A 183,438-nucleotide genomic window follows, 5' to 3' on the forward strand; every position below is an offset into this window, starting at 1 on the left:
GCCGACCATGAGGCCGACGACAGAGCATTCAACGGAAAGCGGTCGACACTATGAGTACTGCCCATCACCCTGTCACTGCGACCGGCTGGACCGGTTGGGTCCGTTTCGCCGGAGTCATTCTGATCATCAACGGCGTTTTCAGCGGCCTTCAAGGCCTCGTCGCGCTCACCGGACCCGACACCTACTATTTGTCGACCCCCGGCACGCTGTTCCTCTTCGACGCGAAGGGGTGGGGCTGGTGGAATGTGGCAATCGGTGCGGGTCTGATCCTCACCGCCGTCGCGCTCTTCTCGGGTGCAGCGTGGGCTCGGATCGTTGCGGTCATCCTTGCGGGCGTCAGCGCGGTCGTTCAGTTGATGCTTATTCCGCAGCAGCCGTGGTGGTCCGTCATCGTCATCGCCGTCGACGTGCTGATCATCTACGCGATCATCGCCCACGGCGAGGAACTCAAGGCTGAACAGGCACCTCCGCCAAGCAACCCGTAGGGCACCGAAACGGTCAGTCCGCCGCGATCAGCTCCACTTCGTAGCCGTCCGTATTCACGAGGTAGGCGGCGAAGTGGCCGGGACCGCCGGCGTGCGGATATTTCTCCGGAAATAACTCGGCCCAGCCGTGGCTGTGGCTCTCACCCGTCATGGCGTCCACATGTTCCCGCGTCCCGGCGCTGAACGCCAGATGGTTCAGGCCCGGCGCGGTGCGCTGGTGCATGGTTCCGCTCAGGTCCGGGGACTGCTCGACGACGATATACGTTGGCCCGCGGCGCCAGCTGCACCCGTGCGCCCAGTCCTGGTAGGCCTCGTAGCCCAGCCGGCCCAGCAGCCAGCCCCACTGGTCCCTGGCCCGTTGCAGGTCAGGCACCCAGAGTTCAACATGATGCAGGGCACCGAAGTCCGCCGGTGCCATCGGAACAGCTGCATCCGGAACAGCCGCCATCAGAACAGGATCCGTTGGAACAGGACGTGGTCCTGCCAGGAACCGGCAATCTGAAGGTACCGGGGGGCCAACCCGATCTCCTCAAAGCCGGCCCGCTTCAGGATCCGCTGCGACGGGGAGTTGTGCGGGAGCGTGGCGGCCTGCAGCCGGTGCAGGCCGAGCTCGTTCCGCGCGGTTTGGACGGCGAACTCCAGCGCGGCCGAGCCAAGACCCCGCCCGGTCATGTCCTTGTCCACCCAGTAGCCGAGGTGGGCACTGAGGAACGGCCCCCGGACAATCCCGCTGAGGTTAATCACCCCGATGATGCGGGAACCATCCACGAGAACCCATGGCACGTCCGATCCCGCGATGAACAACCCGAGCTTGGATTCAATGCTGGCGGCCTGTCCGTTGACAGTGAAGAAGTCCTCGGACCGCACCGGCTCCCAGGGCGCCAGGTGCTCCCGGTTCCGCAGGTAGGCGTCGGCCAGCGGGCCGGCGTCGGGCCTGCGCAGCACGCGCACGCGTACAGTCTCCGTCAGGGGGATGCTGTGCTCGGTCATCCGCAGACTCTAACGGTCATCCCGAACGGCTTCAATCAGCGTGCCCGGCAGTTCGAGAATGGTCATCCTGCTTCATCTGCCCGGCTTGAGTTTTCGCCAGCCGCCGGCCCGGTTGTCCGCGATGATCTGCCGGAACATCGCAGTGAGGGCCTGCCCGGGGATGGCTTCCCCCTGGCTGAAAGCGACGGTGCGCGCGCTCTTGTTCTCGTGCCCGCCGGTGATGATGCCCTCCGGGTCCGGAACGATCCCGCCGTCGTACAGGAAGACGTTGACGTGGTCCTTGGCCGCGAGCAGGGCACAAATGTTGCCGTCCAGGACGAAGTAGGGCTGCGTGGTGCGCTTGATGGTCTCTTCGACCGCCGGGTCGGCGGCATGGACAAGTTCACGCACCTGAGCGCAGATATCCTGCTGCCAGTCCGGCAGTGCCGCGATGAACGCGTCAACCCGGGGGTCCCGCTGCGGGTCCTCAGGCGCTGGCATCATCGTCGTCCTCGTTCGGGTCGACGCCGCGAACGGTCACACTCTGCACGCCGGGCACATCCAGGAGGTAGGGGACGAGTTCCCGCAGCGGAAGATGACCATGGAAGCGGATGTCCATGAGGACGAGCGGCTTTTGTTCATCGCCCGCCTTATTGGTGCTCAGGATTGACGAGCTGAATCCCATATTGGTGGCGATCTCCAACACTTGCCGCAGCACGCCCTGGTTGTCGGCATAGCCCAGGTGCAGGACCCGGTGGGCGTCCGGGGTCGGGATCTTCCGGATTAAGGGAGAGACGACGTACAACGTGATGAGGTGGAAAACGGTCAGTGCAGCAGCTAGGGACAGCATTCCGGCCCCGCACGCCATGCCGACGGCGGCAGAAACCCAAATGCTGGCGGCCGTCGTCAGGCCGCGGACAACGTTCCGTCCCTTGAAAATCACCCCGGCGCCGAGAAAGCCGATGCCGCTGACGATTTGGGCCGCAATACGGGACGGGTCCATGGTGGCCCCAGGCGCCAGGGCGTAGACGAAGCCGTAGGCCGAGATAAGGGTGAAGGTGCAAGAGCCCAAGCCGACCAGGACGTGGGTGCGGTAGCCGGCGACCTTTTGCCGGACCTGCCGCTCGGTGCCAATCAGGGAGCAGAGGACAAATGTCGCCAGCAGCAGCCCGACTTCCACCAGCGTGGTTGGGGTATATAGCCCATATGCGTCCTGCATCCCGCCCTCCGGCCCGGCCCGAGAGTGGCGCCCGGATCCGGACGCCTGCAGCTCCGGCCAACTCTGAGGTGCGCCAATGACTCTCGATGTTGATCGTACCGCCACCCCCTTATGGGGAGTAGTGGCCGGGGAGTAGTGATTGGTCTGGTCCGCTTAGAAGCCCGGGCCGACTTTGGTCCTGTCGAGGACCCCGGTGACCAGGCTGTTCCGGCGCGCCCCGGCGACGTAGCCTAGCGAGAATGGAAGACCCTTACGATCTTGAACGGTTCGTGACTGCGCAGGACTCCGGCGGGACGTATCGACAGGCCTTGGCGGAGCTGAAGTCGGGCATGAAGCGGAGCCACTGGATGTGGTTCGTGTTCCCCCAGCTCGCAGGCCTGGGCCACAGCGAAACCGCCCGCAGATATGCCATCTCCTCCCTCGACGAGGCCCGGGCCTACATCCGGCACGACGTCCTTGGCCCCCGTCTGCGAGAGGTTGCCGCCGCCGTGGCTTCCGTTGATGGCCGGTCCGCGGTGCAGATTTTTGGCAGCATCGACGCGCGGAAGCTGCACTCGTCCATGACGCTGTTCCGGCTTGCAGCCCCCGGCGAGTCCGTGTTCCGCGACGTCTCGGACCGCTACTTCGACGGCGTGCCGGATCCCGCCACCGAACAGCTTCTGGAAGGGCAGACAGGCGATCCCGACCCGGCGGACGGTTAGCTGTCCGCGGTGGCCACCGACCGGGCTTCGCAACCGGGAACCACCTCACCACAGGCAAACGACTTCACGAAAGCTCCTTCTTCTTCAACCGCGGACTGGACTACCCCATGTTGGCTCCGCGCCGAAAACTGAGATTTTGCTCGCAGAACAATGGAGTGTTGCCGGCCTGTGCTACCGGCCGGGCACCCCTGCTTCAGCGGCGACGGCCGCCGCCTCGATGCGGGCCCGGTGAACGGCCCACTCCTCGGGCGTGCGCACTGAAAGGTTGGGATCCCCCGGGCGCTGCCCGGCCCTGCCGTCGATGAGCTCGCGCAGGATGTCGGCGTGTCCGAGGTGGTGGGCGGTCTCCACGCACATGTGCACGAGGATCTGCTGCAGTGTCACGTGCTTGCGCTCATCCGGCCACCAGGGCACGACGCCGGGCGCGTCCAGCGGGAGTTCATCGATGGTGGCGTCGCTGTGGGCGGCCGAGAGCCGGTGCAGCTCCGTGATCTGCTCCCGTGTCTCGCCGTGGGCTGCCCACATGTCGGCGTCCGGCTCCGCGTCGTCGGCGAACCATGGCAGTTCCAGGTCGCTGGGACGGCCGAAGACCTCGCCAAAGTAGCCCAGTTCGACGCTGGCCACGTGCTTGACCAGTCCCAGCAGGCTGGTTCCGGTCGGAGTGAGGGGCCGGCGCGCGTCGTACTCGCTGAGGCCTTCGAGCTTCCCGAGGAGGTCTGCGCGCCGGGTGCGCAGATATGTGTGCAAGATCGCTTTGTCGTCCATGACCGGCACTATATACCGAACGCGCGGGGCCGTCCCGAGGGAAGCGAGGTTTCATAAAACGTATGGAATAATTGCACCAACGGGCCTCGGGGGGAGGCCCCGAGCGACAGGACACCCAGGGTGAGTCTCGGTTACAGTGCAAACCGCGTTCGGCCCGCCGCAGCAGTTCTTCTGGCCGCGGTTCTCGTTGCCCTGCTGACAGCCTGCGAATCCGGCACGGATGCGGCGGGCGGAACCCCGGCGGCCGCTGCCGCCGGAACGTCTCCGACGGCCGCTGCTCCTGCATCGCCCGCGGCGCCCGTGGGCCTGCAGGGAACGACCGAAATGAACGGGTACTTCCAGCCGATGCGCTACACGGCTGTCGACGGCGACACCTGGGAAGGAATCGCCGCCCACTTCCGGATGACTCCCGAGATCCTCAGGAGCTTCAACGAACCGGTATCCGTTGCCGAGGGAGAGGTCATCGACCTCAGAGGCGTGGAGGTGCCGCAGCTTGGGGCCAGCGGAAGCGTGACCGGCCAGGACGGGCAAGGGCGGCTCCTGTATAAGGCGAATGCAGGAGACACGCCCGCTGGCATCGCGAGCCGCTACGGCGTCCCGCTCTATGCGCTGCGGATAGCCAATCTGAACCTGCTGAACGGCGGCGAATGGATTCCGCCCGCCGGCACAACGGTAACCATCCCAAATCCGCCGCTTGACTGAGCCGCGGACTTTCGCGGGCGGGCCCGAACTTGGGTGGGCCCCGAAAGCCGAAGGCAAAGAAAAAGCCTCCGAAACCAAATGGTTCCGGAGGCTTTTCCAAGGGTGGCAGATGAGGGATTCGAACCCCCGTAGGCGTTGCCAGCTGATTTACAGTCAGCCCCCTTTGGCCGCTCGGGTAATCTGCCGAACTTCAAAAGAAGATCACTCGCGGTTTCCAGTCCCGGAACGCCTGTTTCCAGTCCGTTCCGCTTCCAGCACCCGCGGGCAAGACAACTTTACAGAACTTCCGCCGAAGAATCGAATCGGCGCACCCATCGGCCAAAAAAGGGCCAAAAATGGGCCGAAATGCCCGGAAATTCAGGCCTCTCCGAGAATGCGTCCGGCCAGCCGTGCCTCGAATCGTGCCGCCTGCTCTTCGGTGACCTGGTTCAACTCGACGGCGCGGGCCAGGTCCGTGTGGACACCGTCCAGACGGGCTGACGCATCGGGGGCCGGACTCAGAATGATGGAAGCCGCCAGTGCGGCGGCGGCAACGGAGGTCGCCGTCACGGCCAGCGTGCTGGCAGCGGCGGCGGTAGTGCGGGTGACGTAACGGACGGCCTTATGGTGCATGTTCTTGCCTTTCAGCAGCAGTTCCAACCCTTGCAACTCTTCCGAGCCTGGCTTCGTTCCCGCCGTGATTGAGCTATGAGCGGACTGTGAAAGTAGTCCCGCCCGGCCGCCCTCCAGAACGTGGGCATCCGTACTAGGCTGGAATGCAGACATCCCGGCCTCACATCAGGCACCCGGCTAACCATCAGGAGGAAAGTCATGGCAGGCGAATCCACGTTCGACGTCGTCAGCAAGGTAGACAAGCAGGAAGTCGCCAACGCGCTGAACCAGGCACAAAAGGAAATTGCCCAGCGCTACGACTTCAAGGGCGTCGGCGCTGAGGTTGATTTCAGTGGCGAGAAGATCCTGATGAAGGCAAACTCAGAGGAGCGGGTGCTGGCGGTGCTCGACGTGCTGCAATCCAAGCTCATCCGCCGCGGCATCTCGCTCAAGTCCCTCGACACCGGCGAGCCCTACGCCTCCGGCAAGGAATTCCGGCTCGAGGCCTCCATCAAGGAGGGCATCGCCCAGGACCTCGCCAAGAAGATCAACAAGCTGATCCGGGACGAGGCCCCTAAGTCCGTCAAGTCGCAGATCCAGGGCGACGAGCTCCGGGTGACGTCGAAGTCCCGCGATGACCTCCAGGAGACCATGAACCTGCTCAAGGGCTTCGACGAGGCCGACCTGCAGTTCGTCAACTTCCGCAGCTAGCGGCCCGTCCGCGGCGCAAGTTTCCTCACGACGCGCAAAAGGGCCCGCGACACCGGTATTCCGGTGTCGCGGGCCCTTTTGCATGTCACGAAACTATTCGCGCGTCGCCAGACACTTCGCGCGTCGCCGGCGAATTTGCACGTCGCCAGACCCGCAGCTAACCAACTAGCTGAGCGGGCGGCCGGCCATCCGCTCCAGCCGGCCGATCCGCTCGGCCATCGGCGGGTGGGTGGAGAACATCTTGGCCACGCCGCCGCCGCGGAACGGGTTGGCGATCATCATGTGGGAGGCGTTGACCAGCCGCTGGTCCTGCGGCAGCGGCGCCAACTGCACACCCTGCTCGATCTTGCGCAGGGCGGAGGCGAGCGCCAGCGGATCTCCGGTCAGCGCCGATCCGTCCTCATCGGCGTCGTACTCCCGCGTCCGCGAGATGGCCATCTGGATCAGGGACGCGGCGAACGGGGCCAGCAGCGCCATCGCGATCGCAGCGAACGGGTTCGCGTTGCGGCGGTCACCGCCACCGAACAGCAGCATCATCTGCGCCACCGAGGTGATGACGCCGGCGACGGCGGCGGCCACCGACGCCGTCAGGATGTCCCGGTTGTAGACGTGCATCAGTTCATGGCCCAGGACGCCGCGCAGCTCACGGGCGTCCAGCAGCCTCAGGATGCCCTCCGTGCAGCACACCGCCGCGGTCTGCGGATTCCGGCCGGTGGCGAAGGCATTCGGCGCCATGGTGGGCGAGACGTAGATCCGCGGCATCGGCTGGTTGGCCCGGCCGGACAATTCCCGGACGATCTGGTACAGCTGGGGCGCCTCGGCCTCCGTGACGGGATAGGCCTGCATGGCACGGATGGCCAACTTGTCACTGTTCCAGTACCCGTAGGCCGTGGTGGCGACGCCGATCAGGGCCATGATCCAGATCGGCGCGGCACTGCGCGTGCCGGCGGCGATGAACGCGCCGAGGCCAAGCAGCACCGCCCACAGAACCCCGAAGAGTGCCGCGGTTTTAAGTCCGTTGTGATGCTGGTGCACTGCTCCTCCTGATGCCCTGCACTGCAGGCTGATGCCCGGTACTTCAATGAACTACCAAGAAAAACGAACCGCTACGGCACCGGGTTCCGTGCGTCGTACCGCAGGAATCCGGACTGCAGGTGGGCCAGCGTCCAGGCGACCGCAATGCACATCACGCCGCCGAGCAGCAGGACCCATCCCTCGTTCAAAAGTTTAGTCGCGCCGCCCGCCAGCATGTCCCCGATCCGGGGTCCGCCGGCCACCACCACCACAAACACGCCCTGCAGCCGCCCGCGCAGGTGGTCCGGGGTGGAGGCCTGCAAGATGGTGGTGCGGAAGACGGCGCTGACGGAATCCGCGATCCCGGCGAGTGCGCAGCACAGGGCGGCGGGCAGCAGCCACACCGTCACGCCGTCGTCTCCGGAATGATCTGCGAGGACCACCACCAGGCCGAAGGCCGCCACCGAGGCGCCCCAGCCCATCACGGACCATACGACGGCGGCCCCCTGCCGGCGGACGCCGCCCAACGGGCCGGAGAACAGACCGGCCAGGAACGCCCCCACTGCCATCGAGGCCAACAGGATCCCCACCGTGGCCTCGCCGCCGCCGATCATCACGGCACCGATGGCGGGCAGCAGCGCCCGGGGCTGGGCAAAGATCATGGCGACGAGGTCGATCACGAATGTCATGCGGAGGTTGGGCCGGGTGCCAAGGAAACGGAATCCCTCCACCACGGAACGCAGCCCGGCCGGCCTGGCATGCTTTCCGGGCGGCATGGGGGGCAGCTTCAAAAGCGCCCAGAACGCAAACGCGAAGGTGACGACGTCGATCGTGTACGTCCAGCCGAACCCGACCCACGCCACGAGCACCCCGGCCAGCAGCGGGCCGGCCGTCATCGTCAGGCCGAAGCTCATCATGTTCAGGGCATTGGCGGCCGGCAGCAGCTCCTTGCGCACCAGCACCGGGATGATGGCGCTGCGGGCCGGCTGGTTGATGGCCTGGGCACCGCTTTGCACTGCCACGATCGCGTACAACAGCCACACGTTGCCCACCTGCAGCCACGCCTGGAGGGCCAGCGCGACAGTGCTCACCCACAGGACGGATGAAGCCAGCAGGGCCACGGTGCGGCGGTCGTGGGCGTCGGCGATCGAGCCGCCCAGGAGGCCGCCGAACACCAGCGGCACGAGGGCGAAGATGCTCAGCAGCCCCACGTAGAGGCTGTCCTGGGTCAGCCGGTAAACCTCGAGGCTGACGGCCACCAGCGTCAGCTGGCTGCCCAGTGCGGAAACGGCCGAGCCCAGCCACAGACGGCGGAACGCGGGGCTTTCGCGCACGGGGGTGATGTCCGCCAGAAGATTCTCCACCGGGCAACTCTAGCGGCGGGCAGCGAGCGCACTGTGACGCGGCCGGAAAAGTTAGTCCCGCCTTATTGTGAGGCAGTCATAATAAGTGCTTGAATGGGCGTATGACGGATTCCTCGGGCACCCACGACGCATGGGCAGCCGCCCTGCGTGCCCACGGCCGCCGGGTGACCAAGCAGCGCCTGGCCGTGCTGGCCGCCGTCGAACACCACCCGCATTCGCCGGCGGACGCGATCCTTGCCGCAGCCCGGCAGGAATTGCCGGACCTGACCGCGCAGTCCGTCTATGTGGTCCTGGGCGATCTCACCGATCTGCACATGCTGCGCCGTTTCGAGCCCCCGCACTCCCCCGCGCTGTATGAGACGCGGGTGGGAGATAACCACCACCACGCCGTGTGCATCAGTTGCGGCCGCGTGGAGGACGTCGAATGCGCCGTGGGCCACGCGCCCTGCCTGACCCCGCACTGGGGCGCGGACGCCAAGCCGATGACCATCCAGATCGCGGACGTGCTGTACCAGGGCATCTGCCAGGACTGCCAGCGCACCCAACAGCTTCCCTCCGACCGAAACTAAGAAACCCAACCAAAGGAGAACGATGACCGAGATCATCTCTGCGCCCGCCGTGTCCACAACACAGTCCGGCGCTCCCGTCACTTCCGACGCCCACTCCAAGTCCGTCGGCGCCGACGGCGCGATCATCCTGACCGATCACTACCTGATCGAGAAGCTCGCGCAGTTCAACCGCGAGCGGGTCCCGGAGCGTGTTGTGCACGCCAAGGGCGGCGGCGCCTTCGGTAGCTTCAAGACCACCGAGGACGTCTCGAAGTACACCAAGGCCGCCCTGTTCCAGCCCGGGACGGAGACGGACATGCTCATCCGCTTCTCCTCCGTTGCCGGCGAGGCAGGTTCCCCCGACACCTGGCGCGACCCCCGCGGTTTCGCCGTGAAGTTCTACACCACCGAGGGCAACTACGACCTCGTCGGGAACAACACTCCGGTGTTCTTCATCCGCGACGGCATCAAGTTCCCGGACTTCATCCACTCCCAGAAGCGCCTCCCGGGCACCCACCTGCGCGACGCCGACATGCAGTGGGACTTCTGGACCCTCTCCCCCGAGTCCGCCCACCAGGTCACCTGGCTCATGGGCGACCGCGGCCTGCCGGCTTCCTGGCGTGAAATGCAGGGCTACGGCTCGCACACCTACCAGTGGATCAACGCCGAGGGCGAGCGGTTCTGGGTGAAGTACCACTTCAAGTCCAACCAGGGCGTCAAGTCCATGTCCGGCGACGAGGCCGAGGCCCTGGCCGGCGCCGACGGCGACTTCTACATCCGCGACCTCCAGGAAAACATTGCCGCCGGCAACTTCCCGTCCTGGGACCTGCACGTCCAGGTCATGCCGTACGAGGACGCCAAGACGTACCGCTTCAACCCCTTTGACCTGACCAAGGTGTGGCCGCACGCGGACTACCCGCTGATCAAGGTCGGCACCATGGAGCTTAACAAGAACCCGGAGAACTACTTCGCGCAGATCGAGCAGGCAACCTTCGCGCCGTCGAACTTCGTGCCCGGCATCGCCGCTTCCCCGGACAAGATGCTGCAGGCCCGCATCTTCTCCTACGCGGATGCGCACCGCTACCGCGTCGGCACCAACCACGCCCAGCTCCCGGTGAACGCGCCCCAGAACCAGGTCAACAACTACAGCCAGGACGGCGCCGGACGGTACCACTTCAACGCTCCGTCCGTTCCGGTGTACGCACCGAACTCCGTGGGCGGCCCGGCTGCGGTTGAGCCTGGCGTTGCGGGCGGCGGCTGGGAGAACGACGGCGAGCTCACGCTCTCCGCGCACTCCCTGCACGCCGAGGACAGCGACTTCGGCCAGGCCGGCACGCTGTACCGCGAGGTGTACAACGACGGCGAGAAGGCCCGCCTGCTGGAGACCGTGACCGGCGCCGTCAGCGGCGTCAAGAACGCCAGCATCAAGGAACGCGCCATCGCGTACTGGACCAATGTCGACGCCGATTTTGGCGCCAAGCTGCGCGCCAACCTCGGCGCCGGCCAGGTTGAGTCCGACGCCGAGGCCGCCAACAAGGTCTGATAGCTGCGTCGACGGCCACTTGAAGGCCGGCCGCTTTGAGGGCCGGCTCAACGGGAGGCCGTTTGGGCCAACAGAACGCCCCGCCACGGACCTCCGTGGCGGGGCGTTCTGCGTTATCCACATGCGTGCGCGGGCCCCTCGCCACCGTGCACCGCGGCTCCGTAGGATTTGGGCATGACCGCATTCGCAGGCATTCCGGACGACGCCTTCCGGTTCTACGCCGATCTTGAACAGAACAACAACCGGGACTGGTGGCTGGAGCACAAGCCTGTCTACGACGCCGCGGTGAAAGGTCCGCTGACCCAGCTGCTGGCCGAGCTGGAGCCGCGCTTCGGCCCGGCCAAGCTCTTTCGCCCCAACCGGGACGTCCGGTTCTCGCCGGACAAATCGCCCTACAAGACCGCGCAGGGGGCCTTCGCGGCGCTGGACGAAGGAGTGGGCTTCTACATCCAGCTCAGCGCCGACGGCCTCCTGATCGGCGGCGGCTGCCACACCCACACCCCGGCCCAACTGGCACGCTTCCGCGGCGCCGTGGATGATCCCGCCAGCGGCGAGGCCCTGCGGGAGATCGTGCGCAAGGTCGAGGCAGCGGGGTTCGCGGTGGAGGGCGAACGCCTGAAGACCGTGCCGCGGGGCTTCGAGAAGGACCATCCGCGGGCGGAGCTGCTCAAGCACAAATCCCTCACGGCCGGGGTCAACGTGGGCCAGCCCGGCTGGCTTGCCGGACCCGGGGCGGTGGAGGAAGTGGCGCGGCGCTGGGAGGATTTGCGCCCGCTCGTGGAGTGGGAGGGCCGCTACGCCGCTCCCTGAGACTCAGCTCAGATGTGCTGGCCGTCGGTGGCCAGGCGCCGGTCGAGGTTGTTGAAGAAGACCAGCATCATCAGCTCAAAGGCCTTTGTGGCTTCCTCGGGCTGGTTGTTGACGACGAAATCGAACTGGAGCCCATAAAACGCGGCGGTGAACAGGCGGGCGTCGGTTTCCGCGAACTCCGGCTCGATGCCCTGGATGATGAGCCAGTCCCGGGCCTTCGCGTGCAGCATCCGGAAGTGCTCCTGGGCGGTGCCGCGCGGTACCGCCGCCACAACGTCCTGCGCTGTCGCCTCGAATTCAAGCCGGGCCAGGTGCCGGTTGCGCTGCGCCATGGTCCACTGCCAGGACTCCAGGAGGAAGGCCCGCCACGCGTCCCTGTCGATGTCCCTGACGTCGGTGGCGCGGATGCTGTCCAGCCGGGATTCGATGCCGCGGATGATCTCGTTGATCAGCTGTTCACGGTGGCCGAAGTGGTACACCAGGACGTAGCTGCTGACGCCCAGCCCGTCGGCGAGGCTGCGGAACGTCAGCTCCGCCAGCGTCTTGTCCATGAGGTAGTCGAGAATCGCCGACAACAACTCTGATTTGCGTTCCGGTCTTGCTGGGCGGGCCATGTGTCCATCTTAGGGATCGCCGGCCAAACGCCGAAGTCGCCGGAACCGTGCGAAGACGCCGGAAGTTTCCAGCGAATTCGCACGGCTCCGGCGACTTCGATGCGTCGGGAGCCGGTACTCCCCGGTCAGGAGCGGGTGAGCGCGTCCTCGTCGTCCGCCGCGGACGGTCCGGCCGCGTTGGCTGTGCTCTCCTTGCCCGGGCCGTTCACGGAGGCGCGGGCCTCCGCGAACTTCTCGTTCAGCCGGGAATGGCGCTGGCCGTAAGCGAAGTAGATCGCGATACCGATCACCAGCCAGATCGCGAAGAAGATCCAGGTTTCCACGGCGAGGTTCGTCATGAGGTACAGGCACAGGACGGCAGAGACGACCGGGAGCACCTTGCCGAACGGGACGCGGAAGGCCGGCTTCAGGTCGGGACGCTTCTTGCGGAGCACCAGGATGCCCAGGCTGACCATCACGAAGGCGGACAGGGTCCCGATATTGATCATTTCCTCCAGCAAGTCCACGTTGGTCAAGCCGGCAACGAGTGCCACTCCGGCGCCGCAGATGATCTGGAGGCGGGCCGGCGTCGCACGGATGGTGCTGGTCTTGGACAGGGAGCGCGGCAGCAGGCCGTCGCGGCTCATGGCGAGGACCACGCGGGACAGGCCCATCAGCAGCACCATGATCACGGTGGTGAGGCCCACCAGGGAGCCAAAGGCGATGACCTTGGCGGCGTCGGTATTGCCGACGGCCTCGAAGGCCGTGGTGAGCGTCGGGTTCTTGGCCTCAGCCAGCTTCGTGTAGGAGACCATGCCGGTCAGTGCCAGCGACACCAGGATGTACAGCACCGTGACGATCGCCAGGCCGCCGAAGATGCCGCGGGGCAGCGTCTTCTGCGGGTTCTTGACCTCTTCGGCGGAGGTGGCGACGACGTCGAAGCCGATGAAGGCGAAGAAGACCAGGGCGGCGCCGGCGAAGATGCCCAGGGTTCCGTACTGGGCGGGGGCCGCACCGGTCAGGAAGCCGAAGAAGGACTGCTTGAGGACATCGGCGGTTCCGGTGCCTCCGGTGGGTTCGGACGCCGGGACGAACGGGGCGTAGTTCTCGAACTTCACATAGGTGAAGCCGACCACGATCACGAACAGGACCACCGCGATCTTGATGAGCGTGAAGATGTTGCCGACGCGGGCAGAGAGCTTGGTCCCGAGGACCAGCAGCACGGTGAAGACGGCAACAATCAGGAAGGCGCCCCAGTAGAGGTCAACGCCGCCCAGCGAGATCGACGGCGGGATGTCCACGCCCATGAGCGCGAAGACCTTGCTGAGGTAGATGCCCCAGTATTTGGCGATCACGGCGCCGGCCGTGAACAGTTCAAGGATCAGGTTCCAGCCGATGATCCACGCAAGGATCTCCCCCATGGTCGCGTACGTGAAGACATAGGCGGAGCCTGCCACCGGGATGGCCGTGGCAAATTCGGCGTAGCACATGATGGCGAGCGCGCAGGTGACGGCAGCGATAGCGAAGGAGATGGTCACGGCGGGCCCGGCGAAATTCGCGGCGGCCTTGGCGCCGACCGAGAAGATCCCGGCGCCGACGGCAACCGCGACCCCCATGATCATGAGGTCCCACGTGCTGAGCGATCGCTTCAGCCTGCGTCCGGGTTCATCGGCGTCGGACATGGACTGCTCGATGGATTTTGTCCGGAAAAGGTTCATAGAAAAGTCCGCAATCTTGGTAACTGGGTTTGGAAACAGACCTATCCATCGTAGTGTCCATCCACTGGGCGGCCAGATTTGTCCCACATAGTGAGACGCGAATGCGGGCCGTACCGGTGCTGCCGGCACGGCCCGCACGTCTGTCGGCTCGCTTTAGGCTGCCCTGTTCCGGCTCAGACCGGCCAGTTTTCCATCAGCGTAGAGCGGATCAGGAACCGCTTGCCTTCCGGCGCCTCCACTGAGAAACCGCTCCCCCGGCCAGGGACGACGTCAACCGTCAGGTGCGTGTGGCTCCAGTAGTTGAACTGCTCCCGCGACATCCAAAATTCCAGTGGCTGGGGCCGCAATCCGTCGGAGATGTCGAACAGGCCCAACAGGACGTCGGAGTCGCCGGTCAGGAACTCCCCCGCCGGATAGCACATGGGCGCGGACCCGTCACAGCAGCCGCCGGACTGGTGGAACATTAAGGGCCCGTGCTGTCCCCACAGCTTGCGGAGCAGCCCAGCGGCCGCAGGGGTGAGCGCCACACGCGAGAAGTCTTCGCCCTGACGCGTGACGGCGGCGTCGAGCCTGGTCTGCGGCTGCGGCATCAGAACGTCAGCACCACTCTGCCGTCGATCTTGGCGTGCTTCATCTCGTCAAGAACGGCGTTGACCTCGGAGAGTTCCCGGGAGGAAACCGTGGGGTGGATCTTGCCCTGGGCATAGAACTCCAGGGCTTCCTCAAGGTCCTGCCGGGTGCCAACAATCGAGCCACGCACGGTCAGCCCCTTGAGCACAATCTCGAAAATCGGCGCCGGGAAGTCCCCCGGCGGCAGCCCGTTGAACACGATCGTTCCGCCGCGCCGTGCCATCCCAATGGCCTGGCCGAACGCCGAGGGGTGCACTGCCGTGACCAGGACTCCATGGCATCCTCCGGTTTCGCGCTGGATAACTTCGGCGGGATCCTCGTGCAGGGCATTGACGGTCAGCTCTGCACCGTGCTTCTTGGCCAGGGCGAGCTTGTCGTCGGCGATGTCCACCGCCGCGACCCGCAGCCCCATGGCCACGGCGTACTGGACGGCGATGTGCCCGAGCCCGCCGATCCCGGAGATGGTGACCCACTGGCCCGGCTTGGCCTCGGTCATCTTCAAGCCTTTGTATACGGTGACTCCCGCACAGAGAATCGGCGCCACCTCCGCAGGGTCAGAACCGGCTGAGATGCGGGCAGCAAAGCGGCTGTCCACCAGCATGTACTCGCCGAAGGAACCGTCCACACTGTAGCCGGCGTTCTTTTGGGTCTCACAGAGGGTTTCCCAGCCGGTCCGGCAGAACTGGCAGTCGCCGCACGCGGACCACAGCCAGGCGTTGCCCACGAGGTCTCCGACGGCGAGGTCCGTGACGCCTTCGCCGAGGGCCACCACTTCGCCCACGCCTTCGTGTCCGGGCACGAACGGCGGCGACGGCTTGACCGGCCAGTCACCTTCCGCAGCATGGAGGTCGGTGTGGCAGACACCCGTGGTGATGACCTTGACCAGCGCCTCGCCCCGGCCCGGGGCGGGAATGGGGAGGTCCTGGATCTGGAGGTCCTTGCCGAATTCAGTTACCACAGCAGCTTGCATTGTCGTCCTCATTGGCGAAATCCTTGCGTAGTTTTAGGCATAGTTTCTTAGGGCATATTGAGGGTTTGGTGTACTCCGTGGGGTGGCGGGAGGTGCTGCATGCCCGAGGGGTGGCCAGTGCGGGCAAATGGAACGGGCGGGGCGGATCACTGCCGATCCGCCCCGCCCGGGTCAATGCGGCTTAGAAGAAGCCGAGCTTGTTTTCGTTGTAGCTGACCAGAAGGTTCTTGGTCTGCTGGTAGTGGTCCAGCATCATCGAGTGGTTCTCGCGGCCGATGCCGGAGGACTTGTACCCGCCAAACGCCGCACCGGCCGGGTAGGCGTGGTAGTTGTTGACCCACACGCGCCCGGCCTGGATCTCGCGGCCGGCACGGTAGGCAACGTTGCCATTGCGGGACCAGACACCGGCACCGAGGCCGTAGAGGGTGTCGTTGGCGATCCCCATGGCGTCGTTGTAATCACTGAAGCGCGTCACGGACACCACGGGGCCGAAGATCTCCTCCTGGAAGATCCGCATCTTGTTGTGGCCCTCGAAAATGGTGGGCTGCACGTAGTAGCCGCCGGCCAGATCGCCGGACAGTTCGGCCCGGGCGCCGCCGGTGAGCAGCTTGGCGCCTTCCTGCTTGCCGATGTCGATGTAGGAGAGGATCTTCTCCAGCTGGTCGTTGGAGGCCTGGGCGCCGAGCTGCGTCTCGGTGTCCAGCGGGTTGCCCTGGATGATTTTCTGCACCCGGGCGATGGCGTCGGCCATGAACGAGTCGTAGATGCCGTCCTGGACCAGGGCGCGGGACGGGCAGGTGCAGACCTCGCCCTGGTTGAAGGCGAAGAGCGTGAAGCCCTCCTGGGCCTTGTCGTAGAAGGCATCGTTGGTGTCGGCGACGTCGTTGAAGAAGATATTCGGGCTCTTGCCGCCGAGTTCCAGGGTGACCGGGATCAGGTTCTGGCTGGCGTACTGGCTGATCAGGCGGCCCGTGGTGGTCTCGCCGGTAAAGGCGATCTTGCGGATCCGCGGGCTGGAGGCCAGCGGCTTGCCCGCCTCGACGCCGAAGCCGTTGACCACGTTGAGCACGCCGGCCGGCAGGATGTCGCCGATGAGTTCCATCAGCACCAGGATCGAGGACGGTGTCTGCTCGGCGGGCTTCAGCACCACGGCGTTGCCGGCGGCGAGGGCCGGGGCGAGCTTCCAGACGGCCATGAGGATCGGGAAGTTCCAGGGAATGATCTGGCCGACGACGCCGAGCGGCTCGTGGTAGTGGTAGGCGGTGGTGTCGTCGTCGAGCTGGGAAAGCCGGCCCTCCTGGGCGCGGACGGCAGAGGCAAAGTAGCGGAAGTGGTCCGCGGCCAGCGGAATGTCGGCGTTGAGGGTCTCGCGGATCGGCTTGCCGTTGTCCCAGGATTCGGCGACGGCGAGCATCTCGGTGTTCTCATCGATCCGGTCGGCGATCTTGTTCAGGATCGCGGCGCGCTCGGCCACCGAGGTCTTGCCCCAGGACGGTGCAACCTTGTGGGCGGCGTCCAGCGCCAGTTCGATGTCCTCGGCGGTGCCGCGGGCCACCTCGCAGAACGCCTTGCCGGTCACCGGGGTGATGTTCTCGAAGTACTGGCCCTTGACCGGGGCAACCCATTCGCCGCCGATCCAGTTTTCGTAGCGGTCCTTGAAGGTGACCTTCGAGCCCTCGGTACCGGGCTGGGCGTAAACTGTCATTGCTAGCTCCTTTGCTGTGCAAGATGGGGGGTAGCAAGGCGCTTCCGGCCCCCGTTGCACCCAGCGTAGGCGCGCAAAGGTTGCAGTCAGGTTGCAAGCAAGTGACCCCGGTCACTCACCCGCCGTCCTTGCCGGCCGCGACGGGTTAGGCGCTCAGTTCCCGGTCCAGCCGTTCCAGATCGGCGACGACGGCGGCGCGCTTGGGCGAGCGCGGCGCCAGCAGCTTCAGCGCGGCGATGCGGACGTCGACGTCGTCCTTGGCCTCGGGCAGCGCGGCGTACTTCAGGAGCGATTCGGCGCTGCCGTCCGTCAGCAGGGCCTCGCGCATCAGCGCGGAGACCCTGGCCCGCAGCTCCACGATGCCGGGCGCCTCGGAGCGGGGCAGCACGGCGCCGCGGTAGATCTCCAGCGCTATCCGGTGGGCGCCGCGCTGCAGGCAGTCCAGCACCTGTCCGGCGTCGGGGACGAGGTCCAGCGGCAGGCGGTACGGGCGTGATTCTGGGACAGCACCGGGATGGAGCTGCTGAAGCACCTTGCGCAGCCGCACCATCTCCGCGCGCAGGGTCATGGTGAAGGCCTCCCCGGGGTACAGGAGGGCGCAGAGTTCCTCGGCATTCAGCCCTGCGGGGTGGCTGCTGAGCAGGGCCAGGATCTCGCTGTGCCGGGCGGACAGGGCCACGGTCCGGCCGTCAATGCTGAGCAGGGCCTGGTCGCGGCCGAGCAGCTGGAGGCTGTTGCGGTAGAGGCTGTTGGCCGCCGGCGCCCCGGCCGTCTTCGGCGCCGAGTTCCGCCGCCGGGACGGCGAGGACTGCCCGGCTGCGGCCAGCTGCAGCCGTTCCACCCGCAGATGCGCCTGGGCCGCGGCGACCGTCGCCTCAACGAGCGATAACGTATGCGGGGCCACGGCCGACTCTGTGCCGGTGATGTCCACGACCCCCAGCAGGGCGCCGGAATCAGGATCGTGGAACGGCACAGCCGTGCAGCTCCACGGATGAACCGAGCGCTTGTAGTGTTCGGCACCGGAGATCTGGATTCCCCGGCCGAGGGCCAGCGCGGTTCCGGGGGCGCTGGTGCCGACCGTCGCTTCGGACCAGTCGGCACCGGGGACGAACATCATGCCCTCGGCCCGGCGCTGCAGGGCGGCGTCGCCTTCAACCCAGAGCAGCCGGCCCACCTCGTCTCCCACGGCTACCAGCATTCCGCTGTCATGGCTCGGCAGGACCAGGAGCTTATGGATCACGGGCATGATGGCGGCCAGCGGGTGCTGGCGGCGGTATTCCTCGAGTTCCTCGCGGTCCAGGGCCAGCGGCGCCTCAGGGTTGTCCGGGTTGGCGAGCAGCTGTGCGGAACGCCGCCACGACTCCTGGATCAGGCTGCTGAGTCCAGGCAGTTGCAGGTTCCCGGGAAAAACGAGTCCCTGCGAGTCCAGTTCCTCATGCCCGGCGCTGGCATGCTGCTGGCGCAGCTCCGCACTGACCCCGCCAGCTGGCGGTAACGGAGCTGCCGGATGGACCAGATTCCTCATTGAACTCCCACCGGACGGGCTCGACGGCGTACCGAAGGCCGCCACGTCCGGTCCAGTCTAGTTCCGAGCGGGGCGTTTGGAAACGCGCCGGAGTCCTCGGCGGGACGACGAATGACCCGCGTCGACACGGATCAGGTTCCCGCGGAAGCCTGCACCAAGTCCGCGACTATGTGCAGGCGTTCACGAAGTTGGCTCGACGAGCAGCTTTCTGATCTCGGTGAGCTTGGCTTCGGACTCTTCCAGGCGCAGGCGGAGTGCCTCGACCGTCGAGGTACCCGCGCCGGCCGCTCCGACGGACGGTGCGGGTTTCTTGGGAGCGAGGAAGAAGTTGGCCAGGTAGCCGGTGAACGTGCCGAAGATACCGACGCCGAGGACAATGATGCCTGACCCGATGACACGGCCCGGATCGGTGACCGGATACTGGTCACCGTATCCAACTGTCGAGATCGTGACGATCGTGTACCAGATGGCGTCCGAGGCGGTCGTGATGTTGGCCCCCGGGGCGTACTGCTCGACGCGGAGTATCGTGAGGCTGCCGAATTCCAGCACGAAAATGCCCATGAGCAGCAGTACGTACAGGGAACTGCCGGCCCGATCTTTGATCAGCGCGCGGCCGACGGTGCGGATGCCGAGCTCACGGAGCAGGCGGTACACCCGTACCAGCCGGAAGATGCGCAGGATCTTGAATTGGGCGACAGGCACGCTGGCAAGCAGGTCGGCCCAGCCGAAGTGCTTGAAGAAATAGGCGCCGGCCGATGGTGCGGTGACGATCCGGTAGAGGAAATCGGCGAGGAAGACCACGCTGAAAATGCCGTTCATCACGGTGAGCACAGTGTCGAGCGACGCGTCCTGCACTACATACAAGAGCCCGAGATTCACGATCGACAGGATCGAAAGGATACCGATGAAGATCTCGTATCCGGTGCTCTTCAGTTCACTGCGTTCCTTGGTCATGAGAGGATTCTGGCACGTAGGCAGCCGCGCAGCCGACACTTTTTCGCCCGGGCTGACGGGACGCCCCCCTGTTGCCTCAGGGACCTGCTGCCCTCAAAGACCTGCCCTAGCCGCGGGAAATCTCGATCATGTCCTCGCGGGGCACAACCTTGATGCGCTCCCGTTCGATCCGGTTGGCGGACTGCGCCGCGGACCATTCGGCGCCGAGGGCGAGCTCGTGGGCATCAAGCTTGATCCACCCTTCCCACGTGGTGTACTCGATGCCGCGCTCCTGAAGCAGGTCGATGATGGCCTGCGGGTCCGGGTTCTGCGCCGGGGGCAGCGTCAGCCGGTCCTCCAGCAGGAAGCCGATGGTCTCCAGCGCGTCGCCCTTGGTGTGGCCGATCAGCCCGACGGGCCCGCGCTTGATCCAGCCCGTGGCGTAGATTCCGGGCACGGCGTTTCCCTCGGCGTCGAGCACGCGGCCGCCCTCGTTCGGGACGACCCCGCGGCGGGCATCGTATTCCAGCTCATCAAGCGGCGAACCGTGGTAGCCGATCGCACGGTAGACGGCCTGGACGGGGTAGTCGAGGAACTCCCCGGTGCCCTTGACGTTCCCGGTGCCGTCCAGCTGCATGCGTTCGAACTTGATGCCGGCGACCCGGCCGGGGTTCGCGGCGTCGTCATGGATCTCGACGGGGCTGTGCAGGAAGTGCAGGTGCAGCCGGCGCGAGGACGGTTCCTCGGCCTCGGCATGTTCCTCGACGAGCCAGTTCGTCAGGGTGTTGACCATGGTCCGGATCTGGTTGTTGCTGCGGATGGCCTCGTCCGAGGCCTCGTCGAACTCGAAGTCCTCCGGGTACAGGACGATGTCCACGTCCTTGGCGTGGCTGAGTTCGCGCAGCTCCAGCGGCGTGAACTTCACCTGGGCCGGGCCGCGGCGGCCAAAAACATGGACGTCGGTGACCGGCGAATCCTTCAGTGCCCGGTAGACGTTGTCCGGGATTTCGGTGACGAGGAGTTCATCGGCGTGCTTGACCAGCATGCGGGCCACATCGAGGGCCACGTTGCCGTTGCCGATCACCGCAATCTCCTTGGCCTCCAGCGGCCAGTCCCGGGGCACATCCGGGTGGCCGTCGTACCAGGAGACGAAGTCCGCCCCGCCGAAGGACCCCTCCAGGCCGATCCCTGGAATGTCCAGGTCCGCGTCCTTGATGGCTCCGGTGGAGAAGATGACGGCGTCGTAGAAGGCCCGGAAGTCATGCAGCGTCAGGTCCCGGCCGTAGGTGACGTTACCGAGGAACCGGATGTCGCCGCGGTCCAGGACCTTGTGCAGGGCGTTGACGATCCCCTTGATCCGCGGATGGTCAGGAGCCACCCCGTACCGGATGAGGCCGTACGGTGCCGGATATGCCTCAAAGAGATCGATGCTGACCTGGAAGTCGCCGTCTTTGACCTCATTGGACTTCGTCAGGATGTCCGCGGCGTAGACGCCGGCCGGACCGGCGCCAACAATCGCGACACGGAGGGGACGAGTGGATGTGGATTCGGCCGAGTTGGACACCGGGAGCCCTTCTGAGTCTTAGGACAGCGCCAGTAGATACAGCGCACAGGCCCCTATTCTAAATGTCGCCGGCTCGCTCCTGCTCCGATTGGCAGGAATAGGCGCCGCTCAGGTGGTGTTATTGATCTTGTGCCTAAGCCTGAAGGATCCTTCTCCCCCGCCCCACTGACAGCGTCGAGCGCCTCAGCCGCTGCAGCCGGGCCGGCGACGGCCCGGCCGGCTGGACCGGCACCGGTAGACAAGGACACGACGGCGGGAATCCTGTTCGGGATCGGCGCCTACGGGCTCTGGGGGCTGCTGCCGCTGTACTTCTACGTCCTGCATCCGGCCGGCGCCGTCGAGATCGTGGCCAACCGGGTGGTCTGGTCGCTGCTTTTCTGCGTCCTGCTGATTACCATCACCCGCTCGTGGCGGGTGCTCGGATCCGCGTTCCGCAACCGCACGGTGATCGGGCCGCTTTCGATCGCGGCCGGACTGATCGCGGTGAACTGGCTGACGTATACCTACGGTGTAACCACCGGCCAGGCCGTCGAAGCCTCCCTGGGCTACTTCATCAACCCGCTCGTCTCTGTATTGCTGGGGGTCTTTGTCCTGAAGGAAAAGCTGCGGCCGCTGCAGTGGGCCGCCGTCGGCATCGGTTTCATTGCTGTCGGGGTTCTGACGGTCTCCTACGGCAAGCTCCCCTGGATCGCGCTGACGCTGGCGCTGAGCTTCGGTCTGTACGGATTCGTCAAGAAACGTGTTGGCCCGCGGGCGGACGCGATCACGAGCCTCACCGTGGAGACGATCGTGCTGGCACCACTGGCCGCGGCCACAATGATCTTCCTAGCGGTCAGCGGGGCGGCAAGTCTGGCCACCAACGGTGCGGGGCATTTTTGGCTGCTCGTGGCGTCCGGCGTCATCACCGCCGTGCCGCTGCTGTTCTTCGGCGCCTCCGCCCGCCGGCTGCCGATGACCACGATCGGCCTGCTGCAGTACTTCGCACCGGTCCTGCAGTTCATCGTGGCGCTCGTCGTGTTCAAGGAAGCCATGACACCGGACCGCTGGATCGGTTTCGGCGTCGTCTGGCTGGCGCTGCTGGTGCTGACCGTGGACATGCTGCACACTGCCCGGAAGAACTCCGTGACCCGGAAACTGGCCCGCGCCGCCGCCTAGCGCTCCTGCCCTGCGCTACTGACCTGAGGGGCTGCTGCCTGCGCACCAAGGCCGCTGTGCATTAGTGTCAGTATGAATGCACACGTTGGGGCGAAATTGAGGATTGCTGGTGCCAGAAGAGGATCGTGAAACTCCGGGCGGGCGCGACATCTCGTCTCTGGACTTCGACAGCAGCGGCATCTTGCGCCTCGAGTGGGCCCGGGGCGTCGTGATTGATGCCCCCAACGCTCAGCTGGCCATGGATYGCGTCAATGAATTGTGCGGCGGCCGGCCCACGCCGCTGCTGATCGACATGGCCACCACGGAGTCCGTCACCCGGGCCGCCCGGGCCGTGTTCGCCAAGCGCTGCGACGCCTCGGCAATCGCGCTCCTCGGTTCGTCCGCCGTGGACCGGGTTCTCGCCAACTTCTTCCTGGGCGTCAATTCGGCGCCGGTTCCGACACGCTTTTTCACCAACAGCGATGAGGCGGTCCGCTGGCTGACCGCACGGGGCCATGACGGGGAGTGAGGATGACCGCCGCCTCGAGGAACTCGTGGACGGCATCGTCGTACTGTCCTCGGGCGATCTGTCGAACCGCCTCCCGGTCTCACCGGCAAGGGACGGCATTGACGCCGTCACGACCGGCATCAACCTGCTGGCCGAAGAGCTCCAAAGCATGTACGAGGACCTGGAAGTCCGGGTCGCCGAGCGGACCGCGCTCCTGGAGGCGGCCAAAGCCGAACTCCGGCGCGTCATCAACACCGATGAGCTGACCGGCCTGGCCAGCCGCTCGCTGCTGCAGGAAAAAGTGGCCGAAGCCGTTGCCGGCGCCGGCGCGGGACACCAGCCGGCCCTCATTCTGCTGGACCTCGATTCCTTCCGGCTCATCAACGACAGCCTCGGCCATGCCGCGGGGGACGCCGTCCTGCGCGAGGCGGCCCTGCGGCTTCGCGCGGCGGCCGGTGCCGGCCACCTGATCGCACGTCTGAGCGGTGATGAGTTCGCCGTACTCGTCGCGGACCAGGACACGGAGGACGTGCTGCAGATCGCGGCCCGGCTCGGCGAATCGCTGAAGGACAGAATCGTCGCCGGCGGTGTCGCTGTCGCCCTCACGGCCGGAACCGGTGTCCGGCTGGGGGAACCTGGCCTGCGCAGCGAGGAACTCATCCGCGATGCCGACATCGCCATGCATGAGGCCAAGAAACGCGGCCGGGACACCCTCCTGGTGTTTTCCGCGGCCATGCACGAGGCCGCCAAGCAGCGGGTCCACCAGGTGGCAGAGCTGAGGACGGCACTGGCGATGGACCAGCTCGAGCTGGAATACCAGCCCATCATGGACCTCCGCACTGGAGCCATTGCCGGCACCGAGGCCCTGATCCGCTGGCGCCACCCCGCCTTGGGCCTGCTGGCGCCGGATACCTTCCTTGACGCCGCCGACGAGGCCGGGCTCACGGTGGAAATCGGCCACTGGGTGCTCCGGAACGCCATCGCGCAGACCGGCCGCTGGAAGTCCGATCCGGGCCTCCCGGCGGACTTCAGCACGCACATCAATCTCTCCCCTGCGGACCTGCACCACGTTGATCTGGCGCCCTACGTCGAAAGCCTGCTGGCCCGCCACGACGTGGACCCCTGCCATGTCTCAATCGAGATCACCGAAACTGCGATCATGCGCGGCGGCCCGGAAGTCGCAGCCACCATGAAGTCGCTCAATGATCTCGGCGTCCGGATCGAGATCGACGACTTCGGCACGGGCTATTCTTCCATCAGCTACCTGCGCACCCTCCCGGCCGCGCAGGCAAAGATCGACAAGTCCCTGCTCGACGGACTGACCACAGACCGGCAGCAGGAGGCATTCGTCGCGGCCATCCTGCAACTGATCCATTCGGCCGGACTGGGCGCCGTAGCCGAGGGCATCGAGGACAGGGAGCAAGCGAACAAGCTGCGGCAGCTGAACTGCGAATTCGGTCAAGGGTACTTCTTCAGCCGTCCGCTGCCGGTGCCGGACATGACGGATCTGCTCGCGCACAGAGACGGCGCTGTCGCGTGAGCGGACCCGTTCCCGCGGGCAAGCGCAAAACAGGAACACGCAAAACAGGAAAAAGCACGGCGGGCATGCATAGGGCGGCGGACACGTTCCGGCTGGCTACCAGGGTCGCGGCGCTGTCACTGCACCGTCCCAGCCGCCCGGACCGGCGCTGGGATGCCTTCTGGCGCGGAGTGTCTCGGGGCTCCCTCACCGAACCGATCATCTGGGATGCCGCCCCCGGCGCCGGGAACGAAGAGATCCGGCACCACCTGCAGGCCATGGCGGGCGCGATGGACACCGGCCTTCCCGTGATCGATCTCGGCTGCGGGAACGGCGCCATCACACGCCGGCTGACCGAAATCTTCCCCTCGGTCCTGGGCGTCGACGTCTCACCCGAGGCCGTGGCAGCCGCGCAGTGCGCCCAGCCGCACGTACCGGGCCTCAGTTTCCGGAGCCTGGATGCCACCGAGCCGGCTGCGGCAGCCGGGCTGGCGCGGGAACTCGGCGACGCCAACGTCTTTGTCCGCGGCGTTTTCCACGTCCTCGGCCGGCGGCGGCAGGCACGCCTGGCGGGCTCCATCGAAGCCCTCCTTGGCACTCGGGGACGGATTTACCTGGTCGAGACAAACGTCCCGGGCGGCGCACTCAGCTACCTGCGCGGCCTGGGCGCCACGGGCGAGAAGATCCCGGGACCGCTCCGCCAGGCCATTTCTGCCCTGCCGAAACCGGGCCACTTCGGCGCCGGGCAACGCTCGCGCGTGTTCCCCGCGGACCGCTGGACCCTCATCGCGCAGGGTTCCACCGTCCTGAAGACAGTGCCGATGGAGGCCGGCGGACCGCCCGGCAGCATTCCCGCATACTGGGCGGTCCTGGCCCCGCGGCCCCAGGCCTCCGAGAATCAGACCGCCGGGAAGGTATCCACCTGCTGGTAGTCGCGCGGAACCACGACCATCGGCACGGGGAGCGCCCGCAGCACCTTGAAGGCCGTGCTGCCGATGAACAGCTTGTACTTCTCCGCCAGGCGGGATGACCCTACGATCATGACCTCCCCGTCGTCCCATTCCAGGTCGTCGATTGCTTCCTCGATCGTGCGGCCGTGGGCGACCTCCACACTCACATGGTGGCCCTCCGGCAGACGGTGCGCGGCGGCGGCCAGGACGGTGTTGGCGTGGATGTGGGCAGCGTTGACGTTTTCCCCGCCGTCCCCCTCGACGTCCAGTTCCACGAGGGAGACCAGCCGAAGCGGCACCCCGCGGCGCTCGGCGGATTCGATCGCGACGTCGATCGCCGCCTCCGCTCCGACGCGCTGGCCCACGGCGAGGGTCAAACGCGTGATGGCTTCGGTCCGGCGGTAGCCGTGCGGCGCCAGTGCCACCGGAACCGGGGCGGCGTGCAGCAGGGCGTTGGCCACGTTGCCCACGGTATGCCGCTTAAACAGGCCATGGCTGGCGGCACCAACCACAATCAGCCCCGCCCTGTACTCGAGTGCGGCATCGATCAGGCCAGCTGCGAACGATTCCGCCTGGCGGACATGGAAATGCGCCTCCAGCCCCTCAGGGACCAGTTCCATTCCCTGGCGTTCCGCGGAGAGGACCTGCTGCTCCGCGGCGCTGACCCGGTCTCCTTCCGGATTCGTCGCCACATGGGGCGTGTGCCGGTCCACCACATAGACCAGGTCGAGTTGCGCCCCCTGCGCCCGGGCCATGGCCGATGCCAGGGCAACGGCGTCCGCGCCGCGTTCGGTGGGTGTATAGCCGACTACGTATCGCATGTATGAACCCCTTATGGGTCTGTGGCAGACGCCAGCTGCGCCCCGGGGGTTCCGGGCGACGTCGGCCGGTCTGCGCTCCTGCAGTGGATAGGAACGACTCTAGTCCAGCGGACCCTCCAAAAGGGGGTGACTTATGGCCCTGAGCAGCACAATCTTCAGGCCCTACGCTTGGATGGTCGAGGGGAGCGCATCATGAACGCCATTCGCAACCGCAGGACCGGGACGCAGACCGCGGTACTGGGAACTTTGACGCTCCTGCTGGTCCTGACCGCCTGCACGCCACCGGCGCCGCAGCCCTCCCCCAGCAGCCAGCCGCCGTCGCAGTCCCCGTCCGCCACCGCGACGGCGAGCCCGTCGCCGTCAGCAACCGGCGACGCCGACGAGACGTTACCGCCGCAATCCGGCGACAAAGTGATCTCCTCCACGGTTACCCACGACTGGTCGGTGCCGGGACCGACCACCCCGTTCCACACGGACCACGAGAACCCGGTGCCCATCGCACCTCCGCCGGCGGCACCGCTGCCAACGCTGTACGCGATCGGCGCAGGCCAGCACCCCTCCGACGTCCCGCCGTATGACCAGCTGAGCTTCCGGTTCTCCGGCGGCTTCCCCAGCTACGACGTCGAAGTGGTCCCCGACCTCGTCGATGACGGCAGCGGGCTGCCCATCCCGATGCCCGGCACGGGAACCATCCTCGAAGTGACGTTCCGCGGCGCCCAGTCGCACACCGCGGACGGCACGGCCAGCACCGTGACCAGCGCGCCCGCACCGGCAATCGGGTACCAGGCGCTCACCAGCTACGCGCCGGCCGGGGACTTCGAGGGCGTGCTGAGCTACGGGATCGGCGTCGGCCGTCCGATGAGCACGATCCCGGAGACCAAGGTGCGCGTCACTGAGGTGGAGAAGATCGAGCAGGGCCAGCACCTTTATGTGGTGGCAATCCAGCTGGACGCGACCGCCTGGAAGTAGGGCCGGCAGAAGCAGAAAGCCAAAATGCCAAAAGCCGAGAAATGGGACGGCAACCACGTAGCCGGCGGGACGGACGGAAACAACAGGAACATCAGGCACAACAGAAAACGGAGGAGCCGCGGACGATGTGTCCGCGGCTCTTCCGTTGTATGCCCCGCTGTTCGGGCAAGGCCGGTTTCCCGGAAGGGATTGCCGTCCCGGCAGCCTATTGTGCCGTGTGCTAGTTGGTGGGCTAGGCGTTGGCCTTGATGGCCGCGGCCAGGACCTCGAGGCCGTCCAGCAGCAGTTCGTCGCTGATCACCAGCGGCGGCAGCAGCCGGATGACGTTGCCGTAGGTGCCGCAGGTGAGGATGATGACACCCTCCTTGAGGCAGGCTGCGGCGACGGCCTTGGTCAGCTCCGGGTTCGGCTCCTTGGAACCGGCCTGGACGAGTTCAACGGCCAGCATGGCGCCGCGGCCGCGGACGTCACCGATCACGGGCTGCTGCGTTGCCAGTTCGCGCAGCTTGCCGAGGGCGATCTCCTCGATGTGCTTGGCGCGGCCGTTGAGGTCGTACTGCTCCATCGAACCGATCGAGGCCAGCGCGGCTGCGCACGCCACCGGGTTGCCGCCGTAGGTGCCGCCGAGGCCGCCCGGGTGGACGGCGTCGAGGAGGTCGGCGCGGCCGGTGATGGCGGAGAGCGGCATGCCACCGGCGATGCCCTTGGCCATGGTGATGATGTCCGGGACAACACCTTCGTGGTTCACGGCGAACCATTCGCCGGTGCGGCAGAAGCCGGACTGGACCTCATCGGCGATGAAGACGATGCCCTTGTCCTTGGCCCAGTCCGCCAGCGCGGGCAGGAACCCGTCGGCGGGGACAATGAAGCCGCCCTCGCCCTGGATGGGTTCGATGATGATCGCGGCAACCTGCTCGCCGCCAATCTGCTTCTCGATCATGGTGATGGCGCGCTTGGCGGCCTCGGCACCGGTGATCGCCGGGTTTTCCTCGCGGAACGGGTAGCTCATCGGCATGCGGTAGACCTCGGGCGCGAACGGGCCGAAGTTGGTCTTGTACGGCATGGCCTTGGCCGTCAGCGCCATGGTCAGGTTGGTGCGGCCGTGGTAGGCGTGGTCGAACGCGACGACGGCGTCCCGGCCGGTGGCCAGGCGGGCCACCTTGACGGCGTTTTCGACAGCCTCCGCGCCGGAGTTGAACAGCACTGTGCGCTTTTCGTGGTCGCCCGGGGTCAGGCGGTTCAGCTGCTCGGCCACGGCAACATAGCCCTCGTACGGGGTGACCATGAAGCAGGTGTGGGTGAAGTGCTCCACGGCTTCCTTCACGGCGCCGACGACGGCGGGGTCCGAGGCGCCGACGCTTGTCACCGCGATGCCGGAGCCGAGGTCGATGAAGGAGTTGCCGTCGACGTCGTGGATGATGCCGCCGTCGGCGTCGGCCACGAAGACCGGGACGCTGGACGCGACGCCGGCGGCGACGACCGCCTTGCGGCGCTCGGTCAGGGCAACGGACTTGGGGCCCGGGAAGTCGGCCTGGACGCGGCGCTTCTGCTCGAGCCGGTAGGTGATGTCATGTGCGGTGGTGGTCATGGGAAAGCCTTTCTAAGCGTGCGGTTGAGGCGCGCCAGTTATGCGTCAGGTTCAGTTAGGCAGCCGCGTCATGCGTCGGCGTTATGCATCTGCGTTAGGCGTCGAGCGCACTCATCACGTGCTTGATACGGGTGTAGTCCTCGACGCCGTACATGGACAGGTCCTTGCCGTAGCCGGACTGCTTGAAGCCTCCGTGCGGCATTTCGGCGGTCAGGAGAATGTGCGTGTTGATCCAGACGGCGCCGAAGTCGAGGTCCCGGCTCAGGCGCATCGCGGTGCCGTGGTTGGTCGTCCAGACGCTGGAGGCCAGGGCGTAGTCGACGTCGTTGGCCAGCTCCACTGCCTCGTCCTCGGTGCTGAACTTCTGCACCGTGATGACCGGGCCGAACGTTTCCTTCTGGACAATGTCATCGCTCTGCTTGGCGCCGGTGACAATCGTGGGTTCGAAGAAGAAGCCCTTCTCGCCCGCGCGGTGGCCGCCGGTCTCGATCTTGCAGTTCGCCGGCAGGTGCTCGACAACGGACGTGACAGCGTTGAAGTGGTTGACGTTGTTCAGCGGGCCGAAGTAGTTGTCCTCGTCGTTCTGCGAACCCGTGTGCAGGGTCTTGGTGTGCTCCACCATGGCGGCGACGACGTCGTCGTGCACCGAATCCTGGACCAGGACCCGGGTGATCGCGGTGCAGTCCTGGCCGGCGTTGAAGAAGGCGAACTCGGCGATCGCCGCGGCGCTCTTCTTGATGTCGGCGTCGGCGAACACAATGGCCGGGGCCTTGCCGCCGAGTTCCAGGTGGGCGCGCTTGAGTCCCCTGGCGGCGCCCGAGGCGACGGCGATGCCGGCGCGGACGGACCCGGTGATGGAGACCAGGCCCGGGACCTTGTGCTCCACCATCATGGCGCCGGTCTCGCCGGTACCCAGGACAACGTTCAGGACGCCGGCCGGGAAGATTTCACCGGCGAGCCGGGCCAGCACCAGGGTGGATTCCGGGGTGGTGTCCGAGGGCTTGAGGACCACGGTGTTGCCGGCGGCCAGGGCGGGCCCGATCTTCCAGATGGCCATGAGGAACGGGTAGTTCCACGGGGCCACCTGGGCCACGACGCCGATCGGTTCCCGCCGCACGTAGGAGGTGTGGCCTTCGAAGTACTCGCCGGCGGACTTGCCTTCCATGATGCGGGCCGCGCCGGCGAAGAAGCGCAGCTGGTCGGCGCCCGCGGCCACTTCCTCGGAGGCGATCAGGGAGCGGACCTGGCCGGTGTTGCGGTGCTGGGCCTCCACGAGCTCGTCGCTGTTGGCCTCGACGGCATCCGCGAGCTTGAGCAACATGAGCTGCCGCTGCCCGGGCGTGGCGTGCTTCCAGCTCTTGAAGGCGTTGTTGGCTGCCGTCATGGCGGCGTCGACGTCGGCCTGCACCGAGATCGGCGCCTGCGCCACCACGTCGCCGTTGGTGGGGTTCACGATGGGCAGCAACCCTGTGCCGGCGGGGGTGACGAACTCGCCGTTGATGAAGTTCTGCAAGGTTTGAACCACGGTGTACAACCTCTTTCTTACTGCCAATGACGGATGTGTGACTGGTCACGAGCCTATGCCAGCGGGGCAAGCCAGGGAATAGGCACCTGCACACCATGCTCGGCACACTTTAGTGCGCTTGACCAGCACCCGGCTATCCTGAATCCATGGCCATTTCACTCGCCGCCCTGCTGGGAGTTCCGTCCCTGAATCTCACCAAGGCCGGCCTCGCCGAAACCACCTGGCAGCAGGACATTCACTGGGTGGCCGTCACCGAACAGGAGGACCCGCAGCGCTTCCTCAACGGCGGCGAACTGATCCTGACGACGGGGATGCGGCTCAAGAGCGCCGCGGAGCAGCGCCGGTTCGTGCGTCAGGTCCAGCGGGCAGGAGCGGTGGGCATCGGGTTCGGGGTGGGCCTGACGCACGACGCCGTGCCGCCTGCCCTGATCGCCGAGGCCAACCGGTGGGGGCTGCCGGTGGTGGAGGTGCCCTACGAAACGCCTTTCATCGCGATCGGAAAGCTCGTGGCCGACGCCCAGTCCGCGGACCACCTGGTCAAGCTCGAGCGGCTCATCGCAGGGCACCAGATCCTGGCCCGCGCCCTGCTGACCGGCGGCGGCCTCGCCGAACTCCTGAAACACCTGGGCTCGATGCTGCGCACCGAGATCGTCCTGACCCAGTTCACCGCCCAGCTGTACAACAGCGTGCCCGGCCATCCCGCGCCCAAGGCCGAGGGCTGGGCGTCCTACCCCATCCCCACAGGCCGCCGCGACGCCTGCACCCTGTGGGTGAAGCAGCCGTTCGAGGACTCGGGCATCGTGGGCTACGCCCAAAACCTGATCAGCGTTGAGCTCAACAACATGGTCAAGCAGCGGCAGGCCCAGCGGGCGCTGGCCGGCCAGGTCCTGGACGACGTCATCCACGGGACGCTGGAGGCCAGCGAAGCCACCCGGCGCCTGGCCGGGGTCGGCATCAACAGCACCCGCAAGAACGTGGTCCTGCTCGCCGAATCGGCCGCCCACCAGAAACAGCTGGGGAGTTCTTCCCTGCCCCAGCCGCTCGAGGCGGCGGTCAGCGCCGTCGTCGGGAAGGACCTCGTGGTGGTGATGCCCGACGACGGCAGCGGCGCCAGCGCCCTCGCCCGCAGCCTCAGCGACCACCTGGCCGAGGCCGGGATCCACGCCACGATCGGCATTGGCGGGGCCTACACCAAGCCCAACGGCCTGCGCTGGAGCTATTTCGAGGCACGCGACGCGGCCAGCCACGGCCTGCCGGTCAACGAGCCTGAGCGGCTGAGCCTGACCTCGCTGCTGCTGGCCAGCGAGGACGTTCCGCTGGCGGACATGGCCAACGAATCGCTGAACCCGCTGCGGGCCTTCGACGCGGCGCACGGTGCCGAGCTCCTGGCCACGCTGGAAAGCTACCTCGGCAACAACGGCTCGGTGGCGGCCGTCGCCGAGGAACTCACCCTGCACCGCAATACGGTCCGCTACCGGCTGGCGCAGATCACCGAACTCACCGGCTACGACCCCGCGCAGACAGCAGACCGGGTGCAGCTCTGGCTCGCGCTCTCGGTGCAGCGGCTCAGCGCACGGCACCCGCGCTGACCACCGTCCGCGCCACACCCCGGGCAAGGCGGGGTCACATCGCGCTGGGGCTGTCACTTTCCGAGATATTAGCCACTAAAGGCTGTACCTCAAACATCAAACGTCTAACCTTTAGGTATGGCTAGCAGCACGGCGGTTTCCGCACTTTCCCAGACAGCTCCACCCGGCGCGGTCCGCCCGCGCGGCGTGATCGTTGCCGGCGTCGTGGCGCTCGTGCTCATTGGGCTCAATCTGCGCGCCGGGATCACCGGCGCCGCCGCGCTCTTCCACGACCTGCAGGCCGTCCTGGGCTACGGCCCGCTGATCGCGGCCCTGATCCCCTCGATCCCCACGCTGTGTTTCGCGGTGGCCGGAGCTGCCACGTCCTGGCTTACCCGGCAGCTGGGACTGGAAAAAGCCATCCTGCTCTCCCTCGTGATGCTGGCGGCCGGGCTGCTGCTGCGCGGAGTTCCGTCCACCGGGATGCTGCTGGCCGGCACCGTGGCGGGGATGTCGGGGCTGGCCATCTGCAACGTGGCCATGCCCTCCTTCATCAGGGTGCACTTCGCGGACCGCACGTCCCTTATGACCGCCGTCTACACCTTGACCATGACCACAGGCGCCACCGTCACCGCCGTGCTGATCGTTCCCGTGGCCCAGGCCCTTGGCTCACCCTCGGCGGGTGTCGGCTCCATCGGCCTCCTGGCCCTGGGCGCCTGCCTCGGCTTCCTCCCGATCGCGGTGCACGCCCACCGCAACGCGTCCGCCGGCAAGGCCGCCCGGGTTTCCCCCTGGCCCCTGCTGCGTACCCGCACCGGCGCGCTGATCACCCTCGGCTTTACGGTGCAGGCACTGCTGGCCTATGCCGTGCTCAGCTGGTTCCCCTACATGCTGGCCACGATGGGCCTCACCGCCTCCGACAGCGGGCTCATGTTCGGACTCATGCAGCTCGTCTCCGTCCCCGCCGGCATGGTGCTGGTCGCCATCGGCTCACGCCCCCGGATGCTTCGGACAGCGTTCTACCTGGCCACTGTGACCATGGCTCTCGGCGTCCTGGCCATGCTGGTCCTGCCGGCTGCATTGGCTCCACTGACCGCGGTGCTACTGGGCTTCGGCCTCGGCATCTTCCCGCTGGTCATGGTGATGATCAGCCGCAGCGGCCGCACCGCGGCCGAGACCACCGCGCTGTCCACCGTGGCCCAGTCCGCCGGGTATCTGCTGGCGACCCTCGGGCCGTTCGGCATGGGCCTGCTGCACAGCGCCACCAACTCCTGGACGCTGCCCTTGGCCCTCCTGCTGGCAGTGGCCCTCGGCCAGATCGCGGTGGGCCATCTCCTGTCGGCGGGGCCGAAGGAACTGCGGGCCAAAGAACAGCGGGCCGCTTCTCACACTCCAGAAGGAACTGCGCACTCCCCGGAAGGGACACGGCGATGACACTCACTGCCTCGCACCGGACGCCGCTGGCGGAGGAAATCACTGCCAAGCTGCGGGCCCTGATCCACTCGGGCGAGTGGCCGCTGCAGCAGCGCATTCCGGCCGAACCTGAGTTGATGGCCGCGTTCGGGGTCTCCCGCGGAACCCTGCGCGAGGCCATCAAGGCGCTCGCCCACAGCGGAATGCTCGAGGTCCGCCGCGGGGACGGCACGTACGTCCGCGCCACGAGCGAGATCGCAGGCGCCACACAGCGGATGTACGAAGACCACTCCCAGGAGCACATCCTCGAGGTCCGGGTCGGGCTGGACACCCAGGCGGCCCGGCTTGCCGCCCGTCACGCGACGGCCGAGGACGTCACCGCCCTGCGCGGCCTGCTCACCGCCCGCCGTGTCGCCTGGCTGGCCGCGGACTATCCCTCGTGGGCCCGCGCCGACTGGGACTTCCATGTGCGCGTGGCGCAGGCGTCCGCCAACCCGCTGCTGCATGAGCTGTATGTCAGCTTCGGCAGTGTTTTCCACAATGATCTGCTCCGCCAGCAGCGGCGGGGAGGCTTCAACGGCCTGCCGCTCGAGGGTCACGACGAACTCGTGGCCGCGATTGCCGCCCGCGACGAGGCTGCCGCCGTCGAGAGCGTCACCCGGAACCTGAACTCCTGCGCCGAATGGCTCCAGGAGTAGCCTCCTAAGGGTTTTCCCAAGGTGACCGGAAGATGCTCTGTCTCAGTGGCGGCCGCCACTCGCGCACCGGCCTCGGGGCCAGGCTCGCGGCCACGCGGATCCCCGTCATCATCGGCGCCAACGCCGAGTCCAGACGGCCGGCCCCTGCGCCCAGCAGCAGGGGCCGGCTCGACTGTGGCGCGCGGTTCCGCGGGCACCCCAATAGGGTCTTAGTGCCGTAGACCGCGTCCCGACCTCGGTCAACACTAAGAGTGGTAGCACGCTGCGCGAGGGTGCCCGCGACAAGGGTGTCTGCACTTCCGCCCCATCCCCCGGGACTAAGTGCGGTCGCATCGAATCTTGTAGTGCCGCTGCTGTGATTTACCTCAGCAAGTACGCCGCGAGGAGGTCGATGGTGGGCAAGAAGAAGAAAAAGACCAAGAGCGCCGACGGACAGGACGAGCAGGCCGGCAAGAAAATGCGCCGCAAGAAGTACGAAGCGGAGATGGCTGTCCTGCAAGGCGAGCTGGTCGCCATGCAGGAGTGGGTAAAGTCCACCGGAGCCAAGGTCTGCATCGTCTTCGAGGGCCGCGACACGGCCGGCAAGGGCGGCACGATCAAGCGCATCGTCGAACGCGTGAGCCCCCGGGTCTTCCGGGTGGTGGCGCTCCCCACACCGACGGAGCGGGAGAAATCCCAGATGTACCTCCAGCGCTACATGTCGCACTTCCCGGCGGCCGGCGAGGTGGTCATCTTCGACCGCAGCTGGTACAACCGTGCCGGCGTCGAGCCCGTGATGGGCTTCTGCACCCCCGAGCAGACCGAGCGGTTCCTGAACATGACTCCGATGGTGGAGAAGGCGATGGTCGACTCCGGAATCATCCTGATCAAGTACTGGCTCGAGGTCAGCGAAGACGAGCAGACCCGGCGGCTTGAGAGCCGTATGGACGATCCGCGCAAGACGTGGAAGTTGTCGCCCATGGATCTGAAGTCCTACAGCCGGTGGTACGACTACTCCCGGGCCAGGGACGCCATGTTCGAGGCGACCGACACCGCATGGGCACCTTGGTACGTCGCGAACAACGACGTCAAGAAGCGCGGCCGGCTCAACATCATCAGCCACCTGCTCAGCCAGGTTCCCTACGAGCCGTACGCCGGGCTCGACGTCGAACTCCCCAAGCGTCAGAAGGCCGGCGACTACCGTGAACCCACGCTGGCTGTCCGGCAAATCCCGACACCATTCTGAGTAGCGTCCCGGCGATGAGGAGAAAGTCATGACCGACAATCCCGGAGCAGCAGCAGAGTTGACTGCGACCGACGCGGACGCGACGTGGTACGCGCTCTCACCCGGCGAGGCCGCGGGCCGGCTGGGCGTTGATCCGTCCCTCGGGCTGAGCACGGCCGAGGCGGAGCAGCGGCTGCAGGAGCACGGCCTAAACGCCCTGGCGGCCGCGAAACCGGAGCCTGTGTGGAAGCGGTTTTTCAAGCACTACAAGGACTACATGCAGATTGTGCTCGTGGTCGCGGCCTTGGTCAGCCTGGTGATCGAGGAGTACGGGACCGCCGTCGGCCTCGCCTTGCTGACGCTGTTCAACGCTTGGTTGGGCTATCACCAGGAAGGAAAGGCCGAGGCGGCCGCCGCTTCCTTGGGGCAAATGATGAAGTCGATGGCCAAGGTGCGCCGCGACGGCGACATCGTGGAGCTGCCCGCCGACCAGATCGTGCCCGGGGACATCGTGGTGGTCGACGCCGGCGACCGGGTCCCGGCCGACGGGCGGGTGATCCTGGCCGCGACCCTGCAGATCGAGGAGGGCGCCCTGACCGGGGAAAGCGTGGCGGTCGAGAAGGACACCCCGGCCATCAGGCGGCACGACGTCGGCATCGGAGACCGCTTGAACATGGCGTTCATGAACACCAACGTGACCCGGGGCCACGGCGAGATCCTTGTCACCACCACGGGCATGGGCTCTGAGGTCGGCCACATCGCCCACATGCTGGCCGGCCAAAAGACGGAGAAAACCCCGCTCACCAAACAAGTGGACCGGCTCACCATTTTCATTATCGTCGCGGCACTTTTCGCCTTCGTCGCGATCGTGGTGATGGGCCTGGCCCAGGGCGAATCCTTCGCGGTGCTCTTCGGGATCGGTGTGGCGTTGGCGGTCGGCTCGATCCCTGATGCGCTGCCAGCCGTCGTCACCACGATCCTGTCCGTCGGCTCAGTCAACATGGCCAAGAAGAATGCCATCATGAAGGTCCTGCCCGCGGTCGAGACACTCGGATCCACGTCGGCGATCAACTCGGACAAGACGGGCACCCTGACCCTGAACCAGATGACTGTGCGCGAGATCACCACCGTCCAGCATCATTACACCGTGAGCGGTGAGGGCTACAGCTTCGACGGCCAGGTCAAACGGACCACCGGCGACGCCGAGCGGGACCTGGACTATGTCATGTTCTCTTGCGCCTTGTGCAACGACTCCGACATCCAGGACGGCGAGGTCGTGGGAGACCCCACGGAGGCTGCACTGTTCGTGCTCGCGCAGAAGGGCGGCGTGGACGTCCGGGAGTTCCGCCGAAATAACCCGCGCGTGGCGTCGGTACCCTTCGACTCCGACTACAAGTTTATGGCCACGTTCCACCTGATGCCCGGTGCCCACGGCCGTTTCGTGATCCGTGCCTACGTGAAGGGGGCTCCCGACGTCCTCCTCGACAGGTCATCCTTCGGCCGGATGCCGGGCGGCCGCGCCGAACCCCTCACGGAAGAGATGCGCGCGAAAGTGCTCGCCGAGAACGACCGCATCGCGGGCCAGGGCAGGCGGGTGCTCGCCCTGGCCCAGCGCGAGTTCGACCCCGCGACGTTCGATCCGACGGGCGACCTTATGGCGCTCATGCAAGACCTGGAGATTTCGGCACTGATTGGCGAGGTCGACCCGCCGCGGGCCGAGGCAGTGGCCGCCATTGCCACAGCCAAGCACGCCGGCATCCGGGTCCGGATGATCACCGGCGACCATGCCGTCACCGCGGCGGCGATCGCCGACGAACTGGGCATCAGGGGCCGCGCGGTGACCGGTGCCGAGTTCGCTGCGATGAGCGACGCGGAAGCCGACAGCGAGGTGGACGGGATCGGCGTGATCGCCCGGGTGGCGCCCGAGCACAAGGTCAGGCTGGTCGAGGTGCTCAAGCGCAAGGGCAACATTGTCGCGATGACCGGCGACGGCGTGAACGACGCACCAGCCATTGCCGCGGCCGACATCGGGATCGCGATGGGCATCACGGGCACGGACGTCGCCAAGGGAGCGGCGAAGATGATCCTGGCCGACGACAACTTCGCCACGATCGTGAGCGCGGTCGAGCAGGGCAGGCTCGTGTATGACAACCTGCAGAAGTTCATCCGCATCCAGGTCGCCAACCTGTTCATGTTCATCCTGGCCTTCATCGGCTCGTCGGCGTTCGCGATCGCCGGAACTGCGCTGCTTAGCCCGGCGCAGGTGCTGTGGATCCACATGGCGATCGTCGCCCCCATTGGGGCCGTGATGGGCCTGGACCTCGCGACGCCGGGCATCATGGATCGCAAGCCCCGGCCGTTCAACCAGCCGATCATCGTCCGGTCGATGATGGTGCGCCTGTTCGTCGTCGGGCTGTTCATGGCGGCCGCGACGCTGATCATCGTGCAGATTGGCAAGACCAGCTACGGCTCACTCGAGGTGGGCCAGAGCATGGCCCTGGTTGGCCTGGGGCTGATGAACATCACCGTCGCCCTCAACCTGCGTTTCCCCGAGGAAAGCGCCTTCGGGCCGTCCACCGTCTCCAACCCGAAGCTGCTCTGGGCATTCGCTTGGGCAGTGATCGGCTCGATGCTGATCACTCAGATCCGCGTGCTGCAGGACCTGTTCGGCACCGTCCCCCTGACCGGTGCGCAGTGGCTGATTTGTCTGGTGCCGGCCGTAGTGCTGCTGCTCCTTGGCGAACTGTTCAAGCTGATCCTGCGGGCCAGGCGCCCGAAGGAACTGGCCAGGCACCAGGCTGCGGCCGTTCCTGCCTGACGGCATCTGCAACCGCTGAGGGCATGGCCAAAGAAGATTCCGGGATCCAAGCCGCCGTCGGCGGCGCCGCCGACGCCGCCGAGGCGGCGTCGAACAGCACCTGGCTCGACGCCGTCGCACGTTCGGGATTCGCCGTGATGGCACTGCTGCATATCGTGATCGGCGCCATCGCCATCGCCCTGGTCCTGGGCGCGCCCGGCCAAGCCGAGCCCACCGGCGCCATCGAACAACTCGCCGCCAACCCCTGGGGTCCGGCCGTGATGTGGGCGGCCTGCATCGCCTGCGGGGGCCTCTCGCTCTGGCAGCTGAGCGAAGCGACCCTCCGGGGCCGCCACCTGCCCCGCAGGGAACAGTTGGGCAAACTCATCTCCTCCGGCTTCCTCGCCATAGCGTACGGGAGCGTCGGGCTGAGCTTCGCGGGCTTCGCACTGGGCCAGCGCGGCGATTCGGGCGACTCGACGCGGGACTTCAGCACGGCCCTGGTCCAGTCCCCGTTCGGCGTTCCGGCCTTGGTCGGCCTCGGGCTGACCATCATCGGGATCGGCGTGTACTTCATCGTCAAGGGCTGCGGGAAGAAGTTCAAGGAGGAATTGCAGCACTTCGAGGGGACCACCGCGGCAAACTGATCAGCGTGCTCGGAGTCACCGGCCACGTCGCGAAGGGACTGGCCCTGATCCTGACCGGGCTGCTCTTCGTCATCGCCGCGGCCACCGACAACCCCAGTTCCTCCACCGGGCTGGACGGCAGCCTCAAGGCACTCCGGGACCACCCCTTCGGCCCGTATCTGCTTCTGGCGATCGGGGCAGGGTTCATCGCCTACGGCGTGTTCGCCCTGGTCCGGGCGCGCTTTGGCCGGATGTAGCGGCGCCGCCGGAAGCAGCAGAGCGGGCGGCGCGGGCAGCACGCCGGACCGGCGTACTAGCCTGCGGCCTTTTGCAGCGGAACCACATCGCCTTCCTGGTACAGCAAGGCGCGGATCTCGGACTCGGCGGAATCGGGCCGCTTCGGGTCGATCGTCTCCCCCGCCGCGAAGTGGTCCAGCAGCCTTGGATCCACATAGCTTTTCCGGGCGATCGACGGCGTGTTGCCCAGGACCGAGGCCGCGTCCTGCATGGCGCGGCTCACCGCACTCTTCCGGGCCGAGACTTTCGCCTGCGGGCCGCTCTGCGCCAGGCTGACGGCTGCCGCCGCCGTCCCCCGCAGGGTGCGGAAGTCCTTGGCGGTGAAGTCCTCCCCCGTGCGCTCCTTGACGTACTCGTTGATGTCCGCGCTGGACACCGGATGCCACCTGCGGCCGTCCCTGTACGCCAGCAGCCGGGCCTTGCCGCCGCGCCGCTTGAGCTGGCGGACGACGGCGGCGAGGTCGGCGTCGTCGATCCGCGACTCCCAGGTCTTGCCGCTCTTGGCTGGGAAACTGAGCCGGAGCTCGTCCTTGCGCACCTTGACGTGGGCGCAGAGCAGGGTGGCGAGGCCGTGGCTGCCGTTTTCGTTGGTGTAGCGCTCGGAGCCGACCCGCAGCGATCCGCTGTCGAGCATCCGAAAGGCGGCCGCCAGTACCCGTTCCCGGGTCAGCCCCTCGGAGCGCAGGTCCATGGTCACCAGGCGGCGTGCGGCCGGCAGTGTCTCGGCCAGCTGGAGCGAACGGTCGAACTTCAGCCGGTCCTTCCGCTCCCGCCAGCTCGGATGGTAGATGTACTGCCGCCGGCCCACCGCGTCGACCCCCGTGGCCTGGATGTGCCCGTTGTCGTACGGGGCAATCCAGACGTCCGTCCAGGCCGGCGGGATCCCGATGCCCTCCAGCCGCTCCCGCACGGGACCGGGCGGCAGGGTGGACCCGTCCAGGTCCTTGTAGCTGAACCCGGTCCCCGCGGGGACCCGGCGGTATCCGCGGCCGGATGCGTTGCTGTGACGGAGCCTCATTGGCCGGCCCCGCATTGGCCGGCCCTGCGCGAATCGTGCTCATCCATGACGGTAAGCTTACTGACTACCGCCCGGGTTGCCACGCAAAGCAAACAACGCGGGGCCGCCTCGCGCCCATGATCCCGCCGGCGGGGATGGGCGGGAAGTGACCCCGCGTTGTTCTGCGTTGTTCTGCGTTGAGGCTAGACCTCGACGGCGGCGCCGCGGGAGATCTCCACCATGTCCTCGCGGGGCACCACCTTGATGCGCTCGCGCTGGACGGCGACGCCGTGCGACTCGCCGGCTGCGGTGGCCTTCTCGCCCAGGGCGCGCTCGTGCTCGTCCAGGGCCAGCCAGCCTTCCCAGCTGGTGTACTCGACGCCGCGGCCCGCCAGCAGTTCCACGATCGCCTCGGGGGCGGGCGTTGCGGCCAGGGGCAGGTTTTCGCGGTCCTCGAGCAGGTAGGTCACGGTTTCGAGGGCGTCACCCTTGGTGTGGCCGATCAGTCCCACCGGCCCGCGCTTGATCCAGCCGGTCGCGTAGATCCCCGGGACGTGGGTGCCGGCGGCATCCAGGACGCGGCCGCCGTCGTTCGGGACAACGCCCTTGCTGTGGTCGAACTCGACCTCCGGGAGGGCGGAACCGAAGTAGCCGATGGCGCGGTACACGGCCTGGACCGGGTAGTCGACAAACTCGCCGGTGCCGCGGGCATTGCCGGTGCCGTCCAGTTCGGTGCGCTCGAACTTGATCCCGGCGACGCGGCCGGGAGCCTCGGCGCCGTCGTACACCTCCACCGGGCTGTGCAGGAAGTGCAGGTGCAGCCGGCGGGACGCCGTGAGCTCGGAGAGGTCCTCGGGCTGTTCGGCGATCCAGTTGGTGAGCGTGCCCACCATGGTCTTGGTCTGGTTGTTGCTCTGGATCTGCCGGTCCGACTCGGCGTCGAACTCGAAGTCCTCGGCGTAGAGGATGATGTCGACGTCCTTGGAGTGGGAGAGTTCGCGCAGCTCCAGGGGCGTGAACTTGACCTGGGCCGGCCCGCGCCGGCCGAACACGTGCACATCCGTGACGGGCGAGGACTTCAGCCCGGCGTAGACGTTGTCCGGGATTTCGGAGACCAGGAGGTCGTCGGCGTGCTTGGAGAGCATGCGGGCCACGTCCAGGGCCACGTTGCCGTTGCCGATCACGGCGATTTCCTTGGCCTCCAGCGGCCATTCGCGGGACACGTCGGGGTGGCCGTCGTACCAGGACACGAAGTCGGCGCCGCCGTAGGAGCCCTCGAGCTCGATGCCGGGGATGTTGAGGTCCGCGTCCTTGATGGCCCCGGTGGCGAAGATGACGGCGTCGTAGTGGGTGCGGAGGTCATCGATGGAGAGGTCCGTGCCGTAGTCCACGTTGCCGAAGAAACGGATGTCGCCGCGGTCCAGTACCTTGTGCAGGGCGTTGACGATGCCTTTGATGCGGGGGTGGTCTGGGGCCACGCCGTAGCGGATCAAGCCGTAGGGTGCCGGGTAGCGGTCGAAGAGGTCGATGCTGACGGTGAGCTCGCCGCTCTTGACGGCCTCGCTCTTGGTCAGGATGTCCGCGGCATAGACGCCGGCGGGACCGGAGCCGACGACGGCAACGCGCAGCGGTCGGGCGGCGGTTCCTACAGGGGTGTTCGTTGACACGGCTGTGTTCCTTTTTCTTCTGCATCCGTTGCTCCACAACTGCCCTTTTGAGGCTTGATAACGGCAGTTGTGGAGCAATCGACGGGTGTTAGGGGGTCAGTACGCGGGTCTTGGTGGTGCGGGGAGCATTCGGGGAGGTGGTGCTGTAGTCCGCGGTCTTGAAGTGCGACGGCGCGAACGGGCTGACGCGGACCACGTCGCCGATCACAATCACGGCGGGGTTCGCCACGCCGGCGGCCTCCGCCTGGTCCGCGATGGTCCCGAGAGTTCCGATGGTCACCCGCTGGTTCGGCAGGTATCCATTCTCTACGATGCCAACAGGCGTCCCCTGAGGCAAACCGGCGCGGGCCAGGGAGGCTGCGGAATCGCGCAGCTGGCCCACGCCCATGAGCAGGATCACAGTGTGGTCGGCCCGGGCCGGGACTTCGGAGAGTTCCTCGTGGCCAGTGACCACGCTGAAGCCTTTGGCGAGCCCGCGGTGTGTGACCGGGATGCCAGCTGCGGCCGGGACGGAAATGGCCGAGGTGACGCCGGGAACCACTTCCACCTCGACGCCGTGCTGCCGGCAGAATTCGGCTTCTTCTCCGCCGCGGCCCAGGACGTATGGGTCGCCGCCCTTGAGCCGGACCACACGGTGGCCCTGCACGGCTTCGTCGACCAGGATCCGGTTGATCTCAGACTGAGGCACCGGATGGTGGCCGGGGGTCTTGCCGACCTCGATCACGCGGACATCGGGGGCCAGTTCGGCCAGGAGTTCACGCGGGCCGAGCCGGTCCGCCACCACGACGTCGGCCTGGCCCAGGAGCCGGCGGCCGCGGACGGTGATGAGTCCGGTGTCGCCGGGCCCGCCGCCCACGAGCGCCACTGATCCGGCGGTTGCACCTGTGCCGGACACACGGTGCCGGCGCAGCGGCAGGTCCCCGGTGTCCAGGGCGGTGGCGACGGCGTCGCGCAGGGCCATGGCGCGGCGCGGGTCTCCGCCGGCGTTGACGGCGATCTTGACGTCGTCCACCACGGCGACGGCGGGCGTCCAGGCGGCGGAAGCTTCGTGGTCGGAGGCATTGACGCACCAGATGCGCTGCGCCTCGGCGTCGGCCGAGACCTGCGCGTCCACGGCGGCGTCGCCGGTGGCGGTCTGGACGAACCAGACGCCGTTGACGTCGGCGGGGCGGTACGGGCGGGGCTCCCAGTTCAGGAGGCCGGCGGTGGCAAGTTCAGCCAGGGCCGGGCAGGCGACCGGTGCCACGACGGTGACGCGGGCTCCGGCGTCGAGCAGCCCCTTGGTGCGCCGGGCGGCCACCGGTCCGGCGCCGACCACCAGCACGGGGCGGCCGAGGAGGCGCAGCGCCGTGGGGTAAATGTCCTGAATTGCCATGCATCGACGATAGGGCGGCGTCACAGAGCGGAACAACGGTACGGAAACACCAGTTCACGCAAGGTAATGCCACGTCACATTGTGGCAATCGCCGCTCCTGATCTGCGGCGGCCGGCGGCGCCCCTATTTCACGGCGATGAGTTCGATCAGCTTGATGTCCGGATCCTTGGCGAGCATGGCGGGACCGTGTTCGCCGAGGGCGGCGGGGATGGCACCGCCCAAGTGGGCTTGCCGGTCCTCCTCGGTATCGAAGGTGTCGAAAATGCCGAAGGTGTTCTCATTGACCCGGAAGGCGTACCAGGTACGCGTTCCGGGCTCATTGAGCACGATCTCGCGGCCCCCGTTCAGGAAGTCCCAGACATCCTGTTCCTTCCCCGCCTTGGCTTCGACCAGGGCCAGCACGCCAAATTTTGCTGCCACAGCGACCTCCTTGGAAACAGTCGTAAAAACAGTCTTGGAATGAGCCGCAACCCGGCCTATAGGCGTGAGTTTAGGCCCGCGCCTGAGCCCGGGCAAGGAGCCAACGCAAAAGCAACGCGGGGGTCACTTACCACCGATAAACCCGAGGAATGTCGGCGGTAAGTGACCCCCGCGTTGCTGCGGAGGGGTGGTGGTGCGGAGGCGGGTGGAGGGGTGGTTAGCGGGTGCTGCCGGCGAGCAGTCCCCTGCGCCGGAGCAGCCGCTTTTCGATCGGGGCGAACACAAGCAGTTCGATCAGGATGCCCACCGCGAGGATCAGCAGGATGGCGGACATGACGATGGTCATGTCGGACAGGACGCGGCCCTGGTCCAGCATGGAGCCCAGGCCAAAGCCGATGGTGCCGCCCACGGCGATGATTTCCGCTGCCATCAGCGAGCGCCAGGAGAACGCCCAGCCCTGCTTGAGGCCGCCGAGGTACCCGGGCAGGGCCGCCGGCAGGATGATCTGCAGGGCCAGCTGGAGCCGGGACGCACCCAGGACCTTTCCGACGCTGCGGTACTGCGGCGGAATCTGGTCCACACCGGAGATCAGGCCGTTGATGATCGAGGGAATCGCACCCATGAAGACGACGAAATACACCGTGGCGTCGGTGAGGCCGAACCAGAGGATGGCTGCCGGCACCCAGGCAACCGACGGCAGGACCTGCAGCCCGGAGATCAGCGGCCCGAACGCGCGGCGCAGCGGTGCCACCTGGGCGAGCAGGAGCCCCACGGGAGTCGCGATGACCACGCTGATCAAGAAGCCCACGACGCCGCGCTGCAGCGAGGTCCAGACGGCCTCCTGCAGCTTGCCCTCGCCCCACAGGGTGCCGATCTGGCCGATGACATCCAGCGGGCCGGGCACGATGTCGCGCCGCTTGAAGCCCAGAGACACGTACAACTGCCAGAGGATGACCAGCACTGCGAGCGCAGCCACCGGCAGCAGGATCCGGCTCCAGTCGATGCGGGCCTTGCGGATGGAGTCGGACTGCAGGGAATCGAGGCCCGCCTCAAGCTCGCGCAGGTCTTCCTTGCCGCTGGAGGAACGGGTCAGGGCGGCGTGGACCTTGCGGGTCTCGGTCGGGGCTTCCGCTACGGGAAGTTGGTTACTTGGCATGGCGGCGGATCTCCTCGCGTAGCCGGGCGGTGATTTCGCCGGTGAGCTGGCCGGCCAGTCCGGCGTCGGTGCGGTGTTCTTCACTGACGTGCCATTCCCGCACCACGCGGCCGGGCCGGGAGGAAAGCAGCAGCACGCGCTGGCCAAGCCGGACGGCCTCGCGGACGTTGTGCGTGACGAAGACGATGGTCCGGCCGGTTTCCTTCCAGATGCGTTCGAGCTCGTCATGGAGGAGGTCCCGCGTAATCGCGTCCAGGGCCGCGAACGGCTCGTCCATGAGGAGCAGCTGCCGGTCCTGGGCCAGCGACCGGGCCAGGGACACGCGCTGGCGCATGCCGCCCGAGAGTTCGTGGGGCCGCTTGTCCCCCGCCCCGCCCAGGTGCACCAGGTCCAGCAGCTCCCCCGCCCGGACCCTGCGGTCGGCTTTCCCGACGCCGCGCAGCTTCAGGGCCAGCTCGATGTTCTCCCGCGCGGTCAGCCAGGGAAACAGTGCCGCGTCCTGGAACATGAAGGCGGCGCCGTCGCTGGGCACTTCGAGGGCTCCCGACGTCGGGGCCTCCAGTCCCGCCATGATGTTGAGCAGGGTGGACTTGCCGCAGCCGGAGGCACCGAGCAGGGCGACGAACTCGCCCTGCTCGATGGTGGCGTTGACGTCGTCCAGTACCGGGGCGCCGTCGCCGAAGCGCTTGCCCAGGTTTTCCAGTACGACTGGCATGGTCTGGTCCTTACTGTTGTGGCGGATGGCTGGAGGCCAAGGAGCTAGTCCTTGCCGAGCCCTTCGGCGGAGATCTTCGTGCCGGCCGCGCTCTCCCCCAAGACACTGTTGAGCGCTGTGAGATCGAAGATGCCGTTGATGTCGGCCTGCTTGGTGGTGCCGGCGTCGACGCCGTCCTGCAGCAGTTTCTTGTACGTCCCTGCGAGCGGGTCGGTGGTGAAGACAATGTTCTTCAGTGACCGGTCGATGACGTCGGCCGGCAGCCCCTTGCCGGCGGCTGCCTTGAGTCCGTCGTTGAGGACCGTGGCTTTCTCGGCGGCGGGCGCCGTGTTGAGCCAGTCCACGGATTCAACATGGCCCTTCAGGAGCGCCTGCACGGTGGCCGGGTGCTCGGCCGCGAACTTCTTGTTGACGATCAGGACGGTGGTGACGAACTCGCCCTTCTCCCACAGGTCCTTCTCATCGACCAGGACCTTCGCGCCGGCCTGGAGCACCAGGCGGGAGGCCCAGGGCTCCGGCAGCCACGCGCCGTCGAGCTTGCCGTCCTGGAACAGTTTGAGGGTCTGGGCGTTCTCGGTCGGGTTGATCGCGACGTCGCCGCTGCCGTCCGTGGAGGTCTTGAACCCCTGCTTGCCGAGCCAGGCCCGGAGCGCCACGTCCTGGGTGCCGCCGAGCTGCGGGGACGCGAGCGTCTTGCCCTTGAGTTCGGCGGCCGAGTTGATACCGGGCTTGACCACCAGCTGCGCTCCGCCGGCCGTGGCCCCGGCGATGATGCTGATCGATTCGCCGTTGCTCTTGACATAGGAGTTGATGGCCGGGTTGGGGCCGATGTAGGTGGCGTCAATGGCGCCGGCGTTGAGGGCCTCGATCGCGGCGGGGCCGGCGTTGAAGACCTGGGTGCTGAGCTTGGTCTGGCCGAGGTCCTTGGCGATGAACCCCTTGTTGACACCCACCAGGGCCGGGGCGTGGGTGATGTTGCCGAAGTAGCCGAGCCTGAGTTCGGCGGCCGGGCCGGCGTCCGCCACGGCCGCGGCCGGGGCGGTTTCCGGGCTGCGGGACAGCGAGGATGCCACGGCTGCGCCGGCGCCGATCAGGAGCACGAGCCCCGCGACGAGGGCGATCTCCAGGGTGCGCTTGCGTTTGGGTTTGCCGGTCTCGCCAGCGACAATCCGGGTGGTGCCGGGCTGCGTGCCGGGCTCGGGGTTTTCGGGGGTGCGTGACATGGGTGAAGTCCTGTTCTGGGGTGTGCGGAAAGGCCAGGCTGGGTGGTCAGCGCCGGCGACATCGCCCCTGGAAGTCCCTGCGGGGGAGGCCGGGAAACCGTTCCGTTGTCTTCATTCATTCACCATAGGGAGTGTCATATTGGCGGTTCAACGGCCCGGAAACCGGGGGTCACGCGGGTTCACGCAGCGTCACATTCGGCCCCAAAAGATCGGGGGCCGCCATCCGGGCTCTGGGACTCGTCAATCGCCTTTAACGTTGACGAGCTGCCGCAGCTTGTGCCGTATCTTGACGAGGTCGGCGGAGTCGCGCATCACCTGGTCGATGGGTTTATACGCCGCCGGGATCTCGTCTACGAATGCCTCGCTGGGGCGGAATTCGATGCCCCGCATGGCGGCCTTTAGCTCGGCCAGAGAAAACGTTCTCTTCGCGGCGGTCCTCGAGTATTCCCTCCCGGCGCCGTGCGGCGATGAGTTCAGGGACACGGGGTTCCCCAGCCCGACAACGACGTAGGACGCCGTGCCCATGGAGCCGGGGATGAGCCCTGCGTCCCCCGCTTCGGCCCTGATCGCCCCCTTGCGCGAGACCCAGACGGATTTGCCGTAATGCTTCTCCTGCGCGGTGAAGTTGTGGTGGCAGTTGATCCGTTCGGTCTCCCGGACACGGCCGCCTGTCCATGATTCAAACTGCCGGACCACGCGGTCCATCATCTCCTCACGATTCAGCAGTGCGAAGTGCTGGGCCCAGCGGAGTTCTCTGATGTAGCGCTCGAATTCGGGAGTTCCCTCCTCGAGGTAGGCCAGGGCAGGATGCGGCAGGACGGCGTTCCTCATCCGGGCCCCGCTCCGGGCCCGGGCAATGTGCCGTTGCGCGATCTTGTTGCCCACGCCGCGGGAGCCTGAGTGCAGGAACAGCCACACGGCGTCCGTCTCATCCGCGCACACCTCGATGAAATGGTTGCCCGATCCCAGCGATCCCAGCTGCAGTTTCCAGTTCGCGGCGTACTGGGCGGGTTCGAAGCCCGCTGTCGTTGCCATTCGCCGCAACTCAGCCAGCCGCGGTTCGGCGGTGACGGTGATCCTGCGGTTGCATTTGCCGGCGGACAGCGGAATGGCCTGCTCAATACCCTCCCGCAGGCGTTTCCGGTCCTTGGGCAGGTCTTTGAGGGCGTACTGCGTGCGGACGGCAATCATGCCGCAGCCGATGTCGACGCCCACGGCGGCCGGGATAACCGCACCAAGGGTGGGTATGACGGATCCCACTGTGGCGCCCAGGCCCAGGTGGGCGTCCGGCATCAGCGCCAGATGCGGGTAGATGATGGGCAGCTCAGCTGTGGCCAGCGCCTGCTCGCGGGTCTTGTCATCCAGGATCGACGCCCAGCTGATGAGCCGGCTGTTGATGACTTCCACGGCACCCCTCCATGACGATGATCATGGTCCGCCGGCCGGGTGGCAAGGGCCAAAGCGGCGAATTCGCGGGAAACCCGCGAGGACGCCGTAAGTTTACGGCGACCTCGCGCGTTTCCGGCGACTCGCGAGAGTAGTCGGGATGCTTTCAGCCAGAACTTGCGTCGCTCAGATCGAGTAGCGCTCGTCCTCGTGGTCGCCGGGGTGGTCGTTGACCAGGCCCGCGGCGAGGGTGTTGCCGTCGAGCGGGTCGATCACCAGGAACGCCCCGGTGCGGCGGTGGTGCAGGTAGTTTTCCAGCGGAAGCGGGGCAGCGAGCCGAAGCTGCGCGTGCCCGATGTCGTTCAGCTCCAGGGTGGATGTCGGCTCCAGACCGAAGCTGGCGAGGTCCAGCTTGCCCGTCACGTTCCGGACCAGGGCCTGGACCGTGCGGGTGCCATGCTTGACCAGCACTTTGGCCCCTTCACGGAGCGGCTTGGGCGAGAGCCAGCAAAGGGCAGCGTAGAGGTCGGCCGAGGCTTCACGTACCGTCCCCGCCGCCGCGATCGTGTCACCGCGGGCGACGTCGAACTCATCGGCCAGGCGCAGGGCCACGGACTGCGGGGCAGCCGCCTCGGCGAGCTCGCGGCCGGCGAAGTCGATCCCGGTGATGGTGGTGGTGCGCGGGGCCTGGCCCGGGGTCAGGATACTGACCTGGTCCCCTACCTTGACCGAGCCTTCGGTGATCTGGCCGGCGTAGGCACGGTAGTCGCGGTACGCCTCCGGATCGAGGCCGCCGGCCACGGCGTCGGGAGCCAGTGCGCCCTGCGGCCGGACCACCAGCTGGACCGGGAAACGGAAGCTCTCCAGGTGGCTTTCGAGTTCGTCGGCCGCCGGCAGTGTCTCCAGGACTTCCAGCAGCGCGGGGCCGTCGTACCACGGGGTGCGCTCCGAGGCATCGACCACGTTGTCGCCGTCGAGGGCGGACACGGGGATGACCCGGAGGTCAGCAACGCCGTCGGAACCGAGCCCGAGCTCGCGCCCGACCTGCTGGACGTCCGCCTCGATCTCGCGGAACACGTCCTCGCTGAAATCCACGAGGTCGATCTTGTTCACGGCGACGATCACGTGGGCCACGCGCAGCAGTTGCAGCACCGACAGGTGCCGGCGGGTCTGCTCCAGGACACCCTTGCGGGCGTCGATGAGCACGACGACGGCGTCCGCGGTGGACGCGCCGGTCACCGTGTTCTTGGTGTACTGCACGTGCCCGGGGCAGTCCGCGAGGATGAAGCTGCGGCGGTCCGTGGCGAAGTAGCGGTAGGCGACGTCGATGGTGATGCCCTGCTCGCGCTCCGCGCGGAGGCCGTCAGTCAGCAGCGCGAGATCGATCCCGCCCTTTTCGCCGCCGAACCCGCGGTCCGCGGAGGTGCGGGCGACGGCGTCGAGCTGGTCGGCGAGGATCGCCTTCGAGTCGTGCAGGAGCCGGCCCACCAGCGTGGACTTGCCGTCATCGACGGAGCCTGCGGTGGCGAAGCGGAACAGCGTGGTGGGCAGCGCCGCGGCAACGAGGTCCGGGCCCGGGAGAAACGTTTCCGTGCTCATTAGAAATAGCCGTCCTTCTTGCGGTCTTCCATGGCGGCCTCGGAGATGCGGTCATCGGCCCGGGTGGCGCCACGTTCGGTGATGGTGGAGGCGGCAACTTCAATGACGACGTCGCGCACGGTGGCGGCAGCCGATTCCACGGCGCCGGTGCAGGACATGTCGCCGACGGTCCGGTAGCGGACGGTCTTGGTGATGACTTCCTCGTGTTCGCGCGGCTGGGAGACCTCGCCAACTGCGCGCCACATGCCGTCGCGGGCAAAGACTTCGCGGTCGTGGGCGTAGTACAGGCCCGGCAGCTCGATGTTCTCGCGCTCGATATAGCGCCACACATCCAGTTCGGTCCAGTTGCTGATCGGGAAGGCCCGGACGTGCTGGCCCACGGTGTGCCGGCCGTTGTAGAGGTTCCACAGCTCGGGCCGCTGGTTGCGGGGGTCCCACTGGCCGAACTCGTCGCGCAGGCTCAGGATCCGTTCCTTGGCCCGGGCCTTGTCCTCGTCCCGGCGGCCGCCGCCGAAGACGGCGTCGAACTTGTTGCGCTGGATCGCATCCAGCAGCGGGACGGTCTGCAGCGGGTTGCGGGTGCCGTCGGCGCGCTCGGCCAGTTCGCCGGAGTCGATGAACTCCTGGACGGAGCCGACAACGAGCTTCAGGCCCAGCCGTTCCACGGTGCGGTCGCGGAAGTCGATGACCTCGGGAAAGTTGTGGCCGGTGTCCACGTGCAGCACCGGGAAGGGCACCTTGCCGGGCCAGAAGGCCTTGGTGGCCAAGTGCAGCATCACCACGGAATCCTTGCCGCCGGAGAACAGCAGCGCAGGCTTCTCGAACTCGGCAACCACTTCGCGGATGATGTGGATGGCCTCGGATTCGAGCGTGTCGAGGCTGGAGAGGCGCGTGGAAACGGGAGCGTCGGTCACCTGTGTGGGCTCCTCAGTCAGGAAAGTGCTCATACGTGTAGTCCGCATTCTGTCTTGTCGGTTCCTGCCCAGCGTCCGGCGCGGGGGTCGTCGCCGGGCGCCACCTTGCGGGTGCAAGGCTGGCAGCCAATGGACGGGTAGCCCTGTGAAAGCAGCGGGTTGACGGGAAGAAGGTTGTCGTCGGAGTACTGCACCAGCTGGTCGAAAGTCCAGGCCGCCACCGGGTTGACCTTGACCAGGCCATTTGACTCGTCCCAGGTGATCAGCGGCGTGTTGGTGCGGGTGGGGGCCTCGTCGCGGCGGACTCCGGTGAACCAGAGCTCGTAGCCGGCGAGGGTGCGGCGCAGGGGCGCCACTTTGCGCAGGGCGCAGCACTGCGCGGGGTCGCGGGCGAACAGGTCCTTGCCTAGGAGCCGGTCCTGCTGCTCCACGGTGTTCTCCGGCAGCACGTCCACGACGTTGACGCGCAGGTTGGCCGCCACCTCGTCGCGGGTCGCGTGTGTCTCCGGGAAGTGGTAGCCGGTCTCCAGGAACAGGACGTCGACGCCGGGGAGCTCGTCCGCGACCAGCGCCGGCAGGACCGCGTCCGCCATGGAGCAGGCGACGGCGACCATCGGCAGCTCGAAATTGCGGGCCACCCAGGCGATGACATCGCGGGCCGGGGCGTCCCAGCCGAGCTCGGCGGCACCGGCCTCGGCAAGGGCCTTGAGCTCGTCGTGGGTGCGGAGTGCAACGGTCACTGGAGATCACCCTCCTCCGCGGCGAACGCCCACTCGGCGAAGCTTTGGTCCTCGGAGCGGTCCGCGACGAACTTCCGGACCACGCGTTCCACGTAGTCGGGCAGCTCCCCGGCCGTGACCTTGAGGCCGCGGACGGTGCGGCCGAGGCCTGCCTCCTCGCGGCTGTCGGACGCGAGCCCGCCGCCGAGGTGGACTTGGAAGCCCGGGGTGGGGTCGCCGTCGGGCGTCGGCAGCATCATGCCCTTGAGGCCGATGTCCGCCGTCTGGATCCGGGCGCAGGAGTTGGGGCAGCCGTTGATGTGAAGGGACAGTGCCTGGGGCAGCTGTTTGCTCTCGGCGAGGTCGGCCAGGCGGCGCTCCAGCTCGGCGACCGCCGTCGCCGCAGTGACCTTCGTTTCCACGATGGCGAGCTTGCAGAACTCGATGCCGGTGCAGGCGATGGTGCCGCGCCGGAACACGGACGGCCGGGCGGACAGGCCCAGGGCGTCGAGTTCGGCGACGAGCGGGTCCACCTCGTCCTTGGGCACGTCGAGGACCACGAGCTTCTGGTGCGGGGTGGTGCGCAGGCGCTGCGAGCCGCGGGCTTCGAGGGTGTCCGCGAGCTTGACCAGCTGGCTGCCGGAGAGGCGGCCGGCCAGCGGGGTGGCGCCGATGAAGAACTTGCCGTCCTTCTGTTCGTGCACGCCGATGTGGTCACCGGGCGTGGACGGTTTGGGCGCCGCGGGGCCGTCGTCGAGTTTGTAGCCGAGGTATTCGTCCTCGAGGACCTGGCGGAACTTCACCGGTCCCCAGTCGGCCAGCAGGAACTTCAGGCGGGCCTTGGTGCGCATGCGCCGGTAGCCGTAGTCGCGGAAGATGCTGGTGACGCCGAGCCACACGTCGGCGGCCTGGTCCGGCCGGACGAAGGCGCCGAGGCGTTTGCCCAGCATGGGGTTGGTGGAGAGCGCGCCGCCTACCCAGAGGTCGTAGCCGATGCCGAGCTCGGGGTGGACCAGGCCCACCAGGGCGACGTCGTTGATCTCATGCACCACGTCCTGGCTGGGGTGGCCTGTGATGGCGGTCTTGAATTTGCGCGGCAGGTTGGCCAGTTCCGGGTCGCCGATGAACCGTTCGGCGAGTTCCTGGATCAGCGGCGTGGGGTCGATGATCTCGTCCTTGGCGATGCCCGCAACCGGGGAGCCAAGGATGACGCGGGGGACGTCGCCGCAGGCTTCCGTGGTGGACAGCCCCACGCCCTCGAGCCGGCGCCAGATCTCGGGCATGTCTTCCACCCGGATCCAGTGCAGCTGGATGTTCTGGCGGTCCGTGAGGTCGGCCGAGTCGCGGGCGAAGTCCACGGAGATCTGGCCGATGACGCGCAGCTGCTCGGTGGTGAGCGCACCGCCGTCGATCCTCACCCGCAGCATGAAGTATTTGTCTTCGAGTTCGTGCGGCTCAAGCGTGGCGGTCTTGCCGCCGTCGATCCCGGGCTTGCGCTGGGTGTACAGGCCCCACCAGCGGAACCGGCCGTGCAGGTCGGTGCCGTCGATCGAGTCGAAGCCGTGCTTGGAGTAGACGGACTCGATACGCTCGCGGACGTTGAGGCCGTTGTCTTCCTGTTTCCAGGTTTCGTTGGCGTTCAGCGGCGTGGTGCCGTCCACTTTCCACTGCCCGTGCGGCTTTGCGGCCGGACGGGAGGGGCGTTTGGTGCGGCCGGCGGCAGCCTCGTCCGTGGACGCTCCGGCTAGAGCTGTATCAGTCATGCATCGACTGTAGGGGTGGCTGTAATCCCGTCACAAAGGTTCAGAAATGGGGAGTCACCTAGGGAAATATTTCGTCACGAACCGCCGGAAACCCTTGAAGTAGCCACGCGGCTGTGCATCTGCGGGGACCGTCAGGGCCGGGGTTGCGGGGCTGCGGCCAGCGCGGCGTCGTAGCGTTCCAGGGCAATTTCGGCGAGGACCGGCGAGGGCAGCAGCGGCGCCGTCACAAGGTCCGCGCCGGCCTTGGCCAACTGGTCATGGAAGAAGCCGGGCGCCAGGAGATAGGAGGCGATGACCACGCGGCCGCCCAGGTCCACCGCACCGGCCGACTCCCCCGCGCCGGCACCGCCGGCGGCCTCCTCGCGGAGCATGGCGACGGCGTCGGGAACCGAGGGCTTGGCGGAGGCACCGTAGCCGGCCACGATCCGGTTGGAACGCAAGGCACGGAGCTGGTCCGTGAGTTCTTCGACACTCTGCGCGGCGCTGGGATCGGAGGACCCGGCGGCGGCGAGGACCACGGCGTCGTTGTCTGTCACTCCTGCCTCGCGCAGCCGCGCGTCCAGCAGCGCTGCGAGCCGCGGGTCCGGCCCCAGCGGCGCCGCGGCAAGAGTGTCCGGCCGGCTCTTCACGGCCCGGGCGATGTCCACTTTGACGTGGTATCCGACGCTGAGCAACAGGGGAACCACGACGGCGGTCTCCCCCTCCGGAAGGCCCGCCACGACGGCCGGCAGGTCCGGGTCTTGGACGTCGACGTACGCCTCGCGGACATCAAGCCCTGGACGGAGCCCGGCGATGCCGTCCCGGAGCGCGTTGACCTCCGCGGCTCCGTGCGGGCTTGACGTGCCGTGGGCGCAGGCGATCAGGATGGGGCTATTCATAGCCGTTAGCGTAACCTTGGAGCCGCCCTATCCGCCCCCTTGTTATCGACCGGGACGCTTCATGACCTTCTCCTTTAGCCTCGTCCTGATCTGGCTTGACCTGGCGGGTGTCTTCTTCTTTGCGGTCTCCGGCTCGCTGCTCGCGGCGCGAAAGCAGTTCGACATTATCGGCTCGCTGCTCCTGGCGTCTGTGGTGAGCCTTGGCGGCGGTGTCATCCGCGACATCATCATCAGCGCGGGCCCGCCCGCCGCGTTCACCAACCCGGCGTATTTGGCGCCGCCGCTGCTCGCCACTGTGCTGGTGTATTTCCTGTTCTCCAGCGTCCAGCGCTTCACTTCGCTGCTGGTCCTGTTCGACGCCGGCGGGCTGGCCTTGTTTTGCATCACCGGCACGCTGAAGGCCCTGGCCGCCGGGATGAACCCCGTAGCCGCAGTCCTGCTGGGCGTCACGACGGCGGTGGGCGGCGGCCTTCTGCGGGATATCACCGCCAACGAGGTGCCGCAGCTCTTCGACCCCAAGGATCTCTACGCGCTGCCGGCGTTCGCCGGGGCATTGTCGACCGTGATCCTGTCCCTCACCGGGACCTTCACCGCATTGACGGCCTGCGCCGTCGCCGCTCTCGTCTTCGCGTTCCGGGTCACGGCCTGGCGGCGCCACTGGTACGTTCCGCTGGCAGTGCGCGGCTGGCATCGGCTGGGCCTGGACACTGCGGAAAACGACCGCTAGGGATTAGCTAGGATAAGACCATGACTGACATGTTCCTCGAGAAATTCCGCGCGCTTGTCCCGAAGTATCTCGAAGACGAATGGCAGGAAGAAGATGGCCTCGCGGCCGACGAGCTTGACGCCGCCCTGGCCGAACACCAGTTCCAGGTCCCGCTGGTCCTGCGCGAGTTCTACCTGGCCGTCGGCGGCTGCGAGGACATCATGGAGGCCTACCACTACTTCTGGGACCCCGAAGAGCTCGAAGTCGATGACGAGGGCTTCCTCATGTTCCTCGAGGACGAGGAAGAGCAGTTCACCTGGGGCTTCCGCGTCGGGGACCTCAGCATCCCGGATCCCATCGTGTACCGCCGGAACAACGCCCGCGGCCAGTGGAAGAGCGAGGAGGGGACTTTCTCCGAATTCGTCTTCGACATGTTCGAGTGGGCCTTCAACGACGAAGACGAGGACTAGGCGGCCACTGCGGCCACCCCTCCCCCGCCTTCATCCCCTCCGCCGCACTCCTCCTCCGCCGCCGCCTCTCCGCCGCACTCCTCCTCCGCCGCCGGTTCTCCCCATGTTTGGCGTCCCCCGCCGGGGTGTCCGGCCAAACCGCCGATATTCTGCAGCGCTGGAGATTCATACCTGGGGAATTTCAGCGGATGACCCTGCCTCGCAGCACCTGCCGCACCTCATCGATCACCTTTTGCGGGTTGTAGACGACGTCCTGGTAGCCGTATCGGAGGACCGCATAGCCGGCCAAGGTGCTGGCGTTGTTGCGCCCCCGGTCCTTTCTGACCTGCGCGCGCTCAAGGTGGGTGCTCCCGTCGATCTCCACGATCAGGAAGCCTTCGAGCAGGAAGTCGACAATCCCGATCCCCGGGAGCTGCACCTGCGTCTGGGTGTAGATTCCCTGGCTCCTGAAGAGCAGCCTGGCAACGACCTCGATCGCCGAGTCAGCCGTGCCGTCGACCAGGTCCAGGACTGCGCGGGCGGCCCCGTTCCGGTTTCCCGGCAGCCGCTGCCTGAGGTAATCGAGCGCGGTGCGGCCCTGCAACAAGGCACTTTCCACCATGACGGCGGCATCCACCGGGGGCAGGCAGCGCAGCGCATGAAGCAGTGTGTCCGTCAGGCTGGCCACGGGCTGCGGAAATTCCGGCGGGACTAGGCTTGCGCGGTGGATGACAGTTCCGGGCGCTGATCCGTGTGCGCACAGCAGGTGCAGTCGTTCGGGCTCATGGAGGCGCCATATGCCGTGGAACGGCGCGGCGGAGGCGCAGGTGAGCGTACCGTTGGCGAGCACGGCAGCCACGAAGTCCGCCCGCGCCCCGGGCAGCGCCACCACCCCATGGCGCAGGCGACGAATTTCCCCGGCAGCCACGGAAGTGCGGATCCCGTTCGACGTAAAACCGGCCTGCAGCAACGTGGCCGTGCGGGCAACCGAGCCGGCGTATCCCAGGTATCCCGCGAGGTCCATAGGGCAATCACACACGTGGCATGACACCCCCGGGCAGCCACCATGCCGGCTATGTGGACAAGTCCGCACCATCCGCGCCGCTGGTTTTCTCCGGTTTTGAGGACGTCCGACGGCGTGTCCCGCCACCGGCCGGCCAAACGTGGGGAAACTCAGGGCGACAACACCCGGCATCGGATCGAAATCTTATGACAACAAATTTACATCAAGGGCTGGACGCTATGACACAACTGTCATAGACTCGTTTCTGGGTTCACCAAATGCCTCCGGTGGATCTGATGCGAACGGAGAAATGGCCCCGGTTCGGCACAACGGAAGACTCGATCGTTGTGAGGAACCGGGGCCATTCCGTTTAAGGATCGCCAATCCCGAAGCGCCCAGCCGGAAGGACCGGCCGGGGCCAGGAAGTGAAGGCTGAGCGCCAGGCGCCGCCGGGCTAGCTGCTGCGGTCCACTACCGCGTGGGCGAAGCTGGTCAGCGAGGCCTTCACGACGCCTTCGGGCAGCGGTGCAAGGGCGGCAATGGCCTCATCGGCCCAGGCGCGTGCCACCACCCAGGACTGCGCGGTGACGGGGTGCTCCCGGAGTCCGGCCACGGCAGCGGCCAGGGCCTCGTCCGAGCTGAGGTCGCCGTCGATCAGCGTCAGCAGTTCGACGGCGGTCTGGTCCCCGTCGCGGGCGGCGTTGCGCAGCAGCAGCACGGGCAAGGTGGGGATGCCTTCGCGCAGGTCGGTTCCCGGGGACTTGCCGGACTTGACCTTGATCCCGGTGACGTCGATGACGTCGTCGGCGAGCTGGAAGGCCACGCCCACCTTCTCGCCGTACTCGACCAGGAGCGGCTCGTAGGCCTCGTCAGCGCCGGAGAAGATTGCGCCAAGCTGCCCGGATGCGGCCACCAGCGAGCCGGTCTTGTCCGCGATGACGGACAGGTAGTGCGCCAGGGGGTCCTCGTCCGGCCGCGGTCCCACGGTCTCGTGCAGCTGGCCCAGGCAGAGCCGTTCAAAGGTGCGCGCCTGGATGCCCAGCGCACGGGAGCCGAGCTCCGAGACCAGGATGGAGGCGCGCGCAAAGATGAGGTCGCCGGTCAGGACGGCAACGGAGTTGCCCCAGACCTCGTGGGCTGTGGGCGCCCCGCGGCGGAACGGCGCGGAGTCCATGACGTCGTCGTGGTACAGGGTGGCGAGGTGCGTCAGTTCGACGACGACGGCGGCCTGCACTACCGCGGGCAGGGAAGCGTCGCCAAGGTGGGCGCACAGCAGGGTCAGCAGCGGGCGGATGCGCTTGCCGCCGGCTTCCACGAGGTGACGCGACGTTGCGTCAGCCAGGGGATCGGAATTGGCAATGGCTTCGCGCAGCCGCTTCTCGACGCGCGCCAGGTTGGTGGTGAGAGCGGGACCCAGTTCGGGGTCGCCCGCAATGGCCGCGAAGCCTGCCGGCAGTTGGAGGCCGGTGGCGATCGCCGTGGTATTGAGGTCGGGTTCAGAGCTCGGCAGGCCGTGTCCGGCGTGCGTCCAGCTTTGATCTGCAGAGTTGGTCACGGGTTAACCCTAACTTTTGTTGCGGAAACCGCAGAGTTGGTGCCGGAGTGCGGAACGCTGTCCGTGGTGGGCGCGGCCGTGGCGGACGTGGCCTGGTTGGACGTGGCAGGTACCAGGGATTCCAGGACCCGGATGACCCGGTCCTCGAAACCCTTGGCGGCAGGATCGGTGAGGTTGGCCAGCAACCGCACCACGAAACGCATGAGTACGGGGACAGGCATGCCCGTCCGGAGGGCCAGTTTCATGACGGCCGGCTTGCCGATCAGGGCGGCGAACGCCCGGCCCAGCGTGAAGTGGGAGCCCCACTGCTGGCGTACGTAGTCGGCGTACCGGGCCAAGTGCGCGTCGGCGTCGGCAGCGCCCCAGCCTGCCGACGCGGACCGGGCAGCGCCGTCGATGATGAATTCGGCCGCAAAGCGGGCGGACTCCATGGCATAGGAGATGCCCTCGCCGTTGAACGGGGAGACCATGCCGCCGGCGTCGCCGAGGAGGAGCAGACCCGGTGAGTAGTGCGGGGTGCGGTTGAAGCCCATGGGCAGCGCGGCGCCGCGGATCTCGCCCACCTGGTTTTCCGGGGTGAAGCCCCAGTCGGCGGGCATGCCGGCGGTCCATTCGCGCAGCACCTGCTTGTAGTCCAGCTTGCCGAAGTCCTTCGAGGAGTTCAGGATGCCCAGGCCCACGTTGGAGGTGCCGTCGCCGACGCCAAAAACCCAGCCGTAGCCGGGCAGGAGTTTGCCGTCGCGGCCGGGCAGCTCCAGCCAGCCTTCCATCCAGTCGTCCTCGTGCCGCGGCGAGGTGAAGTAGGTCCGCACGGCCACGCCGAGCGGCCGGTCGTCGCGTTTGCTGATGCCCAGCGACACGGCGGTGCGCGTCGAGTTGCCGTCCGCCGCGAGCACGACGTCGGCGCTGAAGTCGCGCGTTTCGCCGGTCTTGCGCCCCGAGTTGTCCAGCAGTGAGGCGCGGACGCCCGTCACCCGGCCATCTTCGGAGTGCAGCGCCTCGGTGACACTGTGGCGTTCGAGCACGACGGCGCCCGCGGACTGGGCGTGGCGGGCCAGCTGTTCGTCGAAGCCGAGCCGGGTCCGGATCAGCCCGTACTGCGGGAAGTCGGCAACCTCCGGCCACGGCAGTTCGATCGTGCGGCCGCCGGCGATCAGGCGCAGGCCCTTGTTCCGCCGCCAGCCCTCGGTTTCAGGATGCGCGAGTCCCAGCTTCTGGATCTCGCGGACCGCGCGCGGGGTCAGGCCGTCGCCGCAGACCTTCTCGCGGGGAAAGCTGGTTTTCTCCAGCACCGTCACGTCAATGCCGGCTTTGGCAAGGTAGTAGGCGGCGGTGGATCCGGCCGGGCCCGCTCCGACAATCAGTACATTCACGACGCGTAGCGGCTAACGCCCGGGCCGGGTGATGTTGCGGCGCAGCTTGGCCACGGGTCCGGTGTGGGCTGCCAGCGCGGCGGCGCCGGCGGCGGGATCGCTTGTGGGGCCGGCCAGCGGTTTCTGGGCCCGGTGCACGGCGACGATGCCGCCGCTGAGGTTGCGGTAGGTAACGGATTCCCAGCCAGCCTCCTGCAGCCAGGCCGCGAGGTGGTCCTGGTCCGGCCACGCGCGGATGGATTCGGCGAGGTAGACGTAGGCGTCGGGGTTGGAGGAGACCTTGACGGCGATGGCGGGCAGGGCCCGCATGAGGTATTCGGTGTACATGGTGCGCCAGAGCGGCACCACGGGCTGGGAGAATTCCGCGATGACCAGCCGGCCGCCGGGCTTGGTGACCCGCAGCATCTCGGCCAGGGCCTTCTTGGGCTCGTTGACGTTGCGGAGGCCAAAGGAGATGGTGCTGGCATCAAAGGTGTTGTCCGCGAACGGCAGGCGGGTGGCATCCCCGGCGATGAAGTCGATGTCCGGGCGGCGGCGCTTGCCGACCTTGAGCATGCCGAGGGAGAAATCACAGGCGATGACGTTGATGCCGGCGTCGGCGTACGGCTCGCTGGACGTGCCGGTGCCGGCTGCGAGGTCCAGGACGCGTTGGCCGGCCGATACGCCCACGGCCTCCACCACCACCTTGCGCCAACGCCGCGTCTGCCCCATCGACAGGACATCGTTGACGACGTCGTATTTGGGGGCGACGTCGTCAAACATCGTGGCTACTTCGTCCGGACGCTTATCCAAGGATGCTCGGTTCACCCAGCCATTGTCTCAAATGATCGGCTCCCCCACGAACGGCGCGCGAATCAACGCGGCTTTCACCTGCGGGAACGGCCGCCGCCGCCCCGTTCAGGCCCTGCCGGACCCTGTTTATCCACGGTATGGGCGATCACGGGCTAGTGTTATGCCATCATGACGAGCACGTTCCGCACCTTGACAGTCCCCCTCGATGCCGAAACTTTCCCCGGGGGTCTGCCGTCGTTTCTGGTCCGGGACGATGTCCTCTGCTGGACCCGCCGCGAGGCCGGGCTCGTGGGCTTCGGCGAGATCGCCAGGTTCACCGCCACCGGCCCCGAGCGGTTCCTGGAGGCGGACATCTGGTGGCGCCATCTGGTCCTGGAGGCGGACATCGAAGACGCCGTGGACTGCCCCGGCACCGGCCCGGTGGCCTTTGGCTCCTTCGCCTTCTCCAAAGTTTCTGCCCACGAGTCCCGCCTGCTGGTCCCCGAAATCGTCGTGGGGCTCCGTGACGGCCAGGCCTGGCTGACCCACCTCACGCTTGACGACGGCGAACTCACCGAGGCGGGCGCCCGCGCCGCCTTGGACCGCTGGCTTGGCACCACCAGCGCCAATACCGGCACCGATGGCAGCACTGGTGCCAATACAGACTGCGACGAGGTGGACGACCCGCTGCCGGGGGCAGCACAGGCGGGCGGCGCCGTCGTACGGCCTTTGCCGTTGGCGGCAGGGGCAACCCTGCACACCGGCTCGCTCAGCGAGGAAGACTGGATGGCCGCCGTTGCCGCGGGCGTCGAGGAGATCCGGACCGGTGCGTTGGAGAAGCTGGTGCTGGCCCGCGACGTCGTGGCCACCGTCCCCACCGGCGTCAACGCCGCCGCGGTGCTCCGCGAGTTGTCGGCCAGGTACCGCGAATGCTGGACGTACGGGGTGGACGGGCTGGTCGGGGCCACGCCGGAGATGCTGATCCAGGTGGAGGGCCGCACCGCGCAGGCCCGCGTCCTGGCCGGCACGCTGGACCGCCGAGATGCCGACGGCAAGGCGGGGTCCCCGATGGAATTCGCCGAACGGGTGCTGGCAGGCTCCGAGAAGCAGCGGCACGAACACGACATCGCGATCCAGTCCCTGACCACGCAGCTTGCCCCGTTTTCCGAGGCCATGAACGCTCACAGCGAGCCGTTCATCCTGGAACTGCCCAACGTCTGGCATCTGGCGTCCGATGTGAAGGCTGAACTGGCCGAGGTGGAAGGCCACGTCCCCACCTGCTTGGCCCTGATCAACGCACTGCATCCGACCGCCGCCGTCTGCGGCACTCCCACTACCGTGGCCGGGGCGCTGATCCGCAAGCTCGAACACCTGGACCGCGGCCCGTACGCCGGGCCGGTGGGCTGGCTGGACGCGGCCGGCAACGGCGAGTGGGGCATCGCGCTGCGGGGCGCCGTCATCGAGTCCCCGCAGACGGTCCGGCTCTACGCGGGCTGCGGCGTGGTGGACGGCTCCGTCCCCGAGACCGAGCTCGCCGAGACGTGGGCGAAGTTCCGCCCTATGCTGGAATCGCTCGGCATCAGCAGCTAGCCGGCGGCGCCGGCGAGGCCGGCGAGGCTGGTGAGGCTAGTGGCGCTGGTGATGCTCGTGGCGCTGGTGATGTTGGCGAAACGGGGAGGCCAACGACGCCGGCCAATCGGCAGGAATCCGGGATTACAGACAGATCGGGCGGTGGAGATATTGCATTTGGGTCTGGTTTAGTTATCCAATAGTGAAACTTAGTTTTCTGTGACGTACATCTCTTTGTCGGCGATACACTTTTTAAATCGACTTGAATACGCATCCCTCCTGCAAAAAAAGGTAAGAAAATGCAGATCTCCCGTTCGCTCCTGAGCAACCCCGCACTCAAGGCCGCCACGGTGCTCGCCGTGAGCGCATTGGCCCTCACGGCCTGCACAAACGCCTCCGAGACCGGGACCGGCGGCGCGGCCACCCCTTCCGGCAGCGCCGCGGCCAGCTTTGACCCCAGCACGGTCCAGAAGGACGATGCCCTGGCGGCCATGGTGCCTGAGGCGATCAAGGCCAAAGGCACTCTGACCGTGGGCTCGGACACCACCTACGCGCCCGCAGAATTCCTCGGTACCGACGGCCAGACCGCCGTGGGCTACGACGTCGACATCGCCAAGGCGATCGGCGCCGCGCTGGGCCTCAAGGTCCAGGTCCAGACTGCCGAATTCACCGGCATCCTTCCGGCCCTGGGCCCGAAGTACGATCTCGGGATCTCTTCCTTCACGATCAACCCGGAGCGGCTTGCCGCGGTGAACATGGTCAGCTACTACAAGGCCGGTACCGGCTGGGCAGTGCAGAAGGGCAACCCGAAGAACGTCTCCCTCGATGACCTGTGCGGCAAGTCCGTCGGCGTGCAGACCGGCACCATCCAGGAGGATCCGGACCTCTCTGACCGCAACAAGAAGTGCCTGGCCGAGGGCAAGCAGCCCATCAACATCGTGACGCTCAAGACCCAGACGGATATCACCACCCGCCTGGTCAACGGCAGCATCGATGCGATGGCGGCCGACTCCCCCATCGTCGGCTACGCGCTGACCCAGACCGGCGGCCAGCTCGAAAAGCTCGGCGAGGTCTATGACGCCGCACCGCAGGGCATTGCCGTCGCCAAGTCCGACACGGCCCTGGCGGACGTCATCCAGAAGACCGTCACCAAACTGATGGAAAACGGCTCCTACAAGAAGATCCTCGACGGCTGGGGCGCCGCTGACGGTGCCATCACCACGTCCGAAGTCAACCCGGCGGCCGCATCTTGAGCCTCCCCACAACCCCACCAACAGCAGGGGCAGAGATGGACAGCCATCAGGACAGTCACGCAGCACCGGTACTGAACAATGCGGTACCGGTGCGGCACCCCGGCCGCTGGATCAGCGCCGTCATCATCGTCGGGTTCCTTCTCGCCTTCCTGCAGAGCCTGTTCACGAACCCCAACTTCCGCTGGGACGTCGTGGGCACCTACATCCTGGACACCAAGGTGATCCAGGGCGTGATGTGGACCCTGTTCCTGACGTTTGCCTCCATGGTCCTGGCGATCGTCCTGGCCATCCTCCTGGCCTTCATGCGGCAGTCTGACAACCCTGTGTTCCGCTGGTCCAGCTGGACGTGGGTCTGGTTCTTCCGCGGCACCCCGGTGTACACCCAGTTGCTCTTCTGGGGACTGGCCACTGTCCTCTATCCGACGATCGTCCTCGGAATCCCGTTTGGTCCTGCAACCTTCACCTGGGTGACCTCGGACCCCACGCACGGCCTGATCCCTGCCATCCTTGGCCTGGGTCTCAACGAATCGGCGTATCTGGCAGAGATCTTCCGGGCTGGCCTGAAATCCGTGGACCAGGGTCAGAGTGAGGCTGCCGAGGCACTCGGCATGACCAAGGGCAAGATCATGCGGCGGATCATCCTGCCGCAGGCCATGCGCGTCATCGTGCCGCCCACCGGCAACGAGACCATCGGCATGCTGAAGACCACGTCGCTGGTCCTGGCGGTGCCGTTCACGCTGGATCTGACCTTCGCGACGAACGCCCTGGCCAACCGGATTTACCTTCCCATTCCGCTCCTGATTGTCGCCGCATTCTGGTACCTCGTCATCACCAGCATCCTGATGGTGGGCCAGCACTTCATTGAGGCGCACTACGGCAAGGGCGTGGACAACCGGGTTCCGGCGGCAATCAACCCCGCCGCTGCCAAGGCGTCCGCCGCCGTGGCGCCCAGCGCCGAGGCCGAGCCGGACCTGAAAATGGACTTCCCCGAGGAGGAGGCGAAATGACGATCACCACAGAGCAGCCGCTGGTCAAGATCGAGGGCCTTCACAAGTACTACGGCACGCACCACGTGCTGCGCGGCATCGACCTGACCGTCAACCAGGGCGAGGTGTCGGTTGTGATCGGCCCGTCCGGTTCGGGCAAGTCCACCATGCTCCGCTGCGTGAACCTGCTGGAAACCATCAGTGCCGGGCGCATTTCGGTGGGCGGCGACCTGATCGGCTACCGCGAGGTCAAGGGCAGGCTCCATGACCTGAAGACCAAGGAAATCGCCGCCCAGCGCCGCGAAATCGGCATGGTGTTCCAGCGCTTCAACCTGTTCCCGCACAAAACGGCGATGCAGAACATCATGGAGGCCCCGATCCAGGTCAAGGGCCAGTCAAAGACCGTGGCGCGGAAGCGGGCCCTCGAGCTGCTGGACCGAGTGGGGCTCGGTGACCGCGCCGGCCACTACCCGTCCCAGCTCTCCGGCGGCCAGCAGCAGCGCGTTGCGATTGCCCGGGCCCTGGCCATGGACCCTGAACTCATGCTGTTCGATGAGCCCACGTCCGCGCTCGACCCGGAGCTCGTGGGCGATGTCCTGAACGTGATGAAGGACCTCGCCAAGTCCGGCATGACCATGATCGTGGTGACCCACGAGATCGGCTTCGCCCGGGAGGTCGGTGACCGCCTGACCTTCATGGACGGCGGCATCGTGGTGGAGTCGGGCGACCCGCGGGAGGTCCTGGCCAACCCGCAGCACCCCCGCACCAAGGAGTTCCTGAGCCGGGTGCTGTAGCCCGACGCGGAAGTTACCTGTCGATGCGCAAATGCCCTGTCGCTACCGTTATTCCGGTAGCGCCAGGGCATTTGCGCGTCGTGGGTAGGGTTGCGTGTCATGGCCACGCTGCGGAACGGGCTCGACGGCGGGGTACACCAAACGCGGCGAGCTTCTGTCCCAGCCGGCCCGGCTCCATGAGATCCGCCCAGACCCACCGCAGTACCCGGAGCCCCGTGGCCCGGATCCGGTTTTCGCGCTCTTTCTCGTCCACGACGGCCTGCGATGCGGTCCTGCCCCGAAGGTATTCGGGCTTCAGATATTTCTCGACGCCGTCGAACTCGCCCACCAGCCGGGCAGTGTCCCAGTAGTAGTCGGTGTAGCCCGCGAGACCGGCGCCGTCCCGGACCTCGTGCTGAAGTTCCGGCGGCTGGAATCCGGCGACGCACATGAGCCCGCGGCTGTAAGACTCCCCCGGGGACCCTGACCGCGGATCCGCGAACTCCACGGCAGTCCTGATCCGCCGCGCGGCCGCAGCGGTGTAATTGCCGTCGACACCCGCCAGCAGTATTTCCTTCGAGAGCGCGGGCAACCCCTGCGCTGCGTCCGGCCTGAGCACATGGTCCAAGGGAACGATTGCTTGAGCAAACGGCGTGAACGCAGCCAGATCCAGCACCGTACGGACCCTCCCCGTGACCAGGAGGCCTTCGCGCCGGAACACCTTGAGACCGTCCGGGCCTGCGTAGTGCCGCCGCACTCCCGCACGCGAGCGTCCGCCACCGTTCTGAAGCGTCAGCGCATGGACCGGATGACGCTGGCCAATGGTTGGAACTCCCCACACGGACGCGGCGGAGTGCCAGGCAAAAACTGTCGGGGCCGTGAACGTCTCCGCGGCAGCGCTAACCCGGAGCCGGTATTGTTCCCAAGGCTGCAGCGCCCGCCACACCTCCCCGTCGACGTAGACGCCATGCCGCACGCGGACGAGCGCGCTCGATCGGCAGCGTTTGGCGAGCTCTTTCGGCGTGAGCCCCTGCTGGACGTGCTCGCGGGCCAGGATCAGTCTCGGTAACTCGTTCATGGAACGAAGATCCCAGCCTGGGATCGGCGGCGCCATGACCGGTTGCCCGAGTGTGGACAACCCGGCGCACATTCCGTCCGGCGACGCGCATTTCGACCGGCGACGCGCATTCGCTTCCGCGACGCGCACATTACCTGACGTGGCGGGTATTCGGGTGTCGGCCGGTATTTTGCGCAGCGCCGGGCACGGAGCGCGTCGTCGTGCCCGGCGCACTGCCGTCAGGTCTGCGGGAGGCCTTCCACGGCGGTGGCCACCGCGGCCCGGATGGCGCGGTGCAGTTCCCCGAGCCGGTGCCGGTCCGTGCGTACTTCGATGATGCTGCGGCCCTCCAGCGGCCCGGACAGCGCCTCGGCGAGTTCCGCCGTCGTGCCGACCAGGCGGTGCGCGACGCCGTAGGCCGCGGCCAGCGCGGCGAGGTCCACCCGGTGCGGGGTGGCGAAGAGGCGTTCGACGGCGGTGCCGTAGCGCCCCGCCGCGGCAACTGCGCCGTGCTCCAGGAGCCCGAAAATGGCACCGCCGGCATCGTTGAGCACCACGATCCGCAGCTGCGGTTCGGCTTCCCCGGCGCCGAGCAGGAGTCCCCCGGCGTCGTGCAGGAACGTCACGTCCCCCATGAGCACGGTGGTTTCCTGGCCCCCGCCCAGCGCGATCCCGGTGGCGGTGGACGTGGTGCCGTCGATCCCGGCCAGACCGCGGTTGGCGAACATGGTGGCCTGCGGTTCCGCGGGGGGCGCCCCGGCGAGGTCGACGTCGCGGATCCCGTTCGAGGAGCCCAGTACCAGCTGCCCGCGGGCGTGTTTCCAGACTTCTGCGCCCGCCGACGGGCCGGTCGCTGCGGGGGACGCGGCCAGGATCAGGTCCACGGTGTGCTGGGCGGCGGCTCCAGCCAGCAGCCAGGCATCGAGCCACGCGGCAGCCCCGCGTCCGGCGAACTCCGCCAGGTCCGCCAGGGTTTCCAGTGGCAGTTCGGTGCGGCGGCCCGGTTCGTACCAGGCCACCGGAACCGGCTGGTACAGGGCAGAGGGGACGTCGGCCCGCTCCAGCAGCGCGCTCACCGGCCGGGAGAGCGTTGGCCGGCCGAAGAGCACCACACGTTCGATCGGCTGTGCCGAGTCCGGGCCGAAGTGCTCGATCAGCAGCCGGTAGGGCCCCACGGCATTCGGGCCGAAGCGGGCGTTGGAGGACGGCTCGGCCAGCAGCGGCAGGCCGTGGGCGCGGGCAAAGGCCTCGGCGACCGGACCGGCGTCGTGCCCGGCCAGCACCACGGTGCGCCGCTCCGGCAGGGCCGTTGACGCGGCCGGAAAGTCCAGTGCCAGGGGGTTCCGCGCGGCCCGGTACATGCCGCGTCCGGCCGCCGCGGGCAGTCGGTCGTCCGCGGCCGGGACCAGCGGGTCGCGGAAGGCAAAGTTCACCTGCACCGGCCCGGGAGGGGCGTCCTCGAAGGCTCCGGTGGCGGCGCTGAGGGCCGTGTCCACGGCGCGCTGCGGATCGCTGCCCGCGGGCACGTCGACGGCGAAGCGGACGTGCTCGCCAAAAAGGTCCAGCTGCACGGTGGTCTGGTTGGCACCGGTCCCCCGCAGTTCCTCGGGCCGGTCGGCGGAGATGACCACGAGCGGCACCGCGGCGTGGTTGGCCTCCATGACGGCCGGCAGGAGGTTGCCGACGGCGGTCCCGGACGTGGTGAGGACGGCGGCGGGGGCACCGGCGGACAGGGCGACGCCGAGGGCAGTGAAGCCGGCCGAGCGCTCGTCGATCCGGACCAGCAGCTCCACGCGTCCGGCGGCCTCGGCCTCGGCCAGGGCGTAGGCCATGGGCGCCGAGCGCGACCCCGGGGACACCACCACCTGGCGCACACCGGCGGCGAGCAACGTGTCGACGGCGATGCGCGCCGCCTCCACCGCCGTCAGTCCGCCGGGGGTGGACGAGGCGGCAGCGGCATCCCCCGGACTCACATGTTCTCCGGCGTTTCGATGCCCAGCAGCTCCAGGCCGCCGGAGAGGCGGCGCAGCACCAGCGCGCACAGGGCCAGCCGCGAGTCCCGGACGGATTCCTCGGCCTTGAGCACCGGGCACTGGTCGTAGAAGGTCGTGAACAGCTGCGCGAGCTCAAAGAGGTAGCCGCAGAGCCGGTGCGGCTCGAGCGCGTCCCGTACCTTGTTCAGCGTCGCGTCGAACTCCAGCAGGTGCAGGGCCAGCGCGCGTTCTGCGGGTTCGACGACGGCGATCGCCGTGGCGGGCCCGCCCTCCCCGGCTGCCGCGAGGCCAGTTGCCTGGGTGCCCGCTGCCGCGAGGCCAGTTGCCTGGGTGCCGGCTGGTGTGCCGGTGGCGGGGCCGCCGGTGAACTGCTCCAGCACCCCGGCTTTGCGCAGGATGGAGCGGATCCTGGCGGCGGCGTACTGCACGTAGGGTCCGGTGTTGCCGCTGAGGGCGAGCATGCGGTCGAAGTCGAAGACGTACTCGGTGTCGTGGCCGGTGGAGAGGTCGGCGTACTTGACGGCGCCGATGCCCACCTGGCGGGCGGTCACGGCGCGCTCCTCCTCGCTGAGCTCGGGCCGGCTGGCGTCAATGACGGCGCGGGCGCGGTCCACGGCCTCCTCGAGCAGGGCCATAAGCTTCACCGGGGCACCGGAGCGGGACTTGAGGATCTTCCCGTCTTCGCCGAGCACGTTGCCGATCTGCACATGCACGGCCTGGACTGCGTCCGGCAGCCAGCCGGCGTCGCGGGCCGTGGCCATGACCATGCGCAGGTGGACGTTCTGCGGGGCGCCGACGACGTAGAGGATCCGGTTGGCTTCCAGGTCGCGGACCCGGTAGCGGATGGTGGCGAGGTCCGTGGTGCCGTAGCCGTAGCCGCCGTCGGACTTGCGGATGATCAGCGGCAGCGGCTGCCCGTCGCGGCCGGTAAAGCCTGCGGGGAAGGTGCACAGGGCGCCGTCGCTGATCCGGGCGAGGCCGCGTTCCTCGAGTTCCTGGCACAGCTGTGCTAGATGCGCGTCGTAGGAGCTTTCACCGGCGATGTGGTCATCGGTGAGGCTGATGCCCAGGGTGGAGTAGATGGCGTTGAAGTAACGCTTGGACTGGGCGACCAGCCGCTGCCAGACGGCGAAGGTCTCGGCGTCGCCGCCCTGCAGGGCAACGACGCGGAGCCGGGCCCGGGTGGCGAAGCCGTCCTCGTCGGTGGCGGAGGCGTCGAACTTGGCCCGCGCGGCCTGGTAGAACGCGCTGGGGTCATCCACCAGCAGCTCTGCCTCCGGGGAGTCCTCGCCGATCTCCAGCCAGTGTTCGATCAGCATGCCGAACGGGGTGCCCCAGTCGCCGATGTGGTTCTGCCGGATCACGGTGTCGCCTAGGGCTTCGAGCACCTTGACAAGGCTGTCCCCCACCACGGTTGTGCGCAGGTGGCCGACGTGCATTTCCTTGGCGACGTTCGGGGAGGAATAGTCGACGACGACGCGCTGGGGCGTCGCGGCCGGCGTGACCGCGGTGGCCTTGGACGCGGCTTGGACCGACTCTGCATTGAGCAGTTCCTCGATCCACGTGCCGTCGAAGCTCAGGTTGATGAAGCCGGGCCCGGAGATTTCCACGCTGGTGCAGATGCCGTCCAGGTTCAGGGCTTCCACGATCTTCGCGGCGGCGTCGCGCGGCGGCAGGCCGGCTTTCTTGGCCAGGGCCATGGCGGCGTTGACCTGGATGTCGGCGAACTGGGAGGGCCTGACCACCGGGTCCGTGTGCCGGAACTCTTCGCCAAACGCGGTGGCAATTGCAGCCTGGACTCTGGGGACAACCAATTCGGCCGGATTATTCACAGTCCCAAATTATCAGTTCCGCCCCTCCCCCGACGCCCCGCCCCAGAAGCAACGCGGGGTCAGATATCCCGGATCTGACCCCGCGTTGCTGTGTGTGGACTACGGACAGGCGGGGTGCCTAGGCGATGACGTAGCGCTGCATCATGTCGTTATCCTCGTGCTCCAGGATGTGGCAGTGCCATACGTAAGGCCCGGTGAACGAGGTCTGGAAAGCGGTTACGGAGCCGCCAGCGTTCGCGCCGAAGGGTACAACGATTCGGGTGACCTCCCCCGGCATGGCGATGACGGTGTCCTTCCACCCCCGTTCGTTGGCGGGGGGCGCCGTCGGTCCGCCTCTCAGGAACGCGGCAACTGGTGGTGGCGGAAACGAACCGGAGTCGACAGCCACCGGTTGGGGCCCGTAATTGGCGGCCAGGTAGCCCGCAGAGTCGAATTTCTGCCTATTGAGCACCTGGAACTGGGTGAAGTGCAGGTGGATCGGGTGAGCGTCGACGGTGGTGTTGACCAGATCCCACTGTTCGAGGGTGTTTGTGCCGACCGTTGTGGTTGCACCCGGGGCCTCAAAGGTCCTGTTGTTCAGCACCACCATGAGTGGAGAACCCAAACTGTTGAGGTTTTCGACCAGCGTCATGGTCCGGATGGCTGCAACCGGCCGGGCCGCGGTGGCCAAAGGTGCGATGGGCACGGCGCGCAGAGTTGGGGGCAGCGGTGCTGTCCACCCGGGTGCACTTGTCACGGAGAACTGCATGATCTGAGAAAGGGGCAACCCGCCTCGCTTAGGTGCGCGCGGCCCTCCCGGGAACGGCGCGCGGGCGTCGTTGGTGAGAACGACCGTGGCGCCCGGCTTCAGCCCGGCGAAGTCGATCACGATGTCGGCCCGTTCACCGGGGCCGAGCAATAGCGTTTTTAGGCTAACGGGCGCGTTGAGCAGGCCACCATCCGAGCCGATCTGGAAGAACGTGCTGGCCCGGCCTGCGGACTTGAGATTGAGATTGTAGAAACGGGCATTCGACCCGTTGTAGACGCGGAACCGGTACTTGCCCCGGGCGACGTTAAGGTTTGGCCAAGCCTTGCCGTTGACCGTAGCTACGTCGCCAAAGAATTCGGGCGCCCACGGCCGGCCGGCTGTCCCGGGATTGACGTTTGGCGGGTAGAGGAAGGTGCCGTCGGCGTTGAACATACGATCCTGGATTACCAGCGGCTCCTCGAACGGCGCAGGTGGCAGACCGGTGGTGCCGTCGCCGGGGTCATCGCCGTTGCGAACAAGATAGCCGCTGGCAAGTCCCGCGAACACGTTTAGCCTGGTGATGCCCAGGGCATGGTCGTGATACCAGAGGCCGGCGGCCTCCTGCGTGTTCCCGTAATGGTAGGTCTTCGATGCGCCAGTGGCGAAGGTGTCGGTTGGGTCGCCGTCGTTGCCCGGGCTGGTGTTCCCACCATGCAGGTGCACGGAGGCCCGTGGGCCGGTGGCGTCGGCGACGACGACGCCAGCCAGGTCGTAGTCGATGGCGGAAGCCAGCGGGTGAGCGCCGAGACTATTGACCACTGTCAGGTCGAACGGAACACCCTGCTTCGCCACGATGACGGGGCCAAGGTAGTTCTGCGAGACGGTACCGCCCCGGTAGGCAAACGTCGGTGTCGCGGCCATCGCACTGTGGAACTGATGAGTTGCATTGACCATCTCGATGGTTGCGCTGCCACCGCCGGTAGCATCGATCACGCCCAGGTTCGCCAGCGTCGGGAGTTGCTCGGTGAAAGGCGTGACCCCCGGCGGAACGGCCGCAGAGGCTGCCGATGTGATGACCGGCGCCAGTAGCAGACCTGCGCCCGCCGCAGCGCCGGCCTCAAACAGGGTTCTTCTTGTGATCTCCATGTCAGAAACGCTCCCCACCTAGTCCATCTACCGAACAAGTCGCAGACTACGGACAGAATCGTTGCACCACAGCAGTGGCGTGCACCCGAGTTTGGACGGACCCACACTTGGTTCGCCTTCGGAACCACTCGCTGTCAGGTGGCTTAAAGCAAACAGACGCTCCCTCACATCCCGCCGTCGAACTGCGGAACGTGAGGGAGCGTCGGCCCGGGACGCGCCAAACGTGCGTAGCGTCGTGCCGTTGCTGTGTTGTGGCGTCGAAGGCTCTGCAGCCTCAGAAACCCTAGGCGTCGGTGCGGAACACCTGGACCACGGACGGACGCGGGGCGCGCACCTGGCCGGGCTTCGGCGTCACGCCGGCGGCGACGTAGTCCGGGAAGTAGGAGTGCTGTTCGGCGAACGTGCCTTCCTCGCCCGGGTGCTGAACGGCAACGAATACGGTGCGTTCGTCGTCGTGGATGACCGGGCCGCAGGTCTCGGCGTCGCGCGGGACGGCGAGGAACTGCTCCACCTTGCCCCGTTCTGCACCGTCCAGGGTCACCTTGAAGAGCCCGTCGGCGTAGCCGATGMTGGAGGGCGCGCCGTCCGTGGAAATCCACAGGTTGCCCACGGAATCGAAGGCCACGTTGTCCGGGCAGGAGATGGGTGAGACCTGGCTGGCGGGGAACCCGGCGAAGTAGGCGGTGGAGTTCTTGGCCGGATCGCCGCAGACCATCAGCAGGTTCCAGCCAAACGTGGTGGAAGTCTGGTCCCCGGTCTCGGTGATTTCGACGATGTGGCCGTCGCGGTTGAGGGTGCGGGGGTTGACCTCGGTGGCCCCTTCCTTGCCGGGCTTGCCGCGGTCCGCGTTGTTCGTGCAGACCACATAGACCTTGCCGGTGTGCAGGCTGGGCTGGACGTCTTCGCAGCGGTCCATCTTGGTGGGGCCCACCTTGTCGGCGGCGAGGCGGGTGTACACGAGCACCTCTTCCACGGACATCCCGGCCACCTTGGACTGTCCGCCGACCACGAGGGGCAGCCAAACACCTGCGCCGTCGAAGGCTCCGTCGGCCGGAAGCTTGCCCGCGCCGTCGAACCCGGCGGCCGGGGAATTGCCCGTGAACTTGGCGACGTACAGGTCACCCTMCGAAAGGAGGGTCAGGTTGTGCGCGCGGTCGCCTTCCCGGTATTGATCCCTGGAGACGAACTTGTACAGGTAGTCGAAGCGCTCGTCGTCGCCCATGTAGGCCACCACGTGGCCGGACTTGGCGACGATCACGTTGGCGCCCTCGTGCTTGAAGCGGCCCATCGCGGAGTGTTTGCGGGGCGTGGAGGAGGGGTCGAACGGGTCCACTTCCACGATCCAGCCGAAGCGGTTGGCCTCGTTCTCGTAGCCGGGGTTGCGGGTGTCGAAGCGCGGGTCATCCTGTTCCCACTGGCGGGCGGTGGGCTTGCTGGTCAGGCCGTAGCGCTTGTCGGCGTCAGAGGTTCCGAGGGCGGCGAAGTAGCCGTTGAAGTTTTCCTCGCCGGAGAGGATGGTGCCCCACGGGGTGGTGCCGCCGGAGCAGTTGCCCAGCGTGCCCTTGATGGCCCGGCCGGAGGGATCGGCGGCGGTCTTCAGCAGCGCGGATCCGGCGGCCGGACCGTCGAGCTCGTAAGTGGTGTCGGTCAGGAAGCGGCGGTTCAGTCCGGCGCCCTGGACGTAGCGCCAGGGCTTGTTCGTGTCCGCGCGCTCCAGCTCGACCACCGTGAGGCCGTGGGCTGCACGGCCGATTGCGCGGGTCTCGGCGGCGTCGAATCCGGCCGGGAGCATGATGGACTCGTTGGTGTATTCGTGGTTGGTGAAGAGCACGGCCCGGCGGTCCTTGGAGCCAGCGATCGGCAGGATGTCCGTGTAGTCGTTGTTGTAGCCGAACTGGCGGGCCTGCGCCGCGGCGCTCTGGCGGTCCAGGTCGAAGGCCGGCGAGTCCTTGAAGAGCGGGTCGCCCCAGCGGATGACCGGCTGCCAGGTGTACCCGGCCGGGACGGTGAACTGGTCCACGGCGGCGTCCACCGGAGCGATGGCGGTGAACTGCAGCTTGGATTTTCCAAACCCTTCCTTGGCGGCAGCGGCGAGGCCGGGGCCGCCGTCGGCGGCTGCGGGTCCCGCGGATGTCACCGCGTTGCCGAAGGCGACGGCGAGCGCGCCGGCGGCGCCGAAGCCCAGGGCGGCGCGGCGGGACATCGTGGCGGAGGCGATGTCACGGAAGTAGCTGTTGGTGCTGGTGTTGCAGACCTCGCCCGAGCAGGCGTTGTCGCACTTCAGCGCGCAGGTCACGGGGCTTCGCTTGCCTTTAGTGCGGCCAAGCATGGGGAGCAGGGAGAATGTGCGTCCGGAGGAGACAGACATGGAGAGACCTTCCATGGGGTGAGTTGCGGTCGCGCCCACCCTTCCAGCCGCGGTCTACCGAGAGACGTCTCCCAAATGAAGTCCAGGTGAACTCAGGGGACAAACTGAGGGAGCGTCACCGGCGAACTCCTGCCTGGAGGCTAGCTGTCCGTCTCTTCCGGGGCGCTGGCGGCAGCCATCAGCCGCTGGCCAATGCCCTCGAGAAATTCGGCGATGTTCACAATGCTGCCTTCGGAGGATTCCTGGAGAAGGGCCGCGGCCGCTGCGGCGAAGTGGTCGTTTGCCCACTGCATGGCGTCGGTCCCCTCCGGGCTCAGGTGCAACAGCACACTGCGCCGGTCCGTGGGGTTGGGTTTCCGCACCATGAAGCCCTTGGATTCCAGGCGGTCCACCATGGCCGTTACGGACCCGGTGGTGATGTTCAGCGCTTTACCGAGATCCTTGGGAGTGAGGCCGTCCACCTCGCCCACAAAGGCCATCGCGTTGATGTCGATCGTCCCGATCCCCAGATTCTCGGCCAGCCGGATGCGGAGGGCATAGGTCCCCGTGTCGACCCGCCGCAGGCCTTGCACGATCCGGAGCAGCCCGTCCTTCTGGGCCACCATCTGGCCCTCCGCGCGCTTTGCCGTAGCCAGCGCGTCAACTTGCCGGGGTACCGAGGTGGTCATCACGAATCTTCCGCTCCAAAGCTATCTTCGGCGGCTACTTCGCCGCGTCCGCATTCACTTTACTCTCAAACCATTGGCGTCACTGGCTTGCAGCCAGCTCCGCGTGGACCCGGCGCAGGCGCTCGAGCCACCAGTCGCGGCGCTCTGGCGCGGCCGCGTACTCCGCCAGCAGCTCCGGATCGGCGGCGACCTCGCGGACCCGGATGGCGCCGTCGTCGGGAACCAGCGGGTCCCGGGTGACATCGGCGGCCAGCAGGGACACGGTCCCCAGCCCGCAGGCGTACGGCAGTTCGGGCAGCGCCGCGGCGAGCGCCAGTCCGGCGCGGATTCCCACGGAGGTGTCCAGCGCGGAGCTGACGACGGCGGGGAGCCCGGCTTGCGCCACGATGTCCAGCGCCCGGCGCACTCCCCCGAGCGGCGCCACTTTCACGACGATCAGGTCCGCTGCGCCGGCGCGGGCCACTTTGAGGGGATCGTCCTCCTTGCGAACGCTTTCGTCCGCGGCGATCAGCACCGGGATACCGGCGGCCTGCAGCCGGCGGCGGACCTCGGCGAGGCCGGCGATGTCCGGCACGGGCTGTTCGGCGTATTCCAGCCCGACGCCGGCGAGCCGGGTCAGCGCCTCGACGGCGGCCGGGATGTCCCAGCCGCCGTTCGCATCCACCCGGATCGCGGCGTCCGGGAGTGCCTCGCGGACCGCGGCTACCCGTGCGGCGTCGTCGTCCAGGCTCTGCCCGGGCTCGGCCACCTTGATTTTGACGGCGTCCACCCGGCCGAAGCGGGCCAGGATTTCCGGGACCCGGTCCGCGGCGACGGCGGGAACCGTCGCGTTCACGCGGATACTGGTCCGCAGGGGCTCGGGAAAGCCCCGCCAGCCGGCCTCGATCGCGGCGGCAAGCCAGCGGGACGCTTCCTGGTCGCCGTACTCAGGGAAGGGGCAGAATTCGCCCCAGCCCAGCGGGCCGTTCAGCAGCAGGGCTTCGCGCTGGAGGATGCCGCGGAACTTCACCCGCATCGGCAGGCTCACCACGTGGGCGCCGGCGAGGAGTTCCTCCAGTGCGGGGTGCTGATCGCGGGGTTCCTCCGGACGGTGCCGGGCGGGCGGCGGGGGAAACGGGTTTGTGCTCATAGTTGTGCCGCGCTCAGCTCTGCCCGACGGTTGCGTCGGTCAGATGCGTCACTTCAGCCATCCAGGGAAACACGAACTGGTCCAGGACAACCAGGACTCCCGCAAGGATCACCACGGACAGAATGATCTTTAGCCAAAGAGGCCCGGGCAGTTGCCGAAAAAGCCAAAGGTACACGGTCTAGCCCTTCCCCTGCAGCGCGGCGAGCTGCTTAGCGATGGGCGCCGGAGGCCCCGCGCTGAGCGGCTGCCATGAATCGAAAACGGAGTACGCAATGATGCGCTCCTGGGCACCAAAGCGCGGGTTGCAGCTTGTCATGGTCAGAATCCGTTGCTGCGGCTCTGCGCCGGGCTGGGTCGGGACCGGCGCCAGCACATCGGTCCGGTCCGGCAGGACTATTTCCTGGTTCCGGAAAACGTAGGTGTAGAACCCGTCGGCGGTCTGGACATAGATCTTGTCCCCGGGCACCAGCGTGTGGATGTTGTCGAGCACCGCGCCGTGCGTCTGGCGGTGGCCTGCGACCGCAAAGTTCCCCAGGGCCCCCGGCATGGCCGTGCCCGGATAGCGGCCCAGACCGAGCGTGTCCAGGACGTCCTGGCTGGTGCCCTCGATGATCGGCCTGCTGTAGTCGGCTCCGAAACGGGGAATGTAGATGACCCCGATCGGCTGTCCGTGACCCGGCGATTTGCCGACCGGCACGGCGGCGGCTGCCGTGGTGTCCGCCGGTGCCGTGGCGGCCGGGTCATTCGTTGCGGGTGCCTGGTGCTCCTGCACGAACTGCTTCACGGCAGCCCCTTGGGCCGCGTCGGCTTCAACGTTGGTCCACCACAATTGCCAGGCGACGAAGAGCACGGCAATCACGCCGAGGGTGATCAGCAGCTCGCCCGCGACCTGGACGGCCAGCAGGGAACGACGCCGGCGGGTGCGTTTAGTTTCTTGCGCAACCGTGGCGCGGCGGTTCAGTACCTTTGACATGCCCCTCCTGGTGACTACCGCTGGACGCTGCCAATGAAGCATCGCCCGTTCGGAAGAACCGGCAAGACTGACGATTCCACAGTTCCGGACCGGAGCTGCGCCATCACACAGTCGGTACCGCTCAGCACGCCAACCTCGACGGCGTCGGCGGCCAGTCCCGTGGGTGTACGGGACGCCGAAACCTCCACAGCGGCCGGGGCAAAGCCGGCCGCGGAAAGGCTCGCGCGGATTTGCTCCCGGCTCGGCTGCGGCGATGACGCGAGCAGGGTCTGCAGGGCCGATTCCACAGCACGGGGAACACTGGAGCCAGGAGCAGTCGCGGACCCCGACGGCGACGTCGCTGCCGTTGCCCGGGACGGGACAGCCGATACCTTCTCAGCCGATGCCGGCGCCCCGCTCACCGAGCCGGAGGACGTACTCAGAGAAGGGGCAGAGCACGCAGACATACCCATCAGCAGCGGCAAAACCCCCACAGCCAGCCCCACGTACCGGCGGCCGCGTGGGCGGCGGAGCTGGGAGGGGTCGGGGGAAGTCACCGGAACATCCTCCCATACCGGGTCTGGCTCCAGGCGACCGACGCGGCTGCGGCCCAGGCTGGGCGCCGGCAAGGAAGTTGTTCATCGGCCCCGGGCGGGGATGCGGCTGCGCTTCTCTGGGGTCCTTGATTGGGCCGGCGTCGACTGGGGGTGAGTTTCCTGGACCAGGAAACTCGTCTCAGCCGGCCCCGCTCAAGGAGCGTATTGCCGGGGACGTGCCGCGCCGGCACTGTCGACTCTATGAAGCCTGTTCCTGCGCGGCACGAGTAGCGGGTACTCGGCTTTTTGTCCGGTCACTACTCCCCACGCCGCGCGCCGGGCCAATCAGGTGGCGTGCAGGGTTCTGTGGGAGCCTTAATGGCATGACTTTTCGGCAGGAACGCACCCCATGGGACCCGTCTGCCCGAGTCCCTGAGGCGCAGATCCCGGAAACGCAGGTCCTTAAGACTCAGGCGCCACCCACCCGGGCGCCAAAGACGCAGGCCGGCAGAACGCGTGATCCGCAGGCGGAGTGGTCCCCTGGCAAGGGCACGGCCGCTTTGTTCGTGCTGGCCACGGTTGCCTGTGCCGCTGCGCTGGCCGCCACCTACTTCTTCTTTGTCCGCACCACCACGGGACAGTTCATCGACGAATCGGCGCTGGTTGAGGCCGTGGCCATGAGCGGCACGGCGGGCAAAGCCGCGACAAAGCTCCTTGACTGGCTGCCGGCGCTCTCTGTGGTGATCGCGTCGATCGTGGTCGTATTTGTCACCATCCTGCGGCGCCGCTGGGCCGCGGCCGGGATAGCCGTCGCGGCCTGCGTGGGCGCCAACGTGGCCACGCAGATCCTCAAGGACCTCGTGCCCGTCCGGCCGTACCGCGGAGTCGAGACGCTGGAGCTGAACTCGCTGCCGTCCGGCCACACCACCATGGCCGCCTCGGCCGCGGCCGCCGTGTTCCTGATGGTCTCGCCGCGCTGGCGGCCGCTGGCAGGCTTCCTGGGCGGCACCTTCGCCGTCGCCACGGGCATATCCACCCTGATCAACCAGTGGCACCGTCCGGCCGACGTCGTCGCGGCGTTCCTCGTGGTGGCCGTGTTTATGCTCCCGGCTGGCTGGCTGATCATCCGCAAGGGGGCGCGCTGGAACGTCTGGGACGGTTACGACGGGCACTGGGCCTCCGCCCGGCTGTGGCTGACGCTGCCGCTGCTGGCAGCACTCGCCGCCGCTGCTGTGGCCGCCTTTTCGCTGCTGATCGTCACCTCAGGCGCGGGCCAAGAAGGCAGCACCACCACCTACTTCTGGGCCGGGACCTCGCTGATCGTGATCGCCGGCTACCTCGCCACCGTGGCCGGCATTTGGCTGTTTGGTCATGCGGTACGACGCCGGCGCGTGCCCCCTGCGCCAGGAACGGTGGCGCGGCGCACGTAGGCCCGGGCGGCGCGCCCGGGCCTACGGGGGATCCTGGGATGGCTACCTGAGGCGTGCGCAGATGTCCACGGCTTTGCCCGCCCTGGCGTCCACGGATGTCACGTTATTGCCAACCGGGTTGTCAACGGTGAGCACCACCCGTCCGGTGTACTGGAAGGCCCCGGGACCTGTGGCGTCCGTCGAGAAGAAGATAAACCCGTTGTGGCCGGTGAGGGTGAGCGTATAGGACAGTCCGCCCGGGTTCTTGACATACCTGGCCACGGAACCGGACGTTTTCACCGTGTACGTCTTCCCGTTGCTCCCAGAACCGTTGAGGCCCTGGTTGGACCAGGTGAGGACGACTCCTGTGCCCACCCTGTAGAGGTTGCCGTTGCTGAAGTGGATTTCCTTGATCTCGCCGCCCGTGGCCGTAAGGCCAAGATCAAAGCCGACACACGATTCCGAGGCGGGAATGGTCACGTCCGGCTCGGTGACTGCACTTGCGGGCGAAGCGACAAGAAGCATGGCTGCTGTTGCAGCCAGGGGCGCGAACCAGCGGGACTGTTTTCCGAACATGTGTATCTCCTCATACTTTACGAAGAAACGCATCACCCATCCGGGCGGAGACCATGCGCGGCCAAAAATCACGGGCGAACCCTGACGGGGCGCTCGTGCCGCCCCACGCATGGCCGGTCTCGATGCACCGGCGCACAGGCCCGACGTTACTAAGTCCGCTTAGCAAGCACCCGAGTAGTCGCTACCTGCTTATCGCGTTTTGCGTCGGCCGCGGTCAGTAGTTCCGGCGGTGTTTGAGCCGGGGAATGGTCACGGCGAAGACCACGGCGGCAGCGAAGCCAAGCCCGCCGGTGGCGGCCACCCCCGCCCCAAGCGAGGCCACGGCGGTGACACCGGAGAGCAACACCGGGCCTCCGGTGGCCCCGGCGTCGGCCATGAAACGCCAGATGCCCAGGAACTGGCCGCGGCCGTTGTCGGGTGAGAAATCGGCCCCCAGCGTCATATTCAGGCCCGAACTGATGCCGTTGCCGAAGCCGATCAGGAGGGCCGCGAGCAGCAGGCCCGCGAAGCCGGTGCTGAGCGGGATCAGCAGCATCGCCGTGCCCATGATGAGGGTCGAGGGTATCGCCACCCATTGCCGGCCCTTGCGGTCCATCAGTTTGCCGGCCGGATAAAAGACCAGCATGTCGATGGCGCCGGACAGCCCGTAGATCAGGGATGCCTGCGTGGCGTCCATCCCGAGGTGCTCGGCCCAGAGCGGGATCACCACCTGCCGAGACGCACGCAGCGCACTGAGCAGCAGCACCCCCATGCCGACGCTCAGGAAGACCCCGGCGTGGGACACGGCGACGCTGCGCAGCGTCGCCTGCTGGACGGGGACGCCGTCGTCCGCTGCGGGCGTGGCCACGAGGTCCGGGATGGTCACCGACAAGAGGGCGGCCGCTGTCATGGCGACGACGCCTACCCAGTAGGCGCCGGTGATGCCGGCGAACTGCATCACGGCTGCGCCGATGAAGGGTCCGATGAAGATGCCGATCCGGTTGACGCCGCCGAGCGTGGACAGGGCCCGTGCCCGGAGGATCACGGGTACCGCTTCGGTCAGGTACTTCTGCCGGGCCAGGCTGAAGACGCTCGCGGCCATGCCGACGACGACCATGGCCGCCGCGAGCAGCCACAGCCCTTCCGGCACAAGCGGAGCAAGTGCCGCGGCGGCGAGGGCGACGGCGCTGGCCGCCGCTGCCCCGACGATGGCCCAGCGTTCGCCGAACTTCAGCGTGATGAGCGAGGCAGGGAGGTTGAAAAACCAAGAGCCCAGACCGATCAGGGTGACCACCAGCGCGGCGACGGCCACTGAGGCGCCGAGGTCGCGGGCGGACAGTGCCACCACGGGCAGGATGGCGCCCTCGCCGATGCAGAACAGCAGGGCCGGGCCGAAGGCGGGGACGGCGATGCTGCGGAGGCTGAAGGGTGCGGTCTGTGTGGTGGTCATCCCCTTCATCCTAGGGCGGGCGGGGGGCCACGGACCTCAGGCGTCGAAGTGCGTGTGGACTTCCACACTGGCTACACCATCCAGGTAACGCCGATCTCAAAACCAACAATATTGCCCGTATTTCTTGAAGGGCGCAGACGCCATGCCGTCTGGCCCTGGGCGGCGTCGTCACGCACGAAGAACGAGCCGTACCACGAGAACCGCATCTCGAAACCGGCCCAATTTGGCCAAGTCTGGCCTATGGACTCGCATGTATTCCCAAGTCTCCCAGCATGCGCGCGAGCAAAAGTCAGTAGTAAATTGTCGCCGGCGGAGCGATACTCGACAGTGCTTACACCGCGGTCTGGGTGCGAACAATCGACGCTGCGTGGAAAACATAGGTCCTCCCGAAAATCTCTCAATTGCCGATGCCGCGCGGCCTTGATTCAGGTTAGACATCAGACCCTGGGAGCGGACCAGTATGCGATACCTGTTTTCGATGCATGAGTCACTCGCTTATACTCACGGGCTGCTCCGACCCCCGCGGTCCGGCAGGCCCACGAAGAACGGTTATCGGAGGACGTGGGCAGCAGTTGCGCCGCTGCAGAAGCGGCCGTCGAAGCATAACGCCAGGCCTGTCGATGTCCTGATGGCAACCTTCCGGTGGCCACCCGGCCGGTCCCGCTCATCGCGTCGGTGGAGCCATCCCGAAGTCGTGGCCAAGGTGTAAGTCTGCAAGCGTTGAACCAGCTCTGGGACCCGGAGGCCGCGACAGCGGTGGCCATGATCCGCCAGCACCAAACCCGGATTCTCGATCGCGTCTGTCACGAAGCGCAGGAATCCGCCGGCCACTCCACGATCGTAGACGCGGGGCGGCGGTGAACTCAGGCGTCGAAGTGCGTGTGGACTTCCCCGCTGGTGAGATTCCGCAGGACTTCGGCAGCGACGTCGCGGAGCTTCTGGTTCCGGTTGCTGGACACCCTGGTAAGGATGCCCATGGCCTCGTCCTGGGAGCAGCGGTTCTGGGCCATGACCACCCCGCAGGCCAGATCGATGGAGGTGCGGTGCTCCATGGCGGCCTGCAGGTCCTCGGCCCGGGACTGCGCGGTGCCGATCCGGACGGCCAGGCGGAGGGAGCGGCCGGCGAGGTCGGCAAAACCGGACGCCTCGGTGATGATTGCCTCGGTGAAAATCCCGCTGTCAGAGCCGAAGAAGTTCAGAGCCGCGGCCGCGTCCTCGCCGATTTCCAGGGGTACGCCGAGGGTGCTGCGGCAGCCATTGGCCGCGAGCTGCAGCTGGTACTCCGGCCAGCGCGGATCGGTATCGACGTCAGCCAGCAGGACCACGGACCTGGTCCGCAGCGCCGCGATGCACGGGCCGTCCCCGAGGCTCTGCTCGATGCGGTCCAGGATGACGGCCCGGGGGCTGCTCCCCGCCACCGTCATGGTCTTCTTCCGACGCTGCAGCGTCACGCCGCATTCGATCTCCGCGTCGGCGGCCTGGCTGAGTGTGGCGGCCGAGAATTCAGCGAGCCGACCCAGGAAGTCCTCGACGTTCTCTGTTCCCATCAGGAGGTCCTGCAGTTGCAGGGCGGCTTCGGTCCCGGCGTTGTTGGTCATGCCTAAATCTAAGTCGGTCACCAGCGCGAAACAACTTGCCTGCCGCGCGGTAGCATGAAGCCTTGCGAAGGCCCGCGTGATGCTTGATGGCCTCTCTAGTGTCGGCGGAGGTCTCATGACGGAACAGGTATGGCACGTCAGCGCCGATGTCGCCTGCGTCCAAAGCGCCGACGGCGACCGCGTGGCCGTCCTGCACCTCGAGCAGGACGTGCCGGTGATCCTGGTGGGAACGGCCGCGTCGGTCTGGAACGGGCTGGACGGGACCAGGACCGAGACGGAGCTCATCGAGTTCCTTGCCCGCGACTACGGTACTGATGCCGGCGCCATCGAGGAGGATGTGATGGGCTTGCTCCACACCCTGAGCACCAACGGAATGATCACGCCGTCTGCTCGGAACGAAGGTGCCAGCTGATGGACGCCGCAGAGACCCTGCATCAAGATGAAGCCGTCCTCCTGGCCACGGCTCTCGTGGACTTCGTGGCAGCAACAGCCGGTCTGCAGGTGCTGTTCATCAAGGGTCCCGCCGCCACCATCATGGGACTCCGCGGACCTCACGTCTCCGCGGACGTGGACGTCCTAGTCCGCCCGGAAGACCTGGACAGAATGGTCGAACTTCTGGGCGGGAGAGGCTGGCTCGAAAGGCCATTTGGCGCGGCACCGGTTCGGCATTATTCGCACTCCCGCACTCTCTACCATCCGCAGTGGAACTGCGATATCGACGTACATGACAGATTTCCCGGAATGGAAGCATCACCAGAAAAAGGCTTCGAAACTCTCTGGCGCGACCGGCAATACCTGGTCATGGCGGCTAGGCGGGTGGCCGTTCCATCCATTCCGGCGGCAGTGATTTTTCAGGCACTGCACAGCCTGCGGGCCATTAGTGTTCCACGCCACCGAGACGAGTTCATAGGGCTGCTGCAACGGGTGGATGTCACCATGCATCAGCACATCATGGATCTCAGCGCGGAGTTGGAGGCCACGGCGGCGCTGAAACCGTTCCTGGACGAGCTGGGCATAGCAGACGTGCCGGTCCGACAGGGAACTGTCAGCGAGGAATGGCGCCACCGCACATCCGCACAAGGCCCCGGAACGGCTTATCTGATCGCGCTCATCGAAAGCCCCTGGCGGGTTAAACCGCTGGTGCTGGCCCGTGCGGTCTTCCCCTCACGGCGGATCCTACGGGAAAATGACCTCCATCTGGACAACTCGGTGGCCAGCCTCCTCAGGGCCCACGTTTCGCGCTGGCGGCGCGGGCTGGCTGGCCTTCCGGCAGCAGCCCGGAAGATCAGGGCTTCACGCCGCGGGCAGCGATCCGCCCCTTAGACGTACCCGTCCACAATGGCTGCAGCAATCTCCCGGTAGGCACGGCGTGTTTCCGGGCGGAGCACATCCAAGGTGACCAAGTCGCCGTCAGCCACTCCTCGGTCGTGCGGGACCGCGATCAGCTGACGGCAGATGCCGGACAGGTGTTCCTCGATCGCGTCCTTGTCCACCCGCGTGGAGACCTCGTCCTTGTCCGTGATGACAACGATCGCGTTGCGGGCCAGGTCCTCGTAGCCGTGGCTGGCCAGCCAGTGCAGGGTGCTGCGGGCCCGTTTGGCGCCGCTGACGGCGTAGCCGGCCGCGATGATCAGGTTGTCCGCCGATTGCAGGATGCCGCTCATGGCGTTGTGCGTCACGCCCGTGCCGCAGTCGATCAGTGCCACCGAGTAGTAGGCGGAGATGAGCTTGCGGATCCGCAGGTATTCCGCGGCGGTCAGGGAATCCGACACCTCCGGGTCCTGTTCGCCGGCGATCAGGTGGAGCCGGCCGGCGTGGTGCATGTAGCGGGCCAGGGCGGTGAGGGAATCGACCGATTCGATGTTCTTGAGCAGGTCCGTGATGGTCCGCGGGCTTTGCTGCTGGTAGATGCCCTCGCCGAGGGCGCGCTCCACGAGGTCGCCGGAATCGGGGTTGGCGTCGATCGCGCACGGCGGATCGCCGCGGAACTCGGCCAGAGTCAGTCCGACGCCCACCGTGGTGGAGGTCTTGCCGATGCCGCCTTTGAGGCTCAGGACGGCCGTGTTGTAGCTGCCCTGGAGCTGGCGGGAGATGCGCCGGGCGAGCTCGTCCTCTTCGCGCTGCCGGGCGTTCGGTCCCAAGTTCAGCCCGCCGCCGGTCAGCTTGTAGAGGGCGCCGCGGAACCCGCCGACGGGCCGGGGCTTCTGCTCGCGGACAAAGAGGCCCGGGGAACTGATGAAGTCAGGCATAGGGGCATCGGCCAGGGCCGCAGACCTGGCCGAACGCGTGGAGCGGGCCGGCTGCGCAGGCATGGCCGGAGTTGTTCCGGGGGCCTCGGGCAACGCCGACGGTGCTACGCCGGAGGGTGCGCGGGTGGGTGCAGCGGGCGCATCCGCCGCGGCTGCCGCTTCTGCCCATGAACTGCTCGGGGCGGTACGTGCGGGTTGGACGTCGGCTTCGTTAGGCGTGATGATCGGCATGGTTCCCGTCCAGGCATCGGAGCCGTCGGCGCGGCGGTCACGCCGGCGCCGGAGATCCGGCTGCTCTGCGTCCACCGTGTCGTTGGCAGTTTTGGTGTCCACCGGTTCGGACATGTTTGTTCCCCCCAGGGATCACAGCGCAGGCCGCTGCGTTGCTTGTTTGATTTGGTCCAACCAGCAAGTCTAGGCGCAGGCACGGTGGTCAGCTGACGGGACCCGCAAACGCGGCCGGAAAGTGCCCCCTATTCAGCGACGCAGAGCGAGGACCACAACGGCGACCGTTACTGCTGCCAAGAGCACCAGGCCCACGTAGGCCCACCATTTCGGCCGGTTACGGTGGGGGTTGATGTCGACGTACGGCACTGTCATGACTCCTGGCGCTGGGGAACGGAGGCGGTCCTGTGTCTGCGCCGCCTGAGGCGAAGCAGCCCGTAGAACACGGCGGAGAGAAACACGAGACTCCCCAGCAAAATGCACAGCGCAAGGACATAGCCGGGCAAAGTCACAGGTGAGACCTCCTGAGAGCTAGCGACATCATTTTGACGCGAGCCCCTCGGATCCCCATCCTTGGGCAAGCTGGTCGCTGGGCGAGAGCGGGTCCACGGAAAGGGACCCGGAGATGAGATTACTCACAGGCTACCGGCGTTGTCCATCCGGCGCGCCTGAGCCCGCCAGCCCTAGCGGTGGGCCCGCGTGTCCTGCAGGCGCTTGATGAACCAGCGCGACTGCTCGGGGCCGTACGGCAGGATCGGGATGGCCTTGGTTGCGTCGTCCGGGGTTTCCCGGGTGGCCTGGATTGCCTGCCGGACCGCGGTGGTCATGGTGTTGGCCATGGTCTTGACGAATTGGTCCGGGCACGGTTCGCCGTGGCCGGGAATCAGGAATTCGTAGCGGTGCCGCAGCGCGGAGAGGTGCCGGAGGGCGTCGGCCCAGTCTTCCGGGAAAGAGTCCTCGAAGGACGGGTGGGACCCTTGTTCCACGAGGTCGCCAGCGTAGAGGGTGCTCGCCGTGCCGACCAGAAGGTCGCCGTCGGTGTGGCCGCGGCCCAGATAGAACAAGGTGGCGGTCTGCCCGCCAAGATCCACGAGGACCGGCTGGTCCTTCACGACCGCGTTCGGAACCACCAGCTCGGCGTCGGAGCCCTGCCCGGCCGCCATTTCCGGTTCCGCCGAGGCCACGAGCCGGCGCTGTTCGTCGCCGTTCTCCTCGATTTCCGCGGCGCAGTTCTCGTGCGCCCAGAATTCTGTGACGCCGTCGTCGGCGAAGACGGCATTGCCGAAGAAGTGGTCGTAGTGGGCGTGCGTGTTGACAACCACCAGTGGCAGCCCGGTCTTTTCCCGCACGGCCGCCAGGATCTCACGGCCCTGCCGGGGGCCGCCGCCAGTGTCGATCACCATGGCGCGCTCGGTGCCGACCACCAGACCCGTGTTTAGCAGGGAACCTTGAGTTGTCAGTACGTAGTTGTCCGGACCGACCTCGAGCCATCGTGACATTGAATCTCCGTATTTCCGACGCTTTTCCGGCGTTGTTGGTGCGGTGTACTGCCCTCGATTGTACCCACGGGAGCTGGCCGGGAGCTGGAAGCCGACACGCCTCGGGGCCTGGCTCCTGGGACCGCTAGTTGCCGAACTCGCGCTCTGGATCTTTGCACCACGAGGCGCAGGGAGCCGCGGCATCACTCGCGCCTAATGGTCTAGTCGGCACTTTCTGCCACAATTTGGTAGCAGTTTTCAGCCTCGCCCACATTCGGGGCTCCGACCCGAACGGCGACAATGGACTAACCATTTGCCCACTGGATGGGACAAAGAATACCGGCTCTGGCTCCCCTCTCTGCCGCGACGAGGTGGGCGGAAGAATGAGTTCTCCATTCCACAACTGCACCTATTCCTCAACTCCACAAAGTCAAGGCCTGCGAAGCGTTGAAGGATGCAAAATTCGACGCAGTTTGAAGGTTTCAGGTTGCGTTGCCTGGTATGCTGTTCGGCCATTTGCGGCCTGTCATCCGATAGGGCCTTGACCATGTGCTTCAACCGCTTCACCGCGCGCAGCCTGGGCCGCAATTGGTGAAGCGCCACAGCGCGCTCGTGCGGTGCAAGGAAATTCGTGCGCCTAGTCCCCGCAACGAGTATGGGGTGGAACGTCCTAGGTAATGGCGCCGGCCAATGGTGGAAAACGGCATCCGCAGCAGCGCTGACCGTTGTCTCGGCGGTGAGGAAGTGGCTGATAGCAAACTGTTCCAGTGTGTCTGCCTCTTGGACACTGAACCAGATCCCATCGATCAGGGACAATTCTTGGCCTGGATGTCGGCCAGGGCGAACACCACGCCGTTGCAGTTGACCGGGCAGGGACGCGGCTCCTCGACAAGGCATGGCCCAACGATGAGGGCCGGCTGAACGGTAACCGTCGTCGGACAAACGCCGCAACGATCGTGCTGCCCCAGATTGCCGGATGCTTGCCAACATCCGCGAGTCCAGACCCCAGGTCGAAGCCATCGTGGGGACGCACCTCATCACTCGGTCCTGGCGTCACTTGCGGCGGTCTGCGTCAGGACCGCAGCCCGGATTCTCACCGAGATCGTCGGGAAAGCCTTCGCCTCGGCCGGGCACCTGGCCTCCTACCCAGGCCTCGCCCCCTGACGTGGAAATCCGGGACATCCATCCGCGGTGACGACCCGTCCCGGAAAGGCAACAAGATCCTCAAGCGAGCTCTGTTCCTCTCCGCCTTCGCCGCACTGATGGGTCCTCTGTCGGGGGCCTACTATGACCGGAAACGAGCCGATGGCAAACGCCACGGGCCCTCATCGCCCTCGCCCGCCGCCGCTGCGACACCCTCTACTCGATGCTCAGAGACTGCACGTTCTACGAACCACAAACACCTTAAGCCGCTTGACGAAAACCATATAGCCCCCACACACAACACACGATCAACGGCCGGCAGTACCGATGACGTCAGCTCAACGATCAACATTCATGGTTCTGCCATTTCATGATTTCGAGAGCTGTGGCGCCTGTGGCAACATGGACCTGCCACCATATAAAATCAAATGTTCCGGCTGGGGGGCTTAGCATGGACACTGAATCGCCTACTGCCCGAAACTCCCTCCGTCATCTCTGGGCCGACGGGGCCAAAGGCGTCTGCATGGTTCTCGTCGTCTTATTTCACGTCGCCGGCCGCTTCGATTATGACTTCGGCACTCGAATGCAGGCCCCCTGGTTGGTTGCCAGCGGCATGTTCGGCCCTGTCAGAATGCCTCTATTCTTCTTCATCTCTGGGTTCCTAGTGGCGAATTCCCTGAGTCGCGTCTGGGCCAACACGCGTGGGCGGACTTTGGGGTTCGTGTACTTATACGTTTTGTGGACCCTTATTTTCATGGTCCGGATCGTCCCCGATGTGATGCGTGGCGGCCTAGACCAGCCGTGGGGGCTCGCGCTGTCTTTCCTGCTCCCCACTTCCTTCTGGTATCTCTACGCGCTGCCCTTATACTTCGTATCTGCGTGGCTCTTGAAGAAGTCTCTGGGAAAGCACAGTGCCTACGCACTCATCCCTCTGCTGGCCATTAGCGCGACGGCCTACCTCCTAGAGCCCACGACACAGGCAATATTGCAAGGACCTCTGGATCCGCTAAAGGTTCCTGATGTGCTACGGAACTTCGTCTGGTTCTACCTTGGAGTGCACGGCAAGTCCTTATGGCTGTCCATCATTGATTCTTCATCGGTCATCAAGACTGTCGCTGCAACAGTTGGCTTCGGGGTGCTCTACCTCTTAGCTGCCCTAACCGGAACCACAGAGCCGCTAAGGGCACCACTCAGTGTCGCCGCACTCTATATGAGCGCGCTTGTCCTGGGACAATGGAATACTCAGCTCCAGGTGGGCTCTCTCCTGCGTAAAGTCGGCAGGCAGACGCTCCCCGTATATGTTCTGCACATATTTCTGGTACCGGTAATCATGGCAGCCCTCAACGCCACCGGAGCCTTGGCCCTGATGCGAAACAACGCCGCATTGTGGAACGTCGTCGCGCCGCCTCTCGTCACAGCGGTCGTCGTTTACCTGGCGTTCAAAGCCGGCCAGATCATCCTCGCGTCCAAGGCTGCCTGGCTGTTCTCCGCACCAGTCTGGGTTACCAAGCGGAAAGTAGAACCAGCCTCACTCAAATCCGAACCGGTATCCGGCAATTAACATTTAGATGCTTTTTGTCAGGGTGCAACGGTAAGAGGTCCGGGGCTGGTTTGAACTGGGTCCCTCTCCTTTGTGTCCGTTCTCCTGATCGGTCCCGTTGGCTGGCGCGTCGTGGTCGAAGGCAGTCGTGTCATTTAGAGACCCTTCGATGTGTGGTGGCAAGACACGAGTGTGATGACTTTAGGAGACATCCAAATAGAAATAGCTATATTGATTCATGAATGGAACCTCCAAACGTCCAAACGTGGTACCGCCAGTCCACACCCGCAATAAAACTGCGGAACAGACCCCCGCGCAGACAACTACGAACCTCTTCTAACCCGGGGTTCCAATCCAACGTGGGACACCACCTCTTCATGGAGGTCTCGATGAGCCCGCCTGATGTAGTTCCTACGGACTTTGTGAATGCGGCTGATGGCGGTTTCTCCTCCGAAGCCGGTATGGTCCTGTGATTGTAGTGGTGGAGCCAGCCCGGGTAGGCGGCAGCGCGTTCGTCCTCGGAGAGGTAGGGCGGACTTAGACCCATTCGGTGGCGGGGTGCGGTTGAAGCGTTCGACCTTGCTGTTGGTCTGGGGCCGGTACGGGCGGGTCCTGCGGTGCTTGACGCGACCCCAGGGCCGCGGCTAACGCCCGGTCAGCACGGCATACACGGCGATGTCGTGGGCGGCGAAGGACGCGACGGCGCGCGGCAAGAAGGCGGTGGCGTTTCCTTCGTCTCGTCGGTGCGGATTTCCGAGTATGCCAGGCGCGAGCAGTCATCAACGACGTGGTGCAGGTTGGCGTATCAGGTCCCCGCCTTGCGGTTCCACCTGACCTTGGCCGGCCGAGGGATCGGTGTCCGCCCCCGTTCGGGATGCTTGCGAGCTTCTTAATGTCCACGGGGACCAGGTCCCCGGGATGGTTGTGCTCGTAGCGTTGCTGTGCGGGCTGCGCACTGGCATGCCGGTGCCCTGGTCCGGGCAGGCCAGCCGGGGCATCCGGCGTCGGTCAGGACCTTGCCGAAGGTGGAACGGGCCAGGTGCAGGTGGGCCGCGATGTGACCACAGTGCCACAATCCGCCACTCGCTCCGGACGCCCGTGTGGTTGGGGCTCCGGCGCGGCCGCGAGGACGCGTCCGCCATGCCGGCCTCGCCCAGGGTGCGATGTACCGGTCCCGAAGGCTTCCTGGGCATCGAGATGAGTATGGTAACCCAGATCGATACCGGAGGCCCTCGCCCTTTACATCACGCCAAGCTGTTCACAACGTCCTTGAGAACGACACCTAAGTGTCCGGGGCAGGGCGCGAATGCACCCGCTGCTCTGGCCGTCAACGATCGACACTTGGTAATGGGGGCTGGGCCCAACCACAATCTCCCAATGAGGCTGGCACTTCCGGTCCGGCAATCATCGGACTTCGGCGGATTAACCGGGACGAGTCCGAGGTCTCAAGACTCACATGTCCGCGAGCGCCGACCCCGGGTTCTCGATCGCGTCGGCGACGTAGCGCAGGAAGCCGCCTGCCGTGCCGCCGTCGCACACCCGGTGGTCGAACGTAAGGGTCAGCTCGGTGACCTTGCGGACCGCAAGCTCGCCGTTGACCACCCAGGGCTTATCGATGATCCGCCCGACGCCGAGGATCCCCACTTCGGGGTGGTTGATGATCGCGGCTGACCCGTCCACGCCGAACACACCGTAGTTGTTCAGCGTAAACGTGCCGCTGCCCAGCTCCGCCGGGGTGGCCTTGCCCTCGCGCACGACGGCGGTGAGGCGGCGGATCTCGGCGTCCAGTTCGCGGGCGCTGAGCTTGTCCGCGTTCCGTACCGACGGCACCATCAGTCCGCGGTCGGTCTGTGCCGCGAAGCCGAGGTTGATGCCGTCGAAGGCCACGATCTCCTGGCTGGCTCCGCCTGTGGTGTCCTCGGTGGTGACGATCCTGGTGTTCAGCTCCGGGAACTTCTTCAGCCCGGCGGTGACGAACCGGGCGATGAACGCCAGCAGGCCCGGGGTGTTGTGTGGGTCCGCCTTCTTCAGCGCGGCCCGCATCTCCACGAGCGCCGTTGCGTCCACGTCCACCCATACCGTGGCTTCCGGGATCTCGGAGCGGCTGCGCGTCATGTTCGCCGCAACCGCCTTGCGCACTCCACGGACCGCTGTGCGTCCGGAAATGCCCAGCCCGGTACGTGCGTCGGTGCCGGAAGTCGAGGCCGGCGCGGCAGGCTCCGCCGCCGGACGCTCAACCACCGGTGCCGGCTTGATGACGGCCTCGACATCGCGCCGCATGATGAGCCCGCTGGCCCCCGACCCTTGGAGTTCCCCCAAATCAACCCCATGATCGCGCGCCATCCGCCGAACCAGCGGAGAAATAACCGCCCCCAGCTTCCCCGGCACCCGGGTCCGCAGCAGCGTCAGGTCGTCGGCTGCCTTCTCAGCAGCAGACACCCCGCTGGCAGGCTCAGCCACCGCGGTCCGCTTAGGAGCCCGGGTCCGCCGGGCGACCCCATGCCCGCCCGGAGTCCCGTAACCGATCAGGACATTCCCGGACCCAGCCTTCTCCTCCTCGCGGTACGCCTCAGCAGCGGCAGCAGCCGGCGAGGAACCAGAAGACTCAGCCGACGCAGGCAATGCCGCCCCGGGAGTGGCATCGGGCCTGTCGGAGCCGGCAGCATCGTCCGCAGGACGAATGCTGTCCGGCGAAGGGGCGGGGGCGGCATTGCCTGTGGCGGCCCCACCGGCACCAACCGGCATCACCGAGATCAGCGGCTTGCCGACGTCGAGCGTCTGGCCGGGTTCGCCGTGCAGCACAGCCACGGTGCCGGCGTACGGGGAGGGCACCTCCACCATGGACTTGGCGGTCTCCACCTCGGCAATCGGTTGATCCACGCGGATCTCGTCGCCCACGGCCACGAGCCAGTTCACCAGCTCGGCTTCGGTGAGGCCTTCACCCAGGTCCGGGAGGAGGAATACTTTCGGTTCGCTCATGGTCAGTCTTCCCACTGGAGGTCGTCAACGGCGTCGAGGATGCGGTCCACGCCGGGCAGGTAGTAGTGCTCGAGTTTCGGCGCCGGGTAGGGCACGTCGAAGCCGGTGACGCGGCGGATCGGCGCGGCCAGGTGGTGGAAGCAGCGTTCCTGGACCCGGGCGACGATTTCCGAGGCAACGGACGCGAAGCCGTGGGCCTCGGCGATGACCACGGCGCGGCCGGTCTTGCGGACCGAGGCGCAGACGGTCTCGTCGTCGAACGGCACGATCGAGCGGACGTCGATCACTTCCAGCGAGCGGCCTTCCTCGGCGGCGGCGGCCGCGGCGGCGAGCGCCGTCGGGACGGACGGTCCGTAGGCGATCAGCGTGGCGTCGGTGCCGGGGCGGGCGACGGCGGCCCGGCCCTCGGAGGAGGTGCCGCGCTCGGTGTTCGCGGCGTGCTCGGCGCGCAGCGCGTCCAGGTCCACCTGGTCCTTGGACCAGTACAGCTTTTTGGGCTCCATGAACATGACGGGATCGTCGGAGTCGATGGCTTCGCGGAGCATCCGGTAGCCGTCGGCCACGGTGGCAGGGGTGAAGACCTTCAGACCGGCGGTGTGCGCGTAGTAGGCCTCGGAGGAGTCGCAGTGGTGCTCCACTCCCCCGATGCCGCCGGCGTACGGGACCCGGATGACCATGGGCAGCTTCACGGCGCCCTTGGTGCGGTTGTGCATCTTGGCCACGTGGCTGACGATCTGTTCGAAGGCCGGGTAGGCGAACGCGTCGAACTGCATCTCGATGACCGGGCGCATGCCGTTCATGGCCATGCCCACGGCCATGCCCACGATCCCGGATTCGGCCAGCGGGGTGTCGAAGCAGCGGCTCGTGCCGAAGGTCTTGGTGAGCCCGTCGGTGATGCGGAAGACGCCGCCGAGCATGCCGACATCCTCGCCGAAGACCAGGACCGAGGGGTCCGCGTGCATGGCGTCGGCCATCGCGGTGTTGAGGGCCTTGGCCAGCGTAATGGTCTGCGGACCGGTCATTTCTGCGGTGGCTGCGGCTTTGGCGGCCGCGCGGGCGGTGGCGGCGCTGACGTTGCCGTTCGCCCCGGAGGACGTGGTGATGGTGGGGCTCATTTGCCGGCCTCCCTAGAGGTGGATGCGGCTGCGGTGGATGCGGCGTCGCGGGCCAGTTCGTCGGCAAGCATGGCTGACTGTTCCAACAGCTGCGGTGTGGGGGTGGAGAAGACGTACTTGAAGAGGTCCTGCGGTTCCACCGGGACTTCTTCGCTGAGGCCTTCGCGCAGCTGCGTGGCAACCGCCTCCGCCTTTTCGGCGATCCTGGCAGCGCGGTCATCGTCCAGCAGGCCGCGGTCCGTCAGGTAGGTCTTCATCCGGCTCAGCGGGTCCTTGGCCACCCATTCGGCGACCTCGCTGTCCTGGCGGTAGCGGGTGGCGTCGTCGGCGTTGGTGTGCGCCTGCATCCGGTAGGTGTGCGCCTCTACGAGGAGCGGACCGGAGCCTTCGCGGGCGAGCTTGACGGCCCGGCCGAGGACGGCGAGCAGGGCCACGACGTCGTTGCCGTCCACGCGTTCGCCGGCCATGCCGTAGCCGACGGCCTTGTGGGCCAGCGACGGCGCGACGGACTGGTGCGCGAGCGGCACGGAAATCGCGTACTGGTTGTTCTGGACGAAGAAGACTACGGGCAGGTGGAAGACGGCGGCGAAATTGAGGGCCTCGTGGAAGTCGCCTTCGCTCGTGGCACCGTCGCCGCACATGGCCAGGACCACGGTGTCCTCGCCGCGCAGCTTGGCGGCGTGGGCAACGCCGACGCCGTGCAGCAGCTGGGTGGTCAGCGGCGTGCACTGGGTGCCTACCTTGTGCTTGGACGGGTCGTAGCCGCCGTGCCAGTCGCCGCGGAACAGCGTCATGGTCTGGACGGGGTCCACGCCGCGGGCCATCACGGCCACGGAGTCGCGGTAAGTGGGGAACAGCCAGTCGCCCTCGGCAAGGCACAGCGCCGCCGCGATCTGGCAGGCCTCCTGGCCGTGACTCGAGGGGTACACGGCCATCCGGCCCTGCCGGACCAGCGCGGAGTTCTGGTCATTGACGCGGCGGCCGACGACGAGCTGCTCGTAGGCGGCCAGCAGTTCGGCCTCGCTGGGCAGGCTGTATTCGTGCCCGGGCTGGGTGCCCTGCTCTGTGTGCGGATTCAGGGTGCCGTCGGGGCCGACCATCTGGATCTGGTGGCGGGCCGGGAGCATGTAGTCCTCAACCGTGATGCCGAACTTGCGCACGGCCTCGCTGGCGGGATTTTGCTGCGCGGCCTGCTGCGCATGTTGCTGCGCAGCGTGGTCTGCGGAGATCGTCATTGGTCCGTCCTTCTATAGCCACTAATCTTTCCCAGTATGCCTCCAGCCGCTGTTTCGTATCCACCCCCGCCGCAAATCGTGGAGAAGTCCACAAATTTGCCCTAGTCTGGAAGACAAATCGTAAGTGTGAGCTGGATTACCGGCGGGGGTTGTGGACGAATGGCAGAGTATGAGGCGGAGCAGGTGGCGGTGCCGCTGGACGATGTGGACCGGAACATCATCGCGGAGCTGACCCGGGACGGCCGGATGTCCGTGACCCAGGTAGCCGAGAACGTCCACATTTCCCGCGCCCACGCCTACACCCGAATTGCCCGGCTCACCGGCGAAGGCGTCCTGACCAAGTTCACCGCCCTGGTGGATCCCATCAAGGCCGGCCTGAAGTCGTCTGCCTACGTCACGCTCAAGGTGCGCCAGCATTCCTGGCGCGAGCTGCGCGAACTCCTGCGCGCCATCCCGGAGGTTCATCACATCGCACTGGTGGGCGGGGACTTCGATGTCATCCTGCTGGTGCGCGCCGTGGACAACATTGACCTTCGCCGGGTGATCTTCGACCAGCTGCAGTCCATGCCCGGAGTCCTGGACACTCAGACGTTCCTGGTGTTTGAGGATGTGGATACGCGGTAGCCAAGCCTCGTTCGGAGCACATAGCACTACACCACTCCAGAACCGTTCAGACTCTCTGAAGGGATCCGTTAGAGCACTCTCTATTTCCGCATTCCGGCCCGAATCTTTTGAGTGTGTGGCTCGGGGAACCCGGCCTACAACAAATCGCCAATTCTCATGACAAGTGCCGTCCGGACGGCGGCGCCGGTCATGAGCATAACTGATTTGTAGTTGCCGGCATTGCGGAAGCCGCGTGCGGAGCATTTGATGTGCTTGATCCCGGCGTTGTTCGCCTCGACCCAGCCGGTGGTGGCGCCGGTGACGATGAGGACCTCGATCTCTGCCTACCAGCGGCAGACGGTGCGGTAGAGCTTTATCGTTTCCGGCCGCTCGGCGACCTCAACCAGTGCCCGGAGTTCCACTTTCGCGGCGGCCGCGTCGACCAGGGAGTGGGTGCGCATGCGGGCACACAGCTGTTCCTTGGCCTTCCACACAACCTGCAGCTGGCCAGTGGCGTCATCGACTGCGAAGACTTCGGCCAGGCGCGGGCTGTCTGGCCGGAGAGCTTGTCGCATGTACGCAGGAGAAGCATCCGATGGGCCCAGACCTTGTCGACGCCTCGGCCGCGTCGGCCCTTGAACTGCCTGGACGGGTTCTGCCGGGCCCCAGGCGCCGCCTGGTTGGCCAGCGAGACCAGTGGAAGTGATCGACCGCGTCGGCGGTGCGGGGAAGCCACATCCTCAACGCCTTCCGGAACGCCGCCGAGGGGCCGATCGCGACGACCTGCACGCCCAGCCGCCAGGCCAGCGGACGGGCGAAGAGCCAGCCCCCGACGCCCTGCCGTCCCGCCGTCCAGCCGTCCACGATCCCCAGGACCTGCCTGGTGTCCAGATCAACGATCCTTGTCATCCACGGCTCATGCCGGATTCACGAGCTGGAATCAGGGTCACGGAAATACCGCACGGACCTGAACCGGTGCTGTCGATGCCCAGCATCCGCGGGCCGGAGCCATTCACCTCCGGCAAGGTTAGGACACAGGCGTCGTTCAGCGCGGCCCGGACCTTCCACCAGGAAACGGCGATGCAGCGGCGGTCTCGGACACGGCACGGGCTGGCCCGTGCTCGAACTGTTCGATCGAGTCGAACCGGTCGTGGTGGAAGAACTCTTCCTTGAGATGGCCGAAAATGCTTTCCATCGCTGCGTTGTCGCAACAATTGGCCTAGCGGGACATTTACTGGATGACCCTACCGTCCTGCAGGGCGCTGACTCAGGACCGGTGCTGGTAGTGCCAGCCCTGTCCGAATGCAGGACCGGATGCTCACCGGGCTTCAGGAACTTGGAGGCATCGGTCAGCACGTCCATCGACAGCGAACTCGTACTCACAGCGTGGGCGATGATCTCGCCGTTGAACACGTCCAGCACCGGGACAAATACATCTTCTGGTCGGCGACCCGGAACTCGGTCACGTCCGGAACCCCACTTGAGGTGGGGGGCATCGGCCCGAAAGTCCCCGATCCAGCCTGTTGGGCGCCAAATGCCCGACATCGCCCCGCTGGGAGTTGTACTTGCGCCGCCGGGAGGTGGCGGGTTTCGGACCGTTCCATCGCCTCCTCCCAAGTGGCGCCGCCAAGGTAGGCGAGTACGGCCTCGAGCTTCAGCTCAGGAGCATAGAGCCTATTCGTCGCCGTCGGAGCCAGCCCTCCAATTCCCTGACGACAAAACTGCCCCACCAGCTTCTCAACAGTCGTGGCCGGCAGACCCAGCTCACTAGAAATCGACCTGCGACCGTAACCTTGGTCAACCAAACTCGGTCAGGCGCGACCTCGGACCTCATCCCCCGCATCCTGAATATCGGCCCATAATGGAACTACCCCTCCGAAAGTCAGACTCTCACATTCGAATCCAACTTTCGGGGTGCAGTTCACAGAGTCACGGACCCCTTTTCCATCTACTGCACAGAATCACTTCCGCATCAACCGCGAAGCCCATGAACCCTCACTGCAGCAGATGACTCACCACAAAGCACAAAAAGCCGCGCATTCCTCCACGAGTACGGAACTTCGACTGACAGCGTCGAAGTGACGCAGTCGGCTACGTGAGCTACTGCTCGGATCTATGTAATTTTCTGACGTTCTTCAGCCGGACGAACATCAGAAGTTTGACGGGGGGTTTCACGCCTGYATCGCCAGTACCGAGGCACTTCAAAACACGCCGGAACAAATAGGCAAACAATCACGGCAAAAATCGTCGAGGTGATGACACCGTCCGCGCCGAATTGGGAACCCAAATATAATGCAAGCGGAATTTTGACAGCTAGAAGCGCCACGGATCCCAATGCCTGAACCGTACGACCTCGGCGATCCATGAGGAGCATCCCGTTAGCTGTATGCGCGGCGAATACCACCAATAAAACGGCAAACAGTAGGTACGTGGAGGTCGGTGCGGCGATAGCATCCGCACCGCCCACAATGCGCGCAATGACCGGGCCAACGACTACGAGACCCAATGCCGACATAATACCCAGACCGAGAAATATAGAAAAGGCCTGCCAATATAGCGTTTTTATCTTCCCCGCCAGACCTTTCCTCATGAAGAGAGGCCAGAGCGTTTGCCCACCCACGCTCAATATGGACAATAAAGGGACATATAGGATCGCGACAAGTGAATACGAGGACAATTCGTTCATTGTGCTTACATGCGCCAGAACGGTTCGATCCGACTGGTATGCGAGCGGGAGGGTGATAGCGATGATTGCCATCGGAATTGCGGTCATCCGTACGTTCACGTCGTCAACCCCCGCCTCTTCCTCACACGACGAGCGCCGTGAGTTATACAGAACTCTCGTTACGACCGCTCCCAGGATGATTTGCGCGACCAAAGGTCCGCTCGCATAAGCAAGCGAGTAGTCGCCGAAGTTGTCGGAACCGGACAGAGAGACCAGTGTCGTCGCAGCCAGTGACCAGACACCTCCCATGCCCAGGACAACTGTAGACAGCGTCTGTCGTCCCAGGCTCAGCAGTATCCGCTGCGCTGCACCCAACGGAATCCCTGTCGCCGCAAAGACCGCAATTCCAGCACACATGAATTCAGTCTCGAAACCTGACGGTATCCCCAGTACCACGCTCCAAAGCCCTAGACAGGCCATTGTGATGGCGATTATCGAGGAAGCACCCCAAATAGATAGCAGGAGCCGCATAACCGTTTTCAGGGTTTTCCAAAACCGACGACTCGCAATTCCATCCCTGGCTACCACATCGGTCAGTGCCGCCCCAATGCCAAAATCAGAAATAGGAATGAGTGTCGGCAAAGTAATCAGGAGGCTGAACCAAGCGAATCCCTCGGCACCAGTCTCTTGAACTACTAGCCTCGAGCCCAGGATAATTGCTGCGCCGCCTATGGGGAGCACCACCACTCGGGCGCCCATTGACCCGAATAAGTCTCGGAAAACGCCTACCCGAGTCGGACGTGTCGCTCCCGATAGACTCTTTCTCGGGTTCCGGATGGTCATGGAGACTTGACTCGCGAAGCGCGAACTCTAATCTGATTCCATATTTGGGATAGACACTCCCGTAGTTCTCTATAGCCGGCCATGGAAAGCGAGTAGACCCGATCGGGGAGGGCGTGACCCGCAATAAGCGCAGAGTTCCTGACCCGCATTCTGTGATAGATCATTTCACGTCGCCAGTAGGTCGTCTGGCTATGAGTTCCTCCAAGCAGAAACTTCGCGATCACGCGGTCATAGACTCTCGGTTCGAATATCCGCCCGGCACGGAGGGCAAGCTCTTGATCACAGGCGTACTCGAAAGCAACATCGAAACCACCAAGCCGAAGGAAGAGATCCCTCGACATGAAGGTCGCTTGATGGGGAGCGAAACGAGTGCCAAGTTCTAAGGCGCGTTGGGAGTGGGCATGTTGGTCGCTTTCACCCCGAGACTCAAGGCCCTCCGATAGGTATTCAAGCTGCCCGTATGCCCACTCCCATTTGTCGCGGGACCAATCCTCTGCGATCCATGAAAGAACTGATGTGTCCGCAAACGTGTCGGCAGAATTCATGAATACGATGAGATCCCCTGTCGCCAACGATGCACCTTTATTCATAGCATCGAAAATACCGTCGTCAGATTCCGAAACAGTAATGACGTCATATGGGGCCGCGTAGGTCGACAACCACTCTGGCGTTCCGTCCGACGATGCGCCGTCCACGACAACATGTTCGATCGACTCAAAGTCCTGCTCACGAATAGATTCCACTGTGCGATGAAGACCGACGCGGTCATTCATTGTGACAGTAATAATGGTGATTCTTGGACGGGTTTCCATTAGTTCCTCAATTGCGGGGGTGAAATTGAATCAGCATCCTCGAAACGGGCCAGGCCTGGTGGCAGCAATTTCGGCTCTACGCTCCTCGTAAGTATGGCGGATAGTTGCCGCCCCACTTCCTCGGGCGTAAATCGAGTCAACCACTCTGACGCAGCAAGAAAGACGGTTCGGGGGTTCATGACAGCGGCGCGGTGAATTCCAAGTGCGTAGTCGGCTGGCGAGTCCCCGAGGACTAACTGTGCGGTAACTCCCGGAATGCAAGCATCAGCGACGCCAAGGGCCTTGGACGATACGACACTGGGTATGCCGTGGGCCGCTGCTTCAACAAGCACGTTGCCGAAGCCCTCGATTCCCGAGGTTAGTATCGCAACGGAGCCCTGGGGTGCGTGTTGCCACCATTTATCGACTTTTCCGTGGAACGTCGACTTTAGTCCTTCGTCTCTAGCCAAATTCGCGAGTCGTCCCTGGTCTGGTCCAGACCCGAAGAAATGTAGTTCAACTCGAACACCGGCATTCTCGACCAATTTGGCCGCCTCAATCACGAGGTGAAGTCGCTTATTCCCCACTAATCGTGCCGGTGACACGATGTGTATCGCACTCGGTGCACCAACGCCTGTCTCGCTCCGCGGCATTAGCACCGACTCCACGACTGGATTCGGGAGCACCCACAAACGTTCGGGAGAGACCTTGCACGCAGCGATCATCTCTGCCCCAAGCGCATGTGAAACAGCCACGCATACTTCGGCGTGACGATATAGAACGCGAGCCGCCGTCCACTGTACTCTGCTCGACGCTGATAAGGCCTTCAGATTTGCGGAGTGAATCGTATGTTCGCTGACCGCTACCCTGCAGGCCAGCCTCGCGGCCGCTATTACCGCCAAGAGGTTGCAATAGGGCATGACACCGATAACGAAGTCGACCCGATGACGGCGGATATAGGACCTGAGGGCTCTAATGCGGCCTAATGCGCCCCGTCCGCTCAACGACTCCACCCGCACACCGGGAAGTTCGGGCTCCCCTGGAATTCCGTGGGTTAGTAGGAGGGTTACATCATGTCCGAAACCAGCTAGGCTTTCGGCCCATCTGCAGGCCACGATTTCGGCCCCACCGCCCGAGAGATGGGGCACGAGTAAGCATATTCGCACAATTAATCGTCACCTTTCAAAGGTCTGAATTCTAAACTAAGAAAGCGTCAACGAGAACATTGTAGTTAACGCTCGGGCGAAATTCCGGTGAGCTCCATTTGCCGCTGCTGCCATGTGGGACGAATGCGCTCACGAGACAAGACCGCGCCGACAGTTACAATCCGGTCGGCTTGGACACTATCCGACACAACTGCGCCAGGACCGATGTGAGTTCGGTCGCCGATAGTTATTCCGCCTACGACTACTGCGTTCGGTCCCAAGAACACGTCATTGCCTATGACAGGCGCTCGATCTCCGACAGACCCCACAGTCACGCCTGGGTGCAGGCGACAATTGCTACCGACGAGAGCGTCGGCATTGATTGTCACGCCTCCGATGTGTGCAAGTGTCAGTCCAGGCCCAAACACATCCAAGGGAAGAGTCGCCCCGTACCTCATGCACAGGCGCTGATAGCGGACGCGGGCGACCACATATACGAGTGCGAGGATTGGATGGGCGTGCTTCAGCCGTCTAGCAAATTCGGCTTGGCGGAGCCTGCGAATAAACGTAATTTCTGGCCGCGTCCACGAAAACTTAAAACTGTAGTCCCGGATGCCGTACATGGCCATGTCTTGAGAACAAACTCGACGATACTGGGAAACCAGCTGCAATAGGCTCAATTGGGGCGCCCTTGACCTGCATTAAGCATTACGGGGATAAGCTGATCGGCAGACCTACTTGAGACGTACTCTGCACACATCATTCGGTCGCAGTGGGCGGCTTCCAGAATTGCCTTCCCCAAGGCCTCCGGGTCTCTAGAGCCGATCCGCTGCCCCGTAACGCCGGTCCGAATCACGTGATCGGGATCAGATTCCTCAGTGCAAGCCAGAGGTAGCCCGGATGCCCCCGCTTCCGCAATGACTCTGGGCGAGCCCTCATAGTGCGACGTCATTAGCATCACGTCAGATTGCCGCATGATTCTTGCAACCTCCGCGAGCGGCAGCGCACCCAGGAAGTGGGCTCTTTCCCGGACTCCAAGCGACTCCAGTTCGTTTTCCATCGTCAAACGCAAGCTCCCCTCGCCGACAATTCGAAATATGGAGTTTGGATAGACCCTATAGAGGTGAGCAAACGCCCGCGCAGCCAAGACTGGGTCCTTCTGCCCTTCCAAGCGCCCAATGAAACATATGTTTAGTACATCTCCCTGGGTCCAATCATCTATTCGAGGTACGAATATCTCGGGATCAAACCATGTTTCGACCAACTCCACGGACGGAGTGAGGGCGCGAACTCTTGCGCTATCTCCGATGCTGAAGAGAATCACGGCCTGGGCCGATCGCAACGCTAAAGCCTCAAGACGGTGGTACGTTCTGGGCAAGTACTTCCAGACAGAGTCCGAATTTCGCCCCGTGAGCCCCGATGCGTCGTTGTGGAGGAACTGGACGTACGCCCGGCTCCCCAGCGCGCGCACCAAAGCCCCGGTCTCGGCCCTGTGAACATGCAGCATCGTCTTTGGGATCTTCCGCCAATAGCGGATCAGCCCAACAGCCAGCCTTAGGGATTCGGGTATTCGCAGTCCGCCCGCCCTCGTCCGATCGAAGCGAGCGACGGGGAGGAAGGGCGTCGGCTTGCCGGCCAGCAGAACTTCCGTCCAATGGCCCAGGATCAGTTCTTTCGACGCCGTAATCCCAACCAGGCCCAAGGTCCCTTCCGGAGCGTGCTTGACCATGTCGTGAACACAGGTATCTGTACCGCCGGGAGCGAGCCTTTCTGGGTCGATTTGGTCGATCATGACTATTGCGGGTTTCATTCTGTGTCCTTCAATACAGCCATCAGGAATCTGGCATTCCCGAATAGATACCTCCGCCAGAGTCGTCTCGGCTCCGTAGCAAAACGGAAGAGCCATTCGAAGCCACTTCTTTGAACCCACGATGGTGCCTCCGGCGTTGTCCCGGCAAGGAAGTCGAATGCCGCCCCAACCCCCACGCAAGGCATGTTCAATTCGACTGCCAGACGAGCAGTCGCGTAATCCTGCTTCGGCGTCCCCATTCCGACCCATAATATGTTCGCCCCAGATGCAGCAACCTTCCTTGCAGATTCCCAGACGAAATCCTCCGTTATTGGGMCGAATGGAGGAGCGAACGAACCGGCCACTTGAACGTCGGGATAGTCGTCTTCCAGCTTCTGCAAGAGAAGTGCGAGCGTTGAGGGGGTGCTACCCAGAAAATAGTGCCGAACAGGTAAGCCACGGGAAGCGTCTAGAGTGCTCTGAAAAAACGAAGGTCCACGAACACGCTCCGAACGGGCTGGCGCTTTTTCACGCCGGCGCATGACAAAAGCGACAGGTGCACCGTCCGGGAAGTTGACTCCCGGTCCACCCAAGACTTCGTTGTAGCTGTCCGTCGTATGAGCAAGCGCAACACAATAGGCGTTTGCCAACCGGATACTTACGCCCTGTCCCGAAATGGAGGCGTTCAGGCAGTATTCAACCGCTTCCCGAGGGTTTGACACTTGGAAGGGGACACCACCAACGACAATCGGAGGGTAGGGACCGGTACTGCGGAGAATGGTAGCCTCGCTCATGAGTTTGCTCCACCGCAAAGAGTTTTCATTCGTTCAATTCTCGACACTATTCCCCCAGCCCTCACCCTCATCACAAATGTGCTCCTATTTGGAAGCATGCGCTCTGGTCAACCTCTACTAATCTTCATTGTCGTGGTCGCAGTCACATGTTGGCCGCAGTTCGCATGCCCAAGTGCATCCCTCCCGAGAAACGGCCGGAAAGGCGACGTAGCCAAAGGGTATCGAAGTCTGCCCCGACGAGATTTGATTCCCCGGCCATGACTGGGCCTAGACCCACAACGATATCGGTCTTTTGCGTCGCAGACGATCGGATACTTTCGCCACAATGGCCCCGACCCTACCGACACGGCGCTGTTTCATCCAACTTTCAATGTCACTTGTGTCAGCTTCTGACCTGGCCATACGGATCCATTCCGCAGACAGAAAACGGTCAAGGGGTATGCATGGAATATTGCCTAAGACTGGTCGGTGCTCTCTAACGAATCGAAGTGCATCCTCGTCCTTCCGGGGATCGGAAGACGTCGTCACCCTTACGCCGGTCGACTCATGATATCGCCCCCAGGGCTCGTCGATCATGAGATGATCATGACGCATGTGATAGGTCAGCCAGAGATGATACTCCGCAGAAAAATATCCCGGGTCCTTTTCCAGCCATTCCTCGACAACCGTGCGTCGAACTGCTCCGACCATGTCAACCGGGGAGCTACGCCCGAGCGCGTAAGTGGCGGGTGTAACTACTGATATCCCGTCAGTGACGCGGACTCTGAGTCCGTCCGGAAACAAATACAAACCTGACACGCCACCGACAGTAGGCATCCCATCCAGGAGCTCAGCAGCTCGATGGAGCGCCCACGGGAAGAGTTCGTTGTCGCTATCTAAAAAGAAGGCGATGTCCGCGCGCATTACCTTTAGTGCCTCTAGTCTGGCACCAGAAGGGCCCGAATTCCTCGGTGTCCTTAAGTAAATGAAACGATCATCGTATTCATCCACGATGGGTGCTATGGCCACCGCGGAATCATCATCCACCACAAGGCACTCAAAGTCACCCATCGTTTGTGAGCTTAACGAATCCAGCGCTCGGCGGAGCTCCCAATCACGGTCAAATACAGGCACAATCACAGACAGTTTCGGATTCAAGGCAACTGATTTCCTCTCTAGCTTATTCAATGAACTGCAAGTGGCACAGAAGACACCTCATTTAGTTTCAGCGGCCAATCAGGTAATTTGCTCGGAGCTTCACGACAGGTCGCCCGACGAAGAGGATGGTCGGCCTGACTATGCTCGTTCTGATACGTCAGACACCGGAAACCTCGAAGGAGGTCGCTCGTCTAGGGGTGTTGCGCCCTTATCAGCCGTCTCACCAGCGTTTTCTCGGCCAGTTAATCGACGATCTCTGGCTGACGGGTAGAGGCGACGGTATGGCGCGACTTCCGAGTTGCTGCCGCTTCCAGCTGGTTGATAGCTGTACTCATACGAATCGGGACCTTTCGTGGRCAGCCTGTTGAGCACGACACCCAAGACCGTGGCTTTCACAAGATCCAAAGCCCGAAGCGATTTCTCGAGGTCATGCTGCTTGACCGTTTGCACCCCAACGACAACGACGACCCCACCCACGCTCTGCGCCAGTACGGCGGCGTCCGTCACCGGTAGCAGTGGAGGAGCATCAATGATTACAGCATCAAAGGCAAGCTCCAACCTCTCCAGGAGGTCCTTCATTGCAGCGGATCCGAGCAGCTCACTCGGATTCGGTGGGATCTGCCCAGAAGTGAGGACGAAGAGCTGATCGTCGCCCCAAGACTGCAACAATTGGTTCACATCAGCATTGCCTATTAGGGCTGTGGTTAGGCCCGCATTTCTGTCAAGGCCAAGATACTCACTCACCATAGGACGACGGAGGTCGGCGTCAATTAAGCAAACAGTTTGGCCGGCCTGACCCATTGCGATCGCGAGGTTAACCGCAGTAGTCGTCTTTCCCTCACCTGGCAAGGACGACGTCACTAGTACAGTCCTGGCATGCCCGGACACATTCGTGAATTGGAGGTTTGTCCTTAGCTGCCGAAAAGATTCAGCCCGTGGCCCCTGGGGAGCAGCTTGGGTCAGCAAAGGCTTCTTCACGGCGCTCTGATCGAAGGAGATACCTCCAAGTCGCGGCGCGTCTGTGATACGGCGTAAGTCCTCTTCACCCCTAATGCGGCTATCCAAAGTTGACCTGAGGAGGGCTGCGCCGAGGCCAGCAGCAAGGCCAATTAACAGCCCAGTCAATAAATTGAGCCGCGTATTCGGAGCCGACGGAAGAGCAGGAGCTATGGCAGGTTTCGTTATTGAGAGGCTAACGGGTGAGGAACCGCCGTTCTTTGGCTTCTCCAGCGAATCAATTGTCGCGATCAGGCTGCTCGCCACGGCCTGGGCCGTGGCAGCGGCCTGCACTGGGGAGCTGTCGCTAACCGAAATGCTAATAAGGACTGTGTTCAGGTCTGAACTGGCTGTGACACGGCGGGCCAGCGCTTCCGCAGAGATTTCTAGACCCAGTGAGTCAATGGCTGGCTGGAGTACCAAAGGAGAACTGACGGTCTTGACGTAAGACTGAACACGGGCTTGGCTGAAAGAGTTCCCTTGCTGGAGCTCTTGAACTGTCCCCGAGTTTGAAATAGCCACGAAGAGCTGCGTATCCGCCGTGTACGTTGGCTTCGTCAATACGGAGACTGTTCCGCCAAGCAGGAGCCCAATCAATGCGGCAGCAAGTATGACTATCCAATTGCGTCGCAGAACACGCAAGTAGTCCAGTAGGTTCACACCGGTCCCCCCTAATAGCGTCACTGAGGCACTCCATAGCATGCCCGCCCCAGAACGATAATATTCGTGCGGCGGTCCCATCCTACCCGGCGGACTTACCTGGTAGACCCCATGCAGGCTCCGTTCTTCCGCAAACATGCCATAATCGATCAAGCGATGCTCATGTTGCGGAGGAGTCCGACTCAAGCGCCGTCACTCAGTTTTCCTGATCAGCCACGTAACCTTCAGCCAGCACCGGTATTCAAGAAGGGGCTCGATGATACTTGACTCCCGAGACCGGTTCAGGAGAGATAAAAGATGGCGGATAACCAGGTCCTAAGTACGGCTTTGAACTGGCAGCCACGTGACCCGCAGGCGAGATTCCGACGGTTCGACGAAACCCGCGAGACGTCAGCCGGCCTCAGGTCGATGGTGTGGGTTCTGATCCTGACGGGGACCGCCGTACCCGCTTACAACAACGGGGTATTGGTCCTGCTCCACTTGATTTTAATTGGGATCCTTCCGGTGTTGGCCGGATTGGTCATCAAGGACGTCTCTTTGATAGTTCTTTGGTGTTGCGCCGTCACTTGGAGCGGAGCCCAGCTGGTCAGTGACATGGTTCATCACCTTCCTGTCTTCTCCGGCCCCATGGCCGCGGGACCGTCCATTGCCCTTATGGTCACTGGCCTTGTCTGGGCACGTAAAGTAGCACTGCTGAGTTTTCCTGCCATAGTCTCCGCTGTTGGCCTGGGTTGGCTGTTCTTGGAATTGTTAGTCAGGGAAGCCCTTTCGAGTGACAACCCATGGAAGTACGGTCTCGCTACGCCGGTGGCGGTCACAGTTCTCTCGATCGCATATTGGATGCATGCTTCCAAACGCAGCCTTCAGGTCCTCCTAGTTCTCCTCGCGGCAACATCCCTACTCTTCGACAGCCGTTTCCAGACAGGTCTATTCCTTATCTGCGCCGCAACTCTTACTTTTGTGAGCTACAACGAGGGTAAGTCGCGACGGACTGGTAAGCGCAGCGTCGTCCTGGTTCTCGCTATACTGAGCGTCGTTACGTCGGTGTTCTTCCTGTATCCTGCAGTCGCTTTGAGTGGTGCGCTGGGCGAACGGGCCCACCAGCAACAAGTGACCTACGACGTGGACGGCAGTAATTTCTTGCTGGCGACTAGACTTGAGCTTCCGCATACCTTCTACCTCGCTATGCAAAACCCTTTACTAGGCATAGGGTCACACGGCCAAGCTGCAACCGATGACGCCGTCGCCGCTCTAGAATTTGTCGACAAGAATGTCGCACCACTGACGCCCAACTCGACCGCCTATCTCCTCGGCAACGCTGACGGCTACCGAGGTTACAATGCGCATACGGCCATCATGGGCAGCTTTCTATTTGCAGGCTTCCTAGCAATACCATTTTGGCTTCTGGTGATGACCACTATCATCAAAGGTCTTCGCAGACTCGCCAAGCCCAATCCAGTCGTCCCTGCCGTGGTTCTGTATATGGCGGGCCTGACCCTATGGGACACGTTCTTTTCTCCGCTGACTACACGCACACATATTGGAATAGCATTGACGCTTTTCGTCGCGGGAGTTTCGTGGACGACACCAATCACTACGAGAACCACACCCACCAAGAGCTCTCTGAATCAGCAGGGGAAGGACCTACAATCCGTATGGTCCCAGAAGCATCGACCGGCGACCCGCACACCCGCGTGAATAATGAGCGGTAGGACTCGTCCCTTGCCCGCCGCGATCCTAGACTCCAGGAGAGACTCTGTGGCGCAGTCACCACTAGCACTAACTCCCACTTAAGTTGGGAATGTCTTGTGGTGGGTGAAGGAAGGAAGTACCTCCGGCGTCGATTTGGGTGACTTTGATCACTTCGATCTCCAGATGTCGTAGTCGCGCAACGTAAGTCCTAACTGCCGGCGAAAGTGCGTCTACTGCTTGTCCGACCCTTTTTGCCCAGGACTTGAGCTCGCAGCGAAGCGTCTCGCTTTTCGCCAACCATAGTGAATCAGTGGGCCGACCGGTAGCGGGCCGCCGGCGAAGGGGTGCGGATGGCCTGCTGACCGGTCCATCGACCTCGGGCGGGTTGAACTCCGATGAGAACCAAAATGCGTTTCAATGGAGGTCCGCCCCACGCGCAGCTACTTACCAGGACTGGATCTAGCAGTGCAGTCACCATCGTCCTCAAAGGCAGCAAGGCCAGCAAAGCCAAGATAAGATCCACGGGTTGAGTGGACCATTGGGAGCAGCAATTGGCGCGCCACTTGCGTCTGGGCCCTACGAAGTCGCCGATGATCAGGGCGCGAAGAACCAGTACCAGGCGACTATACAAGCGCCAAGTTGGTTGTCTTTCTGCAGATGATCCGAACCTCACAGAACATGCCTGATAGACCTCGCTCGGGCACGCGACACGAAGTCAGTTTGACCCAAAGCGGCCGACTATACTTGCATCATCGTTATTCCGGCATACTCGCGCCGCAACTAGTCCGCGCGATCCTTTACTTCGCATCCTTGGGGGCACTATGACTAAGCGCGCACTGATTACTGGCATCACTGGGCAAGACGGCTCCTACCTAGCGGAACTCCTCTTAGGAAAGGGCTATGAAGTTCACGGCCTAATCCGTCGTGCCTCCACCTTCAACACTGCTCGTGTTGATCATCTGTATGTTGATCCTCACGATCCGAAGGCCAAATTGTTCCTTCACTATGGCGATCTCAGTGATGGGGCGCGCCTGGTTACCCTCCTTGCGGATATCAAGCCGGATGAGGTCTACAACTTGGCGGCCCAGTCTCACGTTCGCGTATCATTCGACGAACCCGAGCACACTGCCGACACCACCGGAGTGGGCACCATCCGGTTGCTCGAAGCGGTCCGCATGTCAGGCATCGAAACCAAGTTCTACCAGGCGTCGTCCTCCGAAATGTTCGGCGCTACACCGCCGCCGCAGAACGAAGACACCCCGTTCTATCCTCGCTCTCCCTATGGCGCTGCGAAGGTGTACAGCTACTGGATCACCAAAAACTACCGTGAAGCGTATGGAATGTACGCAGTGAACGGAATCCTGTTCAATCACGAGTCGCCCCGTCGCGGCGAGACCTTTGTCACGCGCAAGATCACCCGTGCCGTAGCCGCGATCAAGGCCGGCAAGCAAGATCTGCTCTACATGGGAAACCTCGACGCCGTTCGCGACTGGGGGTATGCCGCCGAGTACGTCGAAGGCATGTGGCGCATGCTGCAGGCTGATGAGCCCGACGATTTTGTCCTGGCCACCGGCGGCAATTACACCGTTCGTGACTTTCTCCAGATCTCGTTCGAGCATGCCGGTCTCAACTGGGAGAACCATGTGCGCTTTGATGAGCGTTACCTGCGCCCAACTGAAGTTGATGCCCTGGTGGGAGACGCCTCAAAGGCTCAGGAGAAACTTGGCTGGAAGGCCTCGGTTCACACCCCGGAGTTGGCGCGCATCATGGTCGATGCCGACATCGAAGCGCTGAAGCACGCGGGGAATCACTGGATCGACACCGTTGAGCTCGACAGTTGGAAGAACTGATGACCACAGAGTCCAATTTCGTCCCAGGCCAACTGGACCGGGCGTCAACTTTCTATGTGGCCGGACATCGTGGACTTGTTGGATCAGCGATCTGGCGAAAGCTTGAAGCTGAGGGCTTCACGAACCTCATCGGCCGCTCGTCCACGGAACTCGATTTGAAGGACCGAGAGTCAGTATTCCGGTTCTTTGCAGAGACAAGGCCTCGCTATGTGATCCTGGCGGCAGCCAAAGTTGGAGGTATTCTGGCCAACAACACTTACCCAGTGGACTTTCTCAGCGAGAACCTCCGCATCCAGGTGAATGTTCTCGACGCTGCCGTGGAATACGGGGTCGAACGCCTCCTGTTCCTAGGGTCCTCATGCATCTACCCCAAATTCGCGGAACAGCCCATTCGGGAAGACTCACTCCTTACCGGACACCTGGAACCGACTAACGACGCTTATGCCATTGCCAAGATTGCCGGAATCATGCAGATCCAGGCTGTCCGCCGTCAGCATGGCCTGCCGTGGATCTCGGCAATGCCTACGAACCTCTACGGGCCAGGAGACAACTTCTCCCCCGATGGTTCACACGTCCTTCCCGCCCTCATCCGCCGCTACGACGAAGCGGCGCAATCTGGGGTAGAAAGTGTCACGAACTGGGGATCCGGATCACCGAGGCGTGAATTCCTTCACGTAGACGACATGGCAGCCGCATGTCTGCACCTGATGGAGAACTATGACGGCCCCTCGCAGGTCAACGTCGGAACGGGATCTGACGTCACCATCAAGGAACTGGCATCACTAGTGGCTGAAGCGGTCGGCTATCAGGGCGACATGCAGTGGGACACATCCAAGCCCGACGGGACGCCGCGCAAGCTCCTCGACGTTTCAAAGCTGACGGAAGCCGGCTGGTCAGCGTCGATCGGCCTCGAACAAGGAATTCGCTCAACGGTCGACTGGTATCGAAGGAACCTAGCATCCATTCGGCGATAGCCGATGCCGTCCGTCGCCGCCTAACCGCGGCAATCTAGTTTTGAAGTGGGGGATTACTGATGCCTGCGGGCAGTGACTGGCGTGCACGATCGTCCCGTCTGTTGGGGGTGGTTGATGCCTTTGTCGTGGTTTGGGCCGTGGTAGGGGCCTTCATCATCCGATTCGGCATTGATCCAGACTTCGTCGTCGCCGGCCAGGAGTTTGCTTATGCGTGGCTCTCCGTAGCTTTGGCCATAGTTTGGTGGATGATGCTCGGGGCATGGAATAGCCGGCAGACGCGAGTTCTCGGTGCTGGGCCTGACGAGTACAAGCGGGTCGCCGCCGCTTCCCTGTGGCTATTTGGTCTAATTGCCATCGTCTCCTACGTCCTCCGTGTTGACACTGCGCGAGGCTACGTTGGAGTTGCACTTCCGGTTGGTCTCCTTGGGCTACTTCTTGGCCGCTGGCTCATTAGACAGCACCTTAATATCAACCGTCAGCGAGGTCACAGCATGTCGCGCCTGCTCATCCTTGGTGGTCCCAGTGCTGTTGCGCATCTTGCGGCGTCACTTGAACGGGCGAGGCACGCCGGCTATCTACCCGTCGCGGCATATACACCAGGAACCCACGCAGAACCGGGCATCGAGCCGGAGTCCGGGTTGCCAGTCCTGGGATACAAGTCTGACGCACGTTCGATTATCGAGGCAATCGATGTCTGCGGCGCAGACGCCGTCGCGGTCTCCGCTGGCGTTCAACTCCATCCACAAACGCTGCGGCACCTTGGCTGGGAGCTGGCGTCCCGCAATATCGGGTTGATCATGGCCCCAGCGCTAACAGACATTGCGGGGCCGCGGATTCACACTCAACAAGTTGCAGGGCTTCCTCTGATCCATGTAACGACGCCTACCCTGGATGGTGGTCAGGGCGTTGCCAAGCGGCTGTTTGACGTCCTCGTGTCTGCCCTACTGATCATAGTTTCGTCACCCGTCATGGTTATCGTGGCCATGCTCGTGAAGATGGAGAGCCACGGTCCCGCGCTCTTCAAGCAAGAGCGCGTGGGGATGGAAGGCCAACATTTTGAAATGCTGAAATTCCGATCCATGGTGGTTGACGCGGAGCAGCAACTGACGGACCTTGCGCACCACAGCGACGGGAACGGGCTCCTCTTCAAGATGAAGAATGATCCACGGGTCACGCGGGTTGGGAAATTCATCCGCAAATTCAGCTTGGATGAGTTGCCTCAGCTGTTCAATATCTTCACTGGATCTATGAGCCTGGTAGGACCGCGGCCGCCATTGCCGTCGGAAGTTGCGGCTTACGAGCACGACGTTCGTCGCCGGCTCCTGGTTAAACCGGGCCTCACAGGGTTGTGGCAGGTCAGCGGGCGCTCGAATCTATCCTGGCAGGACTCAGTCCGGCTTGACTTGTACTACGTGGAAAACTGGTCTCTGGCTGGGGATCTCATCATCTTACTGAAGACTTTTCGCGCCGTCTTTCGTGGCGCAGGCGCCTACTAAATGGACCAATTGACAAACGCCCTTCACAGTCAAGGAACAAACAATGCGAATATCCGTAGTCGGCTGTTGTTGCCCAGGTGCGGCTCATGCGGTCAGCTTGACCGAGCTTGGAGCCACACGGGCCGGAGCGTCCGCAATCGATGACTGAAACTCCGCAGACCCCAGAAAGTGGTCACTCCAGCCTTCCGAGGCCTGTTAGCGGGCGCAATCCGAGGCGACTCACCCGCCGGCGCCATTTTCTCGTTGTCTCCCTGTGTCTTGCCGTCACGGCGTTTTGCGCAGTGGCAGCCGCAGCATGGCTGGGCTCCAGGGCGGCGATCATCAAGTCCGAGCTGGAAGCCACAGCCCAACTCGTACCAGTTCTGAAAGACGATATTGCTGGAGGCAAGCCACAAGAGGCTGGCGCAACGGCCACCCAGCTTCGCGCCCACACAGCAGCAGCCCGCGACGCGGCCGGAGATCCGCTATGGTCCCTAGCCTCCGCGGTTCCATGGCTGGGTCCGAATTTTGCCGCCATCACAGAAGTGGCACGATCAGCTGACGATGTGGCCACACTGGGCGTAGTCCCGCTGGTGAAGGTTTTTGATTCCCTCGACTGGAACCGACTGCTGCCCAGCACAGCGGGGACGAACTTGGAACCCCTGCGAACGGCTTCCCCTAGCGTTTCGTCCGCTGCCCACGCTGTGCGGGCCTCTGCCGAGCGGCTGGACAGAATCGATGCGAGGGGTCTGTGGCCCCAGGTGGCTGAACCATTGACCCGAGCCCGGGAGCAACTTCAAACAGTGACTGGCGCACTGGATGCATCCGCGGATGCGGCCCAAATCGCCCCGGGAATGTTGGGGGCTGATCGGGAGCGGAACTACCTACTCATGATCCAGAACAACTCCGAAGCTCGAGCTTCGGGCGGCATTCCCGGAGCGTTGGCAATACTGACGCTGGACGAAGGGAAGCTGACACTGGGTGCACAAAGTAGCGCTGGAGATGTTGGCACTATGTCGCCGGTGTTGCCCGTGGACGGGGAACAGCAACTGATCTACTCCGAACGACTCGGCGAGTACATGCAAGACGTCAACCTGACCCCTGACTTCCCCACCGCGGCGGCCACCGCGCAGGCCATGTGGGAGCGAAAGACCGGGCAGCACGTGGATGGTGTCCTCTCCTTGGACCCCGTGGCGCTGGGCTATATCCTCGACGCGACTGGGCCGGTTAAGATCACCAGCCCGGAGCTGCTGGCGCTGGCTAAGGACGCAATGCCAACGGAGCTGAACGGCAAAAACGTGGTCCCAACCCTGCTGTCCGATGTCTATGCAAAGATTGCGTCGCCAACAGTGCAGGACGTCTATTTTGCGGGCGTCGCTAAGGAAATTTTTGGGGCCCTCTCCAGCGGAAAGGGTGAAGCCAAGGACTTGATCAAAGGCGTCACCCGCGGAGCGGCGGAAGGCCGGGTCCTCGTGTGGTCCGGCACGGCCAATGAGCAAGCCATCATCGAGACCTATCCGCTCAGCGGATCAATCGCCGGCAAGAGCGTCGCCCCTGCACAGTTCGGCGTGTACTTCAACGACGGCACCGGGGCCAAAATGGACTATTACGTCAAGCGGTCCGTTCAGCTCGTGAAGGAATGCACTGGCGACGACTACGGGCAAGTCAAGGTGCGCATCACCAGCACCAACACGGCCCCTGCCGACGCTGCGATGTCGCTGCCGGCCTACGTCACTGCCGCCGGTGTCTTCGGCGTGCCGGCCGGAACAGTCCAGACCAACGTGATTGCCTATGGTCCGGTCCAAGCCAATGTGGAAACAGCCACCGTGGACGGAAAAAAGACGGATTTCGCTGCTCACCGCCACGCTAACAGACCTGTCGGAATAGTCACTGTTGCCTTGGCACCAGGCCAGAGCAGCACGGTAGAACTGACCTTCGGCAAGATCGTCCAGCATGCGGAACCCAACATGGTTGTCACACCCACTGTTCAAGCTGTCAAAGACGTAGTCATAGCCACGAAAGCGGCCGAATGCGTTCCCGGCAAGTAGAGCCCACATTAACAGTATGTAAAGCAACTTGATTCACTTTGGACACACGCGTTTTAGATGCTATCGTCTGCAAGGGCTTATCAAATGAGATTTCAATCCGCGGCCACTCGGGGGACCGGAAATCTCCACATCGCGTGACACACGAATTTACGGTCTCAGGGGGACACATGAAAAAAACACTTGCAGCAATCACACTTGCGGGCTCTATCGCACTCATCGGCGCATTTCCGGCAGTCGCAGCGGATAAGTACCCGGCACCGCCCGCAAATGCCGCCGTTTCTGACGGCGTAGTTGGCCCGGGATCGGAATTCGTCTTCCGCGGCAAGGGCTTTAAAGCCGGCGAAGGCCTCATCATCAAGGTCACGCCCGGGACCAAGCCTGCATCGACGGGCGCCAGCGTCAACGGCCGCGGCATGAGCGTTACCGGCAAGATCACGCTGCCGCAGGCCCCGAAGCAGCTCTCCGCCAAAGCAGATGCCAGCGGCTCCTTCGCCCTCCCGCTCAGCATCAGCGAGCCGGGCGTCTACACGATCACCGCGACCGGCTTGGAGTCTGGCGTCACCGCCACCTCGAGCATTACCGTGGAAGGCGCCGCAGTAGCGGCCGCCTCCACGACCACCTCCACTTCGACGAGCGGGCTGGCCAACACCGGCGCTGATTCCAACCTCATGATCTGGTCCTTGGTTGGCGCAGGCGCCCTGGCAGCCGGCGTGACCTCTGTTGTGGTGGTTCGCCGCCGCGCCAAGGCAGAAGTTGCAGTCTAGGCTCCAAGCCAACACGCACTAAAGATGGTGGTGGGGTTCACCGGGAAACCGATGAACCCCACCACCACTCGCGTTAACACGTCATAGGGCTTCTCATGGCCCGTTGTGGTATTTACTAGAGCCATGGGGACACCTGAATTTATGGGGAGACATTGGCGCACAAGAAGAAGACGAGGGCAGCCGCACTTTTCCATACCGCTGCCACCGCGTCAGGCACTCCCCTACATCCTTTTAGCACTCCTGGCGGCAGCCGCCTTGGGAACGGCCGCTTTGGCCGTCCTGAAGACCTCCTAGGGTGCGCTTGAGGACGCTGCTGCGCCCCCGGCTCTGGCAAGGAGTCCTGGGCGGCGCATTTATCCTGCTGGCACTTATCGGGTTTTGGCCCAGCCCCGTGGACCGGCCCGTCCAGGGCGAAATTGCCGGGGCCCTGCTTTTGCTCCATGCGTATGGAATTCCTGGCTGGGTCAACTACGCGTTCGTGGAGGCCTCTGCAAACGTGGTGCTTTTCGTCCCTGTGGGTATCGCGGCCAATTTTGCATTTCCGGACAGGAAATGGTGGCAGAACGCGGCCCTGGGGCTACTGGTTTCCGCGTGTATGGAACTCGGCCAGTTGTTGTTCCTCAGCAGCCGCTTCGCAAGCCCGCTGGACGTTATTACCAACACTGCCGGATGCGCGGCAGGCACATTGATGGCAGCTGCCGCGGTCAAAGCCTTAAGAAACCAACAGGCCCAGCGCCTGTCAGCGCCGGGCCTGCCGAAGTCTCGCGTTTAGGCGTGCCGCCTAGTTTACGAATTCCTTCAACCAGGTCTTCAGCTCTTCACCGAATTCCACGCGCTCCGAGGCGATGGAAATTACCGCCTTCAAGTAGCTGAGCTTGTCCCCGGTGTCGTACCGGCGGCCGCGGAACACCACGCCGTAAACACCGCCGCCCTCGCAGTCGGACACGGCCAGGGTCTGGAGGGCATCCGTCAGCTGGATCTCCCCGCCGCGGCCCGGCTCCGTTTCCTCCAGAACGTCGAAGACCTCGGGGTGAAGCACGTACCTCCCGATCACGGCAAGGTTGGACGGAGCGTCCTCCACGGCGGGCTTTTCCACGAGCCGGTTCACGCGGAAGTAGTCTTCGCCTTCCACGGCGGAGATATCGGCACAGCCGTAGGCGCTGATCTGGGAGGGATCCACTTCGATCAAGGCGATCACCGAACCACCGGTCCTGGCCTGGACGTCGATCATGGTGCTGAGCAGCTCGTCGCGCTCGTCGATCAGGTCATCGCCCAGAAGGACCGCAAAAGGCTCGTTTCCCACGTGCTGGCGGGCACACAGGACAGCGTGGCCCAGGCCCTTCGGATCGCCCTGGCGGACGTAGTGCAGGGGCCCCAGGTTGGAGGCGTGCTGTATGGCCTCCAACCTGTCCAGATCGCCCTTGAGCTCCAGGGTCCGTTCCAGGGCCGGGGCGCGGTCAAAGTGGTCCTCCAGCGCCCGCTTCTGGCGGCCGGTGATCATCAGCAAGTCGGTCAGGCCCGCTTTGACGGCCTCTTCCACCACATACTGGATGGCCGGCTGGTCAACCACCGGCAGCATTTCCTTCGGCATTGCCTTGGTGGCTGGCAGGAAGCGTGTGCCCAATCCGGCAGCAGGAAAGACGGCTTTTCTGATTGATTTCCCCAAAGTCATAGCTGCACCTTACAAATCAATGGAGCAAGTGGCAATCGGGACCCGCTGGGCCGCCTGTCAGCCCTTGAAAACCGGGCTGCGCTTCTCCTGGAAGGCGCGGAAACCCTCGGCGTAGTCCTCGCTCTTGCACAGCCGTGCCTGCTCTGCGTTTTCCTCTTCCATGGCCTCCCACAGCCCCAGCCGCTGGTCCCGGATGTGCGCCACGAGCTCCTTGCTGGCCCTGAACGCACCCGTGGCGCCGGTGGCGACGCCGGCCACGATGGCCCGGGTAGTCTCCAGCAGTTCCGTTGCGGGCATGGCCCGGCTGAACAGGCCCTGCGCCACGGCGTCGGCGCCGCTCATGAGCTCGGCGGTGTAGATCAGGTCCAGGGTCCGGTGCATGCCAAGGCGCTCGGTGAAATACCAGTGCCCGCCGGAGTCGAGGGTGGCGCCGAGCTTCGCGAACGGTGAGCCGAACTTGGCATTCTCCGCCACGTAGACCACGTCCGTGGCCAGCAGCAGGCCCAGCCCCACACCGAGGCAGGCGCCCTGGGCCGCGGCGAACGTGGGTGCGGGGAAGGAGCTCATTTTCTTGAGCAGCGGCTGGACGAGCCCGCCCAGATAGGCCTGCGCGTCGTCGCTCTCCGGCGTGACGCCGGCAATGTCACGACCGGCGCAGAAAGCGCGGCCCTCGCCGCGGAGCAGCAGTGCCCGGACCTCGCCGCGGGCGGCGGCGTCAGCGGCGCGATCGTACGCCTGGGACAAATCCGCGAGTGCCTGCTCGTCGAGGGAGTTCAGCTTGTGCGGGGCGTCGAGTACGACCTCGGCGACGCCGCGAGCGATGGACAGGGAAATCATGGGGCTCCTTGGATTCGAAAAGGCCTAGACGTCGAAAAACCCTAGACGTCGAAGTCGACCGTGACTTCCGGGGTGGTGGGGTGGGACTGGCAGGTCAGGACGTAGCCCTTGTCGAGCTCGTCCTGCTCCAGGGCGTAGTTCTCGTCCATGGTGACATTGCCGCTGACCACCTTGGCCCGGCAGGTGCCGCAGACGCCGCCGGCACAGGCGAACGGCACGTCGGGGCGGACCCGGAGGGCGGCGTTGAGGATGGATTCGCGGGCGTGGGTGGGGCTCGCCACTTCGCCCTGCAGGCCGTCCAGCTTGAACGTGATCTTGTAGGTCTCCTTGGATTCGTCCGCGATCACCGGCCGGCCAATGTTGCCCTCGGGGCGGTCCGGCTTGCCGGAAGTGAACAGTTCGAAGCGGACGTGCTCCGGGGTGACGCCGCGTGCGGCGAGAGTGTCCCGGCACAGCTGGACGAGTTCGAACGGGCCGCAGAGGAACCATTCGTCGACGTCGTCCGCGTGGATGGCGGTGCCCAGCAGCGCCTGCAGCTTCTCGGCGTCGATCCTGCCGCTGAGCAGCGGCGCGATCCGCTGTTCACGCGAGAGCACGTGGTGCAGCGCCAGCCGAGCCGGGTATTTGTCCTTCAGGTCCGCGAGTTCCTCGAGGAACATCACGTCCATGGCGGCCTTGTTGGCGTAGATGAGGTCAAAGCGGGTCTCCGGATGGGCCGCCAGCAAGGTGCGGGCAATGGCGATCACGGGCGTGATGCCGGAGCCGGCGGCGATCGCCACGAACGAGCCGGGCTCCCCCGCCAGCTCCTCCGGATGGTTCATGGAGTTCATGACGTTCTGCTCAACGGACTTGCCGTCGCGGCCGTGCTTGGAGATAAAGGCACCCATGGGGCTCATGACGTCCAGGACGTCGCCAGCCTTGAGTTCGGCGTTGGCCCACGTGGAGAACAGGCCCCCGAGGTCTTTCTTGATGGCCACCCGGATTTCGCTGCTGCCGTCCGCGAAGCTGCGCGGCTCGGCGCAGATCGAGTAGCTGCGGCGGATCTCGTGCGGCTGGCCGTCCGCGTCGGGCAGGGTGGTGCGCAGCGCGACGTACTGGCCCGGCAGGTAGTCGAACGCTCCGGCGAGCTCGGCCGGGACCCCGAACGTCACTTCGATGGCGTCGTCGGTGAGCCGGCGGACCTCGTCCACCGTCAGGGTGTGGAAGGACGCACGACGGCGGCCGGTGGCTGTGGCCGACTCCGCGGCGCTCTGGCGGACAACCTTCATGGAGGCACCTGTTCCTTACAAGACTTTGAAGTAGTCGAACGGTTCCTTGCAGGCCTGGCACACGTAGAGGGCCTTGCAGGAGGTGGAACCGAAGCGGGTGAGTTCTTTGGTGTTGAGCGATGAGCACTGGGGACACTTAACGGCGAGCGCGAGCCGCACCGGGCCGGCGTGCCGGACGGCCGCCGAGTGGCCCGACGGCGGGGCGATCCCGTACTGCTCCAGCTTCGCCTTGCCGTCCTCGCTCATCCAGTCGGTGGTCCAGGCCGGGGAGAGGACAAGTTCCACGTTGACGCTGGGGTAGCCTTCGCGGTTGAAGGCCGCTTTAAGGTCGTCGCGGATTGCGTCCATGGCCGGGCAGCCGGAGTACGTCGGCGTGATGGTGACCTGCACCGCCGGGACCATGCCGCCGTCGTCGTAGAGCTGGACGTTACGCAGGATCCCGAGGTCCTCGATGGTGAGGACCGGGATTTCCGGGTCGCAGACGGTGGCAGCGAGGTCCCAGGCCTTTTGCTCGGGGGTCTTCTGCTCCGCCGGGCGGCCGTCTGCGGCCGTGGGGTGGCTGACGTACATGTCCATGGTGGTTACCAGCTGGCCCCGGGGTACTCGCGGGCGAGCACCTGCATTTCGGCGAGGAGGTAGCCGAGGTGTTCGGAGTGCAGTCCCTTGCGGCCACCGCCCGGTGTGGGCTGCACGTTGGGGACCTCGAGCTCCGCTTCGGCCAGAACCTCGCCGGTGAGGCGGTCGAAGTTGGCCCGGAGGCTGGAGGGTTCGACGGCGGCGCCGCTCGCGCTGAGGCGGGCGGTGAGATCGTCGTCGCGGAACAGCTCGTCCACGTAGGGCCAGATGACCTTGAAGCCGTGGATCATCTTTTCGCGGGACTCGTCCGTGCCCTGGGCCAGGCGCAGCACCCACTGGGCGCTGTGGTCGCGGTGGTAGTCCACTTCCTTGACGGCCTTGGCGGCGATGCCGGCCAGCGTTGCGTCGGTGGACTGCGTCAGCTGGCTGTACAGCTCGAACTGGTAGTAGCTGACGACGAACTGGCGGGCGATGGTGACGGCAAAGTCGCCATTCGGGAGTTCGAAGATCTCGACAGAACGGAACTCGGGCTCGCTGCGGAAATAGGCGAGGTCATCCTCGCTGCGGGCTGTTCCGTCCTCTCCGAGAGCACCGCCGGCGTAGCTGAGGAAGGAGCGGGCGTGGCCCAACTGGTCCAGGGCGATGTTGCCGAGGGCGATGTCTTCTTCGAGCTCCGGGGCGCGGGAAATCCAGTGGCCCAGGCGCTGGGCGAGGACCAGGGCGTCATCGCCCAGTCGCAGGGCGAACTCTGCAACGTCCTCGCTCGGCTTGGCGGTGCCGCGGCTCACGGCCAGGGCGATGTCCTCCGGGCGGAGGGCGTTGCCGGGGGTGATGCGGGTGGCGCTGGCCGTGGCCTCGCCACTGCCGCTGGCGCCCTGGACGCCGACGGAGATGTCGCCGTGGCCGCCGGTTTCTGCCGCCGTTTCAGGTGTGGTGCTCACAGGTGCTTCACGCCCTCGCTCTTGGTGTAGTACGTTGCGTGCCGGTAATCCTTGCCCTGGGGCGACTCGAAGAACGAGCCCTTGGCGTCCGGATCGCTCGAGGCGATGGCCTCGGCCGGGACCACCCAGATGGACACCCCTTCGTTGCGGCGGGTGTAGAGGTCACGGGCGTTGCGCAGGGCCATGGCCGCGTCGGGTGCGTGCAGGGATCCTGCGTGGACGTGGGACAGGCCTCGGCTGGAGCGGACGAATACTTCCCAGATGGGCCAGACGTTTCCTGCTTGGGGTTCGGTTGTCATGCTGCTGATACCTTTTCTGCTTGCTGACGGCGCTGTTTGTCGGCATAAGCCGCCGCGGCTTCGCGCACCCACGCGCCGTTCTGGTGTGCCTCGCGGCGCCGTTCCAGGCGCTGGGCGTTGCAGGGGCCGCGGCCGGCCAGGACTTCATGGAATTCGGCCCAGTCCAGCGGCCCGTGCTCCCACTTCTTGGTTTCCTCGTTGAACCGGATGTCCTTGTCCGGCAGCGTCAGCCCGAGGACCTTGACCTGCTCCATCATCATGCCGACAAACCGGTTGCGGAGTTCGTCATTGCTGAATCGCTTGATGTTCCAGGCCATGGACTGCTTGGAGTTGGGCGAGTCGTCATCCGGGGGGCCAAACATCATCAGGGCCGGGGCGTACCAGCGGTTCACCGCGTCCTGCGCCATCTGCTTCTGTTCGGGGGTGCCGTGGGAGAGTTCCAGCAGGATCTCAAAGCCCTGGCGCTGGTGGAAGGACTCTTCCTTGCAGACCCGCACCATGGCCCGGCCGTAAGGGCCGAAGGACGCGCGGCAGAGCGGCACCTGGTTGGCGATCGCGGCGCCGTCGACCATCCAGCCGATGGCACCCATGTCTGCCCACGTGCGGGCCGGGTAGTTGAAGATGGAGGAGTACTTGGCCTTGCCGTCCATCAGGTCCTGCATCATCTGATCACGCGGCTGGCCGAGGGTTTCGGCGGCGGAGTAGAGGTAGAGTCCGTGGCCGGCCTCGTCCTGGACCTTGGCCATGAGGATGGCCTTGCGCTTCAGGCTCGGGGCGCGGGAGATCCAGTTGGCCTCCGGCTGCATGCCGATAATCTCCGAGTGGGCATGCTGGGAGATCTGGCGCAGGAGCGTTTTCCGGTAGGCCGGCGGCATCCAGTCCCGCGGCTCAATCCGGGAATCTTCCGCCATGACCTTGTCGAAGTAGGCCTGGCCCTCGGCGTCGAGCCGGGCCGCGTCCTCGGGGCTCTGTTCATGCCGTACCGACGATGGCTCGGCGGGCACTGACTGCAGGGTCTGCGATGCCATGGTTGCTCCTCGTGAATTTCCGATAAATAATTACCGACCGTTCGTTCAGGATATGCGGAAGGCTCGAGATGCGTCAAGGACGGGGGTTCCTAAAGAATGTCCGGACCGCGCTCAGGGAGAGTGGGCGCGCGAAAGGGTGCTGGCAGGCGCAGGGTGGGCTACCGTCCGCCGATAGTGAATCTTGGGTATACCTGCGGGGCTGATTGACGGGCCACGGGAGGGTCCGCCCGGCGTCGCAGCGTCACGGACCAGCCACTGGATTAGCTGGTTGGAATGATCGGTTGACTGTTTAAGCAACCGATCCGCAAAGGGCTGGACCGAGCAGATCGGGGGTCGCTGAGTCGTGGCGTCCAGCCTGGAAGAGAACACTTTCTTCGGTCTCGTCGGTGAACACGATCCGGCCCGCATCCTTAATGGCCACTCCGCTACTTGCATCCGTGCCGAGATAGCGGAAGCCCGTCACAGTGACAGTTCCGGTGGTCCAGTCATAGGTCTGGACGAAATGGGCCCTGATGGTCACAGCCTTGCCGGTGTCCAGATTCACCATGACATCGGCTGGGGCTGAGACGAACTGCTGTGTCCGGATCCTGTTGCCGTCGGCGTCGACGAAGCGTCGAAAACTGGTTGTCGAGGTCCCAGTGATGCTCGCATCAAAGTCCCCACAGCTGAACGTAAACGAATAGCTATCCTCGAATGGACCGAAGTTTACGGGCGGGGCCGCGGACGATGCGCCGGCAGACGTCAGTACCAGCCCCAATGCCGCAACAGGAACTGCGAGCCTGAAATATGTCATGGACTACCTTCCTCGGGGGGTGGACCGGCCGCAGGGAAACGGCGCTGCGTGCATCCTGCTCGCACCCTCAGTGGGAGTCAATAGCTTCCCGAACATGCCCGCTTGACCACCACGAACAGGGCTTGGAGGCTCCTCGCCATCACATGTCCCTGCGCTGGCCCCATACCGCCACGGCGAGGAACCGCAACACCGGATGCAGGACGAGCCAGCGCCGGCGTCATGAGCCCGGATCGCCGGTGATAGCTTGAACTCGTGAAGATCGCTGCCGGCAAAAAGCTCCCCCTCTGGGCCTCTGTGGCCCTGAACATGCTGATTGCCCTGGTGGCCGTCGCCCTGGCCCAGGGGTTCCTGGTGAAGGCCTACCGGATACCGTCCGGGTCAATGGAGCCGACGTTGCAGGGCTCTGCGGGCGACGGCGACAGAATCCTGGTCAACAGGCTTGCCTACACCGGCTCAGAACCGCACTCCGGCGACATCGTTGTGTTCACCCGGCCGGACAGCTGGCAGGCCGAATCGGCGGTGGCACGCGGCGCCGGGATCGCCGGGCTGGCCCGTTCATTCGGAGACGTGACAGGGATCGGGCCCTCCAACGAGCAATTCCTGGTAAAGCGGGTGATTGCGACCGGCGGCCAAACCATCAGCTGCTGCGGACAGGATGGCAAACTGCGCATCGACGGCCAGCCCCTCGACGAACCCTACATTTTCGAAGATTTGCCCTTTGAGGCAGGCAGGATCGACTGCCAGACCACTCCCCGTTCGCTCAGGTGTGTTCCCGTGTTCACAGTCCCCGAGGGCGAGCTCGTGGTGCTGGGTGACCACCGTTCAGTCTCGGTTGATTCCGCCATCGCCTGCCGGAGCCTGACCGCTGTGGCTGGCGACTGCATGAGGACGATCAAGTCCTCGGCGGTCGTCGGTCAGGTGGCGGCGAGATTCTGGCCTCTGGACCGCGCCGGCGGAGTGAGCTGACTCAGCGGGAAAGTGAAAATCCCCTCGGAGCGCGTTGCTCCAAGGGGATATCTTCAGTGCTAGCTCGCGTCTACCGCGCCGCCACCGGCTCAACGGACTGATACGCGGTGTAGTACCTGTACGAGCCCGCGCCTGTGGTGGGCACGCGGTTGAGAATGGTGCCGAAGACGGTGCCGTTCACGCGCCCGAGGTTGCCGAGGGATTTGCCAAGCTCTTCATCGGTGGTCTTTCCGGACCTGACGACGACGATTGCTCCGTCTGCAATGCGTGTGAGGACGGCGGCGTCCGTCACGGGGAGCAACGGTGGTGCGTCAACCAGCACAATGGCGTCCTGGGCGAGGGTCTTGAGCAACGTCTTCATGGCCAGCGATCCCAGCAGCTCGCTCGGGTTCGGCGGGATTCGGCCTGAACCGAGCACGCGCAGGTTTGGCATCGCACTCCATTCCTGCAGTACGTCTTCCAGCTCGGCGTGGCCGCTCAGAACGTCGGTTACACCGACTCCGGGGATGAGATTGAAGACATCGACCAAGGTGGGCCGGCGCAAGTCGCCGTCGACCACCACAACGTTCTCGCCGGCGGCAGCCATGGTTACCGCCAGGTTGGCCGTCACCGTCGATTTGCCCTCTGCCGGCACAGAACTCGTCACCACAATAATCCGCGGGGGATTGTCCACATCGACGTACTGGAGATTCGTCCGAAGTTCCCTCAGGGCCTCGGTGATGGCATGCGAATGTTCGCCCGACGCGACGGGACTGAACCCGTCGTCCAGCACGGTACTTTTCCCGTCCAGGCGGTGATCCACCGGGAGCGTGCCCAGCACTGGCACGCCGAACCGACGTTCGATGGCCGTGGCGCTCCGGAGCCTGCGGTCCAGACGGTGGCGAATGAGCGCGTAGAGGACTCCGAGGGCCAGCCCGGCCAGAGCTCCTATTCCCAGAGCCAGCTTCACGTTGGGGGATGTCGGGGCGGTCGGCAGGACGGCTTCGCCCAGTGGAACCACTCGGATGACCGGAACGGGAACGACGTCCGAGCCTTCCACCGCTTGGATGCTTTCCAGATCCTTAACTTGCTCGGCCAGGCCCTTGACCCAGGCATCTGCTACCCGCTGGGCCATTGCGGGGTCAGTGGACGTGGCAGTGACGGCAAGCTGGGCGCTTTCCTTCGGAACGGTCACGGAGACGGACCCCAGAAGGGCGTCCGGCGATGTTGCGAGGCCAAGCGACGTGACGACGCGCTCGGCCACGAGCCTGGACTTGGCCACTGTCTCGTACTTGGCGGCCTTAGTCTGGGCCAGGTTCTCGCTCATGAGCGAGAGGCTGAGGTTATCCGAGCCGCCTGCCACCACGATCCCGGTGGACTGTGCGGCGTAAATCTTCGGCTGCAGGAGGGTCCAGCAGAAGGCGAGCACGGTCAGCGCGAGGGTGAACGCCAGGATGCCCTTCCAACGTGCCCGAGCGATGCGCAGGTAGTCCTCCAGCGCAAGCCCCGCAGGTGTCTGCCCGTTGTTCTCGGCCGTATCAAAACCAGTCACGCGTTGGTCCTCTCCCCCGTGCCTGGCCCCAACGACCCACACGAAAAGTTACTCTACGGTACGGTGACCGCGTTGGTGTGCATATTAACTGCGTTAACCGCGCAGGATTAATCCCCGGCCGACGAGTCCGTCAACAGCCTCATCCAGTAACGCTTCATAGCCCTCGGGTAGCCCATGCAGAGCTTCGATCCGACTCACCAAAGTCTGCATCGAGATGGGTCGCCGGGTGGACTTCCAGATGATCGGTCCGATGCCGCTGAGGCGGGTGAGTTCGGCTTCCGTCAGGACGAGCAAGTCCTCGCCGATCTCAACCGCGTCAACGGCGGCGGCCGCCTGCAGCCAACCCGCGGAAATTGGTTCTGCCGTTTTGTCGCCTGCCTGGTGAGCTGCTGGCTCCGCTTCCGGCTCCATCAAGGCTGGAATCCATGCCACGGTGACTTCCTCCGGCTCGACAGCCGGCGCGAGGAAGAGCGGCGCCAAGCTGTCCGTCAGATCAGCCGCTTCGGAATAGCTGACGCGGAACACGCCGCCCACGCTGTCAATCAGCCGACAGAGTGATTGAAGCGGCTGGAAAACAGCAGCCTGGGAGGAGGTGTCCGGAATGAGTGCAAGCACTGCATCCACCAGAGGGACCGGCTCGATGGCGGGGAGCTGATAGTCCCCACCGGAAATCCTGTCGAGCAAAGCGATGGCCGCGATGCGGGGATTGTCCGGTGCACCGTGCAGGCCCAACTCATCCGGGCCAACCTGCAGTTTGGCGGCATCGGGCCTTCCCTGCTTGACCGATAGAGGCTTCGGGTAAGGAACAACAGTCCCATCAACCCGGATGGCGACGGTTTCGTCGGTTATATACCCAAAGGTCCGGGCGAGCTCCGATGAGGCCGTTGTCTTGCCGGTGCCCGATTTCGCCACCAGGGCGACAACTGCCCCACCGGAATCAGCAACCCCGCACGCGTGGAGCATCGTCAGCTCGCCGGCGCGCTCAAGGATGGCAGCGACGGTGACTTCCGACGTCACGGCTTCGGCCAAGCCCTCAAACGTGTCCGAGCCAAGGTGTCTAACGCCGTCGCCCGGGAGCTTCGAATCAAAGAAGAGGGAAGCGGTGAAGGGTTGGGCTGAGACGCTGGGCTCCGCTACCGATGTGACGGACCTCAGATCTCCTAAGCAACGGCTCCAGGCCTCAGTCATCGCTTGCCGTTGAGCAACTGTGGTGGCCGCACCCCACCTGACGGTGAAGTTGATACCCAACACGTCAAGGGACAAGTCACTGGGCGCGCTCATTCAATCTCACCAATCCGGCAACGCCTTAAAACCTCACTGCCCTCTACCAGCAGATACCCGCGCGGCAAGAACCGTTCTGACATGGCAAGCCCAACATGATCCCCGATATTTTTGCTTCTGGCCATTAGATCACTAATGGCCAGCCATACGGGACAAGAGCATCTGCAGCGAAACCCGCTATTCCTAAGGCTTCTTGAGGGTGGCCAGTGCTTGAACGGCTTTCGCAGTGGTGCGGTGATTGGTGGCAGAGTCGATAACGGCTACAGATACAGTGACGGAGTATTCCAGCGTGGCATTGTTCGGCGCGGCACCGTTTCCTGTTCTGGAATATGACCCGAAAGTGAATGTCGAGGAAGTACCTCCGGCCGGCACGGCCACGACACCGTCCCACTGTCCCGCAGACGACACCGCCTTGTTGTTAATCGTGCCGATGAAGAGTCCGATTTTGGTGGCGTCAATGGCAGCCTGATTTGCGGGAGCGACGGTGATGCTGACTGAAGCAGTCCCCGAGATGGCAGCGCCAGTCGTGGAGATGGTGAAGCCGTTGGGCCCCGTGCCCAATACCGCCGGAGTTCCCGTAACCGTTGGAGCACTCGTGCTGGGAACAATGGTTACCGATACGGTCCCCGTGTGCGACGCCGCAGCGGCCGGGGCTGCAATTGCTGCCGCGATAACAGGCACGCTCCATGCGGCGCCCTTCACAACGGAACGGCGGTCGAAACTCGCCTTCGGTGAGGCCAGGCTCTTGATCTCCGACATCTACTACCCCAAGTTCTAGTGCGGCGGAGAACCCAGTCGGGCCAGCTCCTGCCGAGCGTTTCGGCATCCCTGGACGACTGTACGCAGAAAAGCATGAATCTTCAATATCAAGATGCTTTATTTTCAAGAACGACAGAATTCCCCACTATCTCCCCCCGGAGATCTGAATGGCCCGTCGCGGATAGACTCGGAAACCATGCCGCCGGTAAGAGTCTCGCTAACGGAAGTTGGACAAACCTTGGATACGCCTCGCCCCGTCCGGATCCTCACGGTCTGCACCGGCAACATCTGCCGCTCGCCGGTGGCCGAGCGCCTGCTTCAGGCGGGCCTGGACCAGGTGCAACCTGGCGCCTTTGTGGTGCGAAGCGCAGGCACGCGGGCCATGGTGGGCGATCCGATCCAGCCGAGCTCAGCGGACATCATCAGGACGTTTGGCGGAACGCCGGACGGCTTCGCGGCCCGCCAACTGACGCAAAAGATCCTCAGGGAGTCCGATCTGGTGCTGGCGATGACCGCCAAACACCGCGGCGAGGTGATGCAGATGGATGCCTCATTGCTGAAGCGGACCTTTACTATCCGCGAGTTTGCCCGGATGCTGAAGGTCCTTGAGCAGCGCGACGCGGACGCTCCCGCGTCCTCTTCTGCCGGCGACATTCCTGCCTTTTGGCGGGAACTCCCGGGCCGGGCGGGGTCAGTGCGTCACCTGGCGCTGGCCCCGGACGCCTCCGACAACGACGTCGTGGATCCCTACCGGCGCGGCCAGGAGTTCTACGACCAGATGGAGGACGAGCTCGCCCCGGCCATCCTCGCCATCCTGCGGTTCGCACGCCACCATAGCTGAGCCAGGCCAGTACTTGCAGCTGGGCCGCCAGCATTCGAGCCCGGGGAACCGCGGCCGTCTCCGCGCCGGCGCCCATTTCGTGCAACGCTAGTTGCATGGATCTGGAGGTGTCGCCCGCGCTCACGATTCCCGCGTCGGAACTCGGCTGGCGGTTCTCGCGTTCGTCCGGGCCAGGCGGCCAGCACGTCAACACCTCTGACAGCCGCGTCGAACTCTCGTGGAACGTCGCCGGCTCGGCGGCGCTCTCGGATGGCCAACGGCTGATGCTCCTCAGCCGTCTCGGACAACGTCTCATCGCCGGGGTGATCACCGTGACCGCTTCCGAGCGGCGCTCCCAGCTGCGCAACCGCGAGATCGCGCTGGCCAAGCTCTCCGACCTCGTCGCAGAGGGCCTCGCCCCTGAAGCTGCCCGCCGCCGGGCAACCAAACCCACCCGAGGCTCGAACCGTCGGCGCCTCGCCGCAAAGGAGCAGCGGGCGGCGACGAAACGGCAACGACAACGGCCGTCCGCCGAGTAGCGCCCTCCAGTCATTATTCAGCCGCGGGGTAGCAGGAGCGTGTAGATAGAAGCCTGCTCCATAGGCGAACCCGGCGCAGCTGGATACTAGGCCGCCGCCAGCCTTCGGACCCGGGGAACCGCGGCCCTTTCCGCCGGCGCTACGATGCTGAGCTGGCATTCTGACTGCAGCGGGTCAATGGTGGCCGGCAGGTGGTGGGAGGCTGAGCACTCCCGGAGCTGTTCGAGGGCCGCCGGTTCCACCACGGCGTGGCTGACATCCACCACCAAGTGGAGTCCTTCCCTCAGGTGGTTTGCCCGCTTGACCACCACGTACAGGGCCTGGAGGCTCCTCGCCGTCACATGTCCCTGCGCTGCTACTTCTGCCTGACCGCAATCGAGGTCGAGCCTGACAAGGACCCGGAGTTTGTGGTTCAAAACGATTCCCCTGTTCGTGCATGTACCGCTTGGCCGCGACGCTGCGACCGGTTTGGCCGCGACGCTGCGACCGCAACCCAGCCTAGGCAGGGAGTGTGATGTAGGCAACAGTGCGCTTCATATCGGGGAAACCGCGCGTTATGTGCCGGGTTGTTGGCGAAAAAGTGTTGATCTGCGGGCACGGTGTACTGTAGAGGAGGCCCCACGGAGACCATCCGGCACTTGGCACTAGCCCAGAGCGCACCGGAGAGCGACATCGTGGCCCCCTTACCGCCGCGGCGAGGAACTGCATCACCGGATGCAGGACGAGCCAGCGCCGGCCAGCCAGTCCACTCTGCGTTTCGCGCCCCTCAGTACTCCGGCGTGGCCCGCCAGAGTACTGGCAGCCAGAATCCGGGCACCGGGCCCGGCCGACTCAGAGGAACACATGACACACCCCTTCGACAGCCCAGACGACGTACGCGGGGCGGATTTCCGCGAGCGGCGGCGTCCCGTGAAGAAACGCCGAGGCCGGAAGGTGCTGATCGCCGTCGGCGTGGTGCTGGCGCTCGTCGCGGTGGTGGCTGGCGGCTACCTCTTTAACCTCGCACGGACCTTCGACTCCGGCAGCAGCAAGATTGACCAGGCCTTCCCGGACGAGTCCACGCGCCCGAAGAAGACGGACACCTCGATGAACATCCTGGTGATGGGCAGCGACAGCCGCGGCGCCGCCGAGTCTGATAACGCGGGCGCCACGCCCACGGACCAGCGCGCGGACACGCTGATGCTCATGCATATCCCGGCGGACCGCAAGAACATCTACACCATGTCCATCATGCGCGACCTCTGGGTGGACATCCCCGGGCACGGCGAAGCGAAGATCAACTCGGCGCTGGCCCTTGGCGGCACGCCCCTGATGGTGCAGACCGTCGAGTCGATCTTCCAGCAGCGCATCGATCACGTGGCGATGATCGACTTCGAGGGCTTCAAGGGCCTCACGGACGCGCTGGGCGGGGTGACCGTGAACCTCAACCTGCCGTTTACTTCGACCGCACTGCCGGGCCAGTCCTTCGCCCCGGGCCAGCACACCTTCAATGGAACCGAAGCCCTGGCCTTCGTGCGCGAACGCCACGCCTACGCCGACGGCGACTACCAGCGGGTCCGCAACCAGCAGGAGTTCCTGCGGGCCATCATCAAGAAGTCGACCGCCGGCCAGACACTCAGCAACCCGATCACCATCAACAACATGGTGGGCGCCGTCTCGCCGTTCGTCACCGTGGACAAGTCCTTTGATTCGGGGGCCGTGGCCGGGCTCGGGCTCGAACTCAGGGACATCCGGGCGCAGAATACCGTGATGTTCACGCTGCCGACCGGGGGCGTGGGAACGTCCACGGATGGCCAGTCGATCGTGCTGGCCGACCCGAACGCCATCCAGGACATCTCCGGGGCGATGGCCTCGGGCACCTTGGGCGAGTACGTTGCGGCGAACGAGTTCGAGAACGGGAACTGAGCCCCGCCGGGTGAGGCGCCAGGGGAGGCCCTTGGACCCATAGTCCGCGGCGGGCCGCAGTGGTAGCGTCCGTTCATGGGGAATGCTCCGGAGCCAGCAGCCGCGGCTTCCGCAGCGTCCCCGCCCCCTCCCCCGTCCCCCGCGGCACGCCGTCGTCGTCGGATCATCCTGCTCCTGGGGGCGCTGGTGGCGCTCGCCGTGGCCGTTGCGGCCTCGGCGTACGTTTTCTCCCGGCCGCGGTCCGCGGACCCGGCGCCGGCGGGAACCGCCGCACCGGCAGCCGCGCCCGCGACGGCACCCGGCCCCGCACCCACTCCCAGCCCCGTTCCCACGCCGCCGCCCAGCCCCACGCCCGCGCCGGAACCGCCCGCCGTCGCCCTTAACATCTTGCTGATCGGGAGCGACAGCCGGGTCAATGAGCGGGCGGCGGCGGCCGGCGGCACCGCCTCCGACCAGCGCGGGGACGCCCTCGTGCTGATCCACCTCCCGGCGGACCGGCAGGGTGTCTACGGCATCTCGATCATGCGTGACCTGTGGGTGAACATCCCCGGCTACGGATTCGCGAAAGTGAACGCCGGACTTGAGCTGGGCGGGGTGCCGCTGATGACGAAGACAGTGGAGGCGCTGCTGGGCCAGCACATCGACCATACGGTGATGTTGGATTTTCAGGGGTTCGCGGCCATGACAGACGCGCTGGGCGGGGTCGACGTCAACGTCAAGCGGGCTTTCACCAGCACCGCAGATGACAAGGTGTATTTTCCGGCGGGCGTGAACCGACTCAACGGGCTGCAGGCCCTGGCCTTTGTCCGCGAGCGCCATGCCTTCGCCGACGGCGACTACCAGCGGGTCCGGAACCAGCAGACTTTCTTGAAAGCCGTGATGGCCAAGATGGCATCCGAAGGCAGGCTGGCGGACCGCGCCACCGTCCGCAAACTCATCGCCACTGTGCTGCCGCACGTGACCCTGGATGCAAGCTTCACCCTGAAGTCGCTGGAAAACCTCGCCTTCAGCCTCCGCAGCACAGCGCCGGGACGTGGCGTGTTCTTCACGCTGCCGACCGCCGGCACAGGGTTCAGCCGGGACGGCCAGTCGATTGTCCTGCAGAACCCTGCCGCGACCGCCGCGGTCTCCGCCGCGCTGGGCTCGGGAACGCTTGCCCGCTACGTGGCGGCCAACAATTTGCAGAACGGCAATTGAGGCGCCGCTCTTCGGTAGATTGGGTCCATGACCCAGACTCCCGCCCAGCCGTCCCCGCAGCCTCCCGTCGCCCGGAAAGTTCCCGCGGTGCGCACCCACCACGGCGACGCGTTCGAGGACAACTACGAGTGGCTGCGGGACAAGGAATCCGCCGAGGTGGTGGACCTGCTCAAGGCCGAAAACGCCTACCAGGAGGCCGTGACCGCGCACCAGGAGCCGCTGCGCGAGGCCATCTTCCAGGAGATCAAGGGCCGCACCCAGGAAACAGACCTCTCCGTCCCGAACCGCAAGGACGGCTGGTGGTATTACACCCGCTCGGTCGAGGGCAAGGAGTACGGCATCCACTGCCGCGTGCGCGGCCAGGAAACCGGGGACCGCGTCGCGGACTGGACTCCCCCGGCTGTGGAGGCCGGCGTCGTCATCCCCGGCGAGGAAGTCCTGCTCGATGGCAACCTGGAGGCCGAGGGCAAGCCGTTCTTCGCCGTGGGCGGGGCCGCCACGACCATCGACGGCACCCTCTATGCCTACGCCGTGGACAACGCGGGCGACGAGCGCTTCACGCTGCGCATCAAGGACCTGCGCACCGGTGTGCTGCTGCCGGACGTGATCGAGAACGTCTTCTACGGCATCTCCTTCTCCCCCGACGGCAGCCGGATCTTCTACACCGTGGTGGACGATTCCTGGCGGCCGTACCAGGTGAAGTCCCATGTGCTCGGCACACCTGTCAGCGAGGACGCGGTCATTTACCAGGAGGACGACGTCGCCATGTGGCTCGGCTTCGAGCTTTCGGCCGACCGGCGCCACCTGGTGCTCAGCATCGGCTGCTCCGAGTTCAGCGAGACCCGCCTGCTGCGCTTTGATGACCTCGACGCCGGACTGCGCACCGTGATCTCCCGCGACGAGCGAATCCTCTACGAGGCCGAGCCGTTCCTGCTGGCGGATGCCTCAGGCCGGAGCCAGGAGCGGATCCTGCTCACCCACAACAAGGACGCCATCAATTCCATGGTCTCCCTCGTGGACCCGGCCGAGCTCGCAAAGCCGCTCGCCGAGCAGCACTGGGACACCGTCGTCGCCCATTCCGACCACGTCCGCGTCAACGGCGCCGGGGTCACCTCGACTCACGCGGTGGTCTCCGTCCGAAAGGACACCATCGAACGGGTCCAGGTCCTGCCCCTGGCCGGCCTGGGAACCCCGGAGCAGGGCGCCGCGGTGGAACCCGCGTTCGACGAGGAGCTCTATACGGCCGGCGTCGCGGGCTCCGACTACGAGGCCCCCGTGATCCGGATGGGCTACACCTCGTACTTCACCCCGTCGCGGGTCTACGATTTCGTGCTGCCCACTCCGGAGCAACCGGCCGGTGAACTCCTGCTGCGCAAGGAGAGCCCGGTGCTGGGCGGCTACTCGCCGTCGGACTACGTCGCCACCCGGGAGTGGGCCACCGCCGCGGACGGGACGAAGATTCCGCTCTCGGTGCTCCGCCACGCCTCCGTCCGGCAGGATTCGACCGCGGCCGGCCTGGTGTACGGCTATGGCTCCTACGAAATGAGCATGGATCCGGGCTTCGGGATTCCCCGGCTGTCCCTGCTGGACCGGGGCGTCGTGTTCGTGATCGCCCACATCCGCGGCGGCGGCGAGCTCGGCCGGCACTGGTACGACGACGGCAAGAAGCTGCGCAAAAAGAACACGTTCACCGACTTCATCGCGGCCACCGACTGGCTCGCCGGATCCGGCTGGGTGGACCCGGGCCGGATCGCCGCGATGGGCGGCTCCGCCGGCGGACTGCTGATGGGTGCCGTCGCCAACCTGGCGCCGGAAAAGTATGCGGCGATTGTTGCCGCCGTCCCGTTCGTGGACGCGCTGACCACCATCCTGGACCCCGAACTGCCGCTCTCGGCCCTGGAGTGGGAGGAATGGGGCAACCCGATCACCGACCCGGAGGTGTACGCGTACATGAAGTCGTACACGCCCTACGAGAACGTCCAGGCCGTGGCGTACCCGAAGATCGCCGCGGTCACCAGCTTCAACGACACCCGCGTGCTCTACGTGGAGCCGGCCAAATGGGTGCAGCGATTGCGCGAAGTGAACACCGGAAGCGAGCCGATCGTCATGAAGATCGAGATGGAAGGCGGCCACGGCGGCGCCTCGGGCCGGTACGTGCAGTGGCGCGAACGGGCCTGGGACTACGCGTTCGTGGCCGATTCCCTTGGCGCCACCGAACTGCTGCCGGGAGCCGGAGTGAAGTAGCCCGCACGGGCGACACATCCGGGCGCGGTTTCGCTGGCGAGTTCCGCACTAACGCGCCCATTCGCCAAAGATGGCCGCTATGAGAGCTCTCATAGCGGCCATTTTCGTCGAATCGGCAGGGCGTCCGGTACACAATTAATGATCATCATGCTTACTATTGACGTTTGTTAGGCACATCGATGGAGAAACTGCTCACTGGGGGCAGGCAGAGACGTGCCGGAGATGGAGTTTGCTATGAGCGTTGAGCAGGGAATGACCCCGTTGACTGATGATGAGCTGATGGCGCAGGGCGGCACCGCCCTTCCGGACAAGGAGGTCGCCTCCGTCCTGGACCTGAACGCCGACCTGAACCTGGGGATCAGCGCCGCGGCGCCGATCGACCTCGGTATCGCCGCCAACGCCAACGTTGCCGCGCCGATTGATGCCGCTGCCTCGGCAAACGTGCTCTCCTTCGGGTCTGAGTCCCAGGCCCTCGCCGACCAGGGCACCATCATCAACCAAGGCGTCACGGGCAACGCCACGGCAGACTCCACCCAGGACAGCGTTATCGATCAGGGCGCCGGCACGGATGCCGGGACCACAGCAGGTTCTGCCGCAGCGCCTGCCCCCACGGATCCGGCCACAGCCGATCTCGCCGGTGCCGTTCCTGCCGACGCCGTCCCTGCCGACGGCACGGGCGTCCTGCCCGATGGCACGGCCCCGGACCTGGGCGGCGCGCTGCCGACGGATGTGGCCGGAGCCGCAGGCGCCGCGGGTGCCCTCAGCGGCAACCTGCTCAACGTCGACGTGAACCTGGACGCCAACGCGGGCATCGCAGCACCCATCAATGGCGCGGTGGCCGCCAACGCCAACGTCGCCGCGCCGATCGACGCGGCCGTCGGCGCCAACATCGGCTCAATCGACAGCAACGCGTTCGCCGTCGCCCAGCAGGATGCCATCATCAACCAGGACATCCATGGCGACGCCACGGCGTCGGCTGACCAGCAGTCCGACCTGAAGCAGTAGCACCTAGATGAACACTGTGCACGGAGGGCCGTCCGGGCAGGACGGCCCTCCGGTCCTGCCTGCCACCGGCGGCGTCGGCTCTGCCTCGACCGGCAGCGCCACGTCCGACGCCGGATCCGGCGCCGGAACTGCCGGCCCGGGTACTGCCGGCCCGGGTACTGCCGGCGCCGGTACTGCCGGCCCCGGTACAGCCGGCCCGGCGTCGTCCGTGGCCGTCGGCCTGCAGCCGGTGCCGGTGCGGGCCGCCGGCATCCAGCTGATCGGCGAGGCGAAGGGGTCCGGCTACAAGGAAGCCCCGTCCCTGGTGCGCCGCTCCGACGGCCAGACCATCCAGCTCACCCGCCTGCTGTACTTGGTGCTCGAGGCGATCGACGGCCGGCGGGGCCCGGAAGAAATCGCCGGGCACGCCAGCAGCAGTTTCGGACGTCTTGTCAGTGCCGAGAACGTCCAGACGCTGATCACCTCCCAGCTCCTCCCGCTCGGCCTCCTCCGGCTGGCGGACGGTTCCGAGCCCGCAGTGAAGAAATCGAACCCGCTGCTGGGCATGCGCTTCCGGTATTCGGTGACCGATCCGGACCGCACCCGGAAGATCACGGCGCCGTTCGCCACGCTGTTCAACCCCGTGATCGTTGTGGCCGTGACCGCTGCCTTCCTGGTCACGTGCTGGTGGGTGCTGATGGTCAAGGGGCTGGCATCGGCCACCCATGAAGCCTTCGCCAACCCCGGACTGGTCCTCCTGATCCTGGTGGTCACGGTGCTCTCCGCCGGTTTCCATGAGTTCGGCCACGCCGCCGCCGCCCGCCGCGGCGGCGCCACCCCCGGCGCCATGGGCACGGGCCTGTACCTCATGTGGCCGGCCTTCTACACGGACGTCACCGACTCCTACCGGCTGGGGCGGGGCGGCCGGCTGCGCACCGACCTTGGCGGACTCTACTTCAACGCAATCGTGGCCGTCGCGATCATGGGCATCTGGTGGGCCACCGGCTTCGATGCGCTGCTGCTGGTGGTGGTCACCCAGATCCTGCAGATGGTCCGGCAGCTGATGCCGCTGGTCCGCTTTGACGGCTATCACATCCTGGCCGACGCTACCGGCGTCCCGGACCTGTTCCAGCGCATCAAGCCCACCCTGCTGGCACTGGTGCCGTGGCGCAGGACAGATCCCGAAGCCAGGCTCCTGAAGCCCTGGGCCCGGGCCGTGGTCACCATCTGGGTGCTGGTCACGGTTCCCCTGCTGCTCTTCAGCATGGCCACCATGGTGCTGACCCTGCCGCGCGTCCTGGGCACCGCCTGGGACAACGGACTCAAGCAGCAGGCCATGCTCTCCCACAGCCTCGCCGCCGGGGACATTGCCGACGCCGCCGTCCGGGTGATCGCGATCGCCTGCCTGGCATTGCCGGTGCTGGGCATCCTGTACATCCTGCTGCGCCTGGTCCGCCAGCTGGTCACCGGGCTGTGGCGGAAGACCCGCGGCAAGGCCCTGCAGCGCGCCACCGCAATGGTAGCCGTCGCGGCTGTGGCCGCGGGCCTCGCCTGGGCCTGGTGGCCCGGCGGTGACACCTACCGCCCCGTCCAGCCCTACGAGCGCGGCACCCTGGCCGACGCCACCACGGCAGTCTTCCCGGCCGCCGCCACGGGCCGGATGGCGGAGGGCCAGTCGGGCAAAACCGTTGCCCTGTGGCCGGAGGGCGCCCGGAAGCCCACCCGCGACGAGCCGCAGCTGAGCATGGTCCTGGTGCCCCGGCAGGGAGCCCCAGCCGGCACGGCCGGCGCGGCGGCGCCGTCGTGGGTGTTCCCCTTCGACAAGCCTGCCGCTCCGGAGGATGACGGCAACCAGTCCCTCGCGGTCAACACCACTGACGGTTCTGTGGTCTACGACGTCGCCTTCGCCCTGGTCTGGGCGGACGACGGCGACGCCGTGGACACCAAGAATGAGGCCTACGCCTTTGCCAGCTGCGCGGACTGCGCCGCAGTGGCCGTGGGCTTCCAGGTGGTCCTGATTGTGGGCCAGACCGATGTGATCGTCCCGAAGAACCTCTCGGCGTCGGCCAACTACAGCTGCCTCCGGTGCCTGACGTACGCCCTGGCGAGCCAACTGGTGCTCACCCTTGACGGGCCCCTGAGCGGCGACGGCATGGCCAGGCTCAACGCCCTGTGGCAGGAGATCGCGGCCTACGGCAAGGACCTGCGGAACCAGCCGCTCTCGGAGATCCAGGGCCGGCTTAGCGCGTACAAGGAACAGATCATGGCGGTCATCAAGGCCGATCCGAGTGCCACCCCGGCCGGGTCCTCCGGCACGAGAGCGACGCCGGGCGCAACGCCTGGTGCCACGCCGGGTGCGACGTCTGGCGCCACGCCTGGTGCGACTCCCGGCGCCACTGCGGGAGCGACCCCCGGCAGCACGCAGGCCCCGGCCCCGGGACCCACCGGAGTGACGGCGCCGGCTGGCGGTGCGGCGTCGTCCGGTCCCGCTCCGGGCTCCGTTGCCACGGTGCCGGCAGAGCAGCAACCGACTGCGCCGGCTCCCGCGTCGGGCACGGTCTCACCAGCGCCCGCGTCGACCGGGCCGCCGGCACCCTAAGCCGGGGACGCGAACGGCAGCCGAATTGACGCAGATGGCCGGAATGAGGACTCCATTCCGGCCATCTGCGTCAGATCGGTACTCCAGCAGATCGGCGCTCCGTCACATCGGAGCTTCCCGTCGCCTTCCCGGCGCCTCCAACCGCCGGGCACCCGCTGCCGGGCCTTCCATTCATCCGCGACGATGGTGTACACCATTTCCGTGGCCCGTTCGTCCATTTGGTGCCACGTTGGCCTGCCACTTTCCACCTGCCGAGATTCCAGGCCCATGCCGAGCCGTTGGACCCGGCACCCATCACGGAGAGGTAACACGATGAGACTAACGCTGACAGAGTTCCTCACATTGGACGGCGTGGCGCAGGGTCCTGGATCGCCCGAGGAGGACACCAGCGACGGCTTCTCACAGGGAGGTTGGTTCGTCCCCTTCCTGGACGAGGATTTCGTCCGGCGGGCGGCGGCCTGGCTCGGTGAGGCGGATGCGTTGCTGTTCGGCCGTCGGACCTACGAGAACTTTGCGAGGGACTGGCCGAGAATCACGGACCCTGATGATCCGTTCTCCGAAAAGATGAATGGGTTGCCGAAGTACGTGGCCTCGCACACCCTGGCGAAGGCTGGTTGGGCACCGACGACGATCCTGTCCGGCGACGTCCCCGCACAAGTCGCTGAGTTGAAGAGGCAGCCCGGCAGGGAATTGCAGATCCACGGGAGTGCCCGGCTGGCCCAGTCGCTGCTGGGCGCGGGGCTGATCGACGAATTGCGGCTGGTGATCGCCCCGGTGGTGGTAAGTAACGGCAGGCGGCTGTTTCCGCCGGGAGGCGCCCCGGCGGGCCTGCATCTGGTCCGCAATGAGACAACGCCGGGCGGACTCGCGATTCTTGTCTATGAGTCGGCAGGGCTTCCCACGTACGGGACCTATGATCCTGCTTCGTCCCGCGGTTGAGCCTGTCGGACCATTGATCCTGTCGAACCATTGAGCCCGTCGAACCATTGAGCCTGTCGAACCCCGGGGGCATCTGAAAGGTGTCCCCTGGACCTACCTGTCAACGTCTCGGTGGGGCCCGGCTAGCGGGCCTTCCATTCCTCCGCGAGGATGGCGTACACCACCTCCGTGGCCCATTCGCCCTTGTAGTGCCACTTGTCCACCTGGCGTGATTCCAGGCGCATGCCGAGCCGCTCACAAAGCGCCGCCGAGTCCGTGTTCAGGGCATCGAGCTTGGCGTCGATGCGGTGAAAGCCCAGGTCCTCAAAACCGAGCTTGAGCAGCGCCCGGGCAGCCTCGCTCGCGATGCCCCGGCCCCGCGCTTCGGGGGCCAGGCTCCAGCCGATCTCGGCCTGCCCGCATCCCTCCAGCCACTTCAGCACCACCTCGCCGAGCAGCCCCGGCGAGTCCGCGGCCTCAATGGCCAGGGCCACCCAGTCGCCCTCCTTCTCGAACTCGAAGTTGGCGTACCGTCCCACCGTTTCCATCGACTGCGTGTAACTCTTGGCCTCGCGGGGCAGGAACCGGGCGGTTTCCGGGAGCGAGTGGTACGCGTGGAAGGCATCGAGGTCGGAGGCCTCAAAGCGCCGCAGCACTAGCCGTTCGGTGCGGATGGGCAGCGGAGGGAGGGGCTTAGGTTCGGTCATGCCTCCAACGCTACCCATCGATTGCTCCGTAAGCGCCGTTTTGAGCCGCCACAAGGGCGGTTACGGAGCAACCGATGCCTGGGCGACGACGGCGGCCGTCGCCTCGGCGATCGCGCGCTCCTCGTCGGTGGGGACCACCAGGACAGGCAGGGCCGACGTCGGGGTGGAAATGACCCGGGGTTCCTTGGACCGCTCCCGGTTCAGCCCGACATCGAGTTCGACGCCGAGGGCGCCGAGCCGCTGCGCCACCAGGTTCCGGAACTGGTGCGAGTTCTCCCCGATCCCGGCCGTGAACACGAGGGCCTTCGCACCGCCAACGGCCACGTGGTAGCCGCCGATGTACTTCGCGAGCCGGTAGGACGCGACCGCCAGGGCCATGGCCGCCTTGGCGTCGCCGGCTTCCGCGGCCTCCACCACCGAGCGCATGTCGTTGTTACCGGCCAGGCCCTTGAGCCCGGACTGCCGGTTCAGCATCGAATCCAGGTCCTCGGGAGACCAGCCGTTCCGGCCCAGGAAGACCAGGATGGACGGATCGAGGTCCCCGGAGCGGGTCCCCATGACGAGGCCCTCGAGGGGCGTGAATCCCATGGAGGTGTCGATTGAGTGGCCGCCGCGGATCGCCGTGACCGAGGCGCCGTTCCCCAGGTGGGCGATGACGGCGTCGAACTCCTCGACCGGAACATCCAGCAGCGCTGCCGCCCGGTGCGCCACGTATTCGTGCGAGGTGCCGTGGAACCCGTAGCGGCGGATCCCGTGTTGTGTGTAGAGCTCGTCCGGCACCGCGTAACGCCAGGCGTGCTCGGGCAGGGTGCGGTGGAAGGCTGTGTCGAACACGGCCACCTGCGGCAGCTCGGGCCATTTCTTCGAGATCGCGCGGATGCCAAGGACATTGGCGGGGTTGTGCAGCGGCGCGAGCGGGTTCAGCCGTTCAATGGCCCGGGTGATCTCGTTGTTGACCAGCACCGGCTCGGCGAAGCGCTCCCCGCCGTGCACCACGCGGTGGCCCACGGCATCGAGCTCACGGTCCCCCAAGGCTTCGTGGATGGCCGCGCCCACCTGCTCCAGCGCCTCGGCGTGGTCGCGGGGGCCCTCGATCTGGCCGTCGCCCTCACCGCCGGCACCCATGCCGATCTTCTCGACCAGGCCCTCGGTGAGCACGCTGCCGGCCTCGACGTCGCGCACCTGGTACTTGAGCGAGGACGAGCCGGAGTTGATGACGAGCACGAGCATGGGGCCTCCTAAGCCTTGGCTTCGACGCTACCGTCGAGGGTGCGTCGGGACTGGCATCACGCCGGAGCCTGGCCGAGCGCTCCGTCGGTTCCACTATAAATTGCCGGACCCGGCAAGGGCGCCAATCCGTTGCGAAAGCCGCGGCGGAGCCGGCCTGCCCGGCCCCTTTCAAGGTGCCGCGAGGAAGGCCCGGGCCTGCGGCGTGGGTGCCTAGACCCGTTGGACCTGCGGACCGGCAATGGGGTAAGTTTGCCGGGGTGCTGGGGGGGCCCGCTCCGCCCGAACCGGCGGAGGACGACCCCGACAGAAGGGCCTTTGGATGGATGCCGGTGGGCTGAAAAGGACTTGGTCCATGGCGGCCGCGCTCGGGGACGAAGTCCCCCTGTACTTCTACTCGCACTTATTCCTGTCCCACCCGGAGCTACGCGAAATGTTCCCGGTCTCGATGGCCGGCCAGCGGGACAAACTCTTCGCCGCCCTCGGGCACATTGTGAGCCACGCGGATCAAATTGACGAGGTGGCCGGATTCATCGGCCAACTCGGCCGCGACCATCGCCGCTTCTCCGTAACGCCTGAGCAGTACTCGATGGTGGGGGCTTCCTTCCTGGCGACGCTGCAGAAGTACCTCGGTCCGGAATGGACCGACGAGGTGGCGCAGTCGTGGGCCGAGGCGTACGGACTGATCGCCAAGGTCATGGTCATGGCCGCCGAGGAGGCCTCGGATACTACTCCGCCGTGGTGGGAAGGCGAGGTCACCGCCGTCGAGCGCCGAAGCCTGGATGTCACGGTCCTGGAGGTCCGCGTCGCGGACGGCTTCACCTACTCGCCCGGCCAGTCGGCCTCGGTGGAGGTTCCCGCCCTCCCGCGGACCTGGCGCTTCCTGAGTCCTGCCAACGCCCCCCGCGCCGACGGCACAATCGAACTGCACGTCCAGCTGATTCCCGGAGGCCTCTTCAGCACCGCCGCCGTCCGCCGGACCAAGGTGGGCGATACGGTGCGCATCGGCGCCCCTGTAGGGGACCAGCTCGCCCTCGAGGGTTCACGGGACCTGCTCATGGTTGCCGGCGGGACCGGACTCGCCCCGATGGCCGCGATCGTCGACGCCGTCCGGCAGCAATGGGGCGAGTACGGGAGCGGGCCGCGGGTGGACCTCTTCCACGGGGCACGGGTCCCGTGGAACCTCTACGACCAGCAGCGGCTCGCCGAGCTCGCGTTGAGGGAGCCGTGGTTCAGCTACCACCCGGTCGTCTCCGACGACGCCACCTTCCCGGGCGCCCAGGGCTACGTGGGCACCGTGGCAGCGGCACACCCCGAGGCATCCCGCCGTCTGGCCCTCGTGGCCGGATCGACGGCGATGGTGGGGCACACCATCAGCGAACTCGTTGCGGCGGGCACCCCGCGCGCCGATATACGGTACGAAGACTACGCAGGTGTCGAGGACAACTCCTCTGCCACCGGCGCAGACCAGGGAGAGGTATACCATGAGCACCGCTAGCCCAGAAGGCCGCATCAGCCCTTCCGACGTCCGCAACGCCTCGTTCGAGGTGGTGGGACGCGGGTACGACCAGCAATCCGTCCACGAGTTCCTTCGCGCTGTTGCCGAGCAACTCGAGGCGGACCAGCGCCAGCCGGGCGCAGTAAGTCCCCAAGCCAAGGACGAGATGGTCAAGGTCATCACGCAGGCGCAGATTCTCGCCGAGAAGTTCGTGGCCGAGGCCGAGCAGTACTCGAAGGACCTCGTAGCCAGCGCCCGCACGCAGTACAGCGAGATCCTGCGCCGCGCCGAGGATTCCGTGGCCACGCGGGAGGCCGTTCCTGTGCCGGCGGCCACGGCGGCCGGCTACACCGACACCATTCAGGAAATCGAGTATGTCCGCACCTACACCAAGGTGGCCCAGGTCCAGCTGCGCGCCGTGATCGATGCCCTGGCCGAGCAAGTGGACCGGCTCGGGGACCTCCCCGTGGCCCGCGCCGACCGCAGCAGCAACGAGTAGCACCAAGCCCTAGGCTCCGGCGCGCCCCGCCTGCGCGGGCTGCGCGTCGGAGTCTAGCGCCTCGGCTGACGCGCTGTCAGTCACGGACTGCGCCTGCACGGCGGTGATGGCCACCGTGTTCACGATGTCCTCCACGGTGCACCCGCGGGAGAGGTCGTTGACCGGCTTCCGGAGCCCCTGCAGGACGGGCCCGACGGCGACCGCGCCCGAGGACTGCTGCACCGCCTTGTAGGTGTTGTTGCCGGTGTTGAGGTCCGGGAAGATGAACACGGTGGCCTGCCCGGCGACGGACGAGCCGGGCATCTTGGACTGGGCGATCGCGGCGTCCACGGCGGCGTCGTACTGGATGGGGCCCTCGACGGCGAGATCCGGGCGGCGGTCCTTCACGACTTCGGTGGCCTGCCGGACTTTGTCCACTGCTTCCCCGGTCCCGGACCCGCCGGTGGAGTAGGACAGCATGGCCACCCGCGGCTCCACGCCGAACTGGGCTGCGGTCTCGGCTGAGGCCAGCGCGATATCCGCCAGTTGCTCCGCGTTCGGGTCAGGGTTGACCGCGCAGTCGCCGTAGACCAGCACCCGGTCCGGCATCAGCATCAGGAACACCGAGGAGACGATCTTTACGCCGTCCCGCGTCTTGACGAACTCCAGCGCGGGCCGGATGGTGTGGGCCGTGGTGTGCGCGGCGCCGGACACCATGCCGTCCACCACTCCGAGCTGCACCATCATGGTGCCGAAGTAGCTGCCGTCGAGCATGACTTCCAGCGCCCGGGCCAGGTCCACGCCCTTGTGCGCCCGCAGCTCCGCGTACTTCTGAGCAAACTGCTGGCGCAGCTCCGACGTCGCGGGGTCCACGATGCTCATGCCGGAGAGGTCGATGCCCTGGGTGGACGCCAGCTCCCGGACTGCCGACTCGTTGCCCAGGATCGTGAGGTCGCAGACGTCCCGCCGGTGCAGAATTTCGGCGGCCCGCAGGATCCGCACGTCGTTGCCCTCGGGCAGGACAATGTGCCGGCGCTGCAGCCGGGCCCGCTCAATGAGGTCGTGCAGGAACCGCAGCGGCGTCATCCGCTCCAGCCGCGGCAGGTGCAGCCGCTCCACCAGCTCGGCCTCGTCCACGCGCTTCGCCCACAGCCCCACGGCCGAGGCCACCTTGCGGCGGTGCCCCGACCAGATCTCGCTGCGGACCTCGGACACCCGTTTGGCGGTGGTGTAGGTATCGTCCGGGGCCGCGAACACGGGGAATGGCGCCTGCGCCAGCAGCGAGTAGATGTTGGGGTCCGGGGCCAGGCCGCCGGTGAGGATGAGGGCCGACGGCACCGGAAACTCCGGCGAGAACGACGACGCGAGGCACGCGACCATCACGTCCGCACGGTCACCCGGGACGATCACCAGGGCGCCGTCGTCGAGCACGTGCAGGAAGTTGGCCACGTTCATCGCCGCCACCTTGATGGAATGGACGTCGCGTTCCATGTCCTGCCGGCCGGCCACCTGGCGGATCCCGAGGGCCGAGGCCACCTCCCCGGTGGTGGGCCGTGCGATGTCCTCCAGCTCGGGGAAGACGTAGACGGGGCGGCCGGACGCGCCGGGCTTCACGGCGGCGATGATCCCGTCCACGTCCTCCGGGTCGGCGCGGTTCACCATGATGGCCAGGAGGCTGCAGCGTTCCGCCGCCAGTTCCTTGCGGGCAACCTCGACGGCATCGGCAGCCTCCGCGACGGTCCGCCCCTTCGCGCCCACCACGGCCACGATCGAGGCGGCCAGGTTGTTCGCCAGGCGAGCGTTGAGGTCGAATTCGACGGCGGCATCCTGGCCGGTGAGGTCCGTCCCCTCCACTATCACGACGTCGCAGTGGCGGGACATTTCGGCGAAGATCTCCACGCAGCGGGCGTCGATCTCGGCCCTGTTTCCCTCGGCCAGCAGCCCGCGGACCTCGGCAAAGGTCAGGCCGCCGCGGCAGCGCTGGTCGTCAAGATCGAACCGGGCCTTCATCAGCGCCACCATCGGGTCCGCCGCGGCGTCGTTGCCGTGAACCACAGGCTTGAAGAAGCCGATCCGGTCCGCGTGCCGGTGGAGGGTGTCCGCCAGCCCCAGCGCTATGAGGGACTTGCCGGAGCCCGGGGTGGTCGCGCTGACGTAAATTCCTTTGGCCATGATCCGCCCTTTGCTGTGCTGGTGCAGGTCCTCCTATCCTGTCACCTCCTGCGGCGACCTGGGCCAGGCAGAGCGTGAGTCAACCCACTATGAATGGCTGGGGGCCACTGCTTCCGCCAGTTGACCGGCGCGACGCAGCATCAGCGCCGTCCGGCGCACAACGCAGACCAGTTCGCCGTCCTGGTTGTAGCCGCGGTGTTCGATGCCCACAATTCCGGTGTCCGGACGCGACTTCGATTCACGCTTGTCCAAGGCCTCGGTCTCCACCCGCAGCGTGTCACCGAAGAACACCGGCTTAGGGAACTCGATGTCCCGGAAGCCAAGATTTCCCAGGGTAGTGCCGAGGGTGGTGTCCTGGACGGGGATTCCCGTGACAAGACCCAGGGTGAAAATGCTGTTGACGATCTGGCGCCCAAACATGCTCTTCTTGGCGAACTCCGCATCCAGGTGCAGCGGCTGGACGTTCATGGTCAGTGCAGTGATCAGCAGGTTGTCCGTCTCGGTGACAGTCCTGGTGACCTCGTGCCTGATGACGTCGCCGACGGTGAAGTCCTCGTAATACATTCCGGCCATGACTGGCCTCCTTTGCTTGGGTGGGTTTTGTTGAGGTAGCGGTTACGCGGCGGCGAGGGCGAGAGCCTCGCGGGCGTGGTTGGCGTGGGCCAGGTCAATGTGGTCCCCGCGGTAGGAGACGGCCCCGTGGCCGTTGCGCTGGCCTTCCTCGAAAGCCTCGATCAGGCCCTCGTAGTAGCCTTTCAGCGTCTCTGTCAGGCCGTATTCCTCGTTGGCGATCGGAGCGTGCGACGGGTGGATCAGCACCTGCCCGGTGTAGCCCAGGCCGCTGTTGTCCTGCGCGAAGCTGCGCATCCCCTCCAGGTTCCGCACCTCCTGCCAGAGCCCCAGGACAATGGTGCGGATGCCGGCGGAACGGGCCGCCACCACCACTTTGCTCCGGAGGTACAGCGTCTCCATTCCCGCGGCGGTCCAGCGGAAGCCGACCTCCCGGGAGACGTCCGCATCCTTGGCGGCCGCTGCCATCACCCCGCCAACCCGCGGCCCGGCCAGGATCTCATCCACTTTATTGATGGAGGCGGCGGTTTCGAGGGAGGGCACCAGTTCAACGGTTCCGCGGGCAATGCCGTGGTCGAGCTCCGCCGCCGTCACCAGCGCATCGAACCGGACCACGTCATCCCGGGAGAACAGCTTGGGGAGCAGGAATGCGGTCAGGTTGCGGTGGGTCACGTCGGCCACGTCACGGCCGAAGAAGATGGTGTCCAGGGCGTTGGGCCGGACCAGGATGCCCTTTGAGCCGTCGTGGGCTTCCAGAGCTTCGCGGGCGTTGGTGCGGGCCAGTTCCTTGTCGTGCTCGGGGACGGAGTCCTCCAGGTCGATGATGATGGCGTCGGCCTCGGAGTTCAGCGCCTTGTCGATCCAGTCCCGTTTGTGCCCGGGGACAAAGAGCAACGAACGGTATGGCCTCATGCCGCCACCTCCTCGGTGATCTTGGTCAGCAGGGTGCCGGCGGCCATGGAATCGCCCACGACGGCGGTGATCTCACCGACCACGCCGGAGGCCGGCGCGGTGATGGGGTTCTCCATCTTCATCGCTTCCAGAACAAACAGCACGTCGCCCTTGGCCACCCTCTGCCCGGCGGCCGCGTTGATCTTGATGATGGTGCCCTGCATCGGTGCCTTGACGGTTCCGTCGCTGACTTTCTCGCGCTTGGCCCTTGCCTGCCGCGTCCGGCCGGTGGCGGCCGCCGGGTCTGCGGCTGACGGATCGGCCAGGGCGGGGGCGGCGTTGCCGTAGCCGCCCGCGCTGCCGTAGTCGTTGAACGTGGGGATGATGTAGAAGCGTCCGCCCACCTCCACGTTGGCGCGGTCCACGGGCTCGGGTTCCGTGAAGTCAACGGTTTCTTCCAGCCACAGGGTGCTGAAGCGAAGCTCCTGGAAATCCGGGTGCGCAACAATCGTCTGCGCGGCGGGGGCCGTGGTGGGTACGCCCTCGATCTGCAGCCGCTCCAGGCCGCCGAGCAGGCGCTTGATGGCCGTCTCGCGGTCCGGGCCGTAGGCAATCAGCTTGCCGATGAGGCTGTCGTACAGCGGCAGCACCGTGTCGCCGGACTCGTAGCCCGCGTCGAACCGCAGGCCCTCGCCCACGGGCGCAGTGAGGAGGTGCACCGGACCCGGGGCGGGCAGGAACCGGCCCTCCGCGACGTCCTCGGCGTTGATGCGTGCCTCGATGGCTGCACCCTTGGGCGTCAGGTTGCCCATGATGGACAGCTCCTCGCCCGCCGCCACGCGGATCTGCTCCGCGATGAGGTCCACGCCGTGCACCATTTCGGTGACCGGGTGTTCCACCTGGATGCGGGTGTTCATTTCGAGGAAGTAGAACTTCTCGTCCTCCACAAGGAACTCAACGGTGCCGGCGCCGACGTAGCCAACCTCGCGGGCCAGCCGGACGGCGGCCTCACCCATGTTCCGGCGCAGGGTGTCGGAGAGACCGGGGGCCGGGGACTCCTCCACCAGCTTCTGGTGGCGGCGCTGCACGGAGCAGTCGCGGTCACCCACATAGACGGTGTTTCCGTGCGTGTCGGCGAAGACCTGGACCTCAACGTGGCGTGCGTGGGTGAGGTACCGCTCGAGGTAGACCTCGCCGTTGCCGAAGGCCGCTGTGGCTTCACGGACGGCGGCGTCGAAGGCTTCTTTGGCCTGGGGTTCGGAGTCGATGCGGCGCATGCCGCGTCCGCCCCCACCAGCTGAGGCCTTCACCAGGACGGGGTAGCCGTGCTCAGCGCCGAACGCCTCGACGGCGGCCGCGCTGGCAATGGCTCCATCGGTGCCCGGTGCCAGGGGGACCTGGACGCGGATGGCCACATCGCGGGCAGCCACTTTGCCGCCCATGGTGGTGATGGCATGCGCGGACGGTCCGATGAATGTCAGGCCCGCGTCCGCAACGGCTAACGCGAATTCCGGGTTCTCGGACAGGAAGCCGTAGCCCGGGTGAATGGCCTCGGCACCCGATTCGAGCGCCGCCGCGATGATCTTGGGGATGCTCAGGTAGTTGCTGCTGGCGGGACCATCGCCGAGGTCGATGGCGGTGTCCGCCGCCCGGACGTGCATGGACGCGGCGTCCGCCGTCGAATAAACGGCAACGGACTCGACGCCGAGGGTGCGGCAGCTGCGTGCCACCCGGACGGCGATTTCGCCGCGGTTGGCGATCAGGATTTTGCTGAACATGATTGTCCTTAGAGCTAGGGCGCCGAAATCAGCGCAGGATGCAGGCGTTGCGGCATTGGCCGATGCCGTCGATCGAGGTGGTGACGACGCTGCCGTCGGTGAGGAGTTCCTTGGGAGTGCGGCCGTCGCCTACGCCTCCCGGCGTGCCGGTGAGAATCACATCGCCCGGGTGCAGCGTGGTGATCGCGGAAATGTAGCGGACCAGGTCAACGGGGCTGAACACCAGGTCGCTGGTGTGCGCCTTTTGTTTGGCGACACCATCCACCGAGCAGGAAATCTCCAGGTCCGGCGCGTGTCCGGCGTCATCGGCCGTCAGCAGGAACGGACCCAGCGGGGTGGTGGCGTCGAAGGTCTTGCCCTGCAGCCACTCGGGCGTCCGGCGCTGGAAGTCGCGGGCTGAGATGTCGTTTGCCACCGTGAAACCGGCGATCGCCGCCGCGGCTTCCTCTGCCGAGGCCCGCGAGACCCTGTTTCCGATAACGACGGCGAGCTCGGCCTCCCAGTCCACGGATTCGGAACCCGGCGGCAGGACGATGGGATCGTTGGCGCCGATCAGGGCGTCCGAGAATTTGGCGAAGAGGGTGGGGTGCTGCGGCAGTTCCCGGCCCATCTCAAGGATGTGCTCGCGGTAGTTGAGCCCAACGCACACAATCTTTCCGGGAGCGGTGACCAGCGGCGCGAAGTCGGCCCCGTCAATCGCAAGGCGTGTGCCGCCGTCGTACTGGTCCACTGCCGGCGATCCGGCACGGAGCCATTCGCCGACGTCTGCAAACGGCAAGAGCGCCAGTACACCGTCCACCTCCACGGCGGCTGCGGTGCCGCCTTCGATCCGTACGGTTGCGAGTTTCATGCGCCCCATCCCAGGTTCGATTTCAGCTGAGCCTTCACGAGCTTTCCGGCCGCGGACCGCGGCAGCTGGTCGGCACCCAGGAAGACGATCTTTTTTGGAATCTTGTAGCCTGCCAGGTGCCCGCGGAGGAAGGTGGATAGTTCTTCGCCGTTCGCCTGCAGTCCGCTGCGGAGCACGACCACGGCCCGCACCTCCTCGTCCCAGCGCGGGTCCGGGACACCAACAACAGCTGCTTCCAGGACGGCGGGGTGCAGGTACAGCGCCTGCTCGATCTCGGCGGAATAGACATTCTCACCGCCGGTCTTGATCATTTCCTTCAGCCGGTCCCGGAAGAAGTAATACCCTCGCTCGTCCTGCACGGCCAGGTCTCCGGTGTGTAGCCAGCCGCCGCGGAAGGCCTCGGCGGTAGCTTCGGGCCGGCCATAGTAGCCGGTCATCAGGGACGGGCCCTTGACGCAGATCTCGCCGAGCTCACCCGGGGGAACCGGCTCGCCGAACGGATCCTGGAGCTGCGCCTCGGCCAGCAGGTACTCTGTGCCGATCGAACCGTCGACGGCGGGATCCAGCATGTCTTCCGGCTTGAGCCGGGTGACCATGGGCCCCGCCTCGGTGAGGCCGTAGCGGAAGTACAGTTCGGCGTCGGGCAGCAGGTCAGTGAAAAGCTGCTTGTCCGGCATCCGCAGCAGGCCGGCACCCGTATGGACCGCCTTGAGATGGGTCTTGATGGCCGGGTCCGCAAAGACGCCGTTTTCCATCAGCCGGCGCATCATGTTCGGGATGAGGAATGTGTTGGTGACCCGCTCCCGCCCCACTAGGTCCACGATCAATTCGTCGTTGAACTTCTCGGCGATCACGCTGGTGGCACCGGCGATGAAGTGCGGCACCAGCCAGCACAGCAGTGCCGCCGAGTGGAAGAACGGTGTGATGATCAGGCCGCGTTCCTCGCGGCGGCTGCCCATCCTGCAGTCGTACATTTCGTTGAATGCGTTGGCCGCTGCTGCCCTTTGGGACATGACCACGCCCTTGGGCGTACCAGTGCTTCCGCCCGTGTAGATGATGCAGAGCGGGCTGTCCAGTGTGGTGACATCCTCCAACGGACCGGATCCGGTGCGCAGGGCGTCGACCTCGGCACCCTGTCGGACCAGCCGCGGCAGCTCCTGCTCGGTTCGGCCCAGTATTTCCAGGGCCTCTTCCGCGTTGGGAATGAGCCGTTCCTCCACCAGGATGATCTTCGCGCCGGTCTCCTTGATGCCGGCCGCGAGCTCCGCCGGTGCCCAACGCCAGTTGTAGGCAACGTATGTTCCGCCGGCGGCCGCGACCCCAAAGAAGACTTCGGCATTAAAGGTCGAGTTTCCGGCCAGCACCCCCACGGTGTTACCCACGCCGACGCCGGCGTCCCGCAGGCCCCTCCCCAGGCCCCATGCGCTCTCGGCGAGCTCAGCGAAGGTCAGCCGGCGGGCGCCGTCGACGATGGCTTCGCGCGTCGGGTAGCGCCGGTGGTTGAGTTTGATCCACTCACCAATCGTTCGCATGATTGCTCCTCGGTGTGGCTGGTGCGGGTCCGACAAGCCGGACTCCGCAGTGCTTATTCTTCAACGAACAAGCGTTCGTTCGAAAGTTTAGTATGAGTTGGTTCCCTCCGCAAGAGGGATCCGAGTCCACAGTCGAGGGCGCTGACGGATCGGCGGGCAGGTGCGGAGAGGCACCCCCGGGAGCCCTTGCGCGAGATCCACATCACACCCTACACTTCGTACGAACGCTTGTTCATGTACGAACGCTTGTTCTTCTCCATCGAACCCCGGGTATATTGCCCCTAGGGTCCGAGCCCTCCCTGACGAAGAGGATGCGGAGTGTGGTTGCGGTTCGCTGCACACGACGGAGACCGGCGAACGCCACTGACTTTCCACCTATCCAAGGAGTGAGTTCCAATGTCGGAATTGACGAATCCTGTTCAGCCCCCGCCGCTCTTGGTGCTCGAAGCACCGACGTTCGATCCGAAGACAGCAAGGACCGCCGTGGCGAGCGGCACGTTCGGCACCGCACTGGAGTGGTTCGACTTCGCTGTGTACGGCACCCTGTCGGCAACCCTCTTCCCCCAGCTCTTCTTCCCCAGCTTTGATGCGAACTCGGCGATCCTCGCGTCGTTTGCCACCTTCGGGGCCGGCATGGTGGCCCGCCCCCTCGGCGGAATCGTCTTCGGTGCCTTGGGCGACAAGATCGGCCGACGCAACGTCCTGATGTTCACCCTTATCCTCATGGGCGTGTCCTCGGTGCTGATTGGCCTGCTGCCCACCTACGCCGTGGCGGGAATTGTTGCCCCGACGCTCCTGGTGGTGCTTCGCTTCCTCCAGGGCTTCGCCCTCGGCGGCGAGGCCACCGGCGTTCAAGTGCTCGTCGTCGAGCACGCGCCCACTAACCATCGAGGCCTGTTCGGCGGGATCCTGGCCACCGGCTCTCCGCTGGCGCAGACCTTCGCCTCGATCACCCTCACCGGGCTGGCGATGTTCCTTTCCAAGGACGCTTTTGCCGCGTGGGGCTGGAGGATCCCCTTCCTGATGGGTGTGCTGTTGCTCGTGGTGGGCGTATTCATCCGCCAGCGGGTCGAAGAAACTCCGGCTTTCAAGGAGAACCAGAGGAAAGCTGCCGAGTCCGCGGTTCCCCAGGAGCGTGCCCTGGCCGTGATCGCGAAGAAGCCGGGAACCGTCATCAAGCTGGTGCTGTCCTGGGCTGCGTCCGCTGGGCTGTTCTGGATCAGCGTCACCTACGCCGTGAACTACCTGACCAAGGAACTCGGTTACGAAAACTCGATCACCTTCGGCCTGCTGCTCGTGGCCAACCTGATCTCCATCCCGGCCGCTATTTTCGGCGGCAAGCTCAGCGACCGCATCGGCCGCAAGAAGACCTTCCTCCTCGGCCTGTCCTTGCAGGGTGTAGCTGCCGGCACAATGTTCCCCATCATGAACTCCATGAACTACCCCGCCAGCGTCGCGATCATCGCCCTGGCCCTGTGCGGCATCCAGGTCACTGCCGGTACCCAGGCGGCGTTCTTCTCGGAATCGCTCCCGACGAGCATGCGCTACACCGGCTCAGCCCTCGGCATGACCCTCGCCGGCCTGATCTTCGGCGCCCCTATCCCGTTCATTGCGGCCTGGATCTTCCAGAACACCGAGAACGGAACGGCCGCCCTGACGGCCATCGCCCTCAGCCTGGTGATCATCTCCGTCATTGCCACCCTGACGCTGCCGGAGCGGTTCAAGCAATCGCTGCAGGAGGAGCACTGACCACACTCGCCTGACGTCGCCGGCCTGACCGCACTGGCGGTCCGGCCAGTGACGCGGCAGCCAGCTTTAAGACCGGAACGCCCGGCCGGATATTCCAGCCGGGCGTTCCGGTTCTTGGCGGATTCCGACACTCTTGGGCGGTGTCCGAAAACGGCCGTTGGCGGTGTCCGAAAACGGCGCGAGGCGCTGCCTCGGCTACCTATGTGGCTGAGCTGTCCAGGACCACCCGACCGACGCGTTCGTCAGCGTCCGCGACCTTCAGCTCCCGCAGCGCCAGGCGCGTGTAGATCCGGACAATCTCCTCGAGCGAGAACCGGCCGCCGTGCTTGAACCAGCCTGCGATATGGGTGGCCTGGGCAACGAAGCTGTACACGTGGATTTTGGCGTCGATGACGTCCGCGAGTCCAGCCTGCCCCGCGGCGGACACCAGGACCTCCAGGAACGCTTCGTAGTCGGCGCGCTTCTTGATGACCACATCACGTGCACCCTGGGGCAGCGAGCGCAGCTCCGCGTTGCCAATGAAGACTTCCTGGGCACGCTCCGCGTGGAAGGTGATGTGCTCAGCCAGGGCAGCCTGGAGGAGATCGACACTGTCCCCTCCGTCCGCGTCAGCGACAGCTTGCCGGACGCGCTCGAGCAGGTCATCGATGATGCCCCCCATGATTTGCAGCAGGAGGTCTTCCTTGCTGTCGATGTGGTTGTAGAGGCTGCCGACCTTGAGCCCCGCGGACGAGGCCACCTGCCGCAGCGTGGTTGCATCGTAACCACGCTCGAAAAAAAGCTTGGCTGCGCCTTCCCGGATGGTCTGGGCAGTGTTTCGTTCCGCTCGGACGGTCATCTTGGCCTCCCCCTCAGTGATCGTGTCGGTCATATCTCCGCTAATCCTAACAAGCGTCCGCTTTTAGGGGCGGGGATATTGACATGGCTCCCAACATCCGCAAAACTCACTTTAGTCGTACGAACGCTCGTAAGCCAGTAGGAGACATCCGTGGAACCCCAGAGCACCCTGTTTGACAGCTTCTCCCTCGGAGGCCAGCCGCTGCGAAACCGCATTGTGCTGCCACCGCTGACCCGCAGCCGCGCCGATGATGACGGCGTGCCTACGCCACTCATGGAGGAGTACTACGGGCAACGTGCCGGTGCGGGCCTGGTGATCAGCGAGGGTGCCGTCATCACGCCCCAGGCTTCGGCCTACGCCCGGGTTCCCGGGCTCTACTCCCCGGACCAGGTGACGGCCTGGCGGCCGGTAGTGGAGGCCGCAAAGCGGGAGGGCGCCGTGGTCTACGCCCAGCTATGGCACGTGGGAAGGCAGTCCCATTCCAGTGTCCAGCCGGACGGCCTGCCCCCCAAGGCGCCTTCACCCGTTGCCATCACCGGTTACCAGTACCGCAGTGCGGCCGGCAGGATCCCTTACGAGACGCCCCGCGAACTGTCGGCGGCGGAGATCGCCGGGATTATCCAAGCTTACGGAGCGGCGGCCCGGAACGCGGTCCGGGCCGGATTCGACGGCGTGGAGCTGCACGCCGCCAACGGCTACCTGATCGATCAATTCCTCAACGACGGGTCCAACCGCCGGACCGACCACTACGGCGGCTCCCTCGAAAACCGTATGCGGTTCTTGCGCGAGGTAGTCACCGAGGTGGCCCGCCACCTTCCCATGGAACGCATCGGCGTCCGCCTCTCGCCGTCGTCGGAATGGATGGACGCCAACGACTCGGACAAGCGCACCCTGTATTCCTCGGTGGTGCGCCTTGTCAGTGACTTGGGAATCGCCTACCTCCACTTGGTGGAACCCGAGATCGCAGGGTCCACCACCGTGGAACGGCCGGCCGCGTCCGTCCCCACGGCCGAACTCGCTGCCTTGTTCGACGGCGTCGTCATCGTCACGGGTGGACATGACCAGGCTTCCGCCGAACAACTCCTCGCTGACGGAACGGCGGATCTGGTGGGCTTCGGCCGGCTCTTCATCGCTAACCCCGACCTCCCGGACCGCTTCCTGACCCAGGCGCCACTCGAACCCCTGCGCCCCACGGGCATCTACGGTGGTGGCCCCGAGGGCTACACCGACTATCCGTCGCTGGCAACAAGCAGCACCTGACGCGGGGGCCCAACGCCGGGCGCTCCGACTCGAACTCCTGAAGGAGACACAGCATCATGAGCAGCATTTCCCTCAATGTCCTGGTGACCGGAGCGGGCGGCGGCATGTGCCGCGGCATCAATGCCCGCCTCTCCGGGTCCGGCCACACCATCGTCTGCGTGGACCTCGACGCCGGGAGCAGCGAGGCGGCCGCCCGGGCCATCCGCGACTCCGGCGGGAAGGCCGTAGCGTTTGCCGCCGACGTGGCGGACGAGGCCGCCGTCGGCACGCTGCTGGCCGAGGTGACCGCCAAGGTGGGGCCCGTGCAGGCGCTGGTCAACGCGGCCGGCATCCTCGACCGGAAGTACCTCGCGGACAGCACCGCGGAGTCCTTCCGGCGCGCCTTGGACGTGAACCTGGTGGGTCCGTTCAACCTGATCAAGGCGTTTTCCCCCGGAATGATCGAGGCCGGCTGGGGGCGGATCGTCAACATCGCTTCGATCGCCGGCGTGACGGGCTACCCGTACCCGAGCTACGCCGCCTCCAAAGCCGGACTGGCCAACCTCACGCGCTCCCTCCTTGAGGACTTTTGGGGTACCGGAATCACAATCAACTCGATCTGCCCCGGCGTAGTGGACACCCCCATGGTCATCCAGGAGGTCCGTGACCAGGTACGCCGCCGCGTCCCCACCCAGACCATCGTTGACCCCGCCGAAATCGGCGCCATGATCGCGTACCTGCTGACGGACGACGCCCGCAACATCAACGGCGCGGACCTCCTGATCGACGGCGGCGCCACCAGACTCTTTTCGCTTTTCAATAACCATGCAGACTAAGACGATGCAGACCAACGGCATCACCATCACCGGGACCGCCCAGAAGGAGGCCTGGCAACGCCGCGTCCTCCCGCCGGTGGAGGTAGTGGCGCCCGGTGTCCACAGCGTTCCGGTTGCCTTTCCCGGAAATCCGATGCGCTACACGCTCAGCTACGTGCTGCTCGATGGCGATGAGTGCGTGGTGGTGGATCCCGGCTTTGACAGCGACGGGGGACACGGCCAGCTGATGGCTGCCCTGGGCCGTCTGGACGTGGGGCCGCGTGAAATCAGCGGGATCGTGGCCACGCATTTCCACACCGACCACCTCGGGATGGCGGCGCGCCTTGCGCGGGGCTCCGGCGCGTGGATCGCTTTGGGGCAACAGGAACGGCGGCACATCTCCGCGTTCGATGACGCCCATGCGGAATCGGAACGGGACCGCGAGCGCATGCGGACCTGGGGCGTCCCCGAGGGGCGGGTGGCCGAAGCCGCCATGAGCCCTCAGGGACTCCACGACATGCGGCGCCTCGCCGACCCCGACCGGCGGCTGGGCGATGCGGACACTCTGGCCGCGGCCGGACGTAACTGGCGCATTATGGAAACACCGGGCCACACCCCGGGGCACATCTGCATGTGGGATGACGACGGCGAACTGGTGTTGTCCGGCGACCATGTCCTCCCCCGCATCTCCCCCAACGTGTCCCTGGAGATCCGCGGCGACACCGATCCGCTGCGGCACAATATTGAGTCGCTGCAGCGGATCGCGGGCAACGACCACTACGAGGTCTGCCCTGCACACGAATACCGGTTCCGTGGCGTGGGCCACCGCGCAAGGGTCCTCGAAAAGCACATTGCGGAGCGTTCACGGGAAGTCCTGGACGTCCTGGGCAAGGGCGCGCCCACGGTGCACGAGGTGGCCCGGCAGCTCACATGGTCCCGGGGCTGGGAGTCGCTTGGCGCGCTGCAGTTCAGGCTGGCCTTGAGCGAGACGGCCGCCCACATCCGGTATCTGGCAACCTCCGGCGTCCACGCGGGGGTGCCGGGGCTGACCCCGGTGGTTTAAGGCGGCCGTTCAGGTGCCTGGGGTCAGGTTCGGGGCATCCAGTCAGGGTCCGGTGCGCCGAACTCCTGGCCGGGGAGCTGCAGGGGTTCACCCACCAGGAGGTCAACTCTGGTCCGCACCAGCCGCATGGCAGCAATCCGCCATTGCCCGTCGAGCCGCCGGTATTCCTCCTCGTACAAGCCGTATCCCCGGATTCCGTAGAGTCCGGGGATGCTGGCGCCCCGGTAAGGCCTGCTGTCGCGGGCCCAGACCAAGTAGTCATGCATCGACCAGATCCCGCGGATGCCGCCGTCGCCCGTGACGGCCAGGCGGGGCATAAAACCCTGATGCACCGACTCGACGCCCTCGAGGAAGCCTGACACGCCGCCGATGAACCCGTCGGCGTCGTCCGCGGCGAAGGGAAATCCACGGAACCTTGCATCGGCGTGGAAGAGGGCGCGGAGGCTCGACCACCGCTTGGCATCAACGTGACGGAAATAGTCGGACTTCAGATTCCTGATGTCCTCAAAGCTCCTGGGGTCCCCGCAATCGTGGGGCGTGCTTGTGCAGCGGGGCGTGTTCACGTTGCTTCCTCCAACTCCCCGTCTGGGGCTTTCTCCGGCGCTTTCGGCCTTGACTGGGCCAGGACGATCCCGCCGATAACCACCCCAGCGCCGACCACCTGGTTCCAGCTGACCTCCTCCCGGAGCACCACCGCGCCGAGCGCCACCCCTACGAGCGGGGTGATGTAGGCGACGGTCGACGCCGCCGTGGCGCCCCACTCGGCGATGATGCGGAAGTTCCAGACATATGCCAGGCCGGTGCTGACGACACCCAGCAGCAGCATGCCGACCACCACCGGGGCCGTCAGCGAGATTTCCCCGGCTGCAATGAGCGGAGCCAGGACCAGCATCATCAGCGACGCCGCGACCATTTGGACCGCCGGGACCCCTATGGGGTCCGCCGCGTAGGGCGAAACGTACTTCTTGGTATAGGAAAAGACGACGCCAAAGCACAGCACGGCCGCGAGGCAAGCCATCTGCCCCCACAAATCGACGGCGTCCGCGGCGTAGAACCGCCACGGCGAGAGCACCACGAGGATTCCGGCGGCTCCGGCCACGATGCCGACGGTCTTCCGCGGCGTGACTTTCTCCTGCCGCAGGGCCAGCGCGGTGACAGCCGCGGTGGCCAGCGGCGTGGCGGAATTCAGGACGCTGGAGAGTCCGCTGGGAATGCGCTCGGCCGCCCACGCGAACAGCAGGAACGGCAGGACGCAGCCGACGCCGGCGGTCACCGCCAGGTGCGACCACAGCTTGCGCTGCCGCGGCCACGGCCGCCGCATCACGAGCAGAAGCAGGGTCAGCGCCAGTGCGCCGAGGACCAGCCGTCCGAGGACCACCTGGCCCGGGGAAAGCCCCTGCACCGCCAGGTTCATCAGCAGGAAGCTGGAGCCCCACGCAGCGCCGAGCAGGACGAAGCGGACCACACCGCCGACTGGCGTCATCGCCGGACCTCCATCAGATAATGACGAGTTCCTCGGCGACGCGGGCATACAATCCGGTCAGGATACCCTGGACCCCGTCCACGTGGGCCGGCAGCATGCTGGCGGCGGCACGTGCGGCCGCCTCGCCGGCGAAGCCGAAGGAGATGGCAACCTCCGGAATATGTTCCTCCCGGCGCAGCGCCGCGCGGACCAACAGATCCGCCCCGGGAACGAGCACGTTCACGGCCCGGCCGAGGGCGCCGTCGAATGTTGCAGACAGCGGCCCCGCCCAGCGGTCAACCGCGTCAAAGTCGTTGTCAGTTCCGTCGCGCCAGCGTGCCAGCACCCAAAGCTTGAACGGCCACGGGGCGTGGGGCGCGCCGGCGGTCACCGGTCCCCCCGTGAGGCCACTGAGGAATTCCTGCTCATCGACCATCAGGCGGTCCGCCACCGCGGAGTCGAAGCCGGCGTGTACGACGTCGTCGGCGGCGAACCACAGTTCAACGATGCCGTCCACACGGTACAGCCCCGCCCCGAGCCCCGGCGCGGATTCCAGCAGATGGTTCTGCCGGTAGTCCGTCACACCGGGCAGGGCGCGGGCAATCTCGGCGTGCGTCGTGGACCAGTGCGTGCGAAAGTCCTTCCGGGCCAGGCCGTCCCGCTTCTCCAGGTAGGTGATGCGTTTGGGCACAGGTCAGTCCTCCACGGCCAGCGGCACGTCGACTTCTTCGGCCAAGAACCATTCGACACTCTCCAAAAAGTGGTGCTCGTGGTCGAACAGCTCCTTGCCTTCAGGGCCTGCGTAGGCGGCCTTGACGTCGGCCACCGAGCAGAACCAAAGTTCTGCCATGCCGCTGTACGGCCAGGGCTTCCGGTGCTCGATCGCAGGGTTCTGCCGGTACCGGAGGATGCCTGGGAGCTTGCGCACATAGGCCGGGTGCTCCACGTTCCAGAAGTGCAGGAACTCGTCCCGGGTCAGCTCCGGGTTGGCTTTGATAACGGCCACTACCTTAATCATGTGCCGCGTGCCTTAGGCCGGGGTGACGGCCTGGCGCCGCTCCACGGGGACCATCTTGCGCTTGGAGTACAGGCCCAGCCGCCTGGTCAGATCGGCGCGCAGCTCGTTGGCGGGGACAACAGCTTCTACAGCGTTCGCGTTGGCGATCTTGAAGACGTCGATGCCTTCTGCATACTCGGCTTGCTTAGCCAGGATGAACGCCTTGCGCTCTGCCGGATCCTCAATCTCGTGGATCTGGTTGTAGTAGATGCCGTTGACTGCGGCATCCGGACCCATCAGTGCGGGACGGGCCGTGGGCAGCGCGATGACAGCGTCCGGGTTCATGGGGGCACCGGACATAGCAAGGTAGCCGCCACCGTAGGCCTTGCGGACCAGGACCGTGATCCTCGGAACCCGGCACTCAGAGACGGCGAAGATCATCTTGGCTCCATGCCGGATGATGCCCTGGCGCTCCACGGCAGATCCGATCATGTAGCCCGCGATGTCCACCAGGAAGACGATGGGGATGTTGTAGGCATTGCAGATCCAGATGAAGCGGGCAGCCTTGTCCGAGGAGTCGGGGAAGATGGAGCCGCCCATGTGCCTGGGCTGGTTGCCCACCAGCCCCACCGGCCGGCCGTTGATGCGGGCGAAGCCGGTCAGCATCTCGGGAGCGAACAACTCCTTGTACGGGAACCAGGATCCTTCGTCCACGAGGGATTCCACGAATTCCTCCATGTCGAAGACCTCGGCCTCGCGCAGCGGAACGATTTCCTGCAGGGTGCGTCCGGGGCGCGGCTCGATTGCGGGGGCCAGCGGCGCGGGGGTTTCCCAGTTTGCGGGCAGGAAGGACAGCCAGACGCGGATTGCGTTGAGGGCTTCCTCGTCGCTTTCCACCAGGACGTCGCCCAGGCCGGAGACCGTGCAGTGCATCTCGGCGCCGCCCATTTCCTCCAGCGTCACCTTCTCGCCGGTGACCATTTCCGCCAGGCGGGGTGATCCCAGGTAGGCGGTTGCGTGCCCGCGGACCATGATGGTCATGTCGCAGAGCGCCGGAACGTAGGCCGAACCCGCAGGCGACGGGCCGAAAAGGGCACAAACCTGGGGAACACGACCGGAAATCTGGACCTGGTTGTAGAAGATGTTGCCCCAGGCGTGGCGGCCGGCGAAGCTCTCGAACTGTTCGTCGATGCGGGCACCGGCGGAGTCGAAGAGGTAAACGATGGGGATGCCGGCGGCATCCGCGTTCTTCTGCGCCTGGGTGATCTTTTCGAACGTGCGGTTGCCCCAGGTGCCGGCCTTGACGGAGTAATCGTTAGCGATGACGCACACTTCGCGCCCGTCAACGCGGCCGAACGCGATGACGACGGCGTCACCGGGCAGGCCTTCCTCATAGCGGGCGAGGAGCCCGTCCTCGATGTAGTTTTCGTCGTCGAACAGGATTGCCAGGCGTTCCCGAACGAGGAGCTTTCCTGATTCGGTGATCTTCTTGCGGTTCTTCTCTGAGCCACCGAGGCGGGCCGAAGCGAGCTTCTCGGTCAGTTGTTCGTGCACGGTTGCTGCCGGGACTTCGATGTCCGACACCGGCGCGGGGGCGACGATCGTAGCTTCACTCATGTTGGGCCTCCAGGAATTCGAGTTGCTGTCCTTTATTAGTATACGAACAAGCGTTCGCTAGTCTAGTCTTATTCCAGGTGGACTTACGATTCCCCTAGGCTCCGACCTCATCCACCCGAACAGGAGAGAGACATGCACAGCATCGATCCCCAACTGGCCGGCACCACCCTGCCGCAACCCAAAGGCCGCCCTGACCACTACTGGGAAGATCTGGTGGCAGGCGACGTGGTCCGCACGGCAGGTATGACCATCACGGATGCACATCTGGTCCAGTGGGCGGGCCTCACCGGCGACCTCGTCTCCCTGCACCTGGATGAAACCTATGCGGCAACGACGCCGTTCGGACAGCGCATCGCCCACGGGCCGCTGACCATGTCCCTGGGCCTGGGCCTGATGACCCAAACGGGGTATTTCAGCAACGTGGTCGCATGGCTGGGCCTGGATGAGGTCCGTGCCCTCGCCCCGGTGTTCATCGGGGACACCATCCATGTTGAGGCCACGGTAGCCATGGCGCGCGAGACCAAAAAGCCGGACCAGGGCATCTGGAAAATCGATTACTCCGTACTGAAACAGGACGGTTCCACCGTCATGACGTTCAGCAGCAGCTTCATCATGAAAAGGAAGTAGGCCATGACAATCCAGGACAATTTCCGCCCGGCACCGCCGGCCGAAATCTCCGAGCCCGACGAATTCGCAGCGCTGCGGACACGTGTGCGCGCCATGCTCGCCGAGCACGTCACGCCGGAGCGGCTCAACAAGTTCGACGAAGCCGAAGAATACGACGTCGAGCTATACCGCGAGATTGGCGCCGCCGGTCTGATCAAGCTCGACGGCGAGCTCCACGGCCGCGGACCCAAACACCAGGCGCAGGCGGTGGTTCTTGAGGAACTCGGCGCCGGCCCCACATCGGTGGCCGTGAGCATGGTGGTCCAGTACATGGGCGTCCAGCTCCTTCACACCTACGGCAATCGCCGGCAGCAGGAAGAGTTCCTGGCTCCGCTGCATGCCGGCAAAGCCAAGATGTCCTTCGGACTGAGCGAGCCCGACGGCGGAACTGACGTTGCCCGGGCCATGAAGACCAACGCCACCCGCTTGGAGGACGGTAGCTACTCCATCTCCGGACAGAAGAAATGGATCGGCGGTGCGATGGACGCGGACTACCTGATCCTCCTGGCCCGGACCAGCGAAACCACCCGCTCCGCCATTGACGGCATCACCATGTTCCTGCTCCCCCGCTCCACGCCCGGGATCAGGACCGAAACCATCGACACCATGGGCATCCGCGGCCTCGCGCAGTGCGACGTCTACCTCGACGACGTGCGGGTCCCGGCAGCGAACGTCTTGGGTGAACTGGACAGGGGATTCCGCCAGGTTCTGGATACGCTCAACGGCGAACGGCTCAATGGGGCCGCGGTGGCTTTGGGGATCGCCCGCGGAGCCATGGAAACCGCCGTCGGATGGGCACGTCAGCGGCACGCTTTTGGCCGCCCCGTGGGCTCCTTCCAGGGGCTCCAGCACAATCTGGTGGATGCCAGCGTGAAAATTGAATCCGCCAGGCTCCTCCTGCGCCAGGCGGCAGAAGCGTCCGACGGCGGCGAGGGAACCAATGAGACCTGGTCCGCCATGGCGAAGCTCGCAGCGTCCGACGCGGCAACCACCACCACCGATGTTGGCATGCGGGTCATGGCCGGCTGGGGCTTCTTCCGCGGCCTGCCCATGCAGCGTTACTTCCGCGATGCCCGGCTGTACACGTTCGCGCCGCTTACTGACGAGATGACGCGCAACTACATCGGCGAGAAGCACTTGGGACTTCCCCGGTCCTTCTGACCGGCACCTAGCCACGACATGGGGCGGCTACCTGCTCGGTAGCCGCCCTATATTTGGACCAACGACAACAAAAGGGCGACTACCTTTCGGTAGCCGCCCTTTTGTTGGGGGAAATCAGGACCGGTAGTCGATTTCAAGGTCCACGACGTCCTGGTCGCGCAGGTTAACGACGATGTTGTCCGGCGTGCGGGTGGTCATCCAGACCAGTTCCTCGGTCATGCTGGCGTTGCCTTCGATGTGCGGCATAAACGGCGGCACGAAGACGAAGTCACCCTCTTCCAGGTAGACGATCTGGCCGTAGCCCTCGCCGTAGCGGATAAAGCCACGGCCCTTGAGCACATAGCCTCCCGTGTTGGCCTCCCCGTGGTGATGGGCATCCGAGATCTCCCCGGGACCGGTGAAGACCTTGCCGAACCAGAGTCGCTCAACGGGACTGCTTTCCTTGCTGACGCCGGAGATGCGGCGGGCATTCAGCGTCTGTCCCGGCGCGGCGGCCAGTTCGTCTGCCCGGTTCACACGGAACAGGTCCACGTTGCGGTTGATGTCAAAGGCCACTTCAGTCATGGCAAATCCCTTCCAAGGTTCTTGAGTTGCCGCCGGTTTCGTCATTGCAGCCGGGGCCCGAATTCAGTATGTGTCCTTCACACCAGCGAGTCAAGACGTACGCTTGTTCGTTTATGCATCTCGGTCCCAGCAGTAGCACCAACGACTACCGGCCCTTGACAGCTTGGTCCAAAATGGGATTACCTAATGAACATTCGGTAAATAAAGCTGGAGGCAACGACGCATGGCTGAACTGACGGTTTCCGGGGGCACCCACCCCATCCTGAAAGACGACTACGCCTCGGAATGGATGGGCATCGAAGTCCTCGCGCTGGACGACGGGCATGCCACGATCCGCATGAGACTCCGGCAGGAAATGCTCAACGGCTTCGGCATGGCCCACGGCGGAATGATCTTCGCCTTCGGCGACACGGCTTTCGCACTGGCCTGCAACCCGGCCAATCCGCTCCCGGGCGAGGACTCCAACATCACCGTTGCTGCCGGCGTCGACATCAACTTCCTGAAACCCGCCTTCCGCGGACAAGTGCTGACCGCCGTCGCGAACCGCCGCGCCAGCACAGGACGCAGCGGGCTGTACGACATCCAGATCTACGCCGCCGATCCTGGCGCGGGCATCCCGACGGCGGCACCGGCCGGCGCGGCCCCCGCAGCAACCCTTCCGGGCCAGCTCCCCACCGATATCCTCCCGGGCGAACTCATCGCCGAGTTCCGCGGCCGCAGCCGCACCATCTCCAAGAAATAGAAACAGGGAACCACTGATGACCCAAGAAACTGCCGCCGCCACAACTGACGCTGTCCTGGACCGCGAGGAGACCATCTCCCGCGACGAGCTCGAGGCGCTCCAGCTCAGCCGCCTGCAGCACACGGTGGCCTACGCCTATGACCGCGTCCCCCTGTACAAGCGCAAGTTCGACGAGGCCGGCGTCCACCCGACGGACCTGCGTGAACTCTCCGACCTCGGCAAGTTCCCCTTCACCACTAAGGAGGACCTCCGCCTCGAGTACCCCTTCGGCATGTTCGCCGTGCCGCAGCACGAGGTCGCGCGGATCCACGCCAGCTCCGGCACCACGGGCCGCGCCACCGTGGTGGGCTACACCAAGAAGGACCTCGCCGACTGGGCCAAGCTTGTGGCCCGCTCGCTGCGCGCCTCCGGCGTCCGGCCGGGCATGAAGGTGCACAACGCCTATGGCTACGGCCTGTTCACCGGCGGCATGGGCGCCCACGCCGGCGCCGAGGCCCTCGGCTGCACCGTCATCCCGATCTCCGGCGGCCAGACCGAGCGCCAGATCACGCTCATCCAGGACTTCAAGCCCGACGCCATCCTGGCCACCCCCACGTACCTGCTGACCATTGCCGACGCGATGATCAAGCAGGGCATCGACCCGGCCTCCACGTCGCTGAAGTACGCGGTCCTGGGCGCCGAGCCGTGGACCGAGGAAATGCGGCACGAGCTCGAGACCACCATGAACCTCAAGGCCTGCGACATCTACGGCCTCTCCGAGGTCATGTGCCCGGGCGTCGCCGGCGAAGCCGTGGAAACGCAGGACGGCAGCCACATCTGGGAGGACCACTTCCGCCCCGAGATCATCGACGCCTTCGACCCCACGGTGGTGCTGGGCGACGGTGAACCGGGCGAGCTCGTCTTCACCTCTCTCACCAAGGAAGCGCTGCCGATCATCCGGTACCGCACCAAGGACCTCACCCGGCTGCTGCCGGGCACCGCGCGCCCGGCGCACCGCCGCATGGGCCGCATCACCGGCCGCAGCGACGACATGATCATCCTGCGCGGCGTGAACCTGTTCCCGTCACAGATCGAGGAGATCGCTCTGCGCATCCCCGAGCTCAGCCCGCACTTCCAGCTGGAGCTCACCCGGCCCGAGGGCCATCGGATGGACCAGATGACCGTTAAGATCGAGCGCCGCGACGCCGTCACGGCCGAGGGCGCGGCGGCGGCCGCCAAGGCCCTGCAGCAGCAGATCAAGATCCATGTGGGCTCCTCCTGCACGGTCGACGTCGTCGAGCCCGGCTCGCTGGAGCGGTCCAACGGCAAGCTGCGGCGGATCTACGACATGCGGCCCAAGGCCTGAGTGAGCACCCGATCGTGAGAAACTAGCCACTATGCCCAGCACAGCAATCACAACGAAGCGCGGCCGTCCCGGCTATGACCAGCAGTCGGTGCTGGTGATCGCCGTCGACGTCTTCAACCGCCACGGCTACGACGCCACCTCGATGGGCATCCTTGCCGAGAACCTGGGCATCTCCAAGTCCGCGATCTACCATCACGTGCCGTCCAAGGGCGACCTGCTCAAGCTCGCCCTGGATCACGCCCTGGGCGGGCTTGAGGCGATCCTGGACCAGCCCGGGGCCACCTCCGGCTCGGCCGATGCCCGGCTGGAGTTCGTGGTCCGCCAGACCATCTCGGTCCTGGTGGAGCGGCTGCCCTTCGTGACGCTGCTGCTGCGCCTGCGCGGGAACACGGAGATCGAGCGGGACGCGCTGGAACGGCGCCGCACCTTCGACCACAAGGTCGCCGCGCTGATTTCCGAGGCCCGGGACGAGGGCTCCCTGCGCCAGGACATCGATCCCCGCACCGTGACCCGTCTGCTGTTCGGCACCATCAACTCCATTGTCGAGTGGTACAAACCCGGCGGTTCGCTGTCGCCGGAAAAGCTGGCCGACGACGTCATCACCATGGCGTTCCACGGCCTCCACGTCCCGCGCTGACCGTCCGCCGGCGGGCAGGTGGCCGGGACAGTCGTTGACGGCAGGATAACGGACGCCCACCCTGTAGTCATGGCCACGAAGTTATCTGAAGTCCTCTTCAGCGCATTCCCCGATTTGCGATACCAGCCCACCGAGAAAAGAGTCCGTGCCATGGTGGGCGGGATGGCCGTCGTCGACACTCTTCACGCGCTCCTGGTGTGGGAGCCCAAACGCGTCACCCCTGTCTACGCCGTTTCCGACGTTGACCTCCGGGCTGAACTCGCGCCGCCGGGTCAGCAGGCGGGCGACGTGACGGAACACGGCTTCAGGATGGGTCTGGAGGGGCCGCAGGCACTGGATCCGCGCACGTCGTTCGGCAGGCACACAGCGGCCGGCGAGGAGCTCGACGTCGTGACCTCCCATGGGAGGCTGCCCCGCGCTGCCTTCCGGCCAGCGGACCCCGACCTGGCCGGATATGTGGTGCTGGACTTCAACGCTTTCGACTGGCTGGAGGACGACGAGGAAATCATCGGCCATCCCCGCGACCCGTTCCACCGGGTGGACATCCGGGCGTCCTCGCTCACCGTTGAGGTAAGTCTCGACGGCGTGACGCTCGCCAAGACGAACGGCGCGCAGCTGCTCTACGAAACGATGCTGCCGGTGCGCTACTACATCCCGCCGTCGGATGTGCGGCTGGACCTGATGGAGGAAAGCCCCAAGCGGACCGTCTGCCCCTACAAGGGCCAGGCGAGCTACTGGAGCTACCCGGATTCCGCGCAGGGCCGGAACATCGCGTGGAGCTATGACCGGCGGTACCGCGACGCCGCCCAGATCCACGGCCTCATCAGTTTCTACAATGAGCGCGTCGACGTGAGCGTCGACGGCGTGCTCCAGACCCGCCCCGTGTCGCCGTGGTCCCGCCCGGACAGATCGGACGGTCCGGGGGGAGGTCCGGGGCACGCTAACGGCCGTGCGCACGAGAAAGGCGCCCCGCTGAGCCGGAGCGCCGTGCATCTGTCCGCACTGATCTTGTCCCCCCGAATTTCCAGGGCTGGACCGGATCTCAGAGCTGGTAATCAGCTGCCGTGGTGATGTTCTCGTGCACGCAGAGAATATTGTGCTCGGAGTCCATGAACCAGGCGCACTTCTCTGAATCCGTTGTACAAATGTGGTTCTCGGTCTTGAGATCCGGGAGATCGTAGTCCTGGAACATGACGCCCTTGGCTTCCATATCCTTGACTGTGCGTTCGATCTCGCTGACTTCAAAACTCAGGGTGGTGTGCTCTGAGTGCTTTCCATCCTTGACAGGCATCAGCTGCAGCATCGGGCCGCCTTCTGAGCCGAACATTTCGCTTCCGTCGTCTGCCACGCCGCGGTGCGGGAGCCCCAAAGTGTCCTCGTAGAAATGCCGGGCACGCGCTGCATCATCGACTGGCAGGACTGTTGTGGCTTTGTTCAGTACTAGGGTCATTTCGCCACCTCCTACGAGCAAGATTTTACGCCGGAGCGGGGTGGAAAGAGCCCCCTCCCCGGTTGCCCTATCACTTGTGGCGGCCATTTCGACCTTTTGGCAGCCACAAGCGATAGGGCAACGGGAGGGAGCGTCGGGAGGGAGCGTCGGGTGAGGCTACTTCTCGACGAGGGTCAGTACGTCGTAGGTCGCCACGATTTCGTCGTTCTGGTTGGTCAGGACGGCATCCCAGGCCACCTCGCCGTACTCGTCGGTCTCGCGCGGGGTGATCTTCTTGGCCGTCAGGGTCACGCGGATGGAGTCGCCCGCGGCCACCGGGGTGATGAACCGCAGGTTCTCCAGGCCGTAGTTGGCAAGGACCGGGCCCGGTGCGGGCTCCACGAACAGGCCGGCGGCCCAGCTGAGCAGGAGGTAGCCGTGCGCCACGATGCCCGGGAAGAACGGGTTGGCGGCGGCGGCTTCCTGGTTGGTGTGGGCGTAGAACGTGTCGCCGGTGGAGTTCGCGAACTTGGTGATCTCCTCCAGCGAGACCTCACGCAGCTCGGAGCGGATGGCGTCGCCGATGTGCAGCGTGGCCAGGGATTTCCGGAACGGGTGCTGGCCTTCGGTCTCGAGCGTGAAGTTGCGGTCCGCGCCGGTGTGCCAGACGCCGGTGACGGCGGTGAGCATGTTGGGCGAGCCCTGGATCGCGGTGCGCTGCATGTGGTGCATCACCGAGCGGATGCCGCCGAGCTCTTCGCCGCCGCCGGCGCGGCCGGGCCCGCCGTGGACCAGGTGCGGGACCGGGGAGCCGTGGCCGGTGGAGCTGCGGGCGTCCTCGCGGTTGAGCATGAGCACGCGGCCGTGGTGGGCCGCGATCCCGGTGACCAGCTGCTGCGCCACGGCGGGGTCGTTCGTGCAGACCGAGGCGACCAGCGAGCCGCCGCCGCGGGCGGCGAGGCGGACGGCGTCGGCCAGGTCCGTGTAGCCGATCACCGAGGACACCGGGCCGAAGGCCTCGAGCGAGTGGACCTCGTCGGCCTCAGGGTTGGCCCAGCTCAGCAGGACAGGGGACATGAAGGCACCGCCGTCGACGACGCCGATGCTGCCGTCCGCGCTGGTGACCTTCGGTGCATCGAGCGTGCCGTAGGCAAGCTCCCCGCCGGCGTCGAGCATGGACTGGACGGCGGCGCGCACGTCGGCGAGCTGCTCGAGGGAGGCCAGGGCGCCCATGGTGACGCCCTCGGCCCGGGGGTCACCGAGCACGACGCGTTCGCGGATGCGTTCCCCCACGGCGGCGGTGACGTCGGCGACGAGTTCCTGCGGCACGATCGCGCGGCGGATCGAGGTGCATTTCTGGCCGGCCTTGACCGTCATCTCGGTGACGAGGGACTTGATGAAGGCATCAAATTCCGGCGTGCCCTTGACGGCGTCCGGGCCCAGGATCGCGGCGTTGAGGGAATCGGTTTCGGAAGTGAAGCGGACCCCGCCCTTGACCACGTTGGGGTGGGACTTGAGCGTGTTGGCGGTCGAGGCGGAGCCGGTGAAGGCCACGAGGTCGCGGTAGTCCAGGTGGTCCAGCAGGGTGCGGACGGAGCCGGAAATCAGCTGCAGCGAGCCCGTGGGCAGGATGCCGGATTCGTCGATCGCCTTGACCACGGCGGCGGCCACGTACCCGGTGGGGGTGGCCGGCTTGACGATGGTGGGCACGCCGGCGAGGAAGGCCGGGGCCAGCTTCTCGAGCATGCCCCACACGGGGAAGTTGAAGGCATTGATCTGCACGGCGACGCCGGGAATGCGGGTGTAGATGTGTTCACCGGCGAACGAGCCGTCGCGGGACAGCACCTCCATGGGGCCATCGACCACCACCTGGGAGTTGGGCAGTTCGCGGCGGCCCTTGGACCCGAAAGTGAACAGGACGCCGATCCCGCCGTCGATGTCGACCATTGAGTCGATTTTGGTGGCGCCGGTCTGCGCCGAGAGCGCGTAGAACTCCTCGCGGCGRCCGTTGAGGTACTGCGCCAGCTCCTTGAGCTTGAGCGCGCGCTGGTGGAAGGTCAGCGTGCCCAGTTCCGCCTGGCCGGTGGTGCGGCCGTAGTCCACGACGGCGGCGAGGTCGAGCCCCTCGGTGCTCACTTTGGCCAGAAGTTCGCCGGTGCTGGCGTCCAGGACCGGCGCTGCGCCGGCGGCGGAGGCGGCGTCGGGAGTCCACCAGGAACCCCGGATGAAGCTGGGAACGATCTCGACAGTGTCTACTGTGGGTGCGGCTGTGGTGGTCATCGTTGACGGGTCCTTCCAACGGGGGAGCAAGATCAACACGGCCGGAACATTACTGACCGTCCGTTCGGTAATATGATCTAGAGTACATGAATGAGGCCTGCCGCACACTAGCAGCGGTGGCACCGACCGGGCCGCGGCCGGCCGGCAACAAAGGAGACGCTATGACGCCCGAGACCGGCAGCACCGAGATGTGGAAGATCACCCTCGGGGAACTCGACGAGAAGATGGGCGTGAAGATCGTCGAGGAGTCCGTGGACCGCGTGGTGGCGACCATGCCGGTGGAGGGCAACCGGCAGTCGTTCGGGCTCCTGCACGGCGGCGCCTCCCTGGCCGTGGGCGAGGCCGTGGGCTCCTGGGCCGCCGTCATCCACGCCAGCACCCTGGGCAAGACGGCGGTGGGCGTCGACGTCTCGGCCACGCACCATAAATCGGCCCGCGAGGGGCTGATCACGATCACGGCAACCCCGATCCATCTGGGCGGCACCCTGACCACGCACGAGGTGCTGATCACGAACGAGGCCGGCCAGCGGCTCTGCACGCTGCGGATCACCAATCTGCTGCTGGCCCGCAAGGCCTGACTCCCGAGTTCGCGGCCCGCGCCTGGGGCCCGACGCCTCGGGGTCGCCGCCTCGGGGTCGCCGGAGACCTGCGGGGTGGCCGTAGCCGTACGGCGCCCCCGCAGCTTTCCGGCGAGCCGGGGCATGGAACGGGACCTGGGCGTGGGCCTGGACGGGGGCGGGGGCGGGAAACTGGGCCCGGGCGTGAACGCCGCCTACACCGGTCGCCCCCGTCGGTGTAGGGCCGATCGACCCGGAAGGCCCGTTGCCCCGGCTGTTAGCTTGGTAGTGCTGAGTCGCCCGCCACCGACGGGTTGCACCGGTCGCACCGGAAGGGATCCACCATGCTCTCAGACACCTCACTTCCTGTCATCCAGGCAACGCTTCCCGTAGTCGGCGAGCACATCGAGGAGATCGCCAAGCGCTTCTACAAACATATGTTCGAGGCACGGCCGGACCTCCTGGACGGCCTGTTCAACAGGGGAAACCAGGCGGACGGCCGCCAGCAGCAGGCACTCGCCGGATCCATCGCGGCATTCGCCACCATGCTCGTGGAGAAACCGGATCAGGTGCCGGACCATCTGCTCTCCCGGGTGGCCCACAAACACGTCTCGCTGGGCCTGAGCCCGGACCAGTACCAGGTTGTCCACGACCACCTCATGTGGGCGATCGTGGATGTCCTGGGGGATGCCGTCACCCCCGAGGTCGCCGCCGCCTGGGACGAGGTCTACTGGCTGCTGGCGAACCTGCTCATCAACAAGGAGCGCGGGCTGTACAACGCCGTGCACCTCTCCCCCGAAACCATCTGGCGGACATGGCGGGTGGTGCAGCGGATCCAGGAGACAGACGACGTCGTCTCGTTCGTCGTCGAACGTACCGACGAGCGCGACGTCAAGCCTTCCCTGCCGGGGCAGTACGTGACGATCAAGATGCAAATGCACGACGGCGTCCACCAGCCCAGGCAGTACAGCCTGACCAAGGCCGACGACGGCCAGCACCGGCAGTTCGCGGTGAAGCGGGTCCAAGGACTCGGGACCCCCGACGGCGAGATGTCCAATCTGCTGCACAATGAGGTCCGGGTGGGCGACGAGGTGGAGCTCTCGGCACCCTTCGGCGATGTGGTGCTGGAGTACACGGACCGGCCCCTGGTCCTGGCCAGCGCGGGGATCGGGATCACCCCGATGGCCGGAATGCTGTCGCACCTCGTCAAGTCCGGTTCCCAGCGGCAGGTGATAATGCTGCATGCCGACGACAGCGAGGCGTCCTTCCCACTTCGGGGGCAGGTCACGGAGGATCTGGCTGCCTTGCCGGACGGGACGTTGAGGACGTGGTTCCTGAATCCCACTGTCGGCGGAAGTGACTCCGGATCCGAGTTCTCCGGCTTCATGGACGTCGGAGCGGTGGAACTCCCCGACGACGCCGAGTACTACCTCTGCGGTCCCCTGCCGTTCCTGAAATCGGTTCGGAGCGCCTTGATCGCTGGTGGCGTACCGGCGAAGGACATTCAATACGAGGTCTTCGGCCCGGATCTCTGGCTGGCTGACTTCCAGTAGCCGCGTCTCGCGGTTCTGCCCCCGAACTCGCGGGGTCGCCCAAAAGCTGCGGGGTCGCCGTAACCGTACGGCGACCCCGCAGCTTTGCAGCGAGCCGGGCCTGGAGTCCGCCGCTAGCGGCCCGCCCGGCGCCGGCCGAACGCCACGAAGGCCGCGCCGAGCAGCAGGGCCCCGGCGCCGAGTCCTGCGGCGGGCAGGAGCCCGCCGGCACCCGTGCTGGCCAACTGGCCCGCATCGCCTGCCGCCGTGCCGTCTGGTGCCGCACCGTCCGGTGCTTCGCCGCCCACAATGACGGAAGTGTCCGACGGCGGGACGGGCGCCTGCGCCGGGTTGGCCGGCTCGGCGGGAGCTCCGGCCGGGTTGACCGGCTGCTGCGGGACTGTCGGTTGGCTGGGCGTTGCCGGCGGGCTGTTTGCCGGGGTCTCGTCCGGGGTACCCGCGGAAACAGGTGCGGCGTCGACGGTGAACGCCACGGCGGCCGGAAGCGAAGCGACACCGTCAATGGCCTGCGTAACCGTCAGCGTGTGCGCTCCAGTGGCCAGTCCGGCGGGGAACGGGACACTCCAGCGGGCGCCGCCGGCCAGGTCCTGCGGAATCCGCTGCTGCAGCGCGGCCCGCGCCCCCGCACCGCCGGAACCGCCGGCACCAGCATTGCCAGCACCGGCCAGGACTGATCCAATGGCCACCCCATCCACCGCCGCGGTCACGTCGGCACCGTCAATGGCGGTGCCCGAGATGCCGGCGGGCAGGGCATCCTGGCGCAGGCGTTTGCCGTCCCGGAGGTTCGACACCGCCGGAACCGGCGGAATGACAGAGTAGGCGCGGGTCACCGAGGGGCTGTCCGCCTGCCCGGGGGCCGTGAGCACCGCCGTGACCGAAATTTTTCCGAAGACCGGCTGATCGGCCACCTTGATGCTCCAGCGGCCGTCTGCGGCGACCAGTCCGGTCCCAGTAAAGTCGCCGGAGAGCCGCACCGTGCGGCCGGCTTCGCCGGTGCCCTCGATTGTTTCGATGGCGGTGAGCGCCGGGCCGTCCACCGGAGAGGTGATGGCCGGAGCCGCGAGGCGGGATACGTCGACGGACAGCGAGACTGCCCCGGAGCGGCTGAATTCGTTCACAGTTTCAGCCGAGAACTTGAACTGCCCGGCCGACGACGGCGCGGGGAACTGCCAGTTTCCCGACGCGTCGATGGGCACTTCCAACGGCTGACCGTCCTTCTGGCCTGGTTTCTGGACTGGTTTCTGGCCTGGTTTCTGGTCTAGGACGGTGACGCGGACCTTGGAATTCGGCGCCACCACGGAGGCCGGACCGGCGCCCACGTGCCCCGTAATCGGCTCACCGGCTGTGACGGTTCCGTTGGCGGCCGCCGCTAGCGTTGGCTTGGCCAGGAACAGCTGCAGCTGGACACCGCCGGGAACCCGGCCCGCTGCGTCCTCGAGCGTGGTCGCGATGGCCCGCGTCTGTACGCCGCCCTCGCTTTCCGCCCCGGTGTGCATGCCGACGGCGAAGTTCCCGCTGATCCACGGTCCGCCGGAGTCCCCGGGGCGGGACTTGACCGTGCTGGAGTCGAAGCCGTTCAGCGCCCGGAGATCGTTGTCAAAGTCCGGCGGCAAGGAGTTCGGTCCGGCGATGACCCAGGTGCCCACTGAGTCCACGGTCCCGCACGACCAGCCGAGGCTCCGGCCGGACCGGCACACGGGCTGACCCTGGAACGGCGCCACGGTTCCCACGATCTTCACGGACGACGGCCCCGGATCGGCGGGGTTGTCCCACCGCGTGACGGCCGGCTGGAGGTCCAAGCTGCTCCGGATACCCCGGAGGACGGCGATGTCCGTGCCGACGTTGGTGCCGTCCGCAGCCACTATGGAATTGTCCGGACCGCCGAACTGGCTGAACCCGAAGGTCCCCAGGGTCCCGGCGGCCGCGCCCGAACCGGCCCCGCCGGCCGCCGGCGCCCCCGCGGGATCTTCAACCTGGGCCTGCTTCGCGGCACCGTCAGCGGCGCAGTGCCCGGCGGTCAGGACCAAGGGCTCGCCCGCGGGGCTGAAGGCCCCGAATCCGGCCGAACACAGGGTGCGGCCGTCAATGATGTACCCCTGGCCGCCAAAGAAGTCCTCTTCCGTGGCGATCCGCGATCCTTGTTCCAGTGCCACGTTGGCGTAGCGGGCCACGAAATCCGCCGCGGACATCTTCGGCTTCGTGCCCGGCGCTGTCGCTGGCTGCGCATCCCCGCCGGAGGCGGGAGCGGCGCCGGAGGCGGGAATGGACTGCGCCGTGTTGGTGCCGCCGGTGCGGATGACGAAGTGGCCGTTGGTGTAGGTGACGGCCTGCAGCCCTGCGGCCCCGACCTCGCTGACGTAGGCCTCGAACAGTTGCTGGGTGCTGGAGGCAAGGAGCTCCGCGGCCGAGGGGACAACGGCGGCGGCCGGGGCGGCAAGCACGAACGTGGCCGTGCCGGACTGGTTCAGCTCGGCCACGCGGGCCCGGAGCTCGGGGCCGCTGCCTTCAACCGCGATCTTGCCGCCGGCGAGGCTGATCCCCACATAGCCGGGGAGGGCCCGCAGGGAGGGAGCGGCGTCGGCGGCCCGCCGGGCCAGCGCACCGGCGGCATCAAACTCCGCAAGGGTCATGCCAAGGTCCCGCTGCACGGCTTCGGCGAGGCCGGCGTCGCTGATGCGCGTCGCGGCGGCGGCCGTGGCTGTCGCGCCAGCCGCCGCCGTCGTATCAACCGGCGCTGCCGGGCCGGCGGTTGCCGACGGCGGGGCTGTCGGCGCGTCCGACGGCGAGACTGTCGGCGACGCTGTCGGTGCGGGTTCCGTCCCTCCTGTTACGGCGAGGGCAGGAACGGCGTAGAACGATCCCGCAAGCGCGATGGCGGCAGCCGCCACCGCCCGCACTGTCAGCTGGTACGTCGGAGTCTTCACCCGGTTACTCTAGCGCCCCAATTTGGCCAGAATGGCAGTCAGCTCCCGGTCCGTTATGCCATTGTGGCGTAAGAAATCACCGGTCTTCACGTGGCGCACGAACCGCAAGAGGCTTTCCGACCGCGTTTGGAGCAGCGGAGCCAGAACTTCCTCGGGCAGATACCGTTCGTGGGGATGCGGGACAGCCGCCTGCCTGAGGTGCTCATTGATGCCCCGCATGGAGCGCTGGTAGCCGCGCACAATGGCCTCGTCGCTGTCGCCGGCGAGGTCCTGCAGCATGGCGGCGATCATGCCGCTCCGGTCCCGCCCGGCAGAGCAGTGGATGACCACGCCGCCCTCCGCGGCCGCCACTGCCTTAAAGACGCCGGCCAGGAGGTGCGGGAACAGCCTGGCGTTGTCGCCATAACAGACAGGGTCGTTCAGGTAGGGCACACAGAGCTCGCGGAACTCGCTGTTGCCCGGGTCTTCGGTGGGGGCCAGCACGACGTCGAAACCGGCCAAGGCTGCCCCCGTCACCGGCGGGTCGGTCTCCCGGCGCCGGATTTCCGCTTCGTTGCGGAGATCCACGACCGTCCGGATGCCGCCGTCGTACACCTGCCGCCAGCCGGCCTCGGTCAGCCACTCGCGGCGTCCCATCCGGAACACGCTGCCGGCGACGTGCCAGGCGTTAACCGCTCCGTCCCACGCCATCGCTCCGGGCACGGCCGTCCTCCTGGCATGGCCTCCGGGCGCGGTAGGAATCGTCATCCAGAAAGCTAAACACACGCACCGGCGCCGATCCACGGGAGGATTCACAAAAGTTATACACAACGGGACGATTGCCATGGTGCGGGTCGACGCTTCCGCATAGGGTGGCGGTGTGCCCGGTGGCCGCCGGGCACACTTCAGCTCGCCTGCAGCCGGGACTGAGACCTCTTCGCGGCACGCTTTCACGGCACGGGCGCTGAAACCAGCGTGCAACCGAGGAGAACACCATGGGAACTCTGAAACTTCGACGCCGGCGAACGGCTCTTGCGGCCGGTCTCGCCACCCTGGCAGTGGCGGCCAGTTTGGCGGCGGCGCCGGCGCAGGCCGTGGACAAGGCCAACTACATCGCGCTGGGAGACTCCTACGCCGCCGGGCTGGGGGCGGGGCCGTACCTGGATGACTGCTACCGCAGCGAGAACACCTATTCCGAACTCGCTGCCCACAAGAAATCCATCAAACTGGTCGCGAACGCGGCCTGCAGCGGCAAGACGACCCAAGACGTCGTGAACACCCAGCTGAGGCAGCTGAACAAGGGCACGGAACTCGTCACCATCACGGCCGGCGGCAACAACCTCCGGTTTGCGGAAATCCTCGCCTCCTGCGGCGCCGCCATGGTTAATCCCGCCGCGGGTCCGCTTTGCGACGCTGCCAGCGCCTACGCTGAGGGCCAGATCTCCAGCCATAAGCTGGCCGGTGACGTGACCGCGATGATCCAGCGCGTGAAGGCTGCCGCGCCCAACGCCAAGGTTGTGGTGACGGGCTACCCGTACCTCTACGATCCGGTCGCCCCCGGTCAGGCTGATCCGATGTCCCTGTTCATCTACAAGGCCACACTCCTGGCTGACGGCTTGAACGGCTCCATCGCCGCCGCCGCCCGGGCCACCGGAGCAGAGTTCGTCGATGTCCGGGCCGCTTTCGCCGGTCACGGCGTGAACTCGGCAGCCCCGTGGATCAATCTCGACCGTTCGGCCCTGGCCAGTCCCGAAAACTTCCACCCGAACGCCCGGGGCTACGAGGCGTACTTCGCTTCGCTTAACGGGGCCAAGGCCTACTCGGCACCCTGACGCCGCTTGGCCAGCCTGGACTCAAGGGCGTTCCGGACCATCGGCCACTCGTGTTCCAGGATGGAAAACACGACCGTGTCCCGCAGCGCCCCGTCAGTGCTGCGCGTGTGGCTGCGGAGCACACCGTCCTGCTTGGCGCCCAACCGCGCGATCGCCTCACGGGACTGGTGGTTGAGCCAGTGCGTCCGGAACTCGACGGCGGGGCAGCCCAGCGTCTCGAAGGCGTGCCGCAGCAGCAGCAACTTGGAGTCCGGGTTGGTGCCGCTGCCATGTGCTGACGCCGCGTTCCAGGTGGAGCCGATCTCCACCCGGGGCGTTGCGGCGTCGATGTTCATGTACGTGGTCATGCCGATCACCCTGCCCGGTGTGCCCGTGGCGGGGTCGAGCAGCCGCGTGGTGAAGGGCAGCATGTCGCCGCTGTCCTGCAGGGCCAGGCGCCGCTCAATCTCGGCGGCCATGTGTTGCGGCGCGGGCACACTGGTGTACCAGAGGTGCCACAGCTCACCGTCGCGGGCCGCCTCGACGAGGCCGTCGTGGTGGTCCGGGCTCAGCGGTTCAAGGACGACGTATTTGCCGGTCAGGGTGATGGGGGCGATCGCGGGGCGGTCCAGGGAAGTCACCGCACCATCCTAGGGGCACGGTCACGCGCCGGTCACTTGGTCCAGTCGAAGAAGCCCTTGCCGGACTTGCGGCCCAGTTCCCCGCGGGCGACCTTGTCCCGCAGGATCTGCGGCGGAGCGAAACGATCCCCCAGCGTGGACTGCAGGTACTCCGCGATGCCGAGGCGCACATCCAGGCCCACAATGTCGGTGGTCCGCAGCGGGCCCGTGGGGTGCTTGTAGCCGAGGACCATGGCGTTGTCGATGTCTTCGGCGGTGGCCACGCCCTCTTCCACCATCCGCATCGCTTCGAGGGCGATCGCGACGCCAAGCCGGGAGGAGGCGAATCCAGGCGCGTCGTTGACCACGACGGCGGTCTTGCCGAGCGCCTCGACCCAGCCGCGGGCGGCCTGCGCCAGGGCGTCGGAAGTCTGCTCGCCGAGGACCACCTCGATCAGCGTCGACGCCGGCACCGGGTTGAAGAAGTGCAGGCCCAGGAAGTTCTGCGGCCGCTTCAGCTCACGGGCCAGCCCGTTGACGGACAGCGACGACGTGTTTGACGCGAGGTAGGCGCCGTCGGCGAGCCGTTCCTCGATGCCGCGCAGCGCGGTGACCTTCAGGTCCCAGTCCTCCGGAACAGCCTCGACCACCAGCTGCCGGTCGGCGAAGTCGTCGTAGTCCACCGTGACCGCGAGCCGGGAAGCCATCTCGTCCAGGTTGCCATCCACGGCGCCGCGCTCGAGGCTCTTGGCAGCGGCGGACTCGACCCGCTCCCGGGCGGCCTCGGCCGAAGCCTCGTCGCGCTCGACGACCACCACATTGGCTCCCTTGATCAGGAAGGCGTGGGCGATGCCTGCGCCCATGCGGCCGCCGCCGAGAACCCCGACGGAGTGGGGAAACTTGCTGCCGGGAAGGTTACTGTCGGGGAGTACGGAGTTGCCCATGTCTATTTCTGCTTCCCGGATTCTTTGGCTGACTGCTTCTCTGTTTTCTTGACTGATTTTTTATCCAAAAAAGTCTGCATACGGTCGAACTTGGCCTGGGATTCGAAGAGGATCCCCTGCGCCAGCTGGTCAATGAGGGGATGCGCCTCGGCCGGGGCGTGGAACACGGATTTGGTGATCCGGACGGCGAGCGGGTCCTGCGAGGCGATCCGGTCGGCGAGCCCGTGGGCCGCGGCCATCAGAGCGGACGGTTCGTGGATTTCGGTGATGAGGTTGACCGCGAGGGCACGGTCTGCCCGCAGCACGGCACCGGCCAGCAGCATTTCCTTGGCGACGGGCTCCCCCACGAGTTCCTTGAGGCGCCAGCTGGCGCCGGCGGCGGCCAGGATGCCGAGTCCGGTTTCGGGATTGCCGATCCGGACGGACGGGGTGCCGATCCGGAAGTCGGCGGCGTAGGCCAGTTCGGCGCCGCCGCCGAGGCAGAAGCCGTCGAGGGCTGCGATGACGGGCATCGGCAGCTTGGCGATCCGGACGAAAATGGTGGAGTTGATGCCCTGCAGGGCATCGTCGCGGCGCCGTTCGCGCAACTGCCCGATGTCGGCGCCAGAGGCGAAAACCCCGGCGGCTCCGGCGATGATAAGGATTTTCGGGTGCTGCTCGAGATGGGCGCAGACGGCGTGGAGTTCGTCGACCATCTGCTGGTCGATCGCGTTGCGGACCTCGGGGCGGTTGAGCACCACCACCACGCGGTCCTCGCGCTCTTCGACCAGGAGCGTGCCGAAGCCAGCCGCGTCGAGGGCCAGTGCCGGGGCCGCCACTACACGCGCTCCAGCAGCATGGCCGTGCCCTGGCCGACACCGATGCACATGGTGGCGAGGCCGATCTTCGCGTTTTCGCGTTCCATCCGCCCCAGCAGCGTGATCGCGATCCGGGAACCGGACGAACCGAGCGGGTGGCCCAGGGAGATCGCGCCGCCGTCGCGGTTCACAATCTCCGGGTCAAGGCCGAGCCGGCGCATGCTGGCCAGGGACTGGGTCGCGAACGCCTCGTTCAGTTCGACGGCGCCGAGGTCCCCGACGCTGAGGCCGGAACGGGCGAGTACCTTCTCGGTGGCCGGGACCGGTCCGATGCCCATGATTTCGGGCTCGCAGCCGGCGGAGGCGCCGTCGATAATGCGTGCCCGGGGCGTGAGGCCAAGCTTCTGGATCGCGGCTTCGGAGGCCACGATGATGGCGGAGGCGCCGTCGTTGAGGGTGGAGGAGTTGCCTGCCGTGACGATCGAGCCGCCCTTGACTACCGGCCGGAGCCCGGCGAGGACGTCCATGGTGGTGCCGGCGCGGGGGCCCTCATCGGTGTCCACCACGGTCTCGCCCTTGCGGGTCTTGACGGTCACAGGGACGATTTCCTCGGCGAAGCGGCCGGCGGCGATGGCGGCCAGGGCGCGTTCGTGGGAGCGGACGGCGAAGGCGTCGGCGTCCTCCCGCGAGATGCCGTCAACCCGGCCCACCTCTTCCGCCGTCTCGGGCATGGAGTAGGTCATCTTGCCGTCCCGGGAGAGCTCTCCCTTGGTGAACTGCGGGTTGACGAAACGCCAGCCGATGGAGGTATCGAATATTTCGCCCGGTTTGGCGAAGGCGGTCCGGGGCTTTTCCTGGACCCAGGGGGCCCGGCTCATGGATTCGACTCCGCCGGCAATCACGATGTCCGCGGCGCCGGATTTGATCATGTGGCTGGCCATGATGATGGCGCTGAGCCCGGAGGCGCAGAGCCGGTTCACGGTGATGCCGGAGATGTGGAGGGGCAGCCCGGCAAGTAGGGTGGCCATGCGGGCCACGTTGCGGTTCTCTTCGCCGGCGCCGTTGGCATTGCCGAGGATTACTTCCTCGATGCTGTCCGGATCGACGCCGGCCCGGGCCACAGCCTCACGAACCACCAGTGCGGCCAGGTCATCGGGGCGGACTGCGGAGAGGGCGCCGCCGTAGCGGCCCACCGGGGTGCGGGCGCCGCCAACAAGAAAAGCCTCGACCATGAGAACATCCTTCACCAAGAAAGCGGGGCCGGCAGCAGAGTAATTTACCGACCGTTCGTTCTATAAAGATTACACGGCGGGGCAAGGGGGTCAACCGGATGCCGGCGGATTACGCGACGACGACGCCCAGATGGGCCGCGAGCAATGGGGCAAGCAGGGTGAGCTGGTAGTCGTCGACCACGAGGCCAGCCAGGCTGCCCAGGCCGCTGATCGTGCGGAAATCGGTGCCCCTGAGGTCGAAGTCCTTGAGCCGGGCCCCGGTGAAATCAAGAGTGCCGATCGTGCAGTTCTTCAAGGCGACCCGCGTGGCGGTGCAGGAGCCCAGATCCAGCTCGTTGATGATGCAGTCACTGATCTGCACGTCCGTGAGCTTGGACCCGCGCAGGTTCACATAGTCGAGTTTGCCGCCGTCGATCCGCACCGATTGCCAGCCACATTCATAGAGCTCGGCCGATCCCCAGCGGGGGTTGCTGATCTCCACATCCCGCAGACTGGTCCGGGCCGCCGTCAGCACCGGGGCGTAGACCTCGGTCAGGATGCAGTCACGGAAGGTGGCACCGCGCAGCTGCGTCTCATTGAAGGAGACCCCGGCGAATTCGCACTCGGCGAAGTCCGTGGCGCCAAGGTCCAGTCCGTCTGCCGACGCGCGGCTGTACCGGACGCCGTCGTACCGAACACCGCGCCGGAATTCCGGGGCAGGATCGTCCCGCAGCTCCCCCGGCCGGACCGGCTCGAGGCGGGGTGCGGTGACCTTGGGAGCCTTGTCCGCCGCAGCGCGCCGCACCATCACAGGGACTCGGCTTTGGCGGCGATGTCCGCCAGGTCTTTGGCCAGCGCCTTGCGGGTGATGCGCATCCCGAGCGGGCCGAACACGGTGAGCATAATCTTGCTGAACCGGGTTGGTTTGATGACTTCGGCGCCGAAGGTCAGCGTGAGGTCCGTTCCGCCGTCGCGCTCCGCCAGTGCGAACCTGGAGGTGTAGTCGGCGCCGCCCTGGAGGGCTTTCACCGTGGTGCTGCCGCCCCGGCCGGTCGACGGCGCCTCGGACTGGGAAACCCACATCTCCACCGTTTCCGAGCGCCCCATCATGGTGCGGGTTTCCTTCCAGCGTGTGCCCACGGCATAAGGTCCGTCAGTGAGCATCTGGATCGAATCGACGCCGGACAGGGTCGCGGCAGATCCTGGAATGTCCGACACCACCGCCCACACCGAGTCCGCCGGAGCATTGATGTGCTGCGTGAGAGTGGTCTTGTGGTCCATGACCTCGAGCCTAGCCCGCGGGCCGGGGGAATTTCACCCTTGCGCCAACCGCCCAGGCCGCGGCCGGCGTCGACGCACCGGAGGATCATCCCGGGAGACCCTTGAATTAGTAAGCATACTTTGTGTTATGGTGATTGGACAGTGAATTTCAACCGGAAACGAAAGGTGGCCAACACCATGGGCGTCGGAGACAAGATTCAGAACGAAGCAGAGCACCTCGGCGGCAAGGCCAAGGAAGCTGCTGGCAATGCCACTGACAACGACCAGCTTCGAGCCGAGGGCCAGCGGGACCAGGTTGTAGCCGATGCGAAGAAGGTCGGCGAAAACGTCAAGGACACCTTCAAGAAGGACTAGTCCTTAAAAAGTTTGCGGCGCCGGATTTTCCTTTGGGGGATGTCCGGCGCTGCTTTTTTGTGCCCGTTTGCGAGAATGGCCCCACACAGCCGACAAAGGGGACACCATGGCACGCACCCAAGCAGACCACGGCCAGAGCGTCAGCCGGAATCTCAGCAACGTCGACTTGAGCCGGGCCAGCGCTGCCGCCGGCGGTTCGCCGGTGCTGCGCGGCTACCTGGCGACGCCGGAGGGCGACGGGCCTTTTCCTGCGGTCCTGATGGTCCACGAAGCGTTGGGCCTGGACGACATTACCGTCCGCCACGCCAACCGCATGGCGGCCGCCGGTTACCTGACGCTGGCCGTTGACCTCTTCAGCGACGGCGGCGCCCGCCGCTGTCTCGTGGCCACCATGCGTGCGTTGGCTGCGGGCGAGGGCCGGGCCTTCACCGATCTGGCCACCGCCCGGGACTGGCTCCGGGAATCCGGCCGGACCACGGGCAAGATCGGCGTGATCGGGTTCTGCATGGGCGGCGGCTTTGCCCTGCTCCTGGCCAACGACGGCTTCGACGCCGCAGCCGTCAACTACGGCAGGCTCCCCAAGAACCCGGAAGAGGCCCTCGCCGGGGCCTGCCCGATCGTGGCCAACTTCGGCGGCAAGGACCGCACCCTGCGTGGTGGGGCCGCGAAACTCGAGTCCGTGCTCGACCGCCTGGGTGTGGCCCACGACGTCAAGGAATTCCCGCACGCCGGGCACGCCTTCCTCAACGATGTGGAGACCGGGCCGAGGCCGCTGCGACCACTGTTCCGGGTCATGGGCATCGGCCCCGACCCGGAATCGGCCCCCGAAGCCTGGCAGCGGATCGAGGACCACTTCGCCCAGCACCTGAGGCCCTGAGCCGTGCGAACACGCCGACTCAGGGACAATTGAGCCCCAGGATTGCCGCCACGTCGCGGGACCCAGTCCCGGGCTGAGCGCCCCAGCAATTCGCTACGGATCCGGGCCGGCGACGAGCAAACGGCCCGGCGCTGCTGGTATACCCGTAGCGCCGGGCCATTGCCGTGTCACGGAACGTTTTCCGTAGCGGAACCGGGCCGGTGTGTGGCGGGATGTCCGCGTTCGTCCCTGCTTCCGCCTGACGACGCTCCATMCCAGTTGCTCGGTGCCGGACTCCGCATCACCTCTACGCACCACCGGGATTTCGCGGGTACGCAGAGGTGCGGTCAGCAGCAACTGGGCGGGAGCGTCACTGCGCCATCGGAAGGGTGCCCGTGGGCCGGCGCTTAGCCCGCGTGGTTCTGGAATTCACGGGCGCGGTTGCCTGCCCGCAGGAGGGGCGCGAAGAACGCGGCGAGCTCCGCCGTCGCTGTCAACGGCAGGACGTTCGCCACATACTGGTCAGGCCGCACCACCACCACCGCGCCGCCGCGGTCGATGCCGCGCAGCTCGAAGATGTCCGCCGTCGGATCCGTGGCGTAGACCTTCTCGAGGTAGGTGAGCTGGAACGGGCCCACCTGCGGCTTGAACGCCGCCGGCACGGCGCCGATGTCGAGGTTCGTGTGGTCCTGCTGGTAGATCACGTTCACGTCGAACCAAGCATCACGGTCGGCCCCCTCGGGGGTGGCGGCGAGGGGCGAGTCCGGCGAGTTCGCGATCCAGTCGGCGAACTCGGCGACGGGCGACGCCGCGCCCTGCTCGCCCGCGCCCTGCTGGCCCGTTTGCGGCGCTGCCGCGTCCGCGAAGACGTAGATGCGCCACCGACCGTCCGCCTTCGCCTGGTGGCCGAGGTGCACCGGGTTTGTGTCGCAGACCCGCACGACGGGCGCGGACTTGAAACGCTTGCCGATGGTGAACCCGGCGGCCAGGTCCTGGTGCGCCGGCCCGCCGATGAGCATGGAGGGTGCGTACTGGGTCATGAAGCCTGCCGGGAATTCGGCGGTGCTGACATAAAAGTCCTCGAGCTCGGAGGGGCTTTCGAACTCCTCGGGCTTCTTCGCCATCAGCGTCGACCACTCCTTGTCGAAGTCGATGAGGTTCTTCGCGATGACCTGGCGCTCGGCCGAGTACGTGGACAGCAGGGTCTCCGGGCTGCGGCCCTCGAGCACGTGTCCGAGCTTCCAGCCCAGGTTAAAACCGTCCTGCATGGAGACGTTCATGCCCTGGCCGGCCTTGGCGCTGTGCGTGTGGCACGCGTCGCCGGTGATGAACACCCGCGGCGTGCGGGTGCCCCGCTGCTCCGGCAGGACGTCGTCGAACCGGTCGGTGAGGCGGTGTCCCACCTCGTACACGCTGTGCCAGGCGACGTTGCGCACGTCGAGTGTGTACGGGTGGAGAATTTCGTTCGCCTTGGCGATGATCTGCTCGATGGTGGTGTTGCGGACCGCGCCTTTGTCGTTGGGGTCCACCTCGCCGAGGTCGACGTACATGCGGAAGAGGTGGCCGCCTTCACGGGGGATATGCAGGATGCTGCCGCCCCGGCCGGACTGGATGGCACACTTCAGCCGGATGTCGGGGAAGTCCGTGTTCGCGAGGACGTCCATGACACCCCAGGCATGGTTGGCCTGGTCGCCGGCGAGCGTGCAGCCGATCGATTCCCGCACCTTGCTCCGCGCGCCGTCCGCACCGACGACGTACTTGGCGCGGACAGTGCGTTCCTGGCCCTCGTAGGGGCCGGCCGTGTGCAGGAGGGTCACGGTGACGGGGTACTCGCCTTCACCGGTGACCTCCAGGCCGCGGAACTCCAGCCCGTAGTCCGGCGACATGCGGGTGGGCGAGTTCGCCATGAACTCGCCGAAGTAGTCCAGCACGCGGGCCTGGTTGACGATCAGGTGCGGGAACTCACTGATGCCGGCAGGGTCGTCCACGGCGCGGGCGCTGCGGTGAATGCGGGACGGGTCCGCGGGGTCCGGCTTCCAGAAGGCCATTTCGGTGATGCGGTAGGCCTCGGCGATGATCCGCTCGGCGAAACCGAAGGCCTGGAAGGTCTCGACACTCCGGGCCTGGATGCCGTCGGCCTGGCCGATGGCGAGCCTGCCGGCGCGGCGCTCCACGATCCGGGTCGTGACGCCCGGGAACTGGGAGAGTTGCGCGGCGGTGAGCATGCCCGCAGGCCCGGTGCCCACAATGAGCACGTCGACCTCGTCCGGAAGCTGCGTGGGACGGTCGATGCCGACGCCGGCGGCCGGCTGGACTCGCGGGTCACCGGATACGTAACCGTGGTGGTGGAAATGCACGGGCTTTCCTCACTTCGTTGTGTGGCGGTCTGTCGCCGTCGTGGTGTTCGATATTAGAACTTGACGTTCGATAATAGAATTTTGATTCCCAATCCAAAACTGTACGGCAGATATGACGCGGGTTACAAGCACTTTGGAAATTGCCGAAAAGGGGCTTGACGTTCCACGGATCCCGGACCATAGTTTTCGTATACGATTTCGTACTCGATGAGGAGTAACTCTTGGAACAGGTCACCGACCACATCCTGGCCGCGGCCCGCAAGGTCATCGCGGTGCACATCAACTACCCCAGCCGGGCAGCCCAGCGCGGCCGCACACCCGAGCAGCCTTCCTACTTCCTGAAGCCGTCGTCGTCCCTGGCAATCGGTTCGGCAGCAGCCCCCTCAAGCGTGGAGCGCCCGGCCGGCTGCGAACTCCTCGGCTACGAGGGCGAGATCGCCCTGATCATCGGCAAGCCCGCCCGTCGCGTGGGCATCGAGGACGCGTGGAGCCATGTCGAGTGGGTCACCGCCAGCAACGACCTCGGCGTGTACGACCTCCGCTACGCGGACAAGGGCTCCAACCTCCGCTCCAAAGGCGGCGACGGCTTCACGCCGGTGGGACCGGGCCTGATCGCGGCCGACGCCGTCGATCCCGCCAAACTGCGGATCCGCACCTGGCACAACGGCGAACTGGTCCAGGACGACACCACCGGGGACCTGCTCTTCCCGTTCGCCCGGCTCGTGGCCGATCTGTCCCAGCTGCTCACCCTCGAAGAGGGCGACATCATCCTCACCGGCACCCCCGCCGGGGCTTCGGTGGCCAAGCCGGGCGACGTCGTCGAGGTGGAAGTCAGCGCCGGCGAACCCACCGCTCTCTCTACCGGCCGGCTGGTCACCCGGGTGGCGGAAGGCACGACGCCGTTCGCGGACTTCGGCGCCCGGCCCAAGACCGACGATCTGCAGCGCGAGGAAGCCTACGGTTCCCGTGAAGCCGCCGGCCTCGCCGCCGTCGGACCTATCCTGTCCCCGGAACTGAAGGCGAAGCTGGAAAGCGTCTGCACCGCCACCCTCTCCTCCCAGCTGCGCAAGCGAGGCCTGAACAACGTCAGCATCGACGGCCTGACCTCCACCCGGCCGGAGCAGCGGATCGTGGGCCTGGCCCGGACCCTGCGCTACGTCCCCAACCGCGAGGACCTCTTCAAGGCCCACGG

Annotated in this window: 166 protein-coding genes, 1 tRNA gene and 3 pseudogenes; 64 read left to right on the top strand and 106 right to left on the bottom strand. The window is 65.8% G+C overall.

What is annotated here, in order from left to right; genetic code table 11:
* Window positions 1-50 precede the first annotated feature (50 nt).
* Window positions 51-485, top strand: coding sequence for a DUF7144 family membrane protein (locus AC1D2F_RS03520; RefSeq protein ID WP_229992462.1), 435 nt, complete (start codon window positions 51-53; stop codon window positions 483-485).
* A 13-nt stretch (window positions 486-498) separates the two neighbouring features.
* On the opposite strand, the gene AC1D2F_RS03525 is transcribed toward AC1D2F_RS03520, so the two are convergent.
* The 4 genes from AC1D2F_RS03525 to AC1D2F_RS03540 form a co-directional block, all read right to left on the bottom strand.
* Complete coding sequence (locus AC1D2F_RS03525; protein WP_476966277.1) at window positions 499-903, bottom strand: VOC family protein; 405 nt, start codon at window positions 901-903, stop codon at window positions 499-501.
* Between the two features lie 29 nt (window positions 904-932).
* On the bottom strand, window positions 933-1,475 hold the full coding sequence (locus AC1D2F_RS03530; protein ID WP_364745392.1) for a GNAT family N-acetyltransferase: 543 nt from the start codon (window positions 1,473-1,475) through the stop codon (window positions 933-935).
* Window positions 1,476-1,547: 72 nt separating this feature from the next.
* Entirely contained in the window at window positions 1,548-1,958 is a 411-nt protein-coding gene (locus AC1D2F_RS03535; protein ID WP_364745390.1) for a DUF1801 domain-containing protein, read from the bottom strand.
* Window positions 1,942-2,673, bottom strand: coding sequence for an MgtC/SapB family protein (locus tag AC1D2F_RS03540; RefSeq protein ID WP_229992457.1), 732 nt, complete (start codon window positions 2,671-2,673; stop codon window positions 1,942-1,944). Before AC1D2F_RS03540 ends, AC1D2F_RS03535 begins: the two co-directional genes overlap by 17 nt.
* Before the next feature lie 239 nt (window positions 2,674-2,912).
* On the opposite strand from AC1D2F_RS03540, the gene AC1D2F_RS03545 reads away from it, so the two are divergent.
* A complete protein-coding gene (locus tag AC1D2F_RS03545; protein ID WP_364745388.1) occupies window positions 2,913-3,374 on the top strand; it encodes a DUF1810 domain-containing protein in 462 nt (153 codons plus the stop codon).
* Between the two features lie 171 nt (window positions 3,375-3,545).
* Here the strand turns inward: AC1D2F_RS03545 and AC1D2F_RS03550 are convergent, their stop codons facing one another.
* Entirely contained in the window at window positions 3,546-4,139 is a 594-nt protein-coding gene (locus AC1D2F_RS03550) for a DinB family protein (RefSeq protein WP_364745386.1), read from the bottom strand.
* A 120-nt stretch (window positions 4,140-4,259) separates the two neighbouring features.
* On the opposite strand from AC1D2F_RS03550, the gene AC1D2F_RS03555 reads away from it, so the two are divergent.
* The gene (locus AC1D2F_RS03555) at window positions 4,260-4,841 is read left to right on the top strand and encodes a LysM peptidoglycan-binding domain-containing protein (protein WP_476966184.1); all 582 of its coding nucleotides are present in this window, start codon (window positions 4,260-4,262) and stop codon (window positions 4,839-4,841) included.
* 103 nt (window positions 4,842-4,944) lie between these two features.
* Here AC1D2F_RS03555 and AC1D2F_RS03560 read toward each other — a convergent pair.
* A tRNA-Tyr gene (locus AC1D2F_RS03560) sits at window positions 4,945-5,026 on the bottom strand.
* 172 nt (window positions 5,027-5,198) lie between these two features.
* The gene (locus tag AC1D2F_RS03565; RefSeq protein WP_364745382.1) at window positions 5,199-5,453 is read right to left on the bottom strand and encodes a hypothetical protein; all 255 of its coding nucleotides are present in this window, start codon (window positions 5,451-5,453) and stop codon (window positions 5,199-5,201) included.
* Window positions 5,454-5,651: 198 nt separating this feature from the next.
* Between AC1D2F_RS03565 and AC1D2F_RS03570 the strand changes: the two genes are divergently transcribed.
* Window positions 5,652-6,143 (top strand): YajQ family cyclic di-GMP-binding protein, encoded by a 492-nt coding sequence (locus tag AC1D2F_RS03570; RefSeq protein WP_018773569.1) that lies wholly within the window; start codon window positions 5,652-5,654, stop codon window positions 6,141-6,143.
* A gap of 165 nt (window positions 6,144-6,308) precedes the next feature.
* Here AC1D2F_RS03570 and htpX read toward each other — a convergent pair whose 3' ends face one another.
* A complete protein-coding gene (htpX, locus tag AC1D2F_RS03575; protein WP_364745380.1) occupies window positions 6,309-7,178 on the bottom strand; it encodes a zinc metalloprotease HtpX in 870 nt (289 codons plus the stop codon).
* Window positions 7,179-7,249: 71 nt separating this feature from the next.
* Window positions 7,250-8,521: an MFS transporter gene (locus tag AC1D2F_RS03580; RefSeq protein WP_476966185.1), complete on the bottom strand. Its 1,272-nt coding sequence runs from the start codon at window positions 8,519-8,521 to the stop codon at window positions 7,250-7,252.
* Window positions 8,522-8,622: 101 nt separating this feature from the next.
* Between AC1D2F_RS03580 and AC1D2F_RS03585 the strand changes: the two genes are divergently transcribed.
* The 3 genes from AC1D2F_RS03585 (at window position 8,623) to AC1D2F_RS03595 (ending at window position 11,422) form a co-directional block, all read left to right on the top strand.
* Window positions 8,623-9,090, top strand: a complete 468-nt coding sequence (locus AC1D2F_RS03585; RefSeq protein WP_476966186.1) for a Fur family transcriptional regulator — start codon at window positions 8,623-8,625, stop codon at window positions 9,088-9,090.
* Between the two features lie 22 nt (window positions 9,091-9,112).
* Complete coding sequence (locus AC1D2F_RS03590; RefSeq protein WP_476966187.1) at window positions 9,113-10,612, top strand: catalase; 1,500 nt, start codon at window positions 9,113-9,115, stop codon at window positions 10,610-10,612.
* 174 nt (window positions 10,613-10,786) lie between these two features.
* Window positions 10,787-11,422, top strand: a complete 636-nt coding sequence (locus AC1D2F_RS03595; protein ID WP_229992446.1) for a DUF2461 domain-containing protein — start codon at window positions 10,787-10,789, stop codon at window positions 11,420-11,422.
* 8 nt (window positions 11,423-11,430) lie between these two features.
* Here the strand turns inward: AC1D2F_RS03595 and AC1D2F_RS03600 are convergent, their stop codons facing one another.
* The 8 genes from AC1D2F_RS03600 to AC1D2F_RS03635 all read right to left on the bottom strand — a co-directional run bounded on the left by AC1D2F_RS03600 (window position 11,431) and on the right by AC1D2F_RS03635 (window position 21,060).
* Window positions 11,431-12,036, bottom strand: coding sequence for a TetR/AcrR family transcriptional regulator (locus AC1D2F_RS03600; protein ID WP_476966188.1), 606 nt, complete (start codon window positions 12,034-12,036; stop codon window positions 11,431-11,433).
* A 125-nt stretch (window positions 12,037-12,161) separates the two neighbouring features.
* Window positions 12,162-13,733, bottom strand: a complete 1,572-nt coding sequence (locus AC1D2F_RS03605; RefSeq protein ID WP_476966189.1) for an amino acid permease — start codon at window positions 13,731-13,733, stop codon at window positions 12,162-12,164.
* Window positions 13,734-13,906: 173 nt separating this feature from the next.
* Window positions 13,907-14,323: a DUF779 domain-containing protein gene (locus AC1D2F_RS03610; RefSeq protein ID WP_364745373.1), complete on the bottom strand. Its 417-nt coding sequence runs from the start codon at window positions 14,321-14,323 to the stop codon at window positions 13,907-13,909.
* The gene (gene adhP / locus AC1D2F_RS03615; protein WP_476966190.1) at window positions 14,323-15,345 is read right to left on the bottom strand and encodes an alcohol dehydrogenase AdhP; all 1,023 of its coding nucleotides are present in this window, start codon (window positions 15,343-15,345) and stop codon (window positions 14,323-14,325) included. The genes AC1D2F_RS03610 and adhP overlap by 1 nt, the downstream gene beginning before the upstream one ends.
* 169 nt (window positions 15,346-15,514) lie before the next feature.
* Window positions 15,515-17,038: an acetaldehyde dehydrogenase ExaC gene (gene exaC / locus AC1D2F_RS03620; RefSeq protein WP_364745369.1), complete on the bottom strand. Its 1,524-nt coding sequence runs from the start codon at window positions 17,036-17,038 to the stop codon at window positions 15,515-15,517.
* Between the two features lie 145 nt (window positions 17,039-17,183).
* Window positions 17,184-18,563, bottom strand: coding sequence for a GAF domain-containing protein (locus AC1D2F_RS03625; RefSeq protein WP_229992440.1), 1,380 nt, complete (start codon window positions 18,561-18,563; stop codon window positions 17,184-17,186).
* 180 nt (window positions 18,564-18,743) lie between these two features.
* A complete protein-coding gene (locus tag AC1D2F_RS03630) occupies window positions 18,744-19,517 on the bottom strand; it encodes an ion transporter (RefSeq protein ID WP_229992439.1) in 774 nt (257 codons plus the stop codon).
* A gap of 106 nt (window positions 19,518-19,623) precedes the next feature.
* Window positions 19,624-21,060: an FAD-dependent oxidoreductase gene (locus AC1D2F_RS03635; protein ID WP_229992438.1), complete on the bottom strand. Its 1,437-nt coding sequence runs from the start codon at window positions 21,058-21,060 to the stop codon at window positions 19,624-19,626.
* A gap of 129 nt (window positions 21,061-21,189) precedes the next feature.
* Here AC1D2F_RS03635 and rarD point away from each other — a divergent pair, with 129 nt between their 5' ends.
* The 4 genes from rarD (at window position 21,190) to AC1D2F_RS03655 (ending at window position 25,153) form a co-directional block, all read left to right on the top strand.
* Window positions 21,190-22,215 (top strand): EamA family transporter RarD, encoded by a 1,026-nt coding sequence (gene rarD, locus AC1D2F_RS03640; RefSeq protein WP_229992437.1) that lies wholly within the window; start codon window positions 21,190-21,192, stop codon window positions 22,213-22,215.
* A gap of 103 nt (window positions 22,216-22,318) precedes the next feature.
* Entirely contained in the window at window positions 22,319-22,723 is a 405-nt protein-coding gene (locus AC1D2F_RS03645; RefSeq protein ID WP_476966191.1) for a DUF7793 family protein, read from the top strand.
* Entirely contained in the window at window positions 22,710-24,242 is a 1,533-nt protein-coding gene (locus AC1D2F_RS03650; RefSeq protein WP_229992435.1) for a putative bifunctional diguanylate cyclase/phosphodiesterase, read from the top strand. Before AC1D2F_RS03645 ends, AC1D2F_RS03650 begins: the two co-directional genes overlap by 14 nt.
* A 65-nt stretch (window positions 24,243-24,307) precedes the next feature.
* Entirely contained in the window at window positions 24,308-25,153 is an 846-nt protein-coding gene (locus tag AC1D2F_RS03655) for a class I SAM-dependent methyltransferase (protein WP_476966192.1), read from the top strand.
* Here the strand turns inward: AC1D2F_RS03655 and AC1D2F_RS03660 are convergent.
* A complete protein-coding gene (locus tag AC1D2F_RS03660; protein WP_229992433.1) occupies window positions 25,120-25,992 on the bottom strand; it encodes a universal stress protein in 873 nt (290 codons plus the stop codon). The two genes, AC1D2F_RS03655 and AC1D2F_RS03660, sit on opposite strands and share 34 nt — an antisense overlap.
* A 192-nt stretch (window positions 25,993-26,184) precedes the next feature.
* Here AC1D2F_RS03660 and AC1D2F_RS03665 point away from each other — a divergent pair, with 192 nt between their 5' ends.
* Window positions 26,185-26,961, top strand: a complete 777-nt coding sequence (locus AC1D2F_RS03665) for an AMIN-like domain-containing (lipo)protein (protein WP_229992432.1) — start codon at window positions 26,185-26,187, stop codon at window positions 26,959-26,961.
* A gap of 232 nt (window positions 26,962-27,193) precedes the next feature.
* On the opposite strand, the gene gabT is transcribed toward AC1D2F_RS03665, so the two are convergent.
* Both gabT and AC1D2F_RS03675 read right to left on the bottom strand, forming a co-directional pair.
* Complete coding sequence (gene gabT / locus AC1D2F_RS03670) at window positions 27,194-28,549, bottom strand: 4-aminobutyrate--2-oxoglutarate transaminase (protein WP_476966193.1); 1,356 nt, start codon at window positions 28,547-28,549, stop codon at window positions 27,194-27,196.
* Between the two features lie 94 nt (window positions 28,550-28,643).
* Window positions 28,644-30,074 (bottom strand): gamma-aminobutyraldehyde dehydrogenase, encoded by a 1,431-nt coding sequence (locus tag AC1D2F_RS03675; RefSeq protein ID WP_229992430.1) that lies wholly within the window; start codon window positions 30,072-30,074, stop codon window positions 28,644-28,646.
* A gap of 146 nt (window positions 30,075-30,220) precedes the next feature.
* Between AC1D2F_RS03675 and AC1D2F_RS03680 the strand changes: the two genes are divergently transcribed.
* From AC1D2F_RS03680 to AC1D2F_RS03705, 6 genes and pseudogenes are all read left to right on the top strand, one after another.
* The gene (locus tag AC1D2F_RS03680) at window positions 30,221-31,663 is read left to right on the top strand and encodes a PucR family transcriptional regulator (RefSeq protein WP_476966194.1); all 1,443 of its coding nucleotides are present in this window, start codon (window positions 30,221-30,223) and stop codon (window positions 31,661-31,663) included.
* A 117-nt stretch (window positions 31,664-31,780) separates the two neighbouring features.
* The gene (locus AC1D2F_RS03685) at window positions 31,781-33,076 is read left to right on the top strand and encodes an MFS transporter (RefSeq protein ID WP_476966195.1); all 1,296 of its coding nucleotides are present in this window, start codon (window positions 31,781-31,783) and stop codon (window positions 33,074-33,076) included.
* The gene (locus tag AC1D2F_RS03690) at window positions 33,073-33,753 is read left to right on the top strand and encodes a FadR/GntR family transcriptional regulator (protein ID WP_229992427.1); all 681 of its coding nucleotides are present in this window, start codon (window positions 33,073-33,075) and stop codon (window positions 33,751-33,753) included. The genes AC1D2F_RS03685 and AC1D2F_RS03690 overlap by 4 nt, the downstream gene beginning before the upstream one ends.
* A 355-nt stretch (window positions 33,754-34,108) precedes the next feature.
* Window positions 34,109-34,978, top strand: coding sequence for a polyphosphate kinase 2 (ppk2, locus tag AC1D2F_RS03695; protein ID WP_229992426.1), 870 nt, complete (start codon window positions 34,109-34,111; stop codon window positions 34,976-34,978).
* 28 nt (window positions 34,979-35,006) lie between these two features.
* Complete coding sequence (locus tag AC1D2F_RS03700) at window positions 35,007-37,775, top strand: cation-translocating P-type ATPase (protein WP_476966196.1); 2,769 nt, start codon at window positions 35,007-35,009, stop codon at window positions 37,773-37,775.
* Between the two features lie 23 nt (window positions 37,776-37,798).
* Window positions 37,799-38,637: pseudogene (locus AC1D2F_RS03705) on the top strand (DUF1206 domain-containing protein).
* A gap of 56 nt (window positions 38,638-38,693) precedes the next feature.
* Here AC1D2F_RS03705 and AC1D2F_RS03710 read toward each other — a convergent pair.
* The 13 genes from AC1D2F_RS03710 to AC1D2F_RS03770 form a co-directional block, all read right to left on the bottom strand.
* Window positions 38,694-39,695, bottom strand: a complete 1,002-nt coding sequence (locus tag AC1D2F_RS03710) for a DNA topoisomerase IB (RefSeq protein ID WP_476966197.1) — start codon at window positions 39,693-39,695, stop codon at window positions 38,694-38,696.
* Between the two features lie 182 nt (window positions 39,696-39,877).
* Complete coding sequence (locus tag AC1D2F_RS03715; protein WP_476966198.1) at window positions 39,878-41,341, bottom strand: FAD-dependent oxidoreductase; 1,464 nt, start codon at window positions 41,339-41,341, stop codon at window positions 39,878-39,880.
* Window positions 41,342-41,429: 88 nt separating this feature from the next.
* Complete coding sequence (gene cobA / locus AC1D2F_RS03720) at window positions 41,430-42,716, bottom strand: uroporphyrinogen-III C-methyltransferase (protein WP_476966199.1); 1,287 nt, start codon at window positions 42,714-42,716, stop codon at window positions 41,430-41,432.
* 123 nt (window positions 42,717-42,839) lie between these two features.
* Window positions 42,840-43,136 (bottom strand): putative quinol monooxygenase, encoded by a 297-nt coding sequence (locus AC1D2F_RS03725; protein WP_229992420.1) that lies wholly within the window; start codon window positions 43,134-43,136, stop codon window positions 42,840-42,842.
* Between the two features lie 217 nt (window positions 43,137-43,353).
* On the bottom strand, window positions 43,354-44,292 hold the full coding sequence (locus AC1D2F_RS03730) for an ABC transporter permease (RefSeq protein ID WP_364745315.1): 939 nt from the start codon (window positions 44,290-44,292) through the stop codon (window positions 43,354-43,356).
* The gene (locus tag AC1D2F_RS03735; RefSeq protein WP_364745312.1) at window positions 44,282-45,007 is read right to left on the bottom strand and encodes an ABC transporter ATP-binding protein; all 726 of its coding nucleotides are present in this window, start codon (window positions 45,005-45,007) and stop codon (window positions 44,282-44,284) included. Before AC1D2F_RS03735 ends, AC1D2F_RS03730 begins: the two co-directional genes overlap by 11 nt.
* 44 nt (window positions 45,008-45,051) lie before the next feature.
* Window positions 45,052-46,230: an ABC transporter substrate-binding protein gene (locus AC1D2F_RS03740; protein ID WP_476966200.1), complete on the bottom strand. Its 1,179-nt coding sequence runs from the start codon at window positions 46,228-46,230 to the stop codon at window positions 45,052-45,054.
* 240 nt (window positions 46,231-46,470) lie between these two features.
* On the bottom strand, window positions 46,471-47,637 hold the full coding sequence (locus AC1D2F_RS03745) for an RtcB family protein (RefSeq protein ID WP_229995879.1): 1,167 nt from the start codon (window positions 47,635-47,637) through the stop codon (window positions 46,471-46,473).
* A gap of 165 nt (window positions 47,638-47,802) precedes the next feature.
* Complete coding sequence (locus AC1D2F_RS03750; RefSeq protein ID WP_476966201.1) at window positions 47,803-49,215, bottom strand: sulfate adenylyltransferase subunit 1; 1,413 nt, start codon at window positions 49,213-49,215, stop codon at window positions 47,803-47,805.
* Window positions 49,215-50,162 carry a sulfate adenylyltransferase subunit CysD gene (gene cysD / locus AC1D2F_RS03755; protein ID WP_229995877.1) on the bottom strand — a complete coding sequence of 316 codons (948 nt, stop codon included), beginning with the start codon at window positions 50,160-50,162 and terminating at the stop codon, window positions 49,215-49,217. Before cysD ends, AC1D2F_RS03750 begins: the two co-directional genes overlap by 1 nt.
* Entirely contained in the window at window positions 50,159-50,869 is a 711-nt protein-coding gene (locus tag AC1D2F_RS03760; protein ID WP_229995876.1) for a phosphoadenylyl-sulfate reductase, read from the bottom strand. The genes cysD and AC1D2F_RS03760 overlap by 4 nt, the downstream gene beginning before the upstream one ends.
* Window positions 50,866-52,611, bottom strand: a complete 1,746-nt coding sequence (locus AC1D2F_RS03765) for a nitrite/sulfite reductase (RefSeq protein ID WP_364745297.1) — start codon at window positions 52,609-52,611, stop codon at window positions 50,866-50,868. Before AC1D2F_RS03765 ends, AC1D2F_RS03760 begins: the two co-directional genes overlap by 4 nt.
* Window positions 52,612-52,742: 131 nt before the next feature.
* Window positions 52,743-53,489 carry a sirohydrochlorin chelatase gene (locus AC1D2F_RS03770; RefSeq protein ID WP_229995874.1) on the bottom strand — a complete coding sequence of 249 codons (747 nt, stop codon included), beginning with the start codon at window positions 53,487-53,489 and terminating at the stop codon, window positions 52,743-52,745.
* Between the two features lie 61 nt (window positions 53,490-53,550).
* Between AC1D2F_RS03770 and AC1D2F_RS03775 the strand changes: the two genes are divergently transcribed.
* Window positions 53,551-54,216: a trimeric intracellular cation channel family protein gene (locus AC1D2F_RS03775; RefSeq protein WP_229995873.1), complete on the top strand. Its 666-nt coding sequence runs from the start codon at window positions 53,551-53,553 to the stop codon at window positions 54,214-54,216.
* 20 nt (window positions 54,217-54,236) lie between these two features.
* Window positions 54,237-54,665, top strand: coding sequence for a hypothetical protein (locus tag AC1D2F_RS03780; RefSeq protein WP_229995872.1), 429 nt, complete (start codon window positions 54,237-54,239; stop codon window positions 54,663-54,665).
* 181 nt (window positions 54,666-54,846) lie between these two features.
* On the opposite strand, the gene AC1D2F_RS03785 is transcribed toward AC1D2F_RS03780, so the two are convergent.
* The 4 genes from AC1D2F_RS03785 to AC1D2F_RS03800 form a co-directional block, all read right to left on the bottom strand.
* Entirely contained in the window at window positions 54,847-55,668 is an 822-nt protein-coding gene (locus tag AC1D2F_RS03785) for an endonuclease domain-containing protein (RefSeq protein ID WP_229995337.1), read from the bottom strand.
* A gap of 433 nt (window positions 55,669-56,101) precedes the next feature.
* Window positions 56,102-57,202: a polyprenyl synthetase family protein gene (locus AC1D2F_RS03790; RefSeq protein WP_229995336.1), complete on the bottom strand. Its 1,101-nt coding sequence runs from the start codon at window positions 57,200-57,202 to the stop codon at window positions 56,102-56,104.
* Window positions 57,199-58,575, bottom strand: coding sequence for a geranylgeranyl reductase family protein (locus tag AC1D2F_RS03795; RefSeq protein ID WP_476966202.1), 1,377 nt, complete (start codon window positions 58,573-58,575; stop codon window positions 57,199-57,201). Before AC1D2F_RS03795 ends, AC1D2F_RS03790 begins: the two co-directional genes overlap by 4 nt.
* Before the next feature lie 12 nt (window positions 58,576-58,587).
* Window positions 58,588-59,382, bottom strand: coding sequence for a demethylmenaquinone methyltransferase (locus AC1D2F_RS03800; RefSeq protein ID WP_229995334.1), 795 nt, complete (start codon window positions 59,380-59,382; stop codon window positions 58,588-58,590).
* Between the two features lie 153 nt (window positions 59,383-59,535).
* On the opposite strand from AC1D2F_RS03800, the gene AC1D2F_RS03805 reads away from it, so the two are divergent.
* From AC1D2F_RS03805 to AC1D2F_RS03820, 4 genes are all read left to right on the top strand, one after another.
* Window positions 59,536-60,936 (top strand): isochorismate synthase, encoded by a 1,401-nt coding sequence (locus tag AC1D2F_RS03805; RefSeq protein ID WP_476966203.1) that lies wholly within the window; start codon window positions 59,536-59,538, stop codon window positions 60,934-60,936.
* Between the two features lie 278 nt (window positions 60,937-61,214).
* Window positions 61,215-62,168, top strand: a complete 954-nt coding sequence (locus tag AC1D2F_RS03810; protein WP_229995332.1) for an ABC transporter substrate-binding protein — start codon at window positions 61,215-61,217, stop codon at window positions 62,166-62,168.
* A 35-nt stretch (window positions 62,169-62,203) separates the two neighbouring features.
* The gene (locus AC1D2F_RS03815) at window positions 62,204-63,175 is read left to right on the top strand and encodes an amino acid ABC transporter permease (protein ID WP_476966204.1); all 972 of its coding nucleotides are present in this window, start codon (window positions 62,204-62,206) and stop codon (window positions 63,173-63,175) included.
* A complete protein-coding gene (locus AC1D2F_RS03820; protein WP_229995330.1) occupies window positions 63,172-63,948 on the top strand; it encodes an amino acid ABC transporter ATP-binding protein in 777 nt (258 codons plus the stop codon). The genes AC1D2F_RS03815 and AC1D2F_RS03820 overlap by 4 nt, the downstream gene beginning before the upstream one ends.
* Window positions 63,949-64,045: 97 nt before the next feature.
* On the opposite strand, the gene AC1D2F_RS03825 is transcribed toward AC1D2F_RS03820, so the two are convergent.
* From AC1D2F_RS03825 to AC1D2F_RS03865, 9 genes are all read right to left on the bottom strand, one after another.
* Window positions 64,046-65,005 (bottom strand): hypothetical protein, encoded by a 960-nt coding sequence (locus AC1D2F_RS03825; RefSeq protein ID WP_476966205.1) that lies wholly within the window; start codon window positions 65,003-65,005, stop codon window positions 64,046-64,048.
* 218 nt (window positions 65,006-65,223) lie between these two features.
* Window positions 65,224-66,957 carry a 2-succinyl-5-enolpyruvyl-6-hydroxy-3-cyclohexene-1-carboxylic-acid synthase gene (gene menD, locus AC1D2F_RS03830; protein ID WP_476966206.1) on the bottom strand — a complete coding sequence of 578 codons (1,734 nt, stop codon included), beginning with the start codon at window positions 66,955-66,957 and terminating at the stop codon, window positions 65,224-65,226.
* Window positions 66,954-68,792, bottom strand: coding sequence for an arginine--tRNA ligase (gene argS, locus AC1D2F_RS03835; RefSeq protein WP_476966207.1), 1,839 nt, complete (start codon window positions 68,790-68,792; stop codon window positions 66,954-66,956). The genes menD and argS overlap by 4 nt, the downstream gene beginning before the upstream one ends.
* 136 nt (window positions 68,793-68,928) lie before the next feature.
* Complete coding sequence (locus AC1D2F_RS03840; protein WP_476966208.1) at window positions 68,929-70,683, bottom strand: multicopper oxidase family protein; 1,755 nt, start codon at window positions 70,681-70,683, stop codon at window positions 68,929-68,931.
* 283 nt (window positions 70,684-70,966) lie between these two features.
* Window positions 70,967-73,051, bottom strand: coding sequence for a PhoX family protein (locus AC1D2F_RS03845; protein ID WP_476966209.1), 2,085 nt, complete (start codon window positions 73,049-73,051; stop codon window positions 70,967-70,969).
* 140 nt (window positions 73,052-73,191) lie between these two features.
* Window positions 73,192-73,719 carry a MarR family winged helix-turn-helix transcriptional regulator gene (locus tag AC1D2F_RS03850; protein ID WP_229995324.1) on the bottom strand — a complete coding sequence of 176 codons (528 nt, stop codon included), beginning with the start codon at window positions 73,717-73,719 and terminating at the stop codon, window positions 73,192-73,194.
* A 79-nt stretch (window positions 73,720-73,798) separates the two neighbouring features.
* A complete protein-coding gene (locus AC1D2F_RS03855; RefSeq protein ID WP_476966278.1) occupies window positions 73,799-74,734 on the bottom strand; it encodes an o-succinylbenzoate synthase in 936 nt (311 codons plus the stop codon).
* Window positions 74,735-75,026: 292 nt separating this feature from the next.
* Window positions 75,027-75,821 (bottom strand): class E sortase, encoded by a 795-nt coding sequence (locus AC1D2F_RS03860; protein WP_364745262.1) that lies wholly within the window; start codon window positions 75,819-75,821, stop codon window positions 75,027-75,029.
* A 14-nt stretch (window positions 75,822-75,835) separates the two neighbouring features.
* Window positions 75,836-76,273, bottom strand: a complete 438-nt coding sequence (locus AC1D2F_RS03865; protein ID WP_476966279.1) for a DUF6993 domain-containing protein — start codon at window positions 76,271-76,273, stop codon at window positions 75,836-75,838.
* 446 nt (window positions 76,274-76,719) lie between these two features.
* Between AC1D2F_RS03865 and AC1D2F_RS03870 the strand changes: the two genes are divergently transcribed.
* Window positions 76,720-77,766, top strand: a complete 1,047-nt coding sequence (locus AC1D2F_RS03870) for a phosphatase PAP2 family protein (RefSeq protein ID WP_476966210.1) — start codon at window positions 76,720-76,722, stop codon at window positions 77,764-77,766.
* Window positions 77,767-77,808: 42 nt separating this feature from the next.
* Here AC1D2F_RS03870 and AC1D2F_RS03875 read toward each other — a convergent pair whose 3' ends face one another.
* The 3 genes from AC1D2F_RS03875 to AC1D2F_RS03885 all read right to left on the bottom strand — a co-directional run bounded on the left by AC1D2F_RS03875 (window position 77,809) and on the right by AC1D2F_RS03885 (window position 81,348).
* Complete coding sequence (locus tag AC1D2F_RS03875) at window positions 77,809-78,321, bottom strand: hypothetical protein (RefSeq protein ID WP_476966211.1); 513 nt, start codon at window positions 78,319-78,321, stop codon at window positions 77,809-77,811.
* 214 nt (window positions 78,322-78,535) lie between these two features.
* Window positions 78,536-79,750 (bottom strand): MFS transporter, encoded by a 1,215-nt coding sequence (locus tag AC1D2F_RS03880; RefSeq protein WP_476966212.1) that lies wholly within the window; start codon window positions 79,748-79,750, stop codon window positions 78,536-78,538.
* A gap of 863 nt (window positions 79,751-80,613) precedes the next feature.
* The gene (locus AC1D2F_RS03885) at window positions 80,614-81,348 is read right to left on the bottom strand and encodes a GAF and ANTAR domain-containing protein (RefSeq protein WP_476966213.1); all 735 of its coding nucleotides are present in this window, start codon (window positions 81,346-81,348) and stop codon (window positions 80,614-80,616) included.
* 115 nt (window positions 81,349-81,463) lie between these two features.
* On the opposite strand from AC1D2F_RS03885, the gene AC1D2F_RS03890 reads away from it, so the two are divergent.
* Both AC1D2F_RS03890 and AC1D2F_RS03895 read left to right on the top strand, forming a co-directional pair.
* Window positions 81,464-81,760 carry a PqqD family protein gene (locus AC1D2F_RS03890; protein ID WP_476966214.1) on the top strand — a complete coding sequence of 99 codons (297 nt, stop codon included), beginning with the start codon at window positions 81,464-81,466 and terminating at the stop codon, window positions 81,758-81,760.
* A complete protein-coding gene (locus AC1D2F_RS03895; RefSeq protein ID WP_476966215.1) occupies window positions 81,760-82,671 on the top strand; it encodes a nucleotidyltransferase family protein in 912 nt (303 codons plus the stop codon). Before AC1D2F_RS03890 ends, AC1D2F_RS03895 begins: the two co-directional genes overlap by 1 nt.
* Here AC1D2F_RS03895 and AC1D2F_RS03900 read toward each other — a convergent pair.
* From AC1D2F_RS03900 to AC1D2F_RS03910, 3 genes are all read right to left on the bottom strand, one after another.
* Window positions 82,668-83,942 (bottom strand): MinD/ParA family ATP-binding protein, encoded by a 1,275-nt coding sequence (locus AC1D2F_RS03900; protein WP_476966216.1) that lies wholly within the window; start codon window positions 83,940-83,942, stop codon window positions 82,668-82,670. The two genes, AC1D2F_RS03895 and AC1D2F_RS03900, sit on opposite strands and share 4 nt — an antisense overlap.
* A gap of 132 nt (window positions 83,943-84,074) precedes the next feature.
* Window positions 84,075-84,197 (bottom strand): hypothetical protein, encoded by a 123-nt coding sequence (locus AC1D2F_RS03905; protein WP_476966217.1) that lies wholly within the window; start codon window positions 84,195-84,197, stop codon window positions 84,075-84,077.
* A 308-nt stretch (window positions 84,198-84,505) separates the two neighbouring features.
* Entirely contained in the window at window positions 84,506-85,321 is an 816-nt protein-coding gene (locus AC1D2F_RS03910; protein ID WP_476966218.1) for an MBL fold metallo-hydrolase, read from the bottom strand.
* A gap of 917 nt (window positions 85,322-86,238) precedes the next feature.
* Here AC1D2F_RS03910 and AC1D2F_RS03915 point away from each other — a divergent pair.
* Both AC1D2F_RS03915 and AC1D2F_RS03920 read left to right on the top strand, forming a co-directional pair.
* Window positions 86,239-86,708, top strand: a pseudogene (locus AC1D2F_RS03915) (transposase); the annotation flags it as partial.
* A gap of 186 nt (window positions 86,709-86,894) precedes the next feature.
* Window positions 86,895-88,004 carry an acyltransferase family protein gene (locus AC1D2F_RS03920; RefSeq protein ID WP_476966219.1) on the top strand — a complete coding sequence of 370 codons (1,110 nt, stop codon included), beginning with the start codon at window positions 86,895-86,897 and terminating at the stop codon, window positions 88,002-88,004.
* A 380-nt stretch (window positions 88,005-88,384) separates the two neighbouring features.
* Here AC1D2F_RS03920 and AC1D2F_RS03925 read toward each other — a convergent pair.
* The 4 genes and pseudogenes from AC1D2F_RS03925 to pdhA form a co-directional block, all read right to left on the bottom strand.
* Window positions 88,385-89,149, bottom strand: a pseudogene (locus AC1D2F_RS03925) (integrase core domain-containing protein); the annotation flags it as partial.
* A 286-nt stretch (window positions 89,150-89,435) separates the two neighbouring features.
* The gene (locus AC1D2F_RS03930; protein WP_476966220.1) at window positions 89,436-90,962 is read right to left on the bottom strand and encodes a dihydrolipoamide acetyltransferase family protein; all 1,527 of its coding nucleotides are present in this window, start codon (window positions 90,960-90,962) and stop codon (window positions 89,436-89,438) included.
* 2 nt (window positions 90,963-90,964) lie between these two features.
* Entirely contained in the window at window positions 90,965-92,077 is a 1,113-nt protein-coding gene (locus tag AC1D2F_RS03935; protein ID WP_476966221.1) for an alpha-ketoacid dehydrogenase subunit beta, read from the bottom strand.
* Window positions 92,074-93,312 carry a pyruvate dehydrogenase (acetyl-transferring) E1 component subunit alpha gene (gene pdhA / locus AC1D2F_RS03940; protein ID WP_476966222.1) on the bottom strand — a complete coding sequence of 413 codons (1,239 nt, stop codon included), beginning with the start codon at window positions 93,310-93,312 and terminating at the stop codon, window positions 92,074-92,076. The genes AC1D2F_RS03935 and pdhA overlap by 4 nt, the downstream gene beginning before the upstream one ends.
* A 159-nt stretch (window positions 93,313-93,471) precedes the next feature.
* Between pdhA and AC1D2F_RS03945 the strand changes: the two genes are divergently transcribed.
* A complete protein-coding gene (locus tag AC1D2F_RS03945; protein ID WP_476966223.1) occupies window positions 93,472-93,936 on the top strand; it encodes an Lrp/AsnC family transcriptional regulator in 465 nt (154 codons plus the stop codon).
* 134 nt (window positions 93,937-94,070) lie between these two features.
* Here the strand turns inward: AC1D2F_RS03945 and AC1D2F_RS03950 are convergent, their stop codons facing one another.
* From AC1D2F_RS03950 to AC1D2F_RS04005, 12 genes are all read right to left on the bottom strand, one after another.
* A complete protein-coding gene (locus AC1D2F_RS03950; protein WP_476966280.1) occupies window positions 94,071-94,253 on the bottom strand; it encodes a transposase in 183 nt (60 codons plus the stop codon).
* A gap of 6 nt (window positions 94,254-94,259) precedes the next feature.
* Entirely contained in the window at window positions 94,260-94,490 is a 231-nt protein-coding gene (locus AC1D2F_RS03955) for a hypothetical protein (protein WP_476966284.1), read from the bottom strand.
* Entirely contained in the window at window positions 94,432-94,824 is a 393-nt protein-coding gene (locus AC1D2F_RS03960) for a transposase (RefSeq protein ID WP_476966224.1), read from the bottom strand. The genes AC1D2F_RS03955 and AC1D2F_RS03960 overlap by 59 nt, the downstream gene beginning before the upstream one ends.
* A gap of 136 nt (window positions 94,825-94,960) precedes the next feature.
* Window positions 94,961-95,110 (bottom strand): IS3 family transposase, encoded by a 150-nt coding sequence (locus tag AC1D2F_RS03965; protein ID WP_476966225.1) that lies wholly within the window; start codon window positions 95,108-95,110, stop codon window positions 94,961-94,963.
* A gap of 918 nt (window positions 95,111-96,028) precedes the next feature.
* Window positions 96,029-97,339, bottom strand: coding sequence for a hypothetical protein (locus AC1D2F_RS03970; RefSeq protein ID WP_476966226.1), 1,311 nt, complete (start codon window positions 97,337-97,339; stop codon window positions 96,029-96,031).
* Window positions 97,340-97,419: 80 nt separating this feature from the next.
* Window positions 97,420-98,235 (bottom strand): glycosyltransferase family 2 protein, encoded by an 816-nt coding sequence (locus AC1D2F_RS03975; protein ID WP_476966227.1) that lies wholly within the window; start codon window positions 98,233-98,235, stop codon window positions 97,420-97,422.
* The gene (locus AC1D2F_RS03980) at window positions 98,235-99,380 is read right to left on the bottom strand and encodes a glycosyltransferase (protein ID WP_476966228.1); all 1,146 of its coding nucleotides are present in this window, start codon (window positions 99,378-99,380) and stop codon (window positions 98,235-98,237) included. The genes AC1D2F_RS03975 and AC1D2F_RS03980 overlap by 1 nt, the downstream gene beginning before the upstream one ends.
* A 65-nt stretch (window positions 99,381-99,445) precedes the next feature.
* The gene (locus AC1D2F_RS03985) at window positions 99,446-99,988 is read right to left on the bottom strand and encodes a DapH/DapD/GlmU-related protein (protein WP_476966229.1); all 543 of its coding nucleotides are present in this window, start codon (window positions 99,986-99,988) and stop codon (window positions 99,446-99,448) included.
* Between the two features lie 47 nt (window positions 99,989-100,035).
* Window positions 100,036-101,169 carry a glycosyltransferase gene (locus AC1D2F_RS03990; RefSeq protein WP_476966230.1) on the bottom strand — a complete coding sequence of 378 codons (1,134 nt, stop codon included), beginning with the start codon at window positions 101,167-101,169 and terminating at the stop codon, window positions 100,036-100,038.
* On the bottom strand, window positions 101,166-101,942 hold the full coding sequence (locus AC1D2F_RS03995; protein WP_476966231.1) for a WecB/TagA/CpsF family glycosyltransferase: 777 nt from the start codon (window positions 101,940-101,942) through the stop codon (window positions 101,166-101,168). The genes AC1D2F_RS03990 and AC1D2F_RS03995 overlap by 4 nt, the downstream gene beginning before the upstream one ends.
* Before the next feature lie 267 nt (window positions 101,943-102,209).
* Entirely contained in the window at window positions 102,210-103,061 is an 852-nt protein-coding gene (locus AC1D2F_RS04000) for a glycosyltransferase family A protein (RefSeq protein ID WP_476966281.1), read from the bottom strand.
* Window positions 103,062-103,217: 156 nt separating this feature from the next.
* Window positions 103,218-104,735 carry a tyrosine-protein kinase domain-containing protein gene (locus tag AC1D2F_RS04005; RefSeq protein ID WP_476966232.1) on the bottom strand — a complete coding sequence of 506 codons (1,518 nt, stop codon included), beginning with the start codon at window positions 104,733-104,735 and terminating at the stop codon, window positions 103,218-103,220.
* A gap of 297 nt (window positions 104,736-105,032) precedes the next feature.
* On the opposite strand from AC1D2F_RS04005, the gene AC1D2F_RS04010 reads away from it, so the two are divergent.
* From AC1D2F_RS04010 to AC1D2F_RS04040, 7 genes are all read left to right on the top strand, one after another.
* On the top strand, window positions 105,033-106,433 hold the full coding sequence (locus AC1D2F_RS04010; protein WP_476966233.1) for a hypothetical protein: 1,401 nt from the start codon (window positions 105,033-105,035) through the stop codon (window positions 106,431-106,433).
* 815 nt (window positions 106,434-107,248) lie between these two features.
* On the top strand, window positions 107,249-108,277 hold the full coding sequence (gene gmd / locus AC1D2F_RS04015; protein WP_476966234.1) for a GDP-mannose 4,6-dehydratase: 1,029 nt from the start codon (window positions 107,249-107,251) through the stop codon (window positions 108,275-108,277).
* The gene (locus tag AC1D2F_RS04020) at window positions 108,277-109,251 is read left to right on the top strand and encodes a GDP-L-fucose synthase family protein (RefSeq protein ID WP_476966235.1); all 975 of its coding nucleotides are present in this window, start codon (window positions 108,277-108,279) and stop codon (window positions 109,249-109,251) included. The genes gmd and AC1D2F_RS04020 overlap by 1 nt, the downstream gene beginning before the upstream one ends.
* A gap of 107 nt (window positions 109,252-109,358) precedes the next feature.
* Complete coding sequence (locus AC1D2F_RS04025; RefSeq protein WP_476966236.1) at window positions 109,359-110,747, top strand: sugar transferase; 1,389 nt, start codon at window positions 109,359-109,361, stop codon at window positions 110,745-110,747.
* 833 nt (window positions 110,748-111,580) lie between these two features.
* Window positions 111,581-112,774, top strand: a complete 1,194-nt coding sequence (locus AC1D2F_RS04030) for a DUF4012 domain-containing protein (RefSeq protein ID WP_476966282.1) — start codon at window positions 111,581-111,583, stop codon at window positions 112,772-112,774.
* 167 nt (window positions 112,775-112,941) lie between these two features.
* Window positions 112,942-113,538, top strand: a complete 597-nt coding sequence (locus AC1D2F_RS04035; protein ID WP_476966237.1) for an LPXTG cell wall anchor domain-containing protein — start codon at window positions 112,942-112,944, stop codon at window positions 113,536-113,538.
* Window positions 113,539-113,833: 295 nt separating this feature from the next.
* Window positions 113,834-114,310, top strand: a complete 477-nt coding sequence (locus AC1D2F_RS04040) for a VanZ family protein (protein ID WP_476966238.1) — start codon at window positions 113,834-113,836, stop codon at window positions 114,308-114,310.
* A gap of 9 nt (window positions 114,311-114,319) precedes the next feature.
* Here the strand turns inward: AC1D2F_RS04040 and galU are convergent, their stop codons facing one another.
* The 8 genes from galU to AC1D2F_RS04080 all read right to left on the bottom strand — a co-directional run bounded on the left by galU (window position 114,320) and on the right by AC1D2F_RS04080 (window position 120,952).
* A complete protein-coding gene (gene galU / locus AC1D2F_RS04045; RefSeq protein WP_229995226.1) occupies window positions 114,320-115,210 on the bottom strand; it encodes a UTP--glucose-1-phosphate uridylyltransferase GalU in 891 nt (296 codons plus the stop codon).
* Window positions 115,211-115,267: 57 nt separating this feature from the next.
* Window positions 115,268-116,047: an enoyl-CoA hydratase/isomerase family protein gene (locus AC1D2F_RS04050; RefSeq protein WP_476966239.1), complete on the bottom strand. Its 780-nt coding sequence runs from the start codon at window positions 116,045-116,047 to the stop codon at window positions 115,268-115,270.
* 41 nt (window positions 116,048-116,088) lie between these two features.
* Entirely contained in the window at window positions 116,089-117,315 is a 1,227-nt protein-coding gene (gene paaE, locus AC1D2F_RS04055; RefSeq protein WP_476966240.1) for a 1,2-phenylacetyl-CoA epoxidase subunit PaaE, read from the bottom strand.
* 15 nt (window positions 117,316-117,330) lie between these two features.
* On the bottom strand, window positions 117,331-117,885 hold the full coding sequence (paaD, locus tag AC1D2F_RS04060; RefSeq protein WP_476966283.1) for a 1,2-phenylacetyl-CoA epoxidase subunit PaaD: 555 nt from the start codon (window positions 117,883-117,885) through the stop codon (window positions 117,331-117,333).
* Window positions 117,886-117,896: 11 nt separating this feature from the next.
* Window positions 117,897-118,832, bottom strand: a complete 936-nt coding sequence (gene paaC, locus AC1D2F_RS04065; RefSeq protein WP_476966241.1) for a 1,2-phenylacetyl-CoA epoxidase subunit PaaC — start codon at window positions 118,830-118,832, stop codon at window positions 117,897-117,899.
* Entirely contained in the window at window positions 118,829-119,131 is a 303-nt protein-coding gene (gene paaB / locus AC1D2F_RS04070) for a 1,2-phenylacetyl-CoA epoxidase subunit PaaB (protein ID WP_229995222.1), read from the bottom strand. Before paaB ends, paaC begins: the two co-directional genes overlap by 4 nt.
* The gene (gene paaA / locus AC1D2F_RS04075; protein ID WP_476966242.1) at window positions 119,128-120,159 is read right to left on the bottom strand and encodes a 1,2-phenylacetyl-CoA epoxidase subunit PaaA; all 1,032 of its coding nucleotides are present in this window, start codon (window positions 120,157-120,159) and stop codon (window positions 119,128-119,130) included. Before paaA ends, paaB begins: the two co-directional genes overlap by 4 nt.
* Window positions 120,160-120,448: 289 nt before the next feature.
* Window positions 120,449-120,952, bottom strand: a complete 504-nt coding sequence (locus AC1D2F_RS04080) for a hypothetical protein (RefSeq protein ID WP_476966243.1) — start codon at window positions 120,950-120,952, stop codon at window positions 120,449-120,451.
* Between the two features lie 252 nt (window positions 120,953-121,204).
* Between AC1D2F_RS04080 and lepB the strand changes: the two genes are divergently transcribed.
* A complete protein-coding gene (gene lepB, locus AC1D2F_RS04085) occupies window positions 121,205-121,918 on the top strand; it encodes a signal peptidase I (RefSeq protein WP_476966244.1) in 714 nt (237 codons plus the stop codon).
* A 70-nt stretch (window positions 121,919-121,988) separates the two neighbouring features.
* Here lepB and AC1D2F_RS04090 read toward each other — a convergent pair whose 3' ends face one another.
* The 3 genes from AC1D2F_RS04090 to AC1D2F_RS04100 form a co-directional block, all read right to left on the bottom strand.
* Window positions 121,989-123,449, bottom strand: coding sequence for a tyrosine-protein kinase domain-containing protein (locus AC1D2F_RS04090; RefSeq protein WP_476966245.1), 1,461 nt, complete (start codon window positions 123,447-123,449; stop codon window positions 121,989-121,991).
* A gap of 93 nt (window positions 123,450-123,542) precedes the next feature.
* Complete coding sequence (locus AC1D2F_RS04095; protein WP_476966246.1) at window positions 123,543-124,478, bottom strand: hypothetical protein; 936 nt, start codon at window positions 124,476-124,478, stop codon at window positions 123,543-123,545.
* Between the two features lie 435 nt (window positions 124,479-124,913).
* A complete protein-coding gene (locus AC1D2F_RS04100; protein ID WP_476966247.1) occupies window positions 124,914-125,489 on the bottom strand; it encodes a hypothetical protein in 576 nt (191 codons plus the stop codon).
* A 238-nt stretch (window positions 125,490-125,727) separates the two neighbouring features.
* On the opposite strand from AC1D2F_RS04100, the gene AC1D2F_RS04105 reads away from it, so the two are divergent.
* Window positions 125,728-126,330, top strand: coding sequence for an arsenate reductase/protein-tyrosine-phosphatase family protein (locus AC1D2F_RS04105; protein WP_476966248.1), 603 nt, complete (start codon window positions 125,728-125,730; stop codon window positions 126,328-126,330).
* 95 nt (window positions 126,331-126,425) lie between these two features.
* Complete coding sequence (gene arfB, locus AC1D2F_RS04110; protein WP_229995215.1) at window positions 126,426-126,848, top strand: alternative ribosome rescue aminoacyl-tRNA hydrolase ArfB; 423 nt, start codon at window positions 126,426-126,428, stop codon at window positions 126,846-126,848.
* An 86-nt stretch (window positions 126,849-126,934) separates the two neighbouring features.
* Here arfB and AC1D2F_RS04115 read toward each other — a convergent pair whose 3' ends face one another.
* The gene (locus AC1D2F_RS04115; RefSeq protein ID WP_476966249.1) at window positions 126,935-127,264 is read right to left on the bottom strand and encodes a hypothetical protein; all 330 of its coding nucleotides are present in this window, start codon (window positions 127,262-127,264) and stop codon (window positions 126,935-126,937) included.
* A gap of 427 nt (window positions 127,265-127,691) precedes the next feature.
* On the opposite strand from AC1D2F_RS04115, the gene AC1D2F_RS04120 reads away from it, so the two are divergent.
* From AC1D2F_RS04120 to AC1D2F_RS04145, 6 genes are all read left to right on the top strand, one after another.
* Window positions 127,692-128,753 (top strand): LCP family protein, encoded by a 1,062-nt coding sequence (locus AC1D2F_RS04120; RefSeq protein ID WP_476966250.1) that lies wholly within the window; start codon window positions 127,692-127,694, stop codon window positions 128,751-128,753.
* Between the two features lie 75 nt (window positions 128,754-128,828).
* Complete coding sequence (locus AC1D2F_RS04125) at window positions 128,829-129,950, top strand: LCP family protein (RefSeq protein ID WP_476966251.1); 1,122 nt, start codon at window positions 128,829-128,831, stop codon at window positions 129,948-129,950.
* Between the two features lie 27 nt (window positions 129,951-129,977).
* A complete protein-coding gene (locus AC1D2F_RS04130; RefSeq protein WP_476966252.1) occupies window positions 129,978-132,194 on the top strand; it encodes a S9 family peptidase in 2,217 nt (738 codons plus the stop codon).
* A gap of 234 nt (window positions 132,195-132,428) precedes the next feature.
* On the top strand, window positions 132,429-133,199 hold the full coding sequence (locus AC1D2F_RS04135) for a peptidoglycan-binding protein (protein ID WP_476966253.1): 771 nt from the start codon (window positions 132,429-132,431) through the stop codon (window positions 133,197-133,199).
* 7 nt (window positions 133,200-133,206) lie between these two features.
* Window positions 133,207-135,777, top strand: a complete 2,571-nt coding sequence (locus AC1D2F_RS04140; RefSeq protein ID WP_476966254.1) for a hypothetical protein — start codon at window positions 133,207-133,209, stop codon at window positions 135,775-135,777.
* Between the two features lie 312 nt (window positions 135,778-136,089).
* Window positions 136,090-136,716: a dihydrofolate reductase family protein gene (locus AC1D2F_RS04145; RefSeq protein ID WP_476966255.1), complete on the top strand. Its 627-nt coding sequence runs from the start codon at window positions 136,090-136,092 to the stop codon at window positions 136,714-136,716.
* A gap of 122 nt (window positions 136,717-136,838) precedes the next feature.
* Here the strand turns inward: AC1D2F_RS04145 and AC1D2F_RS04150 are convergent, their stop codons facing one another.
* Window positions 136,839-137,402 (bottom strand): GNAT family N-acetyltransferase, encoded by a 564-nt coding sequence (locus AC1D2F_RS04150; RefSeq protein WP_364745128.1) that lies wholly within the window; start codon window positions 137,400-137,402, stop codon window positions 136,839-136,841.
* Between the two features lie 60 nt (window positions 137,403-137,462).
* Window positions 137,463-138,632: an acetate kinase gene (locus AC1D2F_RS04155; RefSeq protein WP_476966256.1), complete on the bottom strand. Its 1,170-nt coding sequence runs from the start codon at window positions 138,630-138,632 to the stop codon at window positions 137,463-137,465.
* A 352-nt stretch (window positions 138,633-138,984) separates the two neighbouring features.
* On the opposite strand from AC1D2F_RS04155, the gene AC1D2F_RS04160 reads away from it, so the two are divergent.
* Together AC1D2F_RS04160 and AC1D2F_RS04165 are read left to right on the top strand one after the other, a co-directional pair.
* Window positions 138,985-140,127 carry a globin domain-containing protein gene (locus tag AC1D2F_RS04160; protein ID WP_476966257.1) on the top strand — a complete coding sequence of 381 codons (1,143 nt, stop codon included), beginning with the start codon at window positions 138,985-138,987 and terminating at the stop codon, window positions 140,125-140,127.
* A complete protein-coding gene (locus tag AC1D2F_RS04165) occupies window positions 140,114-140,626 on the top strand; it encodes a DivIVA domain-containing protein (protein WP_229994448.1) in 513 nt (170 codons plus the stop codon). Before AC1D2F_RS04160 ends, AC1D2F_RS04165 begins: the two co-directional genes overlap by 14 nt.
* Window positions 140,627-140,635: 9 nt before the next feature.
* Here the strand turns inward: AC1D2F_RS04165 and pta are convergent, their stop codons facing one another.
* The 6 genes from pta to AC1D2F_RS04195 form a co-directional block, all read right to left on the bottom strand.
* Window positions 140,636-142,777 (bottom strand): phosphate acetyltransferase, encoded by a 2,142-nt coding sequence (gene pta, locus AC1D2F_RS04170; protein WP_364745120.1) that lies wholly within the window; start codon window positions 142,775-142,777, stop codon window positions 140,636-140,638.
* 87 nt (window positions 142,778-142,864) lie between these two features.
* Window positions 142,865-143,350 carry a MaoC family dehydratase gene (locus tag AC1D2F_RS04175; RefSeq protein ID WP_229994446.1) on the bottom strand — a complete coding sequence of 162 codons (486 nt, stop codon included), beginning with the start codon at window positions 143,348-143,350 and terminating at the stop codon, window positions 142,865-142,867.
* A 42-nt stretch (window positions 143,351-143,392) separates the two neighbouring features.
* A complete protein-coding gene (locus AC1D2F_RS04180; protein ID WP_476966258.1) occupies window positions 143,393-144,259 on the bottom strand; it encodes an HpcH/HpaI aldolase/citrate lyase family protein in 867 nt (288 codons plus the stop codon).
* Window positions 144,256-146,016 (bottom strand): acetyl/propionyl/methylcrotonyl-CoA carboxylase subunit alpha, encoded by a 1,761-nt coding sequence (locus tag AC1D2F_RS04185; protein WP_476966259.1) that lies wholly within the window; start codon window positions 146,014-146,016, stop codon window positions 144,256-144,258. Before AC1D2F_RS04185 ends, AC1D2F_RS04180 begins: the two co-directional genes overlap by 4 nt.
* Window positions 146,017-146,044: 28 nt before the next feature.
* A complete protein-coding gene (locus tag AC1D2F_RS04190; RefSeq protein ID WP_364745110.1) occupies window positions 146,045-146,866 on the bottom strand; it encodes a fumarylacetoacetate hydrolase family protein in 822 nt (273 codons plus the stop codon).
* Window positions 146,863-148,398, bottom strand: coding sequence for a class I adenylate-forming enzyme family protein (locus AC1D2F_RS04195; RefSeq protein WP_229994441.1), 1,536 nt, complete (start codon window positions 148,396-148,398; stop codon window positions 146,863-146,865). Before AC1D2F_RS04195 ends, AC1D2F_RS04190 begins: the two co-directional genes overlap by 4 nt.
* 396 nt (window positions 148,399-148,794) lie before the next feature.
* Here AC1D2F_RS04195 and AC1D2F_RS04200 point away from each other — a divergent pair, with 396 nt between their 5' ends.
* A complete protein-coding gene (locus tag AC1D2F_RS04200; protein ID WP_229994440.1) occupies window positions 148,795-150,147 on the top strand; it encodes an MFS transporter in 1,353 nt (450 codons plus the stop codon).
* Between the two features lie 199 nt (window positions 150,148-150,346).
* Here the strand turns inward: AC1D2F_RS04200 and AC1D2F_RS04205 are convergent, their stop codons facing one another.
* Window positions 150,347-151,018, bottom strand: a complete 672-nt coding sequence (locus tag AC1D2F_RS04205; protein WP_364745106.1) for a TetR/AcrR family transcriptional regulator — start codon at window positions 151,016-151,018, stop codon at window positions 150,347-150,349.
* A gap of 117 nt (window positions 151,019-151,135) precedes the next feature.
* Here AC1D2F_RS04205 and AC1D2F_RS04210 point away from each other — a divergent pair, with 117 nt between their 5' ends.
* The 3 genes from AC1D2F_RS04210 to AC1D2F_RS04220 are packed head-to-tail and all read left to right on the top strand — an operon-like array spanning window position 151,136 to window position 154,102.
* On the top strand, window positions 151,136-152,245 hold the full coding sequence (locus tag AC1D2F_RS04210; RefSeq protein WP_229994438.1) for an alkene reductase: 1,110 nt from the start codon (window positions 151,136-151,138) through the stop codon (window positions 152,243-152,245).
* 56 nt (window positions 152,246-152,301) lie between these two features.
* Window positions 152,302-153,060: an SDR family NAD(P)-dependent oxidoreductase gene (locus AC1D2F_RS04215; protein ID WP_364745103.1), complete on the top strand. Its 759-nt coding sequence runs from the start codon at window positions 152,302-152,304 to the stop codon at window positions 153,058-153,060.
* Window positions 153,050-154,102 (top strand): MBL fold metallo-hydrolase, encoded by a 1,053-nt coding sequence (locus AC1D2F_RS04220; RefSeq protein WP_476966260.1) that lies wholly within the window; start codon window positions 153,050-153,052, stop codon window positions 154,100-154,102. Before AC1D2F_RS04215 ends, AC1D2F_RS04220 begins: the two co-directional genes overlap by 11 nt.
* Before the next feature lie 23 nt (window positions 154,103-154,125).
* On the opposite strand, the gene AC1D2F_RS04225 is transcribed toward AC1D2F_RS04220, so the two are convergent.
* Genes AC1D2F_RS04225 through AC1D2F_RS04245 form a run of 5 tightly spaced genes read right to left on the bottom strand, consistent with a single transcriptional unit; the run spans window position 154,126 to window position 158,178 of the window.
* Window positions 154,126-154,665: a nuclear transport factor 2 family protein gene (locus AC1D2F_RS04225; RefSeq protein WP_476966261.1), complete on the bottom strand. Its 540-nt coding sequence runs from the start codon at window positions 154,663-154,665 to the stop codon at window positions 154,126-154,128.
* A complete protein-coding gene (locus tag AC1D2F_RS04230; protein WP_476966262.1) occupies window positions 154,662-155,585 on the bottom strand; it encodes a DMT family transporter in 924 nt (307 codons plus the stop codon). The genes AC1D2F_RS04225 and AC1D2F_RS04230 overlap by 4 nt, the downstream gene beginning before the upstream one ends.
* Window positions 155,586-155,598: 13 nt before the next feature.
* Window positions 155,599-156,255, bottom strand: coding sequence for an EthD domain-containing protein (locus AC1D2F_RS04235; RefSeq protein ID WP_476966263.1), 657 nt, complete (start codon window positions 156,253-156,255; stop codon window positions 155,599-155,601).
* Window positions 156,256-156,258: 3 nt separating this feature from the next.
* Entirely contained in the window at window positions 156,259-156,582 is a 324-nt protein-coding gene (locus AC1D2F_RS04240) for an EthD family reductase (RefSeq protein ID WP_476966264.1), read from the bottom strand.
* A 12-nt stretch (window positions 156,583-156,594) separates the two neighbouring features.
* Window positions 156,595-158,178, bottom strand: a complete 1,584-nt coding sequence (locus tag AC1D2F_RS04245) for an acyl-CoA carboxylase subunit beta (RefSeq protein WP_229994424.1) — start codon at window positions 158,176-158,178, stop codon at window positions 156,595-156,597.
* A gap of 132 nt (window positions 158,179-158,310) precedes the next feature.
* On the opposite strand from AC1D2F_RS04245, the gene AC1D2F_RS04250 reads away from it, so the two are divergent.
* Complete coding sequence (locus tag AC1D2F_RS04250) at window positions 158,311-158,805, top strand: MaoC/PaaZ C-terminal domain-containing protein (RefSeq protein ID WP_229994423.1); 495 nt, start codon at window positions 158,311-158,313, stop codon at window positions 158,803-158,805.
* Between the two features lie 3 nt (window positions 158,806-158,808).
* Window positions 158,809-160,005, top strand: coding sequence for an acyl-CoA dehydrogenase family protein (locus AC1D2F_RS04255; protein WP_476966265.1), 1,197 nt, complete (start codon window positions 158,809-158,811; stop codon window positions 160,003-160,005).
* 114 nt (window positions 160,006-160,119) lie between these two features.
* On the opposite strand, the gene AC1D2F_RS04260 is transcribed toward AC1D2F_RS04255, so the two are convergent.
* The gene (locus AC1D2F_RS04260) at window positions 160,120-160,569 is read right to left on the bottom strand and encodes a cupin domain-containing protein (RefSeq protein ID WP_476966266.1); all 450 of its coding nucleotides are present in this window, start codon (window positions 160,567-160,569) and stop codon (window positions 160,120-160,122) included.
* A gap of 223 nt (window positions 160,570-160,792) precedes the next feature.
* Between AC1D2F_RS04260 and AC1D2F_RS04265 the strand changes: the two genes are divergently transcribed.
* The 4 genes from AC1D2F_RS04265 to AC1D2F_RS04280 all read left to right on the top strand — a co-directional run bounded on the left by AC1D2F_RS04265 (window position 160,793) and on the right by AC1D2F_RS04280 (window position 164,364).
* Window positions 160,793-161,311: a hotdog fold thioesterase gene (locus tag AC1D2F_RS04265; protein ID WP_364745080.1), complete on the top strand. Its 519-nt coding sequence runs from the start codon at window positions 160,793-160,795 to the stop codon at window positions 161,309-161,311.
* A 16-nt stretch (window positions 161,312-161,327) separates the two neighbouring features.
* The gene (paaK, locus tag AC1D2F_RS04270; protein ID WP_476966267.1) at window positions 161,328-162,656 is read left to right on the top strand and encodes a phenylacetate--CoA ligase PaaK; all 1,329 of its coding nucleotides are present in this window, start codon (window positions 161,328-161,330) and stop codon (window positions 162,654-162,656) included.
* 31 nt (window positions 162,657-162,687) lie between these two features.
* Window positions 162,688-163,293 (top strand): TetR/AcrR family transcriptional regulator, encoded by a 606-nt coding sequence (locus AC1D2F_RS04275; RefSeq protein ID WP_229994417.1) that lies wholly within the window; start codon window positions 162,688-162,690, stop codon window positions 163,291-163,293.
* A gap of 69 nt (window positions 163,294-163,362) precedes the next feature.
* Window positions 163,363-164,364 carry a DUF427 domain-containing protein gene (locus AC1D2F_RS04280; protein ID WP_476966268.1) on the top strand — a complete coding sequence of 334 codons (1,002 nt, stop codon included), beginning with the start codon at window positions 163,363-163,365 and terminating at the stop codon, window positions 164,362-164,364.
* On the opposite strand, the gene AC1D2F_RS04285 is transcribed toward AC1D2F_RS04280, so the two are convergent.
* Both AC1D2F_RS04285 and paaZ read right to left on the bottom strand, forming a co-directional pair.
* Complete coding sequence (locus AC1D2F_RS04285; RefSeq protein ID WP_229994414.1) at window positions 164,336-164,743, bottom strand: VOC family protein; 408 nt, start codon at window positions 164,741-164,743, stop codon at window positions 164,336-164,338. The genes AC1D2F_RS04280 and AC1D2F_RS04285 overlap by 29 nt on opposite strands.
* Before the next feature lie 156 nt (window positions 164,744-164,899).
* Window positions 164,900-167,002, bottom strand: a complete 2,103-nt coding sequence (gene paaZ / locus AC1D2F_RS04290) for a phenylacetic acid degradation bifunctional protein PaaZ (RefSeq protein ID WP_229994413.1) — start codon at window positions 167,000-167,002, stop codon at window positions 164,900-164,902.
* A 161-nt stretch (window positions 167,003-167,163) separates the two neighbouring features.
* Here paaZ and AC1D2F_RS04295 point away from each other — a divergent pair, with 161 nt between their 5' ends.
* Window positions 167,164-167,580 carry a PaaI family thioesterase gene (locus tag AC1D2F_RS04295; protein ID WP_229994412.1) on the top strand — a complete coding sequence of 139 codons (417 nt, stop codon included), beginning with the start codon at window positions 167,164-167,166 and terminating at the stop codon, window positions 167,578-167,580.
* A 323-nt stretch (window positions 167,581-167,903) separates the two neighbouring features.
* Window positions 167,904-169,112 (top strand): globin domain-containing protein, encoded by a 1,209-nt coding sequence (locus AC1D2F_RS04300; protein WP_229994787.1) that lies wholly within the window; start codon window positions 167,904-167,906, stop codon window positions 169,110-169,112.
* A 113-nt stretch (window positions 169,113-169,225) separates the two neighbouring features.
* On the opposite strand, the gene AC1D2F_RS04305 is transcribed toward AC1D2F_RS04300, so the two are convergent.
* Together AC1D2F_RS04305 and AC1D2F_RS04310 are read right to left on the bottom strand one after the other, a co-directional pair.
* Window positions 169,226-172,036, bottom strand: coding sequence for a S1 family peptidase (locus AC1D2F_RS04305; protein WP_476966269.1), 2,811 nt, complete (start codon window positions 172,034-172,036; stop codon window positions 169,226-169,228).
* 9 nt (window positions 172,037-172,045) lie between these two features.
* Window positions 172,046-172,726: a tyrosine-protein phosphatase gene (locus AC1D2F_RS04310; RefSeq protein ID WP_229994791.1), complete on the bottom strand. Its 681-nt coding sequence runs from the start codon at window positions 172,724-172,726 to the stop codon at window positions 172,046-172,048.
* 284 nt (window positions 172,727-173,010) lie between these two features.
* Between AC1D2F_RS04310 and AC1D2F_RS04315 the strand changes: the two genes are divergently transcribed.
* Window positions 173,011-173,847, top strand: coding sequence for an SGNH/GDSL hydrolase family protein (locus AC1D2F_RS04315; RefSeq protein WP_476966270.1), 837 nt, complete (start codon window positions 173,011-173,013; stop codon window positions 173,845-173,847).
* On the opposite strand, the gene AC1D2F_RS04320 is transcribed toward AC1D2F_RS04315, so the two are convergent.
* The 6 genes from AC1D2F_RS04320 to AC1D2F_RS04345 all read right to left on the bottom strand — a co-directional run bounded on the left by AC1D2F_RS04320 (window position 173,832) and on the right by AC1D2F_RS04345 (window position 178,679).
* Window positions 173,832-174,467 (bottom strand): GNAT family N-acetyltransferase, encoded by a 636-nt coding sequence (locus AC1D2F_RS04320; RefSeq protein WP_476966271.1) that lies wholly within the window; start codon window positions 174,465-174,467, stop codon window positions 173,832-173,834. The two genes, AC1D2F_RS04315 and AC1D2F_RS04320, sit on opposite strands and share 16 nt — an antisense overlap.
* Window positions 174,468-174,499: 32 nt before the next feature.
* Complete coding sequence (locus tag AC1D2F_RS04325; RefSeq protein ID WP_229994783.1) at window positions 174,500-175,390, bottom strand: 3-hydroxyacyl-CoA dehydrogenase family protein; 891 nt, start codon at window positions 175,388-175,390, stop codon at window positions 174,500-174,502.
* A gap of 2 nt (window positions 175,391-175,392) precedes the next feature.
* Entirely contained in the window at window positions 175,393-176,208 is an 816-nt protein-coding gene (locus AC1D2F_RS04330) for an enoyl-CoA hydratase/isomerase family protein (RefSeq protein WP_414645478.1), read from the bottom strand.
* Window positions 176,208-177,419 (bottom strand): thiolase family protein, encoded by a 1,212-nt coding sequence (locus AC1D2F_RS04335; RefSeq protein ID WP_229994782.1) that lies wholly within the window; start codon window positions 177,417-177,419, stop codon window positions 176,208-176,210. Before AC1D2F_RS04335 ends, AC1D2F_RS04330 begins: the two co-directional genes overlap by 1 nt.
* 109 nt (window positions 177,420-177,528) lie before the next feature.
* The gene (locus AC1D2F_RS04340; RefSeq protein ID WP_229994781.1) at window positions 177,529-178,206 is read right to left on the bottom strand and encodes a pentapeptide repeat-containing protein; all 678 of its coding nucleotides are present in this window, start codon (window positions 178,204-178,206) and stop codon (window positions 177,529-177,531) included.
* The gene (locus AC1D2F_RS04345) at window positions 178,206-178,679 is read right to left on the bottom strand and encodes an SRPBCC family protein (RefSeq protein ID WP_364745065.1); all 474 of its coding nucleotides are present in this window, start codon (window positions 178,677-178,679) and stop codon (window positions 178,206-178,208) included. Before AC1D2F_RS04345 ends, AC1D2F_RS04340 begins: the two co-directional genes overlap by 1 nt.
* Window positions 178,680-178,856: 177 nt before the next feature.
* Here AC1D2F_RS04345 and AC1D2F_RS04350 point away from each other — a divergent pair, with 177 nt between their 5' ends.
* Both AC1D2F_RS04350 and AC1D2F_RS04355 read left to right on the top strand, forming a co-directional pair.
* Window positions 178,857-179,033 carry a CsbD family protein gene (locus AC1D2F_RS04350; RefSeq protein ID WP_229994789.1) on the top strand — a complete coding sequence of 59 codons (177 nt, stop codon included), beginning with the start codon at window positions 178,857-178,859 and terminating at the stop codon, window positions 179,031-179,033.
* A gap of 106 nt (window positions 179,034-179,139) precedes the next feature.
* A complete protein-coding gene (locus AC1D2F_RS04355; protein WP_229994779.1) occupies window positions 179,140-179,910 on the top strand; it encodes a dienelactone hydrolase family protein in 771 nt (256 codons plus the stop codon).
* 386 nt (window positions 179,911-180,296) lie between these two features.
* Here AC1D2F_RS04355 and AC1D2F_RS04360 read toward each other — a convergent pair whose 3' ends face one another.
* Window positions 180,297-182,246: an FAD-binding monooxygenase gene (locus tag AC1D2F_RS04360; RefSeq protein ID WP_229994778.1), complete on the bottom strand. Its 1,950-nt coding sequence runs from the start codon at window positions 182,244-182,246 to the stop codon at window positions 180,297-180,299.
* 221 nt (window positions 182,247-182,467) lie between these two features.
* Here AC1D2F_RS04360 and AC1D2F_RS04365 point away from each other — a divergent pair.
* Window positions 182,468-183,438: fumarylacetoacetate hydrolase family protein (locus tag AC1D2F_RS04365; protein WP_476966272.1), on the top strand; the 971-nt coding region annotated here is incomplete at its 3' end.

This window comes from Arthrobacter sp. P1_B3, assembly GCF_056406615.1.

Coding starts and splice junctions, on each gene's coding strand:
- AC1D2F_RS03520 (WP_229992462.1), top strand. CDS start 51: ATGAGTACTGCCCATCACCCTGTCACTGCGACCGGCTGGACCGGTTGG.
- AC1D2F_RS03525 (WP_476966277.1), bottom strand. CDS start 903: ATGGCACCGGCGGACTTCGGTGCCCTGCATCATGTTGAACTCTGGGTG.
- AC1D2F_RS03530 (WP_364745392.1), bottom strand. CDS start 1,475: ATGACCGAGCACAGCATCCCCCTGACGGAGACTGTACGCGTGCGCGTG.
- AC1D2F_RS03535 (WP_364745390.1), bottom strand. CDS start 1,958: ATGATGCCAGCGCCTGAGGACCCGCAGCGGGACCCCCGGGTTGACGCG.
- AC1D2F_RS03540 (WP_229992457.1), bottom strand. CDS start 2,673: ATGCAGGACGCATATGGGCTATATACCCCAACCACGCTGGTGGAAGTC.
- AC1D2F_RS03545 (WP_364745388.1), top strand. CDS start 2,913: ATGGAAGACCCTTACGATCTTGAACGGTTCGTGACTGCGCAGGACTCC.
- AC1D2F_RS03550 (WP_364745386.1), bottom strand. CDS start 4,139: ATGGACGACAAAGCGATCTTGCACACATATCTGCGCACCCGGCGCGCA.
- AC1D2F_RS03565 (WP_364745382.1), bottom strand. CDS start 5,453: ATGCACCATAAGGCCGTCCGTTACGTCACCCGCACTACCGCCGCCGCT.
- AC1D2F_RS03570 (WP_018773569.1), top strand. CDS start 5,652: ATGGCAGGCGAATCCACGTTCGACGTCGTCAGCAAGGTAGACAAGCAG.
- AC1D2F_RS03585 (WP_476966186.1), top strand. CDS start 8,623: ATGACGGATTCCTCGGGCACCCACGACGCATGGGCAGCCGCCCTGCGT.
- AC1D2F_RS03590 (WP_476966187.1), top strand. CDS start 9,113: ATGACCGAGATCATCTCTGCGCCCGCCGTGTCCACAACACAGTCCGGC.
- AC1D2F_RS03595 (WP_229992446.1), top strand. CDS start 10,787: ATGACCGCATTCGCAGGCATTCCGGACGACGCCTTCCGGTTCTACGCC.
- AC1D2F_RS03600 (WP_476966188.1), bottom strand. CDS start 12,036: ATGGCCCGCCCAGCAAGACCGGAACGCAAATCAGAGTTGTTGTCGGCG.
- AC1D2F_RS03605 (WP_476966189.1), bottom strand. CDS start 13,733: ATGAACCTTTTCCGGACAAAATCCATCGAGCAGTCCATGTCCGACGCC.
- AC1D2F_RS03610 (WP_364745373.1), bottom strand. CDS start 14,323: ATGCCGCAGCCGCAGACCAGGCTCGACGCCGCCGTCACGCGTCAGGGC.
- adhP (WP_476966190.1), bottom strand. CDS start 15,345: ATGAGGACGACAATGCAAGCTGCTGTGGTAACTGAATTCGGCAAGGAC.
- exaC (WP_364745369.1), bottom strand. CDS start 17,038: ATGACAGTTTACGCCCAGCCCGGTACCGAGGGCTCGAAGGTCACCTTC.
- AC1D2F_RS03625 (WP_229992440.1), bottom strand. CDS start 18,563: ATGAGGAATCTGGTCCATCCGGCAGCTCCGTTACCGCCAGCTGGCGGG.
- AC1D2F_RS03630 (WP_229992439.1), bottom strand. CDS start 19,517: ATGACCAAGGAACGCAGTGAACTGAAGAGCACCGGATACGAGATCTTC.
- AC1D2F_RS03650 (WP_229992435.1), top strand. CDS start 22,710: ATGACGGGGAGTGAGGATGACCGCCGCCTCGAGGAACTCGTGGACGGC.
- AC1D2F_RS03655 (WP_476966192.1), top strand. CDS start 24,308: ATGCATAGGGCGGCGGACACGTTCCGGCTGGCTACCAGGGTCGCGGCG.
- AC1D2F_RS03660 (WP_229992433.1), bottom strand. CDS start 25,992: ATGCGATACGTAGTCGGCTATACACCCACCGAACGCGGCGCGGACGCC.
- AC1D2F_RS03665 (WP_229992432.1), top strand. CDS start 26,185: ATGAACGCCATTCGCAACCGCAGGACCGGGACGCAGACCGCGGTACTG.
- gabT (WP_476966193.1), bottom strand. CDS start 28,549: ATGACCACCACCGCACATGACATCACCTACCGGCTCGAGCAGAAGCGC.
- AC1D2F_RS03680 (WP_476966194.1), top strand. CDS start 30,221: ATGGCCATTTCACTCGCCGCCCTGCTGGGAGTTCCGTCCCTGAATCTC.
- AC1D2F_RS03685 (WP_476966195.1), top strand. CDS start 31,781: ATGGCTAGCAGCACGGCGGTTTCCGCACTTTCCCAGACAGCTCCACCC.
- AC1D2F_RS03690 (WP_229992427.1), top strand. CDS start 33,073: ATGACACTCACTGCCTCGCACCGGACGCCGCTGGCGGAGGAAATCACT.
- AC1D2F_RS03700 (WP_476966196.1), top strand. CDS start 35,007: ATGACCGACAATCCCGGAGCAGCAGCAGAGTTGACTGCGACCGACGCG.
- AC1D2F_RS03710 (WP_476966197.1), bottom strand. CDS start 39,695: ATGAGGCTCCGTCACAGCAACGCATCCGGCCGCGGATACCGCCGGGTC.
- cobA (WP_476966199.1), bottom strand. CDS start 42,716: ATGGCAATTCAGGACATTTACCCCACGGCGCTGCGCCTCCTCGGCCGC.
- AC1D2F_RS03730 (WP_364745315.1), bottom strand. CDS start 44,292: ATGCCAAGTAACCAACTTCCCGTAGCGGAAGCCCCGACCGAGACCCGC.
- AC1D2F_RS03735 (WP_364745312.1), bottom strand. CDS start 45,007: ATGCCAGTCGTACTGGAAAACCTGGGCAAGCGCTTCGGCGACGGCGCC.
- AC1D2F_RS03740 (WP_476966200.1), bottom strand. CDS start 46,230: ATGTCACGCACCCCCGAAAACCCCGAGCCCGGCACGCAGCCCGGCACC.
- AC1D2F_RS03750 (WP_476966201.1), bottom strand. CDS start 49,215: ATGAGCACGGAAACGTTTCTCCCGGGCCCGGACCTCGTTGCCGCGGCG.
- cysD (WP_229995877.1), bottom strand. CDS start 50,162: ATGAGCACTTTCCTGACTGAGGAGCCCACACAGGTGACCGACGCTCCC.
- AC1D2F_RS03765 (WP_364745297.1), bottom strand. CDS start 52,611: ATGACTGATACAGCTCTAGCCGGAGCGTCCACGGACGAGGCTGCCGCC.
- AC1D2F_RS03770 (WP_229995874.1), bottom strand. CDS start 53,489: ATGAATAGCCCCATCCTGATCGCCTGCGCCCACGGCACGTCAAGCCCG.
- AC1D2F_RS03775 (WP_229995873.1), top strand. CDS start 53,551: ATGACCTTCTCCTTTAGCCTCGTCCTGATCTGGCTTGACCTGGCGGGT.
- AC1D2F_RS03780 (WP_229995872.1), top strand. CDS start 54,237: ATGACTGACATGTTCCTCGAGAAATTCCGCGCGCTTGTCCCGAAGTAT.
- AC1D2F_RS03785 (WP_229995337.1), bottom strand. CDS start 55,668: ATGGACCTCGCGGGATACCTGGGATACGCCGGCTCGGTTGCCCGCACG.
- AC1D2F_RS03805 (WP_476966203.1), top strand. CDS start 59,536: ATGACGAGCACGTTCCGCACCTTGACAGTCCCCCTCGATGCCGAAACT.
- AC1D2F_RS03810 (WP_229995332.1), top strand. CDS start 61,215: ATGCAGATCTCCCGTTCGCTCCTGAGCAACCCCGCACTCAAGGCCGCC.
- AC1D2F_RS03815 (WP_476966204.1), top strand. CDS start 62,204: ATGGACAGCCATCAGGACAGTCACGCAGCACCGGTACTGAACAATGCG.
- AC1D2F_RS03820 (WP_229995330.1), top strand. CDS start 63,172: ATGACGATCACCACAGAGCAGCCGCTGGTCAAGATCGAGGGCCTTCAC.
- AC1D2F_RS03825 (WP_476966205.1), bottom strand. CDS start 65,005: ATGAACGAGTTACCGAGACTGATCCTGGCCCGCGAGCACGTCCAGCAG.
- AC1D2F_RS03840 (WP_476966208.1), bottom strand. CDS start 70,683: ATGGAGATCACAAGAAGAACCCTGTTTGAGGCCGGCGCTGCGGCGGGC.
- AC1D2F_RS03850 (WP_229995324.1), bottom strand. CDS start 73,719: ATGACCACCTCGGTACCCCGGCAAGTTGACGCGCTGGCTACGGCAAAG.
- AC1D2F_RS03855 (WP_476966278.1), bottom strand. CDS start 74,734: ATGCGGGTGAAGTTCCGCGGCATCCTCCAGCGCGAAGCCCTGCTGCTG.
- AC1D2F_RS03860 (WP_364745262.1), bottom strand. CDS start 75,821: ATGTCAAAGGTACTGAACCGCCGCGCCACGGTTGCGCAAGAAACTAAA.
- AC1D2F_RS03865 (WP_476966279.1), bottom strand. CDS start 76,273: ATGGGTATGTCTGCGTGCTCTGCCCCTTCTCTGAGTACGTCCTCCGGC.
- AC1D2F_RS03870 (WP_476966210.1), top strand. CDS start 76,720: ATGACTTTTCGGCAGGAACGCACCCCATGGGACCCGTCTGCCCGAGTC.
- AC1D2F_RS03875 (WP_476966211.1), bottom strand. CDS start 78,321: ATGTTCGGAAAACAGTCCCGCTGGTTCGCGCCCCTGGCTGCAACAGCA.
- AC1D2F_RS03880 (WP_476966212.1), bottom strand. CDS start 79,750: ATGACCACCACACAGACCGCACCCTTCAGCCTCCGCAGCATCGCCGTC.
- AC1D2F_RS03885 (WP_476966213.1), bottom strand. CDS start 81,348: ATGACCAACAACGCCGGGACCGAAGCCGCCCTGCAACTGCAGGACCTC.
- AC1D2F_RS03890 (WP_476966214.1), top strand. CDS start 81,464: ATGACGGAACAGGTATGGCACGTCAGCGCCGATGTCGCCTGCGTCCAA.
- AC1D2F_RS03895 (WP_476966215.1), top strand. CDS start 81,760: ATGGACGCCGCAGAGACCCTGCATCAAGATGAAGCCGTCCTCCTGGCC.
- AC1D2F_RS03900 (WP_476966216.1), bottom strand. CDS start 83,942: ATGTCCGAACCGGTGGACACCAAAACTGCCAACGACACGGTGGACGCA.
- AC1D2F_RS03905 (WP_476966217.1), bottom strand. CDS start 84,197: ATGACAGTGCCGTACGTCGACATCAACCCCCACCGTAACCGGCCGAAA.
- AC1D2F_RS03910 (WP_476966218.1), bottom strand. CDS start 85,321: ATGTCACGATGGCTCGAGGTCGGTCCGGACAACTACGTACTGACAACT.
- AC1D2F_RS03920 (WP_476966219.1), top strand. CDS start 86,895: ATGGACACTGAATCGCCTACTGCCCGAAACTCCCTCCGTCATCTCTGG.
- AC1D2F_RS03930 (WP_476966220.1), bottom strand. CDS start 90,962: ATGAGCGAACCGAAAGTATTCCTCCTCCCGGACCTGGGTGAAGGCCTC.
- AC1D2F_RS03935 (WP_476966221.1), bottom strand. CDS start 92,077: ATGAGCCCCACCATCACCACGTCCTCCGGGGCGAACGGCAACGTCAGC.
- pdhA (WP_476966222.1), bottom strand. CDS start 93,312: ATGACGATCTCCGCAGACCACGCTGCGCAGCAACATGCGCAGCAGGCC.
- AC1D2F_RS03945 (WP_476966223.1), top strand. CDS start 93,472: ATGGCAGAGTATGAGGCGGAGCAGGTGGCGGTGCCGCTGGACGATGTG.
- AC1D2F_RS03955 (WP_476966284.1), bottom strand. CDS start 94,490: ATGCGACAAGCTCTCCGGCCAGACAGCCCGCGCCTGGCCGAAGTCTTC.
- AC1D2F_RS03960 (WP_476966224.1), bottom strand. CDS start 94,824: ATGACAAGGATCGTTGATCTGGACACCAGGCAGGTCCTGGGGATCGTG.
- AC1D2F_RS03965 (WP_476966225.1), bottom strand. CDS start 95,110: ATGGAAAGCATTTTCGGCCATCTCAAGGAAGAGTTCTTCCACCACGAC.
- AC1D2F_RS03975 (WP_476966227.1), bottom strand. CDS start 98,235: ATGGAAACCCGTCCAAGAATCACCATTATTACTGTCACAATGAATGAC.
- AC1D2F_RS03985 (WP_476966229.1), bottom strand. CDS start 99,988: ATGGCCATGTACGGCATCCGGGACTACAGTTTTAAGTTTTCGTGGACG.
- AC1D2F_RS03990 (WP_476966230.1), bottom strand. CDS start 101,169: ATGAAACCCGCAATAGTCATGATCGACCAAATCGACCCAGAAAGGCTC.
- AC1D2F_RS04010 (WP_476966233.1), top strand. CDS start 105,033: ATGGCGGATAACCAGGTCCTAAGTACGGCTTTGAACTGGCAGCCACGT.
- gmd (WP_476966234.1), top strand. CDS start 107,249: ATGACTAAGCGCGCACTGATTACTGGCATCACTGGGCAAGACGGCTCC.
- AC1D2F_RS04020 (WP_476966235.1), top strand. CDS start 108,277: ATGACCACAGAGTCCAATTTCGTCCCAGGCCAACTGGACCGGGCGTCA.
- AC1D2F_RS04030 (WP_476966282.1), top strand. CDS start 111,581: ATGTTGGGGGCTGATCGGGAGCGGAACTACCTACTCATGATCCAGAAC.
- AC1D2F_RS04035 (WP_476966237.1), top strand. CDS start 112,942: ATGAAAAAAACACTTGCAGCAATCACACTTGCGGGCTCTATCGCACTC.
- galU (WP_229995226.1), bottom strand. CDS start 115,210: ATGACTTTGGGGAAATCAATCAGAAAAGCCGTCTTTCCTGCTGCCGGA.
- AC1D2F_RS04050 (WP_476966239.1), bottom strand. CDS start 116,047: ATGATTTCCCTGTCCATCGCTCGCGGCGTCGCCGAGGTCGTACTCGAC.
- paaE (WP_476966240.1), bottom strand. CDS start 117,315: ATGAAGGTTGTCCGCCAGAGCGCCGCGGAGTCGGCCACAGCCACCGGC.
- paaD (WP_476966283.1), bottom strand. CDS start 117,885: ATGTACGTCAGCCACCCCACGGCCGCAGACGGCCGCCCGGCGGAGCAG.
- paaB (WP_229995222.1), bottom strand. CDS start 119,131: ATGACAACCGAACCCCAAGCAGGAAACGTCTGGCCCATCTGGGAAGTA.
- paaA (WP_476966242.1), bottom strand. CDS start 120,159: ATGGCATCGCAGACCCTGCAGTCAGTGCCCGCCGAGCCATCGTCGGTA.
- AC1D2F_RS04080 (WP_476966243.1), bottom strand. CDS start 120,952: ATGACATATTTCAGGCTCGCAGTTCCTGTTGCGGCATTGGGGCTGGTA.
- AC1D2F_RS04100 (WP_476966247.1), bottom strand. CDS start 125,489: ATGTCGGAGATCAAGAGCCTGGCCTCACCGAAGGCGAGTTTCGACCGC.
- arfB (WP_229995215.1), top strand. CDS start 126,426: ATGGATCTGGAGGTGTCGCCCGCGCTCACGATTCCCGCGTCGGAACTC.
- AC1D2F_RS04120 (WP_476966250.1), top strand. CDS start 127,692: ATGACACACCCCTTCGACAGCCCAGACGACGTACGCGGGGCGGATTTC.
- AC1D2F_RS04125 (WP_476966251.1), top strand. CDS start 128,829: ATGGGGAATGCTCCGGAGCCAGCAGCCGCGGCTTCCGCAGCGTCCCCG.
- AC1D2F_RS04130 (WP_476966252.1), top strand. CDS start 129,978: ATGACCCAGACTCCCGCCCAGCCGTCCCCGCAGCCTCCCGTCGCCCGG.
- AC1D2F_RS04135 (WP_476966253.1), top strand. CDS start 132,429: ATGAGCGTTGAGCAGGGAATGACCCCGTTGACTGATGATGAGCTGATG.
- AC1D2F_RS04140 (WP_476966254.1), top strand. CDS start 133,207: ATGAACACTGTGCACGGAGGGCCGTCCGGGCAGGACGGCCCTCCGGTC.
- AC1D2F_RS04145 (WP_476966255.1), top strand. CDS start 136,090: ATGAGACTAACGCTGACAGAGTTCCTCACATTGGACGGCGTGGCGCAG.
- AC1D2F_RS04150 (WP_364745128.1), bottom strand. CDS start 137,402: ATGACCGAACCTAAGCCCCTCCCTCCGCTGCCCATCCGCACCGAACGG.
- AC1D2F_RS04155 (WP_476966256.1), bottom strand. CDS start 138,632: ATGCTCGTGCTCGTCATCAACTCCGGCTCGTCCTCGCTCAAGTACCAG.
- AC1D2F_RS04160 (WP_476966257.1), top strand. CDS start 138,985: ATGGCGGCCGCGCTCGGGGACGAAGTCCCCCTGTACTTCTACTCGCAC.
- AC1D2F_RS04165 (WP_229994448.1), top strand. CDS start 140,114: ATGAGCACCGCTAGCCCAGAAGGCCGCATCAGCCCTTCCGACGTCCGC.
- pta (WP_364745120.1), bottom strand. CDS start 142,777: ATGGCCAAAGGAATTTACGTCAGCGCGACCACCCCGGGCTCCGGCAAG.
- AC1D2F_RS04175 (WP_229994446.1), bottom strand. CDS start 143,350: ATGGCCGGAATGTATTACGAGGACTTCACCGTCGGCGACGTCATCAGG.
- AC1D2F_RS04180 (WP_476966258.1), bottom strand. CDS start 144,259: ATGAGGCCATACCGTTCGTTGCTCTTTGTCCCCGGGCACAAACGGGAC.
- AC1D2F_RS04185 (WP_476966259.1), bottom strand. CDS start 146,016: ATGTTCAGCAAAATCCTGATCGCCAACCGCGGCGAAATCGCCGTCCGG.
- AC1D2F_RS04190 (WP_364745110.1), bottom strand. CDS start 146,866: ATGAAACTCGCAACCGTACGGATCGAAGGCGGCACCGCAGCCGCCGTG.
- AC1D2F_RS04195 (WP_229994441.1), bottom strand. CDS start 148,398: ATGCGAACGATTGGTGAGTGGATCAAACTCAACCACCGGCGCTACCCG.
- AC1D2F_RS04200 (WP_229994440.1), top strand. CDS start 148,795: ATGTCGGAATTGACGAATCCTGTTCAGCCCCCGCCGCTCTTGGTGCTC.
- AC1D2F_RS04205 (WP_364745106.1), bottom strand. CDS start 151,018: ATGACCGACACGATCACTGAGGGGGAGGCCAAGATGACCGTCCGAGCG.
- AC1D2F_RS04215 (WP_364745103.1), top strand. CDS start 152,302: ATGAGCAGCATTTCCCTCAATGTCCTGGTGACCGGAGCGGGCGGCGGC.
- AC1D2F_RS04220 (WP_476966260.1), top strand. CDS start 153,050: ATGCAGACTAAGACGATGCAGACCAACGGCATCACCATCACCGGGACC.
- AC1D2F_RS04230 (WP_476966262.1), bottom strand. CDS start 155,585: ATGACGCCAGTCGGCGGTGTGGTCCGCTTCGTCCTGCTCGGCGCTGCG.
- AC1D2F_RS04240 (WP_476966264.1), bottom strand. CDS start 156,582: ATGATTAAGGTAGTGGCCGTTATCAAAGCCAACCCGGAGCTGACCCGG.
- AC1D2F_RS04245 (WP_229994424.1), bottom strand. CDS start 158,178: ATGAGTGAAGCTACGATCGTCGCCCCCGCGCCGGTGTCGGACATCGAA.
- AC1D2F_RS04250 (WP_229994423.1), top strand. CDS start 158,311: ATGCACAGCATCGATCCCCAACTGGCCGGCACCACCCTGCCGCAACCC.
- AC1D2F_RS04255 (WP_476966265.1), top strand. CDS start 158,809: ATGACAATCCAGGACAATTTCCGCCCGGCACCGCCGGCCGAAATCTCC.
- AC1D2F_RS04260 (WP_476966266.1), bottom strand. CDS start 160,569: ATGACTGAAGTGGCCTTTGACATCAACCGCAACGTGGACCTGTTCCGT.
- AC1D2F_RS04265 (WP_364745080.1), top strand. CDS start 160,793: ATGGCTGAACTGACGGTTTCCGGGGGCACCCACCCCATCCTGAAAGAC.
- paaK (WP_476966267.1), top strand. CDS start 161,328: ATGACCCAAGAAACTGCCGCCGCCACAACTGACGCTGTCCTGGACCGC.
- AC1D2F_RS04275 (WP_229994417.1), top strand. CDS start 162,688: ATGCCCAGCACAGCAATCACAACGAAGCGCGGCCGTCCCGGCTATGAC.
- AC1D2F_RS04280 (WP_476966268.1), top strand. CDS start 163,363: ATGGCCACGAAGTTATCTGAAGTCCTCTTCAGCGCATTCCCCGATTTG.
- AC1D2F_RS04285 (WP_229994414.1), bottom strand. CDS start 164,743: ATGACCCTAGTACTGAACAAAGCCACAACAGTCCTGCCAGTCGATGAT.
- AC1D2F_RS04295 (WP_229994412.1), top strand. CDS start 167,164: ATGACGCCCGAGACCGGCAGCACCGAGATGTGGAAGATCACCCTCGGG.
- AC1D2F_RS04300 (WP_229994787.1), top strand. CDS start 167,904: ATGCTCTCAGACACCTCACTTCCTGTCATCCAGGCAACGCTTCCCGTA.
- AC1D2F_RS04310 (WP_229994791.1), bottom strand. CDS start 172,726: ATGGCGTGGGACGGAGCGGTTAACGCCTGGCACGTCGCCGGCAGCGTG.
- AC1D2F_RS04315 (WP_476966270.1), top strand. CDS start 173,011: ATGGGAACTCTGAAACTTCGACGCCGGCGAACGGCTCTTGCGGCCGGT.
- AC1D2F_RS04325 (WP_229994783.1), bottom strand. CDS start 175,390: ATGGGCAACTCCGTACTCCCCGACAGTAACCTTCCCGGCAGCAAGTTT.
- AC1D2F_RS04335 (WP_229994782.1), bottom strand. CDS start 177,419: ATGGTCGAGGCTTTTCTTGTTGGCGGCGCCCGCACCCCGGTGGGCCGC.
- AC1D2F_RS04340 (WP_229994781.1), bottom strand. CDS start 178,206: ATGGTGCGGCGCGCTGCGGCGGACAAGGCTCCCAAGGTCACCGCACCC.
- AC1D2F_RS04345 (WP_364745065.1), bottom strand. CDS start 178,679: ATGGACCACAAGACCACTCTCACGCAGCACATCAATGCTCCGGCGGAC.
- AC1D2F_RS04350 (WP_229994789.1), top strand. CDS start 178,857: ATGGGCGTCGGAGACAAGATTCAGAACGAAGCAGAGCACCTCGGCGGC.
- AC1D2F_RS04355 (WP_229994779.1), top strand. CDS start 179,140: ATGGCACGCACCCAAGCAGACCACGGCCAGAGCGTCAGCCGGAATCTC.